This window comes from Clostridium sp. FS41 (genome assembly GCF_000954015.1).
Classification (GTDB): domain Bacteria; phylum Bacillota; class Clostridia; order Lachnospirales; family Lachnospiraceae; genus Enterocloster; species Enterocloster citroniae.
This window is the reverse complement of the sequence record NZ_JYHN01000056.1, coordinates 1-230,686: the sequence shown is the minus strand read 5'-3', so window position 1 is coordinate 230,686 and position 230,686 is coordinate 1. Positions and strand designations below refer to the sequence as shown.

Sequence of the window (230,686 nt, the reverse complement as noted above, 5' to 3'; positions counted from 1 at the left end):
ATAAAAAGAAAGAAGAATAGGGCCTGATGCACAAAGTAGCGTACATTAAGGCCTGTATATTCGTATATGCGAATCGATAACGGATATGTGAAAATGACAGAAAATGAAAGTACTTACAGTGCCATTTTACTCTAAATTTAACAAATTTTCATGGAAAACCTCTTTACTCAAGAAATGTTTGTGATATAATGGACGAGGTGGACGGACATGGTAGAAGCATTTGTTCTGTCCAGAAAGAAAGACATATTTTTTAGAGAGTAGAAAGCCAGTCTACAAGAACATGAGGAGGAATTAACTTATGGCAAAATGGGTTTATAAGTTCCATGAAGGCAGCGCAGCAATGAGAAACCTTCTTGGCGGCAAGGGCTGCAACTTAGCAGAGATGACAAACCTGGGAATGCCCATTCCACAGGGATTTACAGTTACAACAGAGGCTTGTACCGAGTACTATAACTGCGGCAAGCAGATTTCCGATGAGATCCAGAATCAGATCTTTGAGGCCATCACATGGATGGAAAGCATCAACAACAAGAAGTTTGGCGATACAGAGGATCCGTTGCTGGTGTCTGTTCGTTCCGGTGCCCGTGCTTCCATGCCAGGTATGATGGATACCATCCTGAACCTGGGGTTAAATGACGTTGCTGTTGAGGGATTTGCAAAGAAGACCGGCAACCCAAGATTTGCGTATGATTCCTACCGCAGATTTATCCAGATGTATTCCGATGTTGTTATGGAAGTTCCAAAGTCCCACTTTGAGAAGATCATTGATGCGATGAAGGAAGCCAAGGGCGTACATTTTGACACAGAGCTGACAGCAGATGACCTGAAGGAACTGGCTGACAAGTTCAAGGCTGTTTACAAGGAAGCCATGAACGGTGAAGAGTTCCCACAGGATCCAAAAGAGCAGCTGATGGGCGCTGTTAAGGCCGTATTCCGTTCCTGGGACAACCCACGTGCCATTGTATACCGCCGTATGAACGATATCCCCGGCGATTGGGGTACTGCAGTTAACGTTCAGACCATGGTATTTGGTAATAAGGGCGAGACCTCCGGTACAGGTGTTGCGTTTACACGTAACCCATCCACCGGTGAGAAGGGGATCTACGGAGAGTACCTGATCAATGCACAGGGCGAGGACGTGGTTGCAGGCGTTCGTACACCACAGCCAATCTCCAAACTGGCAGAAGACCTTCCGGAGTGCTATGAGGAATTCATGAACCTGGCCATGAAGCTGGAGAATCATTTCCGCGACATGCAGGATATGGAGTTCACCATTGAGGAAGGCAAACTGTATTTCTTACAGACACGTAACGGCAAGAGGACTGCTCCGGCAGCGATCCAGATTGCCTGCGATTTAGTAGATGAGGGAATGATCACTCCTGAAGAAGCAGTGTGCAGGATCGAGGCCAAGTCCCTGGATCAGTTGCTGCATCCTACTTTTGTTCCGGAAGCCCTGAAGGCCGGCGAAGTGATCGGAAGCGCTCTTCCTGCATCTCCTGGTGCTGCAGCTGGTAAGGTATACTTTACAGCTGATGAAGCTAAGGATGCCGGCAAGGGCGGCAGAGGCGAGAGGGTTATCCTGGTTCGTCTGGAGACATCCCCTGAGGATATCGAGGGTATGCATGCTGCACAGGGTATCCTGACTGTACGCGGCGGTATGACAAGCCATGCAGCAGTAGTTGCACGTGGCATGGGAACCTGCTGTGTATCCGGCTGCGGCGAGATCAAGATTGATGAAGAGGCTAAGGTATTTGAACTTGGCGGATATACATTCCATGAGGGAGATTACATTTCCCTGGATGGTTCCACAGGAAAGATCTACAAAGGCGATATCGCTACACAGGAAGCAACTGTAAGCGGCAACTTTGAGAGGATCATGGAGTGGGCCGACAAGTTCAGAACACTGCGTGTCCGCACTAATGCAGATACTCCTGCAGATACACTGAACGCTGTTAAGCTGGGCGCTGAGGGCATCGGCCTTTGCCGTACCGAGCATATGTTCTTTGACGCGGAGAGGATTCCGAAGATCCGTAAGATGATCCTGTCCGAGACAGTTGAGCAGAGAGAAGAAGCATTGAATGAACTGATCCCATTCCAGAAGGGTGATTTCAAGGCAATGTTCAAGGCTCTGGAAGGCAGACCAATGACTGTACGTTACCTGGATCCGCCGCTGCATGAGTTTGTTCCTACCGATCCGGAGGACATCAAGGCTCTGGCAGAGGATATGGGAATGACAGTGGAAGCTGTTAAGGATAAGTGCGCTGATCTTCATGAGTTCAACCCAATGATGGGTCATCGTGGCTGCCGTCTGGCTGTTACCTACCCTGAGATCGCAAGAATGCAGACAAGAGCAATCATGGAAGCAGCGATCGAGGTTAAGGAAGAGTGCGGTTATGACATTGTTCCTGAGATTATGATCCCATTGGTTGGCGAGAAGAAAGAGCTTAAGTTTGTTAAGGATATCGTGATCGAGACAGCTGAACTGGTTAAGAAGGAAAAGAATTCCGACATCCAGTATCACATCGGCACCATGATCGAGATTCCAAGAGCAGCACTGACCGCTGATAAGATCGCCGAGGAGGCAGAGTTCTTCTCATTTGGAACCAACGACCTGACACAGATGACATTTGGCTTCTCACGTGATGATGCAGGCAAGTTCCTGGATTCCTACTACAAGGCTAAGATCTACGAGTCGGATCCATTTGCAAGACTGGATCAGGACGGCGTTGGACAGCTGGTTAAGATGGCAGTTGAGAAGGGACGCTCCACAAGAGCAGACCTTAAGTGCGGCATCTGCGGCGAGCACGGCGGAGATCCTTCATCCGTAGAGTTCTGCCACAAGATCGGCCTGAACTATGTCTCCTGCTCACCATTCCGCGTTCCCATTGCTCGTCTGGCAGCAGCTCAGGCGGCTCTGAACAACAAATAAGCGGCCGTTTGTCCGGTTGAAAAATATACTTGATTATTAAGAAGTGCCTGATATCATAAAATCGGCAAAAGAAATCATATGTCCATGCGGGCACAAATCGAAAACCCCAGAGCAGCAACGCTGGGGTTTTCTTTTGTCTTCAGCCATCGTCCTCGGCTTTTTTATTTCGTTTCCGGTATTCCCTTGGAGTACATTGAAAGAAGCGCCCAAACATCTGTGAAAAATTGCTGGAACTGTTAAACCCGCACTGTCCTGCGATCTCTGAAACGCTGCTGGCCGGACTGCGCAAAAGCATGGCCGCACCCTGGGTCACCCTGTACTTTAACAGATACTGCATGGGTGAATTCTGGATTACCCGTTTAAAGCACCGCAGGCATTCGCGCTCCCCAATGTCCGCGGCTCTGGCTATCTGGGACAGGTCCAGGTTTTCGTGAAAATGGTTTTCTATATAATCCAGCATTTTCTGCATGCGCAGACTGTCTGAGTCCAGTTCCGAATCCCCGGAGTCAATTTCCTTTTCATAGGCCCTGTACAGGTGGAAGATCAGATGGGACAATTTCTCCCTGACCACAAACTCATATCCCGGTGTTTCCGCGGATAATGCCTGAAATGCGGCTATAAACTCTTCCTTGGGGCTGATCTCATTTCCGGGTATGCGGTCAAAGGGGCAGCCGTCAAAGGAACAGCACTGGATCAGAGGGGCAATATACCTGGTTCCAAAAACAGAGTCCTCGCTCCCTGCCACCAAAAGAGGGTGAAACACAAGGGAGTGCAGGCTGCAGGCAGGCTCTGCTGCTGCAAAATGCAGGATGTTGGAATTGATCACAAAGCCTTCCCCCTGCTTTAGGTGAAAGGTTTTTCCGGGGATCTGCAATTTCAGTCCCCCGGATCCTACATATAGGATCTCCATCTCCGCATGCCAGTGCCAGGGAATCACGTCCTCTTCTTTGTGGGTATAGTCCGCAGCATAGCCGGCAATGGGAAATTCAGGCGTTCCATGAGGCTGAAGTTCCCTGTTGGCGCGGTTCAAATTCAGGATGCATTTTTGCAGTCCCATATAATCTCCTCCCTGATCTGCGATGATTAGTCGCTTTTCTTATATTATAGGTCGATTTTTCAGTTGAATCAAGTGAAGAAAGACGGTATTCTTTTGATGGATAAGAGAAAAATGCAGGAGGATGAAATGTTCCAATTATTGTTGGTTATTATTTATATTGCTTTTATCAGTCTGGGGCTTCCGGATGCCCTTCTTGGGTCGGCATGGCCCTCCATGTACAGGGAACTGCATGCAGGTGTGTCCTATGCCGGGATCATCAGCATGATCATTGCCGGCGGCACCATTGTGTCCAGCCTTTTCAGTGACAGTCTGATCAGAAAGCTGGGGACAGGGGCAGTGACGGCCATCAGTGTTGCCATGACTGCGGCTGCGCTCATGGGGTTTTCCGGTTCCCACACCTTTCTTCAGTTGTGTCTTTGGGGGATTCCCTATGGATTGGGAGCTGGAAGCGTGGATGCCGCCCTTAACAATTTTGTGGCCCTCCACTATGAATCGCGTCACATGAGCTGGCTCCATTGCTTCTGGGGGATTGGTGCAACAGCGGGTCCCTATATCATGGGGCTTTGCCTGATAAATGGATTAAAATGGAACCACGGTTACATGGCAGTGGGGGTAATCCAGATTGTTCTGGTGATCTGTCTGCTTATATCCCTCCCTTTGTGGAAAGTGAAAACAGACACAGGCAGAGGGATGAGCGAAGAACATAAAGGCATGAACCTAAAGGATGCTCTGAGGCTTCCCGGAGCCAGAGGGGTATTGACCGCATTTTTCTGCTATTGTGCCCTGGAGGCCACTACGGGTCTCTGGGCCAGCAGCTATATGGTGTTCTTTAAGGGGATTCCCGCTGATACGGCAGCTAAATGGACCTCGCTGTTTTACCTTGGCATCACGGCCGGCCGTCTGGCCAGTGGTTTTGTTACTGACAGGCTGGGAGACAAAACCATGGTGCGGATCGGTCAGCTGACCGTGTTCTCAGGGGTAGTGCTTCTGGCATTTCCTTTTGGTCATGGAGCGGCTTTGGCAGGACTGGTCCTTACAGGGCTGGGATGTGCGCCCATCTATCCCAGCATGCTGCATCAGACGCCGGACCATTTTGGGGCGGAGAACTCCCAATCCATCATGGGGCTTCAGATGGCCTGCGCATATATGGGCTCCACCTTTATGCCGCCTCTGTTTGGTCTGGGCGCTGAACTGATCAGCGTAAGGATATATCCTTTTTATTTAATGGTATTTGTATGTTTGATGATCATAATGACGGAAAGGGCGGGAAAGATTCATGCAGACAAACCGGATAGACTTACACATGCACAGCTTTTACAGTGATGACGGGGAGTGTTCTCCCCGGGAACTGGTGGGGAAATGCCTTGAGAGCGGTATAAAGGTTATGGCCATTGCGGACCACAACAGTGTCCGTGCAAATGAACAGGGAAAAGAAGCTGCAGGAGATGCGGGGATCACATATATCCCGGCAGTGGAGATCGACTGTACCTATGAGGGAGTCAATTTCCATGTGTTGGGATATGGGATCGATTATACCAGCCCTGATTTTGCTGGAATAGAGGACAACATTTCCCGTCAGGGGGCGGCGGCTTCCGTAAAGATGCTTCATGCAACCAGGGCGCTGGGATTTGAGGTGACCGGTGAGGAGATGGCTGCTTTGGCCGGGAACAATTATTGGAAAGACAGATGGACCGGGGAAATGTTTGCCGAAATTCTTCTGGATAAGACGGAGTACAAGGAGCACCCCATGCTCATGCCTTATCGTCAGGGCGGTGAACGGGGGGATAATCCGTATGTGAACTTTTACTGGGATTATTACTCCCAGGGAAAACCGTGTTATGTGGAGATGAGATACCCCGGACTAGGGCAGATTGTGGAGACGATCCACGGGAATGGCGGGTATGCGGTACTTGCCCATCCCGGTGTGAATTTAAAGGGACATGAGGAACTGTTAAGGCCCCTGATCGAAACAGGGCTGGACGGGATCGAGGCATTCAGCAGCTACCATTCCCGGGAACAGGCCCTGGATTTTTACAACCAGGCCAGGAACCACAACTTATTTTATACCTGTGGAAGCGATTACCATGGAAAGACAAAGCCATCGATTTATGTGGGGCAGCATGGATGTGTGATGCCCTATGAGGAAGTGCTTGGGCAGCTGGGCGGACTGTGTTAGTATCATAAATGAAATATGATATAAAGGCGGAGGTAAGATAACATGAAGAAGGTAAAGATAACTGTGCTGAAGACTACATTTGACCAGGAACTGGCAGATGAATATGGGGTTGAGGGCCTGTCTGCCTGTCCCATGATGAAGGAAGGCCAGGTCTTCTATGGGGATTATGCAAAACCGGAGGGCTTCTGTGATGAGGCGTGGAAAGCCATATACCAGTATGTGTTTGCCCTTTCCCATGGTTCCGGCAGGGAATTGTTCTATTACGGGGACTGGATCAGGAAGCCGGGGGTTGCGATCTGCAGCTGTAATGATGGGCTGCGCCCGGTTATTTTTAAGCTGGAGGCAACGGACCAGGAATCACAGATGGATTATGAGCCTGTGAGATAGAGCGTATCCGGGAATATAAATTGAATGAACATGTATGACAGCCATTGGCGATCAGATGCTTATGTATGGGCAGGAGATCACTAATGGCTGTTTTGGACTTGTGAAATGCCCCGGCGCATACAGGACAGGAATGACATATGTCACTCTTATAATGACGTATAACATCTAGGATTACCCGGGACTATTTCCTATAATAAAGACATGAAAAGGAGATATTCTGGGAAAGGGGAACGGGTATGGAGATTATAATGATATTACTTGTGTGGTTTGCAGCTCCTTTTGTGGAGCTGGGCATCATAATCGGACTGGCGGTGAAGATCAGCCATCAGAAGAAAAAAATAGAACAGCTCACAGAATGGCTGAAACAGCAGAGGTTTGCGGCTTTTGGCAGAGACGGGACTAACGGATGTGGGGAACAGGAAACGTGTAATGAGACCTTACAGCAGGTTCCCATACCCTCTTCCCGGACCGATCTGTGGACGGCGCCCGGGGGGAATGAAATACAGACGGCGGACCGGGAAGGATCTGCGGACCGGGAAGCACCCGCGGACCGAAAAGCACCCGCGGACCGAAAAGCCTTAGAACATAATGTGATAAATGCACGCAAGGAAAAACGCTGTAAGAGAAATGCGGCACCGGATTCCACATTTTATCAGGGAACGGCAGCGCTGGTGATCGGGGTCATTTTCGTGGTGTTGGCCGGATTGATCTTTGCTACCACGGCATGGCATATGCTTCCCAGCTTTTGCAAAGTTATAATGGCTTTTGGGTTTGCGGGCCTGTTCTTTGGGGCGAGCCTTTTGGCAGGAAGGGTTTTTAAAATCAAAAGGACAAGTCAGGCTTTTTACATACTGGGCAGCGTATTTTTATTCCTGACCGTGCTGACAGCAGGCTACTTTGGACTTTTGGGACCGGAGTTCATACTAAAAGGTGAGAACAGATGGCGGGTTCTGTGGGCTGGAAGCATTGTGACGGAAATGGCCATGTTTGCAGGGCTGAAGAATTTCCAGGACAGGATTTATACCCAGGCCTGCCTGTGGGGAATGACGGTGAGTATGACATTCCTGATGGGAGCATTGAAGCTGAGCTGCGGGGCATGTATCAATGCCATGGTATACTATTCCTTCCTTTTGGTTGCCTGGGATGCGATCCGCAGAAAGAGGACAAAAGGAGATAGGGGAAAACAGGGGGTAGATGGAACGGGCGTATCCCGGCCAATGATGGATGCAATGCTGGATGAGGGATTCCGCTTTTTTGTACCCCTCCATTTTTGGATATTCAGTGCGGCCATGGCGTTTCAGGCTGCTTTGGGATTCATGGGAACCTTCACAGGTCATATGGTTTTCTCACTGTTTCCAATCACTTTATGGAGTATGGTTGGCCTTGGAATGGCAGCAGCGGGTATTGCCATTATTGCCTTGAGGAACAGGACTCCCTTTATGCAGACTCTGCACAGTGTTTCACTGGCTGTGTTTTTCCAGTACGCAGGATTGGGCATGCCGGTGGATTTTACTTACCAGTTGCTGATCGGGGCGGTATTGACCGGAGTATGTTTTTTGGCTGAGAGGAAAATGGGCAGTCCGCTGGGCAATTTAAATGGAGAATGTATCTTTACAGCAGGTTTGGCGGTGGACACGGCACTCTTAATACGTATCTCCCTGTTTGCACAAAATGGGACGGGGGAGCAACTGGCAGCTTCTGCATCTATCATACTGCTGGCAGCGGTGGCAGCGGATTGGAGCAGAGGATATCCTTTGCTTCGCGGAGTTATTCCTTTTATCCTGTTTTTCCTCACTGTTACGGGAAGGACAGCGCTCATACGGTCCTTTGACCTTCCAATCAGATATGATGTGTGTCTGATGGCCTTTACAGCGGCTGTGTCGGTATGGGATGTGGTTAAAAGGGACAGGTTCCAAATATCCGTGCTGGTGATCGGAACAGGGGCGCAGGCGGCCTTTTGGATGATCGGTTGGGGACCGCTGCCGTTTTTTATCCTCCTGTCAGCATATCTGTTGGCTGTATCCTTACATCAGGAGGAGGAGATGAGGGAATGGTATTTAAAAGGAAGCTGTATCTATTCTCTGGCCGGTGTGTTCATTGTTGCAGGCAGCATGACAATAAACAGTGTATTGCAGATGATGTGGGTAACCGGAGTATTTGCAGCAGAGTATGCAGTTGTATATTACCAGTGCAGAAAATGGACAAATGGTAAATTTTGGGATACCACAGGGGTTATTGTATTGGCTATGACCATGGGTGCATTTTATATAAATCCGTATCTGGCACTTTGGAACCTGATTCCCTGTATGGCCAGTTTTGCGGTATTTTATATGATGTTTTACCGGAACGGCCGTATCTGGCCTCATCTGGCAGCGGCCCTGTCCGTGCTTCCCGTGCCTGTGATCGTGGCTGGACGGTATGATGTGACCGCAAACCAGCTGTATGCTTTTACAGCCCTGATTCCTCTGGCCACCGGAATCCTGTTCCGCTGTTACAGACCGGTCATAAGCAGGCGGGAGACTATCCCTGTTTCATGGGACGTGGACTGGTTCCATATCCTGGTTATTCTGATCATCCTGCCAGTGACATGGTCCCAGAACCGGGGATGGAGCTGTGCATATACGTTTCTGACAGCCTTGTACGTACTCCAATACACGTCCCTGAAGCAGTACAGGAAAGAGGCTTACACCCTGGCCCTGTGTCTGACGGTTCTGGCGTTCTGGAGACAGCCCTTTGTGGAGTGGCCTCAGGTCATATGGCTGGAGATACAGCTTTTGCCGGCAGTGATCCTTACCCGCCTTCTGTCTGTGATATGGAAGGGTGAAAAGTTCCTTCCATGGCTTCAGACCGCGCTTTACAGCCTGTGTCTGGCTGCGCTGGTTCTGGACGCGTTTCACACGGGAAATGTGGCAGATGCCCTGATCCTGGAAGCCATATGTCTGGCTGTCTTCCTGTGGGCCCATATTGGGAAATGCACCAGGTGGATCCGTATCTCAGGCATTATCATCATTACCGTGGCCCTGTATATGACAAAAGACTTCTGGCTCAGTCTCTCCTGGTGGATATACCTGCTGGCGGCCGGTCTTGGACTCATTCTGTTCGCAGCAGTCAATGAAATGAAAAAGCATTAATCTTTTGACACACTATCGTTATAAGGCTATAATCAAAGGGACAGACCAATCGTGTATGCAGACTGTGCACAGCGGCCTGTCCTGTTGTCTGCCTTTTTGCAGAGGGGATCATACCCAAGGAGGTTTGGAACATGTTGGATATCATGCTGAGGACCGCATATCTTTTAGCCATTGGCCTGTCTCTCTATACATCGGGATGGCTGATCATAAAGGCGGATAAAAACAAGACCACGGGAGCCCTGGCGGTATGCCAGTTCCTTATCATAATATGGTGCATTCCCCAATTGTTTTCTGCCCTTCCCATGAATCGGGGAATGAAGTACCTGGCTTATGTTATTTCCTATCTGGGCATTAGTTTTATTGGCCCTGCCTGGCTGGAATTTGCTTTTTTGTACAGTAAAAGGAAATTAAACCATTGGGCGGAGAGTCTTCTGTTTGGCATTTCCGCCGTGAATTATTCCATTCTTCTCACCAATGAATATCACCACCTGTTCTATATCATGTTTGAAGTGGAACAGGTGGTCTATGGCCCTGTGTTCTATATTCATATGGCATACACATACCTTTGCGTACTGGCTGGCATGGCGGTGGTACTAATGACGTTTAAAAAGAACCGGGTGGCATTGTCCCACATGGCAGTGATCCTTTTGTCGGCCGCAGTACCGCTTGGGTTTAACCTGCTCTACATGACTGGACTGGTCAGGAGCGGTTTTGACCTGACGCCCCCGGCATTTGCCCTGTCCAGCATCCTGATGCTGCTGGCCGTTTTCCGCTATGATTTTCTGGATGTGAATACCATGGCCTATGAACAGATCTTTGATACGATTTCAGAAGGGGTGGTGGTGTACAACCAAAGGGGGAAGATTACATACTGCAATGAAGCCGTGAAAACGTGGTTTGGATTGAGGACCGGCGATGAAGCAAAGGAGATGTGGAACATGCTAAAGGACAGGGGGATCCGGGTGGATGGAGAGCCGGGAACGGGCCTCCGTCACCCCGGCATATCGGACACCCAAGATCCCGTGGCAGGCAGCACGGTCCTTACCCTGGATGACGGGCATGAGAAACGGAAATTGGAAGTCAAACATTACAACTGCTGTGATAAAAAGGGGAAGATCGTGGCAGGAACTGTGATGTTCTCGGATGTGGGACGATATTATCAGCTTTTGGAGCAGGGAAGAGAGCTGGCAGTATCCAACCAGAAACTGGCTATTGAACAGGAACGCAACCGCATTGCACAGGAGGTACACGACACAGCCGGTCATACCCTGACCATGATCAATTCCCTGTTAAAGCTGATCCGTATCGATTACGAAAGCGGGGGCACGGGCGCTGGTACGGGAGAATATCTGTCTCAGGCCCAGGAATTGGCAGGAAGCGGTATCCGCCGGCTGCGCTGTTCCATTAACAATCTCAGGCAGGGAGAATCCTATGGACTGATCACACAGGGCGTCTACCAGCTGGCCGCAAGCGTAAAGGAGATCGAGGTGGAGGTGGAAATACAGGGCGAGGACAAACAGGAGTATTCTTATCTGTCGCCTGTTGTGTATGAATGCCTCCGGGAAGCGATCACCAATTGCCTCAAGTATGCAGAAGCCACCCATATGGATGTGATCCTCAAATTCAGCAGCAGTCTTAACTTCTATATATTTGACAACGGCCAGGGATGCAGCAGCATAGAGGAGGGAAATGGATTGAGCGGTATCCGCCGGAGGGTGGAACGGGCTGGGGGCAAGGTTAGAACCATATCCGGAATAGGGGAAGGTTTTCAGATTTATATCAATCTGCCCCTGCGGGATAGGGAGTCCGCGTAGCGGCAGAGAAAAGAGAGGGGGATTTTATGATAAAGGTAGTGATCGCTGATGATATCCAGATACTGAGACAGGGGCTTAAGGCGATCCTGGAGCAGGACAGTGACATTCAGGTGGCCGGATTGGCAGCGGACGGCAGGGAGGCATGGCAGCTATGCAGGAAGGTGAAGCCGGATGTGGTTCTGATGGATATGCGCATGCCCCAGTATGATGGAAGCTACGGAATTGCAAAGATCAAGGAGGAGTTTCCGGATATCAAGGTCCTGGTGCTCACCACTTTTGATGACAGGGAGACGGTGGACGCGGCTGTGTGCAGCGGGGCGGATGGGTACATCCTAAAGGAGATGGAGGACGATAAGGTTATCCAGTCCGTAAAAACAGTATGCGCCGGTATCCGGGTGTTTGGAGGAAGCGTATTTGAAGGCATGCGCCGACAGATGGCGCCCTCGGGTTTTAGGCCGGATCAGGCCATGGACCTTACGCCCAGGGAGCGGGATATCATGCGGCTTGTGGCCCAGGGCATGGACAACCGAGAGATCGCGGCAGAGCTTTTCCTGGCGGAGGGCACTGTGCGCAATAATATCTCCCGTCTCTTAGAAAAGCTGAAACTGAAGGACCGTACCCAGCTGGCTGTTTTTGCAGTGAAGAACAATCTGGATTAGACTGCGCTTCTATATACCATGAGCAGCGGTCAAAGCTATGGGCGGGATGATCCGTGATCTTAAAATCACTTTCATCTGGACTGTGTAAGGGGATTGTGGTAGAATAACGGCAATGACCAAGAATAAAGGCAGGGTACCCCAGATGAAATTTTTAGAAAAACATCCGTTGATAATGATCGTGATCGGAATAGCCGGTATCTCCTTATCGGCTATTTTTGTTAAATATTCCCAGGCGCCATCTGTTGTCACAGCCTTTTACAGGCTTGCGTGGACCGTTGTGCTTATGACTCCGGTGGTTTTGGGAAAAAAGGAATGCAGGCAGGAACTGATGGGGGCCAACAGAAGGACCGTACTGCTGTGCGCTGCCAGCGGTCTGTTCCTGGCCCTGCATTTCACCTCATGGTTTGAATCCCTGACCATGACCTCGGTGGCCAGCTCCACTGCAATTTCATGTACAGAGGTCATATGGGTGGCCATGGGATACGCACTCTTTTTAAAAGGAAAGGTTTCCCTGGCAGCGGTGGGAACGATTTTTGTGACCGTTGGCGGGAGCATGCTCATTGCGTTTTCCGATTATTCATCAGGAGGAGACCACCTGTTTGGGGATATCCTGGCCCTGGCAGCTGCCATATTCTGTTCCGTGTATACCCTGATCGGGCGTCAGGTCAGAGGCTATATGTCCACCACGATTTACACCTATATTGTATATGTGTTCTGCGCCCTGGCCCTGGGACTTGCCACTGCTGCCAGCGGGTTGGCGTTTACAGGGTACGGTATGCGTTCCGTGATGGTGGGATTCCTTCTCAGCGTATGCTCCACCCTGTTAGGGCACAGCATTTTCAGCTGGTGCCTTAAATTCCTCTCCCCCTCCTTTGTATCTGCTTCCAAGCTGTGTGAGCCTGCCGTGGCCGCTTTGTTTGCCCTTTTCCTTTTTAACGAAGTGCCAAAACCGCTTCAAATCATGGGGGGAGCGGTTACAATCGGGGGTGTTCTTCTTTATTCGCGGGTTGAGAAGAAAGAAAATGATAAAAAAAATTGTCAATAGTATGATAAATGCGCCGAAAACTGTGGTAATTATCTGGAAAAAATTATATAATAGTGATAATAAGATACAATGGTAATCTTCCCGGAAGATGATTTCGGGCAGCCGGAAGGAGGTATCACTATGAATGAGAAAAAAACTCATGAGAAAATATCTCATTTGAGGAGAATTCTGGATGACAGTACCTATACAGTGGCGCTCTGTGGCTCCGGTATGATGGAAGAGGGCGGTTTTATAGGCATTAAGAAGCAGGATAAAGCCTATGACATTGAGAACCGGTACGGTTATGGTGTGGAGGAGATGTATTCCAGCGCATTCTACAATACCCGTCCGGAACAGTTTTTTGAGTTTTACAAAAATGAAATGCTGCACAACGCACCCAGGGACACTCCCACCGGCCCGGCTTTGGCGGCCATGGAGCGGGACGGGAAACTTCAGTGCGTGATCGACAGCAACATTTACGACAGCCCCCGCAGGGGAGGCTGCCGCCAAGTGGTCAATCTCCACGGGAGCATTTATCAGAACCAGTGTCCCAGGTGTAAGAAAAAGTATCCTTTGTCCTATATCATGAACGCCAGGCGGGTCCCCATCTGTGAAACCTGTAATATCCCTGTAAGGCCCATGATATCCCTGGTGGGAGAGATGGTGGACAGCCAGAACATGACAAAGACCACGGAGGAGATCACTAAGGCAGATGTGTTGCTGCTCCTTGGAACAACCATGGCCTCCGAGGTATTCAGACAGTATATCAAGTATTTTACAGGAAGCCATATCGTGATCATACATAAGCAGGAGCACTATCTGGACAAAGAGGCGTCCCTTGTGATCCTGGATTATCCTATGAATGTGCTTCCAAAACTTGGATATGGGGAAAAAGCTTAGGATTTCCTTTCAATTTTATTACGTCAATTCCATTTTCTGGTTCATGTGGTATAATTGCCCCAGGCATAAAACCGTATAAGGAGAGCGTATATGAGGAATATCCGTAAACGTCTGGGGCTGGGGATACTGTCCCTGGCATTGTGGGCAGCAGCCCCTGTAAGCGCCATGGCTGGACAGGCAGGGCCGGGGGCGGTTTATCAACCGTCTGTGAACGGTATCAATATCTATGTAAGCAAAAAAGAAAACACAGTGACCCTGAGCCGTTACAGTGCTGTGATCGGTACATGGCCGGCTAAACTGGGCAGGGAATCGGCCACAGGGGACAAAGTGCAGCAGGGGGATGAGATCACCCCTTCAGGCAAGTTCTATGTGTGCACCATGAATGACAAAAGTCAGTATTATCTGGCATTGGGGTTGTCTTATCCAAATATTGAGGATGCTGAGAGAGGCCTTGCGGACGGTCTGATCAATCAGGAACAGTACCAGGCCATTGTGGACGCAAACAAGGCGGGAGAAAAGCCGCCCTGGGATACGCCTTTGGGCGGAGCCATTGAAATACATGGAGAACAGGGAGGCGGCACTGCGGGATGTATTGCCGTGACCAATGATGTTATGGATACGCTGTGGCAGTACTGTAACGTGGGAGTGCCGGTTACCATCGGTCCTTAATGGAGACAACAAACTAAAAGCTCCCGGATGTGACATGCCGGGGGCTTTTAATAGTATTGCGCTATAGGAAGCGGCTGATCGTTTGCTTTAGTTCCGCTATGTCCAGCGGCTTTGCGATATGGCTGTCCATTCCGGCTTCCCTGGCAGCCTGGATGTCCTCGGCAAAGGCATCGGCGGTCATGGCCAGGATCGGTACGGTGGCCGCGTCCTCCCGGGGAAGTTCCCGTATCAGCCGGGTTGCGGTATATCCGTCCATGACAGGCATCTGGATATCCATGAGGATGAGATCACAGGAATGAAGAGGAGAGTGGGAAAATGCTTCCACGCCCTGGGCGCCGTCACATGCCGCCTCTACCCTGGCGCCCACAGCGGTCAGCAGTTCCACTGCGATTTCACGGTTCAACTCGTTATCCTCCACCACCAGGATGGTGCTTCCCGTAAAATCATACCGGCGCTCCCTGTCTCTTTGGCCGGAAGCAGGATCACGCCCAAGGACATACCTGTTCAGTCCTCTCATGAGGGTGGAGGGAAACAGGGGCTTTGGCAGGAAGCCATTTACGCCTGCGGCAATTGCGGGCTCTTCAATTTCAGCCCAATCATAGGCGGAGACGATCAGGACCGGCACATCGCGGCTGACCTGTTCCCGGATCTTTTTCATGGTTTCCAGGCCATCCATTCCGGGCATTTTCCAATCCGCGATCACGGCGTCAAAGTCCCGGTTATGCCGGTGGGCCGTTATAGCCTGTTCCAGGGCTTCTTCACCGCTGGTGACACAGGTGGCATGGATTCCCAAGCCCTCCAGGAGATGAATCGTATATTCACACATAATGGTGTCATCATCTGCAACCAGGATCCTTAGCGGAGGAAATTCCCACTGCTCCATGGATTGGTCTTCAATGCGGAGAGGGAGGCTTACCGTGAACCTGGTTCCCTTTTCCCACTGGCTTTCAACAGTAATGGTTCCGCCCATTAATTCCACTATCTTTTGTGTGATGGCCATGCCAAGGCCGCTGCCTTCGGTTTTGTCCACCCGTCCGTCCCTTTCCCTTGTGAACGCGTCAAAAATATGATCCAGGAACTCCGGCTTCATACCGATTCCCGTGTCGGTGAAGGTAAATATCATCTGCGTTTCACCGCTGGTTTCCGAGGGGATCTCCTCTATATTTATTGTGATCCGTCCCTGGCTGGGAGTGAATTTGGAGGCATTGGACAGGATGTTAATGAGGATCTGCCGCAGACGGAGGGTGTCACAGGAAAATTGTTCGTGCACTATGTTCTTTAGCTGGATGGAAAAAAGCTGTTTGCGGGATTTTAGCATGGGTTGTACAATGGCGATCACATTTTCCATGACTTCGGGGAGATTCATGGAATCATACCGCAGGGCCATTTTTCCGCTTTCAATCTTGGACATGTCCAGAACATCGTTGATCAGGCCCAGCAGGTGCTGGCTGGACAGGGAGATCTTTTTCAAACAGCTGCCCACCTTTTCAGGGTCATTCAGGTGGGCAAAGGCGATCTCCGTCATCCCCACAATGGCGTTCATAGGAGTCCGTATGTCATGGGACATACTGGAAAGAAAGTCAGACTTGGCCCGGTTGGCCCGCTCGGCTTCCTTGAGGGCATTTTTTAACATCTCAGAGCGCTCTTCCAGCTGCTTTTGAAGTTCCTTCTGCTCGGTGATGTCTGTAATATCAATGTAGATGATAAGGTAAAACGGGCGGCCGTTCACCCAGTCGATACAGTCACCGTTGACCTGGAGCCACACACTGTTCCCCTCCTTATTACGGGCTTCCAGCGTAAAATGGACGGATCTGCCCGCTTGCATCAGGGGCAGGTTCTGTTCAAAGGTGAGTTTGTTTTTTTCCGTCATACAGTTGGACAGACCGCAGGAAAGGCTGTCACAGCCAAAAAATCCGCGGAATCGGTCATTGGCCTCCAGAAGCTGCAGGTCCCTGCCCTCCACCATGAATTTGGCCGCGAAGCCGGGAAGATTATTATAGGTAACCGACTGCTCCTTTTGAATACGCACCAGGTCGTCAATATTGGTAATACTGGTGTAGGCAACCTGACAGCCGTTTACATACTCATCCGCAAATGCTGTGGAAAATTTCACCCATATATACTGGCCGTCTTTCCGGCGAATACGTGATATCAGACTGTAGCCGCTTTGGTTGGTGTTCCTTGCCTCCACCACCGTGGCTGTCAGCCGCGCCCATTCTTCCGGATCTTCCCTGTAATAAAGGTCACACTGGTTATGGAAAATATCTTCATACTCGTCTTTTGACCAGCCGATCAGCTGATAATAAAAATCATTGGCCCAGATAACGGTGTAGTGTTCATCCAGCAGATGCTTGCTCACGCTGACACCTAACAGCCGCATCAGGGTGTTATATTCGTAATATGTGGATAAGGGTCCGCCGGGAGACCCTGCATAAGTGTCGTTTGCATGTTCATTCATAGTCTCATACTCCCACAACCTTGTTCATAAGTATACATTTGAAGTATTATATCAAAAATACCATGAAATAACAAGAGACCGTGGCAGAATCAAAGAATAAATGCTATAATATCTCAAAATACGTTTGAAGGAGGGTCTGCATTGGATTACAGCCAATCCCGTTTAATATATGAATATTACGCATCACGTATCCGATTCGGATATTACAGAAAGGGGGATGTCCTGCCTTCTGCCGGTGAGCTGTGCGAGAAGTTCGGGATATCCAGGCAGACCATCCGCAGGGCGTTTGTGCAGCTGAACAAAGAGGGATATGTGGATGTCTCCCCGGGCAGGAAGAGCGCGGTGGCCTATGATGTCTCTGACCAGGAAATACAGCAGTCACTCAGGGAATACTTTCTTGCCAGAAAAGATATGATGCCCGGTGTCAACCAGTCCCTTCTGCTGGTGCTGAGGCCTTTGCTGGAGGAGGGATGCAGGCGTCTTAAGGCGGAAGAGATGGAGGCTTTGGGAAGGAGTATTTCCCAACCGGGTATGGAGGCTTCCGAAATCTCCCTCAGATGCTGTTACGTCATGATGAAGAGTCTGGATAATCCTTTGGCTATGAACCTGTATAATGAAGCGCTTCTGTATTACAGATTTCCGTGTTTTCAGAAAAATATGGGTGAATTTGCCTATGGTGGGGAACATGCCAAAGCCATTGGGGCACAGATGATATCCTCCTGCCGGAATCTGGATAAGACAGGATTCTTACATGGCTTTTTTCAGCTGCAGAAGGAGTTTTATAATGCCATTATGGAGTATTTGGCATCTGTGGAGGACCAGAAAGACGTGCCTGAACCGGCTCTGTTCCAATGGACGGTCTACCGGGACCGGCCCCAATGCTGTTATGCTCTGGTATCCAACCTGATCCGCCACGTGCTGGAAGGAGGCTATGCTGAGGGGGATTATCTCCCCTCCTATGGAGCGATCGCGGAAGAATACAGTGTATCCTTCAGTACTGTCCGCAGGTCGGTTGAACTGCTGAGCGCCCTGGGGGTGGTCCATACTGTCAATGGAGTGGGGATCAGGGTCATGTTTTCTGCCCCGGATGTGGATAAGCTTTGTATGCCTGCGGTCAGCAAGAATTTTCAGATGTTTTTTAACAGTATCCAGATCGTATATTATACCTGCGACAGCGTGATCGGGGCAGTGTTTTCACTTCTGAAGCAGGAGGAAAAGCGAGCCCTGAAGTCCTGTATGGAAGAACAGACGCGGTTTGGCGGATTGTTTTATCTGGTCTTTGATTCCGTGATCCGTTTGCTGAGGATCCATTCCCTAATGGGATTCGGGGAGGTATGTGATAAATTGTATGAATTTTTATTGTGGGGATATCCTTTTATCCACTTGGCTGAATTGGACAAAACCGCCGGTGGCGCGTCCCGCATGCTGGCGGAAGGGCTGGAACGTGATGATGGGGGACTGTACAGCCGGGGGGTAAAGGCTTTGGTGGGAAAGATGTACAGGACCGTAATGAAAGCGCTGAATCAAGAGTGAGGACCGGAACGTTAAGCCGGAACGTTAAACCGGAAAGATAAATTTGTAAACCAGAAGGATACATCAGAAAAGGTGGAGCCGAAACACAAATATGTGTCCGGCATCCACCTTTATTTTTTAAACAGCAGATCCTGATGAATCTGATCCCATCCGGTGTCAATCGTCCTCTTCCGGGGCCAGTTCCGTTGTCGCCACCTTTGGCGGCATGGCATAGGAAAAAATGACAAAGCAGATAAATGCTGCCACAAGGCCCGGTATGATGGGCTGGCTGAATTTAATTCCGAAGAGCATGCCTTTGGATACGTGCTCCAGATACACGACCACAACGGTCCCTGCAATCAGGGAGGCGATGGTTCCGGCCGTGGAGGCTTTTTTCCAATAGTGCCCCATCACATAGGGGAAGAAGGAACCGGCGGCCCTCAGGGTGAAGCAGAACATCAGGATGGATACAATGCTCTGGGTATTAAAGAGTGCGATAAGCATGGAGGCAACGCCTACCAGGCACATTACCACTTTTGTCACGGTCATAACAGACTGGCTGGAGGCATCCGGTTTTAGGACTGCCTTATAGATGTCGTTGGCAAATATAGAGCCGGCGCCCAGAAGGTCGGAGTCGGAACTGGACATGGTAGCGGAGATGATCCCGGCAAACAGCAGGCCGCAGATCAGGGCGGGCATGGTATTGATAGCCAGAACCGGCAGGGCGTAGCGGGCGCCAACGGATTCAAACTGGGTGGAACTGAACTTGCCCATGTTGATCAGGGCCAGGGTGATGATGCCCAGGATGGTGGGGATAAATGCATAGATAAAGTTCACCAGTGCAGCCAGCCATGCGCCTCTCTTGGCAGCCTTTTCATCCCTGGCGGCATAGAAACGTGATACTGCCTCCTGGCCTACGGAGAAGGTGGCCGTGTACATGATGACCAGGGAAATGATCCCAAACAGGTCATAGCCCTGGAACATGTTCAGGGTTCCCTCCGGAATATTGGCAGTGACCTGGCTCCATCCTCCCGCATAGTTCATGGCAAAGGGGACTGCAATGATCATGCCGATCACGATCAGGAATACCTGGACAAAGTCGGTGAGAGTGACACTCCAAAGGCCGCCCATGATGGAGTAAACGGTTACCACCACTGCCACAATGATTACCGCAACCTGGTAATCGATGTTCAGCATGGTGGAAAGGATAACGGCTGAGGCAATGAACTGTCCGGCGGTAAGACCCACCAGGGGAAGCAGCATGATGACGGCTGTGATGATGCCGCAGGATTTGCCGTAGCGTCTGCGGAAATACTCAGGAACCGTCTTAACGGTCGCGGCCCGGAATTTGGGGGCAATAAAGCTCAGGATGATAAAGGCGATTCCCATGGTGGTAATATACCAGGAAGCGCTGAGGCCGTATCCGGACATACCGTTTTGCACAACGCCCAGGGAACTGCCGCCGCCGATCTCCGTGGCTGCCAGGGTTCCGGCCATGAGAAGCGGGCCGAGACGGCGTCCGGCCACCATGAAGTCGGTGTTGGTGGATATTTTGGTGGAAGAATACCAGCCAATCCACAGCATAAAAAGCAGGTAGACGATTACGATGATTGTTACAATGATATTTGTACCCATAAAATCCCTCCTGTATAAAATTTTTGTAACTGTTCAGAACGGCTCATATTCTTGACCGGAAGAGCCGGTCAAGAAGCATCGGATGTCCATCCGATGTGAAAATGGGCGCCAAAACGGACTTATAAGCAAGCGTAACGCCCGCTTTTGCACCCGTTTTTCCGCCGTCCTGAACTGTTACATATTTTCATACAATAAGTGTAACATACCCCTGCTGTTGGAATAAATAACCACTTCTGCAGAATTGATACCGAATATGACATTTAAATCCCAAACTTGACTTATGGAAGGAATGCCCATAAAATAGAGAAAAACGCTGTAGAGAAAACTGTGGATCTTATGGATACAGACCAGGGAGTCTGCCGGAGGGGGATGAAAACGTGCTAAGGATTGCTGTCTGTGACGACACAAGGGAAGAGTGTGATTTCATAGTGGAATACGCGTCCGTATTTTTTGAAGGGCGTCAAATGGCAGTGCATATTGATACATATGAAAAAGGGAGCGAACTCATAGAAGCCGGACAGGAGTATGACCTGTATCTGCTGGATGTGCTGATGCCTGGGCTGACCGGCATTGAGACAGCGGCCAGGCTGGGAAAGGGGAATCACGCGGTGGTCTTCATCACCTCATCCCTGGAGGCCGCGGTGGATGGGTACAGCGTCAATGCGGCAGGATTTATCCTAAAGCCGGTGGAAAGGAATCATTTTGAGGCCACCATGGAACGTGTGGTAAACCAGTACCTGGGAGAGCGGGAAGCGTGTATATCCGTTATCCACAACCGTGTTCCCGTACACCTTAAGCTGGAGCGGATCGCCTGGTTTGAGAACCGCCTGCACCGGGTATTTGTGACCCTGACAAGCGGGGAGACGCTGGCAATCGGGCAGAAGCTGTCGGAACTCCAGGAGGAGCTGAAGGAGCATCCGCAGTTTTTGCGCTGCCACCAGAGCTACGTGGTGAATCTGGAACAGGTGGAGCGGTTGGAGGATTCCTGCTTTCACATGAGGGAGGGACAGCTGATCCCCATTTCCAGGAATTTTTACAAGCAGAGCAAGAATGCATATTACCATCACCGCCTGAAATGAGGTTTTCATGAACGATAACGCATGTACGATTTTTCTGAATCTGATTAACCTGGCAGTGCGTATGATGCCTATTTTCGTATGTTTGGAGCCAAAGCACAGGAACCGGGAGAATATAGCGGCAGTGTCAGCCTATCTGTGGGTCATCATGGTATCCATGCAGTCCTTGTTTCATATTCCCCAAGAGATCTTTTTTGTTTTCCAGGGCATCTTTTCATGCCTGTTTTTCCTTGTGCTCCTCATCTTTTTTCAGGGCAGTCTGCTGAAAAAGGCATTTCTTTATGTTTCAGCATGGCTGTTCGCCGTGCTTTCCACATCCCTGAACGAATTTGCAGCCTGGGTGCTGGGCAGCCGTGTTCCCTTGTCCTACGGCCAGATCTGTGTTCTGGTATCCCTTGTTTCCGCGGCCGGCTTCTGCCTGTTTGTGCGGTTCTGGCTGAGAGATGCGGTGGACCGCCTTTTTTCACAGCTTTCCACCCGTTCCTGTTCCCTGCTTCTCACCTATCCCTGCGTTTCCCTTGTGGTGCTTGCCATTGGGACAAACAGCATTTTCTCCCCTCGTTCCCTGGCATCCCGGGGGATCCAGGATATCCTGTTCTTTATGGCCCTCTGTGCCATGATCCTGATCCTCTATGTGATGATCCTGGGAAATACCCTGGAGATCACATGCCGAAGGAAAACGGAGGAGGAACTGCAGTTTGCAAGGCAGCTGATCGGAAAGCAGAGGGAGCACTATAACCAGACCCTTGATTATATTGAGCAGGTGCGTATCATTAAGCATGATTTCCGGCACCATATCCATGCCCTGCAGAACATGGAAAAGGAGGAGCAGGACAGGTACCTTAAAAACCTCAAGGAGGAACTGGACCGGACGGCCCAGATGGTATTCTGCCAGAATCAGGCAGTTAACGGACTGCTTCAGGAATATGCAGCCAGAGCACGCCAGGAGGATATCACCTTTGAGGCCAGGGCCGACCTGTCGGCGCACGTGCCCGTGGATGACCTGACGCTGTGCATTGTTATCGGAAACCTGCTGGAAAATGCCTTTGAAGCCTGCAGGCGCATCAGCGGAGCACGTTTTATACGGGTCCAGGCCCGGTGGATGGATGACCATCTGATGATGATGGTGGAAAATTCCTATAACGGACAGATCACACAGAGAGGGGGAAAGATCCTTTCCAGCAAAAAGGACGGAGGTCTGGGCATGCTCAGTATCCGGAGGATCCTGAACCATCCCGGGGATGAGTTTGATGTGGATTATGACGGCACAACCTTTACAGCCATGGTGAAGATCGTGGACCGGGCCATGGCGGAGTAAGGCGTGCCCAGGGGAAGAATGGAAAAATGGATTGCATTTTTCCCAAAAAGAGTTATAATGAGTATTGTTAATACAGACAACGGGGAGCTCACTTAAGTGGGCTGAGAGTAAGCTGTTCATGCTTAGACCCATTACCTGATTTGGATAATGCCAACGTAGGGACCATAGGAGATCATATGCCGGCGGTGCACCTGTTTTGGTGCACCGCCGTTTTTGTGCGGAATGGGCCAGGTGTGGAATGGGCCATACGCGGAACCGGCAATATGTGTCATCGGTGGATATTATCACTCGGTAAAAGGGAATCAGCCCAATGGGCACCCAGGCGGCAGGCTGGGGGCACCACCTTCTGTCGCCTAAGAAAATTAATGCGAAAAGGAGAATAACTATGTACACAGCATTAACAATCGCAGGAAGTGATTCCAGCGGAGGCGCCGGCATCCAGGCGGATTTAAAGACAATGACCGCTCATGGGGTATATGGAATGAGCGCGATCACTGCTCTGACTGCACAGAATACCACCGGCGTAACAGGGATTATGGAAGTGACACCTGAATTTTTGGGTGAGCAGCTGGATGATATCTTTACAGATATCTTTCCGGACGCAGTCAAGATCGGGATGGTTTCCTCATCGCGGCTGATCGAGGTGATCGCAGATAAGCTGTCCGCCTATCATGGGGTAAATATCGTGGTGGATCCGGTCATGGTGGCCACCAGCGGTTCCAGGCTTATAGATGAAGCAGCGGTCCAGGTACTGAAAGAACGGCTGATTCCCATGGCAGACCTTTTGACACCGAATGTCCCGGAGGCGGAAATCCTGTCAGGGATCAGGATCAATTCCCAGGAGGATATGGAAGAGGCGGCCCGGATCATTGGGGAGAACTGCGGATGTGCCGTGCTGTGCAAAGGCGGACACCAGCACAATGATGCCAATGACCTTTTATACAGAAACGGGGAGCTGCGCTGGTTTATGGGAAAACGGATCCAGAACCCTAATACCCACGGCACGGGCTGTACCCTTTCCAGCGCCATTGCCTCCAACCTGGCCAAGGGCATGGAGATGGATATGGCAGTGGAAAAGGCTAAGGCGTACCTCTCCGGGGCGCTTGGAGCCATGCTGGACCTTGGCAGGGGCAGCGGTCCCATGAACCATGCGTTTGCCATTAAAGGCGAATATTAGGGAGGGCGGGAATATGAGTGAAAAAAGAACTTCTGTGTTCAGCAACGGGCTGATCTGGTTTGGGGCGGGCGTGTCCATTGCAGAGATACTGACAGGCACTTACCTGGCTCCACTGGGATTTGAAAAAGGCATAGCCGCCATTCTTCTGGGTCATGTGATCGGCTGCGTGCTGCTGTTTTTGGCCGGACTCATTGGGGGTTATACCAGGAAAAGTTCCATGGAAACCGTTAAAATGAGTTTCGGTGAGCGGGGAAGCCTGCTGTTTTGCGCCCTGAATGTGCTGCAGCTGGTGGGCTGGACCTCCATTATGATCTATGATGGGGCGCTGGCAGCGGGAGGCATTTTCCCGGCAGGGAAGTGGATCTGGTGCCTGGTGATCGGAGGATTGATCCTGGTGTGGATCCTGATCGGCATCCAGAATCTGGGGAAGATCAATACCCTGGCTATGGGAGCCCTCTTTATCCTTACCCTGATCCTGTGCCGCGTGATCTTCACAGGCTACGGGGCAGCGGAAGCAGTTTCAGGGGAGGCCATGAGCTTTGGAGCAGCAGTGGAGCTGTCCGTGGCAATGCCTCTTTCCTGGTTCCCGCTGATCAGCGATTATACCAGGGAGGCAGAGCGTCCGTTTGCAGCAACAGCGGCAAGCGCAGCGGTGTACGGTGTTGTGAGCATTTTTATGTATGTCATAGGAATGGGGGCTGCCATTTATACAGGCGAGTACGACATTTCCATCATTATGGTAAAGGCCGGCCTGGGACTGACGGGCCTGCTCATCATTGTACTTTCCACAGTGACAACCACCTTCCTGGACGCGTATTCCGCGGGGGTATCCAGTGTGTCCATTTCCCAAAAGATCAAGGAAAAGTGGGCGGCTGTGGCTGTTACGGTCATAGGTACCGCGGCGGCCATGATGTTTCCCATGGATAATATCACCAATTTTCTGTATCTGATCGGTTCCGTGTTCGCTCCCATGATCGCCATCCAGATCATGGATTACTTTTTCATAAAACAGGATCACAAAAGGGAATCCTTTTGCATTTCCAATCTGGTCATATGGTTTGCGGGGTTTGTGATCTACCGAATCCTTATGCATGTGGATACGCCTGTGGGCAGCACGCTCCCCGACATGGCGGCTACCATGGGCCTGTGCCTGGTATATTACCGTGTGACGGCAGGCCATAAAACCAACACCCAAAATGTGATAAAAGTGTGATAATTTTATAAAATACTTTACTGGACTGTTCATGGATGTTACAATATGCTCTGGCAGTTTAAAACCAGGGCGTATGGGCTGCGGCACAGTGCATGCAGTTTACATATGCGCCCAATTAACCGGGGGCCCGGGAACAAAGGGCGGAAGATCCCGGATGAATGAGGAGTGTTTATTATGAAAAAATGGATATGTGCAGGTGCGGCAGCCCTGCTGGCAGTTTCCATGCTGTCCGGCTGCAGCGGCAGATCAGGCAGTTCATCTGCCCAGGCTCAGACCACCCAGGCCCAGACTGAAAGCCAGACAGAATCCGCAAAGGCGGAGGAGACAAGCGGCAATGCAGAAACAGGCAGCGCAGCAAATGGCAGTGAAGCAGGGGTAAAGGAAAGCGAAGCAACCGGCGGTCCGTCCGCTGAGGAATTGGAGGCAGCGGCCGGAACCCATCATGTGAAGATCACTGTAAAAGATTACGGCACCATTGACGTGGCGCTGGACGGGGACAATGCCCCCATAACGGTTGCCAATTTCCTGAAGCTGGCAAAGGATGGATTTTATGACGGGCTCACCTTTCACAGGATCATGAGCGGTTTCATGATCCAGGGCGGAGACCCCTTGGGCACAGGTATGGGCGGTTCCGATGAGGAGATCAAGGGCGAGTTTGCAAGCAATGGTGTGGAAAATCCGCTGTCCCACACAAGGGGAGCCATCTCCATGGCCCGTTCCCAGATCAAGGACAGCGCCAGCTCACAGTTTTTTATCGTGCATGAGGACAGCACATTCCTGGATGGGGAATATGCATGTTTCGGATATGTGACAGAGGGCATGGAGGTTGTGGACGCCATCTGCAAAGATATCCAGCCAGTGGACAACAACGGCACGGTCCCTAAAGAAAACCAGCCAGTGATCCAGAGCATCGAAGTAATAGATTAAGAAGTTTCGTAAACATTCAGCCAGCCGGAATAAAAACGCAGCCGCCGGGGACCCCATCGATTGAATCAATGGAGTTTCCCGGGGCCTGGGGCTTAATTTCGGCTGGCTTTTTATTCAAACCGCCGCCGTATCCGCCGCACCATTCCCATTCTTCTAATCAATGGATGCACCCCGCCCGCCCCTTCGCGTAATTCCCAATTTATGAAGAATTCTTACATTTTTATTTTAACGGTTGAAATTCTCCCAAAAGGTTGTTATGTTAAGTAGGCAGCCTGACCTTTTTATGGCAGGGCTGGAAAAGAAGTGAAGATTGGGGCTAATTATTTATGCGCATTGTAAAAAAAGGAAGAACAATTGGGAAAATGCTTTTGACGGTCATGACAGCCGCGGCTTTTACGGCCTCATTAGCAGTGACATCATTGGCTGACCAGAACGCGGATACCACCAGGTTCGTACCCGGCACAAAGGTAAACGGTGTGGGGATCGGCGGACTTACAACAGATGAGGCAAAAACCAGGATAGAAGGTTTTTATGACGGTGAATATACCCTGACCATAAAGGAACGGGGGGACAAAGAGGAACGTATTAAGGGAACGGACATAGGATATAAGGTGACGGTGCCGGAAGGTCTCCAGGCTATTCTGGATGCCCAGAACGCCTCGGGGCGCAACTCGGGACCGTCCACGGACAACTCCCATACCATGACCATGACCGCGGCCTACAGCGAGGAGGCTTTGACAGCCAAGATCAGATCCCTGGCCCTTATAAGCGGTTCTAATATCACAGTCACCGCGGATGCACGTGTGTCATCCTATGAAGAGGGACAGCCATTTACCATTATACCGGCAGTACAGGGGAATAATGTGGACGAGGCTAAAACAGAAGCCCTGATCAAAGAAGCGGTAAAGGCAGGGCGGACATCCGTGGATATAGACGGGGCCGGCTGTTATTACCAGGTGAATGTGCGGGAGGACAGCGAGGAACTGAAGGCCCTGTGTGATACCATGAACAGGTATAGGACAGCAACTGTCAATTATGTGTTCGGCGATGTTAAGGAACCCCTGACCGGGGAGATGATATGCAGCTGGATTACAGGCAGCCAGGGCACCACAGCGGTGCTGGACCAGGAAAAGGTGGTTGCGTTTGTGGCCGGACTGGCTGCAAAGTATGATACGGCCGGAACTGCCAGGACCTTCCACACTGCGGGGGGAAAGGATGTAGAGATCACCGGCCCCTATGGATGGAAGCTGGATGTGGCGGGGGAGAGCGCAGCCCTTACCCAGCTCATACAGGCAGGACTGGCCGAGGGAGAACAGGACCGGGAGCCGGTGTATGCAGCCACAGCTGCCAGCCGCACTGCGCCGGACTGGGGGAGTACCTATGTGGAGATTGACCTCACCGGACAGCATGTGTACATGTTCCAGGAGGGCAGCCTTGTATGGGAAGCTCCCTGTGTAACTGGAAATATCGCTAAGAACTACGACACGCCTGCGGGCATTTACAGTCTGACTTACAAAGAAAAGGACCGGATCCTGCGTGGAGCAAAAAAGGCGGATGGAAGCTACGAATATGAGAGCCATGTGGATTACTGGATGCCGTTTAACGGAGGGATCGGCCTGCACGATGCGACCTGGAGAAGCAAGTTCGGGGGATCCATCTATCAGACCAGCGGCAGCCACGGCTGCATCAACCTGCCGCCGGACAAGGCAGCGGTTCTCTATGATCTGGTTTACAAAGGGATGCCGGTGCTCTGCTATGAGTGAGCATAGGCCGCGCCGGTGACCAAAAAGTATGGGAGACTGGGAAATGGGTGAGATCATCCGTTTCCCAGCCTCCCTTTTTTGTCCTTTTTCCGTAATAAGGACAGTCTGCTCCCCGCGGCTGACTGGAAGTGAAATCCAATTGTCTAAAATGTATGTCCTGGAGTGAGAATTTTGGTTTATTTTCTACTTGCAAAATAGATGCAAACAGAGTAAATTTATTCAGATGATAATCAGATGATGATTTAGAAGCAGAGAGGATACATAGTATGGCCAAGAGTGCGACAAAGGATATGACAGAAGGCTCGCCCGTAAAACTGATACTGGGGTTTTTCATCCCTATGCTGTGCGGGCTTTTGTTCCAGCAGCTTTACAACATGGCTGACACCATTATCGTGGGAAAGTTTCTTGGGGTAAAGGCATTGGCGGCAGTGGGCTCCACAGGCTCCATCAATTTTATGATCATCGGCTTCTGCCTGGGGGTGTGCAGCGGATTTGCCATTCCTGTGGCCCAGAAGTTTGGTGAAAAGAATATGAAGGCCCTGCGGCGTTTTGTGGCAAACGGCGGCTGGCTGGCCGCGGCATTCGCAGTGGTAATGACAACAACGGTCTGTCTCTTCTGCCGGGATATCCTGGAACTGATGCAGACGCCTGAGGATATTATCGAAGGGGCCTACAGCTATATTTTTGTGATCTTTCTGGGAATACCGGCCACCTACCTGTACAACCTCCTGTCCTGTACCCTGCGTTCCCTGGGGGACAGCACCACGCCCCTCTTGTTCCTGGTGTTTTCTTCCGTGGTCAATGTGGCGCTGGATCTGTTCGCCATTTTGGTGTTGGACATGGGAGTGGCGGGAGCAGGGTGGGCCACCATAACTGCCCAGGCTGTGTCAGGACTCCTCTGCCTGTTTTATATGAAGAAGAAATACACCATCCTGAAGATGAATGAGGATGAATGGAAGCCGGACCGCCACTACATGAAGATCCTGTGCAACATGGGGATACCTATGGGACTCCAGTATTCCATTACAGCCATTGGAAGCGTGGTTTTGCAGACCGCGGTGAATTCCCTTGGCTCCATGGCAGTGGCTGCGGTAACTGCGGGAAGTAAGATCAGTATGTTCTTCTGCTGCCCCTTTGATGCGCTGGGTTCCACTATGGCAACTTACGGAGGCCAGAATGTGGGGGCACGCAAACTGGACCGGATCGATCAGGGGTTAAAGGCAGGATCCATGATAGGCTGTGTTTATGCCGTGATCGCTTTTGGGGTTTTGTTTTTCTTCGGCGACTTGATCGCACTGATGTTTGTTGATCCGGGAGAGACGGAGATACTGAGAAATACCAAATGGTTTTTAATTGCCAACAGCGTATTTTACATACCTCTTCTGTATGTGAACACGGTCCGGTTTATGATACAGGGACTGGGATTTTCCAGACTGGCCATTCTGGCCGGGGTGTGCGAGATGGCGGCCAGGACTTTTGTGGGCTTCTGCCTTGTACCGGTATTTGGGTACATGGCCGTGTGCATCGCCAATCCCGTGGCATGGATCGCTGCCGACCTGTTTCTGCTCCCTGCGTACCGGTATGTGATGAGGAATCTGAAGCACCTGTTTTATGGGAATGGGGAAAGTTAAATATAGCAGTTCAGGAAGAAGAGCCGTCCTGAATTGTTTCATGAAAACAATAAAAAGCTGCGGTGCATCCGCAGCTTTTTGAATTGGCACATGATTGACATATTATTACTGCATTATTACCGCATCATCACCCCATCAAAGCTCCAACAGCGCGTTCCCAGGGAAGTACGGGCTGGAGTTTATATTCTATGGTCAGATCCTTGCGGTTATATTGCTTGTGGAAATTAGAGATGATCCGTTTTAATACCATCTCTCCTTTTTCAGCGGTTACGGTTGGGAGCAGGATAATGTACTGGCTGATGCTGTAGCGGGTGTACACATCACTGCACCGCAGGGAGTTGCGGACCGCATTATTAAGGTGTTCCATGGACTTGTTCAGGACAGCCAGCTTTGGCACATGTCCGTCCAGGTCGCTGACTGTCAGCAGGCACAGATAGATGGAGTCGCCTGTTCTCTCAATGGCCCTGCGCTCCAGCTGGAACAAGTCATGAAAGACAGGGTATTCACAGTAAAATGCACCGCCGGAAGCCTCCTCGCGGAGGGTTTCCTGAATGGAATCCAGGTTGGTGTTGATGCCCTGCTCCTTGCTGCGGATCGTCTTGTACAGATCCTTAAAATGGTCGGAAGGCGATATGGAGAATTCGTTATAGAACAGGTCCATGGTATGGTTGTATTCTTCGATTGCCTGGCTGGTGTGGCCGTCCCTGTACAGGGAGTATACCAGGTAGTAATGGAATTCTTCATCAAAGGGCTCGATCCCCACAGCTGTCTGGCAGATGGAGGTGATCAGTGAAAAGTTTTCCTTTTTCAAAAGCAGATCCACTGTCTTATAAACCAGCTTCTGGTAAAGGGAGTGGTAGTAGGTGCTGATGGGGATGACCCAGGATTCATATTCGGATTTGGGAAGAAAATCGCCTTTATAGATGGCAAGCCCTTCCAGGCACAGTTTAAGCGCTGCGTCCTCATCCTGAATGTGGTTGATCACCTGGGTGCAGATGGCCTCAAAACGGTCAATGTCCAGCTGGGTAGGGTACTCCTGAGTCCATGCATAGGAACCTCTCTGCTGGACTAAAAGTTTCTGTGGAGGCAGTTCCAGGGGTTCCAAAAGCTTTCTGGAACGGAACATCAGGGTCTTTAAGGCGCCTTGGGGATTCACTCCGGGGTCATCTGCCCATATGACATTGATCAGTTCGTTGGGGCTTATATCTTTTTTTTGAAACACAACAAGGTACTCTAAAAGGCACCAGGGCTTTTTAGACTGGTTGCTGTTGTCGGTTATCTCTTTATCACCAACCTTGATTGAGAAGCCGCCCAGTGTATTCACATAAATAGTAGGCTTTTCTTCGGAAGCTGATGTTTTCATGGTCTTTCTCCTTTGCAATACAGAGTTACTACATTTTAGTATACTAACGTATAGGGGAAATGTCCAGAATAAAACTTAAAAAAAATTTTAGCAAAGGGAAGTTTTGTAACCGGAATGTAACCGTGGGCTGTTATACTGATAACAGGATAAATGGGACATTTTACAACAATTCAAAGTTAAGCAGGTGAATATATGTCTGTTGCGAGAACAGGAGCACTGCCGGATTCATACAAATATTATACCATAACCATAGACAGCTTTGATAACAGGCTGTTAAGTGGACAGGTTTTTCACGACAGCCTGGATCAGGGGATGGCCTTTAAAAGTCTGTCAGAGATGACATTGCTATTGGAAGGCTTATTTGACAAGCTGCATTATCCCATGAAGAGTGTGGACCAGAGGAATTTTAATAAAAAGCCTGCGGATATCAGGATAGAGGAACCACAGCATGGAACCAGAGCTTCTGAGGGAATCAAAGGAAAACTTGGAGAGTTCAGGCTTCATGTTAAGTACCGGTTTCATGCGACCTGGCAGGGGGATATCAGAAATTTAAGGAATGGGGAGACACATTCCTTTTTAAGCTTTCTGGAATTAATGGAATATTTCAGCAGGGAGCTGGGTCCAGGGCCGGAGGATAACCCTTATGGTCTGGGCAAGAAGATGTGCGAGGTGGTGGTCCGCAATTATGATAATTTTATCATGAAGGGCGATATTTCCCATCCTGCCGTGGAACAGAGGGAATTATTCTGTAATGAATTTGATATTAAGGAAGCCATTGAACACATGCTGAACCCCTTACCTGAGGGGACGGACCAGGGAAATATAATCATACCAAGGACCGTGACCGTGTGCGCGGGCAACTTCGGACCGGCCACATTTGTGGTAAGGGTGCTTTTCAGGAGAAATTCCACCTGGCAGGGAATTATATGCTGGAAAGAGAGGCGCCGCCAGATTAATTTCAGGAGCTTCATGGAGATGATTCTTCTGATGCAGGACGCTGTGCTTCGCAGTGACAGCTGGAAGGAAGAGGACAGCACGGAGGCGGCGAACCTGGCCTAAAGCCAGGTATTATCTTCACATACGTTTTCAGACAGAAAGGACAGACAGACATAGATGGAGCAGAGGAACGGCAAAAGCGGGATACGTAGGATCATCATCATTATACTGGCTGCAGTCATGCTTGTCAGCGGGGGGATGACCATTCATCGTTACATGGAGGACCAGAGGGCCAAGGCCGAGTATGACCGCCTGGCGGAACTTGCCAGGGAAACCACAGCGCCGCCTGAGACCGAGGCGCCCACAGAGGAACCTGAGACAGAGCCTGAGACAGAACCCTATGTTTCACCCATTAATTTTGATGAACTAAAAGAAGAAAATCCGGATACCATCGGATGGATCAGGGTGCCGGATACCAATATCGATTACCCCATTGTCCAGGGAACGGACAATGATTTTTATCTGAACCATGACTTTTACGGAAAGGAAAGCATAGGCGGAGCCATTTACCTGGACTTTGAAAGCCAGGGGGATTTTGTGGGGCGCAACAATATTTTGTACGGCCACAACATGAAGAATGGAAGCATGTTCAAGGACGTGGTGCGCTATAAAGAGGAAGACTACTTTAAGGAGCACCAGTATTTCAGCATCTATACCCCGGACAGGGAGATCAGGCTGAAGGCAGTGGCATGTTATTATGGAGAGGCCCAGCCCATTGTGCGAAAGACCCGTTTTAAATCCCAGGAGTCCTTTGACGCCTTCGTCCATGAGATGATAAAACCCTGCAGCTACGCGGTGGATATTACTTATCCGGCCAAGACCCTGTATACCCTGGTAACCTGCAGCTATGAGATCAATGATGCCAGGACGTTCCTCTTTGCCGTGGAGGTGGATGAGGACGGCAGGGAGATCGGGCCTGATGAAGAGTTCCTGCAGAAGATGGATGACTTGATGAAAGCCAAACAGCAGGAGGCAGCCCAGGCAAAAGAGTAAGTGATGTATAAGGTATCAGCCACAAATTCCCAATTGGCAGATTTGTGGCTGATTTTACATTTATTTATACCTGTTTAATGCATAAAAAAACGTAAATAGGTATTGGAAATCAAGAAGAGATATGCTATACTTAGCACGTTAGGCACATTTTATTTAATAAAATAAAGAGTGCCGGAGGATAATAGGGCAAGGTTAAACTGTTTAGGGGATTGCCGGTCATCAGATGACAATGGAGTCATACCTGTGTGGATGGGTGTGGCTTTTTTCTTAGACAGTAAGACCGCATAGATTCCATTAAAAGAGGAGAGATTATTATGAAATTGAGTACAAAGAAAGTATTAGGCATGGTTCTGGCCGGTGTATTGGCCGCAGGTTCCCTGACAGCATGCGGCGGTTCCGGCACCGCATCTACAACAGCAGCGGATGCCGCCACAGCAGCTTCCGGCGACAGCCAGGCGGCAGCAGATACAACAGCGGCGGCAGGAGAGAAAAAGACGCTGAGAGTTGCCATGGAATGTGCATATGCGCCATATAACTGGACCCAGCCCGATGATTCCAACGGTGCGGTTCCCATTGCTGACAGCAATGAATTTGCATACGGATATGATGTAATGATGGCAAAGAAGATCTGTGACGAACTGGGATATGATCTGGAGATCGTGCGTCTGGACTGGGATTCCCTGATCCCGGCCGTAACCACAGGAAAGGTTGACTGCGTCATCGCCGGACAGTCCATTACATCCGAGCGCCTTCAGGCAGTGGATTTTACTGAGCCGTATTATTATGCGACTATCGTTACCCTGGTTAAGGAGGGAAGCAAGTATGCGGATGCAAAGAGCGTAGCCGACCTGGCAGGAGCAACCTGTACATCCCAGCAGAGCACCATCTGGTATAACACATGCCTGCCGCAGATCGAGGGAGCCAATGTACTGGCGGCTACCGCAAGCGCACCGGACATGCTGATGTCCCTGAATGCGGACAAGTGTGACCTGGTTGTGACAGACCAGCCAACGGGCAAGGGCGCACTGGTTGCTTACCCCAACTTTAAGATGATCGAGTTCGGCGGCGGGGAGAATGATTTCCAGGTAACGGATGAGGACATCAATATTGGTATTTCATTAAAGAAGGGAAATACCGAATTACAGGATGCCATCAACAGTGTTCTCACCAAGATGACAAAGGATGACTTCTCTCAGATGATGGATGAAGCCATCTCTGTACAGCCGCTGGCTAATTAATTGATACACCCTTCTGCGCAGTCACTGACCGTGGCTGCGGGGAGGAATAAAGTACGTTCAGACAGTAAGGAGAAAGGATATGCCTACAGACTTTTTCGGCCGCGTAATGGTCGTATTCAACCGATATGGTATGTCAATGCTGCAGGGTGCAGGCGTCAGTATGAGGATTGCACTGGTAGGTACATTGGTGGGCTGTATCATCGGCTTTGCCGTTGGTATTGTCCAGACCATACCAAGCGGAAAGGGAGATAACCCGGTAAAGAGAGCCGTGCTCTGGGTGGTAAAACTGATATTAAACGCCTATGTGGAGTTCTTCCGCGGAACCCCCATGATGGCCCAGGCCATGTTTATTTACTTTGGACTTCTGCCCCTTCTTGGCATTGATATGTCCATGTGGGGAGCTGCTAATTTTATTCTCTCCATCAATACGGGCGCCTACATGGCGGAGACGGTCAGGGGCGGAATCCTTTCGATTGACCCGGGTCAGACAGAGGGGGCTAAATCCATCGGTATGACCCATGTACAGACTATGGTCTATGTTATCCTGCCCCAGGCACTGCGCAATATCATGCCTCAGATCGGCAACAACCTGATCATCAATATCAAGGACAGCTGCGTGCTCTCCGTGATCGGTGTGACGGAGCTGCTGTACAAGACCAAGGCGGCCGCAGGAGCGCTTTATATGAATTTCGAGACATATACCATTACCATGATCATGTACTTCATCATGACATTCACATGCTCCAGGATCCTTCGCTGGTGGGAGAACCGGATGGATGGGGCCGATAACTTTGACCTGGCCACCACGGACACCTTGGCCCATACCAGCGGTATGTACCGTTTTCCGGATGATAAGGGCAAGAATAAGGAGGATGCGTGATGAAGGGAGATAATATTTTAGAGATCCGCCACCTGAGCAAAACCTTTGGCACCAATCTGGTTCTCAAGGACATTGACTTTTCAGTCAGCAGCGGGGATGTCACCTGTATCATCGGGGCATCGGGTTCCGGAAAATCCACGCTTTTGCGCTGCCTGAACCTGCTTGAGACACCTACCACAGGGGAGATCGTCTACCATGGCACCAACATAGCTGACAAGAAGGTAAATGCGCCTCAGTACCGCTCCAGGGTAGGAATGGTGTTCCAGAGTTTTAACCTGTTTAATAACATGACCGTGCTTGATAACTGTATCATCGGTCAGACCAAGGTCCTGAAAAAGAACAGGGCTGAGGCGCAGAAAAATGCCATGTACTATCTGGAAAAGGTGGGAATGGCACCATATATCAACGCAAAACCAAGGCAGCTGTCAGGCGGGCAGAAGCAGAGGGTAGCCATTGCAAGAGCTCTTGCAATGGAGCCGGAGGTACTGCTGTTTGATGAGCCCACTTCCGCCCTTGATCCCCAGATGGTGGGAGAGGTTTTGGAGGTTATGCGCAAGCTGGCCGGTGAAGGTCTTACCATGATCATTGTCACCCATGAGATGGCATTTGCCAGGGATGTATCCAGCCATGTGGTATTCATGGCCGGCGGCGTGATCGTGGAGGAGGGAGCTCCGGAGCAGATATTTGGGGCACCCAAAGACAGGCAGACACAGGAATTCCTGAGCCGTTTCATGCATGGATGATATCAGGCTGTCATGGGGCTTATGAGGGATATGATTACGGAATGATTTACGGTAAAATAGGGCGGCACGATGGAATAAGGCTGCAGGGCTTAGATGATCTTGGCCCATGCAGATCCATTCCATTGTGCCGCCTTTTTCCGTGGTTTTGCGGGGCGTCAGGATTTATCCCTTTGCGTCCTCATCCACCTTTTGGGCCTTTGTGATATAGGGATAAAGGTCCTCGTATGATTCACGTTCCGCATCGTCCTGAGGCAGAGAGGGAATCAGCCCGGTACAATCCATGGTGGAACAGGCCTGAATGTCGATGTCAAACGGGTCTTTTTCCGTGTCCTTGCTGGTATCCATTTGGAAATCACCTCCCCTTACATGTTTTTGTGTCTGTATGAAATGAATGATGTGTGTGAAGTATTACAGAGTTAGTTTGTATGGAAAAGCGGGAATTATACTGGCAATTGCAGCGGAAAAAGTCATTTTTTTTCAAACATATAATTTAGCGGTCACTGGTCCTGGTAATAAGATTTCCAATAATCCTTTGAAAGTTCGATAAAGGTCTTCAGCGGCTGGCTTACATAACTTTGCCTGGCATAACAGAAATCCAGATCCCAGTAGGGATGTGAGGGGAGGGAAAAAAGGGATATCCCATCCATGTTTTTTGTGTAACATTTGGGTATAATGGCGCAGCAGATCCCGGATGAGACAAAGGAGGGAATGCCGGCAGCGCTGGAGGTTTCAAATAAAATGTTGGGAGAAAACCCCGCTTCCTGGAAAATGGAATCTGTTACGGCGCGGCAGCTGGACTTCTGGTACATAAGCACAAAGGATTCGTCTTTCAGAAGCCGCAGATCCAGCTGAGGGTATTCCTTTTCCCTGCTTTTTATGGACCGCGCAATGGGGTGGGAGGAGGGCAGGGCGGCATAAAATTCCTCGGAACAGATATGGATGTAGTTGATATTGGCCTTTTCACGGGGACCGATGGTGATAAAGCCCAGGTTCAGGTTTCCGTTGGCGATCATGTTCTGCATGTCATAGCTTCCAATCTCCAGAGGGGAGATGGAGACATTGGGATGCATCTGCAGAAAGCGGGGATATATGGAAGTGAACATGGCAATACCCCGCCCGCCCGGCATTCCCAGGGAAAATGAGCGCTGGGACCGGTCCAGTACATCTGCGATTCTGTGATAGGTGTTTTTCTTGGTGAGCATGATCTCACGGGCGCCCTGTACATAGAGCTCCCCGATTTCTGTGAGTTCCCAGTTATGACGGGTCCGGTAAAACAGGGGCGCGCCCAGTTCCTTTTCCAGCTTCAAAAGCTGCTGGTTTAAGGCGGACTGGGAGATAAAAAGCTTCATGGCGGCCCGGCTGACATTTTTTTCTTCTGCAATCTTAAGGATATATTCTATCTGTTTTAAATCCATGGGTATCTGTCTCTCCTCTGCCAATTATAATGCGGGTAGTTCAAACATGTTTTAGGAAAATTATAGCAGGTATGCGGGATTTTATAAATGGATTTATTAAGACATATAGTGAAATTAAGAATTTTACTTATAGAAGGCCGGAGGATATAATCGTGTTATGGATCGGCTGCCTTAAAAAGGGGCGGCTGGAGATGACAAGGAGGAACCTATGGGAGCATATGATGTAATCATTATTGGAGCAGGGGTGGTGGGCAGCGCTGTTGCCAGGGAATTGTCCCGTTTCTGTCTCGACATTGCGGTTCTGGAAAAAGAACCGGATGTGGCCTGCGGCAATTCCGGCAGGAATACGGGAATGCTTCATGCCGGATTTACCTATACGCCGGGATCGCTGAAAGCAGAGTGCGCAGTGGAGGGAAACAGGGAATTTGACCAGGTGGCAGAGGAACTGGATGTCCCATTTCGCAGGACCGGCAAGCTGGTTGTGGGATTTGATGAGGAGGACAGGAGGAATATTCTTAAATTCAAGGAAATCGGGGAACGAAACGGTGTAAGAGGAATGGAAATGATCGACAAGGCCCGTCTCAATCAGCTGGATCCCAATGCGGGCGGGGAGTTTGCCATGTACGTCCCGTCCTCCGGCATCCTGGACCCCATGCAGTACACCATAGCCCTGGCGGAAAATGCATGTGCAAACGGCGTGCGTTTTCTGTTCGGCCGCAGGGTGGAGGGAATCCGGCGGGAAGAGGATGGATATCTGATACATACCTGCAAAGGGGATGTGAGGACAAAGTGGGTGATCAACTGCGCAGGCATGTATGCGTCCCAAATTTCCGCCATGCTGGGATATCCCGATTATCCGGTCAGGGGATTTAAGGGGGAGTATTATGTGCTGGATAAAAAGGCAGGGAAAAATATGAGGATACCCATCTACCCGGCGCCCAATGAAAAGGGAGGGTTCGCAACCCATGCAACCCCCACCATTGATGGAAACGTACTGGTGGGGCCCGACTCCTATATAACGGAGGGATACGAGGATTACAAGGTGACCAGAGAACATATGGACGGACTTTACAGGGATGGCCGCAGGATGTTTAAGGAAATGAAGCCCGAGTATTTTATCAGGAATTTTGCGGGAATACGCTGGAAGATCTATGATCCGAAAACAGGGGAAAATAAGGACTTTGTGCTGGAATCAGACGATTCCCATCCCTGTACCGTAAACCTGGCGGGAATCGAGTCTCCGGGCGTCACCTGCGCCCTTCCCCTGGCCAGGAGAGCGGCAGCGATCCTAAGGGAGAAGGAAAATCCGCGGATCGATCCGTCATTTTCACCGTACCGTAAAGGGATCAGGCGTTTTTCGGATATGGATCAAAAGGAAAAGAAAGAAGCCATTGCCGGCAATCCTGATTATGGGGAGGTTATATGCCGCTGTGAGACGGTTACCAGGGCGGAAATCCTCCAGGCCATCCATAATCCCCTGGGAGTCCATACTGTAACCGGGATCAAGAACAGGACAAGGGCTACCATGGGACGATGTCAGGGAGGCTACTGTGAAACGCGTATCACAGCCATGATCCAGGAGGAACTTGGGATTGACGAGAGACAGGTGCGCTACTCCAAAGAAAATTCATATATGTTTACAGGAAAGGTAAGGTGACGGGGGTGAAACAGGTATCAGCAGCGATCATTGGCGGGGGGCCGGCTGGCCTGGCTGCAGCAGTACAGCTATACCGCAGAGGGATAACCGACATTGTGATCCTTGAGAGGGAGAAAAAACCGGGAGGGATCCTGCGGCAGTGCATCCACGATGGATTTGGTCTCACGCGGTTTAAGGAGACACTAAGCGGTCCGGAATACGCGCAGCGTTTTATGGACATGGTGGATGATATGGGAATCCCGTATATTACGGATACCACAGTATTGGAGATTACACCTGATAAAAGGATTTACGCTTCCTCCAGGGAAGGGATGATCGAACTGCAGGCCAAGGCGGTCATTCTCACCATGGGCTGCAGGGAGAGAACCAGAGGCGCTGTGAGTATCCCCGGGGAACGGCCGGCAGGAGTCTACACTGCAGGCGTGGCCCAGGCATATATCAATCTCCAGAATAAGATGGTGGGAAGGGAAGCGGTGATTCTGGGTTCAGGGGATATAGGCATGATCATGGCCAGACGTCTGACACTGGAAGGAGCCCATGTACAGGCCGTGTTTGAAATACAGCCCTATTCCAGCGGACTTCCCAGAAATATAGAACAGTGTCTTCGGGATTACGATATACCCTTGTATCTAAGCCATACGGTGACCGATATTCTTGGAAAGGAGCGTTTGGAAGGCGTGGTGGTTTCCCAGGTGGATGATCACATGCAGCCTGTTCCGGGAAGTGAGAAGACATATGCGTGCGATACCCTGATCCTCTCGGTGGGACTGATACCTGAAAATGAACTGTCCCTTGGGGCGGGTGTCATACTGGATGGCAGGAGCAAAGGCGCTGTGGTGGATGAAAATTACCAGACAAGTGTAGACGGAATCTTTGCGGCAGGCAATGTGCTCCATGTCCATGACCTGGTGGATTTTGTGTCCAGGGAGGCGGAACGGCTGGGGGACGCCGCGGCGGAGTATGTGAGAAAAGGCGGCCTTCCATCATGCGGGCTGGACATAAGGACCGATGAACACATTACTCACACCATACCGCAGAAGATCAGCGGGAACAAGTCCTTCTGTCTATCCCTCAGGGTAAAAAGGCCCATGAGTGACCGCAGGATCCAGGTGCTCCAAGGAGGCCGTGTGATCAAAGAGCAGACATTTAAAAAAGCAAATCCGGCAGAGATGATCCAGATTACCGTGGACGCGTCTGTCTTAAACTGCCGGGAAGATGTGGAGGTGAAGGTGGTATGAAAACAAGCTTTACCTGTATTGTGTGCCCTGTGGGCTGCAGCCTTCAGGTGGAGGAACAGGATGGGAAGGTGCTTAACATCAGTGGAAACCGATGTCCAAAAGGCCATGGTTATGCACTCCAGGAAATGACCGCTCCGGTGAGGAACATAGCCACTTCCATACGGATCAAGGGCGGTGAACTGCCCCTGGCCAGCGTCCGTCTGTCCGCTCCCATTCCCAAGAAGGATATTTTCAGGGCAATGGAGGAGATCAGGAAGGTGACCATACATGCTCCGGTCCATATCGGGGATGTGGCTGTCAGGCATCTGCTGGGCAGGGAGGTGGATGTGGTGGTGACAAAGAACGTTTTGGAGGCCTGATATCCAGATGGACCAATGTTAGCTGTAAAAGGAGGATAAATAAAAAGTATGAAGGTGACAGAGGGAGGAATGGTATCGGGATTGCTGCGGGATGTTAAAATCCCCAGGATGTTCCATGCAAGGCAGACATTTCCCAGGGAGGTAATTCCTCGGGAGGAGATTGCGGGGGTGGTGGATCAGCAGCTGAGTCAGGAGCGGTTCGCGTCCCTGATCAAGCCGGGGATGAGGATCGCCGTCACGGCAGGAAGCAGGGGCATACGAAACGTGGATATTATTACAAAGGCCATTGTGGATTTTGTCAAGGGCAGAGGGGCAGTACCTTTTATCGTCCCGGCCATGGGAAGCCATGGGGGCGCTACGGCAGAGGGACAGCTGGAGGTGCTGGCAAGCTATGATATTACCCCGGAAACCATGGGATGCCCGATCCGGTCCTCCATGGAGGTGGTGGAGCTTGGGGTTTCTGAGAGAGGCAGGCGGGTGTTTATTGACAGGAATGCATATGAAGCGGACGGCATTATCATATCATGCAGGCTTAAGCCCCACAATGCGTTTCGCGGAGCTTATGAGAGCGGGCCATGCAAAATGATGACAGTGGGCCTTGGCAAGCAGGAAGGCGCCAGCATTGTGCACAGCGATGGAATGGATGTGATTGCTGAAAACATTCCCACCATGGCCAGGGTGGTGCTGGAAAAGGCAAAGATATTGCTTGCGATCCCATGCATGGAAAATGCATATGATGAGACTTGCAGGATTGAGGCGATCCTTGCACAGGATATCATGGAGCGGGAGCCGGAGCTTCTAAAATATGCCTTTTCCAACATGCCCAAGCTTATGATGGGGGAGACAGACGTGCTGGTGGTGGATGAGATCGGCAAAAATTACAGCGGCACAGGAGTGGACCCCAATATTACAGGAACTTTTTCAACACCCTATGCAACCGGTGGGATCAGGGTGCAGAGAACCTGTTTCCTGAACCTGAGCCAGGCCAGCCACGGCAATGCGCTGGGCTGCGGACTGGCCTCTGCCATTACCAAAAAGATTTTTGATCAAATGGATATCGAAAAGATGTATCCCAACTGTATCACCAGCACGGTGCTGGCTTCGGCACGGATCCCATGTGTGGTGGCCACTGACAGGGAAGCCCTGCAGCTGTGTATCCGTACCTGCAATAAGATAGACAGGGGGCGGGTACGGGTGGTGCGCATTGCCAACAGTCTCCATATCGGGGAGATCATGCTGTCAGAGGCGTACTATGAGGATGTAAAAAAGGGGCTGTATCCGGGGGTAGAAGCTCTGGATGAACCCAAGGCGCTGGAGTTTGATGAATCAGGGAATTTGACCACACCTGCGGAATACATGGCTGCGCCATAATTGCCAGATATAAATAAAAATGTACGGTTTCCGGAAGTGTTACCCTTGATCCTGGAAACCGTACATGTTTGTTACTTAATTACTCTGCGTTCAGGGCCGCCTCAATGAATCCCTTAAATAATGGATGGGGCCGGTTGGGCCGGGATTTAAGCTCCGGGTGGGCCTGGGTGGCAATGAACCAGGGGTGGCTGGGGATCTCCACCATTTCCACGATCCGGCCATCGGGGGAAATGCCGGAAAGCTTCATTCCGTTCTGGGTAAGCAGCTGACGGTAGTCATTGTTTACCTCGTAGCGGTGGCGGTGGCGTTCGTGTATGGTCTCCTGGCCGTATACCTGGTATGCCTTGGAGGACTTGTCCAGTACGCAGGGATAAGAGCCCAGCCTTAAAGTGCCTCCAATGTCCTCCACCCCGTCCTGTTCAGGCATGAGATGAATGACAGGATGGGTGGTGGCAGGATTTAACTCCACGCTGTGGGCATCCCTGCAGCCGATCACATTGCGGGCAAATTCCACTATGGACAGCTGCATTCCAAGACAGAGTCCAAGGAATGGAATGTTGTGTTCCCGGGCATACTGGATGGCGTATATCTTGCCATCAATCCCGCGGTCACCGAATCCGCCGGGCACCAGGATTCCCTTTACACCGCCAAACAGCTGTCCTGCATTTTCCTCAGTGACTGTTTCTGAATCCACCCACTTGATATTTACATGGGCATGGTTTGCAACTCCTCCGTGTTTTAAGGCCTCCACCACGGAAATATAGGCATCATGTAGCTGGATGTATTTTCCTACCAGGGCTACGGTCACTTCCTGCTTGGGATGTTTCCAGGCATCGATCATATTCTGCCAGTCCGTCAGGTCAGGTTCGGGACAGGGAAGATTCAGGCATTCGCAGGCTGACTGGGCCAGGTGCTCCTGCTCCATGACAAGGGGTACTTCATATAGCACGTCCACATCCAGATTCTGGAGTACGTGGTGAGGGGGAACATTACAGAAAAGGGCAATTTTGTTTTTGATGCCTTCGTCCAGGGGCTGCTCAGAACGGCAGACAAGGATGTCAGGCTGGATTCCCATTCCCTGAAGGTCTTTGACGCTGGCCTGGGTGGGTTTGGTCTTGAGTTCGCCGGAAGCTTTCAGGTAGGGGATCAGGGTTACGTGGATCATGCAGGTGTTTCCGGGACCTGCCTCGTGCTGGAACTGGCGGATCGCCTCCAGGAACGGCTGGCTTTCAATATCGCCTACCGTACCGCCGACTTCGATAATGGCGATCTCGGTTTCGGTTTCAGAGTAGTTGCGGTGGAAGCGGCTCTTGATCTCATTGGTAATGTGGGGGATTACCTGTACCGTACCTCCGCCAAAGTCTCCGCGGCGCTCCTTGTGCAGCACGGTCCAGTAGACCTTGCCTGTGGTCACGTTGGAATTCCTGGTAAGGCTTTCGTCAATGAAGCGCTCATAATGTCCCAGGTCCAGGTCGGTTTCGGCGCCATCGTCTGTCACGAATACTTCTCCGTGCTGGACCGGGTTCATGGTGCCGGGGTCAATGTTGATGTAGGGGTCGAATTTCTGCATGGTTACTTTGTAACCTCTTGCTTTCAGCAGTCGGCCAAGGGATGCGGCTGTGATTCCTTTGCCAAGGCCGGAGACAACGCCGCCTGTAACAAATACGTACTTGACTGGCATAGTGGGGATACCTCCTTTTGATTGGTGTGACCTGCTTTTGTTAATGTGTTAATAGTATCAAAAAAATAACTGATACATTATACATCCACATGAAAAATAAATCTAGGACTTTTTGTAAAAAATTAAGAAATTTAATTGTTCTTTTCTTGATTTATGGGGAGACTGACACTATAATGGTAGAGAATGGGTTTTTGTTGGGAATTGATAGATGACCTATTCAGAGGGAGAATTAGTACGATATGGATAATAATAACAAACAAGATCCAAATACGAAGAGCAACTGGCAAACTATCACCATGCTCCTGATAGCTGCCCTGCTTACATTTGGCCTGGTGAGCTGGATGAACTCCTACTTAAACTCCAAGCGGCGGCAGGAACTGTCCTACAATGAGTTTGTGACAATGGTGGAGACAGGGGATGTGGAATCCATCAAGATCGGAAACTCGGAGATCACAGTTATTCCAAAGTCAGGCAATACCAAGTATTCCCAGGATCTGGATTACTATGTGGTAAAGGTGCCGGGGGACTATAAGTTTGTGGACCGGTTCCTGGAGTACAATGTGGATACCCACCAGGAGAAGAATGACACCAGCACCCTGCTGCTGGTCCTACTGAATTATGCGGTGCCCTTCCTGTTCCTGCTGTTCCTCATGAACTTTACCATGAAGCGGATGGGCGGCGGCGGAATCATGGGGGTTGGCAAGAGCAATGCCAAGATGTATGTGCAGAAGGAGACCGGCATCACCTTTAAGGATGTGGCCGGGGAGGATGAGGCAAAGGAATCCCTGACCGAGATCGTGGACTTCCTTCACAATCCCGGTAAATACACCAAGATTGGCGCCAAGCTCCCCAAGGGCGCTCTGCTGGTAGGCCCTCCCGGAACAGGTAAGACCCTTCTTGCAAAAGCGGTGGCAGGTGAGGCCCATGTGCCATTCTATTCCCTGTCCGGTTCCGATTTTGTGGAAATGTTCGTGGGCGTGGGTGCATCCCGTGTCCGCGACCTGTTTAAGAACGCAACAGAAAATGCCCCCTGTATCATTTTCATTGATGAGATCGATGCCATTGGCCGCAGCCGTGACAGCCGTATGGGAGGCAATGACGAGCGTGAGCAGACCCTGAACCAGCTTCTTTCCGAGATGGACGGCTTCGATTCCACCAAGGGACTTCTGGTTCTGGCAGCCACCAACCGCCCGGAGATCCTGGACCCGGCTCTGCTCCGTCCGGGACGTTTTGACCGCCGTGTTATCGTGGATAAGCCTGACCTGAACGGGCGTATCAACATACTTAAGGTCCACTCCAAAGACGTGCTTCTGGATGAGAGCGTGGACTTTAAGGAGATTGCCCTGGCCACCTCCGGCGCAGTGGGCGCCGACCTGGCCAACATGATGAACGAAGCAGCCATCAACGCGGTTAAGCATGGCCGCAGCGCAGTATCCCAGAAGGATCTGTTTGAGGCAGTGGAAGTGGTTCTGGTGGGCAAGGAGAAGAAGGATCGGATCATGAGCAAGGAGGAGCGCCGCATCGTGTCCTACCACGAGGTGGGCCATGCGCTTGTAAGCGCCCTTCAAAAGCATTCCGAGCCGGTACAGAAGATCACCATTGTTCCAAGGACCATGGGCGCTCTGGGGTATGTTATGAATGTTCCGGAGGAAGAGAAGTACCTGAACACCAAGAAGGAGCTTGAGGCCAGACTGGTAGAGCTGATGGCGGGACGCGCGGCGGAGGAGATCGTATTTGAGACGGTTACCACCGGAGCGGCCAACGACATCCAGCAGGCCACCAATGTGGCGAGAGCCATGGTAACCCAGTACGGAATGTCGGATAAGTTTGGCCTTATGGGTCTGGAGTCCCAGGAGAACCAGTATCTCACAGGCCGTAACGTATTAAATTGCGGTGATGCCACCGCTGCCGAGATCGACCAGGAAGTGATGAAGATACTGAAGGATTCCTATCAGGAGGCCATCCGCCTGCTCAGTGATAATAAGGATGCCATGGATCAGATCGCCGCTTTCCTGATCGAGAAGGAAACCATCACCGGCAAGGAGTTTATGCAGATTTTCCGCAGGGTAAAGGGAATACCGGAGCCGGAGGAAGAAAAGACGGATGAGGATGCCGGGCAGAAGACGGATGAGGATGCTGCACGGAAGGCAGAAACCCATACATCGGAGCAAAAGGACGGGGACCATGGGCCAGACCAAAGGGATGAGAACCATGGGCCGGATCAAAGGGATGAGCGACAGACGCCGGACAGCGGCGCAGCAAAACCCCAGTCCCAGGTTCAGCCTGACGGATCAGGTTCGGGCAGCCGCGGAGATGGCCAGAGGTTTGGTTCCGGTGAAAACCAGGAGACGATCTGGAACCACCCGGGAGATGAATATAACAAGTAATTAAATATGACCCATATGTGCAGCGGGGTACCAGTTGGTTGGTGCCCCGCTGTTTTTATGCCCGCTTTTGCCCCCATTTTCCCGCTGTCCTGAACTGTTACATATTTTTAATGCTTCCCCTCACGTTCTCTGATATAATATTGTGGACAGACTGTGTGCTGCCCTATAAAAACTATCCGGAGGAACGGGTTATGAAGCATATGTCATTCCGCCTGAAGCTTACGCTGGCATTTATTGTGACAGCCATGATCGAGGGCGCCCTGATCGGCGGTTTATCCTATTGCCACAGCAGGGATATTGTGGTTAAAAATAAAAAGCAGGAGATGTCGGATACCATCAACCGAATCGATATCAACATCAATGTCAAGGTGCGCTATATCATGGAAGTGCTGGACAATGCAGCGGACAGCGAACTGGTCCGCGGAGCCTGCTTGTCGGGGTGGGACAAGGGGGAGAGGAGTATCCGCAGGACCTATCTGGATGATTATTGCTCCAGCCTTATTAAATCCATTGGTGAACAGATGGAGATTTCCATCATCAACCGGTCAGAGATCTTATACACCACCGGTGATACGGAGATGGGAGATCCGCAGGATGTATCGGATGGTACTCTTGACGTCTATTACCAGGCAGTGGGGGAACGGTATAACAAAGCGGTGTGGGCCGGGATCATGCCCGCGCTTTTTGCCCGGCCCCGGGAGGAGCGCCAGGTGGTGACAGTTGCCAGGGCGATTATGGATGACCGGGGGGACAGGGTCCTGGGGATGATGCTTATTGAGCTGGACCCGGACATGTTCAGCAATCTTCTGTTGGGAAACCAGGGCCTGTTCCAGTACCAGTACCTTTTTATCGTGGATCAGAAGGGAGAGGTCATATGCAGCAATCCCAAGGTGAACAAGGGATGGCAGGAGGAGATCGATGACCGGTTTGAACGGGGGATCCGCCGTTTCGACCTGGAATGGAGGGGGAAGGAATACTATGTGTGCGGACAGTACAACGGAGTTACGGGATGGAAATCCTACTCCGCCATCCCATCAGAGGGCCTGTTCCCCCAGGCCAAGGATCTAAACAGCGCCATCTGGCTGGTGGTGATCATGTGTACCATTGGAATCGCAGCAGTGATCGCCGTACTGGTCTATGCCATGGCCAGGCCCATCAAGCGGCTTTCCAGGGCCATGAGCCAGGTGCAGGAGGGGGATTTTACCGTGCGTGTGCCGGAAGGGAGAAAGGATGAGATCGGTGAACTGATGGATTCCTTTAACTACATGGTGGATAAGATCAATACCCTGATCCGTCAGGTTTATCAGGAAAAGATAGCGCAGAAAAACGCGGAGGTACAGGCGCTGCAGGCCCAGATCAACCCTCACTTCCTGTACAATACCCTGGATTCAGTGAACTGGATGCTGATCGACCGGGAGGAGTACGACATCAGCGACATTATCATTTCCCTGGGCAGTCTGATGCGGTACTGCATCGAGGATGAGAACGCCTTTGTACCCCTGGACAGGGAAGTGGAATATGTGTTAAGCTATCTAAAGATACAGAAAAACCGTCTGGAGGACAGGCTGGAGTATCAGGTGGATGTGGACGAATCCGTGCGGGAGGAAAAGGTACCCAAGCTGATTCTCCAGCCCATGGTGGAGAATGCGATCACCCACGGCATTGAGCCCCGCAAGCAGAACGGTATCGTGAGTATCCTGATCATGGATGGGGGAGATGAGATCCGGATTTCGGTAAGGGATAACGGGATCGGAATGACGCAGGAACAGCTGGACCATCTGAAGGAGGAGGTTCCGGACCTGGGAAAAGAGGGACATACGGGAATCGGGATCAGGAACGTGGACAGGCGCATCCGGCTCCATTACGGTGAACAGTACCGCATCAGGATTGAGAGCGTGTATGGTATGGGAACATCCATTTATCTGAGGATACCAAAGGAAACTCCGGAGCCTGAGCCGGAAGAAGGGAGGGAGGATGAAAGGTGAAATTAATGATTGTGGATGATGAGCCGAAGATCAGAAAAGGTCTCCTGAAACTTCTGGGGGCTAGGGAGGGATGGCAGGTAAGCGGGGTCTTTGAGGATGCCCATTCGGCCCTGACCGCCCTCTACGACCAGGAGGCGGATGTGATCGTCACAGACATCAAGATGCCGGAAGTGTCGGGGCTGGAGCTGATCCGGCAGATCCGTGAACGGAACCAGGAGATCCGTATCGTGATCCTCAGCGGCCACAGCAATTTTGCCTATGCCCAGAAAGCCATTGAACTGGGGGTGACCAGGTATCTGTTAAAGCCCACTAATCCAAGGGAACTGATCGCAGTCCTGGAAGGAATTGAAAAGGAATTGGAACCCGCCCGGGAGGAGGGGGAACAGGAAGGACAGATCCAGGGGGACACAGCGGCGGACAACCTGGCGGATGGGGATAGTGTCGGGAATCTTTTGGTGCAAAAGGCGATCCGGTACGTGGAGGTCCACTACGGGGGAAGGATCACCCTTAAGGATATGTCTGAGGAGCTGCACCTGTCCCCCAACTATCTGTGTGAGCTTTTTAAGCGCCATACAGGGAAGAACCTGATGGAGTATGTGACCGAGTACAGGATGATAAAGGCCAGGACCTATCTGAACCATGTGGAGTATAAGGTGTCAGATGTGGCTGAGATGGTGGGGTACAAGGAGGCCAAGTACTTTAGCAGCGCATTTAAAAAAACCTATGGTATCACGCCCCTGGAGTACCGCAATAAAAAATAAAATATTGGAAAATGATGTAAAAGACTGGAAATATGACGAAAAATCATATCCAGTCTTTCTTTTATTAAGCAATACTTACAAAATCCGTAATATTTTGGAGTAAATAGTAATCTGACAGAATTGTGAGTCCAACGGGCTGCTGATATACTATTGGTACAAGAAATTGGTAACCGTCAGTCCATTGGGGAATTAAAGCTGAGATGTCAGATAGCAGATACAGGACCCTGAGGGCGGACACGCAAAAAAGGAGGATTAAAATTATGAAGAAACGATTAGGCGCATTACTGTTGGCAGCATCCATGGCAGTGAGTACAGTTGCCCTGGGAGGCTGCAGTTCCGGCAAACCGGCTGAGACCAAAGCAGCCACTGAGGCGGCGGCACCAGCTGCAGGGGACAGCAAGGAAGCGGATACAAAGACTGCGGATACAAAGGCAGCTGAGGCAGCAGCACCCGCCACAGAGGGAAAGAGCGCAGCTGATTATAAGATCGTACTGATCCTTCCCGGACCCATCAATGACCAGAGCTGGAACGCAACCAACTACGCGGGTCTGGTGGCCTGCAACGAGACATTGGGAACCAATATGGAGTATGTGGAGAATGTGCAGGCATCTGACTATGAGTCCACCTTCCGTGAATATGCAGAGAGAGGCTATGACCTGATCATGGCGGCCGGATCACAGTTTGATGAGGCGGTTGGGGCAGTTGCCCCCAATTATCCTGACACCACCTTCTGCGCTGTCAATGGTTCCAAATGTGACGGCGACAATGTGGCTCCTATTTTCCCAAAGGAATATGAGGCCAGCTATGTGGCATCCATTATCGCAGGTTATGTGACGGAGAACGGCAACTTTGCAACCATCGGCGGTTTCCCCAATGAGCCAATGGAGCACCTGATGGATGTATATGAGAAGAATGCGGTTGCCATTGCAAAGGAGAGAGGCATCTCAGAGGCAAAGGCAACAAGGGCATATGCCAACAGCTGGGATGATGTGGCGCTTGGCAAACAGATGGCAGAGCAGATGATCGACAATGGAGCGGATACATTATTTGTATACGCAAATGAGGTTGGATTGGGCTGCATTGAGGCGGCAAAGGCAAAGGGAGCCAAGTTCATCGGCTTTTCCAGCGACCAGACCACCATTGACCCCAATACCGTGGTTGCATCTGTAAACTTTGATTTTAAGAACTTCTATACATGGGCCATCAGCCAGTACATGGAGGGCAAGCTTTCCGGCAATATGGTCCACGAGGCTGGAATCAGCGAGGACATTTTCGTACCAGTATACACTGATAACATTACCGATGAGGTGAAGGCTGCGGTTGACCAGGGACTGAAGGATTTTAAGGACGGTAAAGTTGATCTGCAGGCAATGTTTGAAAAGTAACAGGAAATAACAGGGAGGGCCTTAACAGCCCTCCCGGATTGATTAAAGGAGGATGACGCTTGTGGATACGCCGTTTTTTGAGTTGAGGAATATATCAAAATATTTTGCCAGGGTAGTGGCCAACAAGGACATTTCCTTTTCCATCCAAAGAGGTGAGGTCCTGGCTCTGCTGGGTGAAAACGGGGCTGGTAAAAGTACGGTCATGAAGATCCTGTACGGACTTTATAAGGCGGACGAGGGACAGATATTCATGGATGGAAAGGAACAGAAGATCAGCTCTCCAAGGGACGCCATGGCCCTGGGTATTTCCATGATACAGCAGCATTTTTCCCTTGTAAACGCGCACACGGTGACGGAGAATATCGTACTTGGCAATGTCCACGGCGTGATCGATTATGACAAATGCAGGCGGGAAGTGGAGGACCTTTCAAAGCAGTATGGGTTTGATATTCCGGTGGATGCAAAAATTGCCGATCTGGCCGTGGGGGTACAGCAGAAAGTGGAGATACTGAAGGCATTGTACCTGAAGACCAGCCTGCTGATCATGGATGAGCCAACGGCTGTCCTCACCCCCCAGGAGTCAGAAACCCTGATGCAGTTTGTAAAGGATTATACGTCCAGGAGGAATTCAGTTATCTTTATTACCCATAAGATGAAAGAGGTAATGGAGGTGGCTGACAGGATCATTGTTATGAGGAACGGACGCCTGACCGGCGACCTGACAGCGGATGAGACCAGTGAGGTGGAGCTGGCAAGGCTTATGATGGGAAAGGAAATGGTGGTTGCAAAAAGGGAAGAGAATGAGGGGGACAGGGACAGGAAGGTGTGCCTTGAACTTCAGAATGTGACGGTCCGGCATAGGGGCGCCCTGCCCGTACTTAATGACCTTTCCTTCCAGATCATGGAGGGCGAGATCTTCGGTGTGGCCGGGGTCAGCGGCAACGGACAGGAGGAACTGTGCGAGGTCATCTGCGGCGCCCTTCCCGTATCATCCGGCCGTGTCTTCCTTAAGGGAAGGGATATCACTTCCACCTCTGTGAGGGAGCGCATCAGCCTTGGAATCGGCTATGTGCCCGTGGACCGGTACCGGGATGCCATGGTAGGGGAAATGACCCTGGCTGAGAATATGATGTTAAAGACCAGCTTTGACAGAAAATGGACGGATCACGGTTTTCTCAATAGGAAAAAGCTGTATGAATATACCCTAAAAGCCATTAAGGACTTTGAGATCAAGGCGCCGGGACCAGATGCCCAGATACGGGGTCTGTCTGGCGGCAATCAGCAGAAGGTGATACTGGCCAGGGAGGTCAACAATGCAGGTGAGATGCTGGTTATGGACCAGCCCACCAGAGGCTTGGACCTGGGTGCGATCAACAACATCCATACCAATATACTGGAAGAGCGCAGGAAGGGAAAGAGCATCCTTTTAGTGTCCACGGAGCTGTCTGAGATATTTGAACTGTGCGATAGGATCGCTGTTATCTACAAGGGCGCATTTATGGGAATCTACCGCCATGACGAGCTGACCACAGAGCGGATCGGGCTTTTGATGGCAGGATATAAAGAAGAGAAGGGGGCATAAAGCATGAATGCAAAGATAAGGGATATGATCGTGACCAATGCGGTTGCGATCCTTGCGGGCCTGCTTCTCAGCGGTCTGATGCTTCTCCTGTTACATATTAACCCATGGGAGGTATTTACCTACTCTGTGACCACCATGCTCACGGATAAATATACCACAGGCGAGGTGTTCCTCAAGGCAACGCCCCTGATCTTTACCGCGCTGGCATTTGCATTTACCTTTAAGGCAAACCTGTTTAATATCGGCGCCCAGGGGCAGTTTTACATGGGAGCAGTGGCGGCCATTGCGCTGTCACTCCAATTGGACGGAAAGGTTCCCACCCTGGTCCTGCTGGTGGTCGTATGTCTGGCGACCGCGCTGGCAGGAGGGCTGATCGGAGCATTGATCGGTTTTTTGAAAGCCCATTATAAAGCTAATGAATTCCTGGTAAGCATGATGTCGACCTATGTGGCTTTAAACGTGATGAACTATCTGCTGCGCACCTTTTTAAAGGAATCCAAGGGGGAATATCCCCAGACAGATGCCATTACCAGAGCCGCATGGCTGCCGACCATTGTCAAGGGGACCAGGCTGCATGCCGGTTTTGTGGTGGCTGTTCTGGTGGCTGTGGGCATATGGATCCTTCTGTACAAGACACCTCTCGGCTACCGCATCCGGGCAGTGGGAAGCAATGATTCCGCGGCCAGGATGTCCGGCATCAATTCAAAAAAGATATTTGTGATTGCATTTTTTATCAGCGGAGCCCTGGCGGGTATGGCCGGATTTACGGAGGTAAACGGGGTGCAGCACATGCTGATCCAGGATTTTAACAGCGGCGTGGGTTCGGCCGGTCTGGGCATCGCCATTCTGGCAAATGCAAACCCCATCGGTATTATATTTGCGTCCATCCTGTTTGGTGCCCTGGGAGTGATGGGCAACCTGATGGGCCGCATGCCGGGGGTAAACGTGCCGTCCAGTATTGTGGATCTGATGCAGGGATTTGTCATGTTGTTTGTAATCATCTCCTATTTCTTCAGACATTACCTGGAGAACAGGAGAGAGAAGCTTAAACTGCAGAAAGGAGCGTAAAGCTGTATGATCGTAAGTTTATTAAAACGGGCATTGATGATGAGTACGCCCCTGCTTTTCGGCTCCATTGCAGAGGTGATCGCAGAGCGTTCCGGTATGATGGTAACCGCCATAGAGGGGATTTTCCTCATGGGCGCCTGGGGTGGATTTGTGGGAACTTATATAACGGGAAATGCATTCATCGGCATCCTGTGCGCCATCCTGGCAGGGGTGACCGCTGCGGCTGTGTACGGCGTGGTGTGTATCTATTTAAAGCAGCACCAGGTGGTTACGGGAACTGCCATCAACGTGCTGGCAGCCGGTATCTGCACCTACCTTCAGAGAGTGTTTTTCGGCGTACCTACAGCGCCTCTGAAAATCAGCCCATTGCCGGAGATCGCCGTTCCGGTTCTCAGCAGGATCCCGGTTCTTGGGCCGGTCCTGTTCCAGCAGAATATACTGACATATGTGGTGTATCTGATCATACCTGTGTCTTATTTTATGCTGTTTAAGACATCCATCGGACTGACCATCCGCTCCACGGGAGAGAATCCTGAGGCTGTGGATGTGGCTGGTATCAATGTGAATACGGTGCGTTTCCTGACCGTATTGCTGGCCGGCATGATGGGCGGAGTAGCAGGCGCATTTTACTCCGTAGGGTATCTTGGGATGTTTACCACCAACATGATCGGCGGCCGCGGATGGATTGCATTTGCCATCTGTTTCCTGGGGAACTGGAACCCCAAGGGAGCGGTGATCGGCACGGTTGTGTTCGGTCTGGCAGAGGCTTTGGCTATCTATATGCAGTCCATGGGCGGAGGCGGAAACTTCCCCAACGAGCTGTTTATCGCACTCCCCTATATACTGACAATTGTGCTGACCGTTTCCAGAAAAAGCTTTAATGTGCCGGCCAAGCTGGGGGTTACATACAGTAAGGAGAATTGATTTTCTGGTAAACATAAAAGCGCGTGCCATTTGACACGCGCTTTTATGGCTGGATTTATAGTAAATATCTTTTTAATAAGCGGGTTAATTCCTTCACATCAATGGGCTTTGCTATATGAGCATTCATACCGCACCCCAAGCAACGCTGTATGTCATCAGAAAAAGCATCTGCGCTCATAGCTATGATTGGAACAGTTAAGGCATCCGGATGATTCAGCTCCCGGATTGCTTGCGCAGCCTCATATCCCGTCATGTGCGGCATCCGTATATCCATAAGAATAACATTGTAATATCCCTCTGGTGATTTTTGGAATTTTTCCAAGCATATCCGGCCGTCTTCTGCCCAATCCAATTCCACGCCCAGATCGGATAACAGTTCATTTGCAATCTCCCAGTTAAGCTCATTATCCTCAGCAAGCAGGATACGGCGCCCGGACAGATCAACATCCTGGTTCAATGTCCGGCTATTTGGTGTTCCAATCCCCATATATTGGCGCAGCGCATGGAATAGTGTGGATTTAAACAAAGGTTTGGAAATAAAACCGCTGATACCCGCCTCCCGGGCTTCGGCTTCAAATTCACTCCAGTCATATGCAGAAATCAGCAGTATCGGTACTTCATCCCCTAAATTGCGCCGTATCTCTTTTGCAACCTGGATCCCATTCATGCCAGGAAGTTTCCAATCTAACAGAATTATTTGATAATCCTCTCTCTTTTTGCGGTGTTGGTTAACCAGTTCTATGGCCATTTCCCCGCTTAATGTCCATTCAGCCTTTATTCCAATGGATTTTAGCGTGTCCATGGCTGTCCTGCATAATAATTCGTCATCATCCACCACCAGCATATTCCAAGAGGGGAGAACCATATTCGTTTCCAGTGTAACTGCTTTTTCAAAATCAAACATGAGAAGAAATTCCGTACCTTTATCAAGCTCACTTTGTATGTGGATGGTTCCTTCCATCGCGTCCACAATGTACTTTGTAATCGCCATCCCCAAACCGGCACCCTCAGTTTTATGTATTCTGGCTCCATCCGCACGGCTATAGGATTCATAGATTCTTTTCAGAAAATCTGGCGACATACCAATTCCGTTATCCTTGACCTTGATATGAATTCGGACGTAATTTTCTCCTTTGGGAGATGTTTCTTCAGAAAAGGATAACTGAATTGCCCCTTCCTCCGGTGTATACTTAGTTGCATTGGATAAGAGATTCAGCAAAACCTGATTCAAGCGTACGCCATCGCACCACACATTTTCTGTTATGATATTTTCAACATGAATGTCAAAGGTTTGCTTTTTTGCCTTAACCTGTGGCTGCATAATGTTGACAATTCCCTCAACAACTTCCTTTAGTGAAATCTGCTCTGTTGTTAAAGTTAATTTACCGCTTTCAATTTTAGACATATCCAAAACATCATTGATCAGCCCTAATAGATGTTTGCTCGATAATGTGATTTTTCTAAGGCAATTCTGTACCTGTTTCCGGTCATCTATGTGGGCTGTGGCAATCGCAGTCATGCCTACAATTGCATTCATGGGTGTACGGATGTCATGGCTCATATTTGCTAAAAATTCACTTTTGGCTTTGTTCGCTTCAAGAGCCTCCTGCCGGGCCTTCTCCAATTCATGCAGCTGAGAGCGTGTTATGGAGAAATACCGAAGAAAAATCAATGTTAGAATGATTAAAACGGAAGCACAAGACACCAATGTCATGAACATACGCTGGCTGCTTAGGTTGTTTATGGTATCGTCCAATATACTGTAAGGCATTACCGATACTAAATACCACTCAGAATAAGGTAATGATATACCATAGATCTGCCGTTTTTCGCCGTTTACTTCAAATATTCCAGCATATTCTTTATGATCCTTTAGCGCAGCGCCAAATTTTTGAAGTGAATGTTCTTCAGATGAATCATTTGCCGTGGAATCAAGCTGCTTTTGCAGTTGTTCAAAGAGATACCATAATTCAGTGTTGGGGTTTTGTATTACAAAACTTCCGTCCGGCCTGATTATATGATAATACATCAGCTGCCCTTCATCCTTTAAGGATAGGAATTCGGTAATATATTCCAAAGGAACGGCCGCTATCAGGCCGGCGCTTCCATCCCCATTGCGCATGGGATAAGCGGCGTCAACGCCAAACAATACCACTTCATTTCCAGCAGAATCAATGCCGACAGCAACGCGTTGTTCCCCTTGCAGGAGTGCTTCCACAAAAGGCTTTGGGTTAAGGGGCTGTATTGACTGCCCATAAAGAGGCTGAAAGTCTCCCTGGGCAGAACACAGTGCTAAATAGTCAAATTCCCTGATCTGTGCCCTGTAAATGAGCTCCCCATATAGCTTTTCTGTATCGGTATTATCTGTTGGGACAACGGAAACAATGCCTTTGACCTGATTAAAACGCAATTTAATGACAGTTTCAAAGTGTCTGGACATTTGTTCATTCATTCCAGACATATAAATTTTTCCGATTTCGTAAACGGCTTTTTCACTCTTTTGGCTCATATAAAATCCCAGCAGGCTAAAAATGATAATACTAAAAATTAATAGCCCAATGAAACTGCATATTAGAAAACGTGTTGTAGGATTCTTCTTTATATTTTTTTCCACTGTTCTTATTTCTCCTTGGAATGCTTAAGAAAATAATTTTACGGTTTTATTATAAATGTTATCCTCACATACTGGCAATATCATTATTGGTAAGGTGTGCAAATAGGTTTGCCCGATCTTATCCTGACAAAGATGGTTTGCCATGATATAATTCAGACAGACAGGAGGCAGGTTATGAAACCACAAGAAACAAAATTTACGTTTGTATATAACGAAATCAAGCAGTGTATTTTGGAGGGCCAGATACTTCCTGGAAACGCCTTGCCATCTTCAAGGATATTTTGCGACCAATACCATGTAAGCAGATATACGATTAACCGTGTCCTTGATGCGTTGCGGGAGGAAGGTCTGGTTGATATCCAGCCTCGTCTTGCACCAATCGTTGCCTTAAGAAAAGATACGCCTGATTTGTCCAATACTGTTTTCAACATTTTAAAACAAAGAGAAGGTATTTTACAGGTATATAAGACCTTTGCCCTAATACTGCCTTCACTTCTGGTTTTTGCTTTGCAGGGGTGTGATGTGGAGATAATGCCTCATTATAAAAAGGCTATAAAAGTATTGCGTTTGGGAAATTCCTCTGATGGATGGCGTACGACTTGTAAATTAGGATCTGATATATTAAGAATAGGTGGTAATTCCCTGTTCAGCGAGCTCTATTCTTCATTCTGCCTTTCCAATAAGCTTACTTTTTTTACAGAAGAGTGTCCCTATTTCGCTGAACATTTTTTGCAGGGGTCTGTATCTGTAACCGGCGTTATTATAGATGTCTTAAAGGGCCGTGATCCCTTCATAAAGTACAGCCAGTTATCAAATATGTATCAAAATCTCACGGACTCTATTGAATGCACATTAAAATACTTGTCAGATACGATGCCTAAATATCCGGCTCAAACCGGCATGGCGTTTTCGTGGAATCCCATGCGCGGCCAAGATTACTGCTACTCAAAAATTGTGGATGACCTGAATCTCAAAATCGGCCTTGGGGAATATTCTGTTGGAATGTATCTTCCATATGAAAAGCAACTGGCCAGCCGGTATGATGTCTCTTTATCCACAGTCAGAAAGGCATTGTCAGAACTGGAACAAAGAGGCTTTGTAAAGACATTAAATGGAAAAGGTACCATAGTTATAAAACCGGATGATACGAAACTTCATCGGCTGGCTCTTAATTCCGGATATGTAGTAAAGGCATTACGTTACCTTCATGCCCTGCAGCTGATGGTACTAGTGATTCGCCCAGCGGCCGTAGCCGCGGCCTCGAAGTTTACTAGAGCGGAATTGGATGAGTTAGCAGACAGGTTCACTTCGCCTGGCGGCATTTATTTAGCAGATATGTTTGAATCCATTTTAAAACATACCACGTTAGAACCTTTATATGTTATATTATCTGAAACCAATCGTCTTCTTGAATGGGGACATCATTTTGCTTATTATCCGTCCAAGAGACATACGCTTACACATCTCAACAGGCAAGTCATTTTAGCGCTTCGGCAGTTAAGTGAAGGCAATGAGAGCTCCTTTGCAGATGACATAGAAGAGTGTTACCGTTATCTTTTAGTTTGTATGAAGAAGCATATGGTAGAAAAATATAAGTTTCATAATGTTGCGGGTATTCGGGTTCCGCCGCGTTCTGCGGATGCTCATAGACCAAATACATGAGGCTGTCGCATCAATGTTCAGGAAATCATTGATGCGACAGTCTCGTTTTGCCCTTTTTATACAGATAAAAATTGTGTGATATGCCCCATAATTCGAGTGAAATTAATTTCAATTTATGAAATATTGACAATTGGATGTTATTAACTATAATAAGGAGTGTAAGCAATATTGCAAGTATTGAAATTAATTTCAAATGAGGTATCACCATGGGGACAATGAATAATAAACGTTTAATGATCAAGGTATGCGAATTATATTATATCCAAAACAAAAGCCAGAAGGAGATATCAGCCATTCTCGGCATATCCCGGCCCCAGATCTGCCGTTTGATCACGGCGGCTAAGGAGACGGGGATTGTGAACATTTCCATCTCCAATCCTTATGTCAGGGAGACGGAACTGGAGAACCGGCTGATCAAGTGCTTTGGCATCAGGGATGCTCTGGTTGTTGACAGCACCTGCGGAGAAGGGGAAAACAGGATGCAGTCCTTTGCAAAGGAGGCGTCCAGATTAGTGGAGGATTACATTCCCCAGGATGCCAGGGTGGGGGTCATGAGCGGGTATACCTGCAAGGCCATGATCGATGCCATGGAACAGTCGCCCAAGAAGCTGAAGCTGGTGGTCCCCCTTGCCGGTGGGATATCCACCACCAATATGAGTATCCACGCGGATACCCTGGCTCAGAAGCTGGCGGACCTGCATGGAACAAGTGCGTTGAATCTTAACGCACCGGCTGTGGTATCGGATCTTAACCTGGCTGTGTCCTTAAGAAAGGAGGAGTCCATAGCCAAGGTACTGGAGGCCGGGAAAAAGGTTGACATAGCCCTGGTGGGGATCGGTAACCTGAGCGAGGGAGCCACCAATATCCAGCTGGGCAGTCTCAGGAAACAGGATGTGGATGAGCTTAGAAGACAGGGGGCGGTTGCTTCTGTGTGCAGTTCCTACCTAGACAAAGACGGATGCGAGGTGGGGCAGGAGATCCTGGAGCGCTCCATTGGGCAGTCCCTTAAGGATTTAAAGAAAAGCAGGATCATAGCAGCAGCCATTGGAGATTCCAAAGTTGAGGCCATTAAGGCTGCACTGAAAAGCGGTAAGATAGATATTCTGGTAACGGACCTGGAAACAGCAAAGCAGATATGATGGGAGGAAGAATCAAGAAAATCAAGAAAATCAAGAAAATGTTAGCCATACTGGCGGCAGCAATGATGGCAGGGGCAGTGGCAGGGTGCGGCGCTTCCACACAGGGGGGCAGTGATACCGGCAAGGAAGCCGGAAAGGAAACAGAGAAGGAAACAGAGAAGGAGAAGGAGAAGGAGAAGGCCGGTGATGCAGCCGGATTGCAGGGAAAGAGTATATCCCTGATGACCCCTTATCTTGGTTCGGTGACCACCAACCAGATGGTTGAGTACATAGAACAAAAGCTGACAGATGCAGGGGCGGAGGTGTCTGTCATCAACACAAATAACGATTTCTCCCAGCTGGCCAGCAGACTGGAAGATGTGGTCTCAGCGGGGACGGACGGGATCGTGCTGGTAAGCGCGGACCCGGGGCAGCTTTCAAACCAGCTTCAGGACGTATTTGAGTCGGAGATCCCTGTGTTTGGATGTGACAGCGGATTTATTGAGGGAATGCAGGTGAATGCGACCAGTGATAATTACCAGATGGGAGAGCTGATCGTGAAATATCTGTTTGATGACCTGATGGGAGGAAAGGGAACCGTGATCGCCCTCACACACAGGCCTCATCCGGGAGTTGTAAAGCGCTGTGAGGCATTTGATGATCTGATCAAGGAGTACCCGGACATTACACTTATCACAGAGCAGCATGTACCGGCCGAACAGCCGATCAATGACGCCCAGGATATTGTGGAAAACCTTCTGCTTGCCAACCCTGACCCGGATTCCATAACCGCCATATGGGCTGCGTGGGATGAGCCGGCCATCGGAGCCACACAGGCGCTGCAGGAAGCAGGCCGGAGCCAGGTTCTGGTTACGGGCGTGGACGGGAATGAGCAGGCAATTTCCCTGGTAAAAGAGGGAACCAACCTGAAGGCCACGGTAAAGCAGAATTTTGAGGGAATGGCCCAGATTGTATATGAGCAGATGGACCGGTATTTTAAGGGTGAGGAGATTGAAAAAGGGGAAATGTATGCTCCGGCCACACTTATCACCCAGGAAAACGCAGACGCACAGTGACGCCAGCACATTGGCAGGGAGTAAGATCATGCTTTTAAGGACAGAAAATATAAGTAAGCAGTTTAATGGGATCTATGCGTTAAAGGGAATAGACATGGATATCCAGGAGGGAGAGATACATGGACTGGTTGGGGAAAATGGGGCAGGCAAATCCACCCTGATCAAGATCCTTACAGGTGTGTATTCACTGGATGAAGGCACGGTTTACTGGAACGACCAGCCTGTTGCCATCCATACCCCCACTGACAGCCGGAAGATAGGGATCAATGTCATACATCAGGACCACGTGCTGATTCCGGCGTTTAATGCGGTGGAAAACGTGTATCTTGGAATGGAATATCCGAGCAGAGGGGGAACCATTGACTGGAAGCAGATGAAGGAGCGGGTGCAGCACAAGGCGCAGGAACTGGGGATCGAGATTGATCTTACAAAGGCGGCCTCACAGCTTAGCCCGCCCCAAAAGACATGCCTGGAGATCATCCGGGCCATGATGACGGATTGCAGGCTGCTGATCCTGGATGAGCCGACCGCATCATTGACAGATAAGGAATCGGAGATCCTGTTTGGCATCATTGACCGCCTGAAACAAAGAGGCACATCCATCCTTTATGTTACACACAGGATGGATGAGATCTTCCGGCTCACGGACAGGATCACCATCTTCAAAAACGGCATAAAATCAGGTGTTGTGGGCACAAAGGACGTGGATAAAGAGGGACTGATCTCCCTGATGACCGAACAGTGGAAGGCAGAGACCGTTGATAAAACCGGGGGACTGGGGCCGGTGCAGCTGGAGGTAAGGGAGATGGCATCCAAAGACGGGATCGTCAAACGTGCCAGCCTTCAGGCGCACAGCGGTGAAATCCTTGGAATATTCGGACTGGGCGGTAGTGGAAGAACAGAACTTTTGGAGTGTATTTATGGATACAGGACCGCCAAATGCGGCACCGTGTCCATAGACGGAAAGAAGATGGAGAGACTGTCCCCTGGGTGTTCCATCCGCGAAGGAATGGTATTGATCTGTGAGGACAGACGGGGAAAGGCAATGATCGGCAGCATGAGCATAAAGGAAAATGTGACCCTGTCCTGTATTGATGAATATTCCAGCCATGGGGTGCTCAGCGCAAAGAAGGAGGAGCAGGCCGTATCAGAGCGGGTTGGAAGCCTTCAGATCAAGATGGCGGGGATGGACCAGAGGGCCATTGAACTGTCAGGAGGAAATCAGCAAAAGGTAGTGTTTGCAAAGGCGCTTATGACAAACCCCAAGGTATTCCTGTGTGACGAGCCGACCCAGGCAGTGGATGTAAAGACCCGCAACGAAATCCATAAACTTTTGAGGGAACGGGCCGCGGCGGGAAGCGCGGTGGTTTATGTGTCATCTGACTTAAAAGAGATTCTTGAAGTGGCAGATAATATCCTGATCATGTCACGGGGATGCACAAAGGAACTGCTGAAGAATGAAAACCTGACATCAAATGAAGTGCTTTCCTATTGTTATGATAAATAAAGAAAGGTGAAGAGGATGAAAAAGACAGATTTTAAACAGATGGCCCAGGCCTATGGAACCATAATCGCACTTCTTGTGATCATCATGATATTCGGCGTTCTGAAGCCTGCCGCTTTTCTCACCCTAAAGAATTTTATTAATATCAGCCGGCAGATGGCGGCTCTTACCATTATCTCCATTGGAGCCACCATGGTAATGGTGGTGAATGAATTTGATTTATCCGTGGGCAGTATGGCCAGCCTGGGAGGCGTTATGGCGGCCCTGATGGCAGTGGCGGGCATACCGGTAGGAGCCAGCTTCCTGCTAACAGTCCTGGTCTGTATGGTGATCGGATGGGTCAACGGATACATTGTGGCAAAATTCAAGGTACTCTCCTTTATCACCACACTGGGTATCAGTACAGTGCTGGACGGCCTGATCTACAGGCTGACAGGCGGGGCGACTGTTTTTGAAAACATACCAAAGAGCTTTACCTGGCTGGGAACTTCTAAGATAGGGGGAATCCCCTTCCTTTCAGTGCTTATGATCCTGTTTGTCCTGGCCTTTGCATTTTTTATGAAGCATACGCCTTCGGGCAGGAAAATGTATGCCATCGGCGGAGGGGAAGAGGCGTCCAAGATCGCGGGCATCAATGTGAAGACATATAAGATCCTGGCATTTATGCTGTGCGGGGCCCTGGCAGGAGGAACGGGAATTGCCGTTGCGTCAAGGGTGGGCTCGGCCAACACCTCGGCGGGAGCCGGATATTTCCTCCAGTCCTATGCCGCTGCCTATATCGGCTGCACGGTATCCAGGCAGGGAATTCCCAATGTGGCGGGGACATTTGTGGGTGCTGCCATCTTGTCAATCCTGGCAAACGGGCTGACGATCCTGCAGATGCCCTCTTATATGCAGAATATTATTACGGGTATTATTATAGTGGTTGCTGTAATTGCCCAGAAGTTGGGACGAGGTGACGCTAAGTAATGGATCAGATAAAAGTTCACAGCAGGCGTATGCAAAAAAGTATAGACGACAACAGGAATCTGTTTGTGGGGTACATAACCGCCGGATATCCGGATGAGGAGCATTTTTTTCATATTATCCATGAGTGCTGCCGCAGGGGGCTGCCGGTACTGGAAATAGGATTTCCTTCCAAGGATCCCTACGAGGATGGGGAGGTAATTAAAAAAGCCCATGAAACCGTGGGGACAGGGCTTTGCCATGCCATGGATTTTTGGAGGCGTCTTAGGGCTGAGGTTTCAGTTCCCATATGGCTTATGGGATACAGGGAGGACCTGATCCATACGGAAATTTACAGGAATCTGGCGGAGGAAGGATTATTTGATGCCCTGGTGATCCCCAATATGGGGGTTGAGGACAGGATCCGGTTAAAGGCTGAGATCAGCGGATATGGTCTGGACGTGGTTGGTTTTATCTCCAGTGACGACAGCTTTAATGAGATAACAAAGACAATCCAGGAATTTCCAATGATCTATCAGCGTTTATACAGCGGTCCTACAGGCATGCAAACCAGTGGAAACGACTATGAAAAACTGCTGGATTACGGTAAAATGTTCCATAGCAATACAATCTTTGCGGGTTTTGGGATCAGCTCAGGCGAACGGGTCAGGGAACTGATACAAAACGGATTCTATGGGGCCATTATTGGAACCGAGATTATGAGAAAACTGAACAAATCCCAGGAAGAGCTTTACGATTTTATAGATGAGCTGGCCGGTATTATGGAGCAGGCACGCTAAGTGCTTGCAGCAAGGAGGGATCCGTCAAATGACAATTGCCACATATGACATAGGCACAACGGCAGTCAAAGGCGTGCTGATCAATGAAAAGGGGGAGGTGCTTTCCTCCGTGTCAAAAACAATCAGTACGATCTTTGATAATGAAAAAAAGGAGCAGAGGCCACAGGATTGGTTTGATGCCTTTTGCGGGATCTCGAAGGGATTCGCGGCAATGGACAAGGGGACGCCTGTGGAGGCAGTCATCATGAGCGGTCAGATGCAGGATGTAATTCCTGTGGACCGTGAAGGATGTCCGGTGGGAAATGCTGTCTTGTATTCAGACGGCCGGGCTGCTGACCAGGCCCGGGAACTCATTGAGCGCATGGGAACGGACTATCTGGAGTCTGTCACAGGAAACCATTATGACGGTTCCCTCCCATTGCCCAAGTTGATGTGGATCAAGGAAAACCAGCCTGATCTGTACGGGAAGATCCATAAGGTCCTTATAAGCGCAAAAGATTATATTATTCTCCGGCTTACTGGCAGGGCTGTGGGTGATATGACGGCCTGCTCCACGGCTGGAGCCATGAATATGGCTTTGGGCGCCTGGGATAGCAGGATCCTGTCAGCTGCCGGAATCGATCCCAGTCTCATGCCTGAACTGTATTATCCCCATCAGGCAGTGGGGACCCTGAGCAAAAAAGGGGCAGAAGCCACGGGATTTGCCGAAGGGGTCAGGATATACGCAGGCGTGGGGGATGCTGGTGCAGCCACCCTTGCCAGCGGGATCCGGCGTCCTGGGGAATATAACATAAACCTGGGGACTTCAGGCTGGGTTTCCACCATATCCAGGGAGGTTTCCAGGGGGTCGGAGGGCATATTCAATCTGGCGGCAATGGAGCAGGGGGCCTATATCAACGTGGTTCCCTTTCTCAATGCAGGGAATGTGCATAAATGGATCAGCAGCCTGTTTACAGCACGGGATTCCCGGGAGAACATCGATTACCCATATGTGGAGGAACGGCTGAGGGAGAGCAGACCGGGAAGCGGAGGCGTGGTATTCCTCCCCTATCTCAACGGGGAAAGGTTTCCGGTGATGGATTCCCTGGTAAAGGGAAGCTTTCTGGGAATCACGGCTGCCACGGGGCAGGGAGATATGATAAGGAGCTGTCTGGAAGGAGTGGCCTTTTCCATCAGGCAGGGGATAGAATGCATTGGGGTTCCGCCCAAAAACATATCCGTCATAGGCGGCGGAGGGCGTGTCGGCGTCTGGAATCAGATACTGGCCGATATCCTGAACCAGACCGTGTATGTATACAAAGATGGGGAAATGCTCCCGGCCCTGGCCCTGGGGGCGGCGGTGCTGCTGGCAGAAGGCAGGATACAGGGGTATTCGGAGTTTACAGATTCCCTCCAGAGCAGGGAACGCTCAGTTGCCTATAAGCCGGATCCGGAACGGGCAGCTTTCTATGACGTGCTGTATCAACGTTACCTGGATATTTATCCGGCAGTAAAGCGGTATTACCATGGCGAAAGAATGAAATAAATCACTGAAAAACTCCTTCCTGGGATGGAAACAGGAAGCAATGGCTGCAATCGGGGTGCTTATTGGTTACGGACTGATAAGATTTTCAATCGTAACACTGAGCAGAGGTAATAATGATGACATATCTACATTGATTTTTTGGGAGTTCTTTGCCTGGTTTTTCTTGTTCCTAGTGTACCGTTGTTCCGGCTAGGCCGTAAAAGGAAAGGTATGGACGTAAATGACTGGCTGCAAACATTTGCTGAAGCCAGTAGCTACCCCGAATCTGTTATCTGCCTGCATGTTGCAATTTTTTCTAACCACAATACTTGTATTGTTACCAGGGCCTCGCAAAAGAGAGGCAAACATTTAGTTGAAATGCTTACAGAAAAACACCCGGAAATAGACACCGCGGGCGGCAGAATATTATCAGGAACTTTGGAGGAGGTTCAGAGTGTGTTAATTGAACTGATAGGGGAAACAAAAAAAGCAGGGGAGACTGGAAGCAAGGACCGGCAATATGGTGGTGGATTCCATGGTAAATCACGCATGGAAAACCGCGGTGGAAAACGGTATTCTATTCCATGCGGATATAGCGCCGCTGCTGGAATTGTCTATAAAAGACGCGGATTTGTGTGTATTGCTGGGAAATGCCTTTGATAATGCGCTGGTAAGAATATTAAGCCGTAAAGAAGAAAGCGGGCATGGATTTGGCCTGTACTCCATGGAGAGTCTGGGGATGCCTAACCGTGTCATGGTGTTTGCTGATGAGATCGCAATAAAATCCTTAATCAACTGCTTTGAAGGAAAACCTCCTTTATTCCCATTTGGTAAAGATCCTGCCTTATCCAAAACTTTACACATTTCGTTATAAAAAGAAATTATCTCATGAAGCTCCATTTTTGTCGCTGGTCTTATGTTCATTTTAAAACCTCCCGTATGTTGATTTTGAATTTCAAGCATGATATAGTGTTCTCAAAAGGAGGTAATCTAATGGATATCCGCGTTTTAGAATACTTTCTCATGGCAGCCAGAGAAGAAAATATTACAAAGGCAGCGCAGCTTCTCCATGTGACGCAGCCTACCCTCTCCCGCCAGCTAATGCAGTTGGAGGATGAATTGGGTGTAAAGCTGTTTGAGAGAACTAATCACAGCGTTCTGCTGACTGATGAAGGATTCTTATTCCGGCGCAGAGCACAGGACATTGTTGCCATGGCTGAAAAAGCAAAGAGCGAGGTGACTCAGAACGAAGAAACACTTTCTGGTATTATCTCTATCGGGTGTAACGAACTTCGCAGCGTTCAGGAATTAGCACAGGCAATGACGGCGTTTCAAAGCCGTTACCCCAGGGTGAAATTTGAACTGTACAGCGGATCCAATGAAGAAATACAGGAGCGCATTGAACAGGGGTCTTTGGACATTGGCTTATTTCTGGAACCGTTTAACCTTACGAAATATGCAACCCTTTCCATGCAGATGAAAGAGCGTTGGGGCGCGCTCATTCATCGGGAAGCCGCCCTTGCCGCACAGGATACGATCCATCCTGGGGACCTGGTTGGAACGCTTGTCATGACGATACATGTCAATACTCCCGCACATATGGAACTGCGCCAGTGGTCGGGAGATTTTGCAAAGGATATGGATTTCTCCGCCAACTATAATGTGCTGCACAATGCGGTCATTGTTGCCCGTGAACGAAAAGGCGCTGTCATTTGTCTGGAGCAGGACTGCCACTATGACGATATGAAGTTTTTGCCGCTGGAACCGGAGCTTTCCGTTGGTTCTGCTCTTGCATGGAAGGAGGGGCGGATTGTTTCCAGAGCGGCGAAAGCCTTCCTCCAATTTTTACAGCAGCAGGAGGAAGAAGCGGAGTAAAGTGGAAGGCGGTAAAGGGGAAAGGAATGGGTGCGTATGTAGGTGTACCAAGAAAAATCGCTACCGCTCCCGTTTCAAGTAGACCATGTCAACAAGCTGTTTGCCATCTTCAAACATCGGATGGTCATAGTTATCCGTGAAAAAGTTTTTTATGCGGTGTGATTCTATGAAGCCGCACTTGTGATAAAAACGAAGTGCAGAAGGAACGTCCCCAGTTCCAACAAGTAAAGTTTTGCAGTCAGTATAATGGGAAAACAGAAAATCAACCATTCTCTTGCCATAGCCCTTTCGTTGACAGTTAGGCATAACCGCAATGTTTTTTAGTTCATAAATACCTTCCGACTCTTTTGTAATTACGCATTCGGCCTTTACCCCATCGTTGTGTAAAACAAACATTTCGCCACGTTCAAGGTACTTGTCTATCATGTCTTCCTGTTCGTCTGCTAACAAGAGCAAGCCGATATATGCCTTTTTATTGTCTGTGATTTTTTGTATATTCACAGGTGGATACCTCCATATTAATTCTTTGAGTTTGCCTTATCCGCTTGAAATACAAAGGATTGACGTCCAGCCAGCCACCCGCCCGGCCAAGAAATATGCAGGAGATGGAGCAGGTCTGGTATGATGGAGAGAGCCAGAGCTATCAGCATTGTGATGGTAACCCCTGCCCGTGTTTAAACCTGCACTTCTTCCTATTTTGAAGTTGTAACCCCTGCCATAACAGCTTCAATTGTTTCGGCTGAATCAGGGATATAGCTGGCAATTATGGAAGAAATATATTTTCCTTTGGAAATACAATAATAATCCTGAAGCATAGCTCCTCCAAGCGCAGAAACCGAAAATTTTGTAAAGGTCTGTCCCCCTATATTAACATCCTCATAATCGTTAAACTCATAGCCATAATCCTCCAAAGCCCCTAACTGCGCCTTCACAGCATCCAAATACTGTTCAGCCGGCATGCTTTTTCCAAGGGCTGCAACAGAAACATTTTCATGCAGCATCTGAACGTTTGAGGACTGGTCCGGCAGGATCACCATAAAATCATAGGTGGTTGTAAACTCCGCAGCTTTATACTGTGCTTCATTGGAAACCCCATTGTTGACCAGGATTTCCTGGCCGGTTCCCAGCATTTTCTTAATATCCTCTTCTGTGGAAATCGTGCAGTCCTCTGGAAAAGTAATAGCAAGGTTCAGCCAAGGGCTGGTAAATGTATGGCCATTCCAGGAGCCTGTTGAAAATTCGACTGCTTTTTTAACTTCGGCTGTTGTCTCCGTTTCCTTGGTCTCAGTTGTTGCAGGTGGCTCCGGAAATTGTTTATTCCCGGAATTGCATGCAGTCAGCCATGCGGATGCAAGTAAAGCAGCACTCAAAATGAAAACATTCTTCTTCATAATCATACCCTTCATCTTATATTTAATAATAATATTTTATCAAACGCAGATGGGAAAGGCAATAGAAGATACTTCTTTCCAACGCAGCGGCAATGGTGCGGAAAGATGAAAACGCCGCAGTATGCGCCCGGCCGGGATATGTCTATGATAGCTGGTGGTTATCCCCTTCGAGTTAAGGCTTGAATTGGGTTCTTATATCGTATGGAAGGACAGTCAGATCTTCTCCAAAGTAACTCCAGCCTTTATTCGGTTATAGGTTATGATTATAGCAAGGAGGTAAGGGGCAAGGAGGTAAGGGGTAGGGGTCGGAGTAAAATCCGCAATACAAAAAATGAATTTCCACGCACTCAATATAGGCATTTTACATTTTGAAATGATCATTCTATACTGTAGGTGTACCAAGAAAAACGGTGCATCTACAGTTTTTTATAGGGAGAGGTGCTATGGACGAAACGGAAAAAATGGCAGGGGGGCTTCGGGAGATGGGATTTTCTAAAGCAGAAGCTGCATATTATCTGAAACTGCTTTCTGCCGGAGAATGTTCTAATTCCGAAAGGCTGCGGATTCTTGGCGCGAAACGTAAGACAGCCTTGGATGAAATCCACAGATTAGAGAGCGCTATCATGAGCATGGACACCATGCGAAACGACATCAGAAACAAAAAATAACAGTCAGGAGGAACATCAAATGGAGTATGTCACATTAAGTAACGGAGCAGCAATGCCGATGCTGGGGTACGGCTGTTTCCTGATCAGCCCGGAGGAGTGTGAGCGTTGCGTCACAGATGCCATCGAGGTCGGGTACCGGGCGATTGACACGGCACAGGCTTACTACAACGAAGAAGGAGTAGGTAACGCTGTCAGCAAGGCGGTTGCCGCAGGCAAGGTGAAACGGGAAGAACTGTTCATCACCACCAAGGTCTGGATTATGAACGCCGGATACGAAAAGGCAAAGGCTTCGATTGACGAGTCCCTGCGTAAGCTGCAGGCCGGTTATATTGACCTTTTGCTTGTCCATCAGGCGTTCAATGATTATTATGGTACATGGCGGGCTATGGAGGAAGCATACAGGGACGGCAAGGTGAAAGCCATCGGTGTCAGCAACTTTTATCCCGACCGCTTCATGGATTTAGCGCTGTTCAGCGAAGTCAGACCGATGGTCAACCAACTGGAAACCCATGTGTTCCAGCAGCATAAGAATGACCGCAGATTCATAGAAAAATATGGAGCAAAGGTGGAGGCATGGGCTCCTTTCGCCCGCGGAGAAAAAGGTATCTTTATAAACCCGGTCCTGACATCCATTGGCCAGAAGTATGGCAAGACAACCGGGCAGGTTGCGCTTCGGTTTCTTGTACAGAGCGGTATTCCTGTGATTCCAAAGTCCGCTCATAAGGAGCGTATGGCTGAAAACTTAGATATCTTTGATTTCCAGTTGAATGCTGAAGAAATGGGGCAGATTGAGGCTCTGGACCAGGGCGTGAATCTATTTATGAACCATGAAGATGCGGCCCAGATTGAAGATTTCTTTGCCCGGTTTGGCGTGAAGTAAAGGACGGAGGCAGAAACGGATTTGTCTGATGAAGGTGCCCACGACCCTAAAACGATGAGCTGTCTTCGCGATTACTACACCGGTTTGTTCGGCTATATGCACTTTCAGGATATGGGTATGATATTGGGAACCGGATGCGGCAGCCCTGATATGACCCGCAAAACCAGCCACATGAAAAAGCCTATGAGCTTGGAAAATCTTTACAAAACAGGAGGAAAACAATATGGAATTTCAGAAAGTAATGAAAGAACGCTATGCCTGCAAAAAGTTTGACGGCCGCCCGGTGGAAACATCACAGCTTCATGCCATTCTGGAGGCAGGACGGCTGGCCCCCACCGCAAAAAATCTTCAGGAGCAGCGCATCTATGTGGTGCAGTCTGAAGAAGCGCTTGCCAAACTCGACAATGCAACTCCCTGCCGCTATGGCGCGGCAACGGTTGCTGTTGTAGCGTTTGATAAAAACAATGTCTTTACTTATCCGGGTGAAAAACGGGATTCCGGAGTTGAGGACGCCAGTATCGTGGCAACGCATATGATGCTTGCGGCCAAGGCTGAGGGTGTGGACAGCTGCTGGATCAACTTCTTTGATCCGGAGGAAATGGCAAAGGAACTGGGACTTCCCGAAAACGAAGAAGTGCTGATGCTGCTGGATTTGGGATATGCGGCAGAGGGGACAAAACCCCTTGCAGCGCACAGTCAGCGTAAAGAGATTTCTGAAACTGTCAGCTATATGTAAACAATAAAAATGGAGGAAATGATCATGAGTAAAACATTGGTAGCATATTTCTCTGCCAGCGGGGTAACCGCAAAGCTGGCAAAATTGTTAGCAGATACGATTGGTGCGGATCTGCATGAAATCCGGCCTGAAAAACCTTATTCAAGCGCGGATTTAGACTGGATGAATAAAAAGAGCCGCAGCAGTGTGGAGATGAACGATAAATCCTTCCGCCCCGCTGTTGCAAACAAAGTGGAGAACATGGAACAGTACAATCGGGTGTTTGTAGGATTCCCCATATGGTGGTATGTGGCCCCTACGATCATCAATACCTTTTTGGAGCAGTACGATTTAACCGGCAAGAAGGTCATTCCGTTTGCCACCTCCGGGAGCAGCGGTATGGGAAATACCAATGCCGAACTTACGGAGTCCTGTAAAGGAGCCGTACTCTGCGATGGCAGGCGGTTCAATACAAATGTAAAAGCCACAGAGCTGAAAGCCTGGGCTGAAAAATTTTAAGGAGGAATCACCAATGATACGGCATATTTTTATGGCTACCGCAAAAGAAGGAACTCCCGATGAAGTAATCAATCGGAAAATGGATGAAATGCGTGCAATGAAAGACAGCGTTCCTGCAATCCAGGCAATCACTGTGGCAAGGAATCTGGGCTGGGCTGGTCCTGCAAATGTAGTCACCATGATTGTTGATGTAAAGGATAAGGCGGGATTTGACGCGTTGCTTGCAAGCCCGGCACATTGTGAAGTCGCAGACAAAGCAGTTGAGGCGTTCCGTACCGATAATTTCGTGATGGCGCAAATTGAACTTTAGAGCGTGTCTTAAAAATGCTTGTGTCCGGCTGGCGGCACCGCTTTCCATGCAAAAGCCGGTAAGCGTGCCATAGGGAAAGATGAATACAAGGAGGGACGGTTTGAATGAAATTTACGACCGTTACCATCTGCCTATGATGGTAGTGGAAAATGGTTTGGGAGCCCATGATACGGTGGAGGCAGACGGAAGAATCCGTGATGATTACAGGATAGACTATCTGCGGCAGCACATTGAGCAGATGAAGCTGGCCGTTGAGGAAGATGGGGTTGACTTAATCGGATATACCCCGTGGGGCTGTATTGACCTGGTTTCAGCGTCTACCGGGGAAATGGCAAAACGGTACGGTTTTGTATATGTCGATAAATTTGATGATGGAACCGGGGATCTTTCCCGCAGGCGTAAGGATTCTTTTTACTGGTACAAAAAGGTCATAAAGACAAACGGAGAGGCTTTGTAAAACATGGGAAGCCATTTCACTGATAGGGATGCTGGGACCGGCATCCGAGATGTATGGAAAACCTTATTTGGAACCATTGAAGGCGGTAAAGCGGTATTGCCATGGTGAAATATGAATCACTGAAAAACTCCTTCCTGGGATGGAAACAGGAAGGAGTTTTTTTTGCATTGGCTGCAAGAGATTATGGATCAGGTTTGATCAGGGCCCGGTTCCGCCCTCGGTCCCATTGGACGTCCCTTCCTCCGGCTCCTCCTTGGGGGTACGTGTAAAATACCGGAGCAGACATAGGGAATTGGAGGAAAGCCCGTTGCCGAATAGGTTGATATAATCCTCCTTGGATGAGCGCACATGGTCAATGACGGCCTGGCGTCCTTTCTCATAGTCCTGGTCCCGGATGGCATCCAGTATGGCCTGGTGCTTGACACAGGCTTTGCTCTGCAGAGAATTTTCAAGAAAGGAGAGAAAACGCATTCTGGTCAGCTGAAGCAGGATCTCGTCATGGGCTTTGACCAACCGCTTGTTATTGGAAAGGGCAACCAGCTCGTTATGAAACTGCTGATCATAGAAAAAGTGCTCCTTGGCCTGGCCTGCTTCATTGGTGGATTTCATATTATTGGTGATATCCTGAAGGGCTTTCAGCTGGTCAGGTGTGATCCCTCTCCTCCATGCAAGCATGAATGCCGTGGTTTCGATCCCCTCTCGAAAATCAAAGAGATCCTGTATATCCTCTGTTGTTATGGTTGAAATGCGGTAATTCTTCTTGCCGCTCTGTTCTTCCAGCAGCCCCTCATTCTCCAGCCGCATTAATGCCTGCCTGATGGGAGTACGGCTCATGTTCAGTTCCTTGCTGAGAAGATAATCGGATACGATTTGACCGGGGAACAGATCAAAATCAAAAATCTGCTGCCGTATTGTCTCATAGGCCTTTACAGCCAGACTGCTTTCTTTTTCCATCATATCCTCCTGTAACAGCTTCCAAATGATAGAACCATTTTAATCCATTTTCAGTGAAATGTCAAAGTGATTAGGGGAGGGCAAGGATAAATTGCGGCATGTGTTATGAAGGTAAGCGGCAGAGGCTTCTATGTCAAACAGAAGACTGTTCTGAATGTTTCCTTCCACTGCCAGTGTGCCCTTGTAATCCATTTCTATCAGCTTTTCATAGATAGCGGTAAAGTCCATGCTTCCCAGCCCGGGGAATGCACGGTTGTTATCGGAAATATGAAGGTGAGGATAGTAGGACTGATACGCTTTCAGGGAATCCAGCACAGAGGTTTCCTCTATGTTCATATGATATGTATCAGCCAGAAGGCGTATCAGGGGGCTGTCCAGACAGTCAATGATCCTGGCCCCGTCCTTCAGGGTTTTGATAATGGATGATTCCTTGTGGTTGGTGGCCTCCAGGAGGACCAGGACCTGCTTTTCTTCTATATACGGCTTCAGCTCCATCATGGATGTAAGGAAATGCTGTTCCCCGTCCCTGCTGCCGCTCTCAGGGCCTCCTTTAAAAAATCCCAATATGATCCCGCACCCCATAGCGGCAGCGTAATCAATATTCTGACGGCACCCTTCAACGGCCTTTTGCCGTTCACTGGGAATGGCGCTGCTGAGGGAGAGATGATGTGTTTTGGCATAGGCGCCGGTTGCAAGCATATCCATCTTAAGGCCGTACTCTTTTAATAAACCATGCAGTTCCTCCGGTTTGATCAATCCTAAATCAGGTAAATTTAATTCCACACCATAAAATCCTTCTCTGCGCAAAAGCCGGAACAGCATCCTGATTTCAGGAAACTGTTCTTTTGTCTCCAAGACACATTGAAAACTGGTCTTAAAGGGAAACGATACTTGTTTCATACCCGGTTGTATCCTCCATATAAATTTAATTGTAGTTTACGTTCAGCTTGAATATAGTTTAAAACAGAATACAAAATTTGTATACAAAAATTGTATACGAAAAATGGATTCAAAATTTGTGCACAATTACCATTGCGAAAAATATGGTCATTTATTACAATACCACCATAGAGATGGCTCTAAAAACTAACAAAACGTATAATCAGGGAGGTTCTTTAAATGAGAAAGATGATGAAACGTATGGCAGCAGTGACAATGGGAATGGCAATCGCAATGACGGCAACCGCCTGCTCTTCCAATTCAGGAAGTGCAGCTCCTGCATCCACTCAAAAGGAAGGCATAGACGCTGCCCAGTCCAAAGAGGAGAAAGAAGAAAAAGGAACAGAGGCGGCCGGTGAGAGCTACACATTGATGTTCGGACATGCCCAGACCGAGACCCATCCATACCAGGCATGTTTCCAGGAATGGGCGGATGCGGTTGCAAAAAAGACGAATGGCGGACTTGTCATTGACCTGTACCCCAGCAACACACTTGGCTCAGAGGAGGATATCATTAACTCATTTAAGGATTCAGACACAAACTGGGGCTACAACACGGATTTTGCCCGTCTGGGAACCTATGTACCGGAGCTGGCAATGTTCAATCTTCCATATTTTGTGGAAACCATGGATGATATCAATGCGGTCAAAGAGCTGGATATGGTAAAAGAGTGGATCCAGGAACTGGAGGCTGAGAACGATATTAAGGTAGTGTCCCTGAATCTTGTGCAGGGTTACAGGAACGTGGTGGCAGGCAAGGCGGTGACCAAACCCGAGGACCTGAAGGGACTTACCCTCCGCTGCCCCAATACGGAGATCTGGAGAGCGGCTGTGAGTTCACTTGGATGCAGCGTTCAGGGAATGGGACGCGGGGACATTTATAATAATCTTGTAAACAAGGTGATCGATGGTTACGAAGATGTGTATCCCTGTATTGTTTCCGAAAGCTATTATGAGATCAAGAACGTGAATACGATTTCCGAGACACATAATATTCTGCTGTTAAATCCCGTGGTAGTTGACGCCGGATGGTTCAACAGCCTTCCCGAGGAGTACCAGACCATTCTGATGGAAACCTGCGATGAGGCAAGCAGCGCCTGCTCGGAAAAGATGCTTGGTGAGTTTACGGAAGAAGCAAAACAGAGATGTATTGACGAGGGTATGACTGTGATCGACCATTCAGAGATAGATGTTGATGCGTTCCGGGAAGCTGTAAAGACATCTTATGAGCGGCTTGGGCTTACAGATACATATAACCAGGTGATGGAAGCACTTGGAAGATAGGGATGAGTGATTCCGGTATAAAGAGAGGTAAAACTGAGGATGAAAAAGTTTTTTGAGATTCTGAACAAGGCAGAGCTTGCAATTACAATGACCTGTGTAGTGGGTTTTACATCCGTATTAATGCTGGGGGCCGCGGTGCGCCTGACAGGCCATCCCTTAAACTGGTGTAACGATGTGGCCCTTTTGATGCTGGCCTGGACTACATTCCTGGGCGGGGATGTGGCGTTCAGGGCAGGAAGAATGGTGAATGTGGATATATTAATAGGTAAGCTTCCGGTTGCACTTCAAAAAGCAGTGGCTCTGATCGTATACGCCGTTTTGCTGGTCATGATGTTTGTGATGGTAAGGCAGGGGCTTCAGCTATGCGCCAATGTGGGCAAACGGACCCTGGAGGGGATTCCCTTTCTAAGCTATGTATGGGTTGCCGCCTCCATACCGGTTGGTTTTTCCCTGATGTTCATAACAGCTGTTAAGCGTCTGTATGACCTTATGAAAACAACAGACAGCACAGTCATATCAAAGATGTAAGGAGAAAAACATTATGATTACTGTCTTTATCGTATTTTTGATCCTTTTGATCATAGGTGTGCCGGTTGCATTTGCAATCGGTGCATCGGGAATGGTGTTCTTTTTGCAGAATACTCATTTTCCTCTTACCCATGTTGCACAGCTTCCCCTTACCCAGGTCCAGAGCATATCCATGCTTGCCATTCCTCTGTTTATCCTGGCCGGAAACCTGATGAATAACGGAGGGGTCACAAAACGCCTTGTAAGTCTTGCAACACTGCTCACCGGACATATGAGAGGCGGCCTTGCCCAGACCAGCGTGGTGCTCAGCACCCTGATGGGAGGCGTGTCCGGCTCAGCTACCGCGGATGCAGCCATGGAGGCGCGTCTTTTGGGCCCGGATATGATCAAGAGCGGTTATTCCAAAGGATTTTCCGCCAATGTGCTGACCTTCACTTCATTGATCACAGCCACGATCCCTCCGGGAGTAGGGCTGATCATCTACGGTACAACAGGAAGCGTTTCCATTGGCAAGCTGTTCTCAGCCGGTATCTTTGTGGGGCTTTATATGATGATCGTCCTGATGGTGTCTGTGGCAGTTATTGCCAGAATGAGGGGATATAAGCCCATACGCCGGGAACGAGCCACTTTAAGGGAGATCGGCATTAACCTGAAGGAGACCATATGGGCGGTTATGTTTCCTGTGATTCTGCTGGTGGGCATCAGGATGGGATTTTTCTCACCTTCCGAGGTGGGAGCATTTGCCTGCTTTTATTCTGTGTTTGTGGGCGCATTTATCTATAAGGAACTGACTGTTCAGTCCTTCCTCAAGGCATTGAAGGACAGCATTGGGGATATCGGCTCCATTATGATGATCGTATCCCTGACCGCGCTGTTTGGTTATGGGATTCCCATTGACAAGATACCTCAGAAGATGACTGCATTTATTACAGGGATCACAACCAATCCGGCGCTGGTGCTTGTACTCATCATAATACTTCTTGTATTTGTGGGAATGTTCATGGAGGGCTCGGTTGTAATTTTGCTTCTGACCCCCATCCTCCTCCCCATGTGCCAGTCCGTGGGGATTGACCCGGTCCATCTGGGGCTTCTCATGTGTGTGATAGTTACCATGGGCGTTAATACGCCGCCGGTTGGAATGAGTATGTACACGGTCAATACCATACTGGACTGTTCGCTGCAGGAATACACAAAGTCCATGATCCCATTTTTAGCCGCGATCCTTCTGGCCATTGGACTCCTGGCGTTTTTCCCGGATGCGGTTTTATTCCTGCCGCGATTGCTTTATTAACTGAAGAATAGGATGAAAGGATCATTCAGATGAATCATTTAAGCGACTGCTTTGTTTTAAAGAATGGGGTAAAGATCCCCTGTCTGGGATATGGCACATGGAGGACACCGGAGGGGAATGAGGCGGTGCAGGCAGTAAAAGATGCCATTGCCGCCGGGTACAGACATATAGACACAGCCCAGCTCTATGGAAATGAAAAGAGTGTGGGAACGGGAATCCGGGAATCGGGGATTCCAAGAGAAGAATTGTTTGTGACAACCAAACTTAAGAATACGGAACAGGGATATGACAAGACTCTGGCCGCATGTGAGGAAAGCCTTCGGCTTCTGGGACTGGAATACCTGGACCTGTATTTGATCCATTGGCCCATTCCTGCACTGTACCGGGACAATTGGAAGCAGGTCAGCAGGAATACCTGGAAAGCCTTTGAACGCTTATATGATGAAAAACTGGTCCGTGCCATTGGACTGAGCAACTTCCTGCCTCATCATATTGAAAACATTGAGGCGGAGGCCAATATACAGCCAATGGCGGACCAGCTGGAGATACATCCGTTTTTTACCCAGAAGGATACAGCTGCTTACTGCAGGAAAAAGGGAATCCAGGTACAGGCCTGGAGTCCCCTTGGCCATGGCACCGTGTTAGACAACCAGGTGCTCTGTGAGATTGGCAGCAAGTACCATAAATCATCTGCCCAGATTGCCCTGCGGTGGGAACTGCAGCAGGATATTATTCCGATCACCAAGTCCATGAACCCGGGGCGGATGGCTCAAAATGCAGATATATTTGACTTCTGTCTTACAGCCCAGGAGTGTGTCCGCATCACCGGATTGGGTGAGGATGGAAGGACGGGGCCGGATCCGGATCATATCGGCTTTTGATCCGACCGCTGCCAGAATCAGGCTCATCAAGGCGAATTTGAAGGCCTGGCCGAGGGCCCGGCCGAACCGGGAGATGCGTGCTGGAAGGAGCCTGTTTCAGGGACGTGGCCGATCAGGTTTCCGGAAACGCTGTACAGTTCAATGATCTTTAGTTCCAGCTCACTTTCATGGAGGGGATTTTCCATTGGGCACTGTTGCCAATGACCTGGCTGCATGTTCTGGATTCATGCCCTGGATTCACTCAACCCTTGTATCAGACGTGATTCTTTAGTATAATAATAGATAGATACCGATGTTGTGAACCACTGAAAAGGGGGCGTTTTTATGGATAACAAGTATGTGAAGATACATACAACCGGCTGTGAGGCACCGCTTAAGGTTACACCCGGACACTTTGCCACCAATCATGCCCATATCAATTATTACATTGATATGACTACTCTGAAGACAAGGCTCAGTGAGGCGCAGGAGATTGCCAAAAGCCTGATGGGAATGTTCCTCTATGACACGGTTGTGGACACCATTGTGTGCCTGGAGGGAACCCAGGTGATCGGAAGTTTTCTGGCTCAGGAGCTGACCGGAGCCGGAGTTCTCTCCATGAATGCCCACAAAACCATCTACATTGTGACGCCGGAGTACAACAGCAACAGCCAGATGGTATTTAAGGAAAATATCCTGCCCATGATACGGGGCAAGAATGTGATCCTGCTGACCGCATCGGTCACAACCGGGCTTGCCCTGAATAAGGGGATCGAGTCTGTCCTGTATTATGGAGGGGTTCTGAGAGGGATCACGGCCATATTCAGTGCTCTGGATGAGATAAACGGGCATAAGATCACTTCTATATTTAATAAAAGAGATGTTCCGGAATATACGTTCTATGATTACAGGGACTGCCCGTTCTGCAAACAGGGCAGGAAGCTGGAGGCGCTGGTGAATTCCTACGGGTATACCAGCCTGTAAGGATAAAGCATTATAATATGGAATCATACCCTTGTCCACTGAGGGTATCAATTGTGCCGGACATCTGTCCGGCATGTTCCTTCTGCTGCATTTCCTTTGCAAAGGGGATCCGCTGCTTGATTTTTTTAACAATAAAATGTTATATTTATTTTTGTACGGGAAAAACAGAAATGGGAGTATGATTTGCGAAATAAAAAACCAAGCTAAAAGGAGGCCTTATACGGGCTTCCTTTTCTATATTTACCCGGCAAAATAAGAAACATAAAGTGTACTCTCGGAATCTCAGCCGCAAAGATGGGTGCCGGGGAGACTCCGAGAGTACACTAAACAATCTAGTAGGAGGAACGGACATGTTGAAACGAACAATTGCAGGCGGAACGATCGAAGAATACTGTCTCTGGCTGCAGCATAATGAGATGAGCCAGGGAACCATTTATAAATACAGATATTATCTGAACCAGTTTGAACAGTTTATGGATGGGTCAGCAGTTACCAAAGAAAGGGTTATGGCCTGGAAGGAAACACTTAGGGGAAATCTGTCGCCGGTGACCGTTAACGGCGCCCTGGCTGCTGTCAATGGATTTTTCCGGTACTTGGAATGGAATGACTGTCTGGTTAAGTTTATAAAAGTGAAGCAGCAGGTCTTCTGTTCCGGACAAAAGGAACTGAAACGTGAGGAATACCTGCGGCTGGTGGAGGCTGCGCGTGTAAATGGAAATGAGCGGCTATGCCTTTTGCTTCAGACCCTGTGCTCCACAGGCATACGAATATCGGAACTTTCCTATATTACGGTGGATGCGGTGGAAAATCAGATTGCACAGGTGGACTGCAAAGGAAAGGTCAGGACCATCTTTCTCACACAGCAGCTGTGCAGGCTTCTTAAGGAGTATGCGGGGAAAAGGAAGATACAGTCCGGCGCCATTTTTGTGACACGAAGCGGAAAGCCCATGGACCGCAGCAATATATGGCGTGAGATGAAAAAAATCGGAATAAAGGCAGGGATCGATCCGAAAAAGATATTTCCCCATAATCTGCGCCACCTCTTTGCAAGGGTGTACTACAGCCAGGAAAAGGATCTGCTGCGGCTGTCAGACATACTGGGGCACAGCAGTGTCAACACGACACGTATCTATACAATGGAAAGCGGGGAAAAACATGTCAGACAGTTGGAACGAATGGGGCTGCTCATAGAACATTACAACAGAATTCCTCTTTTGTTGTAAACAAAAGGATATCGTTTGGAGTTATTATACTACATATTTTTTATGTTTGCCATAGAAATGTGATTGCCTCATACATTTTTTTGAATTATCGGCACAATAAATAAGCTGGTCTAAATCAAATTTTTTCCAGCCTGTTTATTGTGCTTATTTTATTGTTCCCTCAGATGCTCCGGGGAATTGAATGGATGAGGAGACAGTTACAAAGGAGAAATTTACAACAAAAGAGGAATTCTGTTGTAAATAGAAGCCAAGGTACTTTAAGTAAAGGGGACGAAGAGATGGGCAGTGAGATCATACAGGACGAAGAAGCCATGAAACGCATTGAGGAGCTGGTGGTATCGGACCGGTCCAGCACCATGCTGGTCTGTATTCAGGGAACTGAGGAGGGGGAAGTGTACGGGGAAATTTACAGCTGCTACCTTAAGGAACCCATATGGTTCAGCGGAGTGGGAGACATGGTGCTGAAGCTGGATGAGATGTGCAACTGGGTTGGTATGCCTCATGCAACAACGGATCCGCGCTTCCTGAATATGGAGACGGAAAGGCGTTACAGGGAAGCCGGTTCCCATCATCCACAGGCGGACAGGAGCAACCTGACGTACACCATGGACCAGATTCCCTTTAAGCAGGCGTTAAAGGCCAGGGAAGTGCTGATCGTCTATGTGAAATACAGACAGTTCTCCAGTTTGCAGGGAAGCATCAGAGGAAAGATCACCAAGGGCAAGGTGGTAAATTTCAGAAGCGCCCTGGAACTGATGCGCATGATCAGCATGATACAGCTGTAAACCAGGAGCAGGGAGCTTTTCAGGGCAATGGCTCCGGCACATGATGATAAAGGAGGCGGACCGTATGGGCGGTAAAATTCTGCGTGTACAGATGCTGGGTAAATTTACAATGCGTTATGGGGAGGACCATATACTGTTCCATAAAACAGGCAACGCTAAATCCGTGCGTCTTTTCCAGATGCTGCTGCTATCAGGAGAGCAGGGGATTGCAAAAAGTGAGATCATGGATTTCCTCTATGGGTGGAGCGAGGGGACTGACGCGGGCAACCGCAATAAAAACCTGAACAATCTGTGCTACCGGCTCAAGGGACAGCTGGCGGCCTCCGGCCTTCCGGAGGAGGAATATGTAGTTATACAGGATGGGATATGCAGGTGGAAGAGCAGCTTTAAGGTTGAATTAGATGCGGCCTATTTTGAAACACTGGTACATAAGGCAGAGGGGAGCCGGGGAGGTGAACGGACCGCGCTGTTCCTTCAGGCCAATCAAAACTATTACGGAGAGCTGCTGCCCATGAACCAGTCCGACATGTGGTTCTATGAGAAGAGTGAATCTTTTAAACGCCTATATGTGCAGACGATCCGGGAGTTGGAGCAGGCGTTTAAATCCAATAATGACTACCAGAACCTGCTGAAGCTTTACACCAGGGCATCTGCCGTCTATCCCTTTGAGAATTGGCAGACAGAGCAGATACGGTGCTGCCTGGAAATGTACCGGTATGAGGAGGCCATTGATATTTATAACAGAACCATGGAACTCTACGCAAGGGAGATGGGGAGTCCGCCGGCGGAGGAGATGCAGAAGTGTTTTGAAGACCTGGAACTGTTTGAACGGAAACATAAACGGAGCATTCAGGCATGGCACATAACGGACCGGTATTTTATGGGCAGGGAAGGAGATATCACCAGGGCCATATTTGAGGAAGGCGTTATCACGGGAGCGTATTACTGTACATATCCAAGCTTTATTGACTACTGCCGCCTGCTGCTTCGGGCCAGGGAGCGCCATGACCTGAATCCGGTGCTGATGTTCCTCACCCTGGGGCAGCAGGAAAAAAGAAGAGGGCAGGACAACCGCATATACCAGATGGAGCTGCTGAAGGACGTGATCGGCAGTTCCCTGAGAAAAGGGGATGCGTATACACGGTACGGAAACCGCCACTATATCCTCCTTCTCACAAGGATCAACAAGGAATCCTGCAGTATCATATTTCAGCGGATCGAATCCGCCTACAATAAGATGCCGGGCAGCAGGGGAGAATTGTGGTACCATGTGACCATGACCCAGGAACTGGAAAAGTCCATGCTGGAATAAAAATTTTATCGCCATTGCAATGCGGGATGGCGATATTTTTGCGCCGCACATAGAAAATTGGGAAAATGCATTGGATGTGGCAGGATGCAGGATACCCCCTTTGATAAAATTAGCATTAAGGAACAGTGCCCTAGATTAAGAAAAAATAAGAGTTTGCAGAACATACAGGAGGTAAATGATGAATCGGAGATTGGAAGCGGGCTGGAAGAGGATAACGTCTGGTTTTTTGGCGTTTACCATTGTAAGCATACTGATACTGGGCAATTCCGGGATTGCATTTGCCGAAGAATATGGCGACAGGTTCTACCGGGAGGAGACGGATCTGTCGGAGCTTGGCGAATTTTCCAAGGCCATGGTCAGCAATGCCAGTTTCAAAAATTCAAAAAAGGATGATGTGGTAATCAGCATTTTTTCGGAGGAGGGGGACTTCCGCCCAGGGGGGCTGGTCAGCTTGGATGTTCATCTTAAGAATGAGACGGGAACTGTGGTCACAGATGGCACACTGACATATAGCGCAAAGGGGATTCAGGCGGACTCGGCGGAGTTTTTTCTTTTGGAGGAGTCAGAAGAAGATGCATTTGATACCGGCATACCGGATGATAGTATAGCGGATGATGGCACACTGGAAACAGGTATTCCGGAAAATGAGGATGGCACAAAAGGGCTGGAGCGGATCGATGGGATCGAACTGGTTCCCGGGCAGATTTATTCAGTACGTTTTACATTTTCCATTGATGAAGATATCGAGGGGGTACGGAACCAGCAGGTAAAATTCCAGTTTGACGGAAAAGGTGAAGAAAAGAGAATACGCGTCCGTGAGAATTTTTTATATACGGTCAATTATCTGAATATGGATTCCGTTGAATTCCAAGATGGAAACCGAATAGGAACAGGTGAGATGGTCACTATGGGAATCCGTGCATCCATGTTTGATTTTGACGCAATCCTGGAAGATTCCTTTAAGGATGAGGCAGATATTGCTCCTGCTACACCGTCAGAGGCTGTTCCGGTCGTTCCACCGGCTACGCCATCTGAAGCACTTCCTGCCACGCCGTCACAGGCCCGGCCGGATATACCTACAAAGCCGGTACAAGAGATGACGGAAGAAGGCCCGGGCATACCCCGGGAAACTGAGGCCCAGGCACCCTCTGATTCGGGAGAAAACCAGACAGAGGAAACCACAGAGGCATTGCCGACAGTGTCAGGGGAAACCGAGACACAGGCACCCACGGAGACTGAGGGAACCACTCCTCTGCCCTCCGCTGGGGAAGCGGCCGCCGAGCAAGGGGAAACCGAGACACAGGAATCCACAGAATCTTCACCCACTGATTCAGGGGAAAACCAGACACAGGCATCCATGGAGGCAGGATCAACAGATCCAGAGGAAACCACAGCCCAGGCGTCAGACGAGTCAGGACTAACAGAAGCAGCAGACACAGAAACAGCAGACACAGAAGCGGCAGACACAGAAGCGGCAGACACAGAAGCAGCACCAACCATGTCATCAGAACACGCTCAAGGGGATTTGACAGAGACAGGGGTGACAGAGCAGGACCAAAGTGAAAAAATGGGATCTGAATCCGTGGTTGTAATTGAATCAAAATCGGAAGATCCTTCAAATGGACGTAAAGATACCGCTGCAAAAGATGCCGGGGAAACCCGGAAAAATGCAGATGAGGAGGAAAGCGAAGATTATACGGTAGACCTTGGGAAAGTAAATTACAGGATTGAAATGTACAACGCCAAGTTAAACGGCTTTAAGGTGAGAAAGGCAATGGTGGATGATGTAAGGGAGAATATGCTGATCTGTTCGTACCGCGTGTCCGGGAATGTGAGCCCCGGGATCTATTTTGGAAAGATTACCCAGGAGAGCAAGATAAAAGGAAAAACCTGCAAATCCACCCAGGGATTCTCACTGATTGTAACAGGTGACGGGGAGATCTCCCTGGAAGGCCGGATTGGGAATGCTGCCGTTACGGTAAGCGGACCAGTGGATTCCTTTCCTGAGGCGGACCAGATGGCTGTGAGAGTCTCCGAAGTAGGGCAGGAGCATATGGCCCAGGTGGACGAGGCGTTGGAGAAAAAGTCTCAGGAGGAGGGGATCTCTATTCAATCCTACAAAGCCCTGGATATAAAGCTCTACGCGGACGGGGTTGAGGTTGAACCGGTAGGCCCTATCAATGTAGCCTTTAAAAATCTGGAGCTGGAAAAGCGTGATCCTGCGGCTGCATCCAACACGCTGGCGGATGTACCGGGTGCAATCCAGGTGTTGTCCCGGCAGGAGGAACCGGCAGACCCCAGTGAACGGATCCAATCCGGAGGAGATGAGATCAAAGTCTACCATCTGGATGAAACGCAGGTTGTAGCAAATGAGATGAACAGCACCGTGGCATCTGACGGAACTGTAGTGATGGAAACAGATCATTTTTCCATATACATTGTGGTCAACGTGCCGGAGGCAAAAGAAGTGCCTGTGACAGTGGAACACTGGGCACAGCTGGATAAGATGACATTTGACAATAGCGGTAAAATAAAGGAATCTGTCTCCGGGAACAGACTGTATCCGGGAGCCCAAAGCGGAAGCACGTATGCAAAGCAGGAGGTAAAAATATACAGCGATGATAACCTGACCCTGCCCAATGGATCAGGCACAGGGGTGGATTACTCTATTGCAGTCTCCAACTGGAGTAAGGTTGCCCTGGGCGGTAATTATACGGTAAAAAGCGTGACCATAACCAATGCGAATTACCCCAATGGACAGACCTTTACGGAAAATGCCACAGACCAGAAGATCTATCTTACTGCGGCCAACAATAAGATAAAAATCAACTATGTGCCTACCTCGGGCACCATTAAGGGATATACGGGATTCCACGATTATAATGTTACGGTGGAAGGAAAGACCACGGATGGGAACCATGGAACCCTTAACACCAGCAAGGTGGGAATGAACAATACCTCCCTGGGAAACAGCTCCACCCGCATCGGCGTTGGGATCGGAGGAAACGGCCAGGCACAGATACGCCATGGTTATACAGGGGTGCCAAACAATGCAGGTTCCGTGGTGACGGGGATTCCCAAAGAAACCCTGGCCGCAGACAATACGATTAAGTTTAATTATCAGGATCCGGGCCTTTTTGCAACCCAGGATATCACCACCAGTGAAACATATAAGGACGGTAAAAAGGTGACCTATTATGCCAAGAAATACCTGCCGAACTATCAGCTGGGTTTTGAACGCCAGGGGGACACCTATACACTGGAATCCGTATATGACAGTTCGGGAAAAACACTTTTGAAAAACCTGGATCAGATCGTCTATACATGTGACAGCTGGAACGGATCCAAAAAACTTTATTCCAACCTGTTCTGGCCTATGGACAGTGTCAGTTACAACAACGCGGTTAACGGAAAAAACAGGGATCCTCTGTTTGGCTATAACCATTACGGATTCCCTCAAAATGATGAGGACGTGAACAAAAAGGGGATCACCCACAACTGGTTTTTTGGAATGCGCTATGACTTTGAGTTTGTCCTGGGAGATTACACCGGGCCCATGGACTATTACTTCAGGGGAGATGATGATTTCTGGCTGTATGTGGACGGCAATTTGGTAAGTGACGTTGATCTGGGAGGAATCCATTCCGCGGAAGGCGCTTATGTGGACCTGAAGTCATGGATGCAGAACAAGGGCCTTCTAAGCGATAAGAACCAGAAACATACCATGTCGGTCTTCTTTATAGAGAGAGGAGGAACCGGTTCCTGCTGTTACATGAAATTCACACTCCCAAGCGTCACATCAATCCCAACCCCGGAATCCGAGACGGTTTCCCGCACGGTCCGGAAGCTGTGGCTGGATGGAAATAATGAGGATAAGAAACGGCCTGAATATATCTATGTCCAGCTGAAACAAGATGGCGCTTCCTACGGTAGTGCGGTCAGGCTGGAGGCCTCCAATGGCTGGGAGTATACGTGGGATAACCTGCCCAAATATAAGGAAGTAAATTCAAATGAGGAGCATGTTTATACCGTAGAGGAAATAGGAACAATTGTTGGTTATACATCAAGCATCAATGGGATGACCATCACTAATACCCGGCTCACGGATATCAATGTGAGGAAACAGTGGGTCGGTGGTGCCGGAGAGGGTTCTGTTCAGGTGGGATTGTTTAAGGATGGAAGTACAAGGACGGGTGACATTATCACACTGGACAGCTCTAATAACTGGTACGGCACATGGCAGAATCTGCCGGGGTATGATTCTGGAGGGACAAAGATCAACTATGTTCCCTATGAGGTTGACTCTTCCGGTAATAAGGTGGAAGCCGGAAGCACGGTACAGATTGGTGAGGGACAATATATTGTCACTTACAGCAGTGATCACTCTGTGATAACCAATACTTATAATCAGAAAGACCTGGCAGTGAAAAAAGTATGGGTGGATTATGAAAATGCCTACCATACGCGGCCTGAGATATTGGAGGTCCAGCTGTATCAGAATGGGGCGGCCTTTGGCGAACCTGTAAAACTCAGCGATGCCAACAAATGGACAGCAGGTTGGAAAGACCTGCCTGTAAAAGCCGATGGAAGCTCCCCGCCGTATGTTTACACGGTGAGAGAACTGGACCAGGCGGGCCAGCCCATAGAGGATGGCAGTACGGCGGTATTATCCTCCGGATACTCTTATTCAGCATCCTACGATTCCAGCGGTACGGGGACATCCGCCAATCCGTTTCAAATAACCAATACCCTTTTGGCGGCAAAACTGAGGATCAAAAAGACAGTGGAACAGAACGGCCTTGAAAATGAACCCATTGATTCTTCCTACAAGTTTGTGATACAGGTCATGGACAGTAAGGGAGCTGTCTATACACAGACTGCTCTTGGAAATGGAGAGGAAAGCGGGGCAATCCTTGTGATTCCTCCCAAGGAAGGGCAGATCTTTTCCATTGCGGAGATCGTACCAATGGAATACACCATGTCACGTATGGAAAGCGAACCGGCAGACGCGCTCTCAGGAGCTGAGAACGGGGACAAAGTTACAGTGAAACCAGGTGACGATATCCTGGTGATTCTTACAAACACCCCTGACCATGAGAGCTATTTCCATCACACCGCATCAGTCACCAATGTAAAGGGATTTACAAATGGGGAGGGAACGGATTTCAGGCCGGAGAACCCGTTTACAGAATATCATGGAAGTGACAATCCTCAGTATATGGCATCGGCCTTTACCTCGGACTGCATCATGGTGTTTGTTGAAGACAGAGGTGTAGCGCGCGGCCAGAGAAAACTGGAGAAAGGAGATGATCTTTATGGATAAAAGAAAGGTCTTATCCAAGCTGCTGCCAATGATCGTGCTGGTATCCCTATCCATTGCAGCCGGAGTAACAGGCGCCGCGGTCATCCACTCCATGCAACTGGAAAATCCCATAAAGACGCCTGTTGTAGAAGGGGGTATAACAGAAAACCTGGACCAGGGGGCAAAGGAGGTTTCTTTTACAAATAATGGGGAGGCAGATGTGTTTTTAAGAGTTGCATTTGCGCAGTCATGGATTGCACAGGATGGCACGGTTCTCCCTAATCATATAGTGGATGCATCCGGCCAGTCTCTGCCTTTGGCTGTCCCCAGCCTTTCATTGGACGGCAATTGGGAAAGCGGGGAGGATGGATGGTATTACTACAAAAAGGTGCTTCCCGGTTCCGTATCAGGCATCCAGGACCGCAGTACGGAAAAGCTGGTCCGGGGCGTGGATTTTATAGATTTGTCAGGGATAGAGGACCAGAGGTATCAAAATGCGGAGTATAAATTCCATTTCACAATGGAGATCGTGCAGTCCAGCGATGACTGGAATGTCAGCTTGAAGGCAGTGCGGCGGCTTTTTGACAGGGACATTTCAGTGACGCCGGATAACTGGGACAACAATAAATATGGATGCAGTATTAACTGGAATGTTGATTCCGGAAAAAATTAGGAGGTGGTTGTTTTGAAACGATTAGAGATCCATACACGGCTGAAAAACAAAAAGACAGCCGGTCTCCTGATACTGGTTATATTGCTCCTGTCATTTGCAGTCACATTGGCATATTACAGTGATGTGATGACCCTGGCCAATCCCCTGGGAACTTCCCACAGCGGGGCGGCCATGGTGGAAATTTTCGACCCGGAGAGCTCGTTCCTGCCCGGAGAGACAGTGATTAAAAAAGTTTCGTTCCAAAACACAGGTGAAATGGACCTGTTCCTGCGTGTTGAAGTACCGCCACAGGAGAGCTGGTGCCAAAAGGGACAGGGGAGCAGCCCGCCTGTTATCCTTGAAAAGGAGGCTGGCTACGACACGGATCATGTGATCAAACATTGGAATCCGGGAGTCTGGACCGATTCCGGCCAAGCAGAGGGAAATGTAGATTATATGAACATGGAGACTGAGTTCTGGTCAAAGTCATATACGGATGAGAACGGAAAGAGCTACCGGTATTATAAACAGGTCCTCCCGGCAGGGAAAACCACGGACTGTATCCTTGAGAGCATCAGTTTAAGCGATGAAGTGTCAAATGACCGGCATGACGTGGATTACAGTGATAAGATTTATAAACTGACCTTCCATGCAGAGGCGGTTCCTGTTGAGGAACATGATTCGGCACTGGGGGTACAGTCACAGTGGAATATGGTGGTTCAGGAAGACAGCAGCGGCGTACTGACATGGAGTCAGGGCAGCCGGGCCGGTGAATGATACAGGAGGACAGGAGAATGAGAATAAATGGAAAAGTGATAGCAGTGGCCGCAATGCTGGCAGTGGCCGGGATCGGCGGGACATTTGCTTACTTTAACCAGACTTTGACAGCCGCCAACATATTTGATACAGGGAAATATGATACGGAACTGGTTGAAGAGTTTAAGCCTTCGGAGGGTGAGAACTGGGGGCCTGGAACCAGTGTGAATAAAGATGTGACAATCCGTAACACAGGTACCCTACCCGTGGTAGTGCGGGTGAAATTCCAGGAAAAGTGGGTCAGAGGACAAGAGGAATTTTATTTTACAGACACCTCCCAGGAAAAGGAGCGGCCGGTCGCCATTGGAAGCCCATCCAATGCCAACAATGCATTTGAGAATGTTTACCAGGGTGACCCGGAAGACGGAATTGCCGATCCTGACGCGGATGACTCAGTGGTATTTAAAAGCATGATGCCGGACGGCGGCTGGGTTTATAATCCGGCGGATGGATATTATTACTATATGTATGTCCTTCCCGGCGCAGTAGAGAAAGAGGATGGCAGCCATGAAATTGCGGAGACAACCAAGCTCCTTGACGGAGTGACCCTGGCGGAAAATGTGGATATGGGTTCCTACAAGGAGATCCGGTATTATGCCACCACGGGTCAAAGACCTGAAAATGGAAGCAACGACTGGGTGGAATTCGCCACGGCCAGCAATGCGTCCAGCCCTCTTGGATATGATTACATTTCCACCAGGGAAATGAATGAGCGCCTGAAAGCGGATGGAAACCAGATAACCTTTATGAAATCAGTTACTGATCTCACAGATGCCAGGCTGGCCGGGTACAGTGACGCTGATTATACCCTGGTGGTGGCAGCCCAGACCGTACAGGCAACGGACCAGGCCGTCAACACGGTTTTTGGAGAAGGCGGTGTCTTTGATTTTAAGCAGCTTGGATGTGAGTGGAAGCTGATCAGCGAATCAGAGGTCCAGAAGTAAGTTCAGCTGTCCATAAAAGAATGATCAAACAGGTTATTGCCGCCTATGTTTTTTGATGGACGGACCAATATAACAAAATAAAAGCATAATAATATGAAAAAGCAGGAGGAAAAGACATGAAGAAGTTAAATAAGAAAGCAGCAGCAGGAATCGGGCTTGGAGCATTAGCCCTGGTGGGAGGAACATTTGCGTACTATTCACAGACGGCGTCCCTGGATAACCCGTTGAGCACGGGCAAATATACCACCCAGCTGGTGGAGGATTACACGCCGCCAACGGAAGATTTAAAGCCGGGCGCTAAGTGGGATAAGAATGTAGGGGCGGAGAATACCGGAGATTATCCCGTCCTTGTCAGGGTAAGCATGAAAGAAAACTGGTCCTACAAGGGAGAAACGGATCCCTACAAAACCATATTGAGCGAATCGGAACTGTTTGACAACGGGACCTATGCCGGCGGAATCTTTGACGCAGACCAGGTTAATGACACCGATGGCCTGGCACCCGCAGAAGACGGCACCGTGGTACATAAGAACATCCTGACCAATGACGGCTGGATCGATGGAGGGGACGGATACTGGTACTGGAACGGCGTTCTGGAGAAAAAGGGATCAGATAAGTCCAGCACCACCCACCTGTTGGAAGGGCTGACCATGGCCACGGATATCGACCTTGGCCACTATGAGACAAAAGAGTACTATGCCGTTGCGGCAACACAGCCGGATCTGGATAATACCAGTGCCTGGACATTGATCGACTGGACCCAGGTTAGTGATGAGAATAATGACGGCCTTAAAGATATACGCGACCTGGCAGCTGTCACGTCTATTCCTGAGGGAGAGAGCCTGTTCCGCAAATCCGAATCCAATTTGGACAGCAATAAGAAGGGCTACGGGGATTCCAACTACACACTGACCGTTACCTCTGAGTTTGTCCAGGCCACCGCTGATGCAGTAAACGATTCCTGGAAAGATTTCGATATCACTGCATTGACCAATGTACAGGTTAATGCAGAGGACGGCGTGAATCTTGAGAATAAAACCGTTACACCATAATACAGAGGCTGATGAATGAACGTTCTGAAACAATTGTTTAATATCCTTTCATGGCCCGTGTATCTGTGCATTGTGGGGTACCTTCTGATCGCAGCGCCCATGCTGGCCGGTTACCGGCCGGTGGTGGTGCTCAGCGGAAGTATGGAGCCCGCCTTTCCTGTTGGGAGTGTGATCTACTATAAAGGGGCCGCCTTTGAGCAGATTCAGGAGGGAGACCCCATCACCTTCCATGCAGGTGAGGATGGCTCGCTGGTCACCCACAGGGTGGTGGAAAAACAGGAGCTGAGCCGTGATTTTATCACTAAGGGAGATGCCAATGAGACTGCGGACCCCAACCCGGTTTCATATGACCGAGTGGCAGGCAGGGCGGCTGATGTGAAGATCCCCTATGCCGGATACTTTGTCACCTGCGGCAGGACACCCCAGGCAATTGGGGTCATGGGAGGGATCCTGGTGATTGGGATATTACTTGATTTTATCTGCCCGGCAAAGAAGCGGGAGGAAAAGGCATAAACGCCTGTTGGAAGCAGAGCTGTAATCCGTTTGGACAGGAGATTGATGTTATGAAAAAAGGCAAGATCATGTTATTGGGCCTGGCAGTTCTGGCGGCTGCATCGGTGGGAACTACCTGGGCGGCGTGGTCCCAGGTAATACGGACCGGCAATGAATACAGGGTTCCCAGGTACAAAACCAGCCTTGAGGAGCATTTCCGCCAGCCGGATGACTGGCAGCCAGGTATAACCACACAAAAGCAGGTATGGGTATCCAACAACCTGAAAGCAGAGGACGGCAGCCTGGAGAGCGGTGTGCCCGCCATTGCCAGGGTGGAGATCCACCAGAGCTGGATCAGGCGGGAAAATGTTTACGTCCTGGATCAGAATGGCAATGAGACAGCGGTCCCTCCCCTTGAGGGGGAAGCGCTGCCCCCTGACTTTGTAACAGACCAGGGAGAGCGCCAGTATGCGGCAATTCCTGCATTTAATAAAGAAGCCGTTATGGTGCTCCGGTCCGGAATGGCTCAGGATGCCGGCATACGCCTGAATTTGCCCTATGCAGACAAGGTGGAGGATGCCAGGGGAAAGTGGCTCCTGGTGGATGAGGAGCCGTCTGAGACAGGAAATTATATATTGTATTACATAGGGGTGATACAGCCGGGGGAAGACTCGCCGGTGTTTTTGGAAAGCGTGACCATGAACCCCCTTCTGGAGAACACCATAACGGGAAAAGACACCTATTATGAGAAGACAGAGGATGGTTACAAGCAGATTACCGTGACCCGCACCAATGCCAAATACGGGTATGACAGCAGCAGATATACCATGGATATAAAGGCCACCACGGTGCAGGCCACCAAGGCGGCGGTGGAGCATACGTTCACCGGCGGGTTTAACCAGGAAGTGATCCGCTACCTGGCCGATCAGGTGGCGGATCCCGGCGTCTATGACGCCTCAGGCCTGGAAAAGAAGCTGACCCTGGTCTACAACCGGGGAAGCCAGAGGCTTGAGTATGTACCTTACCGCTCAGGGACCGGGGAGGAGGAAGGGAACTGGTTTATGAGTTTTACGGACATGGTTCCGGGAGGTATTTACAAAGACCGCCTGAAGGTGGAGAATACCACATCCAACCAGACTGCCAGAGTCTATATGCGGATCGATCCAAGAGAGCAGGAGCAGATAAAAGACGAGCTCCTGGAAAAGATCACCATGAAAGTCATATTCCAGGGCAGTGTCCTCTATGAAGGAAAGGTGACCGGCGCCAGATACGGGGAAGGTGAGAATCTCCAGGAACTGATCCCCCTGTGTTATCTGAAAAGTGGTACATCCGAGGAAATCCAGGTGGAGCTGCAGCTGGATCCATCCATTACCTGTGACCCGGTAACGGGAGCGTGCGTCTATGCCGACCAGCTGGCCAAGATCGACTGGGAATTTATGATCCAGACATTCTCAGATAATGGCGGAGGAGGTGGTGGAGGCGGCGGAGGCGGCGGAGGCCGAAGAAGCGTAACCACCATTGATGACACAGAGGTTCCCCAGGCTGTCATGATCCCTGATCCTGAGATCCCGTTGGCAGCACTTCCAAAAACAGGGGACACCACCCCGCTGCTTATGCTGGGAGCCATGACCGCGGTCAGTTTCCTTCTGCTGTCAGCCCTGGGGGTTCTGTGGTTCAGGACTCGCAGGAAAGAGGATCAGGTGTGATGGTCAAAAAGCAGGGGATCAGGCGTACCGTCCTGACATTGTCCATCCTTTCAGTCCTGGCAATCTTTCTGGTGTCCGCGGGACTGCTGTGCCGTTCCCTGTATGAATACAGGAAAGGGGAAAAGGAGTACGGGGAGCTTCGGCAGTATACAGCCAAGGCTTCCGGACAGGAACCTGCTCCCCAGTCTCCGGGCAGCCTGCCCGCCGGGGAGCAGGAGCCCATGCTGGCCGTTGATTTTGAGGCCCTTAAAAAGCTGAATCCCCATATCATTGCATGGATCCACATTCCCGGGACGCCGGTAAGCTATCCTGTGACCCGGGGGGAGGACAATTCCTATTACCTGACCAGGACATTTTCCGGTGCATATAACGGGGCCGGATGCATTTTCATGGATTACAGAAGCAGTCTGCCCTCAGAGGGCGGGAACACGGTCCTCTATGGACATAACATGAAAAACGGTTCCATGTTCGGTTCCCTGAAGCGTTACTGGGATAATGAATATTATAGGGAACACGCCTCCTTTTACCTGTACACGGCAGAGGGGGATAATTTCCTGTGCCATATTACGGACCGCCGCAGGATCCCTGCGCAGACCGACTTTTTTTCCAACATGCGGGATAAAGAGGAGGAAACAGGTGAAGACGGCAAAGCAGACGAAAGTGGCAAAGCGGACCGAGATGCCGGGGTCACACTGGTGACCTGTGTGGCCGGGAAAAATGAGGAACGGCTGGCAATAGAGGCGGATGCAAAGCGGATAGAATGACAGATAAAAGGGAGAGGCCCAGTCCATGGAGCCTCCCCCTTTTATTAACCCATATTTGAATTGCTTTTCTTTTTTCCCAGATACGCGGCCTTTACCGACTCGTCCGCCAGCAGCTCCCTGCCGGTACCGGTCAGTGAGATCCGCCCTGTCTCCAGCACGTATCCCTGGTCTGCGATGCGCAGTGCCATGTTGGCGTTCTGCTCAATGAGGAGGATGGTCACTCCCTGTTTATTGATCTCCTTGATAATATTAAATATATCCTGGACGATCAGGGGGGCCAGGCCAAGGGACGGCTCATCCATCATCATCAGCTTAGGATGGCTCATCAGAGCTCTTGCAACGGCCAGCATCTGCTGTTCACCGCCGGAAAGAGTGCCGGCCAGCTGCCAGCTTCGCTCCTTTAGGCGGGGAAACAGGTCGTAGACCCAGTTGATGTCGTCTTCCAGGGAATCGCTTCTCAGATAAGCGCCGATCTTAATATTTTCAATCACCGTCATGTCGGGGAAGACCCGCCGCCCCTCAGGCACCAGGGTGATGCCCTTGGCCACGATATCAGGTGTATCCATGCCAAGGAGTTCTGCATTGTCAAACTGGATGGAACCGCCGGAGGCTTTTACCAGGCCGGTGATGGAGCGCAGGGTGGTGCTCTTGCCCGCTCCGTTGGCACCGATCAGGGTGACAATGGATTTTTCAGGAACCTCAAAGCTGATTCCCTTCACCGCCTCGATCCCGCCGTAATTTACTCTCAGGTCTTTAATCGTTAACATCGTCACTCACCCCCAGGTATGCTTCAATTACTTTTGGATTGTTCTGGACCTCATCCGGTGTGCCCTGGGCAATGAGCTTGCCAAAATCCAGCACATAGATACGGTCTGATATCTGCATGACAAGATCCATGTGGTGTTCGATCATGAAAATGGTCAGGTGGTAATCGTCACGGATCTGCTTGATAAAATCAGTGAGGTCCTGGGTTTCCTGGGGATTCATGCCCGCAGCAGGCTCATCAAGGAGCAGCAGGCTGGGGCTGGTTGCCAGTGCCCTGGCGATCTCCAGGCGGCGCTGGAGGCCGTAAGGCAGGGAGGAGGCAGTCTCATCCTTCAGATGCACCAGGCCCTGCATTTCCAAAAGGCTGAGGGATTCATCCCTCATCCGTTTTTCCTCCGCGTGGTTTAGGCGCAGGGCGGCGGAAAATACATTTTGTTTTGCCCGCATGTGCTTGGCAATGAGTACATTTTCAAACACGGTCAGGTTGCCGAACAGACGGATGTTCTGGAAGGTCCTGGCAATCCCCAGCCTGGTAATCTGGTCCGGCGTCTTGCGCACCGGTGTCAGGGCAGTGGGCTCCACATCACCTGCATAGAGACGGCGCATCTTGCCCTGGGGCGTATCCGCCAGTATAACCTGGCTGTTAAAGGATACAGAGCCATAGGTGGGCTGGTAGATGCCGGTGACACAGTTGAAGGCGGTTGTCTTTCCAGCGCCGTTGGGACCGATGAGGGCCACGATCTCGTGTTCATTTACATCCAGCGACAGTCCGTTCACAGCAACCACGCCGCCAAACTGCATGGTCACATGATCCATATGAAGTACATTCTTAATGGTGTCCATTACTGTGCGCCCCCCTTCTTTGAGGCTGAGGCCTTTTTCTTTTTCCCCTTTAGCTTATGGGGGATGCCCCTGATCAGGCGGAACAGCCCTTCCCAGGAAAACTCCTTGTTTCCCATGATGCCGCGGCTGTAAAAGAGCACCACTGCCATCAGCAGGATGGAGAAGATGACCATACGGAAGCCGGAACGGAACAATGGGATGTGAATACCGGCAATGGTCAGCGGATCGTCAAAGAAACGCAGTGCCTCGCGGCCGGCAGTGACCACAAAGGATCCAAGCACGCTGCCTGTCACGCTTCCGATGCCGCCCAGGACCACGATCAGCAGGATGTCGTATGTAAGGGCCACCTGAAAGGTCTTGGAATCAATGGAGCGCATGAACATGGCCAGCATTCCTCCGCCCACGCCTGTGAAAAAGGAGGAGATGACAAAGGAAAGCTCCTTGTAGTGGAACAGGTTGATGCCCATGGACTGGGCGGCGATCTCATCCTCACGGATGGATTTAAAGGCCCGGCCATAGGAGGAATTGATCAGCAGCATCATAAGGCCGATGCACAGGGCTGCCAGTCCGAATACCGCAAAGATATTGGGAAATCCCGGAATGCTCTTTAAGCCGTAGGAGCCGTTGGTAATGGTGTCAAACATGGGGGCTGCGATAAAGGCCCGGATGATCTCTGAAAATCCCAGGGTCGCAATGGCCAGATAGTCGCTCTTAAGGCGCAGCACAGGGATTCCGATCAGGGCTGCCAGCCCTGCTGCGGCCAGTCCGCCAAGGAGAAGGGCCACGGGAATGGGAAGCTGTACATTGGCGATCACAGGGGAAATGCCGCTTACATAATACACGCTGGCTCGGGAGCCCACCGGGATGGTGAAAATGGCCACAACATAGGCGCCAATGGCCATAAAACCCGCCTGGCCCAGGGAAAACAGTCCGGTAAAGCCGGTTAAAAGGTTCATGGAAACAGCCACCACCGCATAGATGGCGCTTCGTTCCAGAATGGATATCTGGTAGCTGTACTCCGCTTTGTCAGACTGAAGAAAGGCCAGGATGCCGATCAGCACGGCCAGGGCAATAATGGTATAAACTTTGTTTTTGTTCTTTGTCATATTTTTCATGTTGGCCACCTCACACTTTATCGGTTGTCTTCTCACCAAAGAGGCCGGTAGGACGGATGAGAAGCATAACGATCAACAGGATAAATGTAAATGCATCGCTGAAGGTGGACTGGCCCATGGCAACCAGGGCTGTCTCTCCAAGCCCCAGGATAAAGCCTCCGATCACAGCGCCGGGGATGCTTCCGATCCCGCCGAATACAGCTGCCACAAAGCACTTGAGCCCGGGCAGGGCGCCGGAGAACGGGAATACGGTCATACGGTCCGTGAAATAAAGGATGGAGCCGATGCCGGCCAGCAGGGAGCCGATGGCAAAGGTAAAGGAGATGGTTTTATTGATCTTGATACCCATCAGGGATGCTGTCTCATAATCCTTGGATACGGCCCTCATTGCCATTCCGATCTTGGTGTGGTTGATCAGGGCGATCAGCAGGTACACCAGGATCAGGGTCAGGACAGGGGTCAGAAAGGTCACGAAGGAAGCGGACAGTCCGCCGATCTGATAGATCCTTTTCAGGAAAGGGATCTCCGGATAGCCTTTTGGAAGGGCTGTGAACAGATAGGTGGCAAGGTTCTGCAGCAGGTAGGAAACGCCGATGGCAGAAATCATAACGGACATCCTTGGGGCGGAGCGCAGGGGGCGGTAAGCCACGCGCTCAATGGACACACCCAGTACAACGGTGACAAGCAGCGTCACCGGGATCGCGATGAACCATGGAAGACTTGCCATTGCGAAGATCATAAAATAACCTGCCATCATGAAAATGTCGCCGTGGGCGAAGTTGATCAGACGGAGGATGCCGTAGACCAGCGTATATCCAATGGCAATCAGCGCATAGGCGCCTCCAAGGGAAATACCGGTCAGGCACTGCTGAAGAAATGTTGTTAAACTCATAAGAGTCTGCCTCCTGTTTTTTAATAGTAGTATCCTGAATGGGCATAAATCGGTAAAGCTGGAGAAAGGCCGCAGGGCATTGGCTGCCGCCTGCGGCCTCTGTGTCATATGTAACTATGGTCTTACTCTACCGTTGTGGTTGTAAGGAACTGGAACTTGCCGTCCTTGATCGTCTTGATGAAAGCGATATCCTTGTTGGCATCACCTGTCTCGTTAAAGGTAATGCTTCCTGTGACGCCATCGATCTGGACACCCTGTAACGCGTCACGGATCGCGGATGTGTCAGTGGAGCCTGCTGTCTCAATTGCCTTGATGGCCGCCAGGTAGGAATCATAGCCCAGGGCGGATACGGCCGGAATGATATCCTCCTGCTTATTCTCTACCAGATACTCCTTAAAGCCCTTGATGAAAGAGGAAGCCTCGTCATTGGCCGGCTCGGCCTCGTCAAAGAAGGTGGAGAGCACAACGCCCTCGGAATCCTTGCCTGCATTCTCAATGATGGTTGAGTTCTCCCATGTATCACCGGCAGCAATGGTTGCGGTGATCCCCAGTTCCCTTGCCTGCTTGATAATAAGGGGGGCAGTGGTGATGGAGGAAGGAGCAAAGATGATATCAGGGTTAGCCGCCTTAATATTGGTCAGGATTGCCTTAAAATCAGTCTGATTGGTCTGGAACTGCTCTTCACTCACAATATCGCCGCCTAATTTGGCAAATGCGTCCTTAAAGAAAGAGCCCAGTCCTGAGGAGTAGTCATCGCCCAGCTGTGTGATCACGGCCGCGCTCTTTGCACCGTTTTGGAATGCGTAGTTGGCCATTACAGTGCCCTGGAAAGGATCGATAAAGCATACACGGAAGTAGTAGTCATTGCCCTCGGTTACCTGTGGGTTGGTGCAGGAACAACCGATGGCCGGAATCTTTGCATCTGCGAAAATCTGTCCCGCGGCAATGGACACACCGGAGCCATAGCTTCCCAGAACAACGCTTACCTTCTCGCTTACCAGCTTCTGGGCAGCATTGACAGCCTCGGTCTTGTCGGACTTGTTGTCAACCTCCACCAGCTCTACCTTGTAGTCTTCGCCGTTTATCTTTACAGTGGGATGGATCTTATTGGCATAGCGGATGCCCAGTACTTCCTGGAAGCCGCCGCCTCCGTTCTCTCCTGTGGTTGGCTCAAATACGCCGATCTTGATGACTTTGTCCTCCGCCTTTTTGCCGCATCCTGCAAGGGCGCCAACAGCCAGACATGCAGCCATGGTAATAGCCATGATTTTCCTGATTCTCATAATACATTCCTCCTGTTTTGCTTGATAGTTCATTGATCACAGCGGATTTGCCAGCGCGTGTTCATGCAGCAAAGACAACTGTCCTCAATGGGAAAACAATGAATATATTATAACAGATATTATAAAAATTTCAATGAATTTTAAAAAATACTTTATTATTTTTAGGTTTTTTTAGCACACATGGAGCGTTTGGGCAGCTCTCCAAAGTGCTGCTTGTAGGCTCTGAGAAAGGTGGAGTAATTGTTAAAGCCCGACAGATAGCAGGCCTGGGTTGCCCCCGTGCCTTCGGCCAGCAGGCTGCGGGCCTTTAAAAGGCGCTTTTCCGTGATATAGTTTCCGATGGTGTATCCTGTTTCCTCCTTAAATATGCGCATCATGTGGTAAGGGCTGACGCAGTTTAAGGCGGAAAGGCTGCGGATGCTCAGGTCCTCGCAGAGGTGTTCATTAATATAGGAGATGAGGCCTGACACACGGTAATTCAGGGCGCCGTTCGGAAGATACTGGGCATTATCGTCCAGAGACACACGGTTTAATTCCACCAGGAACTGAAGGCACAGCAGGCGGCAGTACAGGGGGCCTGCAAACTCCTCCTCCTGCCAGTTCTGGGCGTGTTCCAGTTTCTTTAGCAGGGAGATGGTAAGATGGCGGGCTTCATCCTTTAGCCGCAGCACATTGGAGTGGCGGTAGGCGGCGGTGGAAAAGCAGCTGTCCAGGGAGGAGGCGCCTTCCCGGTACCGGTCCAGAAAATCAGGAGACAGATACAGGATCAGCCGCTCATAGGGGGAGGAGGCATCCACCTGGGGGCAGTGGATCTGTCCGCGGTCCACCAGCACGATGTCGCCGGGACGGAGGGAATAGGATCGTCCCTCTATGATATAGGTCACATTTCCCTCCAAAAGTACCACGATCTTGAGAAAATCGTGGTAGTGGGGCTCATAGGCGCGCTGTACTTTATCTTTTATGTGGAACAGGCGGAATTCTCCCTGAAGGAATCCCTGCTTTGGGGTGGCGGACGGATCGCTGTTTATATACATGTAATTACCTCCTTTTTTATAGTATAAAATAGATACAGCAGGATTTGCAATATAAAATAGCAATATATCTATATAATTGTAAAAAAATGCCTGTTAAAATATAAACAGAATATGCTGATTGGTGACCCGGGAACGGGGCGACTGGTGCAGAAAAAATATGGAGGGCAAGCAATTGAGGATAACAGTTGAAAAATATCATGGACTTGGAAACGACTATCTGATCTATGATCCCAATAAAAATAAAATGGAGCTGAATCCGTCTAATGTACAACTGATGTGCAACCGGAATTTTGGCGTGGGCGCCGATGGGGTGCTGGAGGGGCCGGTGCTTGACAATGACAGGATCTCCATGGTGGTGTGGAATCCGGACGGAAGCGTTGCCGAAAAGAGCGGCAACGGGGTGAGGATCTTTGCCAAGTACTTAAAAGACGCGGGCTATGTGCAGAAAAAGGATTTTACCATCTATTCCCAGGGCGGTGAGGCGGCCATCCACTATCTCAACGAGGAGGGGACCAGGCTTAAGGCTTCCATGGGCAAGGTCTCTTTCTGGAGTGATGACGTGCCTGTGGAGGGACCCCGCAGGGAGATCATCAATGAGACCATGGTCTTTGGAAGGATCCCCTACCCTGTCACCTGCCTGTCCATCGGCAACCCCCACTGCGTCATTCTCATGGATGAGATATCAAAGGACCTGGTGTGCAGGATCGGGAAATATTCCGAGAGCGCAAAGCAGTTTCCGGAAAAGATCAATACCCAGATCATGAAGGTGCTGGACCGTACCCACATACAGACCGAGGTCTATGAGAGAGGGGCGGGCTATACCCTGGCATCGGGAAGCGGGTGCTGCGCAGCGGCGGCCGCAGCCTACCGCCTGGGCCTGACAGATCCCAAGATGGTGGTCCAGATGCCGGGCGGCACACTGGAACTGGAGATCGATGAGCGGGGCATTGTGCACATGACCGGTGATGTGGGGTATGTGGGCACCATTAAATTAGGTAATCATTTTACCGAACAACTTCGCGCATTAAAGTGATATTGGTGAAAACCACGAAATCATTAAATCGCATTGACAAATAAAATATCTGCTGATATATTTTTGTTAGTATTGAGGCGGGAGCGCCACAAAGCGCCCTGCCTTTTGTATTTTATGGTTTCACAGTCTGCAAGAGAGGGAGAGGAAAGATGAGCAAATACAGTAAGGAAGACATTGTCCGCATGGTGGAAGAGGAGGATGTGGAATTTATCCGTCTTCAGTTCACGGATATTTTCGGCATGCTTAAGAACGTGGCCATTACCTCAAGCCAGCTGAACAAGGCACTGGAGAACCGCTGCATGTTTGACGGGTCCGCCATTGAAGGATTTGTCAGGATCGATGAGTCCGACATGTACCTGTATCCGGATCTGGATACCTTTGAGATATTTCCATGGAGGCCCCAGCAGGGCAAGGTGGCAAGGCTGATCTGCGACGTGTATAACCCCGATGGCACGGCCTTTACCGGGGATCCCAGGAATGTGCTGAAACGGGCGGTGGAAAAGGCCAGGGATATGGGGTTTGTGTTTAACGTTGGGCCGGAGTGCGAGTTTTTCCTGTTCCATACGGACGAGGAGGGAAGGCCCACCACCAACACCCATGAGACTGCGGGATATTTTGACGTGTCCCCCATTGACCTTGCGGAAAATGTGCGCAGGGATATTGTGCTCAACCTGGAGGAGATGGGCTTTGAGGTGGAGGCCAGCCACCACGAGATTGCTCCGGCGCAGCATGAGATCGATTTCCAGTACACCGATGCCCTTTGCGCGGCAGATAATATCATGACATTTAAGATGGCGGCCAAGACCATTGCAAAGCGCCACGGCCTTCATGCCACCTTCATGCCCAAGCCCAAGGAAGGCGTCAACGGCTCCGGCATGCATATCAACATGTCCCTGTCGGATATGCTGGGAAAGAACCTGTTTGTGGATGACACCGATGCCCTGGGCCTGAGCGCCACTGCATATTACTTTATGGCGGGCATCCTCCACCATATGAAACCCATGACTATCCTCACAAATCCCCTTGTCAATTCCTACAAGCGCCTCATACCGGGATATGATGCGCCCATCTATATTGCGTGGTCGCCCACCTCCAACCGCAGTTCCCTGATCCGCATCCCCTCCCCAAGGGGAGGAAACACGAGGATCGAGCTGCGCTGCCCGGATTCCGCCATGAACCCGTATCTGGCCCTGGCCGCCTGCCTGCGTGCCGGCCTGGATGGGATTGAGAAAAAGATGGCGCTTCCCGCCTGTGTGGAGGGCAATATGTTCACCATGGAGCCAGAGGAGATGAGGTCCAGGAATGTGGAGCGCATCCCGGAGACCCTGGGAGACGCCATTGAGGCATATGAGGGGGATTCATTTATAAAGGGAGTGCTGGGGGAACATATTTACACCAAATACCTGGAGGCAAAGGAAAAGGAATGGCGTGACTTCAGGGCCCAGGTGACGGACTGGGAAGTAAGCGAATATCTGTATAAATACTGATTGCTTACTCTCAGCGGACAAGGGACTTGGAGGTGAGACATGTGACTAATATTATCGTGGCATTCTCCAAACCGGAGGATGGAAAGAATATAAAGGGGATCCTGGTGCGAAACGGTTTTCAGGTGGTTGCTGTCTGCACCTCGGGCGCACAGACCCTCTCGGCGGCGGAAGGCTTAAGCAGCGGTATTGTGGTAAGCGGTTACCGGTTCGAGGATATGCTGTATGACGAGCTGCGCCAATACCTGCCGGGGACATTTGACATGCTCCTTATCTCTTCGCCCAGCAGATGGAGCGGCCAGGCCCCCGGCAATGTCATCTGCCTGCCCATGCCTTTGAAGGTCCATGATCTGCTAAATACATTGGAAATGATGGTCCAGGCCCAGATGCGCTTTCGCAGAAAGATGCGCGGCAAGCCAAAGGAGCGCAGCGAGGAGGAGCAGAACCTGATCGCCCGGGCAAAGCAGCTGTTGATGGAGCGGAACAACATGACAGAGTCGGAGGCTCACAGATATATCCAGAAATGCAGTATGGACAGCGGAACCAATCTGGTGGAGACAGCCCAGATGGTGATCAGTCTGATCCATGTGTGAGTTTTGACGGGAGGGAACGATGAATTTTACAAAGATGCAGGGAATTGGAAATGATTATGTATATGTGGACTGTTTTAAGGAAAAAGTAGAGGAGCCGGGCAAGACTGCAAGGTTTGTCAGCGACCGGCATTTTGGGATCGGTTCAGATGGCCTGATCCTCATCTGCCCCTCGGATGTGGCGGACTGCAGAATGGAGATGTACAATGCGGACGGCTCCCAGGGCATCATGTGCGGGAACGGAGTGCGCTGTGTGGGCAAGTATGCCTACGACCACGGCCTTGTGCCAGCGGACCGCAGACAGATCACCGTGGAGACGCTGGGAGGGATCAAGAACCTGGATCTGGACATACTGGATGGCAGGGCGGTGTCCATCACGGTGGACATGGGTGAGGCTTTCCTCACTTCTGAGCTTCCCGAGGACATCACGGTGGATGGGACGGACTACCGGTTTGTGGGTATTGATGTGGGGAATCCCCATGCCGTCTATTATATGGAAGAAATTGACAGTCTTGATCTGGAGAAGATAGGACCGGCCTTTGAACTGCATGAGAGGTTCCAGCCCCACCGGGTGAACACGGAGTTTATCCAGGTGGTGGACAGGGGACATCTGAGGATGCGCGTATGGGAAAGGGGCAGCGGTGAGACGTGGGCCTGCGGTACCGGAGCCACGGCCAGTGTGATGGCATCTATCCTCATGGGGTATGTGGATGACCAGGTGCAGGTCAGCCTGCGGGGCGGAAGCCTGCAGATCCGGCTGGACAGGGGAACGGGACATCTGTTTATGACAGGTCCTGCGGTGGAAGTATTCAGCGGAAGTATTGACATACCACGGGAAATATATTATGATTGACAAAATGACTTTAGTCATTTAACACTTTAAACTACATGTAATCAAATACACACTCTCAGGGACCAAGGGCACGAAGATGTGCGGTTATGTCTCTGTACAGGTCCTGTGATGGTGAACATTTGCTGTCTTAGCGCCCTGTATGGAGCCAGGCGGGTTTCCTGGGAGCGTTTATGTTTAAGAGCGCATCTGCTCAGTGTTCTCCCGGGGATACTCCGAGAGTACACTTCATAACAAGGAGGAGCAAATTATGTTTAAGATCAATGAAAACTATCTGAAACTGCCTGGCAGCTATCTTTTTTCCACCATTGCCAAAAAGGTGGCGGCATATCAGCAGGCCAATCCGGACAAGACCATCATCCGCCTGGGGATCGGTGATGTGACCCTTCCCATTGTCCCGGCCGTGGTGGAGGCCATCCATAAAGCAGCTGACGAGATGGGACATGCCGAGACATTTCACGGCTATGCGCCGGATCTGGGATATGATTTTTTAAGGGAAGCCATTGTGCAAAAGGATTATATGGCATGGGGATGCCGGATATCCCCGGATGAGATCTTTATTTCCGATGGGGCCAAGAGCGACTGCGGCAATATACAGGAGATATTCAGCCCGGACAGCAGGATCGCGGTGTGTGACCCGGTGTATCCGGTGTATGTGGATTCCAATGTCATGGCCGGCCGCACGGGTGAATATGATGAAGCAAAGGGAATGTGGAGCAATGTGATCTATATGCCCTGCCGGTCAGAGAACCACTTTGTGCCGGAGCTGCCAAAGGAGACTCCGGATCTGATCTATCTGTGTAATCCCAATAACCCCACAGGCACCACGCTCACAAGGGAGCAGCTAAAGGTGTGGGTGGATTATGCCAACCGGATCGGGGCCGTGATCCTTTATGACGCCGCCTATGAGGCATATATAGCCGAGCCTGAGGTACCTCACAGCATTTTTGAGATCCAGGGGGCCAGGACCTGTGCCATCGAGTTCCGCTCATTTTCCAAGAAAGCGGGATTTACCGGCGTCAGGCTGGGATTTACCGTGGTGCCCAAGGACCTGATGTGCGGTGATGTGATGCTTCATTCCCTGTGGGCCCGCAGGCACGGCACCAAGTTTAACGGAGCTCCCTATATTGAGCAGAGGGCGGGGCTGGCCGTGTATTCAGAGGAGGGAAACAGGCAGGTCATGGAACAGGTGGCCTACTATATGAGGAACGCCAGGGTCATTTACAATGGCCTTAAGGAAGCGGGATATATGGTTTACGGAGGCGTAAACTCCCCTTATATCTGGCTTAAGACAGAGCAGGGGATGACCAGCTGGGAATTTTTTGATCATCTGCTGGAACAGGCCAATGTGGTGGGAACTCCGGGAAGCGGTTTCGGCCCCAGCGGGGAAGGATATTTCCGGCTTACCGCATTTGGAACCTATGAAAATACAGTGGAAGCAGTGGAGAGGATAAAAGCCCTCAGAAAATAGAACTGCCAAGGGAGGAACAAGAGAGTATGGATGATATTGACCGCAAGATCCTGAAGCTGTTACAGGCCAATGCAAGAATGTCCCTGAAGACCGTTGCAGAGAACACATTTCTGTCTTCGCCCGCCGTATCCGCCAGGATCGAGAGACTGGAAAAGGAGGGGATCATAACAGGATATCACGCCATGGTGGATCCCATGAAGCTGGGCTACCACATTCTGGCGTTTATCAACCTGGATGTGGTTCCGGAGGACAAGCCGAAATTCTATGCCTACGCAAAGGAAGTGCCCAATGTGCTGGAGTGCAGCTGCGTTACGGGAGAGTATTCCATGCTGATGAAGGTGGCCTTTCAGAGCACCATGGAGCTGGATATGTTCATAGGGCAGCTGCAGAAGTTTGGAAAGACAAGCACGCAGATCGTATTTTCCACGCAGGTAGGTCCCAGAGGGGTGGATGTGGACGAAATTTAATTAAGGTTTTGTCAACATTTGTCTCACCTTCACATATGGTATAATGTAGAGTCATATGTGAAGGAGAGTCTGATATGGCAGACCTTAAGAGAGTGATTATAGATGCCGGACACGGCGGTGTGGAGCCTGGAGCCATGTTTAACGGACGGCGGGAAAAGGATGATACCCTTAGGCTGGCTCTTGCAGTAGGACAGATACTGGAAAATAATGGAGTGGACGTGGTTTATACAAGGACCACCGACACCTTTGATACGCCACTGGAAAAAGCGCAGATTGCCAACCGGTCGGGGGCTGATTATTTTGTCTCCATTCACCGCAACGCCATGCCGGTGCCCGGCACTGGAAGCGGTGTGACTACATTGGTGTATCAGGACGAGGGCGTGCCGGCCATGCTGGCGGAGAATATCCAGCGCAACCTGGTGGAAACCGGATTTAACGACCTGGGGATCCAGGAACGGCCGGGACTCATTGTGCTGCGCCGCACCCAGATGCCGGCCGTGCTGGTGGAGGCAGGATTTATTGACAATCCACAGGATAATCAGTTTTTTGACGAGAATTTTGAAGCCATTGCCCAGGCCATTGCGGACGGCGTGCTCCAGACCATACGGGAACAGGAGCAGCAGCGCCCGGAGTATTACCAGGTGCAGATCGGGGCATTCCGAACAAGGATGCCTGCGCAGAGACTGGTGGATGAACTGCAGTCCAGGGGATTTCCTGCCTTTATGGTCTATGACGATGGCCTGTACAAGGTCAGGGTGGGAGCATTCCTTAACATGGATCATGCGGTCCAGATGGAACGGAATCTGCGCAATATGGGATATCCCACAATGCTTGTCAGGGAGCGGGCCATCTATTGACAGGGCAGCGCGCGTATGCGGTCACGGTGCCGGGTATATGATATTAAATGATATGGAACGATATGGAAAATGCTGCCGCAAAACGGTTGATCAACTGTTTTGCGGCAGCATTTTCATGTGTTTGTTTTTACTGTTAAATGCTGTCCCTGGCGGTTTACCAGTTCCAGCGTCCGTACCGAAGCGTGACAGCCCCTATGGTTTCTAAGAGCGCTTCCGTTACCTGGCCTGGCAGCAGGCGCCATTTCCAGTTTTCTCCAACTGTGGAGGGGGTGTTGATGCGGCATTTATTGTCCAGCCCCATATAGTCCTGAAGGGGGATGATACACAGCCTGGCCTGGCTGCGCATGATCAGGCTGATAAAGGACAGATACAATCTGTTTTCCGGAGTGTAAAAGTCGCACAGATAATCACGGGCCAGCTTTCTCTCCTCAGGGGTGATGGAGCCGTACCAGCCTGTGATGGTCTCATTGTCATGGGTGCCTGTGTAGGCCACACAGTTTTCCGGGTAATTGTGGGGCAGATAATCGCTGGCACAGCCCGAATCCCTGGAATCAAAGGCAAATTCCAGGACCTTCATGCCCGGGAATCCGCTGTCATATACCAACCGGCGGACGGAATCCGTCACATATCCCAGGTCCTCGGCTATGATCTCCTTTTCGCCCAGTGCCTGTTTGACTGCCCGGAAAAATTCAATCCCCGGCCCCTGCTCCCAATGGCCGTCCACAGCCGTATCAGAGCCGGACGGGATGGAGTAGTATTCATCAAATCCACGGAAGTGGTCGATCCTTACCACGTCATACAGTCTGTAGCAGTAGGACAGGCGGCTGATCCACCATTGGTATCCGGTCTGCCTGTGATATTCCCAGCGGTAAAGGGGATTGCCCCAGAGCTGGCCTGTGGCGGAGAAGCCGTCCGGAGGGCAGCCCGCCACAACGGTGGGCACATTGTCCTGGTCCAGCTGGAACAGTTCGGGATGAGCCCAGGCGTCCGCGCTGTCCATGGCCACATAGATGGGGATGTCGCCCACAATGCGTATTCCCTTTTTGTTGGCGTAGGATTTGAGTTGGTTCCACTGTTTGGAGAACAGATACTGAAGGTACTGGTGGAACTCGATCTCGTAGTACAGCTCCCTGCGGTAGTAATCCAGCGCATTCTGCCAGCGAAGCCGGATATCCTCAGCCCATTGGGTCCATGCCCTGCCTCCAAACCTGGATTTAACTGCCACGAAAAGGGCATAGTCCTCAAGCCACCATCTGTTTTCTTCCAGGAAGTTTTGAAACTCCGTGTTCCGGCTGATGTTGCTGCGTTCATAGGCCTTTTGCAGCAGGGGAAAACGCGCCTCATATATTTTAGCATAGTCCACGGCGTCCGGTGTTTCCCCAAAGTCCGCTTCCTCACACTCCTGCCGGGTAAGGACTCCTTCTTCTATCAGGTCCTCCAGGCTGATAAAGTATGGGTTTCCTGCAAAGGTGGAAAAGGACTGGTAAGGGGAGTCACCGTAACTGGTGGGTCCCAGGGGGAGTATCTGCCAGTAGGACTGGCCAGCTTCCTTTAGCTGGTCCACGAACTCATAGGCCTCCTTTGAAAAACAGCCGATCCCGAACCTGGAAGGCAGGCTGGCAATGGACAGTAAGATTCCGCTTTCTCGTTTCATTTATTCCGCACTCCTTTTTGTGGGCAATGCCCTGGTTGATTTTATGGGCAATGCCCAGGTCAATATTCGATCATGGTCCCAAAATGGTCAGACACAACAGGATAAAAGGTTCCGTTAAAGATGGTCCGGCTGGTCCTGACACGGAGAGGCCGGTCAGTCCAGATATAGTCGATGCGCATTCCCGGAATATCACCCCGTTCCTTCCAGCCGTCAATGGCATGGCTGACCGTGATCCCGCTGTCTTTGTCATCCGCCATATCATAGCTGTCATGCCAGCCTGACCGTAACAGAAGATCCCGCCCTTCTCCTTTTATATGGGAAGGGGAGTTAAAGTCGCCCATGAGCCAGGTCCTTGAGCCGGCAGAGCGGGGGAGGTTTTGGCTGATCCTTGCCCACTGATCCTGGAATGGCTCTTCACCGTCATCCCACCATCCCATGTGTACACTGTAGAAATACTCCCTGCCCCAGGGAAGGTCAAGAGAGATCCCCAGGATCTTTCTTGTCTTCCAGTTGGAATAGTCATGGATACCCGTAATGTAAAACTGATGTGTGTCTGAGACAGGAAAGCGGCTGAAAACAGCCAGGCCTTCGTCATATTTGCCGTAACCTGTTTTTGCCCCGCACCAGGTCCACTGGTAAGGGATGCCGCGGCTGGCGAACATGCAGGCCAGTCGGAATCCATGGTTATCCTGCCTTATACCGTTTTCACAAGGCATACAGGGAACATATCCGCACTGTTTCAGGGTCTGCAGGTCAACCGGGGAGGAGGTCTGGGTCTGATTGACTTCCTGAAGGGCGATTATATCAGGCTGTTCTTTCCATATACCCCCGGCAAATGCCAGGAGTTTGGATTCATAGTCTGTCTCTTCCAGACTGTGTGTGTTTAGAGTCAGGAGTTTCATATGGAATACCTCACAGTATATCGTTGATGTCGGATTTCAGCACATCTGCCTTGGGGCCGTATACGGCCTGGATGCCTTCGTCCTTTTTGATCAGTCCCATGGCTCCCTCAGCTTTCCAGGCGGGCAGTTCGGCTACCTTACCCACATCTTTGACAGTGACCCGAAGGCGGGTCATGCATGCATCCACCAGCACAATATTATCCCTTCCGCCCAACAGGGAAATGATGCGTTCTGCCTGGCTGTTTCCGGAAACCGCGGCGCCTGCAGATGGACTGCCTGTTTCATCCGCGGCGCTGTCGTCCGTATAATTACCCAGGCGTCCGGGGGTGGCGAAGCGGAATTTTCCGATCATAAAATAGGCAATGGCATATCCCGCGGCAAAGAAGACAGCAATGCAGATGACAAAATGGATGACATCGCCTCCCAGCCCGGCCCGGATGGACATGGGAATACGGGTGAGAAATTCCAGGTTTCCAAAGGAGTGGAGCCTCAGGTGGATGATGCCTGCCATGGCAAATGCACATCCCTGAAGCACTGCGTATACCAGATACAGGGGAAGCGCACAGAACATGAACATAAATTCCAGGGGCTCGGTAACACCTGTGAGGAATACTGCCAGCACGGTGGACAGGAACATGGACCTGTAATTTTTGCGCTTATCCGGGTCCACACGGCGGTACATGGCCAGGGCAATACCCAGCAGAAGGCCGGTGGCGCCGATCATCTGTCCCACTTTGAAACGTGCCGGTGTCACGGTGGCCAGCAGGTTCTGATACCCGGCGGCGTCTCCTGCATTCTGGAGGTTGATCAGGTCGGTGGCCCATGCCAGCCACAGAGGATCCTGGCCAAACACCTGTGAACCTGCGTTGACGCCTGTGAGGATGGTATAGGTGCCGCCAAAGGAGGTATAGTTCATGGGTATGGTCAGCATGTGGTGCAGGCCAAAGGGAAGCAGGAGGCGCTCCAGGGTTCCGTAGATAAAGGGGGCCAGCACCGGGGAGGTGGAGGAGGAATTGGCTATCCATACTCCAAAGGAGTTGATGCCTGTCTGTACCACCGGCCATACAAGAGCCAGTACCAGGGAAATGATCACGGACCATGCAATGACGACCATGGGAACAAAGCGTTTGCCGTTAAAGAAGGCCAGGGCATCGGGAAGTTTTCTGTAGTTGTAATACTTGTTGTAGATGACACCCCCTGTAAAACCTGCGATGATGCCCACGAACACGCCCATGTTCAGGGCGGGGGCTCCCAGGACAGAGGTAAAGTAACCGTTTACCAGGATCTCCTGTCCAAGGAGGGTGCGGGTGACGGCCGCCGGATCATTCAGGTCCGCGCTGCTGACCCCGAACAGGGCGCCGGTGATCACATTGATAAGGATAAATGCAATGACTGCCGCGAATGCGCCTCCGGCCCGCTCCTTTGCCCAGGAGCCGCCGATGGCAACTGCAAAAAGGATGTGCAGGTTGTTGATAATGGCCCAGCCTATGGTTTCCATGGTGCTTCCCAGTGTGATGACCAGGTTCATATCCCCGCCAGCCATCTGGATCAGCTTTCCCACGCTGATCATGAGACCTGCGGCAGGCATGACAGCGATCACGGTCATCAATACTTTTCCTAGTTTCTGGAGAAAGTCAAAATTGATCAGGGATTTTGACTTCTTTTTAGCAGGTTTTGATACAGGACTGTCATCGGGGGCTGTTTGGGAAGATTCCGCCTCAGGCGGGCACTGGTCCAGCAGGGTGATGACCGCATCCTTTCCCGCTGTTACGGGGCCAAGGGCAGCGTTCATGGAGCGGCCCTCCATGCCTCCGCAGATGAGTACCGGTGTGATGGTGTTGACCTGTTTCTCCTCCAGGCCCTTGAGATCTGCTTCGGCCAGCAGGTCCCCTGCCTTTACTTTGTCACCCGGTTTGACATGGCAGGTAAAAAACTCTCCTTTTAATGAAACGGTCTCAAGTCCGAAATGGACCATGACTTCAATGCCCTCATCCGAGCGCAGGCCATAGGCGTGAAGGGTGTCGGCCACTGAGACGACTTCTCCGTCAACAGGGCTTACCAGCCTGCCGTCCCGGGGCAGGACCGCGATCCCGTCCCCGATGATCTTCTGGGAAAATACCGGATCCGGGACATCTTCCAGGGGAACCACAGTTCCGGTTAAGGGGGAGAGGATCTGGATACCAATACAGCCATCGGTGTTCTTGTTCATTATGTAACCTCCTGAAATGATTTGTTGCATGTTTGCCGTGTTAAACAGGTTGCCGTTTTAGATGGATTGCTATGTTGAAAAATATGTTGCATTGATTACGCAACCGCTTTCGTTAAATATAATCTGTTTGCGTGAAGAAAGCAATACTTATTTTAAAAATGAAGTGTTTTCTACCATTTGCACAAAGAAAACAGCCTGTATTTGTGCAAATTCCCCTCTTGTATTGAGGGGGGAATCATGGGGAACAGTGCAAATGATGAAACTAAATCGCGCAAACAGCGCAAAAAAGTTTGACAAACGTTGCATTAAACCTTACAATATAGAATAAGGATCTATTTTACAACGAATGTCCTGAACCGTTACAAATTATCAATAAGGAGGCGTCCTATGCCTGTTACAATTAAAGATGTTGCCGCCCTTGCGGGGGTGTCCCCCTCAACCGTAAGCCGCACCTGCAAAGATCATCCGTCCATCAGCCGCCAGACCAAGGAGAAGGTGCGCCAGGCCATGGCAAAGCTGGGATATGAGCCGAATTTCCAGGCCAGCAGCCTGGCCACCCAGAATTCCCGGACCATCGGCATCATTTTGCCCCCCTCGGAGTGGGAGGCGTACCAGAACGCATTTTATCTGGAGGTCATCCGCGGAATCAGCCAGTACTGCAATCAGAGACAGTACATTAATACGGTGATCACCGGGCAGAACGAGGAGGAGATCCTTCAGGTGATCAAGAACATGGTCAGGACAGGTCTGGCGGAAGGGTTTATCGTCCTGTATTCCAGGGAACAGGATCCGGTGCTGGATTATCTGTACGAGGAGGGGATCCTCTATGTCCTGGTGGGAAAGGCGTACAGGAATGTGAACCAGACCATTTATGTGGATAACGACAATGTGCTTGCGGGCAAGGAGACTGCTGAGTATCTCCTGGAACTGGGGCATGAGAGGATCGCCTATCTGTCCGGTGACCATTCCCTGCTGTTTAACAACGACAGAAGGATGGGGTATATGCTGGCATTGACAGAACGGGGGATCGGTTTCTTGCCGGAACTGTGTGTGGAGGTACCCTCCGTACCTGAGAAGCAGAATGAGGTGCTCCACGCACTGCTGACCCGCACGGACAGACCCACGGCAGTTCTGGTCAGCGATGATATCCTGGCGGTGGCCCTGGAAAAGGGGTGTATGGAACTGGGGCTTTCCATACCCGGAGATGTGTCCATTATCTCCTTTAACAATTCCCTTCTTGCCAGACTGACCGTTCCCTCCCTCACATCGGTGGATGTAAATTCCTGCCAGCTGGGAACCCAGGCAGCTGCCCAGATGATCGAACACGTGGAAAATCCCGAACTGGTTGCCACTAAGATTATTGTACCACATCATCTGGTAGAACGGGACAGCTGTGCTGTTTACAAAAGGCCGTAGGCTGGCTTAGATCCGGTTTTGGGACTGTTTCGGATAAAATTCTGCTTACGAAAATTCTTAAAATCTGCTATAATAAAGCAAAGAGAACGCTTGTTAAGTTCTGACTGCAGATCGTAATTTTCAGGCACGCTCCAGTAATTTCCCGGGTAAACAAAAGGATTTGTTTCGCTCAAATTCGCTGAGTGAGACAGGTCCTTTTTTTGTATCATAGGAAATTCAGACGGAATTCCTATGATACAAAAAACGCTCCGGTAGATTAATATGAAAATAAAAAAGGAAGGTATTTAAGTATGAAACGAATCAAAGCGGCATGTATCAAACAAACCCTGCATTTTTTGCTGAAGGAGGATATCAACCACGACCTGGCAGTAAAGCTGGTGCGGGAGGAAGTGGACAAATATAAGATGCAGCTGGACCGGAACAGGACCCAGTACAAGATCCTTGCAGAGTCAGTGGAGCCGGATGGGTCTGTAATGGTTGAGATTTTAAAGCAGTATAACACTTCGCCGGTGGGAACGTATCTGGATTGAAAACCGGTCGGCGGGGCATCGGGGACCGGATCCTTTTGCCCCGCTTTTTCTGTACATCTAAAGCTGAGCCGCCGCACGTCTGTCTGAAGATCAGGGGTTCTAAAACATTTGTCTTAAAAGACCCCTCTCCCGGCATTTTGTCAGTGCCAATTCCCGGAAGTCCCACAGTTTCTGGCATTTTTCTGAAATACATCCTATCGTATATCTTCCGCTTGAAAAACACAACATTTAGTGTTAAAATCATATACTGTTGCACAAGCAACAGAATTTTCCAGTATTTTATGATAGGATACCCATATACTTCCGCTGAAGGGAAAGCGGGGGGTATGTAAGCATGTGGATAAAGGAGTGTAGTAAAGATGAAGATTATTAAGAGGAATGGCGCGGAAGAAGATTTTGACATAAACAAGATCGTGGTAGCTGTGTCAAAAGCTAATACGGTGGCCGGAAAGAACAAGCTGAGCCTGGAGCAGATCAAGGATATTGCCGATTATGTGGAGTATAAATGCGATAAACTGAACAGGGCGGTGTCTGTGGAGGAGATCCAGGACATGGTGGAGAACCAGATCATGTCCACCGGCGCGTTTGAACTGGCTAAGGATTATGTGAGATACCGCTATCAGCGCTCCCTTATCCGTAAGGCCAATACCACGGACAACCGTATCCTGTCTTTGATCGAATGTAATAATGAGGATGTGAAACAGGAAAACTCCAATAAGAACCCCACGGTCAACAGCGTGCAGAGGGATTATATGGCCGGTGAGGTGAGCAAGGACCTGACCAAGCGTATGCTTCTTCCCCAGGATATCGTGGAGGCGGACCAGGAGGGGATCATCCATTTCCATGATTCGGATTACTTTGCCCAGCACATGCACAACTGTGACCTGGTAAACCTGGAGGATATGCTGCAGAATGGAACCGTGATCAGCGAGACCAGGATTGAAAAGCCCCACAGCTTTTCCACTGCCTGCAATATTTCCACCCAGATCATTGCCCAGGTGGCCAGCAACCAGTACGGCGGGCAGAGCATCAGCCTGGCTCATCTGGCTCCCTTTGTGGACGTGTCCAGAAAGAAGATTTATGCAGAGGTACTGGAAGAGGTTAAGACATTCGGCTGCGCGCCTTCTGACGAAGCCATCCATGAGGTGGTGGAGAACAGGCTGCGCAAAGAGGTGATCAAGGGCGTGCAGACCATACAGTACCAGGTCATCACACTGATGACCACCAATGGGCAGGCCCCATTCCTGACCGTGTTCATGTACCTGAACGAGGCAGGGAATGAGCGGGAGAAGAAAGACCTGGCCATGATCATTGAGGAAACCCTAAAGCAGCGTTACCAGGGCGTAAAGAATGAGTCCGGCGTATGGATCACCCCCGCATTCCCCAAGCTGATCTATGTGCTGGAGGAGGATAATATAGAGGAAGGGACCGAGTATTATTACCTCACTGAGATGGCTGCCAAATGTACGGCAAAACGTCTGGTCCCCGATTACATTTCCGAGAAAAAGATGAAAGAGCTGAAGGAAGGCAACTGCTTCCCGGTGATGGGATGCCGCAGTGCGCTGAGCCCGTGGAAGGATGAGAATGGGAACTACCAGTTTTACGGCCGTTTTAACCAGGGAGTGGTGACCATCAATCTGGTGGATGTGGCCCTGTCCTCAGGCGGGGATATGGACGCTTTCTGGAAGCTGTTTGATGAAAGGCTGGATCTGTGTTACCGGGGCCTTATGTGCCGGCACAACCGCCTGAAAGGAACCCTGTCAGACGCGGCGCCCATCCTCTGGCAGAACGGCGCGCTGGCAAGGCTGAAAAAGGGAGAAACCATTGACCGTCTGCTGTACGGCGGATACTCCACCATTTCCCTTGGATATGCGGGACTTTATGAGTGCGTGAAGTATATGACAGGGCTGTCACACACAGACCCCGGAGCAACTCCCTTTGCCCTGGAAGTGATGGAGTATATGAATAAGGCGTGTAACCGCTGGAAGGAGGAGACCAATATTGGTTTCAGCATCTACGGTTCCCCCATTGAAAGCACTACCTACAAGTTTGCGAAATGCCTTCAGAAGCGTTTTGGGATCATTGAGGGGATCACGGACAGAAGCTATATTACCAACAGCTATCATGTGAATGTGTCGGAGGAGATCGATGCGTTTTCCAAGCTGAAATTCGAGTCCCAGTTCCAGGCGCTTTCCACAGGCGGCGCCATCAGCTATGTGGAGGTCCCCAACATGCAGCACAACATTCCCGCCGTGCTCCAGCTGATCCGTTATATCTATGACAACATTATGTACGCGGAGCTGAATACAAAGAGCGATTATTGCCAGGAATGCGGGTTTGACGGAGAGATAAAGATCGTCACAGACGAGAGCGGAAAGCTTGTGTGGGAATGCCCCAAGTGCGGAAACCGGGATGAGAATAAGCTGAACGTGGCCAGAAGGACCTGCGGTTATATCGGAACCCAGTTTTGGAACCAGGGAAGGACCCAGGAGATAAAGGAAAGGGTGCTGCATTTATAATATGAACTACGGTGCGATCAAAAAATATGACATTGCCAACGGAGAGGGTGTCAGGGTATCCTTGTTTGTGTCAGGCTGTTCCCATCACTGCACAAACTGCTTTAACCAGGAGGCCTGGGATTTCGCCTTCGGCCGTCCTTTTACCGGGGAAACGCAGCAGGAGATCCTGGCGGCCCTTTCCCCGGAATATATAAACGGCCTTACCCTTTTGGGCGGAGAACCCTTTGAGCCGGAAAACCAGCGTGTGCTGGCGGGGCTTTTAAGACAGGTAAAAGAGAAATATCCTCAAAAGGATATCTGGTGTTATACGGGATATCTGCTGGACCGGGAGCTTTTACAGGAAAGCAGGGCCAGGTGTGAGGTCACGGATGAGATGTTGGGCATGATCGATGTGCTGGTGGACGGAAGGTTTGTGGAGGAGTTAAAGGATATCAGCCTGGCCTTTAAGGGATCCTCTAACCAGAGGATTATAGATGTAAGGCGGTCACTGTGCAGCGGACATGTTGTGATTAAAATGTAACAGCCTTTAAAATGATGTCTGAACTGTTAGAAAATGATAAGAATATAAGAATATCTGCCTCCCGGCGCGTTGCGTTTGCTTTGGGTTAATGTTATAATTATTTAGTTGTGACTTAGCTCAGCTGCAAGTTAAGCTGTAATGTTTGCCGTAGGAGGCTTTTATTATGATAAAAAGGTCAAAGGAAGAGATACAGGAGTTTGCCGGTGAGATCCTGAACCGATATTTTTGTGATTGTGATGTGGACTTCCTGATATCCACCTTTGCAGATGATATTGTCTGGCTTGGGGCAGGGGAACTGCAGAAGGCGGAGGGAAAAGAGGCGGTGGCCGCCTGTTTCCTGGCCGGCCGGGAGGACCTGTCACCCTGCGATATGTATGATGAAGTGTATGAGGTCCGATGCCTGGGCGGCGGCTGTTACCTGTGCGAGGGAACCAGCCGGCTCCAGTCCAAGGAAGGCACTGGCGTGTATGTCAAGGTGCAGCAGAGGGTCACCTTTGTGTTTCAGGAACAGGACGGGGAACTGAAGGTTGTCCATATCCATAACTCGGTGCCCTTCCAGGACATCCAGGAGGGAGAGCTGTTTCCGGCGGAAGCCGGAAGGGAGGAATATCTGAGACTGGAGGGAGTGCTAAAGCGCAGGGAACAGGAATATAAGCAGCAGGCGGATTTCCTGAGCCAGCTCTATAATTCCGTGCCCTGCGGCATTATCCAGTTTTCCACGGATCCCTGCCACAGGGTGGTCAACATAAACAGGATGGTGTGGGAATTCTATGGATACGGGTCCGAGGAGGAGTACCGCGCCGAGGTGAAAAGTCCGGTGCAGCTGGTAAGGGATGAGGACCGGGCGTGGATCGTGGGGCTGATCGACAGCCTTTCCCTGGACGGGGAGAATGCTTCCTACATCCGCCAGGGATCTCGCAGGAACGGACAGCCGGTATGGCTCAGCGTGGTCATGGGCCGGATCGTCAATGCGGACGGGCTGGAGGTGATTCAGGCCGTGTTCACGGATATCACTGATGTAAAGCGCATGGAACAGGAGCAGGAGCGCCAGCAGCTCATCGAGAACCGCTCTCTGAGGGCTGCGATCTGTACAGCCTATCCCCTGATCGTGAGTGTAAACCTGACAAAGGATACATATAACTGCTTTATTGAAGAACAGAATGCATACCCGGTGGAGCGCCAGGGCCGGTATTCGGACATGGTCAGCCATTCGGTCCCACTGATCTATCCCAGCTATCGGGAGGATTTTGCAGCTGCGTTTGACCGGGACAGTGTGCTGGCCCGGTTTGCCTCAGGGGAACGTGAGCTGTATATGGAGCTTCAGCAGATCGGTATGGATGGGGTATACCACTGGATATCCGTACAGCTGATCTATGTGGAAAATCCTTTTAATGGAGATGTGCTGGCCATTGACCTGGTGAAAGTCCTGGATTCCCAGCGCTCAGAGCAGGCCCGCCAGGAGCAGCTTTTGCGGGATGCCCTGGCATCTGCCAAGGCCGCCAACCGGGCTAAGTCTGATTTCCTTTCCAGGATGAGCCATGATATCCGCACGCCCATGAATGCCATTATCGGCATGAGCACCATCGGACAGCTGAAGCTGGAGGATCAAAAAAGCGTTCATGATTGTTTTAGGAAGATCGATGCATCTTCCAGATATTTACTTTCATTGATCAACGATATACTGGACATGTCCAAAATCGAGACCGGGAAAATGGATCTGACCAGCGAGTATTTTGATTTCACGGAGCTGATCGGGGAGATCGATCAGATCATCTATCCCCAGGCCAGGGAAAAGCGGATCCGGTATGAGATATACCATCAGGAACCGTTGGAGCAGTACTATATCGGGGATGCCCTCAGGGTGAAGCAGGTGCTCATGAACCTGCTGTCCAATGCCCTTAAGTTTACCATGGAGGGCGGCAGCATACAGATCTGCATTCAGGAACAAAAGCGCACCAATGGTTTTTCCTATATCCAGTTCTGTGTCAAGGACACGGGGATAGGAATGTCAAAGGAGTTCCGCACCCGTATCTTCCAGCCCTTTGAACAGGAATCCCCGGAGGTTGCCCGCAATAATGTGGGAAGCGGCCTGGGCCTCTCCATTGTGTACAATCTGGTGCAGCTCATGGGAGGCACCATAGAGGTGGAGAGTGAAAAAAACAAGGGGACGGCATTTACGGCAACCATCCCTCTCAAACTGGTGGAGGATGACCGGCAGAAGGAGCAGCAGAGAAAGCAGAAGGAGCTGATGAAAGGTCTGGATGTGCTGGTGGTGGATGACGATCCCGTGGTGGGATGCCAGTGTACGGAGATCCTCAGGGATGCGGGAGCTGTTTGCGTGTGGGTGGACTCGGGATCCAGGGCGGTGGAGGAAGTGAACCATTACCTGAAGAACGGGAAGTATTACCATATCGCCATGATCGACTGGCAGATGCCGGACATGGACGGGGTGGAGACTGCACGGCGGATCCGCGGCCTGGTGGGGCCGGATACCACCATTATCATGATATCGGCGTATGACTGGACTGTGATTGAGCAGGAGGCCAGAGGCGCGGGCGTGGATTATTTTATTTCCAAACCTCTGTTTAGGAGTTCCATCTATGATGCGTTTGCAGGTGCCGTTGACCGGACCCTTCCGGCGGCGGAAAAGGTGGAGAAGACGGATCTGCGCCATTGCAGGGTCCTGCTGGCAGAGGACAATGAACTGAACAGGGAGATTGCCAAAACGCTGCTGGAGATGCACGGCATGGAGGTGGAAACAGCCCATGACGGGCAGGAGGCCCTGGACCTGTTTGAAAAGAACGAGGCAGGGTATTATGATGCCGTGCTCATGGATATTCGGATGCCGGTGATGGACGGACTGGAAGCTACCAGGTCCATTCGTGCACTGGCGCGCCCGGATGGAGGGAAAGTGCCCATACTGGCCATGACGGCCAATGCATTTGAGGAGGATAAGGTGACGGCTTACAAGGCAGGGATGACAGGGTATCTGGTAAAACCCCTGGATATCGACCTGGTATTGGATGAACTAAAGAAGTTTGTGTGACGCGGCAAAAGGCAGGAAGCATACCGGAAGGCAGGAAGCATACCATGAAGAGACGGCAGGGCAGTTTGGGAAGGGAATCCGTTGATACGGCTCCCACGGCCGCTGACTTTCCAAGGCGGATGTGGGATAAGAAGGATATCGGTCCCGATTACAGGAAATACCTGAATATGTGGCTTAGGGCCGGCGTGGACTTAGGATGTGTGATCCTGGTCCCGGCCGCGCGTTATCAGCCGGACATACGGGAATATATGCTCTCATATTTTGGAGATGAAATAATGGTCCTGGAGCGCGGAGAGGATGGGGCTGTCACTAAGACCGTGATAAAAAGAAAGGACATATTCTGCTTTTGCAGTACGGAAGACCTGCTGAGGGGATGTATTTCCATTTACTGGGGAACCCGCTATGAGATCCATCGGACGGCTCTTCCCTACAACCGGGTGCGCCGGGAGCTGTTCCTTCCGGTGGTCAACTGGCTGGCGGACTGCCCGGCGGATTTTTACAGCCCCAAAGCACCGGGCGCAGATGCGGTGCCGCGGCGGCTTAAGGAGGAACAGCCCTCCCTCTATCATTATGGGAAGGATGTTTACCGGTTCGGAAACCGTGGACGCAGATGGGAATGGTGGGGACTGGGCGCCCCCGGGGCTTTCGGGAAAAAGAGGCAGATGAGATCAGCCTGCCTTTCCTGTGAACTGGAAAAAGGACAGGTGTTTATCCTTCAGACAGGCAGCCAGGTGGATATCTGGTACCTGAAGCGGGGGGATGCCCAGGCCTTCGTGGAAGAGCAGGGACGGGAGAAAAAGATCGTGGTCACCGTGAAGTCGGAGCCGGTTATGACCCGGTCCTTTCGGGTGCGCTGATCCAATGCTGTTGATAAACGGATACCTTCCGTGGACAAGGGGGGCGTGTGTGCCCTTGTCCACTGAGGGTATGGAATGCAGATAATATTACATGTTAAACGGGTATGGATAAGCGGGGATCCATACCCGTTTGTATATATATCTTAGTTTGTACATATATCTTAGTTTGTATATATCCTGGATTCCCGGTCTGCCCGGAGTTCCGCCTCACAGCGTGTTCCTGTACTGCCGCGGTGTCATTCCGGTCAGCTGTTTAAATTTCTTGGAGAAATAAAAACCGTCCTGAAAGCCGGTCCTGGCAGCGATTTCCGCAATGGATAAAGGGCTTTCCAACAGCATTTCCTTGGCGGCTTCCACCCGTATACGGCTGACATAGGCCATGGGGGATAGGGATAAGTGCCGGTTAAACAGCTTTATGACATAGCTGGGGCTCAGGGATACGGTGCTGCACAGCGTCTTTAGGGTGATGTCCTCCATGTAGTGCTGCCTGATGTATGCGGTGATCCGGCGGAGCCTGCGGGTGTTCATGTCCTCCCGGTCCGGGGACTGGTTCTGGAGGGCCACACCGCACAGGAACTGCTGGAGTATGTTCTTTTCCTCCCAGTAATTGATGGGATCTGAATCTGTCCGCATCTTATGGATTCGGGACATCAGCTCCCGCAGTTTGGCATAGTTGTCCATGGAGCATGCGGCCGGAAGGTCAAAGGGCTCCTGGCTGCGCTTAAAGGACCACTCCTCATTTTCAGGATAAGGTACGGACTGATAGTGATAGCGGGCGCTTTCATCGTACAGCCAGACCTCGTTTTTATGTGCGGCAACGGCGCAGGATATGTTGATGGAGTAATAGTCCACCAGGTTCTTGCCCGGGTTCAGATTATATGGGATTCCTTTGATGGAGGGAATGTAGACCAGATCCCCCTCGCATACCGGGCAGATTTCCTCCCCCACAGTGAAAACGCCCTGTCCCCTGGTGATCAGATAGAACTCATGGCGGTCCTCCTTGCCTGTCTTGCCGCGATACCATCCGGAGAAATTCCTGCGCCGGCTGCTGTTGCCAAGATAGGGGATCAGAAACAGGTTTTTTGAATCAATGAATGTCTGCAGATCTAACATTTGCTTCCCCCCTGATGATTGTGGTGTACTCTCGGAGCCCCCTGGTGCTCAGGTTTGTGTGCGGCCGGCGGAAAATCAGCCGGAAATCTGAATACCGGGGGACGCGGAGAGTATGGATCCAATGATAATGCCATTATATCTCCTTTGTCATGAGATAGAAACGGAAAATGATAAATTTTAGTACGATTTTTTACATGTATTGCAATAAAATCCATGTTCATGAGGGGATATCTGTGTTATTTTTTCCATATAAGCCATATGAGCCAAAGGAAGGCCGCAGGAGGGGCAAAGAGAGATGACAAATGTATTATGTACCAGATGGATACCCGGAGAGTGTGAAGCGGAGTATGGGGATGTATTTCAGTTCATCTGTCCGGAAAAGGAGGGGGGAAGCTTTGCCCGGGAGGAATTGCTGGAACTGATGCCCCGGGCTGACATATTGTTTTCCATTGCAGGTACTCCTGTTACAAGGGATATGATTGACCGGGGAAGCAGTCCTGAGCATGGAAGGGGCGTTGGGCAGGGGAGCAGTCCGGAGTATGGAAGGGGCGTTGGGCAGGGGAGCAGTCCTGAACAGGGGAGCGGCATTGGGCAGGGCCGCGGCCTGAAGATCATAGCCAGCCTGGGGGTGGGATATGACCATGTGGATGTGGAATATGCCGCTGAGAAGAGGATTCCCGTGGTAAACAGTCCCACCCAGGTGACTGAGCCCACTGCGGAGCATACCATTGCCCTGGTTATGGGGATTTTCCACAACCTGTACCGGTATACGGCCCAGGTCGGGGCGGGGATTTGGAATACATCGGCCTTTGGGATGACCCAGACCTCCGTATCGGGCCATGTGCTGGGGATCGTGGGAATGGGCCGGATCGGGCAGTGTGTGGGGAAAAAGGCCGCCGCCCTGGGAATGAAGGTGCTTTACTATGATCCCCTTCGCCTGGCGGAGGAAAAGGAGAGGGAGAATGGGTTTGAGTACGGTTCCCTGGCGGAGGTGCTGGAGAAAAGTGACTGCGTTACCCTGCATGTGCCCTACACGGGAGAGAATCGCCATATGTTTGGCAGGGAGGCGTTTGCCCGAATGAAGCAGGGCGCCTATTTTGTCAATGCATCCAGAGGCGGCCTGGTGGATACCGCGGCTTTGGCAGATGCCCTGAGGTCAGGACGGTTAAAGGGAGCGGCCCTGGATGTGTTTGAAAAGGAACCGTATACCACAGGGGAGCTTGCGGGTCTGGATCAGGTGATCCTGACACCCCATGTGGCCAGTGAGACGTGGGATGCCAGGATGAATATGGCAAGGGAGTGCCTGGACGGAGCCAGGGAGCTGCTCCTGGGAAACAGGCCCGCCAATGTGGTGAATCCCCAGGTATTGGAATACGTTGATAAGGGCAGGGAGACTGGGGAGGAATGATATGGAAAAAATAAATGAGATGAACATAAAGACAGCCTCCTGCCCCTCTCAGCTGAGGATCACTGACATGAGGTTTACCGATATTGTGGGAGCGCCCATGGACTGCACCATTCTCAGGATCGATACGAATCAGGGGATCAGCGGATACGGGGAGATCCGGGATTTCTCCAACCGGTTCTACGCCCTGGAACTGAAGCGCCTGATCCTGGGAGAGAATCCGTGCGGCATCAACCGTATATTCCGAAAGATCCGGCAGTTTGGGGGACATGCCAGGCAGGGCGGAGGCGTCAGTGGGATAGAGGCTGCTCTGTGGGACCTGGCAGGTAAGGCATATGGGATTCCCGTTTACCAGATGCTGGGAGGAAAATGCCGTGACAGCATAAGGATCTACTGTGATACGGACGTTGGCGGAAAGCACACAGGATCGGATATGGGGCGTGCCCTGCGATCCAGGATGGACAGCGGATATACCATGCTGAAAATGGACTTGGGCGTGGACCTCCTGGTCAATGTGGAAGGCGCCCTCAACGCCCCTCTGGGATATGTGGAACGGATGCGCCGGTTTGACCAGGAGGAATTGTCCTTTGGAATAACGGATAAAAGATTTGCTGATTTTATGAGCGTCCCTCATCCGTTTACCGGCCTTTCCATCACGGAGACGGGCCTGGACTATCTGGAGGATTATGTAAAACAGGCCAGGGACATGGTGGGGTACGAGATACCGCTGGCCATTGACCACATTGGACATGTGAATTATCAGACCTGTCTTAAGCTGGCCAGGCGGCTGGAAAAGTTTAATATTTTCTGGATGGAGGACTGTGTGCCCTGGTTTTACACAGAACAGTGGAAAGCGCTCAGCGACCACACCTGCATACCCATGTGTACGGGTGAGGATATATTCGGCCGCGAGGCCTTCCGCCCCCTGATCGACAACCGCGCCGTATCTGTAATACATCCGGACGTGCTCACAGCGGGAGGGATCGGGGAGACTCTGCACATTATCACAATGGCGGAGGAAAAGGGAATTGCGGCCGCGGTACATATGGCGGAGACGCCGGTGGGATGCATGGCTGCCGCCCATGTATGCGCGGCGGCGGGGGATAACCTCCTGGCCATGGAATATCACGCCCATGATGTGGACTGGTGGGACAGCATGGTGAAGGGAAGTACACAGCCTATTGTGGACAGGGGATGGCTGAAACTTAAGGACAGGCCGGGGCTTGGGATCGAGGAACTGGATGATGAGGTACTTGTAAGCCACATCAATCCCCAACGGCCGGGATTGTGGAAGAGCACGGACGAATGGGACCATGAATGGTCTCATGACAGGATTTGGAGCTGACCATAAAAGGTGTACTCTCGGAGACTCCGAGAGTACATAAAATTAATGAGGAGGATCATACCAATGTGGAAAAATGAAGACGAAATGTTTGCTTTAATGAAAGAGAAACTGTACACGCCTGTGGTGGGGGATATCCTGGATGTTATGGGTTATTCCCACCAGTTCCTGCCGGCTGCCATCCAGCCCCTGAGGGATGGCATGAAGGTGGCGGGCAAGGCATGTACAATTCTGGAGTGTAATGTATACCAGGCTCAGAAAAAGCCCTTTGGACTGTTGACAGAGGCATTGGACCAGCTGGAGAAGAATGAGGTTTACATTGCCACAGGCGCGCACAACAGCGCCATGTGGGGAGAGATACTGACAGCCACTGCCCGGATGCGCGGAGCCGTGGGCGCGGTTCTTGACGGATATACCAGGGATACGCCCCAGGTTCTGGAGCAGGACTTCCCGGTATTTGCAACCGGGCGCTGGGCCCAGGATTCCAGCATACGCACCAATGTTATTGATTTCAGGTGCACCATTGAAATCGGAGGCGTGATCATACATGACGGCGACCTGGTATTCGGTGACATGGACGGCGTTCTTATCATCCCCAAGGAAGCGGCCATCCGGTGTATTGAGGATGCTTTAAAAAAGGCGGCCGGTGAAAAGCAGGTGAGGAAGGCCATTGAAAACGGTATGTCCGCCACAGAGGCCTTCCATAAATTCGGCATCTTATAAAGTCCTGTTGTGGGCAATAAACTCCCGGAACTGCTCCAGGCTGTGATTGATCACCAGGCGTTCCGGGAAATCCGCTTCCTCCAAAAGAGGCTGGACGTGATCCAGGTTGGCGATGTCCGAGGTAAAATGGGCATCGCTGCTTGCTATGACAGGAACCTGCTGCTTGCGGCACAGGTCCAGCATCACGAGGGTATTTTCACGGGCGTGTTTGCGGGTGGGGGTGCGCAGGGAGTTGTTGTTGATCTCCAGCAGGGTGTGATGCCTCTTGGCTGCTGCCACCACTTCCTCATAGATCAGGGGACAGCTTCCGTCATCCGGGTGGCTGATGATATCCACATAGGGATTGGCGATGGCTCCCAGGATGGCGTCTGTGTTTTCCCTGGGGGAGCCTGGTTTATAACACATCTTGTGTATTCCGGCGATCCTCAGGTCCAGGTGCTTCATGTAGCGCTCCCCCAGATCCAGGGTGCCCTTATGATCAATGATATTGATCTCAGCTCCCAGCATCAGCTGGATGCCGAACATCTGACGCGGGACCACCTTCAGGTTCAGAAAGTAGATGTCCTTACAGGATCCGGCAATACCTTTGGTGTGCTCAGTGATGCCTAACAGCTTCAGTCCTTGCCGGGAGGCGGCGGATGCCATCTCGGTTATGGTGGCGTAAGCGTGTCCGCTGGCAATGGTGTGGGTGTGGACGTCAAGCTCAATTGGTGTCATGTTCCATTCCTCATTTCTTAAACGCAGATTTACCCTTAAGCGGACAAGGGGCGTGTGTCCGCTTGTCCGCTGGGGGTAGTGTAGATCAATGGTATATAGTCTACCACAAATCCTTGATAAAATCACAGATTTGTGGTAGACTTTCATAAAACGCAGCTGTCTGCCACCGGGTAGGCGGCCTGAAGCAGGGTTATGGTGTCCATGGCCCGCTTCTGTGCCTGAACACATTCCGTTAGGTCTTGGCGTGTGTTTGAACATTCCTTTCCTCCATCCGTGCCCCTGTTTTGGATCGCGTCTGCCGGAAAGGAATGTTCAAATACACTCTGGAAGGAATGGGTCCGGGCATTTTTTTGTCCTATCTTATATTGAACGGAGGAGAGAACATGAGTGAAAATAACCATATAGGAAGGGAATTTATAAAATACACCGGCCTGAATGTCCTTGGCATGATAGGTCTTTCCTGTTACATACTGGCGGATACGTTTTTTGTGTCAAAGGCCATGGGCACCAATGGGCTGGCTGCCCTGAACCTGGCGATCTCCGTGTACAGCCTGATCAGCGCCACGGGTCTGATGCTGGGGATCGGGGGAGCGACACGCTTTTCTATTTTCCATATCCAGGGAAATCAGGAGGAGGGGAGGAGGGGATTTACACGGACGGTTCTGCTGGGACTTATGGCAGGAGCCGTATTTTTTGCGGCAGGTGTTTTGGCAGCGCCTCTGATCGCAGGGATACTGGGAGCCAACGGGGATATATTGGGGGACACGGCCGTCTATCTCAGGGTCATACTCTGTTTTGCACCCTGTTTTATCATGAACAACATTCTGCTGGCGTTTGTGCGCAATGACGGAAACCCAAGGATATCCATGGCCGCCATGCTGACGGGAAGCATGGCCAATATTATTCTGGATTATGTATTCATGTTCCCCTTTTCCATGGGGATGTTTGGGGCCGCGTTTGCCACAGGGCTGGCGCCGGTCATAAGCATGGGGGTGCTTGCGCTGCATCTGTCCAGCAAAAAGAGCAGCCTGCATCTGCGCTCATCCAAGTGGAGATGGAAGGAGGCGCTTTCCATACTGTCACCGGGCGTTTCCTCCTTTGTCACGGAAATGTCATCAGGGGTCGTGCTCATTGTATTCAATCTGGTGATCCTGAGGCTGGCAGGCAATACAGGGGTGGCTGCCTATGGGATCGTTGCGAACCTGGCCCTGGTGGTGACCGCCGTGTTCACAGGGATCGCCCAGGGAATCCAGCCCCTTGTAAGCCGCGGATACGGGGCAGGGGACGGTAAAATGCTGAACATGATCCTTCGATCCGCCATGGTCTTGTCCCTGTCCCTGGCCGTGGGCATCTATATCAGCGCCAATGTGTGCTCAGGGACCGTGATCGCGGTTTTCAACAGCGAGGGCAGCCGGGATCTGGCAATGATTGCGGAAAGAGGGATCCGGCTGTATTTTGCGGGATTCCTCTTTGCGGGGCTGAACATTGTGAGCGCCGCCTTTTTAAGTGCGGTGATGGAGACGGGAAAGGCGTTTGGCGTCTCTGCGATCAGGGGATGTGCGGCGATCATTCCCCTGGCAGTCCTCCTTCCCATGGTATTTGGAATGGATGGTGTGTGGATGGCCTTTGTGCTGGCTGAGATGGCTGCCTGCGGGGTATCCGCCCGGGGGATTCTGGGCTTTGGCCGTTCATTTTCCCGTGTCACACCTTCATCTCACGAAACAGATTGACCATCTCAATGGCGCCCAGGGCGCATTCGTATCCTTTGTTGCCCGCTTTGGTTCCGGCCCGTTCAATGGCCTGTTCGATGGTATCCGTGGTCAGCACCCCGAACATCACAGGCAGGCCGTTTGAAAGGGAGGCCTGGGCAATGCCCTTGGACACCTCGCTGCAGACATAGTCATAATGGCTGGTGCTTCCGCGGATGACGGCGCCCAGGCAGATGACGGCATCGTATTTTCTGCTGGCAGCCATCTTGGCAGCCGCCAGCGGGATCTCAAAAGCGCCCGGCACCCAGGCCACATCGATCTCCTCCTCCCGCACATTGAGTCGTTTCAGGCCGTCCAGCGCTCCTCCCAAAAGTTTAGAGGTGATAAATTCATTAAAGCGGGCCGCTACGATCCCCACCCTTATCTGCTCTGATACAAGTTTTCCTTCATATATTGTCATGATCATTTCTCCTTTTTGGTTTTGTGTACCCTCGGAGTCTCCGAGAGTACACTTTTATGTTCAAAAGTGTATGTTTCCTTACCTGTAGTTCAGGATATGTCCCATGCGTTTCTGCTTTGTTTTCAGGTAAAAGATGTCATGGTCCGTTGCCTCGATCTGGATGGGGACCCGTTCCGTGATCTCCATGCCGAAACCGGACAGCTGGTAGACCTTATCCGGATTATTGGTGAGCAGCCGCAGGGTCTTTACCCCGAGATCCCTTAAAATCTGCGCTCCGATATAATACTCCCTCATGTCACCGTCAAATCCAAGGGCCAGATTGGCATCCAGGGTATCCATGCCTTGGTCCTGGAGCTGGTAGGCCCTCAGTTTATTGATCAGGCCGATGCCCCGCCCCTCCTGGCGCATGTACAGCAGGATGCCCCGCCCCTCTTTTTCGATCCGCTCCATGGCAGCGGCAAACTGCTGGCCGCAGTCGCACCGCATGGAGCCAAATGCATCGCCGGTCAGGCATTCGGAATGGACCCTGCAGAGCAGGCCGCGCCCGTCCCCGATCTCCCCCTTTACCAGAGCCACATGGTGTTCTCCGTTTAACCGGTTCACATAGCCATATGCTTTAAAATCTCCGTACCGGGTGGGCATACTGGTCACCGCCATGCATTCCACCAGGCATTCGTGCTGCTTGCGGTAATCCTTGATGGCTTGGATGGTGATAAAGGAAAGCCCCCACTTGCGGGCCAGGTCCATAAGCTCCGGAGTCCGCATCATGGTCCCGTCCTCTTTCATGATCTCACAGCACAGGCCGCACTCCTTTAAACCTGCCAGACGCATCAGGTCCACGGTGGCTTCCGTGTGGCCTTCCCGCTCCAGGACCCCGTTTTTTCTGGCCATCAGGGGGAACATATGGCCGGGCCTGCGAAAGTCCCCGGGCCGTGCATGGTCATCCGTGCAGAAGCGGGCGGTGGCCCCCCGTTCGGCCGCGGAAATGCCGGTGGTGGTGCTTACATGGTCCACGGATACTGTAAAGGCGGTTTCGTGGTTGTCGCCATTGTCCGCCACCATTTGGGGAAATTCCAGTTTACGGCAGAGCTCCATACTCATGGGCATGCAGATCAGCCCCTTGCCGTGTACTGCCATAAAGTTGACATTTTCCGTTGTGGCGTACTGGGCGGCGCAGATAAAATCCCCCTCATTTTCCCTGTCCTCATGGTCGGTTACCAGGATGATCCTGCCCTTTTGCAGGTCTTTAAGGGCATCTTCCACTGTGTTGAACTGAAACATATACTTTACCTCCTTTGAGAATTAAAATCCATATTTTGTTAAGAAATCTCTGGTGATCGTTCCGGCACAATGACTTTGGGAAATGCCGGCCCGGGAGATGTTGGGCTGGGGGCCGCCGGGGCCGGTGAAGCCGGCCCGGGAAACCTTGTCCTGGGAAAAAGATGAGGCGCCAAGAAGTTTCCCAATGTATTTTCCCACACAGTCATTCTCCAGGTTTACCCTGTCGCCGGCCCGTTTTGCACCAAGGGTGGTGTGGCGGATGGTATGGGGGATCACGGATACGCTGAAATCATGGTCCGTGACCCGGGCAACGGTCAGGCTGATGCCGTCCATGGCAATGGAGCCCTTTTCCACGATATAGAGCAGAATGCCCGGCGGCGCCTCCACGGTATACCAAACCGCGTTCCCGTCCTGCCGGATCATGGAAATGGTTCCGGTGCCGTCAATGTGTCCCGACACAATATGGCCTCCAAACCGCCCGTCCGCAGCCATGGCCCTCTCCAGGTTCACCAGACTTCCTGTTTTCAGATCCCCCAGGCATGACCGCGCCATTGTCTCATGCATGACATCGGCCTTGAAGCTGTCCTGTGACAGGGATGTGACCGTAAGGCATACGCCGTTTACCGCAATGCTGTCCCCCTGCCGGCTGCCGGAAGGGATGAGAGCTGCGCCGATTTGAAGAACGCAGGAGGCGGGGGTTTTGATCATGGATCTCAGGGCGCCGGTTTCTTCAATTATGCCTGTAAACATGCGGATACCTCGCTTTCCAGTAAAATATCGTCTCCCAGCACCGTGATACGGGGCTGTTTTAAGAAGAAAGCCTGTCCGGGAGCTCCCACGCCTTTTCCGTCCACAGGGGATGGAGCGTCCTTTCCTCCGAACAGCTTGGGCGCCACATAGGCCTGGACTTTATGTACCAGACCCTGATCCAGTGCGGACCAGTTAAGTGCGGCCCCTCCTTCCAGCAGGATGCTGTCAATGTTCATTTCCCCCAACCGCTTCATCAGGGCGGCCAGGTCCACATGCCCATCCGCCTGAGGCAGGGTGAGGATCTCGCAGCCCGCTTCCTCATAGGGACGGATTATATCCTCCTCTGTACGGCAGGTGGCCAGAATGGTCCTGACCGACCTGGCGGTGGATACGATCCTGGAAGTGGCAGGTGTGCGAAGGCGTGTGTCGCAGATGATCCGCACAGGGTTCCTGCCGTCCGGCAGACGGCAGGTGAGAAGGGGATCGTCCTTAAGGATGGTTCCCACACCTGCCATAATGGCGCTGTAGCGGTTCCTGTCCCTGTGGACCCGCATCCTTGCCTCATCTCCGGTGATCCACCTGGACCGTCCCGTACAGGTGGCTGTCTTTCCATCCATGGTCATGGCGTACTTCATCACAACGTAAGGCTGTTTTGTGCGGATGAAATGAAAGAAAACCTGATTCTGGGAAATGCACTCTGCTTCAAGCACGCCCTGAACCACCTGGATCCCGTGGCTGTTAAGGAGGGAGATCCCTTTTCCCGCCACCAGGGGATTGGGATCCGCGGTCCCTATGACAACGCGGCTTATGCCGCTTTCCATAATGGCATCCGTACAGGGGGGAGTCTTTCCGCAGTGGCAGCATGGTTCCAGCGTGACGTAGAGGGTGGCGCCCCGGGCCGTCCGGGTCAGGGAAGCCAGGGCCTCCCGTTCCGCGTGGGGACCGCCGTACTCACGGTGGTATCCCCGGCCTATGATCATCCCGTCCTTGACAATAACCGCTCCCACCAGTGGATTGGGATTCACCCGGCCTTCCCCTTTTTGGGCCAGCTTCAGGGCAAGGCCCATGTATTCTTCATCTGTCATTTTTACATCTGTCATTAAAACACCTCCAAATCTGTGGTTGGGTTGTATGGGGGATCTGTTTTATGGAAAACAAAAAACGCCTTGAACAAAGGTTCAGGGCGTGTAGAACAGGAACTGGGAATGTTTGGAAATCAAATAGCTGGCAGATGGCGGGTTCCGTTCATATATGACATTAAAGAACGGACATGATGCCGCCCGGACGGATCCGCAATCCAAAAAGCCCTGAAATGATAAAATCATTCCAGGGCAGTTAAACATTCTAACAGGTATGGATCCATTGAATAAAACAGATCCAACCATCCTATCTTCTTTCATCCAGACTTTACTGTCGGCTTCGGAGTTTCACCGAATCATGCCTCGCGGCTCGTGGGCTGTACCACCGGTAGGGAATTGCACCCTGCCCTGAAGATATTGATTCAATTGAATGTAATTATAGACAGGTAAACCGGATCTGTCAAGATATTTTTCTTGGGAGATTTCTATAAAGATTTTTTATAAAGATTTTTCACTCCGTATCCCATGATCAATTGTGATACATATTTTGGGTTCAGTGGTATAATAGAACCAGGGAAGGAGTCCGTATCAGTACAGGAGAAAGGTTCCCTGCAAAAAAAATAGGAGGATGGGCATATGAAAGACGGAAAAAAACTGATAATAACCATTGGCAGGCAGTTCGGCAGCGGCGGCAGTGAGATCGGCAGGCAGCTGGCAACGGAATTGGGACTGGGTTTTTACGACAAGAATATCCTCCGCATGGATTCGGATGAAAGCGGTATCAAGGAAAGCTTTTATTACATGACAGATGAAAAGGCGGGGAATAAACTGCTCTACAAGATCATAAAGGGCATGACACCGGAGATCGGATCCCCCTCCCTGGGCTCGGACCTGGTATCAGCGGACAATCTGTTCCGCTTCCAGTCGGAAGTTATCAGGAAGCTGGCGGCAGAGGAGGACTGTGTGTTCATTGGGCGGTGCGCCGATTATGTGCTGGAGGGAACGGAAGGGCTGGTCCGGATGTTCCTTTACGGGGACATGGATTACCGCGTCAGGCGTATAACGGAAAAAGAATATTTTGATCAAAAGGATGTCAAAAAGAACATCAAGAGGATCGACCGGGAACGCCGGGACTATTACCGGTATTATACCGGCCAGGACTGGCAGGATATGGAGAATTATGATGTGATGCTGAATACAGCCGTGCTGGGAACGGAAGGGACGGTCAGGGCGGTCAAGGCGTATCTTAAAATACGGGGATATGAGCTATAGGGTGTCAAACTTTTATGCACAGGACATGCATATAATAAGAAAGGCCATATTATATTTAGGTAATGATAAGAAATTATGAGGTATTACATGGCAACCAATCCAGAACGGACATCCAGTGGAATGCTGCAGATCAATGTAGTCAATATCCAGAACAACTTCCCCATTCAAAATGCCAGGGTGACAATCAGTTATAAGGGAGAGCCTACCAGCGCCATAGAACAGCTTCAGACCAACAGTTCAGGGCAGACAGAGACCGTATCCCTACCCGCCCCTCCGGTGGAACTGAGCCTGGAACCGGGCATTATCCAGCCCTATTCCGAATACAACCTTACAGTGGAGGCGGATGGATTTGATCCCCTTGTGGTGTCGGGTACGGAGATATTGGCTGAATCCACTGCGATCCAGCCTGTGAGCATGACTCCCCAGGGTGAGGGAACTCCTCCCGAAGACCCGATTGTAATTCCGGACCATACGCTGTACGGGGACTATCCGCCCAAGATCGCGGAGGCTGAGATCAAACCCGTGAACGAGAGCGGGGAAATTGTGTTAAGCCGTGTGGTGGTCCCCCAGACCATTGTGGTCCATGACGGGGCGCCCACGGACAGTACGGCCAAGGATTACTACGTACCGTACAGAGACTACATAAAGAACGTGGCCTCCAGTGAAATCTACTCCACCTGGCCCAGGGCCACCATCACGGCCAATGTGCTAGCAATCATGTCCTTTACATTAAACCGTGTGTATACGGAGTGGTACAGGAACCAGGGATATGATTTTACCATCACTTCCTCCACTGCGTTTGACCACAAATGGATCTATGGCAGGAACATATTTGAGAGCATTTCACAGATCGTGGATGAGATCTTTGACAGTTATCTGTCCAGACCCGGAGTGCGCCAGCCCATCCTCACCCAGTACTGTGACGGGCGCCAGGTGCAGTGCCCTAACTGGATGACACAGTGGGGATCCTGCTCATTGGGAGAGCAGGGGTACAGCCCCATTGAGATCCTGCGGCATTTCTACGGCAGCAGTATTTATATCAATACGGCGGAGCAGATTGCAGGGATCCCCGCCTCCTGGCCGGGGAATGACCTGACCATCGGAAGCTCAGGGGATAAGGTAAGGCAGATGCAGGAACAGCTGGATACCATTGCCACGGTTTACACCGCAATTCCCAGGGTGACGCCTGACGGGGTCTACGGGCCAAGGACAGCGGAGGCGGTCAGGGAGTTCCAGTCCATATTCGGCCTGCCCCAGACCGGGGTGGTGGACTTTGCCACCTGGTACAGGATATCGCATATTTATGTGGGAATCACCAGGATCGCGGAACTGGTATAGGGGCGCTCCCAGGATAAAAAGAGGATGAGAACAGCATAAGATCAGATGAGGACCGGGCAGGGCATATGGCATGGATAGAATGCCGTAAGGCCCTGCCTGATCATTTTGCGGGAGATGGGATGGAAATGATTCCTGAAAAACTGTTTGGCATAGACAAAAAAATTTAGCCTTTAAAGCTATTGAATAATAAATCGAAATACAGTATAATCTTTACAATTTGGGCTAAAGTGTGCAGTAAGCATTGTTCAGACACGCTTTGGCGTTATTGCGGCCCAACAGCAAACACATAGGAAAGGACAGGTACCCCCATATGAAAGCATACCTCATACTGGAAGATGGAACTGTATTCACCGGGACAAGTATTGGTTCCCAGCGTGAAGTGATCAGTGAGATCGTGTTTAACACATCTATGACCGGTTATCTGGAAGTGCTGACCGACCCGTCATACGCGGGACAGGCAGTAGTCATGACATATCCCCTGATTGGCAATTATGGAATCTGCCATGAAGACATGGAATCAGCAAAACCCTGGCCGGACGGCTATATTGTAAGAGAATTATCAAGAATCCCCAGCAACTTCCGTAGCGAGGATACCATCCAGAACTTCTTAAAAGAACATGACATTCCCGGTATCAGCGGTATCGATACAAGAGCCCTTACCAAAATTTTAAGAGAAAAAGGCACCATGAACGGTATGATCACCACAAAGGAGTATACCGATCTTAGCGAGCCTACAGAGCGCATGAAGGAATACAGCGTCACCGGTGTTGTTTTGAAAACCTCCACGAAGGAGAAGTATGTGCTTCCGGGACACAGTGAAGCCCCCGGCGGCAGCTTCCCGGGCGCGGGGAAAAAGGTGGCTCTTATGGATTACGGTGCAAAGAAAAACATTGCCCGTTCCTTAAACAGCCTTGGCTATGAGGTTACCGTATATCCGGCGGATACCCCGGCAGAGGAAGTGCTGGCAGCCTGCCCGGACGGCATCATGCTCAGCAACGGCCCCGGCGATCCCAAGGAGAACACGGCCATTATTGAGGAAATAAAGAAACTTTATGCATCGGATGTTCCGATCTTCGCCATCTGTCTGGGACACCAGCTCATGGCTCTGGCCAACGGAATGGACACCTATAAACTGAAATACGGACACAGGGGCGGAAACCATCCGGTCAAGGACCTGGAGACAGGAAGAGTTTACATTTCTTCCCAGAACCACGGCTATGTGGTCGACATGGAAAAGGTGAACCCGGAGATTGCGGTTCCGGCGTTTGTGAATGTAAATGACGGCACCAACGAGGGGCTGAAATACGTGGGCAAGAACATTTTCACGGTTCAGTACCACCCTGAGGCCTGCCCCGGACCATTGGATTCCGGATACCTGTTTGACCGTTTCCTGAAAATGATGGAGGTGAAAAACTGATGCCAAAGAATCCTGATATTAACAAAGTTCTTGTACTCGGTTCCGGCCCGATCATCATCGGACAGGCCGCCGAATTTGACTATGCGGGTACACAGGCCTGCCGTTCCTTAAAGGAAGAGGGAGTGGAGGTTGTGCTCTTAAACTCCAACCCGGCCACCATTATGACGGACAAGGATATTGCGGACCGGGTTTATATTGAACCACTGACCGTGGAAGTGGTGGAGCAGCTGATCTTAAAGGAAAAGCCGGACAGCGTTCTGCCCACCCTGGGCGGACAGGCGGGGCTTAACCTGGCCATGGAACTGGAGGACGCGGGCTTTTTTAAGAAGCATAATGTGCGCCTGATCGGAACCACGGCGCTGACCATCAAGAAAGCGGAAGACCGCGAGATGTTTAAGGAAACCATGGAGAAGATCGGCGAGCCGGTGGCTCCCTCCGACATTGTGGAGGATGTAAAACGCGGTCTGGAGATCGCGGAGCAGATCGGATATCCGGTGGTGCTCCGTCCCGCCTATACCTTGGGCGGCTCCGGCGGCGGTATTGCCCAGAATCCGGAACAGTGTGCCCAGATTCTGGAAAACGGCCTCCGTCTCTCACGTGTGGGACAGGTTTTGGTGGAGCGCTGCATTGCCGGCTGGAAGGAAATCGAGTATGAGGTGATGCGGGACGGCGCCGGTAACGTGATCACGGTTTGTAATATGGAAAATATCGATCCCGTGGGCGTGCACACCGGCGACAGTATCGTGGTTGCCCCCTCCCAGACACTGGGGGACAAGGAGTACCAGATGCTTCGTACCTCCGCCCTCAACATTATCAGCGAGCTGGGGATCACCGGCGGCTGCAATGTGCAGTACGCCCTGAACCCTGACAGCTTTGAGTACTGCGTGATCGAGGTAAACCCGCGTGTGAGCCGTTCTTCCGCTCTGGCCAGCAAGGCCACCGGATACCCCATTGCCAAGGTGGCGGCCAAGATCGCCCTGGGCTACACCCTGGATGAGATCAAGAACGCGGTTACAAAAAAAACATACGCAAGCTTTGAGCCGATGCTGGACTACTGTGTGGTCAAGATGCCAAGGCTTCCATTTGATAAATTCATCAGCGCCAAGCGCACCCTGGGAACCCAGATGAAGGCCACCGGAGAGGTGATGAGCATCTGCACCAACTTTGAGGGCGGCCTGATGAAAGCCATCCGTTCCCTGGAACAGCATGTGGACTGCCTGTTGTCCTACGATTTCAGCGGATTCACCGACAGTGAGCTTAGGGAGCAGATGGAAAAGGTGGATGACATGAGGATCTGGAGGATTGCGGAAGCGCTGCGCAGAGGCATTTCTTATGAAGAGATCCACGCCATTACCAAGATCGATGTGTGGTTTATCGACAAGCTGGCGATCCTTGTGGAGATGGAAAATGCCCTGAAGGCAGTGGGTGAAGGAAAGTCTGAGCTGACTGCAGAGCTTCTCAAAGAGGCCAAGAGGATCGAGTTCCCTGACAACGTGATCGCAAGGCTGACCGGCATTTCCCAGGAAGAGGTCAAAAAACAGCGCTATGAAAATGACATCCGCGCAGCTTACAAGATGGTTGACACCTGCGCGGCTGAGTTTGCGGCAGAGACGCCGTACTATTATTCCTGTTTTGGAAGCTTCAACGAGGCGGAGAAGACAGAGGGCCGCAAAAAGGTTCTGGTTCTGGGTTCCGGTCCCATCCGCATTGGACAGGGCATTGAGTTTGACTTCTGCTCCGTGCACAGCACCTGGGCTTTCAGCAGGGAAGGCTATGAGACCATTATCGTGAACAATAACCCGGAGACCGTAAGTACGGACTTCGACATTGCGGATAAGCTGTACTTTGAACCGCTGACACCGGAGGATGTGGAGAGCATTGTGGATATAGAGAAACCGGACGGCGCGGTGGTGCAGTTCGGCGGACAGACGGCCATCAAGCTGACGGAGGCTCTGATGAAAATGGGAGTCCCCATTCTTGGCACAGCTGCAAAGGATGTGGACGCTGCGGAGGACAGGGAATTGTTTGACGCCATCCTGGAGCAGTGCAATATCCCCAGACCGGCAGGCCGCACCGTATTCACGGCGGAGGAGGCCAAAGCGGCGGCCCATGAGCTGGGTTATCCCGTGCTGGTGCGCCCGTCCTATGTGCTGGGCGGACAGGGTATGCAGATCGCCATCAGCGATGAGGACATTGATGAGTTTATCGGCATCATCAACATGATCGCGCAGGAGCATCCGATCTTGGTGGATAAATACATCATGGGCAAGGAAATCGAGGTGGACGCCATCTGTGACGGCACCGACATCCTGATCCCAGGCATTATGGAGCATATTGAGCGCACGGGAATCCATTCCGGTGACAGTATTTCCGTGTATCCGGCCATGGATATCACACAGCACAATATCGACACCATTGTGGATTACACCGAAAAGCTGGCAAGGGCGCTCCACGTAAAGGGCATGATCAACATCCAGTTTATTGTGGACGGGGATAATGTGTATATTATCGAGGTGAATCCACGTTCCTCACGTACGGTTCCCTATATCAGCAAGGTAACGGGGATCCCCATCGTGCCCCTGGCAACCCAGATCATCTGCGGCCACACCATCCGGGAGCTGGGCTATAAGCCGGGACTTCAGCCCGCGGCTGACTATATTGCCATCAAGATGCCCGTATTCTCATTTGAGAAGATCCGGGGCGCGGATATCAGCCTTGGACCTGAGATGAAGTCCACGGGCGAGTGCCTGGGCATTGCGAAGACATTTAACGAGGCCCTGTACAAGGCATTTGAGGGAGCGGGCATCCGTCTTCCCAAGTACAAAAAGATGATCATGACCATCCGCCACAGCGATCAGGAGGAGGCGGTGGATATTGCCCGCAGGTTCGCGGCAGTGGGTTACCAGATCTTTGCCACCAGGGGAACCGCAAGAACCCTGAATAGGAACGGTGTCAAGGCTTATGAGATCCGCAAGCTGGAGCAGGAGTCACCCAATATCCTGGACCTGGTCCTGGGCCATCAGATCGACCTGATCATCGATATCCCGGCGCAGGGAGCGGAGCGAAGCCACGATGGCTTCATCATCCGCCGCAATGCCATTGAGACAGGGGTTAACGTGCTGACATCCCTGGATACGGCAGCCGCGCTGGTTACCAGTTTGGAGAACCGGGCAAGGGAGCTTACGCTGATCGATATTGCCATGGTAAAGAACGCATAGGAATGATCAAAAGCCATATCCGGCAATGGGCCGGGTGTGGCTTTTGTGTATTCTGTGTTACGGAAAAATAACGGTCTTGCTTTTGATGAATTTTCACATTAGAATAGAATTATTGGAAGAATTCTGACAAAGGGGGCGGGGGCTTTGGGATGGTGGTCGCTTAAAAAAGAATTGTTTACATATTTTTTTATCACTTCAACGGTCATCCTGATTTTTCTGGGGATCATCCTTTACTCGGTCATGGACAGGACCATCTATGAAAGGGTCCAAAAGGACCAGAAATTGTTTTTGGAAAACCAGCTGCAGTTGGTGGACTCCAATCTTTCACTGCTGGAAAACCTGATCCTCAAGGTTTCAAATGACAGCAATCTGCAGGCTATGATGCAGGTTCCAAAATCCCAGGCCGACACCTTCAGCGAGTCCAGTTCACGCTTTTACATGACTCTGGAAAATTATATGCAGCCCATAGAAAAGTACATCAGCGTCCTGCATATCGAGGGGAATAACGGCCTGAAGGTGAGAAAGGGATTTGAATCATATCTGATTGATAAAGAGGACTATGAGGGTACGGAGTGGTACCGGAAGAGCATGGATACCACAGGGGCCATTTGTTGGTGGGAGATGCAGAAAAATTTCACCAGGATCCCCCATGTGTGGGTGGCTGCGCCCACGGAATATATTGTGCCCATTTATAAAAAAATCTGCCGTTCCGATGATATGGAGATACTGGGGGATATGGTGGTGTTCATTAGCCCCAGCTTGTTTTTCGGGGAGGAATACCATCCTTTTTCAGACTCCGACACACACAGCTACCTGGTGGATGCCTCCGGACAGATCGTGTACTCGGATGATGAGGATTTTATCAACAGGGACAGCGGCACTACCATGAATCTCCTGGATATGGAGCCCATTGAGCTGGAGCGGTCTAATGCCAGGCAGACCAGGATCCAGTCCATGAACGGGAGACTGGTGGTGTACAGGAAGTCATCCGCCTCCAACCTCTGGCTGGTGCGTGTGATCCAGCTGGAGAATGTGGTGCGGCAGGAAAGCCATTTCCTCTATGTGACAGCGGCATTGATCATAGGACTGATCCTTTTGTCCTTTGTGCTGTCTCTTAAATTTTCCAACAGCTTCACCAGGCCCATTGAGGAAGTGATCGTAAAGATCAACCACATTGCCCAGGGGGATTTTAACTACAGCCATTCCATTGGTCCGGGAGGAAAGAAGTTTGAATTGCTGTACCAGAACCTCTATAAAATGGAGCAGGATATCCAGTCCATGATGGAGGAGAACCGGAGAAAGGAAAAGGAGAAACGAAAGCTGGAGATCTCCATGCTGCAGATGCAGATCAATCCGCATTTTCTCTATAATACATTAAGCTCCATCAAGTGGATGGCGGTATTTCAGGGAGCCAGGGGGATCGAATCCATGGTAAATTCCCTGGGGATCATACTGGAGGCATCCTACAGCCGGGTGGATGAATTTGTACGGCTTAAGGAGGAGCTGGAGATTCTGGGCCATTATTTCACCATACAGAAGATCCGGTACCAGGACAAGATCAGCCTGGAAACCAGCTGCGGGGACCAGGGGCTTTTGCAGTGTTATGTGCCCAGGTTTATCCTGCAGCCCATTGTGGAAAATGCCATCTTCCACGGCATTGCCCCAAAGGAGGAGCCGGGGGAGATACGGCTTACCATTGACAGGGACAGCCGGGGGATCGTCATTTCCGTATGGGATAATGGGGTGGGAATGGACCGGGACATTCTTGACAGGATACTAAAGGAAAACGAAGTGGGTAAGCGGGGGCGGATCGGGGTTTCCAATGTCCACTCCAGGATCACGCTGATCTACGGCGCGGAATACGGGGTGGAAATAGAAAGCCGGAGGAAACATTTTACAGCGGTCAGGCTGCATATTCCGGAGGAGTACGAGGAGAGGGGACACACAGATGAAGGTACTGGTGGTAGATGATGAGATGATAATCCGGGTGGGAATCCAGTCCATACTGGAGCGATCAGGGGGGATATACACCTATGCCGGAAGTGCCGGGAGCGGTAAGGCGGCCCTGAAGGAGATGGAAAAGGAAATGCCGGACATTGTGGTCACGGACATCAAGATGCCTGAGATGGACGGCATCCAGCTGATAAAGGAGATAAAAAGAAGGAAAATGCCTGTGGGGATCATTGTCCTCAGCAGCTACAGTGAGTTTGAACTGGTCAGGGAGGCCATGAAGCAGGGGGCCTCGGATTACGTGCTGAAACTCTCCATGACAGAGGAATCCCTCATGGGAGCCTTGGATGAAGCTGCAAAGAGCATTGCAAAGGAAAAGAAAAGCCGGGAGAAATCGAGGCCTGTAAAGCTGCTTTTATCAGACTATCTGTCCCAGACAGGGGAAATGCAGGAGGATGACGCACTTTGGAAGGTGGGGGGAGGAGACTGCCTGGTCACGTGTGTGTGCCTGAAATATGTGCAGGAAGGAAAGGAAGAACTGTCAGGGGAGGCGGTGGAACATGTTGTGGAGAACCTGTTCAATGAAGTGTTTACCACATGGTGCATCAAGCTGGACGATATGGCATACGGCATTGTGGTTTTCTCCAACAACAGGACTTTGGATGAGTTTCAGCGGATGCTGCGTCAAATGTGCGGCAGGTGCAGGACCGTGCTCCATGACATACTGAATATAAATGCCTGTATGTATATGGGGACCATGGAGAACCACCCCAACGGACTCCGCAGGGCCCTGCAGCATGCTCTGGAACAAGAGGGGCATGGTCCGGCGGATGAACATGAGGACAAAAGACAGGCCGGCGACCAGTGGTCCCGGGTATACCAGGTTTTCAGAAATACAAGGAAGAGGGAGTATGCAGACCAGTATCCCCCGGCAGTGCGCCGGTCTCTGGAATATATGAATCAATATTATAACCGGGATTTGACGCTGAATGAGATTTCAGATTTGGTAAATCTCAATCCTTCCTATTTCAGCTTTCTGTTTAACACGGCCCTGACCATTACTTTTTCCAATTATCTCATGTGCCTGAGGATCCACCACTCAAAGAAGTTTCTGAAAGAGACCAATCTGAAGATCTTTGAGATCGCGGAAATGGTGGGATACCGGAACAGCTATTATTTTAACCGGATCTTCAAGCGGATTACAGGAGTAACGCCAATGGAATACAGAAAGGGATAAACAGGCATGATGCCCACAGCGGACAAGGGCGCATCCGCCTCCTTGTCCGCTGCGGGTAAAATAAAGATAGTACTAAATATAAAAAAAGTACTATCTTTATTTTTGTGCACATTGAAATGATATTAGGAATACAAAATCAGTTTATTGTAATAATTACACAGAATGCTATACTTAGTCATATCAAAAAGCTAACATAACATCAAAGAGAGGGAGGTTACATTCTATGAGGAAGAGACTTGCACTGCTGCTGGCGGGAAGTATGCTTACAGGACTTCTTGGGGGATGCGCAGGCAGCAGCCAGAAGGCACCGGCCACAGGCGCGGGAACGGAAACAGTGGCGCCTGCATCAGGAGGACAGGAGACAAACGCCGGACAGGAGACAAAGGGCCCGCAGGAGGAGACAAAGGAACAGGCAGGCGCAGATCCGGGGAAGGTACAGGACGCAGACGGACAGAAGGTGATGGATGAACTGTATGCCCAGATTGCGGACAAACAGATAGAGCTGGAGCTTTGGACCGGCCCGGACTGGAAAGGGGTATATGATTCATCTGTGGAAGGCGGAGATTACCTTGACTTTTTTAACTTTGTAAAATCAGAGTTTGAGGCTAAATACCCCAACATCAAAGTCAATCCCATCCTCATTGACGGTTCCCAGAGAGCGGAGAAGCTGGCCATCGCCATACAGTCGGGCACCCTGCCCAATATGTACTACGAATCGGATTTTGCCCTCAGTGATTATGTCCATGAAGGCCTTATGGTCCCTCTGGATGATATTGTTACAGAGGAGGACAGGGCGGACATACCCAAATCTGTCTGGGACAGCCTGGAACTGGGGGGAAAGACGTATATTTTCCCATTCAGCGCAGAGGTGGGGATGATGGGGATCAATGTGAGCCTGTTTAAGGAAGCAGGGGCTGAGAGCTATCTTCCCAAGGGAGACATAGGCGTGTGGACTCCGGAGGAATTTAAATCCGCCCTGGAAGCGGTAAAAGGGCTGGACAACTGTTATCCCTTTGCTGTGTTTGCCAACAGCCAGCAGGGTGACTCCTTTACCAACATGCTGCTGCGCATGTATGGAGGGAAATTTGTCAATGACCAGGGCACGGAATTTACCATTAATGATGAAAAAGGCGTTAAGGCCCTGGATCTGATCGTGGAGATGAAGAACGAGGGACTGCTGGCCCCGGGAGGGGAGACGCTGAGCCACGGGGATGTCTACCAGATGTTCCTGAACAAGAACCTGGCCGTGGTCACCTTAAACAACCTGACTTACAATAACCTGGTTGCAGGCCTTAAAAACGGATCCATTGAAGAACCTTTTGAATTCAAATGGGCCTACTATCCCAATGAGCCGGGGGAGACGGATCCCTACTGCCTTTCTTATGTAAAGGGAGGGGCCATATTTAACACAGGGGATGAGGCGGAAACCATTGCCTCCAAGCTGTTTGTCCGGTTTTTCTGCTCCGAACCTTATACAGAGGCATCCAAGGTGCTGATCCCTGTCCGCCAGTCAAAGCTGCAGGAGCTTAAGGACGGGAACCAGGATATCCATATTGTAGAGGCATCGGAGGCTCTGGGTCATATGGTTTCCATCACAGGCAGGGTGCCGGGATATGTATCAGCGCGTTCCTATTATTTCCCCGAGATCCAGGCAGTCCTAACAGGTCAGAAGACTCCCAAGGAAGCGCTGGACCAGTTTGTGAAGTCCGCCAATGAAGCGATTTCCAAGGCAGCCAAGCGTTCCGTCATACTGAATCCTTGAGAAAAGTTGTGGGCAGGGACTTTTCCCTGCCCTTTTTATGCCAAAACGCAGTCGGCAGGACTGCTCAGACACCAGGAAAGGGTTGTTCACAATGACTCAGAGAAATATCAGGATATTAAAGGAAAATGCAGTGGCATACATGTTCATCACACCACAGCTGCTGTTCTTTGGATTGTTTTTGGTCTATCCGGTGATAGAGGGATTCCGCCTCAGCATGTTTGACGTTTCTTTTTTTGATGAAACATTCTGCGGCCTGGACAATTACAGATCCCTGTTTACAGATCCGATCTTTTACAAGGCCGTGGGAAACACGCTGGTCATGGTCCTGTGGACCACTGTTATAACCGTGGGGGCTGGTTTTTTTATATCCTCGTCCGTATTTGATAAAAGGGCGGGTTACATCACTTTTATAAGGGGGAGCTATTATATCCCCACGATCATCTCAATGGTGGTATACGGTACCATTTGGAAATGGATGTTGAACCCCTCCTTTGGAATCGTATATTACATACTTGGCAAATTCGGGATCCATGACCTAAACCTGCTGGGGGACTACAGATACGTTCTCTATGTGCTGATCCTGCTGATCTGCGTAATGAATGTTGGGCAGGCAATTGTCTTGTATGTGGCCGCCATGCAGGGGATCGATACAACGCTAATGGAATCGGCCAGGATCGATGGCGCCTCCAGGGTGGATATCCTTAAATCCATTGTGTATCCCTTGGTGAAACCTACCACACTTTATCTGGTGGTCATCAACATCATAGGGGTGATGAAGGTCTTTGTCATTGTCAATGTCATGACCAGCGGCGGGCCGAACTACGCCTCCTCCTCCCTTATGTACCTGTGTTACACCGAGGCGTTTAAATCATTTAACCAGGGCAGGGCATCTGCCATTGGAGTGGTGATGTTTCTTGTCACGTTCATGATCTCGCTGGTACCGTTTAAGCTGTTTCGGAGAAAGGGGTAGGTTAAGATGAAAGAGAGAAAGGGTTCCTTTGATTTTATCAGCAACTGCCTGATCGTGGCTGGGGCGGTCATCAGTTATTTTCCCCTGTACTGGCTTTTAAGCAGTTCCTTTAAGTACTCCCATGCGATCAATAACATGGTACCGGAGTGGTTTCCCAAACATCCCACACTGCAGAACTATGTAAATCTGTTCTCCAACAGCAATACGCTGCGCTGGCTGTTTAACTCGGTATTCATATCAACGGTCACCACGGCGCTGATCGTTCTGACCAGCGTGCTGGCTGCCTATGCCTTTGCTAAAATGCAGTTTAAGGGAAAGAAGGTCCTGTTTATGCTGTTCATTGCCACCCTGATGCTGCCCAAGGAGGTGTATATCATCCCTCTTTTTAAGGTGACCCAGAAGCTGGGGATCAGCGGCGGTTACGCGGGGGCCATTCTGCCCAATGTGGCCCTGTCCTTTGGGATCTTTTTGCTGGAGCAGCATTTTGAGTCCATTCCGGATGCCCTGAGGGAGGCGGCCAGGATGGATGGGGCATCGGAGTGGTACATATTCAGCGGAATTTACGTTCCCCTGATAAAGGCCGGGATCGCGGCCCTTATTATCCTGATGTTTATCCAGGTGTGGAACGATTACCTGTGGCAGCTGATCCAGCTGACCAAAGACGAACTAAAGACCATTCAGCTGGGGGTGGCGTCCACCCAGAATGAGCAGAACCCGGATTCGGGCCTTACCATGGCGGGGGCTGTATATGCAGCATTGCCCCTGTGCATCATGTTTTTAATATTCCAAAATTATTTTACCCAGGGCATTACAATGGGCGCAGTTAAAGAATAGCGTGAAAGGAAGAAGAAAATGAACATCTTAAAAGAAAAACTGAAAAACCATGAACCGCTGGCAGGGGCGCATGTGATCCTCACAGACCCATGCATATCTGAGATCGTCAGCAATCTGGATTATGATTTTATCTGGATCGATACGGAACATTCGGCCATTGACTACAGGACCCTGGAGATGCACCTTATGGCAGTGCGGGCCGGGGGGACACCGGCTGTTGTCAGAGTACCCTGGAACGATCCCATACTTGTAAAGCGCGTTTTGGAGCAGGGGCCGGATGGAATCGTATTCCCTGTGATCAACACGGCTGAGGAGGCCAGACAAGCCATGGAAAGCTGTCTTTATCCTCCGGAGGGAAAGCGGGGCTTTGGTCCCATCAGGGCTGTCAAATACGGTTTGGAGGACATGGACGGGTACATACGCACAGGCCATAAGGAGTTGTGCAGGCTGATACAGATAGAGAGCAAGGAAGGAGTAAGGAATCTGGATGAGATTTTGTGCAACCCATATATAGACGGGGTGATCATTGGAGCCTGCGATCTGTCCGGCTCCATTGGGATCCTGAACCAGGTGTTTGATGAACGGAATTTAAAGCTCATTGATGAAGCGGTGCAGACGGCTGGGAGGCATCAGGTACCTATTGGGATATCCACCGGCTCCACTGATCCGGAAACACTGAAATTCTGGTATGACAGGGGACTGACCATCTTGTCCTCTGGAATGGATTATTCCTATATCCTTTCCGGGGCAAGGCAGACTCTGGATACGATCAGAACCGTGTTCGGCAGCTCCCCTTGTGCATGAATAGTGGAAAATGTGCACAAAGACAGCCACCCTCGCATGGGGCATATTGAATGAAAATAAAATGATCGTCAAAAAACGCCTGACATCGACCTGGTTTTAGTGTTACAATAAATATTATAAAATTAGGGAAGCAGGCGGTAAAAATATGTTTGAAAAAGGCCAGTATATCATTTACGGCATCAGAGGGGTCTGTGAGGTCATGGATATCACAACCATAGACAGGCCTGGCGGACCACAGGGCAAGCTCTATTATGTTCTCAGGCCCTATTATCATCAGGATTCCAAGATCGTCACCCCGGTGGATTCGGACAAGACCGTGATCAGGCCGCTCCTTACCCGGGAAGAGGCCCTTGAATTGATCGACAGGATCCAGGATGTGCAGGAGATGGAAGTGACGGAAGACAAGCAGAGGGAAGAACGGTATAAGGAGGCATTAAAAACCTGTGACTGCCGTGTATGGGTCAGTATGATAAAGGCATTATACCTGCGCAGAAAGGACAGGATCGAACAGGGAAAGAAGATGACGGACCTGGACGAGCGGTATTTTAAGACAGCGGAAGAAAATCTGTATTCAGAACTGGCCCTGTCCCTGGGAATGTCCCGGGATGAGATGGTGGACTATATTAAGGGGCGTGTGCTGGCGGAGACGCCGGCAGTAGGGTAAAGAAAATAGGGCGCAGCCAGGCTCCCTTCCGGTAAACAGTTGAGATCGTCAAACTGTTTACATGGAAGGGAGCTGTTTTTATGTGGGGAAATAGAGGAATTTTAGACAAGTCTTTGATATACTCATGTTCATAAAAAGCTGAAAGGAGAAAAAATAAAGATGAGGATAAAGAAGATTGCCCTATTGTGTACGACAGGTGCGCTGTTGATGAATGCAGTTCCCTGTTATGCCGCTTCCCAGACCATGGTATCGGTTTCCAGCTCTGCCAACAACTACGCTCAGATACCGGATGCCGAAACTCTCAAAAAGGATGTTGGTTTTGAACCAAAGGTGCCGGAGATGCTTGCCGGAGGATTCAAGTTTTCATCCGGGACCATAACAGAAACATATGATGGTGATGTAAGCAGCTCTGCTGCCAATAAGAGGATGGGGATCAGCTTCAAATATACGTCAGATAAGGATACCGCAAAAACAGTTTCCTTTTCTGCAGAACCATACGATGGCCAGTCTGTAAAGGAAAATGCATCGGTTTCAACATACGGTGATATAGAACTGTATTACAGCACGCAATACGCAAATTATCTGGGCTGGTTCCAGAATGATATTTATTACAGTCTGATGGATGTCAACCGGGGGATTACAAAGGATGAGATGACTGCCATGGCAAAGGAGATCATTAATATGGGGACAGATGCTGTGAATGAAAAATAATCTCAAGAGCGTAAAAAACTGCTAACCGGAGTCTTCACAGTTAGCAGTTTTTTAATATCCGCAGATCCTATCCGCCGAAATTATTCAATGACGGTTCCGCCATTTCCCTTCAAGCTTTCCTTGGCTTTGTCCAGGGTGGTGATGATGGCCTTGCGGCCCTTTCCGCTTTCCAGGAAATCCACGGATGCAGCTATCTTGGGCAGCATGGATGCAAATTCAAATTGTCCCTGGCTGATGTAATCCTTGGCCTGATCAATAGTCATGCGGTTGATGGGCTGTTCGTCCTTTGTCCCGTAATTCAGGGTTACGTTCTCAACACTGGTGAGGATCATCATCACATCGGCGTCCACCTCTTTTGCCAGAAGACCGGTGGCCAGGTCCTTCTCAATGATAGCGCTGGCGCCTCTTAAGTTATAGCCCTGTTCCATCACAGGGATGCCGCCGCCTCCGCAGGCGATCACAAGCTGGTCGGCGTCCAGCAGGGCCTTGATGGCATCGATCTCCACAATAGCGATGGGATGAGGGGAAGCCACGATCCTTCTGAACCCGCCTTCCACTTCCTTTACATGGTTGCCCTTTGCCTCTTCCTCCTCAGCTTCCTTTGCTGTCATCACACGGCCGATCACCTTCACAGGAGTATAGAAAGCCTCGTCATAGGGATCCACGGTGACCTGGGTCAGGACCGTACTGACTGGTTTATAGATTCCGCGTTTGATCAGCTCAGCCCGGATGCCGTTTTGCAGGTCATAGCCCACATAGCCCTGGCTCATGGCGGAGCAGACCGACATGGGGGCCTTGCTGTATCCATCGTGCTGTTTTCCGAATTCATTCATGGCAGTGTGGATCATGCCTACCTGAGGGGCGTTGCTGTGCACGATGGCTACCTGCCATCCCTCCTGTATAAAATCAGCAATGACCTTGGCAGTTCTGGCCACAGCCGCCTTCTGCTCCGGAAGATTGGTTCCCAAATCTTTGTGGCCAATGGCCATTACAATGCGTTTTTTTGCCATAATCCATACCTCGCTTGTCTTTATTTCAATCCACATCGGATTCGGATCAAAGAGAATCCGCACAGTAGATATACTGCTTTGAATGTGTTGTATAAATAAGATTATTATAGGGGAAATTGGGAAAAAATGCAATGAAAAGAGATAAAATATAGTGGCAAATCCCATACAGTCATGCTATACTGTCAGCAGAATGAAAACAGGAAGACAGGCGGTTATGAAGGATGGAAGAGAGCTGCTGCCCCAGGGATGGCAGCTGCGCATAGCATTAATAACAGCTGCTGCCGTGGCTGGGAACCTGCTGGTAAGGGTCATTCCGTGGCCGGAGAGCAGCCTGGCTGCTTACGAGGCAGCCATGGAACCGGCATCCCTCCATGGAATCCGGTTTCTCGCATCCACGCTGTTAGCCGCGCCCCTGGCAGAGGAACTTATATTCCGCGCGCTTCTTTACGGCTGGCTCAGAGGTTATATGGGATTTTGGTCTTCCTCCCTTATTTCAGCCCTGGCGTTTGGGCTGTATCACGGAAACTGGATCCAGGGCATTTACGCGTTCACGATCGGAATGATATTGGCATGGGGGTATGAGACCAGCATTTATAGGAAATACCTTATGGCAGTGCTCATGCACGGGGCAGCGAACCTGGCGTCCCTGGTGGTGTTTGGGCTGTGATGGAGAGGACATGCCCTCATCCGTCCGGGAGGACATGCACTGTACATGCTGCGTGCAGTACAGGCAGGTGTCTGCGGTGAAGACATGGAATGCCCATAACGGGCAAGGAACAGGAGGAGAAAAAGTGAAATTATTATCCGTAGCAATACCCTGCTATAATTCGGAACGTTATATGGAACATTGTATCCAGACCCTGCTTACCGGCGGGGACGAGGTGGAGATCATCATTGTGGATGACGGGTCCGCCAAGGACAGGACAGCAGAGATTGCAGACGAATATGCACAGAGATATCCCGATATCTGCCGCGCGGTCCACCAGGAAAATGGCGGACACGGAGAAGCGGTGAATACAGGTCTTAAGAATGCCAGGGGTATTTTCTTTAAAGTGGTGGACAGTGACGATTGGGTAAATGAGGAGGCGTTCCGGAGTGTTCTGGAAACACTGCGCCGTTTTGTGTACGGCAAGGATACCCTGGACATGCTGGTCACCAATTTTGTGTATGAAAAGCAGGGAGCAAGGCGGAAAAAGGTGATGAAGTATCACACTGCCTTTCCAAAGGATAAGGTGTTTGGATGGAATGAGGTCAAGTTTTTTATGACAGGTCAATATATCCTGATGCATTCCGTGATCTACCGGACAGGACTTTTGCGCCAGTGCGGTCTGGAACTGCCCAAGCATACATTTTATGTGGACAATATTTTTGTATACCAGCCATTGCCCCATGTGAAGAATATCTATTATCTGGATGTGAACTTTTACCGTTATTTTATCGGCAGGGAGGACCAGTCGGTGAATGAGGCTGTGATGATCGGACGCATTGACCAGCAGCTGCTGGTCACAAAGCTGATGCTGGGATATTATGACGTGATGAAGATCAGCAGCAGAAAGCTGCGCCATTATATGATACAGTACCTGGAGATCATGATGACGGTTTCATCTGTCCTTGCCATCAAGTCCGGCACGGAGGAAAACCTGGAAAAGAAAAAGGAACTGTGGCAGTATCTGAAGAAACTGAACCTGCCCCTGTACCTGCGCTTACGGCTGGGATTCCTGGGACAGGGATGCAACCTTCCGGGAAAGGGCGGCAGGGAGCTCCTGATCCTGGGGTATAAGATCACACAGAAGTTTTATGGATTTAACTGAGTGTCCTGAACAGTTACTATTATGAAATTAAAACGGCGTCCCCTGGGGGACGCCATTTATTATAGTTATGCCCTGAGCCGTTAACCAAGGGCTTTTTCCCTGACCTTCTTGCTTTCAGCAGACCAGTTGTATCCATAGACAATGCCGTAGATCACATAGGCCATGATAGCTGCTCCGATCATATCAATGACGGAATGCTGTTTCAGGAAGACTGTGGACAGACAGATGGAAACCATCAGTATGCCGGAACATGCCCTTATCCATGGGCGTTTTCTGAGGGACTCACTTTTCATGATAGCTATGTGGGTACCGATGGAATTATAAACGTGGATGCTGGGAAACACATTGGTGGGTGTATCGGTCCTGTAAAGAGCGGCCACCATGGTGGTGAATATGTTCTTGCCCGGTTCCAGTACCGGTCTGAAGTCTGTACCATTACGGAAAAAGGTGCAGATGATCAGGCTGATGGTCATGCCGGAAAACAGGAAAATGCAGATCCTGTAATAGTCCTCCCTGTTGGTGAACAGGAAATAGAGAATGGTCCCTGCCACGTATAAAAACCACATCATATAGGGAACAATAAAATATTCGTTAAATGGGATGAAATCATCCAGTGCCACGTGCATAACGTGGTAGTTGCGGGTAACAGTCTTTTCCAGGTAACAAAACCATGGGATATAGATAAATGCATAGGATAAAACCCACATGTGCCTGTACTTGTAAAGAAATGCTTTTATACCTTTCATAATACCAGCCTCTTTCTCAATAAGGAAGGATAAATTTGACACAAATGTAAAGAAAGTGTTAAATTTATGTTAGCGTTCTGAGATTATAGCACACTTAAAATCGAAAAACAAGGGGGTTCCCAAAAAGTTAATAAAGCTTTAGAAAGCATTATAATATATGACGAAAAACAACTTTTATTTTTAATTTTTATGTGCTATATTTAAAACATGAAATAAATTTACACAGAATGGACGGAATGTGATATGGGAGAGACACGGAGTGCGCTGGGGGTTATCTGCTCCTCCTATGACGGATTTTTTGAGGCTGAGAAAAAGATAGCAGATTATATGATGGAGCACAAGGCAGAGGTGGTGGATATGACGGTGGGGGAACTGGCCAGGGCCAGCGGCACCAGTGATGCCACTGTGTCACGTTTTTGCAGAAGATGCGGGTTTAAGGGGTTTCACAGCCTGAAGCTGGCTCTGGCCAGGGAGGTGCTGGAGGAAGAGCGGGGGGATGTAAATGTGTCCAATGAAATAAACAGGGACAAACTTTCCCAGTCCCTGCAGAATATCCTTGCCAATAAAGTGGCTGAACTGACCGAGACCGTGAATATGATGGATGTGACCCAGCTGGAGCAGATTCTTGACAAGCTGGAGCATGCCCGCATGGTGCAGCTGGCCGCGGTGGGCAATACCATTCCCGTTGCACTGGACGGGGCATTTAAGCTGAACCAGCTGGGGATCGCGGCTGTGGCCGGGGATATCTGGGAGGCGCAGGCGGCCTATGCCTTTAATCTGGGGCCCCGGGATGTGGTGCTGGTCATTTCTAATTCCGGTTCTTCCAAGCGGCTTCAGGCCCTGGCGGAAGGGGCAAAGGAAAATGGGTGTACCCTGATCCTTATTACAAACAACAGCAGTTCTCCCCTGGCTGAGATCTGTGATCATAAGATCGTCACAGCCACCAGAGAGAAGCTGCTCACCGAGGAATTCTGGTTTTCAAGAGTGACGGCAACCGCTGTGATGGAGATCCTGTATCTTTTGCTGCTGTCAAGTAAAAAGGATGCCGTGGAACATATACGGCGCCATGAAAAGGCTATATCACCGGACAAACGATGATTTGGGGATTATTGTAAATATACAAACGAAAAATCGAACATAATATACAAAAAACAGGCGGCTTTTTACATAAACAGGCAGCCTGTTTGTGCATTGTGTAGAAATATTATAAGAAATATATTTTCCTATAAATAACTATTGACGAAAATACAATATCGTATTATGATTAAGACAACAAAGAAATATATTTTCATGAATAGAGAGGTAAGTGATATATGATTTACACAGTAACATTCAATCCGGCACTGGACTATGTGGTAACCGTAAATCATTTCACACTGGGAAGCGTCAACCGGACGGTCAGGGAAAACATCTTTTATGGTGGAAAAGGCATCAACGTTTCGGCGCTGCTGGCAAATCTGGGGTATGAAAGCACGGCTCTGGGGTTTGTGGCAGGATTCACAGGAGAGGAAATTGAGAGGGGAGTAAAGGCGCTGGGATTCGGGTCTGACTTTATTAAGGTAGAAAATGGAATGTCCCGGATTAACCTGAAGCTGAAATCCGATGAGGAAAGTGAGATCAACGGCATGGGGCCGCAGATCACCCCGGATGATGTGAGGAAACTTTTTGAAAAATTGGGCAGACTGACTAAGGGGGATGTGCTGGTGCTTTCCGGAAGCATACCGGCAGCCATTGATGACACGATCTATGAGCGTATCATGGAACGCCTGGACGGCAGAGGGATCAGGATCGTTGTGGATGCGGAAAAGGACCTGCTGCTCAATGTCTTAAAGTATCATCCGTTTTTGATCAAGCCCAATAACCATGAGCTGGGACAGATGTTTGGGACAGAACTGTCCACAGATGAGGAGATTGTGGAGTATGCGGGAAAGCTTCAGGACATGGGAGCGGTGAACGTGCTGGTGTCCATGGCAAAGGACGGAGCCATCCTGGTATCTGAGGACGGCCAGGTGCATAAACAGGCTGTTGCAAAGGGCACGGTAAAAAATTCCGTGGGCGCAGGGGATTCCATGGTGGCCGGATTCATCGCCGGATATCTGGACACCGGAGATTACCGGCATGCGCTGAAACTGGGGACCGCCTGCGGAGGCGCCACTGCGTTTTCCGATGGGATCGGGACAAAAGACCTTATTATGAAGTTGTTTGAAACACTTTGATGAAGCAGGAGGGGCGATCTTTTATGCGTATAACTGAATTATTAAAAACAGAAAGTATTGAATTGGATGTAAAGGTGTCTTCCAAGGAGGAGGCCATTGACCGGCTGGTATCCCTGATGGATGCGGGCGGACGGCTGAAGGACAAGGCCGGTTATAAAGAAGGGATCCTTGCAAGGGAAGGATTGGGAAGCACGGCGATCGGTGAAGGGATTGCCATTCCCCATGCCAAGGTGGAAGCGGTGGGGACGCCGGGACTGGCAGCCATGGTGGTGCCTGAAGGGGTGGACTACGATGCATTTGACGGCTCGCTGGCCCATCTGCTGTTTATGATCGCGGCTCCGGCAGAGGGAGCGGATGTCCACCTGGAAGCATTGTCACGTCTGTCCACGCTGCTGATGAATCCGGGATTCAAGGAAGGACTCATTGCTGCAAAGTCCAAGGAAGAGTTCTTACAGATCATTGATGAAGCAGAGGTGGCTCGATTTGGCGCCCCGGAGGGAGCGGAGGCGTCAGAGGGCGGAAAGAAGGGTACAGAAGAGTCTGGGGGTGTGAAGGACGGAGCATCAGAAGGTGCAAATGCGGGAGCGCCTGCAAGCGGAAATGCCGGCAGCGTCAAGGCGGAAATAAAGGGCTACCGGGTGCTGGCGGTCACAGCCTGCCCCACAGGGATCGCCCATACCTATATGGCCGCGGAAAACCTGGAGAACACAGGTAAAAAGCTGGGGATTCCTTTAAAGGCTGAGACGGACGGTTCCGGCGGCGCCCAGAACGTACTCACCAGGGAAGAGATCGCCGGGGCGGATGCCATTATCATTGCAGCGGATAAGAACGTGGAAATGGCGCGGTTTGACGGCAAGCCGGTTATCATGGTTCCTGTGGCGGACGGTATCCACAAGGCGGAGGATCTGGTTAAGCGGGCTGTAAGCGGCACTGTACCGGTGTATCACCATACCGGGGCAGCGGGCAGTACGGGAATAGAGGACGGCAATGACAGCCTGGGGCGTACTGTTTATAAGCACCTGATGAATGGCGTGTCCCATATGCTTCCCTTTGTGATCGGAGGCGGTATCCTGATCGCCCTGGCGTTCCTCTTTGACGATTATTCCATTGATCCGTCAAACTTTGGCAAGAATACGCCTCTGGCAGCATATCTAAAGACCATTGGAGAGCAGGCATTCGGCATGATGCTGCCGATCCTGGCCGGATTTATCGCTATGAGCATTGCCGACCGCCCAGGTCTGGCTGTGGGCCTTGTGGCTGGCATGATCGCAAAGATGGGGTCCACCTTTGCCAATCCCGCAGGCGGTGATGTGAACGCAGGTTTCCTCGGCGCCCTGTTTGCGGGTTTTGTAGGCGGCTATATTGTGGTGGGGTTGAGAAAGCTTTTCTCCAGGCTGCCCAAATCGCTGGAGGGTATTAAGCCCGTGCTCTTATATCCCGTGATCGGCATTTTCCTGGCAGCTGTGGTCACCACGTTTATCAATCCGTATATGGGCATGATCAATGACGGGCTGACCAGGTTCCTTGGCAGTATGGGCGGAGCCAGCAGGATCGTGCTGGGTATGGTACTGGGTGGAATGATGTCCATTGACATGGGCGGCCCGTTTAACAAAGCGGCGTATGTATTCGGGACAGCGCAGCTGGCTGAGGGAAACTTTGAGGTCATGGCAGCCGTTATGGCGGGCGGAATGGTTCCACCCATTGCCATTGCGCTGTGTACCACATTTTTTAAGAAGAAGTTCACGGATAAAGAACGCCAGTCCGGTATTGTGAACTATGTCATGGGACTGTCCTTTATCACAGAGGGTGCAATCCCCTTTGCGGCACAGGATCCGCTGAGGGTAATCCCTTCCTGTATTATCGGGTCTGCCCTGGCAGGCGGTCTTTCCATGGCCTTTGGCTGTACGCTGCGGGCGCCCCACGGAGGTATCTTCGTACTGCCCACCATTGGAAATCCATTTATGTATCTGGCAGCCGTTGTCGTGGGAGCGGCCGTGGGCTGTGTGATCCTGGGATTCCTTAAGAAGAATGCACGGCAATGATGAATGAAACAGGTACCGGGTGCTTATAAGGGGAGTATTTGGTATAATAAAAAAGATGTACACAGACAGCAGAGCGGTTTAGGCCGCTCTGTTATTTTTAAATTGCATTTAGCTATCATATTTTAGCGGTTCATTGACAGGTTGGATAAATGTTGGTAATATTATGGTAAAGTTAATATGATTTAAATAAGGAGCAGTATGAAGATAAAAAGGATTGAACAAGAGGAAGCATATATCCAGAAAGCACAGAATGTTACGATTGAAGAGTTGTGTGAAAAATTTGGAGTGTCTAAAAATACAATACGCAGGGATCTGATAGAGTTAGAGAAGAAGGGGAGCATTGTAAAGAATTACGGGGGTGTTTCCAGTACGATCCAGAACTATGATGTTGGAATGCTTCCGTTTAATACGCGGGGACACCTGATGCTGGAGGAAAAGAAAAGAATTGCAGAAAGAGCGGCAGAATTTATAAATGACGGAGATTATATTTTTGTGGATTCCGGTTCTACGGTGTGTAATCTGGTGGATTACATAAAGAATCTCAACGTCACAGTGCTGACAAATAATCTGGATTTTATTATAAGAGCCCTGCAATATCCTAATATTCAGATTATCACATTTTCAGGTATCCTGAACAGGGATTACTACTCCTTTACAAGTATTGATGAGAGGAGCGCGGAAATACTTTCAAGCTATAATTTTACCAAGGCATTCATGGCAGCAACCGGCGTAACTGTACAATATGGTGTTATGAATTCCCTTCTTTCTGATAATGAATTAAAGGTAACTGCAGTTAACCGTGCCCAGGAGGTATATTTGCTGGTTGATCATACTAAATTTGGAAAGGTGACCATAAAATCCTATGGATCCCTGGAACAGATTGACACCATTATTACAAACCAGCCTCCGTCTGATGATATGATGGAGAGTATCCGGCAATGCGGCTGTGAAATTATTGTTGTTTAGTGAAATTAATATGATGCAAATCATATCCATGGACTGGTATAATTTACCAATTCATGGATTTTTTAGTATAACCAAAATATAACCATAATAAAACCATAAAACAATCAAAATGAACCATAATATCATCAAAATATATTGACAAGATAACCATTAAGTGATACTATAATGGCGAAACCACAGATGATTATTGTAGCATTATCCAATGATTTTTACAAAGAAGGGGGAACTTTCAAATGAAAAAAATTATGACACTCATTGCCGCAATCTCAATTGCCAGTACGATACTGTACGGATGCGGAGGAAAAGAGACCGCTGTGCCAACAACCTCAGGCGGAGGTCAGAATGTGGAGGCAGCTGAACGGAGCGGGGAAACTATTAAATTTACAATTACATCAGATTCGCCTAAACGGGCAGAATACTGCCAGTTATTCGTGGATTACGTTGCCGAGGCTTCAGAGGGGAAGTATGTGGGTGAGGTTCTTGCGGCCAGTTCACTGGGCTCTGCTGCGGATACAGCCCAGATGATACAGATGGGTACATTGGATTTCAATCTGAACGATGATATGTCGATTGATGGCATTCTTGATGGAAAACTGGGATTTGCATGGCTTCCCGGTCTTGTATCAGACTATGATGAGGCAGATCAATATTATAATGAGGGATGGATTGCAGACCAGGTTGCAAAGATCATGGAAGAGAACAACATAATCAGAATCAGTTCTTTCTGTAATGGTTTCAGGCAGGTGGGGAATATGAAGCGTGAGATAACTGACATGTCCGATCTGAAAGGACTGAAAATCAGAATCCCTTCTGTAGCCTCTGTAGAATCCTTCTATGAGAAATGCGGTGCCCTTCCTGTTTCAATTCCAGGGTCTGAAGTATTGTCAGCTATCCAGACAGGGACGGTAGACGGTCTTGATAATGCGGTATTCAATTATGTAAATCAGGGGTTAACAGATGTTATAAAGTATATTACGGAACTGAACTACTGCTATTCCGGCGGATGTTTTGTATCAAGCCCTAAATTTTGGAACACCTTAAGCGATGATGACAAGGATATGTTTACGGAGTGTGCAAGGAAAGCATCAGCGGAGTTTACGGAATATTTCAGGAATACAACGGATGAACTGGTGAAGAGCGGTGTTGACAGCGGACAGTGGGTGGTATCACAGCCGTCAGAGGACATGAAGGCTGGGCTGCAAAAGATTTATGAAGAAATATGGGAAGAATCAAAAGGCAAATATCCGGCAGATATCATGGATATGATCATCAGCGGAGATTATAAAAAATAAGGTTTTAAAGCTGCATGAAAGAGAGAATGTATATGGGAGAAAGTAAATCAACAAGATCGCATAATATGAATGTATTTGAAAAAATAAATCACTGCTTTCTTTATTTTGAAAAGATTGTGCTTACGTTCTGCACCATTGTTCTTGTTATAGCTATTTTTATTCAGGTTGTCTGCCGTTACATATTACTGATCTCTACCCCGTGGGCAGAAGAATTGGCACGGTATCTGTTTGTGTGGATGGCTTATCTGGGAGGGGGATATGCGCTCCATACCGGGGGACAGATAGAGATTGATATAGCGCCTACCATTATCAAATCATTGAAAGGGATAAGCGCTGCAACAAAAGACAGGATCATTCTGCTGTTAAAAACAGTAGGTCTGGTGATAACAGTGGTGTTTCTCCTTGGTTTTTGCTGGGTATTTGGGAATTACATTATGTTCATAGCTGGAGGAAGCCAGACATCCCAGACAATGCATATTCCTATGTGGATTGTATATTTCCCCGTACTTATTGGATCCCTTATTACGGTGTGGCATGGGGTATACAGGATACTGTGCAATATTTGGCCTGTATCCGTTAATGCAGAATGAAGGGAGGGGAATAAGATATGACACCATTAACAGCATTATTGGTATTTATAGGTACGTTTTTATTTGTGGCAATTGTTTTTGTGATTCCTGTTAGCTACGCATTGGGAATTGCCTCCATGGTTGTGTTTATGGCTGGGGGCCATGATGTGGTTACGGTTGCACAGTATGCATGGTCCTCCTTGGACAGCTTTTCTTTCCTGGCAATACCGTTTTACATATATGCCGGTACATTGATGGAGTACAGCGGCATTTCCAAAATGCTGATAAACTGGATCGGAGGTATTATAGGCAGGGTAAGGGGAAACCTTGGAATCATAACCATTCTTGCATCCATGGCCTTTGGCGTGCTTACCGGTTCTGCTATGGCAACAATATCCGCTATTGGAAAAATTGTTCAGCCGGAAATGGAAAAAGAGAAATATCCCAGAGGTTATGTGGCGGCATTACTGGCAGCTACATGCTTTTTAGGGATCCTTATTCCTCCGTCCGTACCGGGAATCATGTACGCGCTGTCGGCGGGAATTAAAATATCGGATGTCTGGATGGTCACTATTGGACCGGCGCTTATTTTTATGGTTGGATATATTGCTGTTAATTATTGCAGGATTGGGCGCCATCTTCCAAAGCCGGAGGCAGTTTCCATAAGCGGAACTGAACGGCTGGCAGAGTTTGGAAAAAACACATTCCGTGCAATTCCAGCGTTACTCATGCCTGTTATTATATACGGATGTATATATGGCGGTATTTGTACGCCTACGGAAGCCGGCGCGTTAAGTGCGGTATATGGCATTTTTTATTATCTGATCTTATGGTTTGTAAATAAGAAAGCGATCAAGGTCGATTTCCTTACCATAGCGGCGATCAGCGGTGCATCAACAGCTGTGATCGGATTGTTAAACGCCTTTTCGGTTATTGCAGGGAAAGTGATAACACTCACCGGGGTCTCCGGTTTCCTTTCAAACCTCATTACACAGTCCATTTCAACCAGAGGCGGCTTCCTTTTAATGATTAATATCCTGTTTCTGTTTATGGGAACATTTATGGATATTAACGCCACAATTCTGATCATGACGCCGCTTCTTCTTCCGGTAGCAATGAACGCTTATGGTATTACAGCGATCCATTTTGGCGCGATCATGCTTGTGAATATGTGCGTGGGATTTTTGACACCGCCTTTTGCAGTGGGGATATTTGTGGGACAGAAAATCGCAGGAGCTACATTTACAGACACAGTAAAGGAAGCAGTACCCTTTATCATAGTTGGTCTGGCGGCGGTTTTGGTCACAACTCTTTGTCCTGGATATTTAATGTTTTTTGTTAATCTGTTTACGTAAATAAAATATACCCGGATAATAATTTAAGAAAGGTAAAGGTGATGATTGATGGAATTCATGGGATATAGTGCACGAATGCGCCGGTTAATGCCTGAAAAGGACGGCAGATATTTCGGATTGACTGTGGACCACAGTATGGCCAGGGGAGTTATGAGAGGACTTGATACCTTCCAGCAGACCATAGATGATATGTGTGCAGGAGGACCGGATGCTATAACCATGCATAAAGGATTGGCAGAACGGTGCTTTGGCCAACATGCAGGTATTACCCCCTTGGTATTGAAATGCACTACTTTTTCGCCCTACCAGCCGGATTTTGACACACCGGTGGCCACGGTAGAGGAAGGTGTAAGACTGGGGGCGGACGCAGTGTCCATCGGGTGTATTGTATGCGGAGACAAACAGCCGCAGCAGTTATCTACGCTGGCCGATTACTGTAAGAAAGCAAAAGAACTGGGAATGCCTGTCATATCCCACATATATCCAAGAGGAAACTGCTTAAAAGATGATGCAAGATATGATTGGAAAAATATACTGTATGCAACAAGAGCTGCGGCAGAGCTGGGAGTTGATCTGATCAAGACGAATTATACGGGAGATCCGGAAAGTTTTGCAAGGGTAGTGGAAGGAACCCCCAGTATGGTTGCCATTGCTGGAGGCGATAACTGCCGGACTCCTCAGGAATTGTTGAAAATGACAAAGGATGTACTGGACTCCGGTGCAGTGGGAGTTACCTATGGCAGGTTTATTATACAGTATCCTAAAATCACTCCCATGGTCAAAGCAGTAAAGTCGATCATACATGGCGGATATTCAGTGAAAGAAGCAATGGAACTTTTGGAAGAGCTGGAACATGAGTGATGGAGATGACATAATGCAATTGGACAGATTTAGAAAAATGGATGTAATAGCAATGGGAAGGGCAACGGTAGACCTGTATGCAAATGAAACCGGGCCCATGGAAGAAGCAAAGACATTTTCCAAATATGTGGGAGGGTCTCCGGCCAATACCGCTGTTGCCATGGCGAATCTTGGACTGAAGGTGGGATATATTGGAAAAGTGTCGGATGATGCTTTCGGAAGATTCATATGTTCCTATTTGAATGGAAAAGGTGTGGATATTTCCCATATACGTACTGATGACACGGGAAGAAGATCAGGATTGACCATGGGAGAGATCAGAGAAAATGGTAAGTGCAGTTATTTTATGTACCGTCAGGATTGCGCGGATTTGAATATACAGTGCACAGAAATCGATGAAAAATATATTGCCGATGGGAAAATGCTTCTGATATCCGGCACATCACTTACACATAGCCCTGCCAGGGAAAGTGTTTTTCTTGCCATGTCCTATGCCAGGAAAAATAACACCAGGATCATACTGGATTTAGACTATAGGACCGATACGTGGGATACGGAGGAGGAAGCATCTGTGTATTACCATATGGCAGCGCTTCAATCAGATATGGTAATCGGTACGCGGGAGGAATTCGATGTTATGGAGCGGATGTTTCTTCCTGGAAACAGGGATGACAGGAAATCAGCAGAATATTTCCTTGAGCGTGGGGCGGAATATGTGTCTATAAAAAGGGGAAAGGAAGGCTCCTGTATATATACCAAAGAGGATATCTATCATGGCGGGGTATATCCTGTGAAGGCGATCAAAACATTCGGCGCAGGAGATGCATACTCAGGTGCATTTAATTATGGGATAATCAGTGGATTTACCATAGAGAAGTGCTTGATGTATGCGGCTGCGGCTGCCTCCATTACGATATCAGGACACAGCTGTTCTGATTCAACGCCTACACTGGAACAGATCGATAGGTTTATTACAGAGAATGACTATATATGCGGATAAAAAAAGAACTGCCGGTTGGGCCGTTAAGGCAGGACCGGCAGTTCTTTTTTGGAAAGGAAGGCATGAAACAATTAGTCTCAATTACGGATGATTTGACAGGGGCGGCAGCAAAATTGAAACTAGGTTGTGTACCGATGATTCCCTATGCAGAGCCAGGCAGTAAAGATTTGGCTGAAAAAGCACGGATCTCTATACTGAAAAATCCCTCCAGTAAAATATTTTTAATGAAAGCCCATGGCATACTGATTTTGGAACAGAGTGTAAAAGCTGGATTTGAGCTGGCAGAACTGACAGAAGATACTGCGAAAATCGCTTTATTAGCAGGAGACAGGTTAATAATGCGGAGGAGATGCCTTAAAGGGGATGGGTTTTAGGTGAAATCATTATTTTTACGCATCCGGCGGTATGAATAAAGACTTTCTCTGGGCTTGACAACCAGACAAAGCTGGAATAATATGATTCCAGAAGTGGAAGGACTTTTTAAGCCCGTTCCACATGTGTACTCCCGGAATCACCGGGAGCATGCCATATAATATAAGGAGGAAACAGATATGCTGCAGGCAGGAGTGAAAGCGCCGGATTTTACATTAAAGGACAAGGATGGGAATGAGGTTACACTGTCTTCCTTTCAAGGAAAGAAAGTAGTTCTTTATTTTTACCCCAAGGATAACACCCCCGGATGCACCAAGCAGGCGTGTGCGTTTGCGGGAGCTTATATTGGTTTTAAACAGAGGAACGTGGAGGTGATCGGGGTCAGCAAGGACAGTGAGAAGTCCCATTCCAACTTTGCCGCCAAGTATGAACTTCCCTTTATCCTGGTATCGGATCCTGAGCTCACAGCCATTCAGGCATATGATGTGTGGAAGGAAAAGAAGCTTTACGGAAAAGTTTCCATGGGCGTGGTGAGAAGCACCTATGTGATCGATGAAAAGGGTGTGATCGAGAAAGTGTTTGAAAAGGCCAAGCCGGACACCAATGCCCAGGAGATACTGGAGTATCTGGACCTGGCATCAGAATAGATAAGGGGTATAATATGGAGAGACAGGAAGAACGCTCCCTGCCGGAACAGATATCAGAGGCCCTCATTGACTATATTTTGAAACAGAAGCTTCAGAAGGGGGACAAGCTGCCCAACGAATTTTCCCTGGCTCAGATGCTCTGTGTGGGAAGGGGGACCATAAGGGAAGCAATCAAGATACTGGAATCCAGGAACATTGTGACGGTGAAACACGGGGCCGGAACCTTTGTTTCTGAAAAATACGGGATTTCAGATGACCCGCTGGGGCTTTGCCTTATGGAGAACAAGGAAAAAACCGTAAAAGATATGGTGGATATGTGCGTGATCATTGAACCGGAGATCGCTGCCATGGCTGCACAGTATGCAGAGGAAGAGGATGTGAAGGAGCTGGAGCGGCGCTGCCAGGAGGCGGAGCAGTGCATCAGGTGCAGTCAAAGCCATGTGGAATGTGATATTTCCTTCCATACACAGATCGCGGTGTGCAGCAAGAACCGTATTGCAGCCAGCCTGATACCGATCATCACATCTTCGGCAAGGATTTTTTCCGAGCTGACCAATTACAGTTATCCGGAGGATACTGTAAGGTGGAAATTGGGGGGGGGTATAAAGAGATCACTGAGGCTATTAAAAGACATGACTGCCGGGAGGCCAGGGAATCCATGCTGCTTCACGTGATGACCAACAGGCGCAGATTGGCACAATTTTTGTGACAGATTACATAAAATGTAAAAACTTTGATAAGATGCAGTGATAATAGAAAACAACGATAGTAAGGTGGTATGATGACTTTGTGAAACACAAAAAGACATCATACCATTTTTTCTTCCCCAATACCCACCCATATATTGTAAAAAGTAAGAAAATGTCTAATAAATTATACAAAATGCACAAATATATAAAAGATTTATTGATTATATTAACATATTATTAAGTTTGCATAAAAAACATGTTGACGTTCTATGGGCATGTTGTTATAATACAAATTAGCGATACGTCATACCTATTTTGCAAAATGCCCTTTCGGAAGCAGGAGGGTAAAAACAGACGGGAATTGACATATTAATGGTCCTGTGACCAGCTTAACTGAGGGTTAAGCACTAGTGCACTCTCGGAGATTCCGGGAGTACACAATATACCAAAGGAGGATTTTGATTATGACAAAGAAGATTTTATCAGTAATGCTGTCGATCTCCATGATGGCAAGTCTTGTAGCCTGTGGCGGCGGCTCTTCCACACCATCCACCACGGCGGCTGCATCCGGAACAACAGCGGCAAGTGAAGCAGCGGCAGGCGGCAGCGAGGCGGAGAGCAGCGAAGCTCCAGCAGAGGCAGCCGGAGATTACAAGATTGGCATCATGACCACAACGGTTTCACAGAGTGAGGAGAGCTACCGGGCAGCTGAGATGCTTCAGGAACAGCATCCGGACACAGTTGTACTGGCAACATTCCCTGATAAATTTGCAACTGAGCAGGAGACCACTATTTCCACAGCCCTGAGCCTTGCTTCTGATCCGGATGTAAAGGCGATCATTTTCAGCCAGGCTGTACAGGGTACTGCAGCAGCTTGCCAGAAGATCCGCGAAGTACGCCCTGACATCCTTCTGATCGCAGCCGGCTATCAGGATGACTCTGCTACCACATCTTCTAACTGTGACGTGTTCTATCACTCAAACGTTCCGAAGATGGGCTTCCAGATGGTGGATGAGTTAAGCGATATGGGCGCTAAGACATTTGTACACTATTCCTTCCCGCGCCACCTGGCATGGCAGCCAACCGCTGACCGTCTTCAGAACATGAAGGACCGCTGTGCAGAGCTGGGCCTGACCCTGGTTGAGACCACCACACCTGACCCAATGTCGGATGCAGGCACTTCCGGCACACAGCAGTTCGTATTAGAGGATGTTCCGCGTGCAGTTGACCAGTACGGCGCCGAGACAGCTTTCTTTGGCACCAACACCAGCCAGCAGGAGCCTATGATCAAGTGCGTGGTTAATACAAAGTCCTACTTTACCATGCCTTCCGACCCCTCTCCATTTGTTGGTTTCCCATCTGCTCTGGGTATTGAGGTACCGGCAGACAAGTTATATGATTCTGATTACATGATGAATGCTATTTCTGAGAAACTGGCAGAGGCGGACATGACAGGCCACATGGGAACATGGACCGCACCTCTTATGACCCTGTTCATGACAGGAAGCTACGCTTATGCGGAAGCATTCTGCGAAGGCAAGACGAACGGAGAGAAGCTGGATGCAGAAGTATTCAAGCAGACCCTCAGCGATGCGGCCGGCGGCGAAGTGGACGTAGAGAACATTACAGACGGCGGAACTACATATGACAACGGCTTCTTCATTATGTGTAGCTACGAAAGATTCTAATTGTTAAATCTCTCTCTATCAATTTTTATATGGGGAACGAAACTTCCCTGATGCTTTCAAAAGGAAGGGATGCAGCGCTAGGCATCCTTTCTTTTTTTAAAAACAGCCCTTTAAACGTGAGTTTTCCGTGGACTGGGGGAAGTACAACCCTGAGAAAGCTTCGGGTTACTGGAAAGGAGAAGAACATTGAGCAGTAAATACATATTAGAGATGAATCACATTGAAAAGGATTTCTTTGGAAATAAAGTCCTGAAAGATGTGAGCATAAAAGTCAAGCCTGGTGAGATTGTGGCATTGATCGGTGAAAATGGAGCCGGAAAATCCACCATTATGAATATCCTCTTTGGTATGCCCGCGATCCAGCAAACTGGAGGTTTTAAGGGCAGCGTTCTCATAGACGGGGAGGAAGTCAATATTAAGTCGCCCATAGAGGCCATGAAATATGGAATCGGCATGGTGCATCAGGAATTCATGCTTATCGATGGTTATGATGTTGCTGAAAACATTAAGCTGAACAGGGAAAATGTAAAAAAGACCCCGGCCAGCCTTGTCTTTGGAAAACGCCTGGATCTGGTAGACCGGGCATCCATGCACAAGGAGTCCAGAGCGACCCTGGATTCCCTGGGGATCGAACTCAGTGACAAGACCAGGGTGGGAAGCCTTCCTGTGGGATATAAGCAGTTTGTGGAAATAGCCAGGGAACTGGATAAGAAAAATACCAAGCTGATCGTGCTGGACGAGCCAACGGCCGTACTTACCGAGACGGAAGCAGAGCAGTTCCTGGCCTGTGTCCGCTCCGTGGCAAAACGGGGGATTGCCTTTATCTTTATCAGCCACAAGCTGGATGAGGTGAAGAACAACACCCACCATGTATTTGTCCTCAGGGACGGCGAGATGGTGGGAGACTATCACACGGCTGACCTGAGCACGGTGAAGATGTCACAGCTTATGGTGGGCCGCGAGGTTGAGATCCTCAACCGGGAGATCGGCCATGAGGAGGAAAACGGGGAGGTCTGCCTGGAATTTAACCACTTTGGGGTCAGCATGCCCGGGGAGGTTGCCAGGGATGTGACCTTCCAGGTAAAGAAAGGTGAGATCTTCGGAATCGGAGGCCTTGCAGGCCACGGAAAGATCAGCATTGCCAACGGGGTCATGGGACTTTACCCTTCCAAGGGTGAGGTAAAGGTACACGGCAGGGTCCTGGACGTGACAAAGACAAAGGACACCCTGGATGACGGTATTGCATTTGTGTCTGAGGACAGGCGCGGTGTGGGACTGATGCTGGATGAGTCCATTGAGCTGAACATCGCCATCGCAGCCCTTAAGACAAAGGACAAATTTGTAGTGAAAAAATTCGGGATACCCTTTTATGATAAGAAAGGCGCCATCGAATATGCCAAGAAAATGATCAAGGATCTGGATATCCGGTGTACCGGCCATGCACAGCCGGTAAAGAGTTTATCCGGAGGCAATCAGCAGAAGGTTTGTATTGCCAGGGCGCTGACCCTGGAGCCTGATATCCTGTTTGTATCAGAGCCCACCAGAGGTATTGATATCGGCGCTAAAAAGATGATACTGGATTCCCTGATGAAGCTGAACAAGGAAAAAGGCGTTACGGTCATTATCACCTCCAGCGAGCTGGCTGAGCTGCGCTCCGTATGCAACCGCATTGCCATTGTCACAGAGGGAAAGATAGCCGGGATCCTCCGTTCCGATGATAAGGACTATAAATTCGGACTGCTGATGAGCGGATCCAAATTAGAAGATGCAGATGAGGAGGCGATGTAAGAATGAACCAGATAAAAAGAGCTGTTAACTTCCTGGGCGTTTCGCGCCTTGTGGTAATTGGATTCCTTTTGCTGCTGATCGTTTCCGTATTCCCCCTGGGGATTAACCCGGGCATGATCTATTCCGACTGTCTGGTGCGTATCGGCATGAACGGATTCCTGGTGCTGGCAATGATGGTTTCCATTGTCTGTGGAGCCGGACTGAATTTCGGACTTCCCATCGGTATCCTCTGCGGTCTTCTGGGCGGTTCCATTGCAGTACAGTTTAACTGGAGCGGCCTGGCCGGTTTCTGGGGCGCATGTATCGTATCCGTCCCCTTTGCCCTTGTTGCGGGTTACTTTTATGCGGTGCTGCTGAATAATGTAAAGGGGTCTGAGATGACGGTAGGAAACTACATGGCCTTCTCCATTGTATCCCTTATGTCCATTGCGTGGCTGGTGCTTCCATACAATAATCCCAAGATCGTATGGCCCATCACAGGTGTGGGTCTGCGTACAACCATGACGCTGGAAGACAACTATGACAAGGTGCTGGACAATTTTCTGCGCATTGATTTTAAGCAGATGGGCGTTCTGCAGAACAATCCCTATTGGAAGGATTTCTCCGTGTCAACGGGACTTTTACTGGTGTTTGCCGTGGGCTGCCTTCTTATGTGGCTGTTCATGAAGACAAAGGCAGGGATCATCATGCGGTGCAGCGGCGTGAATCCGGGCTTTTCCAGAACCCTGGGCGTGAATAACAACAGGGTCCGCACCATCGGTATTGTGGCTTCCACCGTGATCGCGGCCATCGGGATCAATATCTACTCACAGAGCTATGGTTTTTACCAGTTTTATTCCGCTCCTCTGATGATGGCGTTTCCGGCCATGGCAGCGATCCTCATTGGCGGTGCCACACCGAAAAAAGCCAGCGTATTTAATGTGGTTCTGGGTGTTATCCTGTTCCAGTGCCTTCTGACCCTGGCAACTCCGGTTGCCAATGCGGTGATTAATGCGGGAAGCATTTCCGAGGTAGTCCGCATCATTGTCCAGAACGGTATCATTTTGTACGCGTTGACCAAGATTAGAGCGAATGGAGGAAAATAACCATGGAAAATAAAAAACGTAATAAAGTGTTAGAATTCCTTCAGGGCAATATGGTTCCCATTCTCTTCACCCTGCTGTGTCTGGCCAGTATCAAGATATCCGGACAGAATGCAAGCTATGTGATCACGGAGACCGTATCACGTGTGGGCAGGAACGCCATCCTCATTGTATCACTGATCCTTCCTGTACTTTGCGGCATGGGCCTGAACTTCAGTATTGTTCTGGGAGCCATGGCAGGGGAGATCGGCCTGATCCTGATCACCCACTGGAGCTATGACGGATTAAAGGGGATCATACTGGCAGGCATCATTGCCACCGCTTTGTCCATTGTTCTGGGAACCCTTACAGGAATCCTTTTTAATAAGGTAAAGGGACAGGAAATGATCACAGGCATGATCCTTGGATTCTTTGCAGTGGGCGTGTATGACCTGATCTTTATCTTTATGGTGGGAAGCGTGATCCCTATGGTAAACCCTGAGATCATGCTGAATTCCCAAAATGAGGCAGGAGAGACGATTTACGTGGGCCTTAGGAACACCATTGATTTCCACGCCGAGACAAAATACGCGGTGGACAATGCCTGGAAGGTGATGTTTGTAAAGCTGCTCCCATGGCTGCTGGCTGCCCTTGCGGCGGTAACCGTGTGCATCCTGGCCTATAAGATCATGAAAAAGAAATCGGAGGTCAAAGAAGCGCTGTTTACAACCAAGGGATTTTTAACAGCCACCATTTTACTGGCAATCCTGCAGATCCTTATGAAAACAGTAAAATCAGTGCAGAAGGCATTTTTCATTGTACAGATTCCCATGCTTACAGCCATTGTGATCGCGGCGGTCTGCCTGCTGGTGGTGTTCATAACAAAGACAAAGCTTGGGCAGGACATCAGGACCGTGGGTATGAACATGCAGGTGGCAACAGCGGCCGGTATCAATGTGGATAAGACCCGAATCGTGGCAACCGTGCTGTCAACGGTGATCGCATCCTGGGGACAGATCATTTTCCTTCAGAACATAGGAAATGTACAGACCTTTAACAGTCATGAGCAGGTGGGCACCTATGCGGTGGCAGCCCTGCTGGTAGGCGGAGCATCCATTGACAAGGCCACCATGGGCCAGGTGTTCTCAGGAACCATCCTGTTCCATATCCTGTTCTTCATGACCCCGCTGGCCGGCAAGGTGCTCTTTAACGACCCGCAGCTGGGCGAGTATTTCCGCGTATTCCTGTGTTACGGTATTATCGCCATATCCCTGATCCTGTATGCGTGGAAGAAGGTTGCAGCGGACAGGCGCAGAATTGAAGAAGAAAACCGTCAGCAGCTGGCTGAACTGGATGCAAAATAGGAGGAACGTATGTCAGATATCAATACAAAGGACTTTGCAAAGGCAGTGGAGGACCAGGTCATAGGATGGAGAAGGGAACTTCACCAGTGCCCGGAGCTTGGCATGAAGACAGTGGAAACTGAGAAGATCATTCTCAGGGTATTAGAGGAGATCGGGATCGATGAAGTCCGTTCAGGGATCGGCGGTGAGGACTGCCACGGCGTGGCTGCCGTTATCCATGGCGCCCTTCCGGGAAAATGCCTGGGGATCCGGGCTGACTGTGACGCCCTCCCCATATTGGAGGAGACAGGGCTTTCCTTTGCCTCAAAGAATCCGGGCTGCATGCACGCCTGCGGTCATGACGGCCATACGGCCATGGGCCTGGGAATCGCGAAGATCTTATATGAGAACAGGGATAAGCTGAAGGGGACTGTGAAAATGATATGGCAGCCCGGCGAGGAAGGCGACAACGGGGCGCTGAAGATGATAGAGGACGGTGTCCTGGAAAATCCCAAGGTGGATGCCATGATCGGCCATCACTCCGGTACCAGTAGGTTTCAGGAGGTGGCGCCGGCCCAGATCGGCTGGACACATGAACCCTCCTCCTTCTGTATCACGGGCTGGTGGGCAAAATTCCACGGAAAGAGCGCCCATATCGCGGAGCCTCATCTGGGAGTGGACCCGCTGCTGGCCGCCTGCTATGCGGTGACGGAGCTTCAGGCCGTGCTAAGCCGGGAGAAGCAGCCCAACAAGCCCGCAATCTGTGCGGTGAGCATGTTCCATGCAGGGGATAAGAACAATATCATTCCGGATACCTGCTGTCTGGAGGGTTCCATCCGCTCCAACAACGAGGAGGACCAGGAGTACTATTACCAGCGGTTAAGGGAGATCTTCCAGGGAGTGGCAAAGACCATGCGCTGCACGGCTGAGGTTGGTTACGGGCATTACCTGGGCGCAACGGATAATGACCCTGAGATGGTAAAGAAACTAGTGCCCATCGCGGAAAAGGTCCTGGGAAAGGAAAATGTAATAGAGGTAAAGATTGCAATTCCCGGCGGGGAGGATTTCAGTGAGTTTACAAAGCGCGTCCCCTGTGTGTATTACTATCACGGCGGAAACTTTGGGGATGAAAGGGATTTCCCCCAGCACAGCTCCAGATTTGACCTAAATGAACAGACCCTGTGGTCCGGCGTGGCAGTCATGACCCAGTTTGCATTTGACTGGCAGGATATGTAAGATACAGCCCCCGCCTGACCTTCCGGTTTGGCGGGGGCTTTTGTAAATGCCCCACTAAGCTCGTGGAAGACCTCGCAAAGTGGGGATGACATCTATCGCACGTAAGCGCCTAAAAGACAGGCGCTAAGTGCTCATAAGGAGGAAAAGATGACGGAACAGGAATTATTATTAAAGGCAGATGAATTTATTGAGGCAAATATGGAGGATATCATCCGGGATATAAAGGCCGTGGTGGATATCCCCAGCGTAAAGTCGGAGGCAAAGGAAGGGGCGCCTTTTGGAGTGGAGGTGAGGCGTGCCCTGGGCAAGGCGCTGGAGATCGGGGAGCGCATGGGATTTAAGACCGTGAACTGCGGGGACTATCTGGGGTATGCGGAGCTTGTGGGGGAGAAGGAGGAGTATATCGGCACCATCGCCCATCTGGATGTGGTGCCGGCCGGCAACGGATGGAACACGGATCCCTATGATATGGTGGTAAAGGATGGCTATCTGATGGGGCGCGGAGTTGTGGATAACAAAGGCCCGCTGATCCTTACTTATTATATGGGGAAGTTTTTTAAGGACCTGGGCACCACCCTTCCCTACAGCCTGCGCATGATGGCAGGGTGTGATGAGGAGAGCGGCATGGAGGATGTGGAGTATTACATCCGCCACTATGAGGAGCCGGTATTCCTGTTTACGCCTGACTCGGAGTTCCCCCTGTGCAACGGTGAAAAGGGGTGCCTGTGCGGCAATTTTACAAGCCTTCCCTTTAAGGACGGGGCTATCGTGGATTTTGGCGGCGGTATGGCTCACAATGCAGTGGCCGACCAGGCATATGCGGTCATCCGCGCCGGCCTGGAGCAGTGTCCTAAGGCAGAGCGGATCACGGTCACTCCGGCGGATGAGGGCGTAAGGATCGATGCCGCCGGTATCGGGGGCCATGCTTCCCATGCGGAGGGGACGATCAATGCCATCGGGCTGATCGCGGACTATCTGCTGGAGCACGATCTTGTAACTGAGGAGGAAAAAAGGTTCCTGAAAGTGGTGTCCCTGTTGTGTGAAGACTATCAGGGGCATGGACTGGGGATCCAGTGTGATGACGGCATTTTTCCGCCCCTGAGCATTATCGGGGGAATGATCAGGATGGAGGACGGTGTGCTGAAGCAGAACTTTGACTCCCGGTATCCCACCAATACCACAGGCGGTGAACTGGTGAAAAAACTGTCCGAACTGTGCGCCCAGTATGGTGTAACGGTCACGGATGTGGAGGACAGCGTACCGTTTTATATCGGTGTGGATAAGCCGGAGATCAAGGCCTGCCTGGATGCGGGCAATGAGATCCGGGGAGTGGACGGAAAGCCTTTTACCATGGGAGGGGGAACCTATGCCCGCCATTTTAAGAATGCAATCAGCTTCGGCACTGAGATCCCGGCCGAACCCCTTCCAGGCTTTGTGGGTAAAATACATACCTTTGATGAGGGAATCGGCATTGACCGCCTTAAGATGTCCCTGAAGATCTATATCCTTGCACTGTACAGGCTGATGCAGATTGAGTTCTAAAGGAGGAGCATATGAAGAGAAACCGAGTGGATGCAGTCCTTGACAGGTTGGAACAGATGGGTCTGGAGCAGCTGGTCATAACGGACGCCACCTCCATTTTCTATCTCACAGGTATCTGGGTGGATGCGGGAGAGCGCCTGGTGGCCCTGTACTTAAGCAGGCACCGGGACTGCTGTTTCTTTGTAAATAATATGTTCAACCTGCCGCCGGACCCGGGAGTTAAGATTGTGCGTTTCTCCGACACGGATCCGTATCTTGAGATGCTGGCAGGCTGCACGGACAGTACCAGGCCTTTGGGGGTGGACAAAAATATGCCGGCCCGCTTCCTGCTGCCCCTGATGTCAATGGGATGCGGTGCAGAATATGTGAATGCCTCCATCTGTGTGGATGGGGCCAGGGCAGTGAAGGACGAGGAGGAAATGGAGGCCATGCGCCGCGTTTCCGCCATCAATGATAAGGCTATGGCGGAATTTAAGGCGCTGTTAAAAGAAGGGGTGACAGAGCGGGAAATCTCCAATCAGATGAAAGAGATTTACCAGAAACTGGGGGCTGATGACCTGTCCTTCCCGCCTTCCGTGTGTTTTGGGGCCAATGCAGCCATCGGGCATTACCGTTCCGGAAATGTTGCCCTGAAAAAGGGGGACTGTGCGCTTCTGGATGTGGGGTGCAAAAAGGACAGCTATTGTGCGGATATGACAAGAACCTTTTTTTGCGGGGAAATAGCCAAAGAGGAGCACCGCAGGGTGTATGAGCTGGTGCTGGAGGCGAACCGGGCGGCGGAGGCCATCATAAAACCAGGTGTCAGGCTCTGCGACATTGACGCGGCAGCCAGAAAAGTGATCGAGGACGCGGGATATGGTGATCGGTTCACTCACAGGCTGGGGCATTTTATCGGACTGGAGGTCCATGATTTCGGGGACGTGTCCGGCGCAAACCAGGAAACAGCCGTGCCGGGCAATATTTTCTCCATCGAGCCGGGAATTTATCTGGAAGGCGATGTGGGAGTGCGCATCGAGGACCTGGTGCTGGTGACAGAGACGGGGTGTGAGATACTTAATTCCTACGGCAAAGATCTGGAGATAATCTGACAGGGAAGGACGGATCAGAACAATGATAGAAGAGTTAAATAAGTGTATAGAGTCCAATAAAGAACAGATGGTGCAGTCCCTTTGTGAGATCGTGGGTATTCCCAGCAAATACGGCCGGCCAAAGGAAGGGGCGCCATACGGCGAGGAGTCCCGGCGGGCCCTTGGGTTTGCCATGGACCTGGGAAGGAAGCTGGGGTTTGAAACCGTTGTCAATGTGGGGGATCGGGTATGCTATATTGAGTACGGCACAGGAACCAAGGTGGTGGGGGTATTTGCCCACCTGGATATCGTGCCTGAAGGGGATGGATGGACCTATCCGCCCTTTGGAGGCGAGATCCATAACAACCGGGTCTACGGCCGCGGTACCGTAGACAACAAGGGACCCTTCATCGCATCCCTCTATGCCCTTTATGCCATCAAGGAATGCGGGCTGTCTCTTGGGGATTACCGGATCCGCATTGTGGGCGGGACCAATGAGGAAAAGGGTATGGACGATATGAAATATTACGTGTCCCAGTGCGGTGCCCCTGACGCCGGCTTTACGCCGGACGGCCTGTTCCCCATGTCCTTTACGGAACGAGGGATCAATTATTATTATATGTCCTACGGCTTTTCTGAGAGATCCACCTCAAAGGTCAGGGTCTTGGAGCTCCATGGAGGGGAAATCCTCAATATGGTTCCTGACAGGGCCTTTGCAAAGCTGGAGGTTTCAGATGCAGCAGAAGCGGACCGGGTGATGAAGCTGGTGGAGGAATACCGTCAGACAACAGGCAGGGATGTGACTGCCAGGCTGGAGGAAGACAGGATCGAGATCACATCCAGGGGACTGTGCGCCCACTCCTGTACGCCTTTTAACGGCAAAAATGCCATTGTGGCGATTCTTATGCTGTTAGCTGATCTGGGGATCAACGGATCCATGGGAGCATTCCTGAAGTTCTTTGCGGAAAAGATCGGGATGACCACGGACGGGAGCCTTCTTGGGATGAAGAGGGAGGATGAGTGCGGCAAGCTCACATTCAGCCTTTCAAAGATGGATGTGGATGAAAAGGGGTTAACGTGGGTGGCTAACATACGCTATCCGTATACCTATAAAGACCAGGTGACAGAGGATTTTACGGCCAGGGTCGCTCATGAAGGAATCGTGGTCCATGAGGTGGACGCCCACAACACATACAGATTCCCTATGGACCATCCCCTGATCCGGACGCTGCGCGGCGTTTATGAGGAGCTGACCGGAAAGGATTCGACCCCCAGCCATGAGGGCGGTACCTACGCCCAGGTGGTGCCGGGCATTGTGCCCTTTGGCTCCATTTTCCCGGGAACCCCGGACCTGTGCCACAGGCCGGATGAGTGCATTGACATTGATGAATATGTCCTGGACGCAAAGCTTTTTGGAAATGCCATGTATGCGCTGACCAGGGAAGATCTTTAAAGACAGGTTACCCTCAGTGGGCAAGGGGCGTGTGTGCCCTTGTCCACTGAGGGTACGGATTAATGATGTAGACTCCGAGAGTACACACAGGAACAAAGGGAGGAAATAAACCAGTGATAGAAGTAAAAGACCTGGTAAAACAGTACGGAAGCTTCAGGGCAGTGGATCACCTGAGCTTCACAGTGGAAAAAGGACAGATATATGGGTTCCTGGGACCCAACGGGGCGGGAAAATCCACCACCATGAATATGATCACAGGCTATCTGTCCGCCACGGAGGGAACCGTGCTGATTGACGGACACGATATATTTCTCGAGCCGGAGGAGGCCAAGCGTCATATGGGATACCTGCCCGAGATACCGCCTGTGTATCCGGATATGAATCCCCAGGAGTACCTGACCTTTGCGGGGGAACTGAAGGGCATTCCCAGAAAAGGACTTATGGGGGAAGTGGAACGGGTAATGGGGCTTACCGGCATCACCCATATGAGACTTCGCCTGATCAAGAACCTGTCCAAAGGGTACAGGCAGAGGGTGGGATTTGCCTGCGCCCTGCTGGGGGACCCGCAGGTCATTATTCTGGATGAACCCACCGTGGGTCTGGACCCCAGACAGATCATAGAGATCAGGGAACTGATCAAGTCACTTGGAAAAAAGCATACTGTGATCCTCAGCAGCCATATCCTTTCTGAGGTCAGCGCGGTATGTGATCATATACTGATCATATCAAAGGGAAAGCTGGTGGCCAGCAATACGCCGGAAGGGCTTGGAAAGCTGATGCAGCGCACCAATGTTTACGATATGCTGGTTCAGGGAGACCATGAACGGCTGGGGGAACTGCTGAAAGGGGTCCATGGACTGCAGGCCATCACCACCTCTGCCCATGATTCGGGATTTGCCGCCGTCCATCTGGAGACGGATGAAAAGACCGATCCCAGGGCCCAGGTGTTCCGGCTGCTGGCAGGAGCCGACTGCCCCATCATGGAGCTTAAGTCCGCTACTATGAGTTTGGAGGACGTGTTCCTGGAACTGACCGCCCAGGATATGCAGACAGAAGGAGGAACGGAACATGAAGGCGATTTATAAAAAAGAAGTACTCTCATTTTTCCGCTCCATGATGGGGTATCTGTATACAGCCTTCCTGCTGCTGATCGCCGGCGTATTCTTCACAGCCTTTAACCTCCAGGGCGGCGTTGCGGAGTTTGGGTATGTGTTGGGCAATACCACGGTTGTGCTGCTGATCGTGATACCTGTCATTACCATGAGGGCCCTGGGGGAGGAGCAGCGGCAGAAAACGGACCAGCTGCTGTTTACTGCCCCTGTCAAGGTGAGCAGGATCGTGCTGGGCAAATTTTTTGCCATTCTTACCGTATTTGCAGTGCCTCTGACCGTGCTGACAGCCTGCCCGCTGGTGCTTTCCCTTTACGGCGCAGTGCCTTTAAAGGAATCCTATTCCTGCTTCCTGGCATTTTTCTTTATGGGAGCTGCCTGCATCGCGATCGGCATATTTATATCCAGCATCACTGAGAGCCAGATCATAGCAGCGGTGGGGACCTTTGCCATCATGCTGTGCAGCTACCTGATCAATGGCATGAGCGGTCTTATGGGCATCTCAGCAGTCAATTCCGTGGCAGGTTTTGCGGTTGTGGTTCTTCTGGGGGGAATACTGCTTGCCGTAATGACAAAGAGCCTGCCTCTGGGTGCTGCGGCAGCCGGCATATGTGAAGTGGGGCTGGGGGCCGTCTACCTGATGGACAGTACCGTGTTTGAGGGCGCATTTCCACGTTTTTTAGGTTTCTTTTCCCTGTTCCAGCGCTATTATGATTTTGTGGACGGGATATTTGATGTCACCCATCTTGTGTATTATCTGGGAATTGTGGTGTTGTTTTTGTTCTTTGCCGTGCAGTCGGTGGAGAAGCGCAGATGGGATTCCTTTAAGGGCAAGCATTTTAAGATCGGGCTGTATGCAGTTACAATGTGCGTCCTTATGGTAGTGATCGTGGTCCTGTCCAATCTGATCGCGCATAAGCTCCCTTCCAGGTATACCAGGTATGATACGTCTGCTTCCGGGCTGTACAGCATATCACCCCAGACCAGGGAGGTGGTTTCGGCCAACGAGGCTCCGGTCAGCTTATACCTGATTGCTTCCAAAGGAAAGGAAGACCGGAAGCTTACGCAGCTTTTGGAAAAATACAGGGATTTAAGCGGAAGGATCACAGTGGAATACGTGGACCCCATCCTGTCACCAGGGTTTGTATCAGAGTACACATCGGATAAGGTCAGTGACAACAGCATCATTGTGGTGGGAGAGAAGCGGTCCAGGGTACTGCGCAATACGGATCTGTATCCGGTAAACTACGATTACGATACGGGCAGGACTACCACGGATTTTGACGGTGAGGGGCAAATCACCAGCGCAATCCATTACGTGACCTCAGACACCCTTTCAAAAGTATATCTGATCAATGGACATGGGGAAAATGAACTGACGGAATCCTTTGTCTCCGCCATGGGAAAGGAAGGCGTGGAGGCTGAACCCCTGAATCTGACCTCGGCGGACCGGGTGCCGGAGGATGGGGGCTGCCTGTTCCTAAACGTGCCTGTGTCCGACTTGACGGACAGGGAACGGGATGTGCTGGTTTCCTATCTGGAACAGGGGGGGCGCATGCTCCTGATCACAGGCATTACCGCTGCCCGGACGCCCAACCTGGACCAGGTGCTGGCCGGCTACGGTGTATCCGCGGTCCAGGGCATGATCGTGGAGGGGGACAGCAATTACAGCATTCCCTCTTATCCCAATTTCCTGCTTCCGGAGATTAGAAACAGCCAGATTACGGAGCCATTTATTTCGGAGGGCAGTCTGCTGCTCATGCCCAATGCCCATGGCATTGTGAAAACGGAGGATGTGCGCAGCACGGTGGAGGTGGACGGGATTCTTACTACCTCCTCCAACTCCTATATAAAGACAGACAGCTCATCCTTGGGATATATGCGCGGGGACCCGGTGGGACCCTTTGCAACAGGGGTAACCGCCGTGGAGCGGACAGACGAGGGGGAGACCAGGATCGTATGGTTTTCCAGCTCCGGTATGCTGATGGAGGAGATGGATGAAATGGTGGGAGGAAATAATACAAACCTTGTATTAAATTCCATCGGATGGATGACGGAGCAGGAAAACAGCATAACCATCCGTCCAAAGCCCGCCTCATCCGCGTCCCTCAGGCTTACTTCGGCCCAGGCCATGCGCTGGAGCGTGCTCTTTGTGCTGGCGGTTCCGGCTGCCGTGATGACCGGAGGCAGTATCCTGTGTATAAGAAGGAGGAGACGTCAATGAGACGAGAACAGAAACGAAATCTACTGCTGGCGTCAGTGACAGCCATTCTGCTTCTTGCAGTCTACCTCATGATACCACCGGACACCAACATAAAGACCGGGAAAGAGGAACATCTGGTGGTGTATTCCATGGATCCGCAGGATGTGACAGGTCTTGCATTTAACAGCGGGAACGGCAGGATCTCCCTTGTAAGACGGGAGGGGGGATGGGTTTACACGGAGGATGAGACATTTCCCCTGAACCAGAATTTTGTGGATACCATGCTGGACAAGACGGCGCGGCTCACCGCAGGGCGCTTTGTGGCGGAGGGCAGCGCTCATTACGGCGAATATGGACTGGACCAGCCATCCAACGAGATCCTGGTGACCGGAACAGCGGGAACCCGGACCATCTATCTGGGAAGCACCAACAGTGCAACAGGAGACTGTTACATGGCGGTGGATGGATCGGAGAAAATATACACGGTGGATGCCACCTTCGCTAACCTGTTTTCCAGCAGCCTGAATACCATGGCAACGCGGGAGACCCTGCCGGGGATCAGCCTGGATAATATGGTTGTGGTCACTGTGAAAAAAGAGGGGAGTACGTTTGCCTTTTCCAGGCCTTCCCAGGGAGAGAGCCAGGGAGAGGGAGGCTGGAGCGTTTCGGAAAATGACGGGCCGGCCAGGGCGGCTGACAGCGGGCTGGTATCAGAGTGCCTGGGCAAGCTGGTGAAACTCAGATATGAGGAGATGACAGTGTACCACCCCACACAGGCGCAGAAAAAGGAATACGGACTGGCAGGGAACGAAGGGGAATCAGGCAGCTTGATCCGGGTTGTTTACCGGGATGATGCCGGGCAGGATGGTTCCGGGGATTCCGGTCAGGATATATCCGGGCAAGGCGGGGCCGGGCAGGATGGGAGCGGGGATACCATGGGGGAATTTGTGCTGCACATGGGAAGAGACAGCAAAGACGGCCTTTACACCTATGTATATCCGGAAGGCGGGCAGGGGATCTATGCTGTGAAAAAAGATGGACTGGAGCCCTTCCTGCACCTTTCATCTGAAAACTTCCTGTCCCTGAGCGTGGCGCCTGTTAAGGCGGAGACCCTTGCCGGACTTACACTCACATGGGAAAACGGCAGGGCGGAGTTCAGGATCAGCCCGGCCGGAGATGAAGGCCGGGAAGAACAGCCGGAGGAACAGAACGGCGGACAGGAAAACGGACAGAAAAAGGTCTATACCCTGAACGGACAGGAGATAACGGAAGCGGAATTTAATAAATTTTATTATCCGCTCTATGGTTTTGCGGCGGAAAAGAGGGTTTCGGACATGGCTTCACAGCTGATCAGCCAGCCCATTCTCACCATGGAATACCGGTGCGTTCCGGGGACTGCACAGGATATGACCGTGGACCTCATTCCCTATGACCAGAATTATTATGGTGCCAGGGTAAACGGCCAGGCATTCCTGCTTGTAAACAGGCAGAGGGTCAACAGCCTGATGAATGAAGTGAATAAACTACCATTGGAGTGAGAACCCATATCTTTTGTCCCTGTTAAGTGGTATGATATAGATATATCTTGTACACAGATGGCAGAGACAGAGGAGGTAATACAATGGAGCGTAAAGTGGTAAAAATATACTCGGCAGAGAGCAGCATACAGGCTGAGATGATCCTGGATACCCTTGGCGGCAACCAGATACCGGCCTATAAAAAGGATGTTGGTTCCAGTGGGATCATGAATGTATATGGCACCAATTCCCTGGGCGGGGAGGAGATCTACGTTGCTGAGGAGGACGCGGAGCAGGCGCTGGAAGTATTGGGAGGAATGGGGCTTTGATCATGGAACCGTTTAGCTGCTGCAAGATGGAAATTTTTATACCTGAATCCCATTTGAATGTGCTGCAGACCGCGCTGCAGCAGGTGGACGCCGGACACATCGGAAATTATGACAGCTGCCTGTCCTACAGTTATGTGACAGGATGCTGGAGACCGCTTAAGGGCAGTAGTCCATATCTGGGCAGCTGTGATGAGGTCAGCCGGGAACAGGAACTTAAGGTGGAGGTGACCTGCATGAGGGAACGGGTCAAGGAAACCCTGGCTGCTGTTAAGAAAATCCACCCCTACGAGGAGCCGGTCATCAATGTGATACCGCTGTATATGACCGGAATGGATGGGATTTCCTGACAGTTTCAAAAGAGATAAAATGAAAGGATGACTGAGAAATGTTCAGCCATCCTTTTTGTTGTATTACGGGCAAAAATAGTGTTTTTTATGATGGGAATCTGTTTTAAACACAAAATGTAGTGGGGATTCTTGGGGAGTTGACCGTTCTAGTAATAGGGAGGGGTGGTATGAAAAAATATAAAACATACATTGGCCTTATGATTCTGATGCTGGTATTTGCCTTAAGCGCACACTATACCCGTATTCCGGAATATAAAATATATAAAATATTTTCACAGGAAGGTGCAGACTTTAAGGAGACGGAGCTCCATGTCATCGTATATAAGCCATGGAATACGGATGGAACCGCGGGGCGGATCGTTACCCAGCATAATAAAATGAATGGAATGCCTGACAGACTGACGGTTTTGCTGTATCACAGCAAATATGACGTGGACCACGGCCGGGATTATTACAAGGCCGTGTATGAAAATCAAGGTGGATATGATCCGCCTCCTTTGTGTTTCCCGTAGCGGAATTTGAAGCTCGCTGATCTAACGAGGCCGCACACAACTTGCCCGATGCGTCCGCCCGGGTATGGACAGCTGTAATAAAATAGGGGGCCGGTGGATAAGGGCATTCATGACCCCGCCAGTATCAGTAGCGGATAAATTGCCGGCAAACCACTTAATAAGCCTATGGGAACGTGTTATATGCACATACTCATAGGCTTATTCTGGTTTTTCCTATTTTTGAGAACAGCGGCCCTGATCGCAGGCTCAAAGCATATTGCGGTCCTTCTTCGCAACCACTAAATAAAATATAAAATGTGCAATTGTTGTCAAAACCCAGGAAATGGGAAAGCTTAAGAACAATACCTCAAGGGATGTCCAGGTTTTGAATATGGTTTGGATCCATATGATGCGGAAACCACAGGCTCCCACAAGGGTAACCACTGTGGGCATCACAGAGTATCCCAGGCCACGGAGCACTCCTGCAACTGCTTCCATGATACCGCACAGGAAATAGGGGAGCATAAGGACTGCCATTCGGATCATGCCATACTCAATATCTGCTGTTTCATGAGTATACAGGGATAGCAGAGGCCTGCCAAGCCCATAAACCGCAAAACCTAAGACCAGGCCAAAAAGACCTGCATATAACAGGCACAATCTTAATATCTTAGGCACCCGGTCCCGCCGTCCTGCCCCCACATTCTGGCCCGTAAAGTTAATGCCTGCCTGATGCATGGAGTTGGTGGCAGCGTATACAAAGCCCTCAATGCTGGTGGCAGCGGAACACCCTGCAATTGCCGCGGAGCCAAAGAGATTGATGGAGCTTTGGATCTGCATATTGGAAATGGAAAAAACAGTGTTATTCAGTCCTGCGGGGATACCCACACGAAGAATGCGTCCCAATATGGTTTTGTCTATGCGCAGTTTCCTAATATCCAAATGGAAAGCGCCTTTCTGGCGCACAAGGTAACGGATGACTAAGATAGCTGAAACAACCTGGGAAACAAGGGTGGCGATGGCAACCCCGGCAACGTCAAGGTGAAATCCGATCACCAGGATCAGGTTTAATATGACATTGATGACGCCCGTACAAGCAAGGTAAAATAAGGGCTGTTTCGTGTTGCCCTGGGCCCGGAGAATGGCTGCCCCAAAATTGTAAACCATGATTGCTGGTGAACCGAGGCAGTAGATCCGGATATACAGCAGAGACTGGTCAATGATATTATCGGGAGTGTTCATGTATATCAGACAGATGCGGCTGACACAAATACCGATAACGGCAAGGAGTATCCCGCTTAGCAGGCTTACTGTAATTGCAGTATTCACGGTCTTCTTCAATTGTTCCTGATTCTTGGCGCCAACATACTGTGCGGCTATGACATTTACTCCGATTGATAATCCAAGAAAGGTATTGACCAGAAGGTTTGTCAAATAAGTGGTGGCCCCAACGGCCGCCAAAGCGCTGCTTCCTGCAAACTGTCCCACCACAGCCATATCACAGGCATTAAACAGCAGCTGCAAAACTCCGGTCAGAATGACCGGAATTGTAAAGCGGAAAATATTTTTTGTTAGGGATCCCCCCAGCATATCGATTTCTGCGCGTTTCATCTTTCCCTCCGATTGAGACTCCCGCCTTTTCCGGCAGCGAGCCATAACTATTTGTCTTGGCAAAAGTGTCAATCTCCTTCTGTCAATCTCCTTCCAAGATGAAGCTCCAGCGGATTGCTTAAGGCGCCTGGTTATTTTTGCCGTGCCAAATATGGCGTGCGCCTTGCAAATAGATAGATAACTAAATTTATTATATCGTATATGCGTTTATTGTCAAGAAATGGTATTTATAAAAGTTAGAATAGAGAGACAAGGAACCGTCTTACCCACTTCTATTTTTTTGCCAATTATGGTAAAATATTCATATATTATAAATCCAATAGGCACAGCAACCACATCTGCTGATCAACAGGAAACCGTGGTGCATGGTGCAGAAAATCATGGCGGCCGGTCCTTAAGGGGAATACACAGGGGTTACAGCAATAAAAAGCAGAAAATATCAAGCAGGAAACACCTGCTTTTTATTTTTGCTTTTCGTGGCAGGCTGCTTGGATGTAGACCAATCTGCCCATGGGAGGTTTTCCGGGAGTTGTTGGAACAGCATGGAAAAGGAGAGGAGGAAGACAGAAATCAGATAATTATTAGGCAAAAGTGCATAAAAAATAATTGATAAATACGTAAAAATGTACATAATAATATATGCGTATTGACAATACTGTGTGACGCATTATATAATATGAGAAACGGTGGTGAAATGATGGATAAGAGAGATGAGATTGTATCAAATCTGACCTTGGAGCTCCGGCGCGGCACATTGATCCTCAGTGTACTGAGTCAGCTTTTTGTACCGCAGTATGGGTATTCCCTGATACAGTGCCTGAATGCCAGCGGTGTTCAGATCGATATCGGTACAATTTACCCACTGCTTCGCCGGCTGGAAAAGCAGGGGTTGCTGGAAAGCGTATGGGAGGTGGGAGAAAGCAGGCCGCGCAGGTATTATAAGATCAGTGAGGATGGGAAGGTTGTGTATGGCATTCTATGTGAAGAGTGGTTCAGGATGTCAAAGAGTGTAGAGCGCTTGATAAATGGGGGTGAGGATCAGGATGGAGCTGATTGAGCGGTACATATATGCAGTATCCCGCCGCTTGCCGGTGTCACAGCGCGCGGATATTGAACAGGAACTGCGGACTTTGATTGAGGATATGATACAGGAGCGCTGTCATGGAGAGGTCGGACAGGAACAGATCATGGCGCTTCTAAAGGAATTAGGCGATCCGGCTTACCTGGCGGGACAATACAGGGAGGAGCAGAAATATTTGATCGGACCTCAGCTTTACGATGCCTATACGCTGGCAATGCGTATTTTTCTGGCGGCATCCGTGTTTGGGATCAGTCTCATAGAAATAGTTGGTTTTTTCCTTCATCCGGACGCTCTGCTGGAAGATATATTGTTCCAATTCGCTGCATTGCTCCTGCGGGCTGTATGTCTGAGCTTTGTACTGGTCACATTGGTATTTGCCCTCATGGAACGCGACCACTATCGCAGAGCATCCAAAACAGCGTGGGATCCGGCCGCCTTGCCAAAGATCCCAAAACGGAGCCAGACCATATCCATCTCTGGGGTGGTATGGTCCGTGGTTGTCAGCATTGCCATGATCAGTGTGATCGTAATGGGAAATCCAACCGTACAGATATCGGAGGTAATCTGGATCACCAATCCCATCTCTATACCGATCTTTTCGCCAAAAGGGATGCAGACGGTTGCTCCGATCATTGTTTCACTGCTGTTTGTTGGGATCATAAGGGACCTGGTAAAACTGGCGTCTGGATGCTGGACAATGAAACTGTCGGTCATCAATGTTTTGATCAACAGTATCTCTGTGATCTGCTACATGTTCTTTTTGACAAAGCCGGACATATTTAACCAGTCACTGGTAGGGGGATTGGCATTGAGGGTGTTATGGCCGGCGGGAGTAACGGGGGAGGCTCAGGCCTGTGAGATAGCGGTAAATGTGCTGGTATATCTCACTGTGGTGGCATTGATCACGGAATCTGCCCTTTCCCTGTACCACGGTATCAAATATCAGATAGAAAACGGACAAAACAACAGCTAGGAGGGGGAGCTTATGGGGGACATGGAGAAACAGCCGCATATTTTGATCTCGCGGGAAGAGTCCGCGGAGTATGCGATCATACCCGGGGATCCAAAACGCGTGAAAAGGATTGCCGGATATCTGGATGATGTGCGGGAACTTGCATTTAACAGGGAGTATTATTCAATACGAGGCAAATATAAAGGTGTCCCTGTCATTGCGCTTTCCACTGGGATTGGGGGACCATCGGCAGCCATAGCGATTGAAGAGATGAGGGCCATAGGAGTCCGGACGATCCTGCGGATCGGAAGCTGCGGAGCGCTTCAAAGCGGCATGTCCGTGGGAGACCTGATCATCAGCACAGGTTCTGTAAGGGATGACGGAACCACGTCCACTTATGTGGATAAGGGATATCCGGCAGTACCGGATCTGGAGACAACGGGTATCCTGCAGCAGGTATGCGGGAAAATGGGATTTAGGTACCATAGCGGGATCACCCGAAGCCATGACAGCTATTATGCGGATACAGCAGAGGAACGGACGGACTACTGGCATAGCAGGGGGATCCTGGGAGAGGATCTGGAGACTTCTACACTCTTTGTGGTGGCAGGCCTGCGGGGGCTCAGAGCCGGATCCATCTTAAATATTGTGGTGGAATGGAAGGGGGATGTAAAGGAAGGGATCCAGGATTATGTAAATGACGCCAGACAGGCAGCTTGCGGGGAAGAAAATGAGATCCTGGCGGCATTGGAAACAATTTCCGAATTGGAGGCAAGAAAGAACTAGGAAGAGCTAGGAAGAGCTAGGAAGAGCTAGAAAGAGCTAGAAAGAGCCGGAACGGGATAAGGAGAAGGAGGTATTCAAATGGGTAAGAAAAGGGGTATATGGTCATTAAACTTCAGTACGGCATCATTGGTATTGATACCCGCAGCAGTGGGCATCAACTATATCGGTAAGTTTTTCGCTGAGGCGCTGAAGCTTCCGTTATTTATGGATAATATCGGAACCATTATTGCAGGTGCTCTCTGCGGACCGGTTATTGGCGGGATCTGCGGAGCGCTGAAAAATATCATATACGGTCTGACGGCAAGCCCTGTTTCATTGGTCTATGCACTGACCGGCCTGGGTATTGGCCTGACCGCGGGTATTACCGCGTACAAGGGATTGTTCAAAAGTTATAAGGGAGCTCTGATCACAGGCCTTTTGATCGGTCTGGTGGCAGTGGTCATTTCCACGCCCCTTAATATTATATTCTGGAGCGGGCAAACGGGGAATGTATGGGGGGATGCCGTATTTACATATCTGATGGCAAATAAGGTGCCTGTCATATTGTCATCATTAGTGGATGAGGCAGTGGTCGATATACCGGACAAGATCTTAGTAGCGATGATTTCTTTCGCCATATACAAAAATCTTCCCAAACGCCTTACCAGCCTTTATACCATGGAAGAGGAGACCGAAAGTTTATAATAACCGGAGTGGTATCCGGATCATCAGGCGGGCAGGCTCTGTAAGGGACTGCCTGCATCTGCAAGGAGGACTGTGAGATGAAGATGGCAAGCTTATATGTGGAGAAGGAATCGGCGCTTCACCGGACTCATCCGATCAATAAACTTTATTATATCATGGCGGCGGTACTCATCCCGCTGTTCATATCGAATTCGTATGTAACGGTGGGCGTCATCCTGATCAATCTGACACTGCTGAGCAAAGGCAGGGTTTTCCGGCGTATGCTGCCCCTTATTGGTGTGAGCCTGATCCTGATGGCGTCCATCCTGTTGGTCCAGGGCTTATTTAATCCGGACAATGAAACCGTGCTGCTGGATGTTATGGGGATCCGTTATTATCTGGAAGGGTTTCTCCATGCGCTTTCCATCTGTCTGAACCTGATCAATATTATTTGTGCTTTTTCAATCCTTGTATTGACAACAAGGCCGTCAGATTTGGTGGAATCCCTGGTGAAGAAAGGGATGAGCCCCAAAATCGGCTATGTGTTCAGCTCAGTCCTGCAGATTATTCCTGAAATGATCACATCAACAGGCACCATCACAGACGCCCAGCGGTCACGGGGCCTTGAGATGGAGGGAAGCCTGTTGACCAGGGTGAAGGCATTTATTCCCTTAATAGGACCGGTGGTAATGAATTCACTGCTGCAGACCAGAGAAAGGGCGGTTGCCCTTGAAGTGAGAGGATTCAATTCCAGAACACCGAAGACTTTTATCAATCAGATGGAGGATGGAAGCCATGACAGGTTTATCAGAAGCTGCTGCTGTGTTCTGGTCATAGCTGCATTGGTATGGAGGGGATTCCTATGGCTAAGATAAGTGTGGAGCATTTGAAATATATGTATCCCATGACAGATAAACTGGTATTGAATGATATTTCATTCCAGGTTGAAGCCGGTGAGATCGTAGGGATCGTAGGCACCAACGGAGCTGGAAAATCCACGCTCTGCCAGGCGCTTGTAGGGCTGGTGCCAAACTTCTATAAAGGAAGATACGGCGGACATGTGTTTATTGACGGTATGGAGGTTACAAAGGCTGAGTCCAGCGATCTGGTGTCCAAAATCGGCATTGTATTTCAAAGCCCCTTTACACAGGTCACAGGCTCCAAGCTGACTGTGTTTGAGGAGATTGCATTTGGTCCTGAGAACATTGGTCTGCCCCGGGAGGAGATTCTTAAGAGGGTGGAATATGCAATGGAGCTTTTGGATATTGCAAACTACAGGAACCGGAATCCGTTCCAGCTTTCCGGCGGGCAGATGCAAAGGATGGCAATCGCCAGCATCATTGCCATGCGTCCGGAGGTCATTGTCTTTGACGAGCCCACCTCACAGCTGGATCCCCAGGGATCGGAGGAGGTGTTCCGGGCCATACAGACCCTCAGCAAAGAGGGGATGACGATCCTGATTGTTGAGCATAAGATCGAAAAACTGGCAAGATATTGTGATAAGATCATTCTCATGCATGATGGAATTGTGGTGGATTATGATGTTCCTGCAAAGGTGTTTTCCAATCCGGAATTGGAGAAGTATCAGATGGATTATCCGGTGTTTACCCAGATATGCCGTGAGCTTTGCGTGAAAAAAACAGATGGCCTGTATCCTGTTACATTGGAGGATACCTGCCAGCTGGTCAGGGGGCAGAGGGGATATGAATAATATTACGGTTCAGGATCTGTGTTTTTCTTATACAGAGGATACGCCGATCCTCAAAAAACTGAATTTGGAAATTGATGGTAGAAAGACAGCTGTTGTGGGGCAGAATGGAGCGGGAAAGACCACATTTGTAAAATTGCTGAAGGGCCTTTTAAAGCCTGTGAGCGGAAAGATCCTGATCAATGGAACGGATATCAGCACCACAACGGTGGCGGAGTTGTCCAAGCAGGTAGGTATGGTATTTCAGAACCCGGATGACCAGATATTTAAAAATAAGATCATAGATGAGGTAATGTTCGGCCCCCTAAACATTTTTAAGGATAAGGAAAAAGCAAGGGAGAATGCAGTAAGGGCACTGGAGATCGTGGGGCTGAAGGATAAAATGGAGGAAAGCCCTTATGATTTTGGGCTGTCGGAGCGGAAGCTGATATCCATTGCATCTGTGATCGCCATGGAAAATGAAATAATAATTCTGGATGAGCCAACCATCGCACAGGACAGCTGGGGAAAGCGGCGCATCGGAGAGATCATCAACCGTTTGGGGGAGGAAGGAAAGCTGGTGATCACCATTATCCATGATATGGATTTTGTCGCCAATTATTTTGAACGGGTGGTGGTCCTGCGCAGGGGAGAGGTTTATCTTGACGGTCCGGCCCAGGAAGTGTTTGCGCAGAGGGAAAAGATACGGGATGCCTATCTGGAGCTGCCCCATGTGGCTCAGCTCAGCACCATGGAAAATGGTCGGGTGTATATTACGGTTAAGGATTATGTGGAGGCAAAGAGGAGAGGATGAACAGGGGGGCTGCTGCCTTTAATATGCTCCCTCTTAAGTAGACGGTCGAAATGATTGAGCGTGTCTACTTAAGAGGGAGCATATTTTATTGACTGGGCGGCCCTCTTATTTTAATTTAACAATCCGGGTGGGCAGCCTGAAAACTTTTTAGAATATTGTCCATACTTCTATGAATATGCCATTCCATAATACGTTTCCCTTCAGTTATATCTCCGGCACGAATAGCCTGAAGAATTTCAATGTGCTCTTGTGTGGATTGGTGGTAATGCTCCAGTTCAGAATTCATTGTGCTAATGCTGGGGCCATTCCACAAACTCATAAGAAAATTCAAAAGTTTTTGATTATCTGCCGCTTTCCAAATAGTCATATGAATTCTCTGATTGAGTTCCGTATAGTAAGAACGATCAATCATATCCATATTATCCATCATGTGATACAGTTCAGTGAGTAGTTCAGATACATCTAACCCATTTCTTGCAGCTCTGGCTACAGCCTCAGATTCCAAAAGAATTCTCATTTCGTAATGGTCGGTAATGAATTTTTGATTAATAGGTTTTACAATAGCGCCTTTATTCATTCGTAATTCAATTAATCCTTCAGCAGCCAGAGTCTGAAAGGCTTCGCGGACTGGAGTTCGGCTTACACCAAGCCGTTCTGCGATTTCTGTGAGGCTTAATTCCTGCCCATTTTTATATTCACCTGCTAAAAGTGCTTTTTTTAAAATTGATGTAATGCGCACGCGGGCAGGCATAAGTTCTAATGATTCCACGTTTATCACCTCGGATTTCTCATGTGCTTATCATAACATATTTACGAAATTCCTGTCAAATCTCATAAGATTGCCATTATAATATTGTGAAATATAAATAAAAATATAAGATAATTACAAAAATATATTGCACATAAAGTAGAAATGTGATAATCTAAACGTGAAAAATGTAATATCGTATACGATATTCAAAATACGATATACAAACAAGAGGGGAGATGGTAGGTTTATGCATGCAATCGAGAAGATTCTTGCGAAAAACAGCGGAAGGAAAAAGGTAAGTACAGGTGAAATTGTAACTGCAAAAGTTGACTTTGCGGAAATAAATGACCTGTATTTACAAACGGTATATTCTTTTTATGAAATGGGTGGAGAAACGGTGTGGGATAATACGCGTGCGGCTTTTGTTTTTGATCATTATGCTCCGGCACCGGATATTAAGAGCGCATCGAATCATGAGGAAATGCGTGGTTTTGCAAAGAAAAATAACTTAAAATATCACTTTGATACAAATTGCGGAGTATGTCATCAGGTGATGCCGGAGGCAGGAGTCATTTATCCGGGGATGATTGTGGTGGCAACGGACAGCCATACCACAACACATGGAGCATTTGGAGCCATGGGAACTGGATGTGGCGCCACAGATATGGCTACGATTTTGATGACTGGGGAGCTCTGGTTCCGAATACCGGAAATCATTGAAGTCCGTTTGGAGGGTGAGACAAAAAAGGGAGTATATCCCAAAGATGTGATACTGCATGTTCTGGGAAAAATCAAGGCTGACGGAGCTGTATATAAAGCAATTGATTTTACGGGAAGTTATGTAGAGCAACTAAATGTGGCAGGCAGAATGGTTATCTGTAATATGGCTGTTGAGATGGGAGCAAAGACAGCATATATGCAGCCAAATCAGGATGTATTGGATTATGTTTCAAAACGTGCAGCCCGTTCCTATGAAGTTCAGTATACAGATCCGGATTTTCAATACCAGGAATCCTATTGCTGGGATGTTTCTGAATTGGAGCCACAATTAGCCTGTCCCCACAGTGTAGATAATGTAGCACCTCTGAGTAAGGTGATTTTAGAGCAGGATGTTATATTAAATCAGGGATATGTAGGCAGCTGCACGGGAGGCCGTGAGGAAGACATAGCCGAGACGGCAGGAATCCTAAGAGGAAAACACATTCCTCCATACTGCAGGCTGGTAGTAGTTCCGGCTTCAGCAGAGGTTATGTTGTCCTGCATGGAAAAGGGATATATTCAGGATCTAATGAAAGCGGGAGCAACGATTGCCACTCCCGGATGCGGAGCTTGTTTGGGAGCGCATGAAGGGATTATTGCACAGGGGGAGCGCTGCATAAGCAGTACAAATCGAAATTTCCCAGGGAGAATGGGATCGAATAAGGCGGAGATTTATTTGGCTAGTCCGGCGACTGTGGCAGCAAGCATACTGAATGGACGCATCACAGATCCGCGGCAGTATTTATAGGGGGTGAGCAGATGGAAACAATAATCATTGGAGAAACTATCGTTGTTGGAAATAATATTGACACTGACCAAATATATCCGGGACGCTTTTTGGCGCTTACTGATCCGGAAGAGATTGGGAGTCATTGCTTAAGTGGGGTAGATGAAAATATTGCGGTTTCTTTTCCGAAAGGAGGGATTGTTGTAGCAGGGACTAATTTTGGGTGTGGATCCAGCAGGGAACATGCACCGATTGCGCTGTTACATATGGGAGTATCTGCAGTTGTTGCTGATTCCTTTGCACGTATTTTCTTTCGCAATTCAATTAATTTAGGGCTGCCCTTGGTGGTATGTAGAGGAATCGGTAAGAAAGTGAAGTATGGACAGACTCTGAAGTTGGACTTGGAGAATGGCACAGTTACTGTTATGGAAACAGGAGAATGCTGTCTGTGCGAGAAAATGGGAGAACAGGCTTTTAAGATCTTGGAGGCAGGTGGAATTAAGCCTATGATGAGAGAAAGAATGAAAAAAGGGGGAGAATAGTATGTCGATTGAGTTTGTCTTTATCATTGGAATGGCAATTTTACTGTTTTTATGCCTGAAGGTAAAAGCGAATGCATTCATCGCATTATTGTCAACAGCACTTGTTATGGGAGTACTTGCGGGAATGAGTGGTTCTGATACAGTAGGAGCAATCACAGGAGGATTTTCAGGAACGGTTAAGAGTATTGGTATTGTTATCATTTTTGGGATTATGCTGGGCAATTATCTTGATGCGGCGAAAGCTACAAATCGAATGGCTATGGACACCGTAAAACTGGTTGGACAAAAGCGGGCAGGGCTTGCCATGGCTATTACAGGATATATTGTATCAATTCCGGTTTTTTCAGATGCGGCATTTGTAATTTTAACTCCTTTGGTAAAGGCGATTCAAAAGAAAACAAAGATTCCTTTAGCTATTTTGGCAGTGAGCCTTTCAGCAGGACTGCTGGCAACCCATGTTTTTGTTCCGCCGACTCCAGGCCCATTGGCGGCGGCTGGGTTGCTGGGAATTGATATTGGACAGGCCATATTATACGGAAGTTTTGCAGCGGTTTTTATGACGCTTTTTGGATGGATTTTTGCAGAGATTTATTTTAGGAATAAGCCTGACGATTTTTACTCATTCCGTTCTGATATAAAAGAGGAGGAAACAGCAAATATTGATGATGACTCAAATTTGCCCGGAACATTGGCCAGCCTTTTGCCATTACTGGTGCCGATTGTATTGATTCTTTCAAAAACTACTTGCGATATGATTTGTCCGGAGGGAACGCCGGTTCTGCTGATTACTTCTTTTGTTGGAGATTCAAATATTGCATTGGCTATTGGCGCGGTTTTAGCTATTGTAACACTTGGTAAACGTTTAGGGAGCAAAAAGGTACTTGAAGTAATGGATAAGACACTAAAGGATGCAGGGCCAATCGTGTTCATTACGGCAGCAGGAGGTGCACTGGGCCAAGTATTGAAGGTTTCTGGAGCTGGTGATAGTCTGGCGAATATGGTCATTAATACAGGACTCCCCTTTATTCTGATTCCATTTGTGATATCCGGTGTTTTAAAAGTAGTACAGGGCTCAGGTACCGTTGCAGTGACAACTGCTGCAACTCTTTGTGCTCCGATTGCAGCAAGTCTGGGATTAAATCCTATTTTGATTTTCTTGGCGTCAGGCGCAGGCGCACGAGCTTGCTGTCATGTGAACGATAGCTATTTTTGGGTATATACCAACTGTATGGGTTATGATATGAAAACAGGATTAAAAACTTTATCTCTCAGCAACATTTCCATGGCTATTGGCGGCTTGGTTGCAACATTTATTTGCAGTATATGGCTGTAAATAGGATCAAAGGGAATCGTTTAAAATAAATAGTTTCAAATACATAAAAATTGAAGATATCACAGACCAGGAAGATGAATAAAGGCTCCTGGTCTTTTTTACCGCTGCTATTCGGCCTATTCATATATTATCCCCCAATAATCTGCAGACCTATCCTCACTATTCCCAGCGGACACAAGATACCGTAAGATGCGCAGATGTACAGGCCCCATACCCTTTCACCATATTGTGTTTATCTATCTGTAGTGATATCATGATTATGAATAAAATGAGTCATCACAAGCTGGTTCATTTTAAAAACAAAAGGAGAGTGGAATGATGGCCTGGTGGGCAGTTGCGGCAGTTGCGGCATTTTTTATAAAAGGATTATGCGGGTTTGCAAATACGCTGGTATTTACAAGTATATTGAGCTTTTCTAACAACAATAGCGTGATTTCGCCGGTGGAGTTACTGTTGGGATATCCAACCAATATGATTCTGGCTTGGAGAGAACGCAGATCCATAAAATGGAGCATATGTATTCCGTTATCGATCTTAGTTGTCATGGGCAGTGTACCCGGCATTTTATTTCTTAAAAATGCGGATGTGCGCATGATAAAAATTTTCTTTGGGTTTATCATCATTCTCATAGGCATGGAAATGCTGTACCGGGAATATCATACAAAACCCGTTAAGCAGTCCAAGATCCTGCTTGGATTGATTGGGATTCTGTCAGGACTGCTTTGCGGCCTGTACGGGATAGGGGCCCCTTTGGGAGCTTATGTAAACAGAGTTACAGATGACACCCACTCTTTTAAAGCTAATATCTGTATTGTTTTTTTGATTGAGAATACATTGAGGATTTTTTTGTATGGGTTATGGGGAATGGTTTCGCTTGAACTGGTAAAAACATCCATTATGCTGATTCCGTTTATGCTTCTGGGACTTTCACTTGGCATTTTTAGTGGAAGGATCCTGCCGGAGAAAGCAGTCAGAAAATTAGTTGTTGTCATGCTGATTATTTCAGGCGCGGCATTGGTAATGAAAAGTATATAAACGCACAGAAAAAATGACTAAAAATTAGTAATTAAAATGAATAAATTAATGCAATTTTGGACTGTGCAATTCTGTAAAAAGATGGGAATTGTTAAAACGGTGACAATAGTAGGGGATAAAAGCGATAAAAATATACAAAATATATAAAAAGCTATTTACAATCAGAGAAGCTTATGGTAGTCTATAAATACAGAGGATAAACACGCGTTTACAAGGTGATGACATGAAAATTACAAGTGCAGAGATTGCAAGACTGGCAAATGTTTCAAGAAGTACAGTTTCCCGGGTGGTCAATAATTATTCCAATGTACCTGATGAAACCAGAAAGAAAGTTTTGGATGTGATCGAGAAATATGGATATGAACCGAATTCCTTTGCCCAGGTGCTTGCCGGAAAAGCAAGCAGGGAAATTGCCTTATTCATCTCGGATTGTGATTCAAGCAGAAAAAGGTGGAAGGGAACAGAATCCCCATATTTTATGAGATTGATCGCTGAATTGATCTCTCAGGGTAAACAATATGAATATATGATCTCGGTTGTTGTGGTTACGCAGAAATCAGATTTCGCTAAGATAGAGAATATGTATTTGAGCAGGATGATCTGCGGCGGAGTTTTTGTCGGCTTTGAGTTTGAGATGAAGTCGATCAATGAATTGGCATTACAGGGATTTAATATGGTGGTGATCGACCCGAATGTGGATATGATACAGGCGGAAAACATACGGGGTATCTACAGCCAGAACCAGGATGCAGGCTATTTGGCCACAAGCTATCTGATCAGACAGGGGCACAGGCAGATCGTGCATCTTTCCGGAGATGACAGGTTGTCCAGCCGGGACCGTGTGATAGGCTATAAAAGGGCTATGCTGGAAGCCGGCCTGGAGGATGAATGCCGGATCGAGGCGGGCAACTTTAACAGTGAGACAGCATACAAAGCGGCGGAAAGGATATTACACACGCCTGCAACTGCCATTTATGCAGCCAATGATCTGATGGCTATTGTTGCCATGCGTGCGGCCAATGATCTGGGGCGGAAGGTTCCGGAAGATATTAAGATAGTTGGCTGCGACTACAATTCTAATTATGAGGACTTAGGGTATCATTTGACAACAGTGGAGATATCGGTGCGTGATATTGCAAAAACAGCGGTGAGGGCAGTGATCGGAGTGGAAAAGGGGGACCGTTTGATCTGCCCTGCCAGATTTAGAAAAGGAGTGACGGCTTGACAAAAAGCCTTGTCACTTTTGCAAAAAATAAACGCGCGTTCACGATTTTATAAACGCGCGTTCACAAAAACCTTGCTGTATATGCGATCTTAGAAGGGGGATTGGAATGGCAGAAATTATTTATAACACGTCAACCAGGGAATTTCATCTGTGCAACCAGAGGATCAGCTATATTTTATCCGTTCTTGAAAACGGGCAGCTGGGCCAGTTGTATTTTGGAAAGAAGCTGACCCACAGGGATTCTTTTGCACACTTTATCCAGATGAGAACACAGAGCCACACGGCTTATGTGTATGAAAATGATTTTTTGTTTTCACTTGATACCATACGGCAGGAATACCCGTCTTATGGAACGACTGATTTCAGAGAACCGGCATACCAGATCGAGCAGGGCAACGGCAGCAGGATCACTGGATTTGCTTATAAATCCCATGAGATCTATTCGGGAAAAAAGAAATTAAACGGACTTCCGGCTATTTATACAGAGGATGACCAGGAAGCCGTCACTCTGGATGTCATTTTAGAGGATCCGCTGATCCAGGTACAATTGATTTTGTCCTATACGATTTTTGAGGATTATGATGTGGTCTGCCGGAATGCAAAATTTGTAAACCATGGCTGCCGGACAGTAAAACTAAACCGGGCAATGTCATTATCCATAGATCTGTATGATGATGATTTTGAAATGATCCAGTTGGATGGCGCCTGGTCAAGAGAGCGTCATATCGTCCGCCGGAAGCTGGTTGGAGGAATACAGTCTGTTTCCAGTGCCAGAGGTGCAAGCAGCATGGACCACAATCCTTTTATTGCCTTGAAGCGTCCCTGGGCAACAGAGCAGTCCGGGGAGGTGTACGGATTTTGCCTGATCTACAGCGGCAATTTTTTGGCGCAGGTTGAGGTGGACCGCTATGAGACCGCCCGTGTTATGATGGGGATCAATCCCTTTGAGTTTTCCTGGATGCTGGAGACCGGGGAGGAATTCCAGACTCCGGAGGGGGTAATGGTTTACTCCTGTGAAGGATTGAACGGCATGAGTCAGAATTTCCACAGCTTGTTCACCAAAAGACTGGTGAGAGGGCCCTGGAGAGAAAAAGAACGTCCCATCCTTTTGAATAACTGGGAAGCCACCTTTTTCAAGTTTGATGAAAAGAAAATATTAGACATAGCTGAGAAGGCCAGACATCTTGGGGCGGAGCTGTTTGTATTAGATGATGGATGGTTTGGAAAACGGGATGATGCGGGAAGTTCTCTGGGTGACTGGTACAGTGATCTGAACAAGCTTCCGGACGGCGTGGAAGGGTTGTCCAAAAAGATTGCTGAACTTGGCTTGGAATTTGGCTTATGGTTTGAACCGGAAATGATCAATAAGAACAGTGAATTGTATCAAAACCATGGAGAGTGGGTGATCAGGGTGCCGGAACGCCCCATGTCCCAGGGAAGAAATCAGTATGTTCTGGATTTTTCCAATCCTGAAGTCGTGGATCATATCTATAATATGATGCACAAGGTTTTGAGCAATTCCAAGATTTCATATATAAAGTGGGATATGAACCGGAATATTACGGAGGCGTATGGCGCAACGCTGGGGGCTGAGAAACAGGGTGAATTTTTCCACAGATATATATTAGGAGTATATGATTTATATGAAAAACTGATCCAATCTTTTCCTGACATCCTGTTTGAATCCTGTGCAAGCGGCGGCGGGCGGTTTGATGCCGGTATGCTGTACTATGCGCCGCAGTGCTGGGCCAGCGATGACACGGATGCAGTGGAACGGATCAAAATACAATACGGGACAAGCATGGTGTACCCGCTGTCATCCATAGGCGCTCATGTTTCGGCTGTTCCGAATCATCAGGTGAAACGGATGACCAGCATCGGCTTCCGGGCAAATGTGGCCTTTTTTGGAGCGTTTGGATATGAGCTGGACCCGAATCAGATGACAGAGGCGGAGCAGAGCGCTGTGATGGAACAGATCCAATTTTACAAAAAATACCGGAATGTATTTCAGTACGGAAGATTTTACAGATTAAAGGATCCATTTGAAAATCAGGGCGATGCGGCGTGGATGGTAGTATCGGAGGACAGGAAGACAGCCATTGTCAGCTGCTACAAAGTGCTGGCCAGACCCAATCCCAAATTGAAGAAAGTGCTGCTCAGAGGATTGGATCCCCAGATGATGTACGTCTGTGCTGAAACAGGAAGATCTTATTACGGGGACGAACTTATGAACATGGGACTGTTAACGGATATGGAATTTACGGGATCTTCCGTAAGAAAAAAGGAGGTCACAAAAAAGAATTCCGGATCAGATATGGGTGATTTTACTTCTCAGCTGTATGTTCTGGAGTGCAGGGCACAAGGCAATTAGGCCGTTTCACTGTGAAGAAGGAGGAACGCTATGGTAGAAAAGAACTCAAAAATAAAAATGCCTTTTTGGAGAAATATTAAAGTAGTGCCATATCTTTATATTCTTCCAAATATGATCTTGTTTTTAGTATTTATGATCATTCCCATATTCATGTCATTTTACTATAGTACTGTAAAATGGAATGGAATGGGGACGCCGAAATTTATCGATATACAGAACTATCTGTATATTTTCCAGGATAAAGTATTCCTAAAATCCATTTTTAATACGTTCTATTATACGGTTGCCACCGTACCTCTTCTGATGGTGCTTGCATTGTTTTTTGCAGTGCTGCTGAACAGTGCGATTCCGCTGAGAGGAGTGATCCGTTCTGCAATATATGCACCTGCAGTAGTGTCCACCGTTGTTGTGGGAACGGTGTTTACCTGGATCTTCCAGGATCAGCTTGGGCTGATCAATTATTTGATCCGGTCAATGGGCGGCACGGCGATCCAGTGGGCGAATGACCCCAAATTTGCAATGGTCATGCTGATCGTTGCAACTGTATGGCAGAGGACCGGATACAATATGGTGATCTACCTGGCAGGTTTACAGGGAATACCAACGGATGTGATGGAGGCAGCAACCATCGATGGTGCAAGTACCTGGCAGAAATTCCGCTACATCACCCTTCCCCTTCTTAAGAATACGCATATGTTTGTAATGATCACTTGCATGATCCATGCGTTCCGTTCATTTGACCTGGTCTATACCATGACGCAGGGAGGTCCGCTGAATGCAACAAAGACCATGGTAATGTATGTCTATGAGCAGGCATTTAATAAGAATTACTATGGCAGGGCGGCGGCCGGTGGTATTGTATTGTTTGCGTTTATGGTGGTACTCACATTGATCAGGTTCAGGATTGAGAAGGAGGATTAGCATATGAACGATTCAGGACGTATGGGCATGGATAGGAGAAAATACAGGCTGATGAAGACGGCGATCTTTCTGCTTATGTTTTCAGCGGCAGTGATAGCGTTATTCCCGTTTTACTGGATGATGGCAACAGCAGTGAAACCAGTGGATGAAATATTTGCATTTCCCCCCAAGTTATGGCCAAGTGAATTTATATGGTCCAATTTTGCAACAGCACTGTCCAGGGCGCCATTTGGGCTTTATTTCAGAAACAGTTTTATAGTCACTTTGCTCTCAACCGTGATAACGGTTTGTATCAACCTGCTTGCAGGGTTTGCCTTTGCAAAATACGATTTTAAATTTAAAGAATTTTTGTTTCTGATCGTATTAAGTACATTGATGATCCCCCTTCAGGTCACCATGATCCCGGTATTTGTCATTGCATCCAAGATCGGAATCCGTAATACGCTGTGGGGTGTGATTATCCCGCCGTGTGCCGAAGCACTGGGACTTTTTATGTCCCGTCAGTTTATCAGTGACATCCCCGATGGATTGATCGAGGCGGGAAGGATCGATGGCGCCACAGAGTTTACGATTTTTACAAAGATCATACTTCCCAATGTGAAACCGCTTATCAGCGTGCTTGTGATCTTCACGGTTATGTGGCGTTGGAATGATCTGCAGTGGCCGTTGATCATGCTTTCCAATGATAAGTATTACACAGTACAGCTGGGATTATCTAATCTAAACGGGGCGCAGTATGTTAACTGGAATGATATGATGGCAGCTTCGCTGATATCTGTGCTGCCGGTCCTGGTGGTATTCCTGTTATTCCAGCGGCAGTTTGTACAGGGGGTTGCTTCCAGCGGTATTAAAGGTTAGGGAGGAAGGGGAATACAAAAACAAATAAATACGAAACACATAAACACGATATACATAAACACGAAAGTGTAAAAATATAAAGGAGGAGTATTTTATGCGTAGAAACAGAGTCAAAAAGGTTATGGCAGTTATGCTGGCGGCAGGTATGGTAAGCGGATTGGCTGCCTGCGGCGGAAAAACCGCAGAAAAACCAGCGGCAACACCAGCGGCAAAAGAAGCGGCGGCAGAGACAACGGCAGAGGCAGCAAAAGGGGCAGATACGGCAGCGGAGGAATTAAAAGCGGAAGAGGGGGCGGAAATTGAAATCGCATATTGGGAAGGATCCACTTCTGACAAAGACGCATGGGATGAGTTGATCGCAAATCTTCAGAAGGACCATCCGGAGATTAAGATCATTCCCCAGACATATCCGTCTTCAGATTACAGAGATATGCTGGACACCAGGATTGCGGGAAATGACTGGCCGGATGTAATGCGTTATACCTATCAGAGACTTGGTAAATTCAAACAGGCGGACGTAATGCTGGACCTGAGCCCTTATATTGCCCAGGAGAGCCTGGATGATGTTTCACCGGCATTTTTATCCGCATGTACATATGAGGGAAAACTGGTAGCCATGCCTCATCATACGGATACAGTGGCAATGTTTTACAACAAGAGGATGTTTGAGGAAGCCGGGATAAGGATTCCCACCAGTGTGGAAGATGGTTATTCATGGGAAGAAATAACTGATATTGCAAGGACCTTAAAGGATAAATACAGCCTGCCTTATGCATTTGGCGGTATCTGGGAGAATAACAGCGGTTATCGCTATCTTCCGTTCATTTACATGAATGGCGGATCTGTGTTGAACGAGGCCCAGGATGCTGTTACAATGGATTCACCGGAGGTATTAGAGGCAATCAAACTGTATGAGGATTGGAGAAAAGAAGATCTGGTTGCCAACACTGCATTTTCAGGAGCCACAACCACCAACTCATTGTTTGTAGCGGAGCAGACTGCATTTACATTCTCAGGAAGCTGGCATTGCTCCTATATGCAGGAGAATATGGGCGACAAATGGGGAATGACATATATGCCGGTCCGCAATGGAAAAACAGGATCTGATATGGGCGGCAACGCAGTATTTGCATATTCAGAAACAAAATATCCCAAGGCAGCGGCAATTGTCATTGATTATATCACCAATGCTGAGAATATGAAGACATTCTGCGAGACAGGTGCGTTCATTCCTGTAAGAACCAGCCTTTTGGAGGGCGGTGTAGAATATAAGGTATTCCCGGACGAGATGAGGATCTTAAATGAGATCGTGGCAACGATCGATCCCAAGATGGCAGCAGATGAGACTTCCGTATCCTTCCAGCAGTTAAATGAAGTATTTAACGAAGAGATGGATCCGCTGGCAGTGAACAATTCTGCAACAGCGGAACAGGTGGTGGCAGCATGCCAGGAGCGTATGACAGAAGTTTTGAATGAGCAATAATACAGGATGTGGAAAGGGGCACAACATGGCTTTGAAGATTACATTTCTGGGCGCAGGAAGTTCCGTATTTGCCAGAAATGTTCTGGGTGACTGTATGATCCATCCGGAACTTGAAGATATGGTATTTTCATTATACGATATAGATGAGCAGAGACTGGAAGACAGCTATCTGATGCTGAATTCCATGAAGCATCATTTTGGGAAAAACGTAATACTGGAAAAATATGTGGGAGAAGCAATGCTTCCCAATGCCCTTACAGGATCTGATTTTGTGATCTGTGCGGTTCAGGTTGGAGGGTATGACCCATGTACCATTTCGGATTTTGAAATCCCGAAAAAATACGGCTTAAGGCAGACAATTGCAGATACGTTGGGAGTGGGAGGCGTATTCCGCGCATTAAGAACCATCCCGGTTCTGGAAATGTTTGGAGAACATGTGGAGAAATATTGTCCCAATGCGGTTTTCCTTAATTATACGAACCCAATGGGAATGTTAAGCGGATATATGCAGCGCTATTCCAATGTGAATTTTATCGGCTTATGCCATAGTGTTCAGGTCGCAGTGCCAAAGCTTTTTGACGGCATCGGCATGGAGTATGATGATAAGGTGCAGTGGAAGATTGCAGGGATCAATCATATGGCATGGCTTTTGGAAGTCAGCCGGGACGGGGTGGATCTGTATCCGGAGATCAAACGCAGGTCAAAGGAGCTTGGATATCCGGATGGAGACAAAGTACGCCACGAGATCATGCACCGTTTTGGATATTATGTCACGGAATCCAGCGAACATAATGCGGAATATATGCCGTACTTTATTAAAGATAAATATCCGGAATTAATCCAACGGTATAATATTCCCCTGGACGAATATCCAAGAAGATGTATCAGGCATATTGAAGAATGGCAGAAGATGAGGGAGGAGCTGATCAATTCACCTGATCTGGGACATGAGGCGTCCAAGGAATATGCAGTTCAGATCATCCATTCCATTGTGAACAATAAGCCGTTTAAATTCGGCGGAAATGTGATCAACCATGGAATGATACCCAATCTTCCGGCCAAGGCATGTGTGGAGGTACCCTGTATCTCAGATGCTTCCGGCATTGCGCCGGTTTATGTGGGAGAATTGCCGGAACAGCTGGCGGCATTAAACAGAACCAACATTAATGTTCAGCTTATGACCATCGAAGCCGCGCGTACAAAGAAAAAAGAGGCGGTATACCAGGCAGTAATGCTGGATCCCCATGTGGCGGCGGAGCTTTCCATGGATGATATTACAGCTATGTGTGATGATCTGTTTGAGGCCCATAAAGATTGGATGCCGCAGTACAGGTAGCAAGGGAAAGGGGGAGCATATGACAGCTCCCTCTTCCTTTTTAGGAGGAAGAGCCTGCAATGATCAAAAAATTGCGTTTGGGAATACATTTGGGGATCCCCTATGTGGTTTTACCCGGAAATGCAGGTAGGACGGAAGATTTAAGAAAGGCGGTGGGCGGATTGGAAAAGAATGAAAAACCTGTTGTGGCAGTATTAATAGGAGATGGAAGCGGTGTTGGGCCGGAGCTGACGGCAAAACTGGCAGCAAAAGGGATTTTGAATGAACATGCAAGACCCGTTGTGATGGGGGATGTGCATTTATGGAAATACGCATTGGAGACATTTGATCTGAATGTAAACTGGAAGCTGTTTGATTCCATGGATACGGTTGACTGGGAGCATGGGATACCGGTGATCCATGTGGGGGACCAGGATCCGGGGATGATCGAGAAGGGGAAAGTAAATCAGATATGTGGCAAAGCATGTCTTGATATGATCTGCTATGCTGTGTCATTATATAAAAATGGAAAGATCCAGGGAGTGTGTTATGCTCCTTTAAATAAAGGGGCCATGAAACTGGCTGACAGTCCTGCGGCAAGTGAGACAGAACTTTTTTCCATGCTTTTGGGACAGGAGGGTGAATGCGGTGAGATCAATATGCTGGATCAGGTATGGACAACAAGGGTGACCAGCCATATTCCGGTATCAGCGATCAGCAGCCAGCTGACAGTGGATGGGATCGTACAAGCGATCTGTCTGGCGGATAAGACGTTAAAAAAAGCAGGATACCGCCATCCGAAGATCGGAGTATGCGCTTTGAATCCCCACGCAGGTGAAGGCGGTCTATGCGGAGATGAGGAGGGCAGGGTGATCTCTCCGGCGATCCGGGAAGCGTCTGGAAGGGGAATTGATGCACAGGGGCCATTTGCATCAGACACTCTGTTTAAACAGGCCTTTGACGGAACATATAATGCGGTGGTGACCATGTATCATGATCAGGGGCAGATCGCCTTAAAGCTAAAGGGGTTTGAACGGGGGATCACGATTGTGGGAGGACTGAACATGCCGGCAACAACCTGTGCCCACGGAACAGCCCATGATATTGCCTGGAAGGGAATCGCATCCACACAATCGCTGGAGAATGCTTTTTGTATGGTTTGCAGGATGGCGGGAGAATCATAATGGTTCAATATGTAATGAGGGAATAAACAGACGGTTTTATGAGATTAGGGATTAGGCCAGTGCTGGTTTAGTCCCTATTTTTTCATTTCCTATATCATCCTGTCGCAATCATAAGTCAGCAACAGAATTGCTCCATCACTATCACAGATTATCCTATAAAGAATTAATACCAGTTCTGAACTGTTCTTTTGCAAATTATGTAGTTCCTTGCTTGAATGGGTTGCGGCAGCATAGCAAAGTTCTTTCTACAGTGGTAAATTGGTGGTAGAAATTTAGAGATTTTCTTGGATATTTGTGCATTATTAATAAAAACATAAAATTTGTTTGTCGCTTACGTATATTGACAATTCCTATAGTCATGATTATAATTCAATTAAAGATGTTAAACCACTTTTGAAAAAACGAAAATTGGTTTAACAAATCAATAATTTCAAAGGAGATCATAACAATGGCAAAAATTCTAGTAATCAACGGGAGCCCCAGAACTAAGAGCAACTCAGCGATTCTTGCCGAATTGGCAGCAAAAGGCGCATCCAGTGTTAAGGATATGGAGGTCAGCATCTTTTCCTTTGCAGGAAAGCAGTTTTACGGCTGCACTGGCATGTGCCATGCATTCTGCCAAAACAGCGGGACTTGCTGCCAGGATGATGGATTCAATGACTTTGCGGATGCCTGGCTTGAAGCGGACGGCATTGTCTGGGTGGTGCCCACCTATCATGCGGGTCCTCCGGCACAGATCAAGGCTGTTCTTGATCGACTGGGCAATTCTTTATTCAGCGTAACCCGCGGTAAGATTGCACGTTTTAATAAGCCCACAGGCATTATTGTGAACGGCACATCCCGTTTCGGCTGCCAGGAGCTGGTTATGCAGTTCTTCCTGACGAGCATTCCGAATATGAAGTGTCTCCCCATAGCCGGCGATTCACCGAAAGCGGGTATTGCGGCCATTGGCCAGGCACCGACCTGGGAGCCTGGATGCATCGAGGAGGATAAGGCTGTAGTGGAAGCCTCCGAAGTTATGGGCAGGCGTGTTGCTGAAATGACCAAAATCATCGTTAAGGGCCTGGAAGCCTGCAAGGATGAACTGGATGAAACGTATTCAGCTAAAGAGTACATGATGAACTGCCGAGGAAAGGGCGCCGAGACAGACCCCAATTGGCGTAGGGCGGCTGAAAAATGAGGATAACGGTTCTGGGAGGCGGAAACGGAGCATTTTCTACCGCGGCGCACATGACAACCCTGGGACATGCGGTTACTGTGTCCAACCGCAGTTTCGATAAGCTGAAGCCGTTTATTGATGATCCCCGCTTGTATGTTCGCGGTGGCGCTCTAAAGGATCAGACCATCGAGATCAAACACATTGTAGAAGATCCCGGGAAAGCGGTCTGGGGCGCGGAAGTTATTATTATTTGTGTCCCCGTCCTGGGACAGCCGTATTATGCAGCCAAGATCGCCGGGCATCTGAATGAGGAACAGCCGATTCTCCTGAACCCGGGTCATGCTGGCGGTGCGCTTGCTTTTGCTGACGAGTTAAGAAAAAACGGATATACAGGACGGCTGAACATTTTTGAGACCCATACCTTGACGTATGTGGCGCGTATGCAGGACGCGCGCACATTAAATCTGTTCAAAATTGGGAAGAATATCATGGTGGCATCCCTCCCCAGCGAGAATGAATACTTGTCTAGGATCATGGAACTGTACCCGGATCTGAATCCGGTGCCCAATGTCTTGTATACGCTGCTCAGCGATCACAACGCGGTTTGTCATCCTCCGGGCATGTTATTAAACGCAGCGAGGATAGAGATGCAGGCTGGCGGGAATTTTACCTTCTATTACGAGGGTACTACCCCTGCTGTGGGCACGCTGATTGAAGCCATCGACCGGGAACGCATGGCGGTTGCGAAGGCGGCTGGCGTAGATATTCCCACATTTTTGGAGGCGTTCTACAGCCAGGGATATACCACAAAAGAGGCATTTGACTCCGGATCGGCGTATCGGGCGCTCCGGGAATCTGAGCCGGATCGGTACATTATGGCAGAAACCACTCTGCAGGGACGCTTCATCAATGAGGATGTGGGGTATGGCCTTGTCCCCATGAGCGAAATGGGGAGAATTTTAGGAGTAGCGACACCCACGATAGATGGATTTATCAATATTTTTTCTGCAATTAATCGAGTTAATTATAGAGAAACCGGGATGACCCTTTACAAGATGGGGTTGGACGAGGTAAAATCTTCAGAGGATCTGCTTAAGCGGTTTTGCTGAGAGAACAAGAAATCGCAGGCGGTGGATCGCTCAATATCGGACAACCGGCATATGTAAAAGGCGATAGTAAGGTGGTATCTATGACAAGTCGATTAATGGCATACAATAACAGTTTATTGCAGGATTTAGTGAACTATATTACCCAAAAGGACTACCAGAGCGGCGACCGTCTGCCCTCAGAACGGGAATTAGCAGAAATTTTCCATACAAACCGAAACACATTGCGTGAAGCGCTGAATGTACTGCGTATCATGGAGATCATTGAAATCAAACGCGGAAGCGGAATTTATCTGACCGGATCGGTGCCGGCAGACGTTGATAGCTTGGGAAAAGACCTGATCGTTAAGAATAAGTCGAATGTTAATGAGATCAATATTGCAAAGAACATCCTGGAAATTGCTGTGATTGACTTTATTAACGCTGATGATTTTGACAAAATTGCGGATGAACTCCAGCGCTGCATGGACCGTATCGATGTTAACAATTGCACAGCGATGGAATATCTGGAGATGGATGTTGCCTTCCATCGGACGGTTTTTACGGTTGCGGGAAACTCAGTGATATTAAAAATATGGGAGGATCTCACCGCCAGTATCTACGATGAGCGTATAGCTACATTCCGCACAAGCCTGCGGCGGACGTCTACTTTTTCAGAACACTCCGCCATTATTGCGGCGTATCGCACGCGTAACAGGGATTTTGTGAGAAGTGTAATCAAAGCCCATTTTGCAAGTGTGAATTTCAGTGTCCAAAATCTGGAGTAAAGCGCTCCAGATAAGTTATTTAACCAAATTGGTTTAACAACTTCTGACCACATTCTGCGTTTCCCTCACGTCACTGATATGGAGGCGACAGGCGTCTCGGAAACGTGGAGTCGGATTGGGATGAAAATTTTCCACAAAAAGTCGAGGAGGATATTTATTTATGGGTCATATGATAGAGATGCTTACAAAGCAGCGCGAACTGATGAAGGAGTATCGGTTCAATGCAATGGTTACTATGTCAACAGAGAATATTGCGTATCTTATCGGCACTCCGGTTCCGTCTCAATTGACGATTCGCAGCCGCCATGTCATCGTAATTGTACCGATGGACCAGGATCCTGTAGTTATCTGTGTAAATATCGAGGAAGAGTTAATCAAAAACAACAGTTGGATGCCTGCTGACCGCGTGTACAGTTATAATGAGTTTTTGACCGATCCGATTGTCATGGCCGCAGAGAAGATGAAGGAACTCGGCCTGGACGGTAAGAGAGTCGGCATTGAATTTAACTATTTGCCGGCCAAAGACTATTTGACGCTGCGCCAGGTTGCTCCTAACATCGAATTTGTAAATGGGCAGGATCTGCTGGATGAGATGCGGAAAATTAAGTTTCAATTTGAGCTGGACTTTATCGAGGCGTTTGGAAAGAGGGCGGAAGATGTTATTTTCAGTGCTTTTGAAGGGGTTCATGCCGGAAGCACAGAGATGGATATTTACCGGATACTCATGCAGGGATTTAGTGAGATCGGAGGGGAAAAGCCCAGCTTGATCGTTGCCAGCGGGGAGCGTTCCTCCATGCTCAACGCGGGTCCTACGAACCGCGTCCTGAAAGAAGGCGACCTGGTTAGAATCGATCTTGTCGGAACAAAGAAGGGCTACTACTGTGACGTATGCCGTACAGCGGTGGTAGGGAAGCCTTCCGAAGAGCAGGCCCGTATTTGGAAGATCGTCACGGGTTCGTTTGATAATATTGTAAGGCAGCTAAAGCCGGGAGTGGATACCCACGACATTTATATGGACTATGCCAAGAAATTTAAAGAGTCCGGCTATCAGGCATCCATTGACTTTGTTGCCCATGGCGTGGGTATTTCCTGCCATGAAGAGCCCTATATCAATAGTTTCAAGCACAATATCCTGAAAAAAGATATGTGCATGTGTGTTGAACCGATCTATATTGTTCCCGGCGTTGGAGGGTATCAATTTGAGAATGAGATTTTTATTACCGATGATGGATGCCGGATTATTTCTTTAAACCGGCCCTATCATGAATTGCCAGTGATCCGCGTGTGAAAGGAATGAAAAGAGACTATGAAAATTGTCGGATATGAGTTGTATAATATAGCCATTCCCACCCGGCGCAAGCATGTCTGGGCCACGAGTACGGTAGACGTTGGTTCCGGATACCTTATTATCAGGCTGATTGCCGATAACGGCATCGAGGGCTGGGGTGAATGTACTGCAATGGCGGAATGGGGAGGAGATTTTGGGGTTTACTACGGCGAAAACCGAAAGACCTGCCGCCTGATTTTTGAAGACTTCCTTTTCCCGGCTATTGAGGGGATGAATCCCTTTGAAATCGCGCGGATTCACGACAAAATGGATAAGGCGGTACGCGGTTACCCTTATGCGAAGACTGCTGTAGACATGGCGATTTATGATATGCTGGGCAAAGCGCTGGAGCAGCCGGTGTGCAAACTTCTGGGAGGGAAATACAGGGATAAAATCCCGGTTATTCACAGCATTGGGATCATGGACATTGATACAGCAGTGGCCGAGTGCATTCGCGTAAAGGAAGCCGGTTTTCACAACATCAAGCTGAAGGGCGGGCTGGACTTCGCCCGCGATCTTCAATTGCTTCGCCGTGTCAGAGAGGCTGTGGGCCCCGAAATGAATATCAATGTTGACGCGAACCAGGCATATTCATCGGCAAAGGAAGCGGTTCAGTGGGCTGCACGGATGGACCAGTATAATCTGTACTATCTGGAACAGCCTGTTGAGGGCAAAGATCAGATGGCTCAGGTGACGAAGCTTTTAAAAGTCCCGGTTTGCGCGGATGAGAGCTGCTGGACGCCCAGTGACGCCATTGATTTGATTAAACGGGGATCATGCGACTACTTTTCCATTTATACGGCAAAGCCGGGAGGGCTTTATAAGGGCCGGATCATCGCCTCTATTGCGGAGGCTGCCGGTATTCGATGCAATGTAAACGGATCGGGTGAATTTGGTATTGGCAATGCGGCAAACCTGCATCTGGCCGCTTCTGCGAAGAGTATTAATCTTCCATCTTCCATTCCTATCACCCATGTTGCCGACTATTCCGGACAGGTGGAGATATATTCCTTTGTTGATGATATTATTACCCGTCCCTTTGAATTTGATGACGGATGCCTGGTGGTTCCTGATGGTCCGGGCCTGGGTATAGATGTTGTGATGGACAAAATCAAAAAGTATTCGATTGAAGAATGAATACTGCTATAGACCCTAAGAAAGGAGTTAAATATGCCTTATATCGATATTAAAGCATTCCCCAAGGAGGAGTGGAGACAGAAGGAACTTGTTGAGCGGATCAATCAGGCGCTGTTGGATGTCTGGGGCTGTTCACAGGAGGCTATTTCCATCTCGCTGGAATCAATCCCAAAGGAGGAGTGGGATCAGAAGGTAAACAAGCCGCTGGTCGATTGCCGGCCCGATGAGATGATGATTTTTCACGGGAAAAAGAACTATTAATTTCATAGAGCCGTCAGTGTCCCCGGTAAACTGAAAGTAAATACGTGCCAGCACTGCCATTCATCCATCGGAAGCTCTTTTGCGGAAGTATAGCGCACAGCACGTATTACTTAAAAAAAGCTGCCCGGCGCATGGTAGAGGTGTTATATTGTGCTTGCCGGCCAGCTTGGAAGCGGAAAGGTTGAAACGATATGATAATTCAACAACTCGTCAACGGTCTAACGGTTGGGTGTTCTTATGCGCTTGTAACACTTGGTTTTTCAATGATTTACAGCGTTTTGACATTAACAAATTTCGCGCATAGTTCCTTCTATATGCTTGGCGCGTATCTGGTAGTTTTCTTTATGCAGATTCTGACTGATTCTCCTGTATGGTTCTTGTGTTCAATTATTCTGGCTGTTGCTATCTGCGCGGTGGTCAGCAGCGGTGTTGACATTATCCTGCTCCGTAAGATCAGACACTCGGATGCGCTGCCCATTGCAGCGCTGCTGTGTACGGTGGGCGTCCAGCAATTTATAAACAACGGGATCATACTTCTGTGGGGATCAAGCAACAAACCGTTTACTTTTTTTGCGGATATGTTCCATGTTGGGAAGTTTAGGATAGGAAATGCAGTTATTTCCTGGCTGCAAATTATTTTGATCAGTATCGCGATTGTGATCATGCTGGCCCTGACATTTGTTGTCCGGAAGACCCGTTTAGGAGCGGGGATGCGCGCTGTCTCTCAAAATTCAAGAGCCGCGCAGGCCATGGGGGTTCAGGTAAACAAGGTCATTTTCCTGACATTCATGATTGCGGGCGGGGTGTCCGCGATCGGGGGTATCATGGTTGGCATTTATTATCAATCCATTGAAACGACAATGGCTACAGTTGTTGGTTCAAAGGCCTTTGCCGCCGCGCTTCTGGGCGGTCTGGGAGAACTGATCGGAGCTGTGTTAGGCGGATTTCTCATTGGGATCCTTGAGACATTTGCTGCTGTCTATATCAATGCCGGCTATCGGGACGCAATTGCGTTCGGAGTTTTAATCATCATGCTTTTAGTCCGGCCCCAGGGCCTTCTCGGGAAAAAGACAGCAAATAAAGTATAGGTATCTGCAGTTTGCTGTCATATGAAAACTATCAAAGGATGTGCATATATGAAAAAATTAAGCGTGCGAAATACCAGCACTGATCAAAACAATAAATTTATAGTCTACTGGGCCGAACACCAGGAGATGGTTATGCTGATCCTCCTGGCAGCTGCAATTGTGATTCCCCTGGTAACAAAGCAAAGGTATATCGTTACCATCATGACGAACTGTGTCTGTTACAGCATGCTGGCGGTTTCACTCAACCTTTTGGCCGGGGTGACCGGGCTTACATCCATGGGGCACGCTGCATTCTACGGTATTGGCGCATATGCTACGGCAATTTTGACCACCCGGTTTGGATTCAGTACATTACTCGTAATTCCTATCTCTATCATAATGGCAGCAATCCCTGCCCTCCTTCTCGCGATCCCGTCAGTAAAAGTCTCATCACGGCATATTGCGGTGATCACCATGGGATTTTCCGAGATATTCCGGATCGTAGCGATTAACTGGGAAGCTCTGACCAGGGGACCACTGGGGATTTCCGGTATTTCCAGTCCGGCGTTTCTGGGATTCACCCTGGATTCCGTCAAGGGACGGTTTTACTATGGCTTAGCGCTGCTGGTGGCCGTGTTCTATATTGCCAATGCGATTGTGAATTCCCGTATTGGCCGGGCGCTTATGGCGATTCGGGAAAATGAAGTCGCGGCGGAGTCCATGGGAGTCAATACGCATTACTACAAAGTACTCATATTTACAATAGCCGGCGGCATCGCTGGTTTGGCGGGGGCCTTCTCAGCACAATATATCAATTTTGTCGCTGCTACATCTTACACGTTTGACGCCTCTGTACTCATGCTGAGCATGGTCATCTTTGGCGGCATGGGGAATTTGACCGGCAGTATTCTGGGGGCCATTATTCTGTGTGCCGTGCCGGAGTTGATCCGCGGCCTGTCGCAATACCGCCAGGTGTTTTACGGATTAGTCATTATCCTGATGATGGTATTGCGCCCCAGCGGCCTCCTTGGCAAATATAATTTCAACTACATTAAGCAGCGCACTGTATTTAAAAGGTACTTGAGTGCTGCAAAGGTAAAATAATGCTGGGGGAGGAAAAACAATGGCACTATTAAATATTGACAATCTTACCATGCGTTTCGGCGGCCTTTATGCCGTACATAATGTATCGGCCTATGTGGACAAGGGGGAAATCGTTGGGATCATCGGCCCAAATGGCGCGGGAAAAACAACGCTGTTCAACATGTTTTCCGGCCTTTACACGCCAACGGAGGGGACGATTACCTTCCGCGGGCACACGCTGAACAGACTGAAGCCCCACAAGATCGCCAACCTGGGGATCACAAGAACCTTCCAAAATATCCTTCTCTTTAATAAGATGACGGTTTTAGACAATATTCTGGTCGGCATGCACGGCAAAACAACGGGGAACTGTCTCGATGCTATTTTTCACACGAAGCGGCAGAGAGAAAGTGAGCAGAAAGCGACCCAGGAGGCACTGAACCTTTTGGAAATGGTGGGGATGAGCGAATATCGTTACGATTTAGCCGGCAGTCTGCCCTATGGGATGCAACGGAAGTTAGAAATTGTGCGGGCCATGGCCTCCACTCCGGAGCTTCTTCTGTTTGATGAGCCTGCCGCGGGCATGAATGAGCAGGAGACCGCGGAATTATCCGAATTTGTGAAGTCGGTCCGGGCCATGGGATATACCATTATATTGATTGAACACGATATGAAATTCGTTATGTCCCTCTGCGACAGGATATATGTACTAAATTATGGGGAGTTAATCAGCAAGGGAACGACCGAGGAAGTTAAGAATGATCCTGTGGTCATAGAAGCATATCTGGGAAAGGGGAGAGCATAATGTCTGTATTGTTAAATATATCGGATCTGCATGTCAGGTATGGCTCAATACAGGCACTGCAGGGTATTACGTTTCAAGTAAGAACTGGTGAAATTGTAACACTTATCGGCGCCAATGGGGCGGGAAAGTCTTCCACGCTGAATGCTGTGGCAGGGCTTGTAAAGGCTTCCGGCGGGCAGATCAGTTTTGATGGGCAGGACGTCTCGCGGGCATCCACGGAACAGGTTGTTAAGATGGGGATCAGCATTTCCATGGAAGGGCGGCAGGTTTTTCCACGTATGTCTGTGAAAGAAAACCTGGAGATGGGTGGTTATACGCTGGATAAGAAATTATGCCAGGAGCGGATTGAAGAATTGATTGACCTGTTTCCCATTCTGCGCAAGCGGGAACACCAAATGGCTGGGACTCTGTCCGGCGGAGAGCAGCAGATGTTAGCCCTGACCCGGGCCATGATTACAAAGCCCAGGCTGCTGTTGCTGGATGAACCATCCCTGGGCCTTGCGCCCAAAATGGTGGAGCAGGTGTTTGAGACAATTCAGAAGATTAATAGGGAACTGCATACATCGGTGCTGCTGGTGGAGCAAAATGCACAGCTTGCCCTGGGAATTTCTGATTACGGGTATGTTTTGGAGAAGGGAATGATTCAGCTGAGCGGAACGGGAGATGAGCTGAGAAACAGCGATGATGTGAAAAAAGCATATTTGGGGGGATGAAACCAATGGGCCGTGTTGGCCGGTATACTCCGTATACATGCTTTGCAGGAGGTTAAAAGAACAATGTATTGGGATAGGAGGATATTTATGAGAAAGATGATCAGTACCGTATTAGTGATTACCATGGTGATGGCGATGAGCGGATGTTCAGGCAACAGCAATGCCGCGCCTTCAAGCAACAGCGGCAATACCACGTCTTCAGGAGGAGAGACGGGAGACAGTGCCATAAACAACGCCGCAGATCAGACAAATGGCGAATCTGCCGGCAGCAGTGGGAAGGCGGGAGGGATTCCGTTTACCAGCGGCGTTGCGGCGGACGCCGGCAACCCTATTTATTTTGCCGCCCCAGGTCCTTTCACCGGCCCCGATGAGCAATATGGCGAAATTATGAAAGCGGCCTATACCTGCGCGCTGCGGCGCATTAATGAAAACGGCGGTGTCCTTGGCCGTGAACTGGTTATAGAGTACTTTGACGACAAGGACGATCCGGTGGAAACGGTCAACATTGCCAACCGCATCATCGACACAGATAAATATACAATGGTGGTCGGAAACTATGCATCCTCCGCGGCGCTGCCCCACACAAAGGTGTTTCAAGACGCCGGCCTGCCTTATTTAGGTTCTGTTGCCTCCCATAACGATATTCATAAAGTGGGCGATTATGTTTGGAGGGCCTCTCCCCCGCAGTTATTAGAGGGTCTTTACAATGGCCTCCTGGCGAAAAAGATGGAAGCCGGAAAACTGGCGATTCTTTATATGAATAATGACTGGGGCTTGGAAAATGCCACAGGCACAGAGCACGCTTTCACTGCCATGGGTGGGGAAGTGGTCTACTGCGAGAACTTTATAGGCGACTCCACAAAGGACTTCACTCCCTATATAACCGCTGCTAAGAATGCCGGCGCCGACACGCTTTTCCTGTTGACGGACTATGCGGCCGCTGGCCAGATCGTCTTACAAAACAACCAGATAGAGTCCGGGCTGAACCTTGTCCTCTGCGCGTTGGCCGGCCGCGCCGAAACGATGAAGATCGCAGGGGAACTGTCAAACGGCCTGATGTTTACGACTCCCGTCCCATGGGGCTCTACCAATGAGGCTTGGGTTCAGTTCTGCGCGGATTTCGAGGCTGAGATCGGGTTTGCACCTACACTGCACGCAGCGTATTATTATAATAACCTGACGGTTGCGGCGCAGGTGGTCAACAACGCCGGATCAGAGGAACCGGAAGCGATTGTGGATGCTTTTAAGAATAATGAATATTATTTCATTCTGCTGGATTCCTGGTTAACATTTACAGAAAACCGACACTTTGAATTTCCTTTCCAGGTGGTATCTCTGGATAATGGAGCCTTCAAATATGAGTACGCCCTTGGTTTCGATGAGGTTGAGGAGTATTACTATCAATTTGCTGAAGAAGAATTCGGCTCACATTAATTGGATTCTATCTGGGCGGGATTACGCCAAGTGTGGTTAAAATCGTTGAGGCGGTGCCGGCAGCATGTTGGGGAAAACTGTAGCGGCCGGCAGCACCCCAGGCGGGCAAACCCGCAGACAAAAGGACTTTGCAAGAACAGGAGGATTTTCCATGTTTGATTATCAGGTCAAAAACGCGGAGCAGATCGCGTCTCCTGCACTGATCTATTACCCGGAGCAGATTCGCCGCAACCTTGAAAAGATGGTGGAACTGGCCGGCGGCGCAGAGCGCCTGTGGCCCCATGTAAAAACACACAAGAGTGCAAATGTTGTCAAGTTGTGCCAGGAGGCCGGCATCCGCCGCTTCAAGGCTGCAACGATTGCAGAAGCAGAGATGTGCGCGCAGTGTGCCGCGGAAGCAGTGGTTTTGGCGTATCCGCTGGTAGGCCCCAATATTGAGCGGTTCATGAAGCTACAGGAAGTCTGTCCGGATACCATTTTTTATGCAATCCACGAAAGTTATGCCTGTATTTCAAAGATTGCGGAAGCATCTGTAAATCATGGGCTGACAACGCCGGTTATGCTGGATGTGAACAGCGGCATGGACCGGACCGGAGTGGCGCTGGACGCTGCTCTGGATGTTTACCGAGCCTGCGCAGAACTTCCCGGCATTCGGATGTGTGGCATTCATAGTTACGATGGCCACCATGTTCAACTCTCTTTGGAGGAACGCGTAAGCAGTGTGCGCAATACGGCTGGAAAACTGCACAGTTTACAACGGGCTGTGGTAGCGGAGGGGTTAGGCGAACCGATCATCATTGTTGCGGGCACACCGGCGTTTCCCTGCTACCGTGACGAGCAGGATTTCTATGTTTCGCCCGGATGCTGTATTCTGCATGATTACGGATACTGGCATAACTACTCGGACCTGGATTTTGAACCTGCCGCACTCGTGCTCGGCCGAGTTATCAGCCATCCGGCGGTGGGGATGTTTACAATCGATGTTGCGCCCAAGTCGATTGCGGCGGATCCGGAAGGGCTGCGCGGCTATATTATCGGCTGGGCAGAGGATATCGAACTTGTCCGGCGCAATGAGGAGCACACCGTGTTCCGGATGAAGGAAGGATCAAAACGCAGCAGGCCAGACATTGACGAGGTTCTCTATGTAATCCCAACACACATCTGTCCGACAAACGCACTGTATCCTTCCGCGGTGGTTGTGGAAAAAAACGTTGCGGTAGGTGAGTGGGCAATCACCGCCAGAAACAGAAAAATTACGATCTGATAGAAATCAGGGGGTTCAATTATGAAAGCAGATGTATATAAAAATCTGGAAAAACTCGGCATAAAACTTCCGGTGCCGCTGCCAAAAGGCGGTCTGTATCAACCTGTGAAGCAGTGCGGCAACCTGTTGTATGTTTCGGGCCAGGGCAGCATCGAGGATGGAAAGAATCTTACCGGCCGAGTGGGAGCGGGAGCATCACTGGAGGAGGCGCAGTATGCGGCAAGGGTCTGCGGCCTGAATACGGTTGCAGCACTGCAGACATATCTTGGCGACCTGAACCGAATTAAACAGTGTGTTAAAATTTTGGGATTCGTGGCAGGAGTGAATGAGTTTTCTGACCAGCCCAAAGTGATGAATGGGTGCTCACAGTTGTTTGTTGATGTGTTCGGCGAGAACGGAGCCCATTCCCGTTCTGCTATTGGTACGAACAGTCTGCCGCTAGGTCTGCTGGTTGAAGTCGAATCGATCTGGGAAATTGAGTAACACGGAAATAAATCAAGATGGAGGCTGTCATGGTAATGGTTAATTAACAGTTTTTTCTGGAAAATAAAGCGGCGCGGGTTACGGACCTTCCTGTTTCGTCACAGCTTGCAAAGATTGTGTGACTGGTACTTGGTAGTTTTTATTACGATCATTTCAAAGCAAAAATGTCGGGGTGTATAAATTGAGGTCAGGTGACAAGATTTGCGATTTCAAGTTCTGTCTCGAATAACTGAGAATCCAATAACTCAATCTGTGCAATGGTCTGAGTTATCTGGATAGATAAAGAGCTGTCATTTAAGCCGACAGACCTCTGTGCGAGAACTCTTAATTCTCTGGCCATATCTTTCGTGAAGTGTTCATGGGAGGATTTCACATAAATCATGAGGTTGTACCTCCCTTTCATAAAGTCTGATACTGTGGTATTCACCAATGATTAACATTGTAGACTTGATTGGAATAAGTATTCATTGGAACAGACGCCCTGGAAACAGCAACAACGGATACAGTGTTGTTGTCACAAATATTAAATCCGAATATCAGAGGATACATGAACTATTTCTGTAAATACACACTAAGCGAAACCCTTCATAAGGGAATAATTATTGTTTTGATCAGAAGAATGTGTCAGATAAAGAACTTGGACTGGAACAAGCAGCAAATAAAAGAATGATTATATGAGTGTAAACAAAAGTAAACATGATTTTTCAAAAGCAAAAACCCCGAAACACTTGATTTATCAAGCTTTCAGGGTCATTCACAAGTAGCGGAAGGGAGACTTGAACTCTCGACATAGGCCAAAAAAGCTAATAAAATAAGGAGGTCTGAGCGCATCATCCGAAAGTGTAATCAAAAGTGTAATCAAAAACTAAATATTTGGACATCTAAATAAGTCCATGAGTATGTAACTACATCACATATTCACGGGCTTATTTTAGTGCGCCAAAACAAACTGTAACGCCCATATTCAGCACTTATATTATAGATGAAGAACGGAGTGCGCCACTCATAAATACCCGTTCTCGTCCATTGTAGTGCGTCACAGGGGCATTGTACGGTACACGATTTGAAATGATAGTTTCATGTGCATTAAACATTACACAAGCAGAGGGAGGAATAAAGAAATGTATGGAAGAGTAACAAAATATTTCTGCGACAAAGGATATGGATTCATACGCGGTGAGGATGGCAATACATATTTCATCCACAGATCAAATCTTTTCGGAGAACATATTGAGTGTGGCTATTACGTGCACTTTAAAGTGTTTATCAATGACAGGAGCGACTACAATGCAAAATCAGTAATAGTCATTGAAACATCAGAAAGGAAGGCAAGGAGTGGCAAGAAGCATAAGTAACATGGATCAGCTGGCCTCTGCTCTGGCTCCAATTATGCAGGGCATTGTCAATCAGATGGCAGACAGAGTATATGAAACATTGAATTTCTATTTACAGGACTATTATACAGGATGGACACCATCGAGTTATCGGAGAACCTATGATTTCCTATATTCGGCTGTAAAAACAAAAGCAAGGATGGAAGGGAACAAGTGCGTTGCGTATGTCTATATTGATTATGATGCAATGGACAACTATGTAAATGCTACAGGGTTCCAGGTGGCAACTTGGGCGAATGAAGGATTACATGGAGGGGTGTCAGTAAGCCATAAGCCTCATGTATGGGATAATACCATCAAACAGACGATTGATAATGGATCGTTGCTCAAAGGAGCGGTTCAATATCTGAAGGCAAAAGGATTTACCGTAAAAGGATAATATCAGGAGGAACATACATATGGAATTAAAAGACAGGGTAGTAGTTATTAATGATACAAACATGACGAGATTATCATGCCTGTATGGAGAAATGAATATTGACGAGTTGAGGCGTGTAGTTAACAAGCATTTAGGCATCTGTCTGGATGAAATAGAGGAGGATTTAGCTATGGCAAATAAAGTGCCGCATTGCAGTGAGTGTGAATTTTTAAGGTGTATGGATTATATGTATAAGAATTACTACTGTGATCATGAGGACAGGGAAAATGATATGGGATATGTTGGTGTGGATCATCCACCAGTAACAAGTCCAGTATGGTGTCCAAAGAGGGGAGGAATCAATTAATGGCAGGAAAAGAAGAGATCGTAACAAGGATTGCACATAAGTCCGGGCTGACTAAAAGAGCAACCTATAAATTCATGAAAGCATTTGGAGATGTATTGACAGAAACATTGTGTGGTGGTGAACGGTTCCATATCCATAAAGTGTTCACCATGGAACCGAAATATAAGGGCGCATATATAAGATATGATCCAAAAACGCGAGAGGAAGTAGCGGTTCCTCCGCATATAAAGGTTAAGACAGTTATAGGGACAGAATTAGAAAGAGCATTATACAATGTAGGGGATTCCCAGGCAGATTAAAATATGATAAAGGAGCGTATGGAATATAATAGACATTAAAAATGCAGAGGAAAAGAAGATGATTGTAGCAATGATAGAGAATTAACGGAACTGATAAGATGTCAATTCATCCATGCTGGAGTGCCTATATTTAAGGGCAGTTATGATGAAACAGTAGAGTATATTGTGAATCGAATAAGTTGATTGAAGAAAAGATAAGGGGGAATTCCCACCTATAGGAAGTAAAAAAAGCCAGAATTAGAAGTTCAAGAATAAATCGATCGCGTAATTCTACGCATAATTCCGCAGAAAAATTCCTATAAGTATAGATAGGTAATGTGTATCAGACTCAACCCCAATTATGATGGCGAATGGAAACAGGGGGAATCGCTGGACTTGTCCATTTTCCCAACAACAATAGAAAGTAAAAATTCTAGGTGAACCTGATCCCCTATACGTGGATTAATAAATCCTAATTGACAAGGCAGTATGAGAAATCATGCTGTCTTATTTTAATGCTCAAAAGTAGTATCATTTTACACAGGATAGGTATGAAGGAAAACGTGACTTTTTATCGGGATCTGGTAGTGGATCATATGTTAATCTGTTATAAAAGAGAAGTCGATTTACAAAGGCTTATCCCGGAGAAAGTCGATTATTTGTATCGCCTGGATGAAGAAAAAAAGCTAGATTTTGTCCATACACTTTTTTGTTATGCCGATCATGGATTTGATATGAGTGAAACGGCAAAGGTGTTACATATCCACTATAATACATTGAAGTACAGAATTACGCGGATACAGGAGTTGACGGGATTTAATCTTCATGTGCCAGGACGGTGTGCAGAACTCTTAATAATTAAGAGGATTTTGCTCTTGTTGGGAAGACCGATAGATTAGGGGAAATAGCAAACCCGGGGAGAGATTTCTTATATTCTATATAGTAATAAGTGTAATTTCGCAAGGTGAATGGCATGAGAAATATACAAAACATAAAGTTTTACGCAGGAAGTAAAGAAGGATTGTTTCCTGATTTTACAAGAGAATTTCCTTATATTGCTTCAAGGGTAGAACTTGATAAATACATAGGGCATTCTGTGCCGTGGCATTGGCATAAAACGGTGGAACTTTTTAAATAGAAAGCGGCACTTTGGAATACTTTACGCCGGGCGGAAAGATAATCTTTCCAGCCGGAAACGGTGGAATGGTAAACACAAATGTACAATATCCATATTAGAGCTTGCAACAGCAGCACATTTAAGTGAACGAGAATGTTCTCGGACATTCCATGACTATCTGCACATGACACCGATGGAATATATAAAAGATTACCGACTGCAAATGGCCTGTCAGATGTTGGCAAGAGGACAGGAATCCATTACTATGATCAGCAATGCCTGTGGTTTGGGGAGCAGCAGCTATTTTGGGAAAATTTTTCGAGACTATGCGCACTGTACCCCTTTGGAATATCGCAAAAAAATGGCAATATAGCGACAATATAAAGATAAGGCTGATGATTCTGAGAAGTTATATTGTATGTCATAGGAGGATATTGCTTTAATAATAAGCAAGTGTTATAATCATTAAAAGTTGCTAAGGTATTTATTCTTTTATTATTATAATTAGTCTGTATATGTACCTAGATTTAATATTTTTAGGAATTGTGCTTATATAGAAATTTTATGTAGGTAAATATGAGGATATGGCGGAAGAGGAGATGGAAGGATGGGAAAAGTGAGGCGGAAAAATGTGTGGCACTGGTGGGTATGGGCTCTTATCCTACTCATATCCTTTGCAGTTCTTGGAGGCGGATATTGGCTGTACTATCAAAGCATTGAGGCCGCGGTTTATTCCACCACCCTTTCGTTCATGGAACAGATTGCGGACCATGACCACCTGAATATCGTCAATCAGATGGACAGTAAAAGGGAAGTCCTCCTGACCCTTTTAAAGCGTATCGAAGCCACGAGGAACAGCCGGATTGAGGATGTTGTGTACAGCCTGGGGGTGGAAGCCAAAACCACCTCGTTCGATACGCTTTACCTGATTACTGCTGCTGATGAAGTGTACAGCAGCTCCTATCTCAAAACACCCCTTCAAAGCATGGTATGGGCGGAAGAATTCCGGAATACCAGCAGCGGTTTCCTGACCAGATATGACGAGGACAGCCGGGAAAGATGGGGGGAGTTCCTTGTGTACGGCGTGCGTCTGCCGGCTCCTGTTTCCTGCGGAGGAAAAGAAATCAGCGGCGTGGTGGGCCTGGTGCCGATTGCTGAAATTGCCAACCAGATGCGGCTGGAAAGCTTTGACGGTCAGGGGATTGCCATTGTCATGAAGCGGTCCGGCGACATCATCACGGCAAGCCAGCAATATAGCGATTTGGATAATAATTTCCTGAACCCATTGGAACATGCGCGGTTTAAAAACGGAGGTTCCCTGGAAGACTGCCGGCAGGCGATCCGGGAAGGAGACAGCATATTCGTGGAGTACAGCCTGGATGACAATTCCTATTATGCCCTGTTTCAATCCCTTGACCATCATGAGGGAAATGACTGGTATCTGGTGGTCCGCGTTTCCACACAGGTCACGGAGGACCAGGTGAATACACTGATATCCAGGTCCCTTCCATTTTTCTTTATGCTGGGCCTTATGATTTTAGCAATTGCGTATTTTATCTATCACAGCATGGATTCGGTAAAGGTCGCCCGGGCTTCCGAACAGGCAAAATCCGCGTTCCTGGCCAATATGAGCCATGAAATCCGTACGCCTCTTAACGGAATCGTAGGTTTGCATTATCTGATGCGCCAGAACCTGGGGGACAGGGGAAAGCTGGAGGAATACTTAAAAAAGGCAGAGGTATCCACTTCCTTTCTGCAAAGTGTGATTACGGATGTTCTGGATATGTCCAAGATTGAGAGCGGACAGCTGGAAATTTACAGCAGCGAGATGAACCTGAAAGCTCTGATTGAAGAGGTGGGGATCCTGCTGGAAAGCCAGACCCGGCGGAAAATGCTGCAGTGTTCCATTGACTGCGGGGAGCTGACTGAACCAATCGTATGCGGGGACGCGCTGCGGATCAAGCAGGTCCTCACGAACCTGCTGGGCAATGCTGTCAAATTTACGCCCGAAGGCGGAGCGGTATCCCTGACTGTGGGACAGGAGGTAAACGGGGAAACCGTCCACACCGTATTTCAGGTATCTGACACGGGCTGCGGCATGAGCCAGGAGTTTTTGGAGCGAATATGGCAGCCCTTTGAACAGGAGCACAGGGTTGCCCATCAGAACGGGACAGGGCTTGGGACAACCCTGAGTAAGACCCTGGTGGAAAAAATGGGAGGGTCCATTTCCGTGGAAAGCCAGCTGGGAAAAGGTACCGTGTTTACCTTCTCCATTCCATTACCTGTGGTCAGGCAGACAGGGGAAGAAAGCCCATCAAACGAGGCCAAAGAGACAGGGCATGGCATGGGCGGAAAGAGTATGCTGGCTGGAAAACACATCATGGTGGTGGAGGACAATGAGATTAACCGTATGATTGTTGTTTCTATCCTGGAAGACCAGGAATGTGAATTGACAGAGGCCCGGGACGGGCAGGAGGCGCTGGCTTCCTTTGAGGGAAGCCGGCAAGATTATTATGATTTGATTCTGATGGATATCCAGATGCCGGTGATGAACGGGTATGAGGCCACCCGCAGCATCCGTTCCCTGGACAGGCCGGATGCGAAGTCAGTCCCTATCATAGCCATGACTGCCAACGCGTTCCGTGAGGATATCGAGAAGGCTTTGGACGCAGGTATGGATGATGTGGCCACAAAACCGCTGGATATCAGCCTGCTGTTAAAAAAGATTGAACAAATAGGAAATGGGAGGAATCTGTCATGAGTATAAAACATCTGCTGACTGTCCTGCTGGTCGGTACGCTTGGTTTCGCCCTGACCGGCTGTCAGGAACAGAAAGCAACGGAGCCGGAGAAATTGACCCTTATCATAAAAACACCGCCTATCGGACTGGGAAACATACCGGATACAGGCGAGGCGGAAGTCTACGATTTGCTGGTAAAAGCAGCAGAAGGTTTCCGGGCGCAGTATGATCAATATGACGTGGAGTTTGCCATCAGCCGTTATGACTATCTGGACGAACAGACGCAGCTGGCAGACAAATACGGCACACCTGAGGCAGCGGACCTGTTTTTTGCCGGCTCCTGGAATGTGCCGCTTTATGCTAAGAGGAGATGGCTGGTTCCGTTAGATGATATAGTGGACCAGGAGTTGCGTTCTGATATCGACCCGGCAATCTGGAAGCAGAATTCCATTGACGGAAAGCTGTATACCATGCCTTACCATCAGCTGCAGAATACCCTGATGGTCAACCGGAAGATGATGGAAACGGCAGGTCTGGGGGACTATGTCCCGGAGCCGGATACGGTCGCCTACTGGTCCACAGAAGAATTCAACCTTATCTGCCGTAGGCTCAAGAAGAGCCTTACGGAGGAAAATACCTTCGCTTTTATGATGTATGCCGCCAATAACCAGGGTGACAGTCACATTATGACACTGCTGCGCGCCTACGGATGCCCGTTGTATGATGATAAAGGGAATTTTGCGGTTAATACACCGGAAGGCATCCGGGCACTTGCGTGGATCAAGGAGATGGACGAACAGGGTATCACGCCCATGGGTGCGGAGAACCTAGAACTGCTGGATTGTGTTAACCTCTTTTACAACGGCCAGTTGGCCATGTGTATCGGGAACCTGACCAACATGTGGGACGCCAGAAACCGGGGGATGGATGTATTTGCCGCTAATTTCCCCAGCCTGTCCGGAGAGGGATACTGTACCGCTTCCTCCAACGGATTCTGCGTATTTGATAATGGGGATGAAAGGAAGATTCAGGCGGCCAAGGATTTCCTGCGATATATCTATGGGGATGAGGCGCTGATGAAATATACCCTTGGCACGCTGCCGGTTAATGATTCCATCATTCAAACGTACAGAGATGATATATGGATGCTGAAAGCCTATGGGGAGAATACCTCCCATACCGTGGATAATGTGCAGAATAATCTGAACTGGCAGGGGGTCAGGGATGTTTTTTACATTCAGATCAACAATCTTCTCACAGGCACCATATCTCCGGCAGAAGCTGCCGCAGGGATTGATGCTGACTGCAACGCCGCCCTTGAGCAGGGACGTAATGATAGTTACTGAGTGGTTACCATAAGATGAGTATTATAAAATTCAGCGGTGTGTACGGAGTAAAAGGAAATGAAGAGTGATGTAGTTCAATATGAACGTACGTATAAGCTGCTGAAAAGCAGGATTGAGTGCGGTATCCTTCCGGTTGGTTCCAAGCTACCCGGACGGTCCGTTTTATGTCAGGAGTTTGGAATATCAGAGCGAACGATTCGGCGTGCACTGGAGCTGTTGGAACAGGACGGTTTTTTGGAAATAACCCCAAGAAAATGCCCTACTGTAATTTCGGCGTTTGCGTTGCCCCAAAACCTGGTGCCCCGGGGGACGAGAAATGCAGATAAGGCTCAGGTAAATGATTTGTTGCAGACCAGCATCCTGCTCTGTTATCCTATTTATCTGAGAGGTCTGCATCTATGCACTGGTGATGACTGGCTTACACCGGAAATGATCCTGGCCAGGATGGACCCGGAACAGCCGGAAGAATTCTGGCAGCTTTCCATCCGATTGTGGCGCTTTTTCATTGCTAGGAACGGGAATGAGCTACTTTTGCGGGCAGTGGACGGATTGGGATTTAGGGGAAAAGAGCCGCTTAACAGTTCACTGGAGGAACGGGTAAGATACTGTTCCAATATCAAAAAACTGCTTCAGACGGTAAAAGGCGGAGATGAGCCGGAGCAGACAGACCTTGAAGCGATATTTTCTCAATACATTGCAATCGCAGAGCAGGCAGGGGAAAATCAGTTTCTTCAGAGTGTACCGGTCTGTCCCTTGCTGGCAGAAGCGGACGGGTTGGATCAACAGCTCAGCCTGATGCAGGAGCGGTATTCTACGGTCTGTCTGGACCTGCTTGGACTGATTGCCATTGGCCGTTACCAGCCCGGTGACCGCCTGCCTACCCATGACCAGCTGCAGGAAATCTATGGCGTAAGCAGGGACACCTCTGTGAAAGCAATCCGGATGCTGCAGGACTGGGGCGTGGTTACGGCAGCGCCGCGGAGAGGAATATCGGTTGTGTTGAACCTGGAGGGGCTGCAAAAAATCCACATTGCGCCGGAATCAATCGCCTGTCATGTGAGGCGGTATCTGGACAGCCTTGAACTGCTGTCCCTGACCGTGGGAGTGGTTGCCGCCCATGCGGTGGTCCATATAACCTTTGAAGACGCAGGACAGATATATAAAACCATTGTCTGGCAATATGGCCATCCCTATGAGCATCAGATGATACCGCGTACCCTTCTGGATTTTATAACGGATCATATTCAGTATGGCGCCTTGCGGTCGATTTATAGAGTACTGGCCCGCAACTTCAGCATTGGCAGAAGCATACCTAAACTGGTCTGCCGGGATAAGAATCCCGAAAATAGAGATATATACCAACAGTGCATTGCGGCGGTCAATATACTATGTGACGGCGATGCCGCCGGGTTTGCGAAAATGACAGCAGACATGTTTGAGCGTGTACACAAACTGATTATGACAGAATGCATGCGTCTGGGCTATTGGGATGCGGCAATGGGAGTATATGAGGGGGAATCTCTCTGGAAATAATGGACTGAAAGGAGATCCAATCACGATTATGCAAAAAGGAAAGAAAAAGAATAAAAGTAGCAAATGGGGAATATCATTTGCTCCCATTACACGTTACAGTATCATATTCTGCATATTGGTTTTAGTCATCATACTTTTGGGGGGAGGTGTCCTTTCCGTCAGCAGGATGAAAACAGACGCCAATGCGTCCCTGACCGCCAGCCATGCCCGGATTTCCCAGCGGGTTGAGGGGGCAGTCAATCTGCTGGAATCCCTGGCCAGCCTTCCTGAGTTCTATGACCCTGAGGTGCCGCCAATTGACAAGGTGAAAAAGCTGGACCAGATGAATCCTTACTTTGGATATATGATGATTTGCTATGTGGATTCTGACATCATTGTTTATTCGGACGGTTCTGAACCAGCCAGCCTTGCCAGCCGGGATTACATGCAAAGGTTGTTTTCCACGGGGCAGCGGCAGGTAACAGACAGCTTTGCGGCAGGAGCGGACGGCACCACACTGAACTATACGGTGGCAGTTCCTCTTATTGACAGTCAGGGAAAAATCACGGGCTGCCTGTTTTGTGCCATTTATTTTGACGAGGTTGTGGAGATCCTGGGACAGTCGGCTGGGATCAATGGTTTAGAGGCAACGTTGATTGGTTCCCGGGGACAGATCATGTCCTCCACAGAAGGCCTTCCCTATGGAGATTCTGTTCTGGACATATTAAACAAGAGAGTGCTGTTTGGAACCACGGCGGACCAGCTGGAAGAGAATCTGCTGGCTGCCCTTCCTGGCTCATTTTGGAGCATGAGGAATGGAAACCTGTTCTATACCACATACCAAAGAGTGGAGGATACTGGCTGGGATATTTTATGTTCTGTCAACTTTCAGACTGCTTTTAACGAGTTATTACCGGCTTTGTCCCTGGTGTTTGGACTGACACTCCTTAGCTGTGCCGGCCTGCTGTGGCTTGTGCGGCGTTATATCTCCAGTCAGATGCAAGTTGTGGATACTCTTGTCCATTCAGTGGAGGAACTGGAAAAGAGGATATATCAGGATGAACGGCCTGAGGATGTGGATTTTAAGGAGGTCCTGCGCCTCACAAGCAATGGGCTGTCTGACAGCCTGACCGGCGTAGTGACCCGCTCCGTGTTCCTGAATCAGGCATCGGCCCTGCTGAAAAAGGCAGACCCGAAAAAGACCAAGGCACTCTGCTTTGTGGATATGGACAATTTAAAATACATCAATGACAGCTGCGGTCATGCAGGCGGTGACATAGGGTTGAAAAGCGTAGGATATACCCTCCGGGAATATGAGAAAAAATATGACGGTGTAGTAGGTCGGTATGGCGGTGACGAGTTTGTTCTGCTTCTGACCAGCCTGGATGATGAAAAGGAGCTGCTCAGCATACTGGATGAACTTGTACTCCGCCTCCAGACAAGCATTCGATCAGGCGGACAGAGTATCCCGGTCCAGTGCAGTATTGGTGTATCCATCTATCGGTCAGGCACAGAGCTTAAGCAGATGATTGCCGATGCGGATGAAGCTCTTTATTATGTAAAACAGAATGGAAAAGGGTATTATCATATCCATCAGAATTGAGGGACATATGAACAGACTCATTAGATGGCGGCCGGTGCTTTGCGCCGCGGCACTTTTGGTATTGGTATTGACTGTAGCCGCGGGGCTGGGCCTGCGCTATGCTTACATAGATATTCGTCAAAGAGAAGCAGAAAATATCCTTCATTATTACAGTGAAAAGATTCTGCTTCAGATGCAGGGAACCATGAATGAAGCAGAGGCCCTGGCTAAGACAGCTTCTGTACTGAGGCGAGGGCAGACAGACCCGTCCCGGTGGTTTGAATATGCGGCGGGTCCCCTTCTGGAGCAGGAGCAGGCCTGTATGGTCTATCTGTTTGAGGGGGACATTCTGGCAGCTGCGCTGCCCCGTGACAGGTTTGGTAAACTGGTGGGACAGGAATTGCAGGATTTTTCTTATATTTATACCCTGGCCAAGGTGGTCAAGGAGCTTGTTGTGGAGGGGCCCATTGTTTTAGTGAATGATCCTCTGGAACAGGAAGTGTTCCTGTTCCTCCAGCCGATTGTTGAGAATAACACTTACCTGGGCCAGGTAGTTGTAGCGCTGGATAAGGACTATGTTCTGGAGCAGTTTGAGCTTGGTGATTTATATGGCCAGGGATATGATTATGAACTCTGGCGTGTGGAACCCCAGAATGGGAACAAGGAGGTTATTGCAAGCTCCCGGCCGGATAAGGATTTTTCCCAGGCGCAAAAGACCGTTTTTTACCTGCCCACCCAATGGACGCTCAGTATCCAGCCCAAGGCTGGCTGGATCAGCCCGGGACAGAGTTTGGCCCTTATCCTTCTATGTATGTTACTTTCAGCTGTCCTATTGACGCTGGTCTGCCTTTTATGCAGGATTGCAGAACAGAAACAGGCGCTTTTTAAGGCGGACTCTGTGGATAAAGAGACAGGTCTTTACAATCGGAAAGGGTTTACAGATGCTCTGGACAGATGGTTTGTTAGTGGCGGCAGTACTGTTACACTGTTTTATTTTTCTATTGAGGGATATACACAGGCTGCCAGGTTGATCGGCCAGACGGAGGAGAAGGCGTTTCTCAAAAGTATTCCGGCGCGGCTGGACGAGTATATTCACAGCACCTACCTGTCCGGACGGCTGGATGCGGGAAGCTATGTGGTGGCTCTCAGGGAGCAGATGGATGAACAGCAGAAGGAGGATTTTGCCAAAGGGCTGTCGCTGGAACTGTTATTGCAGGTGCGCATCAACGGGGAAAAGAACTTTTTAATGGCGCGTTATCAATATGTCTGCTGCCAGTCGGAGATACGTCAGGCAAAGGAGGAAATCTCCAACTTGATTGAAGCCTATTACCAGAGCGTAATCCGGGAATCCCCTATCCGCATGATGACGGAAAAGTTCCGCCAGCTGATTGCGGGAAAAGGGGATGTGATATTTGATGAGTACACGGATATTGATATGATGGAACTGTCCAAGACCTTTAACCGGTACCGCAAGCAGGTGGAACAGCTGGCCTATTCAGACCCGGTATTTAATGTGGGTAACCGGCCTAAGTTCCTCAGAGACACCAATATGCTGATATCTTATGATAAAAAGCGGCCATTCAGTCTTTATTGTGTAGATATCTGTGCGTTCAGCCAGTATAATGAATTGTTCAGCGCCACCATTGGGGATGAAATCCTTTATGAGGTAGTGCGGCGATTGTCACGTCCTTTTGGTTCATATTTATACCGTATCAATGGGGATGTGTTTCTTGGGAGGTCCATTTCCAGTGAGAGTGCGGAGTTTTTTGTAACACGGCTGCTGGAACTGTTTACTGCGCCGGTTACGATAGGAAATCTTTCTTTTCCTTTGCAAGTCCGTATTGTCGCATGTATGTATCCGGAATATGGGGAAACACCAGGGGAACTTCTGGACCATATCCAGTCGGCCCTTCGTTTTTCCAAGGAATCAGAACAGGCGGTGGTTATCTATAACAGCCGATTGGATGAGTTGATCAGAACTGAAGCGGATATACTGCGCCATCTGAGGGATGCTGTTACCCAGGGTACGCTGGAGGTCTGGTATCAGCCCATGATGCACCTTGAGGAGGGACGGTATCTTGCGGCTGAAGCACTTGTGCGCCTGTCTGATGGAAAGGGAAAATATTATTCTGCCGCACAGGTAATCTCCCTTGCCGAGCGCAATGGTATCGTGGAGGAGGTGGGGGATTATGTGCTTGCCAGAGCGTGCACATTTATGAAAGACCATGGAGTCAAACTGGGAATTAAACGAATAGGCGTCAATCTTTCCGTACAACAGCTTCTGGTGGGGAACAGCGCCGGACACTTGCTGGGACTGATAGAGGAGACTGGTGTGCAGCCAGACTGTATAACACTGGAGATAACGGAGAGTATCCTGATCCAATCCATTGACCGTGCAGCGGAGGTGCTGGAGAGGCTGAGGCAAGCGGGAGTGCATATCGCACTTGATGATTTTGGCGTTGGTTACAGCAGTCTTAATTATCTGTCTAACCTTCCTGTGGATATCATTAAGATTGACCGTTCTCTTACCCAGCAGATCCTGACCAATCCCAAACAATACGCTCTTCTTAAGTCCATTACGGATATGGCGTTCGTCAACGGCCTGGAAGTAGTGGTGGAGGGGGTTGAGACACAGGAGGAACAAAAGGCCATTGCTGCTTCCGGTGTACAGTATATTCAAGGCTATTATTATGCCCGACCTATGGCTGGGGGCCAACTAATTTATTTCCTGAATCAATAGAGGGTATTTATATACAAGATGACAGTTTTGACCTGCAGAGAATTTACTAGGATGAGGAGATGGATATATATATAGTACGAGCTGGAGGGCTATATCAAAACCTTCAGCTCTTTTATTACTGTAAAATTGTAAATTGAAAATTACTGTAATTTAAAATGGTCTGGTTCCTTTGTAATGAAATATTAAAAAGGTTGCCTGTTGAAAGAGGATAGGGGCAAAGGTCTTGGGGAGTTAGATTCGTTTATTAAAAGAGAACTGCAAATAGTATTTATGGTTTTTATATTGATTATTATCCTTTAAAGTTACAAGTAACTTTTTGACATAACTGGCTTACCGGATAATCTGTAAAATATATCATAATTGCGCTCACACGGGACCAGACGGACATGTTGACCGGGCTGCTGAATTATCTTGCGCCTGATGATGGCAATGATTATAAGACTCTCGCGAGAAAAGCGGATAGGCTCGTCTACCGTGCGAAATTTGAAGGCAAAAACCGCTTAATAATATAATGAATCGAACATATTAGGTGCGAAAGTAAAAAGGGATGGCGAGGACAATGGCGCATCGATATAGAGTGCTGATTGTGGATGACGCAAAAATCAACCGCGCTCTTCTATCAGATATGCTGTTGGATGAATACGATATTTTAGAGGCCTCCAACGGATTGGAAGCAGTAGCGCAGCTAAACAGGTAGATTTTCCTGATATCGTTGCTTGGTACAAAAATAATGGTTTTGATATCAATAAAGATTCACTATAAAAACAGTATTTTTTATACATTTTTATCAGAGGGCTGACAGGAAACAGTCGGCCCTGCTCGCATTATTTTTTACTATCAGTTGTTAGTGTAACAGTATATACTCAAGAATAAATATACACTGCTAGTTAATCTTAAACTTCTTATTTGTAAGTGTAGTGGTCGGGCAGCGGCTGATACATGCCATACAGTGCGTGCAGTTATTTGCCCATACGGGTATCTGAATTGTCATTGTTCCTGATTTTGTCAAAAAGATTGATTACCTCATCGCTAATCTCTTTTCCGATTCGTTTTGCAACATATACACTGTTTCCTGTTCCTGAAAAAATATAAAATCATAGATTCCTTTTCCTTTACGGTTGTTTTGTGTGCTTTACGCTATCATAAATCCGATTGATTAAATCGTAAATTTCTTTCCATTTTGTTTCATCTGCACTGATATAGTAATAGTTTTTTGTTCCGACACGCCGCATTGCAACAATACCCGCTTCTTTCAATATTTGAAGATGGTGGGATACAGACGGGCGTGTAAGATGCGTTTTTTTCGCAATTTCCCCTACACGAATACCGGACAGGTCACCTTCCAACAGCACAAGCAGTATCAATTGTCTTGTTTCATCACCGATCGCAGTAAAGGCATTTCTGCAATCTTGAAATCCTTTTATAATTAGTTTTAAGTTTTCTTCACATCTTCTTTCCATTGCACTGCCTCCTATATATATTTGACATCCAATTCTTTATGGGGGGTAGAACGTAAAAATTTTATATTCGGATAGCCAAGAACCAGTGTCATAGCAACTTTTTTTCCTTTTGGAATTTTGATTGCTTTTTTAATTTTCCTTGAAGCGTTTGCCGCCATGGTGAAAAAACCGCTGTATAAAACCCCTAAACCGTTTGCTTCTGCAACAAACTCCATATTCTGCGCGGCAAGAATACCATTTGTTTTATCCTTTGCCAGTATGACGATTACAATAGGCGCATGGAAGAAGAAAAAATTATCATCAATTTTCATATTTCTTGCTATGGGATTAAACAGATCTGCGATAGGCTTTGCAGCCCGGAAAATTTTAACTGCCATCTTTTCTATGCGGTCTTTTTGAGAAGATAACACAACAAAAGATACATCCTGCTTATTTTCTGCGGTATGAGTAAGTCTGCCGGCTTCCAAAATCTGTTCTATAATTTCCTGTGATACTTCTGTTTGCTTAAAGTTACGGATAGTCCTGCGGAAACGAATAGTATTCAAGACTTCATTCGGATTAAGCCGGACATCTTTCGTTTGTTCCACTTGTTCATCTTTATATCCTGTTATAGAAATTGCTTTTTTCGGACATACAGCGGTACATTGTCCGCACATGATACAATCGTTTATTACTTTAGTAGCCTTTTTATTACTTATAACGAGATTGTGAGCAGCACATACTTTACTGCATAAACCACACCCTATACACGTTTCTGAATCTATGATTACCTGATTCATATTCAAATTTCCTTTCGTTAATACTCTTTAACCATTCTATCAGGGACATACATGTAAATCAACATTGGTAAAGAAATTCGTTACCATAAATTCTTCTACCGTTTAGTCTGTGCAAGTTAAGGTATAGTGGCAACTGTCGTTTATGGTCTTACTTTGATACGAGACAGCTTAGGGTGCTCCTTCTGAAATAGATACAAAAGGAAAAATTCTGCTGATTGAAAAAGTGGAAGAGATGCCAACGGCAATAGATCGGATGCTGCGACAAAGATACTGATCAGAGAGTATATTGATTGTGATCCAGGAGAATATGCAGCATGGTACTTGGATGATGTTTTAAAGAGAAAATACAGATCATCTCTTGAGAGTTCGATCATTTCCAAAATTTAACTTGACATGTGGAAACATCAGATACTCCCTTTACCACACTAAAGCATTCTCGTAGAAATGTAAACCCACCGGGGGTATACCTCTACCATCATACCCCCTAAAGCACAACGCACTACAACGTCCATATTTAGCTATTCTGCTGTCACTTGTTTCCCCCTCAATCCATACCACAAACACGGCTTATTTTGCCGTTAAATGCGTTAAATGGGCATACAATGATACATGAAAAGGCTGTGGGTAAATGGCTCACAGCCTATCACATTATCCATACTACAAAGCTATTGCATAACCTTCCTTCTTTGCCTTATCATAACTCTTTTTCATCTCTGTATAATTCAGACCATCATAGTATCTGACCGTTACAATCCTGTTTTCATATTCCGCCAGACTGTCCCAATAGATGATAGTATCATCAATCTGAATACTGGTATCATACGTTCTACTCAAATACAAAAAGGCTTTCTTTAAATCCTCTTTATTGTAGTTCTGCTTTTTGTCCTCTGTATAAACTCGATTATTGAAAAAATCTATTCTTTCATATTTTAAAATTAGCATAGTCCCATATCCTTTCTTTTCTGTCAGGGTGTAACCGATCCATTTGGTTACACCCTATTTTTTGTGTCACAGTAAAAATAAACCACCTGCTCTGCAGGTGGAGGGAATATCTTCAG

At 49.4% G+C, this 230,686-nt stretch carries 199 protein-coding genes, 3 pseudogenes and 2 riboswitches; of the genes and pseudogenes, 167 read left to right on the top strand and 35 right to left on the bottom strand.

The genetic code is table 11. The annotated features are described in order from the left end of the window. Positions 1-298: 298 nt before the first annotated feature. Entirely contained in the window at positions 299-2,929 is a 2,631-nt protein-coding gene (ppdK, locus tag CLFS41_RS11515; protein WP_007867518.1) for a pyruvate, phosphate dikinase, read from the top strand. A gap of 139 nt (positions 2,930-3,068) precedes the next feature. Here the strand turns inward: ppdK and CLFS41_RS11510 are convergent, their stop codons facing one another. Continuing rightward, positions 3,069-3,986, bottom strand: coding sequence for an AraC family transcriptional regulator (locus CLFS41_RS11510; protein WP_007867515.1), 918 nt, complete (start codon positions 3,984-3,986; stop codon positions 3,069-3,071). A gap of 126 nt (positions 3,987-4,112) precedes the next feature. On the opposite strand from CLFS41_RS11510, the gene CLFS41_RS11505 reads away from it, so the two are divergent. From CLFS41_RS11505 to CLFS41_RS11465, 9 genes are all read left to right on the top strand, one after another. Further along, positions 4,113-5,309, top strand: a complete 1,197-nt coding sequence (locus tag CLFS41_RS11505; RefSeq protein WP_045092353.1) for an MFS transporter — start codon at positions 4,113-4,115, stop codon at positions 5,307-5,309. Further along, complete coding sequence (locus CLFS41_RS11500) at positions 5,263-6,162, top strand: PHP domain-containing protein (protein ID WP_045092352.1); 900 nt, start codon at positions 5,263-5,265, stop codon at positions 6,160-6,162. The genes CLFS41_RS11505 and CLFS41_RS11500 overlap by 47 nt, the downstream gene beginning before the upstream one ends. Before the next feature lie 42 nt (positions 6,163-6,204). Next, positions 6,205-6,549 (top strand): TIGR04076 family protein, encoded by a 345-nt coding sequence (locus CLFS41_RS11495; protein WP_007867509.1) that lies wholly within the window; start codon positions 6,205-6,207, stop codon positions 6,547-6,549. Between the two features lie 236 nt (positions 6,550-6,785). After that, positions 6,786-9,680, top strand: coding sequence for a hypothetical protein (locus CLFS41_RS11490; protein ID WP_045092351.1), 2,895 nt, complete (start codon positions 6,786-6,788; stop codon positions 9,678-9,680). A gap of 131 nt (positions 9,681-9,811) precedes the next feature. After that, positions 9,812-11,494, top strand: a complete 1,683-nt coding sequence (locus tag CLFS41_RS11485; RefSeq protein ID WP_045092350.1) for a histidine kinase N-terminal 7TM domain-containing protein — start codon at positions 9,812-9,814, stop codon at positions 11,492-11,494. A gap of 26 nt (positions 11,495-11,520) precedes the next feature. Then, entirely contained in the window at positions 11,521-12,153 is a 633-nt protein-coding gene (locus CLFS41_RS11480) for a response regulator transcription factor (protein WP_007867493.1), read from the top strand. A 142-nt stretch (positions 12,154-12,295) separates the two neighbouring features. Then, a complete protein-coding gene (locus CLFS41_RS11475; protein ID WP_045092388.1) occupies positions 12,296-13,198 on the top strand; it encodes a DMT family transporter in 903 nt (300 codons plus the stop codon). A 120-nt stretch (positions 13,199-13,318) separates the two neighbouring features. Further along, positions 13,319-14,077, top strand: a complete 759-nt coding sequence (locus CLFS41_RS11470; RefSeq protein ID WP_007867490.1) for a Sir2 family NAD-dependent protein deacetylase — start codon at positions 13,319-13,321, stop codon at positions 14,075-14,077. Between the two features lie 90 nt (positions 14,078-14,167). Next, positions 14,168-14,746: a L,D-transpeptidase gene (locus tag CLFS41_RS11465; protein WP_045092349.1), complete on the top strand. Its 579-nt coding sequence runs from the start codon at positions 14,168-14,170 to the stop codon at positions 14,744-14,746. 61 nt (positions 14,747-14,807) lie between these two features. Here CLFS41_RS11465 and CLFS41_RS11460 read toward each other — a convergent pair whose 3' ends face one another. Beyond that, positions 14,808-17,204 carry a PAS domain-containing hybrid sensor histidine kinase/response regulator gene (locus CLFS41_RS11460; protein WP_007867483.1) on the bottom strand — a complete coding sequence of 799 codons (2,397 nt, stop codon included), beginning with the start codon at positions 17,202-17,204 and terminating at the stop codon, positions 14,808-14,810. Positions 17,205-17,345: 141 nt separating this feature from the next. Between CLFS41_RS11460 and CLFS41_RS11455 the strand changes: the two genes are divergently transcribed. Next, complete coding sequence (locus CLFS41_RS11455; RefSeq protein WP_045092348.1) at positions 17,346-18,737, top strand: GntR family transcriptional regulator; 1,392 nt, start codon at positions 17,346-17,348, stop codon at positions 18,735-18,737. A 156-nt stretch (positions 18,738-18,893) separates the two neighbouring features. Here CLFS41_RS11455 and CLFS41_RS11450 read toward each other — a convergent pair whose 3' ends face one another. Next, positions 18,894-20,351, bottom strand: coding sequence for a sodium:solute symporter family protein (locus CLFS41_RS11450; protein ID WP_045092347.1), 1,458 nt, complete (start codon positions 20,349-20,351; stop codon positions 18,894-18,896). A 377-nt stretch (positions 20,352-20,728) separates the two neighbouring features. Here CLFS41_RS11450 and CLFS41_RS11445 point away from each other — a divergent pair, with 377 nt between their 5' ends. The 7 genes from CLFS41_RS11445 (at position 20,729) to CLFS41_RS11410 (ending at position 29,456) form a co-directional block, all read left to right on the top strand. Next, positions 20,729-21,430: a LytTR family DNA-binding domain-containing protein gene (locus CLFS41_RS11445; RefSeq protein WP_007867477.1), complete on the top strand. Its 702-nt coding sequence runs from the start codon at positions 20,729-20,731 to the stop codon at positions 21,428-21,430. A 7-nt stretch (positions 21,431-21,437) separates the two neighbouring features. Continuing rightward, positions 21,438-22,745, top strand: coding sequence for an ATP-binding protein (locus CLFS41_RS11440; RefSeq protein WP_007867475.1), 1,308 nt, complete (start codon positions 21,438-21,440; stop codon positions 22,743-22,745). 70 nt (positions 22,746-22,815) lie between these two features. Then, positions 22,816-22,924: riboswitch (TPP riboswitch) on the top strand. Between the two features lie 206 nt (positions 22,925-23,130). Then, on the top strand, positions 23,131-23,922 hold the full coding sequence (gene thiD / locus CLFS41_RS11430) for a bifunctional hydroxymethylpyrimidine kinase/phosphomethylpyrimidine kinase (protein ID WP_007867473.1): 792 nt from the start codon (positions 23,131-23,133) through the stop codon (positions 23,920-23,922). A gap of 13 nt (positions 23,923-23,935) precedes the next feature. Beyond that, on the top strand, positions 23,936-25,135 hold the full coding sequence (gene cytX, locus CLFS41_RS11425) for a putative hydroxymethylpyrimidine transporter CytX (RefSeq protein WP_007867470.1): 1,200 nt from the start codon (positions 23,936-23,938) through the stop codon (positions 25,133-25,135). Positions 25,136-25,309: 174 nt separating this feature from the next. After that, entirely contained in the window at positions 25,310-26,062 is a 753-nt protein-coding gene (locus CLFS41_RS11420; protein ID WP_007867467.1) for a peptidylprolyl isomerase, read from the top strand. Between the two features lie 326 nt (positions 26,063-26,388). Continuing rightward, on the top strand, positions 26,389-27,825 hold the full coding sequence (locus CLFS41_RS11415; protein WP_040417118.1) for a L,D-transpeptidase family protein: 1,437 nt from the start codon (positions 26,389-26,391) through the stop codon (positions 27,823-27,825). A gap of 266 nt (positions 27,826-28,091) precedes the next feature. Beyond that, entirely contained in the window at positions 28,092-29,456 is a 1,365-nt protein-coding gene (locus CLFS41_RS11410) for an MATE family efflux transporter (protein WP_045092346.1), read from the top strand. Positions 29,457-29,583: 127 nt separating this feature from the next. On the opposite strand, the gene CLFS41_RS11405 is transcribed toward CLFS41_RS11410, so the two are convergent. Then, positions 29,584-30,819, bottom strand: coding sequence for a BTAD domain-containing putative transcriptional regulator (locus CLFS41_RS11405; RefSeq protein ID WP_007867459.1), 1,236 nt, complete (start codon positions 30,817-30,819; stop codon positions 29,584-29,586). 192 nt (positions 30,820-31,011) lie between these two features. On the opposite strand from CLFS41_RS11405, the gene CLFS41_RS11400 reads away from it, so the two are divergent. The 5 genes from CLFS41_RS11400 (at position 31,012) to CLFS41_RS11380 (ending at position 35,669) form a co-directional block, all read left to right on the top strand. Then, complete coding sequence (locus CLFS41_RS11400) at positions 31,012-31,878, top strand: hypothetical protein (protein WP_007867456.1); 867 nt, start codon at positions 31,012-31,014, stop codon at positions 31,876-31,878. A gap of 54 nt (positions 31,879-31,932) precedes the next feature. Next, a complete protein-coding gene (srtB, locus tag CLFS41_RS11395) occupies positions 31,933-32,808 on the top strand; it encodes a class B sortase (protein ID WP_045092345.1) in 876 nt (291 codons plus the stop codon). 314 nt (positions 32,809-33,122) lie between these two features. Further along, entirely contained in the window at positions 33,123-34,046 is a 924-nt protein-coding gene (locus CLFS41_RS11390) for a transporter substrate-binding domain-containing protein (RefSeq protein WP_045092344.1), read from the top strand. A gap of 79 nt (positions 34,047-34,125) precedes the next feature. Continuing rightward, entirely contained in the window at positions 34,126-34,926 is an 801-nt protein-coding gene (locus CLFS41_RS11385; RefSeq protein WP_007867449.1) for an amino acid ABC transporter permease, read from the top strand. After that, positions 34,926-35,669, top strand: coding sequence for an amino acid ABC transporter ATP-binding protein (locus CLFS41_RS11380; protein ID WP_007867445.1), 744 nt, complete (start codon positions 34,926-34,928; stop codon positions 35,667-35,669). Before CLFS41_RS11385 ends, CLFS41_RS11380 begins: the two co-directional genes overlap by 1 nt. A gap of 162 nt (positions 35,670-35,831) precedes the next feature. Here the strand turns inward: CLFS41_RS11380 and CLFS41_RS11375 are convergent, their stop codons facing one another. Together CLFS41_RS11375 and CLFS41_RS11370 are read right to left on the bottom strand one after the other, a co-directional pair. Continuing rightward, positions 35,832-36,014, bottom strand: coding sequence for a hypothetical protein (locus CLFS41_RS11375; RefSeq protein WP_007867442.1), 183 nt, complete (start codon positions 36,012-36,014; stop codon positions 35,832-35,834). Positions 36,015-36,166: 152 nt separating this feature from the next. Beyond that, positions 36,167-37,084, bottom strand: a complete 918-nt coding sequence (locus tag CLFS41_RS11370) for a LysR family transcriptional regulator (RefSeq protein ID WP_045092343.1) — start codon at positions 37,082-37,084, stop codon at positions 36,167-36,169. Positions 37,085-37,292: 208 nt separating this feature from the next. On the opposite strand from CLFS41_RS11370, the gene CLFS41_RS11365 reads away from it, so the two are divergent. The 4 genes from CLFS41_RS11365 to CLFS41_RS11350 are packed head-to-tail and all read left to right on the top strand — an operon-like array spanning position 37,293 to position 41,709. Next, entirely contained in the window at positions 37,293-38,741 is a 1,449-nt protein-coding gene (locus CLFS41_RS11365) for an NAD(P)/FAD-dependent oxidoreductase (RefSeq protein ID WP_045092342.1), read from the top strand. Positions 38,742-38,746: 5 nt separating this feature from the next. After that, positions 38,747-39,979 (top strand): FAD-dependent oxidoreductase, encoded by a 1,233-nt coding sequence (locus CLFS41_RS11360; RefSeq protein ID WP_330653918.1) that lies wholly within the window; start codon positions 38,747-38,749, stop codon positions 39,977-39,979. Further along, the gene (locus CLFS41_RS11355; RefSeq protein ID WP_045092340.1) at positions 39,976-40,338 is read left to right on the top strand and encodes a DUF1667 domain-containing protein; all 363 of its coding nucleotides are present in this window, start codon (positions 39,976-39,978) and stop codon (positions 40,336-40,338) included. The genes CLFS41_RS11360 and CLFS41_RS11355 overlap by 4 nt, the downstream gene beginning before the upstream one ends. Before the next feature lie 48 nt (positions 40,339-40,386). After that, complete coding sequence (locus tag CLFS41_RS11350) at positions 40,387-41,709, top strand: lactate racemase domain-containing protein (protein ID WP_045092339.1); 1,323 nt, start codon at positions 40,387-40,389, stop codon at positions 41,707-41,709. Positions 41,710-41,788: 79 nt separating this feature from the next. On the opposite strand, the gene CLFS41_RS11345 is transcribed toward CLFS41_RS11350, so the two are convergent. Further along, a complete protein-coding gene (locus tag CLFS41_RS11345) occupies positions 41,789-43,390 on the bottom strand; it encodes a CTP synthase (protein WP_007867415.1) in 1,602 nt (533 codons plus the stop codon). 239 nt (positions 43,391-43,629) lie between these two features. Here CLFS41_RS11345 and ftsH point away from each other — a divergent pair, with 239 nt between their 5' ends. The 7 genes from ftsH (at position 43,630) to CLFS41_RS11310 (ending at position 53,482) form a co-directional block, all read left to right on the top strand. Beyond that, positions 43,630-45,777, top strand: a complete 2,148-nt coding sequence (gene ftsH / locus CLFS41_RS11340; RefSeq protein ID WP_007867413.1) for an ATP-dependent zinc metalloprotease FtsH — start codon at positions 43,630-43,632, stop codon at positions 45,775-45,777. Positions 45,778-45,968: 191 nt separating this feature from the next. Continuing rightward, the gene (locus tag CLFS41_RS11335; protein ID WP_007867411.1) at positions 45,969-47,762 is read left to right on the top strand and encodes a sensor histidine kinase; all 1,794 of its coding nucleotides are present in this window, start codon (positions 45,969-45,971) and stop codon (positions 47,760-47,762) included. Positions 47,763-47,767: 5 nt separating this feature from the next. Beyond that, positions 47,768-48,523: a response regulator gene (locus tag CLFS41_RS11330; protein WP_207740068.1), complete on the top strand. Its 756-nt coding sequence runs from the start codon at positions 47,768-47,770 to the stop codon at positions 48,521-48,523. A 260-nt stretch (positions 48,524-48,783) separates the two neighbouring features. After that, positions 48,784-49,908, top strand: coding sequence for a BMP family protein (locus CLFS41_RS11325; RefSeq protein WP_045092338.1), 1,125 nt, complete (start codon positions 48,784-48,786; stop codon positions 49,906-49,908). Between the two features lie 61 nt (positions 49,909-49,969). Further along, positions 49,970-51,490 carry an ABC transporter ATP-binding protein gene (locus tag CLFS41_RS11320; RefSeq protein ID WP_082082565.1) on the top strand — a complete coding sequence of 507 codons (1,521 nt, stop codon included), beginning with the start codon at positions 49,970-49,972 and terminating at the stop codon, positions 51,488-51,490. Between the two features lie 3 nt (positions 51,491-51,493). Continuing rightward, positions 51,494-52,558 carry an ABC transporter permease gene (locus tag CLFS41_RS11315; RefSeq protein ID WP_007867395.1) on the top strand — a complete coding sequence of 355 codons (1,065 nt, stop codon included), beginning with the start codon at positions 51,494-51,496 and terminating at the stop codon, positions 52,556-52,558. Positions 52,559-52,564: 6 nt separating this feature from the next. Further along, positions 52,565-53,482, top strand: a complete 918-nt coding sequence (locus CLFS41_RS11310; protein WP_007867390.1) for an ABC transporter permease — start codon at positions 52,565-52,567, stop codon at positions 53,480-53,482. A gap of 55 nt (positions 53,483-53,537) precedes the next feature. Here CLFS41_RS11310 and CLFS41_RS11305 read toward each other — a convergent pair whose 3' ends face one another. Then, a complete protein-coding gene (locus tag CLFS41_RS11305; protein WP_045092336.1) occupies positions 53,538-56,096 on the bottom strand; it encodes a hybrid sensor histidine kinase/response regulator in 2,559 nt (852 codons plus the stop codon). Positions 56,097-56,270: 174 nt separating this feature from the next. Between CLFS41_RS11305 and CLFS41_RS11300 the strand changes: the two genes are divergently transcribed. The 9 genes from CLFS41_RS11300 to CLFS41_RS11260 all read left to right on the top strand — a co-directional run bounded on the left by CLFS41_RS11300 (position 56,271) and on the right by CLFS41_RS11260 (position 66,580). Beyond that, on the top strand, positions 56,271-57,758 hold the full coding sequence (locus CLFS41_RS11300) for a GntR family transcriptional regulator (protein ID WP_045092335.1): 1,488 nt from the start codon (positions 56,271-56,273) through the stop codon (positions 57,756-57,758). 206 nt (positions 57,759-57,964) lie between these two features. After that, complete coding sequence (locus CLFS41_RS11295; RefSeq protein ID WP_007867381.1) at positions 57,965-58,897, top strand: sugar-binding transcriptional regulator; 933 nt, start codon at positions 57,965-57,967, stop codon at positions 58,895-58,897. Then, positions 58,894-59,952 carry a sugar ABC transporter substrate-binding protein gene (locus CLFS41_RS11290; RefSeq protein ID WP_242856820.1) on the top strand — a complete coding sequence of 353 codons (1,059 nt, stop codon included), beginning with the start codon at positions 58,894-58,896 and terminating at the stop codon, positions 59,950-59,952. The genes CLFS41_RS11295 and CLFS41_RS11290 overlap by 4 nt, the downstream gene beginning before the upstream one ends. A gap of 28 nt (positions 59,953-59,980) precedes the next feature. Beyond that, positions 59,981-61,459 (top strand): sugar ABC transporter ATP-binding protein, encoded by a 1,479-nt coding sequence (locus CLFS41_RS11285; protein WP_045092333.1) that lies wholly within the window; start codon positions 59,981-59,983, stop codon positions 61,457-61,459. 15 nt (positions 61,460-61,474) lie between these two features. Next, positions 61,475-62,425: an ABC transporter permease gene (locus tag CLFS41_RS11280; protein ID WP_007867371.1), complete on the top strand. Its 951-nt coding sequence runs from the start codon at positions 61,475-61,477 to the stop codon at positions 62,423-62,425. Then, positions 62,425-63,201 carry a tryptophan synthase subunit alpha gene (locus tag CLFS41_RS11275; protein ID WP_007867368.1) on the top strand — a complete coding sequence of 259 codons (777 nt, stop codon included), beginning with the start codon at positions 62,425-62,427 and terminating at the stop codon, positions 63,199-63,201. The genes CLFS41_RS11280 and CLFS41_RS11275 overlap by 1 nt, the downstream gene beginning before the upstream one ends. A gap of 28 nt (positions 63,202-63,229) precedes the next feature. Further along, positions 63,230-64,726 (top strand): FGGY family carbohydrate kinase, encoded by a 1,497-nt coding sequence (locus CLFS41_RS11270; protein ID WP_045092332.1) that lies wholly within the window; start codon positions 63,230-63,232, stop codon positions 64,724-64,726. A gap of 514 nt (positions 64,727-65,240) precedes the next feature. Continuing rightward, positions 65,241-65,579 carry a hypothetical protein gene (locus tag CLFS41_RS11265; RefSeq protein ID WP_152649037.1) on the top strand — a complete coding sequence of 113 codons (339 nt, stop codon included), beginning with the start codon at positions 65,241-65,243 and terminating at the stop codon, positions 65,577-65,579. Between the two features lie 119 nt (positions 65,580-65,698). Then, a complete protein-coding gene (locus CLFS41_RS11260) occupies positions 65,699-66,580 on the top strand; it encodes a LysR family transcriptional regulator (RefSeq protein WP_045092330.1) in 882 nt (293 codons plus the stop codon). Between the two features lie 60 nt (positions 66,581-66,640). Here the strand turns inward: CLFS41_RS11260 and CLFS41_RS11255 are convergent, their stop codons facing one another. Next, a complete protein-coding gene (locus tag CLFS41_RS11255; RefSeq protein ID WP_045092329.1) occupies positions 66,641-67,081 on the bottom strand; it encodes a GNAT family N-acetyltransferase in 441 nt (146 codons plus the stop codon). 191 nt (positions 67,082-67,272) lie between these two features. Further along, complete coding sequence (locus tag CLFS41_RS11250; protein ID WP_045092328.1) at positions 67,273-67,971, bottom strand: hypothetical protein; 699 nt, start codon at positions 67,969-67,971, stop codon at positions 67,273-67,275. A 443-nt stretch (positions 67,972-68,414) separates the two neighbouring features. Here CLFS41_RS11250 and CLFS41_RS11245 point away from each other — a divergent pair, with 443 nt between their 5' ends. From CLFS41_RS11245 to CLFS41_RS11220, 7 genes and pseudogenes are all read left to right on the top strand, one after another. Continuing rightward, positions 68,415-68,639 carry a hypothetical protein gene (locus CLFS41_RS11245; protein ID WP_045092327.1) on the top strand — a complete coding sequence of 75 codons (225 nt, stop codon included), beginning with the start codon at positions 68,415-68,417 and terminating at the stop codon, positions 68,637-68,639. Between the two features lie 19 nt (positions 68,640-68,658). Then, complete coding sequence (locus CLFS41_RS11240) at positions 68,659-69,519, top strand: aldo/keto reductase (protein ID WP_045092326.1); 861 nt, start codon at positions 68,659-68,661, stop codon at positions 69,517-69,519. Positions 69,520-69,540: 21 nt separating this feature from the next. Next, positions 69,541-69,792: a hypothetical protein gene (locus CLFS41_RS29820; protein WP_152649036.1), complete on the top strand. Its 252-nt coding sequence runs from the start codon at positions 69,541-69,543 to the stop codon at positions 69,790-69,792. Then, positions 69,743-70,255 (top strand): nitroreductase family protein, encoded by a 513-nt coding sequence (locus CLFS41_RS11235; RefSeq protein ID WP_045092325.1) that lies wholly within the window; start codon positions 69,743-69,745, stop codon positions 70,253-70,255. Before CLFS41_RS29820 ends, CLFS41_RS11235 begins: the two co-directional genes overlap by 50 nt. 24 nt (positions 70,256-70,279) lie before the next feature. Next, positions 70,280-70,753, top strand: a complete 474-nt coding sequence (locus CLFS41_RS11230) for a flavodoxin (RefSeq protein ID WP_045092324.1) — start codon at positions 70,280-70,282, stop codon at positions 70,751-70,753. Positions 70,754-70,766: 13 nt separating this feature from the next. Further along, complete coding sequence (locus tag CLFS41_RS11225) at positions 70,767-71,063, top strand: Dabb family protein (RefSeq protein WP_045092323.1); 297 nt, start codon at positions 70,767-70,769, stop codon at positions 71,061-71,063. A 100-nt stretch (positions 71,064-71,163) separates the two neighbouring features. Continuing rightward, positions 71,164-71,520 (top strand): annotated as a pseudogene (locus tag CLFS41_RS11220) (family 1 glycosylhydrolase); the annotation flags it as partial. A gap of 198 nt (positions 71,521-71,718) precedes the next feature. On the opposite strand, the gene CLFS41_RS11215 reads toward CLFS41_RS11220, so the two are convergent. Both CLFS41_RS11215 and CLFS41_RS11210 read right to left on the bottom strand, forming a co-directional pair. Further along, positions 71,719-72,477, bottom strand: coding sequence for a GntR family transcriptional regulator (locus CLFS41_RS11215; RefSeq protein WP_242827938.1), 759 nt, complete (start codon positions 72,475-72,477; stop codon positions 71,719-71,721). Positions 72,478-72,513: 36 nt separating this feature from the next. Further along, a complete protein-coding gene (locus CLFS41_RS11210) occupies positions 72,514-73,374 on the bottom strand; it encodes a sugar phosphate isomerase/epimerase family protein (protein ID WP_045092321.1) in 861 nt (286 codons plus the stop codon). Positions 73,375-73,593: 219 nt separating this feature from the next. Between CLFS41_RS11210 and dctP the strand changes: the two genes are divergently transcribed. The 16 genes from dctP to CLFS41_RS11125 all read left to right on the top strand — a co-directional run bounded on the left by dctP (position 73,594) and on the right by CLFS41_RS11125 (position 93,408). Further along, the gene (dctP, locus tag CLFS41_RS11205; protein ID WP_045092320.1) at positions 73,594-74,697 is read left to right on the top strand and encodes a TRAP transporter substrate-binding protein DctP; all 1,104 of its coding nucleotides are present in this window, start codon (positions 73,594-73,596) and stop codon (positions 74,695-74,697) included. A 39-nt stretch (positions 74,698-74,736) separates the two neighbouring features. After that, entirely contained in the window at positions 74,737-75,225 is a 489-nt protein-coding gene (locus CLFS41_RS11200; protein WP_007867353.1) for a TRAP transporter small permease subunit, read from the top strand. A gap of 13 nt (positions 75,226-75,238) precedes the next feature. Beyond that, positions 75,239-76,516, top strand: a complete 1,278-nt coding sequence (locus CLFS41_RS11195) for a TRAP transporter large permease (RefSeq protein ID WP_007867351.1) — start codon at positions 75,239-75,241, stop codon at positions 76,514-76,516. A gap of 29 nt (positions 76,517-76,545) precedes the next feature. Then, a complete protein-coding gene (locus CLFS41_RS11190) occupies positions 76,546-77,397 on the top strand; it encodes an aldo/keto reductase (protein WP_045092319.1) in 852 nt (283 codons plus the stop codon). 324 nt (positions 77,398-77,721) lie between these two features. Then, on the top strand, positions 77,722-78,360 hold the full coding sequence (locus tag CLFS41_RS11185) for an orotate phosphoribosyltransferase (protein ID WP_045092318.1): 639 nt from the start codon (positions 77,722-77,724) through the stop codon (positions 78,358-78,360). A 350-nt stretch (positions 78,361-78,710) separates the two neighbouring features. Further along, on the top strand, positions 78,711-79,583 hold the full coding sequence (locus tag CLFS41_RS11175; RefSeq protein WP_007867341.1) for a tyrosine-type recombinase/integrase: 873 nt from the start codon (positions 78,711-78,713) through the stop codon (positions 79,581-79,583). A 278-nt stretch (positions 79,584-79,861) separates the two neighbouring features. Further along, positions 79,862-80,368 carry a hypothetical protein gene (locus CLFS41_RS11170; RefSeq protein WP_045092316.1) on the top strand — a complete coding sequence of 169 codons (507 nt, stop codon included), beginning with the start codon at positions 79,862-79,864 and terminating at the stop codon, positions 80,366-80,368. A gap of 64 nt (positions 80,369-80,432) precedes the next feature. Next, on the top strand, positions 80,433-81,680 hold the full coding sequence (locus tag CLFS41_RS11165) for a BTAD domain-containing putative transcriptional regulator (RefSeq protein ID WP_007867337.1): 1,248 nt from the start codon (positions 80,433-80,435) through the stop codon (positions 81,678-81,680). A gap of 178 nt (positions 81,681-81,858) precedes the next feature. After that, on the top strand, positions 81,859-87,003 hold the full coding sequence (locus CLFS41_RS11160; RefSeq protein WP_045092315.1) for a Cna B-type domain-containing protein: 5,145 nt from the start codon (positions 81,859-81,861) through the stop codon (positions 87,001-87,003). Beyond that, the gene (locus CLFS41_RS11155; protein WP_045092314.1) at positions 86,996-87,655 is read left to right on the top strand and encodes a hypothetical protein; all 660 of its coding nucleotides are present in this window, start codon (positions 86,996-86,998) and stop codon (positions 87,653-87,655) included. Before CLFS41_RS11160 ends, CLFS41_RS11155 begins: the two co-directional genes overlap by 8 nt. A 12-nt stretch (positions 87,656-87,667) precedes the next feature. Further along, a complete protein-coding gene (locus tag CLFS41_RS11150) occupies positions 87,668-88,411 on the top strand; it encodes a BsaA family SipW-dependent biofilm matrix protein (RefSeq protein ID WP_007867328.1) in 744 nt (247 codons plus the stop codon). 17 nt (positions 88,412-88,428) lie between these two features. After that, the gene (locus tag CLFS41_RS11145; protein WP_045092313.1) at positions 88,429-89,394 is read left to right on the top strand and encodes a BsaA family SipW-dependent biofilm matrix protein; all 966 of its coding nucleotides are present in this window, start codon (positions 88,429-88,431) and stop codon (positions 89,392-89,394) included. Positions 89,395-89,510: 116 nt separating this feature from the next. Further along, a complete protein-coding gene (locus CLFS41_RS11140; protein WP_007867322.1) occupies positions 89,511-90,446 on the top strand; it encodes a BsaA family SipW-dependent biofilm matrix protein in 936 nt (311 codons plus the stop codon). 15 nt (positions 90,447-90,461) lie between these two features. Continuing rightward, on the top strand, positions 90,462-90,959 hold the full coding sequence (locus CLFS41_RS11135) for a signal peptidase I (RefSeq protein WP_045092312.1): 498 nt from the start codon (positions 90,462-90,464) through the stop codon (positions 90,957-90,959). A gap of 50 nt (positions 90,960-91,009) precedes the next feature. Next, complete coding sequence (locus CLFS41_RS11130; protein ID WP_007867317.1) at positions 91,010-92,644, top strand: BsaA family SipW-dependent biofilm matrix protein; 1,635 nt, start codon at positions 91,010-91,012, stop codon at positions 92,642-92,644. Then, positions 92,644-93,408: a class B sortase gene (locus CLFS41_RS11125; RefSeq protein WP_045092311.1), complete on the top strand. Its 765-nt coding sequence runs from the start codon at positions 92,644-92,646 to the stop codon at positions 93,406-93,408. Before CLFS41_RS11130 ends, CLFS41_RS11125 begins: the two co-directional genes overlap by 1 nt. A gap of 44 nt (positions 93,409-93,452) precedes the next feature. Here CLFS41_RS11125 and CLFS41_RS11120 read toward each other — a convergent pair whose 3' ends face one another. The 6 genes from CLFS41_RS11120 to CLFS41_RS11095 form a co-directional block, all read right to left on the bottom strand. Continuing rightward, a complete protein-coding gene (locus CLFS41_RS11120) occupies positions 93,453-94,175 on the bottom strand; it encodes an ABC transporter ATP-binding protein (RefSeq protein ID WP_045092310.1) in 723 nt (240 codons plus the stop codon). Further along, a complete protein-coding gene (locus tag CLFS41_RS11115) occupies positions 94,162-95,016 on the bottom strand; it encodes an ABC transporter ATP-binding protein (protein WP_045092309.1) in 855 nt (284 codons plus the stop codon). The genes CLFS41_RS11120 and CLFS41_RS11115 overlap by 14 nt, the downstream gene beginning before the upstream one ends. Then, on the bottom strand, positions 95,016-96,131 hold the full coding sequence (locus CLFS41_RS11110) for a branched-chain amino acid ABC transporter permease (protein ID WP_007867306.1): 1,116 nt from the start codon (positions 96,129-96,131) through the stop codon (positions 95,016-95,018). The genes CLFS41_RS11115 and CLFS41_RS11110 overlap by 1 nt, the downstream gene beginning before the upstream one ends. A gap of 10 nt (positions 96,132-96,141) precedes the next feature. After that, positions 96,142-97,023, bottom strand: coding sequence for a branched-chain amino acid ABC transporter permease (locus CLFS41_RS11105; RefSeq protein WP_007867304.1), 882 nt, complete (start codon positions 97,021-97,023; stop codon positions 96,142-96,144). Positions 97,024-97,145: 122 nt separating this feature from the next. Then, entirely contained in the window at positions 97,146-98,306 is a 1,161-nt protein-coding gene (locus CLFS41_RS11100) for an ABC transporter substrate-binding protein (RefSeq protein WP_007867301.1), read from the bottom strand. Between the two features lie 161 nt (positions 98,307-98,467). After that, complete coding sequence (locus CLFS41_RS11095; RefSeq protein WP_045092308.1) at positions 98,468-99,340, bottom strand: AraC family transcriptional regulator; 873 nt, start codon at positions 99,338-99,340, stop codon at positions 98,468-98,470. A 172-nt stretch (positions 99,341-99,512) separates the two neighbouring features. On the opposite strand from CLFS41_RS11095, the gene dapF (CLFS41_RS11090) reads away from it, so the two are divergent. From dapF (CLFS41_RS11090) to CLFS41_RS11060, 7 genes are all read left to right on the top strand, one after another. After that, positions 99,513-100,373, top strand: a complete 861-nt coding sequence (gene dapF, locus CLFS41_RS11090) for a diaminopimelate epimerase (protein WP_007867296.1) — start codon at positions 99,513-99,515, stop codon at positions 100,371-100,373. A 149-nt stretch (positions 100,374-100,522) separates the two neighbouring features. Then, positions 100,523-101,860, top strand: coding sequence for a type I glutamate--ammonia ligase (gene glnA, locus CLFS41_RS11085; RefSeq protein WP_007867293.1), 1,338 nt, complete (start codon positions 100,523-100,525; stop codon positions 101,858-101,860). A gap of 41 nt (positions 101,861-101,901) precedes the next feature. Next, positions 101,902-102,450: an ANTAR domain-containing protein gene (locus tag CLFS41_RS11080; RefSeq protein WP_007867290.1), complete on the top strand. Its 549-nt coding sequence runs from the start codon at positions 101,902-101,904 to the stop codon at positions 102,448-102,450. 19 nt (positions 102,451-102,469) lie between these two features. Continuing rightward, positions 102,470-103,300, top strand: a complete 831-nt coding sequence (gene dapF, locus CLFS41_RS11075; RefSeq protein WP_007867287.1) for a diaminopimelate epimerase — start codon at positions 102,470-102,472, stop codon at positions 103,298-103,300. A 247-nt stretch (positions 103,301-103,547) separates the two neighbouring features. Beyond that, complete coding sequence (locus tag CLFS41_RS11070; protein WP_007867284.1) at positions 103,548-104,768, top strand: LL-diaminopimelate aminotransferase; 1,221 nt, start codon at positions 103,548-103,550, stop codon at positions 104,766-104,768. Positions 104,769-104,794: 26 nt separating this feature from the next. Continuing rightward, on the top strand, positions 104,795-105,235 hold the full coding sequence (locus CLFS41_RS11065) for an Lrp/AsnC family transcriptional regulator (RefSeq protein ID WP_007867282.1): 441 nt from the start codon (positions 104,795-104,797) through the stop codon (positions 105,233-105,235). 74 nt (positions 105,236-105,309) lie between these two features. Continuing rightward, a complete protein-coding gene (locus CLFS41_RS11060) occupies positions 105,310-106,092 on the top strand; it encodes an N-acetylmuramoyl-L-alanine amidase (protein ID WP_007867280.1) in 783 nt (260 codons plus the stop codon). 154 nt (positions 106,093-106,246) lie between these two features. Here the strand turns inward: CLFS41_RS11060 and malQ are convergent, their stop codons facing one another. From malQ to CLFS41_RS11045, 3 genes are read right to left on the bottom strand one after another with little or no spacing between them, the layout of a single operon-like run. Beyond that, positions 106,247-107,746, bottom strand: a complete 1,500-nt coding sequence (gene malQ, locus CLFS41_RS11055) for a 4-alpha-glucanotransferase (protein WP_045092307.1) — start codon at positions 107,744-107,746, stop codon at positions 106,247-106,249. Positions 107,747-107,805: 59 nt separating this feature from the next. Next, positions 107,806-108,648, bottom strand: a complete 843-nt coding sequence (locus CLFS41_RS11050; RefSeq protein WP_007867276.1) for an endonuclease/exonuclease/phosphatase family protein — start codon at positions 108,646-108,648, stop codon at positions 107,806-107,808. Between the two features lie 10 nt (positions 108,649-108,658). Further along, entirely contained in the window at positions 108,659-110,857 is a 2,199-nt protein-coding gene (locus tag CLFS41_RS11045) for a PTS transporter subunit IIBC (protein WP_082082562.1), read from the bottom strand. Positions 110,858-111,244: 387 nt separating this feature from the next. Here CLFS41_RS11045 and CLFS41_RS11040 point away from each other — a divergent pair, with 387 nt between their 5' ends. The 6 genes from CLFS41_RS11040 to CLFS41_RS11015 all read left to right on the top strand — a co-directional run bounded on the left by CLFS41_RS11040 (position 111,245) and on the right by CLFS41_RS11015 (position 119,745). Beyond that, positions 111,245-112,273 carry a LacI family DNA-binding transcriptional regulator gene (locus tag CLFS41_RS11040; RefSeq protein ID WP_007867269.1) on the top strand — a complete coding sequence of 343 codons (1,029 nt, stop codon included), beginning with the start codon at positions 111,245-111,247 and terminating at the stop codon, positions 112,271-112,273. A 290-nt stretch (positions 112,274-112,563) separates the two neighbouring features. Further along, the gene (locus tag CLFS41_RS11035; RefSeq protein ID WP_007867266.1) at positions 112,564-112,803 is read left to right on the top strand and encodes a hypothetical protein; all 240 of its coding nucleotides are present in this window, start codon (positions 112,564-112,566) and stop codon (positions 112,801-112,803) included. 359 nt (positions 112,804-113,162) lie between these two features. Beyond that, on the top strand, positions 113,163-115,322 hold the full coding sequence (nrdD, locus tag CLFS41_RS11030; protein WP_045092306.1) for an anaerobic ribonucleoside-triphosphate reductase: 2,160 nt from the start codon (positions 113,163-113,165) through the stop codon (positions 115,320-115,322). 1 nt (position 115,323) lies between these two features. After that, positions 115,324-115,842: an anaerobic ribonucleoside-triphosphate reductase activating protein gene (nrdG, locus tag CLFS41_RS11025; RefSeq protein ID WP_007867260.1), complete on the top strand. Its 519-nt coding sequence runs from the start codon at positions 115,324-115,326 to the stop codon at positions 115,840-115,842. 163 nt (positions 115,843-116,005) lie between these two features. Then, positions 116,006-118,888, top strand: coding sequence for a response regulator (locus CLFS41_RS11020; RefSeq protein WP_045092305.1), 2,883 nt, complete (start codon positions 116,006-116,008; stop codon positions 118,886-118,888). A 44-nt stretch (positions 118,889-118,932) separates the two neighbouring features. Continuing rightward, the gene (locus tag CLFS41_RS11015; protein ID WP_045092304.1) at positions 118,933-119,745 is read left to right on the top strand and encodes a hypothetical protein; all 813 of its coding nucleotides are present in this window, start codon (positions 118,933-118,935) and stop codon (positions 119,743-119,745) included. Between the two features lie 207 nt (positions 119,746-119,952). Here CLFS41_RS11015 and CLFS41_RS11010 read toward each other — a convergent pair whose 3' ends face one another. Further along, positions 119,953-120,858, bottom strand: coding sequence for an AraC family transcriptional regulator (locus tag CLFS41_RS11010; protein ID WP_045092303.1), 906 nt, complete (start codon positions 120,856-120,858; stop codon positions 119,953-119,955). Between the two features lie 295 nt (positions 120,859-121,153). On the opposite strand from CLFS41_RS11010, the gene CLFS41_RS11005 reads away from it, so the two are divergent. From CLFS41_RS11005 to CLFS41_RS10995, 3 genes are all read left to right on the top strand, one after another. Beyond that, positions 121,154-122,266, top strand: a complete 1,113-nt coding sequence (locus CLFS41_RS11005) for an NAD(P)-dependent oxidoreductase (RefSeq protein ID WP_045092302.1) — start codon at positions 121,154-121,156, stop codon at positions 122,264-122,266. Position 122,267: 1 nt separating this feature from the next. Then, the gene (locus tag CLFS41_RS11000; protein ID WP_045092301.1) at positions 122,268-123,608 is read left to right on the top strand and encodes a mandelate racemase/muconate lactonizing enzyme family protein; all 1,341 of its coding nucleotides are present in this window, start codon (positions 122,268-122,270) and stop codon (positions 123,606-123,608) included. A gap of 63 nt (positions 123,609-123,671) precedes the next feature. Further along, the gene (locus CLFS41_RS10995; RefSeq protein ID WP_007867242.1) at positions 123,672-124,328 is read left to right on the top strand and encodes an RraA family protein; all 657 of its coding nucleotides are present in this window, start codon (positions 123,672-123,674) and stop codon (positions 124,326-124,328) included. Here CLFS41_RS10995 and CLFS41_RS10990 read toward each other — a convergent pair. Next, positions 124,323-125,045, bottom strand: a complete 723-nt coding sequence (locus tag CLFS41_RS10990) for a phosphatase (protein WP_007867239.1) — start codon at positions 125,043-125,045, stop codon at positions 124,323-124,325. The two genes, CLFS41_RS10995 and CLFS41_RS10990, sit on opposite strands and share 6 nt — an antisense overlap. Positions 125,046-125,428: 383 nt before the next feature. Here CLFS41_RS10990 and CLFS41_RS10985 point away from each other — a divergent pair, with 383 nt between their 5' ends. Next, the gene (locus CLFS41_RS10985; protein WP_045092386.1) at positions 125,429-126,775 is read left to right on the top strand and encodes an MATE family efflux transporter; all 1,347 of its coding nucleotides are present in this window, start codon (positions 125,429-125,431) and stop codon (positions 126,773-126,775) included. Here the strand turns inward: CLFS41_RS10985 and ribE are convergent. The 4 genes from ribE to ribD all read right to left on the bottom strand — a co-directional run bounded on the left by ribE (position 126,747) and on the right by ribD (position 130,330). Then, positions 126,747-127,214 (bottom strand): 6,7-dimethyl-8-ribityllumazine synthase, encoded by a 468-nt coding sequence (gene ribE, locus CLFS41_RS10980; protein ID WP_007867216.1) that lies wholly within the window; start codon positions 127,212-127,214, stop codon positions 126,747-126,749. The genes CLFS41_RS10985 and ribE overlap by 29 nt on opposite strands. Before the next feature lie 78 nt (positions 127,215-127,292). After that, positions 127,293-128,495 carry a bifunctional 3,4-dihydroxy-2-butanone-4-phosphate synthase/GTP cyclohydrolase II gene (locus tag CLFS41_RS10975; RefSeq protein WP_045092300.1) on the bottom strand — a complete coding sequence of 401 codons (1,203 nt, stop codon included), beginning with the start codon at positions 128,493-128,495 and terminating at the stop codon, positions 127,293-127,295. A gap of 21 nt (positions 128,496-128,516) precedes the next feature. After that, on the bottom strand, positions 128,517-129,245 hold the full coding sequence (locus CLFS41_RS10970; RefSeq protein WP_045092299.1) for a riboflavin synthase: 729 nt from the start codon (positions 129,243-129,245) through the stop codon (positions 128,517-128,519). Beyond that, the gene (gene ribD / locus CLFS41_RS10965; protein ID WP_040417150.1) at positions 129,230-130,330 is read right to left on the bottom strand and encodes a bifunctional diaminohydroxyphosphoribosylaminopyrimidine deaminase/5-amino-6-(5-phosphoribosylamino)uracil reductase RibD; all 1,101 of its coding nucleotides are present in this window, start codon (positions 130,328-130,330) and stop codon (positions 129,230-129,232) included. The genes CLFS41_RS10970 and ribD overlap by 16 nt, the downstream gene beginning before the upstream one ends. Positions 130,331-130,629: 299 nt before the next feature. Further along, positions 130,630-130,744, bottom strand: a riboswitch (FMN riboswitch). A 216-nt stretch (positions 130,745-130,960) separates the two neighbouring features. Between ribD and CLFS41_RS10960 the strand changes: the two genes are divergently transcribed. From CLFS41_RS10960 to CLFS41_RS10905, 12 genes are all read left to right on the top strand, one after another. Then, positions 130,961-131,596 carry a cytidylate kinase-like family protein gene (locus tag CLFS41_RS10960; protein WP_007867205.1) on the top strand — a complete coding sequence of 212 codons (636 nt, stop codon included), beginning with the start codon at positions 130,961-130,963 and terminating at the stop codon, positions 131,594-131,596. Positions 131,597-131,683: 87 nt separating this feature from the next. Beyond that, the gene (locus CLFS41_RS10955; protein ID WP_007867203.1) at positions 131,684-132,934 is read left to right on the top strand and encodes a peptidoglycan-binding protein; all 1,251 of its coding nucleotides are present in this window, start codon (positions 131,684-131,686) and stop codon (positions 132,932-132,934) included. 310 nt (positions 132,935-133,244) lie between these two features. Then, positions 133,245-134,351 (top strand): carbamoyl phosphate synthase small subunit, encoded by a 1,107-nt coding sequence (locus CLFS41_RS10950; protein WP_045092298.1) that lies wholly within the window; start codon positions 133,245-133,247, stop codon positions 134,349-134,351. Beyond that, positions 134,351-137,569 carry a carbamoyl-phosphate synthase large subunit gene (gene carB / locus CLFS41_RS10945; RefSeq protein ID WP_007867200.1) on the top strand — a complete coding sequence of 1,073 codons (3,219 nt, stop codon included), beginning with the start codon at positions 134,351-134,353 and terminating at the stop codon, positions 137,567-137,569. The genes CLFS41_RS10950 and carB overlap by 1 nt, the downstream gene beginning before the upstream one ends. 144 nt (positions 137,570-137,713) lie before the next feature. Further along, positions 137,714-139,540, top strand: coding sequence for a histidine kinase (locus CLFS41_RS10940; protein ID WP_045092297.1), 1,827 nt, complete (start codon positions 137,714-137,716; stop codon positions 139,538-139,540). After that, entirely contained in the window at positions 139,518-140,756 is a 1,239-nt protein-coding gene (locus tag CLFS41_RS10935) for a response regulator (RefSeq protein ID WP_007867196.1), read from the top strand. Before CLFS41_RS10940 ends, CLFS41_RS10935 begins: the two co-directional genes overlap by 23 nt. 223 nt (positions 140,757-140,979) lie before the next feature. Next, complete coding sequence (locus CLFS41_RS10930) at positions 140,980-142,518, top strand: extracellular solute-binding protein (protein WP_045092296.1); 1,539 nt, start codon at positions 140,980-140,982, stop codon at positions 142,516-142,518. 91 nt (positions 142,519-142,609) lie between these two features. Beyond that, entirely contained in the window at positions 142,610-143,488 is an 879-nt protein-coding gene (locus CLFS41_RS10925) for a sugar ABC transporter permease (protein WP_007867190.1), read from the top strand. A 6-nt stretch (positions 143,489-143,494) separates the two neighbouring features. Further along, positions 143,495-144,322, top strand: a complete 828-nt coding sequence (locus CLFS41_RS10920; RefSeq protein ID WP_045092295.1) for a carbohydrate ABC transporter permease — start codon at positions 143,495-143,497, stop codon at positions 144,320-144,322. Between the two features lie 18 nt (positions 144,323-144,340). Beyond that, positions 144,341-145,126 (top strand): aldolase/citrate lyase family protein, encoded by a 786-nt coding sequence (locus CLFS41_RS10915; RefSeq protein ID WP_007867174.1) that lies wholly within the window; start codon positions 144,341-144,343, stop codon positions 145,124-145,126. Between the two features lie 145 nt (positions 145,127-145,271). After that, positions 145,272-145,790, top strand: a complete 519-nt coding sequence (locus CLFS41_RS10910; protein ID WP_007867171.1) for a CarD family transcriptional regulator — start codon at positions 145,272-145,274, stop codon at positions 145,788-145,790. Between the two features lie 159 nt (positions 145,791-145,949). Further along, positions 145,950-146,501: a DUF4367 domain-containing protein gene (locus CLFS41_RS10905; RefSeq protein WP_007867169.1), complete on the top strand. Its 552-nt coding sequence runs from the start codon at positions 145,950-145,952 to the stop codon at positions 146,499-146,501. A gap of 80 nt (positions 146,502-146,581) precedes the next feature. Here the strand turns inward: CLFS41_RS10905 and arcC are convergent, their stop codons facing one another. Then, positions 146,582-147,511: a carbamate kinase gene (gene arcC, locus CLFS41_RS10900; RefSeq protein ID WP_007867166.1), complete on the bottom strand. Its 930-nt coding sequence runs from the start codon at positions 147,509-147,511 to the stop codon at positions 146,582-146,584. Positions 147,512-147,725: 214 nt separating this feature from the next. Between arcC and CLFS41_RS10895 the strand changes: the two genes are divergently transcribed. Both CLFS41_RS10895 and CLFS41_RS10890 read left to right on the top strand, forming a co-directional pair. Further along, positions 147,726-148,178: a CPBP family intramembrane glutamic endopeptidase gene (locus CLFS41_RS10895; protein WP_007867164.1), complete on the top strand. Its 453-nt coding sequence runs from the start codon at positions 147,726-147,728 to the stop codon at positions 148,176-148,178. Between the two features lie 124 nt (positions 148,179-148,302). Then, complete coding sequence (locus CLFS41_RS10890) at positions 148,303-149,322, top strand: glycosyltransferase family 2 protein (protein ID WP_040417148.1); 1,020 nt, start codon at positions 148,303-148,305, stop codon at positions 149,320-149,322. An 80-nt stretch (positions 149,323-149,402) separates the two neighbouring features. Here the strand turns inward: CLFS41_RS10890 and CLFS41_RS10885 are convergent, their stop codons facing one another. Continuing rightward, positions 149,403-150,068 carry a phosphatase PAP2 family protein gene (locus CLFS41_RS10885; RefSeq protein ID WP_007867160.1) on the bottom strand — a complete coding sequence of 222 codons (666 nt, stop codon included), beginning with the start codon at positions 150,066-150,068 and terminating at the stop codon, positions 149,403-149,405. Positions 150,069-150,311: 243 nt separating this feature from the next. Here CLFS41_RS10885 and CLFS41_RS10880 point away from each other — a divergent pair, with 243 nt between their 5' ends. The 26 genes from CLFS41_RS10880 (at position 150,312) to CLFS41_RS10755 (ending at position 179,272) form a co-directional block, all read left to right on the top strand. Further along, positions 150,312-151,166, top strand: coding sequence for a MurR/RpiR family transcriptional regulator (locus tag CLFS41_RS10880; RefSeq protein WP_007867158.1), 855 nt, complete (start codon positions 150,312-150,314; stop codon positions 151,164-151,166). A gap of 215 nt (positions 151,167-151,381) precedes the next feature. Continuing rightward, positions 151,382-152,284 (top strand): 1-phosphofructokinase, encoded by a 903-nt coding sequence (pfkB, locus tag CLFS41_RS10875; protein WP_007867156.1) that lies wholly within the window; start codon positions 151,382-151,384, stop codon positions 152,282-152,284. A 23-nt stretch (positions 152,285-152,307) separates the two neighbouring features. Next, the gene (locus tag CLFS41_RS10870; protein WP_045092294.1) at positions 152,308-154,326 is read left to right on the top strand and encodes a fructose-specific PTS transporter subunit EIIC; all 2,019 of its coding nucleotides are present in this window, start codon (positions 152,308-152,310) and stop codon (positions 154,324-154,326) included. A gap of 198 nt (positions 154,327-154,524) precedes the next feature. Continuing rightward, on the top strand, positions 154,525-155,292 hold the full coding sequence (locus tag CLFS41_RS10865; RefSeq protein WP_045092293.1) for a DeoR/GlpR family DNA-binding transcription regulator: 768 nt from the start codon (positions 154,525-154,527) through the stop codon (positions 155,290-155,292). Positions 155,293-155,525: 233 nt separating this feature from the next. Beyond that, positions 155,526-156,584 (top strand): TRAP transporter substrate-binding protein, encoded by a 1,059-nt coding sequence (locus tag CLFS41_RS10860; RefSeq protein ID WP_007867152.1) that lies wholly within the window; start codon positions 155,526-155,528, stop codon positions 156,582-156,584. 32 nt (positions 156,585-156,616) lie between these two features. After that, positions 156,617-157,174 carry a TRAP transporter small permease gene (locus CLFS41_RS28975; protein WP_157140332.1) on the top strand — a complete coding sequence of 186 codons (558 nt, stop codon included), beginning with the start codon at positions 156,617-156,619 and terminating at the stop codon, positions 157,172-157,174. Positions 157,175-157,191: 17 nt separating this feature from the next. Continuing rightward, complete coding sequence (locus CLFS41_RS10850) at positions 157,192-158,508, top strand: TRAP transporter large permease subunit (RefSeq protein WP_007867150.1); 1,317 nt, start codon at positions 157,192-157,194, stop codon at positions 158,506-158,508. A 75-nt stretch (positions 158,509-158,583) separates the two neighbouring features. Then, positions 158,584-159,369, top strand: a complete 786-nt coding sequence (locus tag CLFS41_RS10845; protein WP_197092166.1) for a fructose-bisphosphate aldolase — start codon at positions 158,584-158,586, stop codon at positions 159,367-159,369. Positions 159,370-159,382: 13 nt separating this feature from the next. Further along, complete coding sequence (iolC, locus tag CLFS41_RS10840) at positions 159,383-160,369, top strand: 5-dehydro-2-deoxygluconokinase (protein WP_007867146.1); 987 nt, start codon at positions 159,383-159,385, stop codon at positions 160,367-160,369. After that, complete coding sequence (locus CLFS41_RS10835) at positions 160,360-160,743, top strand: class II aldolase/adducin family protein (protein WP_045092291.1); 384 nt, start codon at positions 160,360-160,362, stop codon at positions 160,741-160,743. The genes iolC and CLFS41_RS10835 overlap by 10 nt, the downstream gene beginning before the upstream one ends. Positions 160,744-160,920: 177 nt before the next feature. Then, on the top strand, positions 160,921-161,388 hold the full coding sequence (gene bcp / locus CLFS41_RS10830) for a thioredoxin-dependent thiol peroxidase (protein ID WP_007867143.1): 468 nt from the start codon (positions 160,921-160,923) through the stop codon (positions 161,386-161,388). Between the two features lie 14 nt (positions 161,389-161,402). After that, a complete protein-coding gene (locus CLFS41_RS10825) occupies positions 161,403-162,062 on the top strand; it encodes a GntR family transcriptional regulator (RefSeq protein ID WP_242856818.1) in 660 nt (219 codons plus the stop codon). 479 nt (positions 162,063-162,541) lie between these two features. Further along, positions 162,542-163,765, top strand: a complete 1,224-nt coding sequence (locus tag CLFS41_RS10820; RefSeq protein ID WP_007867140.1) for a DUF3798 domain-containing protein — start codon at positions 162,542-162,544, stop codon at positions 163,763-163,765. Positions 163,766-163,951: 186 nt separating this feature from the next. Continuing rightward, entirely contained in the window at positions 163,952-165,553 is a 1,602-nt protein-coding gene (locus CLFS41_RS10815) for a sugar ABC transporter ATP-binding protein (protein WP_045092290.1), read from the top strand. A gap of 2 nt (positions 165,554-165,555) precedes the next feature. After that, positions 165,556-166,638, top strand: a complete 1,083-nt coding sequence (locus CLFS41_RS10810) for an ABC transporter (protein WP_007867135.1) — start codon at positions 165,556-165,558, stop codon at positions 166,636-166,638. A gap of 2 nt (positions 166,639-166,640) precedes the next feature. Continuing rightward, complete coding sequence (locus CLFS41_RS10805; protein ID WP_007867132.1) at positions 166,641-167,978, top strand: ABC transporter permease; 1,338 nt, start codon at positions 166,641-166,643, stop codon at positions 167,976-167,978. Between the two features lie 9 nt (positions 167,979-167,987). Beyond that, complete coding sequence (locus CLFS41_RS10800; RefSeq protein WP_007867126.1) at positions 167,988-169,193, top strand: M20 family metallopeptidase; 1,206 nt, start codon at positions 167,988-167,990, stop codon at positions 169,191-169,193. A 147-nt stretch (positions 169,194-169,340) separates the two neighbouring features. Next, positions 169,341-170,735 (top strand): Sapep family Mn(2+)-dependent dipeptidase, encoded by a 1,395-nt coding sequence (locus tag CLFS41_RS10795; protein WP_007867124.1) that lies wholly within the window; start codon positions 169,341-169,343, stop codon positions 170,733-170,735. Positions 170,736-170,746: 11 nt separating this feature from the next. Then, positions 170,747-171,823: a Xaa-Pro peptidase family protein gene (locus CLFS41_RS10790; RefSeq protein ID WP_007867122.1), complete on the top strand. Its 1,077-nt coding sequence runs from the start codon at positions 170,747-170,749 to the stop codon at positions 171,821-171,823. A gap of 22 nt (positions 171,824-171,845) precedes the next feature. Beyond that, entirely contained in the window at positions 171,846-173,255 is a 1,410-nt protein-coding gene (locus CLFS41_RS10785) for a Sapep family Mn(2+)-dependent dipeptidase (RefSeq protein ID WP_007867120.1), read from the top strand. Positions 173,256-173,368: 113 nt separating this feature from the next. Then, a complete protein-coding gene (locus tag CLFS41_RS10780) occupies positions 173,369-174,340 on the top strand; it encodes an ABC transporter ATP-binding protein (protein ID WP_007867118.1) in 972 nt (323 codons plus the stop codon). Then, complete coding sequence (locus tag CLFS41_RS10775; protein WP_007867116.1) at positions 174,324-176,588, top strand: Gldg family protein; 2,265 nt, start codon at positions 174,324-174,326, stop codon at positions 176,586-176,588. Before CLFS41_RS10780 ends, CLFS41_RS10775 begins: the two co-directional genes overlap by 17 nt. Beyond that, on the top strand, positions 176,585-178,105 hold the full coding sequence (locus CLFS41_RS10770; RefSeq protein ID WP_045092289.1) for a DUF4340 domain-containing protein: 1,521 nt from the start codon (positions 176,585-176,587) through the stop codon (positions 178,103-178,105). Before CLFS41_RS10775 ends, CLFS41_RS10770 begins: the two co-directional genes overlap by 4 nt. An 83-nt stretch (positions 178,106-178,188) precedes the next feature. Further along, positions 178,189-178,413 carry a DUF2007 domain-containing protein gene (locus CLFS41_RS10765; protein ID WP_007867110.1) on the top strand — a complete coding sequence of 75 codons (225 nt, stop codon included), beginning with the start codon at positions 178,189-178,191 and terminating at the stop codon, positions 178,411-178,413. Between the two features lie 2 nt (positions 178,414-178,415). Continuing rightward, positions 178,416-178,760 carry a cytochrome c biogenesis protein gene (locus CLFS41_RS10760; RefSeq protein WP_040417145.1) on the top strand — a complete coding sequence of 115 codons (345 nt, stop codon included), beginning with the start codon at positions 178,416-178,418 and terminating at the stop codon, positions 178,758-178,760. Positions 178,761-178,927: 167 nt separating this feature from the next. After that, complete coding sequence (locus CLFS41_RS10755; RefSeq protein ID WP_007867106.1) at positions 178,928-179,272, top strand: hypothetical protein; 345 nt, start codon at positions 178,928-178,930, stop codon at positions 179,270-179,272. 246 nt (positions 179,273-179,518) lie between these two features. Here the strand turns inward: CLFS41_RS10755 and CLFS41_RS10750 are convergent, their stop codons facing one another. Beyond that, on the bottom strand, positions 179,519-180,862 hold the full coding sequence (locus tag CLFS41_RS10750) for an MATE family efflux transporter (protein ID WP_045092288.1): 1,344 nt from the start codon (positions 180,860-180,862) through the stop codon (positions 179,519-179,521). Between the two features lie 220 nt (positions 180,863-181,082). On the opposite strand from CLFS41_RS10750, the gene CLFS41_RS10745 reads away from it, so the two are divergent. The 8 genes from CLFS41_RS10745 to CLFS41_RS10710 all read left to right on the top strand — a co-directional run bounded on the left by CLFS41_RS10745 (position 181,083) and on the right by CLFS41_RS10710 (position 186,845). Continuing rightward, entirely contained in the window at positions 181,083-181,472 is a 390-nt protein-coding gene (locus tag CLFS41_RS10745; RefSeq protein WP_152649035.1) for a hypothetical protein, read from the top strand. Between the two features lie 84 nt (positions 181,473-181,556). Beyond that, positions 181,557-181,919, top strand: coding sequence for a PadR family transcriptional regulator (locus CLFS41_RS10740; RefSeq protein ID WP_330363690.1), 363 nt, complete (start codon positions 181,557-181,559; stop codon positions 181,917-181,919). Continuing rightward, a complete protein-coding gene (locus CLFS41_RS28970) occupies positions 181,906-182,916 on the top strand; it encodes a hypothetical protein (RefSeq protein ID WP_052665707.1) in 1,011 nt (336 codons plus the stop codon). Before CLFS41_RS10740 ends, CLFS41_RS28970 begins: the two co-directional genes overlap by 14 nt. 12 nt (positions 182,917-182,928) lie before the next feature. Next, positions 182,929-183,681 (top strand): nucleoside phosphorylase, encoded by a 753-nt coding sequence (locus CLFS41_RS10730; RefSeq protein WP_045092286.1) that lies wholly within the window; start codon positions 182,929-182,931, stop codon positions 183,679-183,681. Positions 183,682-183,759: 78 nt separating this feature from the next. Next, a complete protein-coding gene (locus tag CLFS41_RS10725; protein WP_007867092.1) occupies positions 183,760-184,365 on the top strand; it encodes an ECF transporter S component in 606 nt (201 codons plus the stop codon). A 77-nt stretch (positions 184,366-184,442) separates the two neighbouring features. Then, positions 184,443-185,219 carry an energy-coupling factor transporter transmembrane component T gene (locus CLFS41_RS10720; protein ID WP_045092285.1) on the top strand — a complete coding sequence of 259 codons (777 nt, stop codon included), beginning with the start codon at positions 184,443-184,445 and terminating at the stop codon, positions 185,217-185,219. Next, the gene (locus CLFS41_RS10715; RefSeq protein ID WP_007867088.1) at positions 185,207-186,055 is read left to right on the top strand and encodes an ABC transporter ATP-binding protein; all 849 of its coding nucleotides are present in this window, start codon (positions 185,207-185,209) and stop codon (positions 186,053-186,055) included. Before CLFS41_RS10720 ends, CLFS41_RS10715 begins: the two co-directional genes overlap by 13 nt. Beyond that, positions 186,048-186,845 (top strand): ATP-binding cassette domain-containing protein, encoded by a 798-nt coding sequence (locus CLFS41_RS10710; RefSeq protein WP_007867085.1) that lies wholly within the window; start codon positions 186,048-186,050, stop codon positions 186,843-186,845. Before CLFS41_RS10715 ends, CLFS41_RS10710 begins: the two co-directional genes overlap by 8 nt. Positions 186,846-186,960: 115 nt before the next feature. Here CLFS41_RS10710 and CLFS41_RS10705 read toward each other — a convergent pair whose 3' ends face one another. Then, a complete protein-coding gene (locus CLFS41_RS10705) occupies positions 186,961-187,614 on the bottom strand; it encodes a GntR family transcriptional regulator (RefSeq protein WP_082082564.1) in 654 nt (217 codons plus the stop codon). 160 nt (positions 187,615-187,774) lie between these two features. Between CLFS41_RS10705 and CLFS41_RS10700 the strand changes: the two genes are divergently transcribed. From CLFS41_RS10700 to CLFS41_RS10585, 24 genes are all read left to right on the top strand, one after another. Next, on the top strand, positions 187,775-189,103 hold the full coding sequence (locus CLFS41_RS10700) for a 3-isopropylmalate dehydratase large subunit (protein WP_227162266.1): 1,329 nt from the start codon (positions 187,775-187,777) through the stop codon (positions 189,101-189,103). Between the two features lie 11 nt (positions 189,104-189,114). Then, positions 189,115-189,624 (top strand): 3-isopropylmalate dehydratase, encoded by a 510-nt coding sequence (locus CLFS41_RS10695; RefSeq protein WP_007867077.1) that lies wholly within the window; start codon positions 189,115-189,117, stop codon positions 189,622-189,624. A gap of 1 nt (position 189,625) precedes the next feature. Further along, positions 189,626-190,957 carry a gluconate:H+ symporter gene (locus CLFS41_RS10690; RefSeq protein WP_007867072.1) on the top strand — a complete coding sequence of 444 codons (1,332 nt, stop codon included), beginning with the start codon at positions 189,626-189,628 and terminating at the stop codon, positions 190,955-190,957. 315 nt (positions 190,958-191,272) lie between these two features. Then, positions 191,273-191,992 carry a sulfite exporter TauE/SafE family protein gene (locus tag CLFS41_RS10685; RefSeq protein ID WP_242856816.1) on the top strand — a complete coding sequence of 240 codons (720 nt, stop codon included), beginning with the start codon at positions 191,273-191,275 and terminating at the stop codon, positions 191,990-191,992. A 223-nt stretch (positions 191,993-192,215) separates the two neighbouring features. After that, positions 192,216-193,217 carry a LacI family DNA-binding transcriptional regulator gene (locus CLFS41_RS10680; RefSeq protein WP_045092284.1) on the top strand — a complete coding sequence of 334 codons (1,002 nt, stop codon included), beginning with the start codon at positions 192,216-192,218 and terminating at the stop codon, positions 193,215-193,217. A gap of 106 nt (positions 193,218-193,323) precedes the next feature. Continuing rightward, the gene (locus CLFS41_RS10675) at positions 193,324-195,588 is read left to right on the top strand and encodes an alpha-galactosidase (RefSeq protein WP_045092283.1); all 2,265 of its coding nucleotides are present in this window, start codon (positions 193,324-193,326) and stop codon (positions 195,586-195,588) included. A 30-nt stretch (positions 195,589-195,618) separates the two neighbouring features. Then, positions 195,619-196,509 carry a sugar ABC transporter permease gene (locus tag CLFS41_RS10670; protein WP_007867061.1) on the top strand — a complete coding sequence of 297 codons (891 nt, stop codon included), beginning with the start codon at positions 195,619-195,621 and terminating at the stop codon, positions 196,507-196,509. Between the two features lie 3 nt (positions 196,510-196,512). Next, a complete protein-coding gene (locus CLFS41_RS10665) occupies positions 196,513-197,367 on the top strand; it encodes a carbohydrate ABC transporter permease (RefSeq protein WP_052665705.1) in 855 nt (284 codons plus the stop codon). Between the two features lie 94 nt (positions 197,368-197,461). Beyond that, complete coding sequence (locus CLFS41_RS10660) at positions 197,462-198,850, top strand: sugar ABC transporter substrate-binding protein (protein ID WP_045092282.1); 1,389 nt, start codon at positions 197,462-197,464, stop codon at positions 198,848-198,850. A 25-nt stretch (positions 198,851-198,875) separates the two neighbouring features. Beyond that, positions 198,876-200,186, top strand: a complete 1,311-nt coding sequence (locus CLFS41_RS10655) for an alpha-glucosidase/alpha-galactosidase (RefSeq protein WP_045092381.1) — start codon at positions 198,876-198,878, stop codon at positions 200,184-200,186. Between the two features lie 59 nt (positions 200,187-200,245). Beyond that, positions 200,246-201,349 (top strand): 4-hydroxythreonine-4-phosphate dehydrogenase PdxA, encoded by a 1,104-nt coding sequence (locus CLFS41_RS10650; protein ID WP_082082561.1) that lies wholly within the window; start codon positions 200,246-200,248, stop codon positions 201,347-201,349. Positions 201,350-201,797: 448 nt separating this feature from the next. Beyond that, a complete protein-coding gene (locus tag CLFS41_RS28965) occupies positions 201,798-202,529 on the top strand; it encodes an NAD(P)H-dependent oxidoreductase (RefSeq protein WP_052665703.1) in 732 nt (243 codons plus the stop codon). Beyond that, positions 202,526-203,617, top strand: a complete 1,092-nt coding sequence (locus tag CLFS41_RS10640) for an NAD/NADP octopine/nopaline dehydrogenase family protein (RefSeq protein ID WP_045092281.1) — start codon at positions 202,526-202,528, stop codon at positions 203,615-203,617. The genes CLFS41_RS28965 and CLFS41_RS10640 overlap by 4 nt, the downstream gene beginning before the upstream one ends. An 80-nt stretch (positions 203,618-203,697) precedes the next feature. After that, positions 203,698-204,381, top strand: a complete 684-nt coding sequence (locus tag CLFS41_RS10635; RefSeq protein ID WP_082082560.1) for a GntR family transcriptional regulator — start codon at positions 203,698-203,700, stop codon at positions 204,379-204,381. Between the two features lie 160 nt (positions 204,382-204,541). Then, positions 204,542-205,669, top strand: coding sequence for a Xaa-Pro peptidase family protein (locus tag CLFS41_RS10630; protein WP_045092279.1), 1,128 nt, complete (start codon positions 204,542-204,544; stop codon positions 205,667-205,669). Positions 205,670-205,687: 18 nt separating this feature from the next. After that, positions 205,688-206,845, top strand: a complete 1,158-nt coding sequence (locus CLFS41_RS10625; RefSeq protein WP_045092278.1) for an enolase C-terminal domain-like protein — start codon at positions 205,688-205,690, stop codon at positions 206,843-206,845. A gap of 33 nt (positions 206,846-206,878) precedes the next feature. Then, a complete protein-coding gene (locus CLFS41_RS10620) occupies positions 206,879-207,106 on the top strand; it encodes a tautomerase family protein (RefSeq protein ID WP_045092277.1) in 228 nt (75 codons plus the stop codon). A 191-nt stretch (positions 207,107-207,297) separates the two neighbouring features. Beyond that, entirely contained in the window at positions 207,298-208,194 is an 897-nt protein-coding gene (locus CLFS41_RS10615) for a branched-chain amino acid ABC transporter permease (protein ID WP_045092276.1), read from the top strand. A gap of 48 nt (positions 208,195-208,242) precedes the next feature. After that, positions 208,243-209,277 (top strand): branched-chain amino acid ABC transporter permease, encoded by a 1,035-nt coding sequence (locus CLFS41_RS10610; protein WP_045092275.1) that lies wholly within the window; start codon positions 208,243-208,245, stop codon positions 209,275-209,277. 19 nt (positions 209,278-209,296) lie between these two features. Further along, the gene (locus tag CLFS41_RS10605; RefSeq protein ID WP_045092274.1) at positions 209,297-210,061 is read left to right on the top strand and encodes an ABC transporter ATP-binding protein; all 765 of its coding nucleotides are present in this window, start codon (positions 209,297-209,299) and stop codon (positions 210,059-210,061) included. 8 nt (positions 210,062-210,069) lie between these two features. Continuing rightward, positions 210,070-210,774, top strand: a complete 705-nt coding sequence (locus tag CLFS41_RS10600; RefSeq protein ID WP_082082563.1) for an ABC transporter ATP-binding protein — start codon at positions 210,070-210,072, stop codon at positions 210,772-210,774. Between the two features lie 87 nt (positions 210,775-210,861). Further along, on the top strand, positions 210,862-212,208 hold the full coding sequence (locus CLFS41_RS10595; RefSeq protein WP_045092272.1) for an ABC transporter substrate-binding protein: 1,347 nt from the start codon (positions 210,862-210,864) through the stop codon (positions 212,206-212,208). A 64-nt stretch (positions 212,209-212,272) separates the two neighbouring features. After that, on the top strand, positions 212,273-213,472 hold the full coding sequence (locus tag CLFS41_RS10590) for a D-TA family PLP-dependent enzyme (RefSeq protein WP_052665698.1): 1,200 nt from the start codon (positions 212,273-212,275) through the stop codon (positions 213,470-213,472). Between the two features lie 21 nt (positions 213,473-213,493). Then, a complete protein-coding gene (locus tag CLFS41_RS10585) occupies positions 213,494-213,955 on the top strand; it encodes a RidA family protein (RefSeq protein WP_045092271.1) in 462 nt (153 codons plus the stop codon). A 187-nt stretch (positions 213,956-214,142) separates the two neighbouring features. Here CLFS41_RS10585 and CLFS41_RS10580 read toward each other — a convergent pair whose 3' ends face one another. Continuing rightward, positions 214,143-214,337 (bottom strand): hypothetical protein, encoded by a 195-nt coding sequence (locus CLFS41_RS10580; RefSeq protein WP_045092270.1) that lies wholly within the window; start codon positions 214,335-214,337, stop codon positions 214,143-214,145. Between the two features lie 739 nt (positions 214,338-215,076). Here CLFS41_RS10580 and CLFS41_RS10575 point away from each other — a divergent pair. The 11 genes and pseudogenes from CLFS41_RS10575 to CLFS41_RS30250 all read left to right on the top strand — a co-directional run bounded on the left by CLFS41_RS10575 (position 215,077) and on the right by CLFS41_RS30250 (position 228,086). Beyond that, a complete protein-coding gene (locus CLFS41_RS10575) occupies positions 215,077-215,310 on the top strand; it encodes a cold shock domain-containing protein (RefSeq protein ID WP_045092269.1) in 234 nt (77 codons plus the stop codon). Further along, positions 215,291-215,728: a hypothetical protein gene (locus tag CLFS41_RS10570; RefSeq protein WP_045092268.1), complete on the top strand. Its 438-nt coding sequence runs from the start codon at positions 215,291-215,293 to the stop codon at positions 215,726-215,728. The genes CLFS41_RS10575 and CLFS41_RS10570 overlap by 20 nt, the downstream gene beginning before the upstream one ends. Positions 215,729-215,747: 19 nt before the next feature. Then, positions 215,748-216,074, top strand: coding sequence for a hypothetical protein (locus CLFS41_RS10565; protein ID WP_045092267.1), 327 nt, complete (start codon positions 215,748-215,750; stop codon positions 216,072-216,074). Beyond that, positions 216,074-216,373, top strand: a complete 300-nt coding sequence (locus tag CLFS41_RS10560; protein ID WP_045092266.1) for an HU family DNA-binding protein — start codon at positions 216,074-216,076, stop codon at positions 216,371-216,373. The genes CLFS41_RS10565 and CLFS41_RS10560 overlap by 1 nt, the downstream gene beginning before the upstream one ends. Before the next feature lie 952 nt (positions 216,374-217,325). After that, a pseudogene (locus CLFS41_RS29420) lies at positions 217,326-217,842 on the top strand (AraC family transcriptional regulator). Between the two features lie 234 nt (positions 217,843-218,076). Continuing rightward, entirely contained in the window at positions 218,077-220,230 is a 2,154-nt protein-coding gene (locus CLFS41_RS10550) for an ATP-binding protein (RefSeq protein WP_045092264.1), read from the top strand. Then, the gene (locus CLFS41_RS10545; RefSeq protein WP_045092263.1) at positions 220,227-221,555 is read left to right on the top strand and encodes an extracellular solute-binding protein; all 1,329 of its coding nucleotides are present in this window, start codon (positions 220,227-220,229) and stop codon (positions 221,553-221,555) included. Before CLFS41_RS10550 ends, CLFS41_RS10545 begins: the two co-directional genes overlap by 4 nt. A 57-nt stretch (positions 221,556-221,612) precedes the next feature. Then, positions 221,613-223,088, top strand: a complete 1,476-nt coding sequence (locus CLFS41_RS10540) for a GntR family transcriptional regulator (RefSeq protein WP_045092262.1) — start codon at positions 221,613-221,615, stop codon at positions 223,086-223,088. A 28-nt stretch (positions 223,089-223,116) separates the two neighbouring features. Further along, complete coding sequence (locus tag CLFS41_RS10535) at positions 223,117-224,670, top strand: sensor domain-containing diguanylate cyclase (RefSeq protein ID WP_045092261.1); 1,554 nt, start codon at positions 223,117-223,119, stop codon at positions 224,668-224,670. A gap of 7 nt (positions 224,671-224,677) precedes the next feature. Further along, complete coding sequence (locus tag CLFS41_RS10530) at positions 224,678-227,389, top strand: EAL domain-containing protein (protein ID WP_045092377.1); 2,712 nt, start codon at positions 224,678-224,680, stop codon at positions 227,387-227,389. A 559-nt stretch (positions 227,390-227,948) separates the two neighbouring features. Continuing rightward, on the top strand, positions 227,949-228,086 hold the full coding sequence (locus CLFS41_RS30250) for a hypothetical protein (RefSeq protein ID WP_162531737.1): 138 nt from the start codon (positions 227,949-227,951) through the stop codon (positions 228,084-228,086). A gap of 415 nt (positions 228,087-228,501) precedes the next feature. On the opposite strand, the gene CLFS41_RS10525 is transcribed toward CLFS41_RS30250, so the two are convergent. Continuing rightward, the gene (locus CLFS41_RS10525) at positions 228,502-228,849 is read right to left on the bottom strand and encodes a metalloregulator ArsR/SmtB family transcription factor (RefSeq protein ID WP_045092260.1); all 348 of its coding nucleotides are present in this window, start codon (positions 228,847-228,849) and stop codon (positions 228,502-228,504) included. A gap of 11 nt (positions 228,850-228,860) precedes the next feature. Further along, positions 228,861-229,628 (bottom strand): nitroreductase family protein, encoded by a 768-nt coding sequence (locus tag CLFS41_RS10520; RefSeq protein WP_045092259.1) that lies wholly within the window; start codon positions 229,626-229,628, stop codon positions 228,861-228,863. A gap of 184 nt (positions 229,629-229,812) precedes the next feature. Here CLFS41_RS10520 and CLFS41_RS31150 point away from each other — a divergent pair. Further along, positions 229,813-229,902, top strand: a pseudogene (locus CLFS41_RS31150) (hypothetical protein); the annotation flags it as partial. A gap of 383 nt (positions 229,903-230,285) precedes the next feature. Here the strand turns inward: CLFS41_RS31150 and CLFS41_RS10515 are convergent. Further along, positions 230,286-230,570, bottom strand: a complete 285-nt coding sequence (locus CLFS41_RS10515; RefSeq protein ID WP_045092258.1) for a hypothetical protein — start codon at positions 230,568-230,570, stop codon at positions 230,286-230,288. Positions 230,571-230,686 lie beyond the last annotated feature (116 nt).

Coding starts and splice junctions, on each gene's coding strand:
- CLFS41_RS10910 (WP_007867171.1), top strand. CDS start 145,272: ATGTTTGAAAAAGGCCAGTATATCATTTACGGCATCAGAGGGGTCTGT.
- CLFS41_RS10690 (WP_007867072.1), top strand. CDS start 189,626: ATGTCGATTGAGTTTGTCTTTATCATTGGAATGGCAATTTTACTGTTT.
- ftsH (WP_007867413.1), top strand. CDS start 43,630: ATGGATAATAATAACAAACAAGATCCAAATACGAAGAGCAACTGGCAA.
- CLFS41_RS11000 (WP_045092301.1), top strand. CDS start 122,268: ATGGAAAAAATAAATGAGATGAACATAAAGACAGCCTCCTGCCCCTCT.
- CLFS41_RS10640 (WP_045092281.1), top strand. CDS start 202,526: ATGAGGATAACGGTTCTGGGAGGCGGAAACGGAGCATTTTCTACCGCG.
- CLFS41_RS10995 (WP_007867242.1), top strand. CDS start 123,672: ATGTGGAAAAATGAAGACGAAATGTTTGCTTTAATGAAAGAGAAACTG.
- CLFS41_RS10850 (WP_007867150.1), top strand. CDS start 157,192: ATGACACCATTAACAGCATTATTGGTATTTATAGGTACGTTTTTATTT.
- CLFS41_RS11040 (WP_007867269.1), top strand. CDS start 111,245: ATGCCTGTTACAATTAAAGATGTTGCCGCCCTTGCGGGGGTGTCCCCC.
- CLFS41_RS10715 (WP_007867088.1), top strand. CDS start 185,207: ATGGCTAAGATAAGTGTGGAGCATTTGAAATATATGTATCCCATGACA.
- CLFS41_RS11110 (WP_007867306.1), bottom strand. CDS start 96,131: ATGAAAAATATGACAAAGAACAAAAACAAAGTTTATACCATTATTGCC.
- CLFS41_RS11300 (WP_045092335.1), top strand. CDS start 56,271: ATGAAACCACAAGAAACAAAATTTACGTTTGTATATAACGAAATCAAG.
- CLFS41_RS28970 (WP_052665707.1), top strand. CDS start 181,906: ATGGAGCTGATTGAGCGGTACATATATGCAGTATCCCGCCGCTTGCCG.
- CLFS41_RS10725 (WP_007867092.1), top strand. CDS start 183,760: ATGGGTAAGAAAAGGGGTATATGGTCATTAAACTTCAGTACGGCATCA.
- CLFS41_RS11285 (WP_045092333.1), top strand. CDS start 59,981: ATGCTTTTAAGGACAGAAAATATAAGTAAGCAGTTTAATGGGATCTAT.
- CLFS41_RS10930 (WP_045092296.1), top strand. CDS start 140,980: ATGAGGAAGAGACTTGCACTGCTGCTGGCGGGAAGTATGCTTACAGGA.
- malQ (WP_045092307.1), bottom strand. CDS start 107,746: ATGAAACGAGAAAGCGGAATCTTACTGTCCATTGCCAGCCTGCCTTCC.
- CLFS41_RS11140 (WP_007867322.1), top strand. CDS start 89,511: ATGAAGAAGTTAAATAAGAAAGCAGCAGCAGGAATCGGGCTTGGAGCA.
- CLFS41_RS10765 (WP_007867110.1), top strand. CDS start 178,189: ATGGAGCGTAAAGTGGTAAAAATATACTCGGCAGAGAGCAGCATACAG.
- CLFS41_RS11240 (WP_045092326.1), top strand. CDS start 68,659: ATGGAGTATGTCACATTAAGTAACGGAGCAGCAATGCCGATGCTGGGG.
- CLFS41_RS11125 (WP_045092311.1), top strand. CDS start 92,644: ATGGTCAAAAAGCAGGGGATCAGGCGTACCGTCCTGACATTGTCCATC.
- CLFS41_RS10530 (WP_045092377.1), top strand. CDS start 224,678: ATGAACAGACTCATTAGATGGCGGCCGGTGCTTTGCGCCGCGGCACTT.
- CLFS41_RS10685 (WP_242856816.1), top strand. CDS start 191,273: ATGATGGCCTGGTGGGCAGTTGCGGCAGTTGCGGCATTTTTTATAAAA.
- CLFS41_RS11175 (WP_007867341.1), top strand. CDS start 78,711: ATGTTGAAACGAACAATTGCAGGCGGAACGATCGAAGAATACTGTCTC.
- CLFS41_RS10770 (WP_045092289.1), top strand. CDS start 176,585: ATGAGACGAGAACAGAAACGAAATCTACTGCTGGCGTCAGTGACAGCC.
- CLFS41_RS11475 (WP_045092388.1), top strand. CDS start 12,296: ATGAAATTTTTAGAAAAACATCCGTTGATAATGATCGTGATCGGAATA.
- CLFS41_RS10590 (WP_052665698.1), top strand. CDS start 212,273: ATGTTGGGGAAAACTGTAGCGGCCGGCAGCACCCCAGGCGGGCAAACC.
- CLFS41_RS11410 (WP_045092346.1), top strand. CDS start 28,092: ATGGCCAAGAGTGCGACAAAGGATATGACAGAAGGCTCGCCCGTAAAA.
- CLFS41_RS10775 (WP_007867116.1), top strand. CDS start 174,324: ATGAAGGCGATTTATAAAAAAGAAGTACTCTCATTTTTCCGCTCCATG.
- CLFS41_RS11505 (WP_045092353.1), top strand. CDS start 4,113: ATGTTCCAATTATTGTTGGTTATTATTTATATTGCTTTTATCAGTCTG.
- CLFS41_RS11010 (WP_045092303.1), bottom strand. CDS start 120,858: ATGTTAGATCTGCAGACATTCATTGATTCAAAAAACCTGTTTCTGATC.
- CLFS41_RS11390 (WP_045092344.1), top strand. CDS start 33,123: ATGAAATTGAGTACAAAGAAAGTATTAGGCATGGTTCTGGCCGGTGTA.
- thiD (WP_007867473.1), top strand. CDS start 23,131: ATGTACACAGCATTAACAATCGCAGGAAGTGATTCCAGCGGAGGCGCC.
- CLFS41_RS11355 (WP_045092340.1), top strand. CDS start 39,976: ATGAAAACAAGCTTTACCTGTATTGTGTGCCCTGTGGGCTGCAGCCTT.
- CLFS41_RS11045 (WP_082082562.1), bottom strand. CDS start 110,857: ATGAACAAGAACACCGATGGCTGTATTGGTATCCAGATCCTCTCCCCC.
- pfkB (WP_007867156.1), top strand. CDS start 151,382: ATGATTTACACAGTAACATTCAATCCGGCACTGGACTATGTGGTAACC.
- ribD (WP_040417150.1), bottom strand. CDS start 130,330: ATGACAGATGAAGAATACATGGGCCTTGCCCTGAAGCTGGCCCAAAAA.
- CLFS41_RS10915 (WP_007867174.1), top strand. CDS start 144,341: ATGAACATCTTAAAAGAAAAACTGAAAAACCATGAACCGCTGGCAGGG.
- CLFS41_RS11275 (WP_007867368.1), top strand. CDS start 62,425: ATGGATCAGATAAAAGTTCACAGCAGGCGTATGCAAAAAAGTATAGAC.
- nrdG (WP_007867260.1), top strand. CDS start 115,324: ATGAACTACGGTGCGATCAAAAAATATGACATTGCCAACGGAGAGGGT.
- CLFS41_RS10535 (WP_045092261.1), top strand. CDS start 223,117: ATGCAAAAAGGAAAGAAAAAGAATAAAAGTAGCAAATGGGGAATATCA.
- CLFS41_RS11215 (WP_242827938.1), bottom strand. CDS start 72,477: ATGATGGAAAAAGAAAGCAGTCTGGCTGTAAAGGCCTATGAGACAATA.
- CLFS41_RS11170 (WP_045092316.1), top strand. CDS start 79,862: ATGGGCAGTGAGATCATACAGGACGAAGAAGCCATGAAACGCATTGAG.
- CLFS41_RS10880 (WP_007867158.1), top strand. CDS start 150,312: ATGGGAGAGACACGGAGTGCGCTGGGGGTTATCTGCTCCTCCTATGAC.
- CLFS41_RS10625 (WP_045092278.1), top strand. CDS start 205,688: ATGAAAATTGTCGGATATGAGTTGTATAATATAGCCATTCCCACCCGG.
- CLFS41_RS11260 (WP_045092330.1), top strand. CDS start 65,699: ATGGATATCCGCGTTTTAGAATACTTTCTCATGGCAGCCAGAGAAGAA.
- srtB (WP_045092345.1), top strand. CDS start 31,933: ATGGAGCAGAGGAACGGCAAAAGCGGGATACGTAGGATCATCATCATT.
- CLFS41_RS10955 (WP_007867203.1), top strand. CDS start 131,684: ATGGCAACCAATCCAGAACGGACATCCAGTGGAATGCTGCAGATCAAT.
- CLFS41_RS10585 (WP_045092271.1), top strand. CDS start 213,494: ATGAAAGCAGATGTATATAAAAATCTGGAAAAACTCGGCATAAAACTT.
- CLFS41_RS10620 (WP_045092277.1), top strand. CDS start 206,879: ATGCCTTATATCGATATTAAAGCATTCCCCAAGGAGGAGTGGAGACAG.
- CLFS41_RS11210 (WP_045092321.1), bottom strand. CDS start 73,374: ATGAAACAAGTATCGTTTCCCTTTAAGACCAGTTTTCAATGTGTCTTG.
- CLFS41_RS10540 (WP_045092262.1), top strand. CDS start 221,613: ATGAAGAGTGATGTAGTTCAATATGAACGTACGTATAAGCTGCTGAAA.
- CLFS41_RS11490 (WP_045092351.1), top strand. CDS start 6,786: ATGGAGATTATAATGATATTACTTGTGTGGTTTGCAGCTCCTTTTGTG.
- CLFS41_RS11380 (WP_007867445.1), top strand. CDS start 34,926: ATGAAGGGAGATAATATTTTAGAGATCCGCCACCTGAGCAAAACCTTT.
- CLFS41_RS11325 (WP_045092338.1), top strand. CDS start 48,784: ATGAAGAAACGATTAGGCGCATTACTGTTGGCAGCATCCATGGCAGTG.
- CLFS41_RS10970 (WP_045092299.1), bottom strand. CDS start 129,245: ATGTTTACAGGCATAATTGAAGAAACCGGCGCCCTGAGATCCATGATC.
- ppdK (WP_007867518.1), top strand. CDS start 299: ATGGCAAAATGGGTTTATAAGTTCCATGAAGGCAGCGCAGCAATGAGA.
- CLFS41_RS10560 (WP_045092266.1), top strand. CDS start 216,074: ATGGCAGGAAAAGAAGAGATCGTAACAAGGATTGCACATAAGTCCGGG.
- CLFS41_RS10960 (WP_007867205.1), top strand. CDS start 130,961: ATGAAAGACGGAAAAAAACTGATAATAACCATTGGCAGGCAGTTCGGC.
- CLFS41_RS11290 (WP_242856820.1), top strand. CDS start 58,894: ATGATGGGAGGAAGAATCAAGAAAATCAAGAAAATCAAGAAAATGTTA.
- CLFS41_RS11350 (WP_045092339.1), top strand. CDS start 40,387: ATGAAGGTGACAGAGGGAGGAATGGTATCGGGATTGCTGCGGGATGTT.
- nrdD (WP_045092306.1), top strand. CDS start 113,163: ATGAAGATTATTAAGAGGAATGGCGCGGAAGAAGATTTTGACATAAAC.
- CLFS41_RS10845 (WP_197092166.1), top strand. CDS start 158,584: ATGCGCCGGTTAATGCCTGAAAAGGACGGCAGATATTTCGGATTGACT.
- CLFS41_RS11310 (WP_007867390.1), top strand. CDS start 52,565: ATGATCGTAAGTTTATTAAAACGGGCATTGATGATGAGTACGCCCCTG.
- CLFS41_RS11230 (WP_045092324.1), top strand. CDS start 70,280: ATGAGTAAAACATTGGTAGCATATTTCTCTGCCAGCGGGGTAACCGCA.
- CLFS41_RS10795 (WP_007867124.1), top strand. CDS start 169,341: ATGACGGAACAGGAATTATTATTAAAGGCAGATGAATTTATTGAGGCA.
- CLFS41_RS10905 (WP_007867169.1), top strand. CDS start 145,950: ATGAGGATAAAGAAGATTGCCCTATTGTGTACGACAGGTGCGCTGTTG.
- CLFS41_RS11370 (WP_045092343.1), bottom strand. CDS start 37,084: ATGGATTTAAAACAGATAGAATATATCCTTAAGATTGCAGAAGAAAAA.
- CLFS41_RS10835 (WP_045092291.1), top strand. CDS start 160,360: ATGCGGATAAAAAAAGAACTGCCGGTTGGGCCGTTAAGGCAGGACCGG.
- CLFS41_RS10755 (WP_007867106.1), top strand. CDS start 178,928: ATGAAAAAATATAAAACATACATTGGCCTTATGATTCTGATGCTGGTA.
- CLFS41_RS11465 (WP_045092349.1), top strand. CDS start 14,168: ATGAGGAATATCCGTAAACGTCTGGGGCTGGGGATACTGTCCCTGGCA.
- CLFS41_RS11095 (WP_045092308.1), bottom strand. CDS start 99,340: ATGTATATAAACAGCGATCCGTCCGCCACCCCAAAGCAGGGATTCCTT.
- CLFS41_RS11375 (WP_007867442.1), bottom strand. CDS start 36,014: ATGGATACCAGCAAGGACACGGAAAAAGACCCGTTTGACATCGACATT.
- CLFS41_RS10655 (WP_045092381.1), top strand. CDS start 198,876: ATGGCTTTGAAGATTACATTTCTGGGCGCAGGAAGTTCCGTATTTGCC.
- CLFS41_RS11400 (WP_007867456.1), top strand. CDS start 31,012: ATGTCTGTTGCGAGAACAGGAGCACTGCCGGATTCATACAAATATTAT.
- CLFS41_RS10525 (WP_045092260.1), bottom strand. CDS start 228,849: ATGGAAAGAAGATGTGAAGAAAACTTAAAACTAATTATAAAAGGATTT.
- carB (WP_007867200.1), top strand. CDS start 134,351: ATGCCAAAGAATCCTGATATTAACAAAGTTCTTGTACTCGGTTCCGGC.
- CLFS41_RS10565 (WP_045092267.1), top strand. CDS start 215,748: ATGGAATTAAAAGACAGGGTAGTAGTTATTAATGATACAAACATGACG.
- CLFS41_RS10895 (WP_007867164.1), top strand. CDS start 147,726: ATGAAGGATGGAAGAGAGCTGCTGCCCCAGGGATGGCAGCTGCGCATA.
- CLFS41_RS11130 (WP_007867317.1), top strand. CDS start 91,010: ATGAAAAAAGGCAAGATCATGTTATTGGGCCTGGCAGTTCTGGCGGCT.
- CLFS41_RS11060 (WP_007867280.1), top strand. CDS start 105,310: ATGGCAGACCTTAAGAGAGTGATTATAGATGCCGGACACGGCGGTGTG.
- CLFS41_RS11315 (WP_007867395.1), top strand. CDS start 51,494: ATGAATGCAAAGATAAGGGATATGATCGTGACCAATGCGGTTGCGATC.
- CLFS41_RS10595 (WP_045092272.1), top strand. CDS start 210,862: ATGAGAAAGATGATCAGTACCGTATTAGTGATTACCATGGTGATGGCG.
- CLFS41_RS11235 (WP_045092325.1), top strand. CDS start 69,743: ATGGAATTTCAGAAAGTAATGAAAGAACGCTATGCCTGCAAAAAGTTT.
- CLFS41_RS10730 (WP_045092286.1), top strand. CDS start 182,929: ATGGGGGACATGGAGAAACAGCCGCATATTTTGATCTCGCGGGAAGAG.
- CLFS41_RS11335 (WP_007867411.1), top strand. CDS start 45,969: ATGAAGCATATGTCATTCCGCCTGAAGCTTACGCTGGCATTTATTGTG.
- CLFS41_RS10740 (WP_330363690.1), top strand. CDS start 181,557: ATGATGGATAAGAGAGATGAGATTGTATCAAATCTGACCTTGGAGCTC.
- CLFS41_RS28975 (WP_157140332.1), top strand. CDS start 156,617: ATGGGAGAAAGTAAATCAACAAGATCGCATAATATGAATGTATTTGAA.
- CLFS41_RS11415 (WP_040417118.1), top strand. CDS start 26,389: ATGCGCATTGTAAAAAAAGGAAGAACAATTGGGAAAATGCTTTTGACG.
- CLFS41_RS11405 (WP_007867459.1), bottom strand. CDS start 30,819: ATGAAAACATCAGCTTCCGAAGAAAAGCCTACTATTTATGTGAATACA.
- CLFS41_RS10580 (WP_045092270.1), bottom strand. CDS start 214,337: ATGATTTATGTGAAATCCTCCCATGAACACTTCACGAAAGATATGGCC.
- CLFS41_RS11365 (WP_045092342.1), top strand. CDS start 37,293: ATGGGAGCATATGATGTAATCATTATTGGAGCAGGGGTGGTGGGCAGC.
- cytX (WP_007867470.1), top strand. CDS start 23,936: ATGAGTGAAAAAAGAACTTCTGTGTTCAGCAACGGGCTGATCTGGTTT.
- CLFS41_RS10975 (WP_045092300.1), bottom strand. CDS start 128,495: ATGTTTCAGTTCAACACAGTGGAAGATGCCCTTAAAGACCTGCAAAAG.
- CLFS41_RS11160 (WP_045092315.1), top strand. CDS start 81,859: ATGAATCGGAGATTGGAAGCGGGCTGGAAGAGGATAACGTCTGGTTTT.
- CLFS41_RS11005 (WP_045092302.1), top strand. CDS start 121,154: ATGACAAATGTATTATGTACCAGATGGATACCCGGAGAGTGTGAAGCG.
- CLFS41_RS10950 (WP_045092298.1), top strand. CDS start 133,245: ATGAAAGCATACCTCATACTGGAAGATGGAACTGTATTCACCGGGACA.
- CLFS41_RS11485 (WP_045092350.1), top strand. CDS start 9,812: ATGTTGGATATCATGCTGAGGACCGCATATCTTTTAGCCATTGGCCTG.
- CLFS41_RS11135 (WP_045092312.1), top strand. CDS start 90,462: ATGAACGTTCTGAAACAATTGTTTAATATCCTTTCATGGCCCGTGTAT.
- CLFS41_RS11225 (WP_045092323.1), top strand. CDS start 70,767: ATGATACGGCATATTTTTATGGCTACCGCAAAAGAAGGAACTCCCGAT.
- CLFS41_RS10790 (WP_007867122.1), top strand. CDS start 170,747: ATGAAGAGAAACCGAGTGGATGCAGTCCTTGACAGGTTGGAACAGATG.
- CLFS41_RS10695 (WP_007867077.1), top strand. CDS start 189,115: ATGGAAACAATAATCATTGGAGAAACTATCGTTGTTGGAAATAATATT.
- CLFS41_RS11015 (WP_045092304.1), top strand. CDS start 118,933: ATGAAGAGACGGCAGGGCAGTTTGGGAAGGGAATCCGTTGATACGGCT.
- CLFS41_RS10810 (WP_007867135.1), top strand. CDS start 165,556: ATGAACCAGATAAAAAGAGCTGTTAACTTCCTGGGCGTTTCGCGCCTT.
- CLFS41_RS11115 (WP_045092309.1), bottom strand. CDS start 95,016: ATGGACACCATTAAGAATGTACTTCATATGGATCATGTGACCATGCAG.
- CLFS41_RS28965 (WP_052665703.1), top strand. CDS start 201,798: ATGGCAAAAATTCTAGTAATCAACGGGAGCCCCAGAACTAAGAGCAAC.
- CLFS41_RS10675 (WP_045092283.1), top strand. CDS start 193,324: ATGGCAGAAATTATTTATAACACGTCAACCAGGGAATTTCATCTGTGC.
- CLFS41_RS11195 (WP_007867351.1), top strand. CDS start 75,239: ATGATTACTGTCTTTATCGTATTTTTGATCCTTTTGATCATAGGTGTG.
- CLFS41_RS11165 (WP_007867337.1), top strand. CDS start 80,433: ATGGGCGGTAAAATTCTGCGTGTACAGATGCTGGGTAAATTTACAATG.
- iolC (WP_007867146.1), top strand. CDS start 159,383: ATGCAATTGGACAGATTTAGAAAAATGGATGTAATAGCAATGGGAAGG.
- CLFS41_RS11270 (WP_045092332.1), top strand. CDS start 63,230: ATGACAATTGCCACATATGACATAGGCACAACGGCAGTCAAAGGCGTG.
- CLFS41_RS10935 (WP_007867196.1), top strand. CDS start 139,518: ATGAAGGTACTGGTGGTAGATGATGAGATGATAATCCGGGTGGGAATC.
- CLFS41_RS10985 (WP_045092386.1), top strand. CDS start 125,429: ATGAGTGAAAATAACCATATAGGAAGGGAATTTATAAAATACACCGGC.
- CLFS41_RS10615 (WP_045092276.1), top strand. CDS start 207,298: ATGATAATTCAACAACTCGTCAACGGTCTAACGGTTGGGTGTTCTTAT.
- CLFS41_RS11100 (WP_007867301.1), bottom strand. CDS start 98,306: ATGAGAATCAGGAAAATCATGGCTATTACCATGGCTGCATGTCTGGCT.
- CLFS41_RS10865 (WP_045092293.1), top strand. CDS start 154,525: ATGAAGATAAAAAGGATTGAACAAGAGGAAGCATATATCCAGAAAGCA.
- CLFS41_RS10800 (WP_007867126.1), top strand. CDS start 167,988: ATGTCAGATATCAATACAAAGGACTTTGCAAAGGCAGTGGAGGACCAG.
- CLFS41_RS11500 (WP_045092352.1), top strand. CDS start 5,263: ATGCAGACAAACCGGATAGACTTACACATGCACAGCTTTTACAGTGAT.
- CLFS41_RS11440 (WP_007867475.1), top strand. CDS start 21,438: ATGAACGATAACGCATGTACGATTTTTCTGAATCTGATTAACCTGGCA.
- CLFS41_RS11280 (WP_007867371.1), top strand. CDS start 61,475: ATGAAAAAGACAGATTTTAAACAGATGGCCCAGGCCTATGGAACCATA.
- CLFS41_RS10550 (WP_045092264.1), top strand. CDS start 218,077: ATGGGAAAAGTGAGGCGGAAAAATGTGTGGCACTGGTGGGTATGGGCT.
- CLFS41_RS10885 (WP_007867160.1), bottom strand. CDS start 150,068: ATGAAAGGTATAAAAGCATTTCTTTACAAGTACAGGCACATGTGGGTT.
- CLFS41_RS11190 (WP_045092319.1), top strand. CDS start 76,546: ATGAATCATTTAAGCGACTGCTTTGTTTTAAAGAATGGGGTAAAGATC.
- CLFS41_RS10605 (WP_045092274.1), top strand. CDS start 209,297: ATGGCACTATTAAATATTGACAATCTTACCATGCGTTTCGGCGGCCTT.
- CLFS41_RS10820 (WP_007867140.1), top strand. CDS start 162,542: ATGACAAAGAAGATTTTATCAGTAATGCTGTCGATCTCCATGATGGCA.
- CLFS41_RS10925 (WP_007867190.1), top strand. CDS start 142,610: ATGACTCAGAGAAATATCAGGATATTAAAGGAAAATGCAGTGGCATAC.
- CLFS41_RS10805 (WP_007867132.1), top strand. CDS start 166,641: ATGGAAAATAAAAAACGTAATAAAGTGTTAGAATTCCTTCAGGGCAAT.
- CLFS41_RS11155 (WP_045092314.1), top strand. CDS start 86,996: ATGGATAAAAGAAAGGTCTTATCCAAGCTGCTGCCAATGATCGTGCTG.
- CLFS41_RS10760 (WP_040417145.1), top strand. CDS start 178,416: ATGGAACCGTTTAGCTGCTGCAAGATGGAAATTTTTATACCTGAATCC.
- CLFS41_RS10870 (WP_045092294.1), top strand. CDS start 152,308: ATGCGTATAACTGAATTATTAAAAACAGAAAGTATTGAATTGGATGTA.
- bcp (WP_007867143.1), top strand. CDS start 160,921: ATGCTGCAGGCAGGAGTGAAAGCGCCGGATTTTACATTAAAGGACAAG.
- CLFS41_RS11510 (WP_007867515.1), bottom strand. CDS start 3,986: ATGGGACTGCAAAAATGCATCCTGAATTTGAACCGCGCCAACAGGGAA.
- CLFS41_RS11050 (WP_007867276.1), bottom strand. CDS start 108,648: ATGAAACTCCTGACTCTAAACACACACAGTCTGGAAGAGACAGACTAT.
- CLFS41_RS10650 (WP_082082561.1), top strand. CDS start 200,246: ATGATCAAAAAATTGCGTTTGGGAATACATTTGGGGATCCCCTATGTG.
- CLFS41_RS11105 (WP_007867304.1), bottom strand. CDS start 97,023: ATGAGTTTAACAACATTTCTTCAGCAGTGCCTGACCGGTATTTCCCTT.
- CLFS41_RS10575 (WP_045092269.1), top strand. CDS start 215,077: ATGTATGGAAGAGTAACAAAATATTTCTGCGACAAAGGATATGGATTC.
- CLFS41_RS11070 (WP_007867284.1), top strand. CDS start 103,548: ATGTTTAAGATCAATGAAAACTATCTGAAACTGCCTGGCAGCTATCTT.
- CLFS41_RS11245 (WP_045092327.1), top strand. CDS start 68,415: ATGGACGAAACGGAAAAAATGGCAGGGGGGCTTCGGGAGATGGGATTT.
- CLFS41_RS11480 (WP_007867493.1), top strand. CDS start 11,521: ATGATAAAGGTAGTGATCGCTGATGATATCCAGATACTGAGACAGGGG.
- CLFS41_RS11035 (WP_007867266.1), top strand. CDS start 112,564: ATGAAACGAATCAAAGCGGCATGTATCAAACAAACCCTGCATTTTTTG.
- CLFS41_RS10545 (WP_045092263.1), top strand. CDS start 220,227: ATGAGTATAAAACATCTGCTGACTGTCCTGCTGGTCGGTACGCTTGGT.
- CLFS41_RS11250 (WP_045092328.1), bottom strand. CDS start 67,971: ATGAAGAAGAATGTTTTCATTTTGAGTGCTGCTTTACTTGCATCCGCA.
- dctP (WP_045092320.1), top strand. CDS start 73,594: ATGAGAAAGATGATGAAACGTATGGCAGCAGTGACAATGGGAATGGCA.
- CLFS41_RS10720 (WP_045092285.1), top strand. CDS start 184,443: ATGAAGATGGCAAGCTTATATGTGGAGAAGGAATCGGCGCTTCACCGG.
- CLFS41_RS10520 (WP_045092259.1), bottom strand. CDS start 229,628: ATGAATCAGGTAATCATAGATTCAGAAACGTGTATAGGGTGTGGTTTA.
- glnA (WP_007867293.1), top strand. CDS start 100,523: ATGAGCAAATACAGTAAGGAAGACATTGTCCGCATGGTGGAAGAGGAG.
- CLFS41_RS30250 (WP_162531737.1), top strand. CDS start 227,949: ATGGCGCATCGATATAGAGTGCTGATTGTGGATGACGCAAAAATCAAC.
- CLFS41_RS11460 (WP_007867483.1), bottom strand. CDS start 17,204: ATGAATGAACATGCAAACGACACTTATGCAGGGTCTCCCGGCGGACCC.
- CLFS41_RS11295 (WP_007867381.1), top strand. CDS start 57,965: ATGGGGACAATGAATAATAAACGTTTAATGATCAAGGTATGCGAATTA.
- CLFS41_RS11065 (WP_007867282.1), top strand. CDS start 104,795: ATGGATGATATTGACCGCAAGATCCTGAAGCTGTTACAGGCCAATGCA.
- CLFS41_RS10680 (WP_045092284.1), top strand. CDS start 192,216: ATGAAAATTACAAGTGCAGAGATTGCAAGACTGGCAAATGTTTCAAGA.
- CLFS41_RS11495 (WP_007867509.1), top strand. CDS start 6,205: ATGAAGAAGGTAAAGATAACTGTGCTGAAGACTACATTTGACCAGGAA.
- CLFS41_RS11385 (WP_007867449.1), top strand. CDS start 34,126: ATGCCTACAGACTTTTTCGGCCGCGTAATGGTCGTATTCAACCGATAT.
- CLFS41_RS10610 (WP_045092275.1), top strand. CDS start 208,243: ATGAAAAAATTAAGCGTGCGAAATACCAGCACTGATCAAAACAATAAA.
- CLFS41_RS10630 (WP_045092279.1), top strand. CDS start 204,542: ATGGGTCATATGATAGAGATGCTTACAAAGCAGCGCGAACTGATGAAG.
- CLFS41_RS10860 (WP_007867152.1), top strand. CDS start 155,526: ATGAAAAAAATTATGACACTCATTGCCGCAATCTCAATTGCCAGTACG.
- CLFS41_RS10990 (WP_007867239.1), bottom strand. CDS start 125,045: ATGACACCAATTGAGCTTGACGTCCACACCCACACCATTGCCAGCGGA.
- CLFS41_RS11145 (WP_045092313.1), top strand. CDS start 88,429: ATGAGAATAAATGGAAAAGTGATAGCAGTGGCCGCAATGCTGGCAGTG.
- CLFS41_RS10825 (WP_242856818.1), top strand. CDS start 161,403: ATGGAGAGACAGGAAGAACGCTCCCTGCCGGAACAGATATCAGAGGCC.
- CLFS41_RS11265 (WP_152649037.1), top strand. CDS start 65,241: ATGGTAAATCACGCATGGAAAACCGCGGTGGAAAACGGTATTCTATTC.
- CLFS41_RS11470 (WP_007867490.1), top strand. CDS start 13,319: ATGAATGAGAAAAAAACTCATGAGAAAATATCTCATTTGAGGAGAATT.
- CLFS41_RS11185 (WP_045092318.1), top strand. CDS start 77,722: ATGGATAACAAGTATGTGAAGATACATACAACCGGCTGTGAGGCACCG.
- CLFS41_RS10670 (WP_007867061.1), top strand. CDS start 195,619: ATGGTAGAAAAGAACTCAAAAATAAAAATGCCTTTTTGGAGAAATATT.
- CLFS41_RS10745 (WP_152649035.1), top strand. CDS start 181,083: ATGGTATTTATAAAAGTTAGAATAGAGAGACAAGGAACCGTCTTACCC.
- CLFS41_RS11330 (WP_207740068.1), top strand. CDS start 47,768: ATGATTGTGGATGATGAGCCGAAGATCAGAAAAGGTCTCCTGAAACTT.
- CLFS41_RS11120 (WP_045092310.1), bottom strand. CDS start 94,175: ATGTTAACGATTAAAGACCTGAGAGTAAATTACGGCGGGATCGAGGCG.
- CLFS41_RS10635 (WP_082082560.1), top strand. CDS start 203,698: ATGACAAGTCGATTAATGGCATACAATAACAGTTTATTGCAGGATTTA.
- dapF (WP_007867287.1), top strand. CDS start 102,470: ATGAATTTTACAAAGATGCAGGGAATTGGAAATGATTATGTATATGTG.
- CLFS41_RS11200 (WP_007867353.1), top strand. CDS start 74,737: ATGAAAAAGTTTTTTGAGATTCTGAACAAGGCAGAGCTTGCAATTACA.
- CLFS41_RS11420 (WP_007867467.1), top strand. CDS start 25,310: ATGAAAAAATGGATATGTGCAGGTGCGGCAGCCCTGCTGGCAGTTTCC.
- CLFS41_RS10750 (WP_045092288.1), bottom strand. CDS start 180,862: ATGAAACGCGCAGAAATCGATATGCTGGGGGGATCCCTAACAAAAAAT.
- CLFS41_RS10785 (WP_007867120.1), top strand. CDS start 171,846: ATGATAGAAGAGTTAAATAAGTGTATAGAGTCCAATAAAGAACAGATG.
- CLFS41_RS11345 (WP_007867415.1), bottom strand. CDS start 43,390: ATGCCAGTCAAGTACGTATTTGTTACAGGCGGCGTTGTCTCCGGCCTT.
- CLFS41_RS10710 (WP_007867085.1), top strand. CDS start 186,048: ATGAATAATATTACGGTTCAGGATCTGTGTTTTTCTTATACAGAGGAT.
- arcC (WP_007867166.1), bottom strand. CDS start 147,511: ATGGCAAAAAAACGCATTGTAATGGCCATTGGCCACAAAGATTTGGGA.
- CLFS41_RS11450 (WP_045092347.1), bottom strand. CDS start 20,351: ATGGGTACAAATATCATTGTAACAATCATCGTAATCGTCTACCTGCTT.
- ribE (WP_007867216.1), bottom strand. CDS start 127,214: ATGACAATATATGAAGGAAAACTTGTATCAGAGCAGATAAGGGTGGGG.
- CLFS41_RS10515 (WP_045092258.1), bottom strand. CDS start 230,570: ATGCTAATTTTAAAATATGAAAGAATAGATTTTTTCAATAATCGAGTT.
- CLFS41_RS10920 (WP_045092295.1), top strand. CDS start 143,495: ATGAAAGAGAGAAAGGGTTCCTTTGATTTTATCAGCAACTGCCTGATC.
- CLFS41_RS11020 (WP_045092305.1), top strand. CDS start 116,006: ATGATAAAAAGGTCAAAGGAAGAGATACAGGAGTTTGCCGGTGAGATC.
- CLFS41_RS10665 (WP_052665705.1), top strand. CDS start 196,513: ATGAACGATTCAGGACGTATGGGCATGGATAGGAGAAAATACAGGCTG.
- CLFS41_RS10660 (WP_045092282.1), top strand. CDS start 197,462: ATGCGTAGAAACAGAGTCAAAAAGGTTATGGCAGTTATGCTGGCGGCA.